The 168146-nt window shown below is 47.0% G+C and carries 132 protein-coding genes, 9 tRNA genes, 2 rRNA genes, 1 other RNA gene and 1 riboswitch; of the genes, 23 read left to right on the top strand and 121 right to left on the bottom strand.

Translation table 11 applies throughout. The features are described 5' to 3' along the window. The 8 genes from PAEAM_RS02495 to PAEAM_RS02460 form a co-directional block, all read right to left on the bottom strand. A 16S ribosomal RNA gene (locus PAEAM_RS02495) occupies positions 1–387 on the bottom strand; the annotation flags it as partial. Positions 388–883: 496 nt separating this feature from the next. After that, entirely contained in the window at positions 884–1453 is a 570-nt protein-coding gene (locus PAEAM_RS02490) for a GNAT family N-acetyltransferase (protein ID WP_100526502.1), read from the bottom strand. 51 nt (positions 1454–1504) lie between these two features. Next, the gene (locus PAEAM_RS02485) at positions 1505–3109 is read right to left on the bottom strand and encodes a response regulator (protein WP_100526501.1); all 1605 of its coding nucleotides are present in this window, start codon (positions 3107–3109) and stop codon (positions 1505–1507) included. Then, positions 3106–4974: a cache domain-containing sensor histidine kinase gene (locus PAEAM_RS02480; protein WP_100526500.1), complete on the bottom strand. Its 1869-nt coding sequence runs from the start codon at positions 4972–4974 to the stop codon at positions 3106–3108. The genes PAEAM_RS02485 and PAEAM_RS02480 overlap by 4 nt, the downstream gene beginning before the upstream one ends. Before the next feature lie 28 nt (positions 4975–5002). Continuing rightward, positions 5003–5851, bottom strand: coding sequence for a carbohydrate ABC transporter permease (locus PAEAM_RS02475; RefSeq protein ID WP_100526499.1), 849 nt, complete (start codon positions 5849–5851; stop codon positions 5003–5005). Continuing rightward, on the bottom strand, positions 5848–6798 hold the full coding sequence (locus tag PAEAM_RS02470; protein WP_036616398.1) for a carbohydrate ABC transporter permease: 951 nt from the start codon (positions 6796–6798) through the stop codon (positions 5848–5850). The genes PAEAM_RS02475 and PAEAM_RS02470 overlap by 4 nt, the downstream gene beginning before the upstream one ends. A gap of 47 nt (positions 6799–6845) precedes the next feature. Then, the gene (locus PAEAM_RS02465; protein WP_076329661.1) at positions 6846–8186 is read right to left on the bottom strand and encodes an ABC transporter substrate-binding protein; all 1341 of its coding nucleotides are present in this window, start codon (positions 8184–8186) and stop codon (positions 6846–6848) included. A gap of 262 nt (positions 8187–8448) precedes the next feature. Then, the gene (locus tag PAEAM_RS02460; RefSeq protein WP_100526498.1) at positions 8449–10695 is read right to left on the bottom strand and encodes a glycoside hydrolase family 88/105 protein; all 2247 of its coding nucleotides are present in this window, start codon (positions 10693–10695) and stop codon (positions 8449–8451) included. Between the two features lie 600 nt (positions 10696–11295). Between PAEAM_RS02460 and PAEAM_RS02455 the strand changes: the two genes are divergently transcribed. Beyond that, a complete protein-coding gene (locus tag PAEAM_RS02455; protein WP_100526497.1) occupies positions 11296–12123 on the top strand; it encodes a methyl-accepting chemotaxis protein in 828 nt (275 codons plus the stop codon). A gap of 162 nt (positions 12124–12285) precedes the next feature. Here the strand turns inward: PAEAM_RS02455 and PAEAM_RS02450 are convergent, their stop codons facing one another. Beyond that, complete coding sequence (locus PAEAM_RS02450) at positions 12286–13104, bottom strand: endonuclease/exonuclease/phosphatase family protein (RefSeq protein ID WP_100526496.1); 819 nt, start codon at positions 13102–13104, stop codon at positions 12286–12288. Between the two features lie 244 nt (positions 13105–13348). On the opposite strand from PAEAM_RS02450, the gene PAEAM_RS02445 reads away from it, so the two are divergent. Together PAEAM_RS02445 and PAEAM_RS02440 are read left to right on the top strand one after the other, a co-directional pair. Beyond that, entirely contained in the window at positions 13349–15163 is a 1815-nt protein-coding gene (locus tag PAEAM_RS02445) for an SWIM zinc finger family protein (RefSeq protein ID WP_165789806.1), read from the top strand. 5 nt (positions 15164–15168) lie between these two features. Beyond that, positions 15169–18189: a DEAD/DEAH box helicase gene (locus PAEAM_RS02440; protein ID WP_100526510.1), complete on the top strand. Its 3021-nt coding sequence runs from the start codon at positions 15169–15171 to the stop codon at positions 18187–18189. 111 nt (positions 18190–18300) lie between these two features. On the opposite strand, the gene PAEAM_RS02435 is transcribed toward PAEAM_RS02440, so the two are convergent. Next, on the bottom strand, positions 18301–18765 hold the full coding sequence (locus tag PAEAM_RS02435) for a hypothetical protein (protein WP_100526494.1): 465 nt from the start codon (positions 18763–18765) through the stop codon (positions 18301–18303). Between the two features lie 383 nt (positions 18766–19148). Here PAEAM_RS02435 and PAEAM_RS02430 point away from each other — a divergent pair, with 383 nt between their 5' ends. Next, positions 19149–19832 carry a type 1 glutamine amidotransferase domain-containing protein gene (locus tag PAEAM_RS02430; protein WP_100526493.1) on the top strand — a complete coding sequence of 228 codons (684 nt, stop codon included), beginning with the start codon at positions 19149–19151 and terminating at the stop codon, positions 19830–19832. Between the two features lie 104 nt (positions 19833–19936). Here the strand turns inward: PAEAM_RS02430 and PAEAM_RS02425 are convergent, their stop codons facing one another. The 4 genes from PAEAM_RS02425 to PAEAM_RS02410 form a co-directional block, all read right to left on the bottom strand. After that, entirely contained in the window at positions 19937–20896 is a 960-nt protein-coding gene (locus PAEAM_RS02425; RefSeq protein WP_100526492.1) for a 2-keto-3-deoxygluconate permease, read from the bottom strand. A gap of 6 nt (positions 20897–20902) precedes the next feature. After that, the gene (locus PAEAM_RS02420; protein ID WP_100526491.1) at positions 20903–22360 is read right to left on the bottom strand and encodes a glycoside hydrolase family 1 protein; all 1458 of its coding nucleotides are present in this window, start codon (positions 22358–22360) and stop codon (positions 20903–20905) included. 98 nt (positions 22361–22458) lie between these two features. Continuing rightward, a complete protein-coding gene (locus tag PAEAM_RS02415; RefSeq protein ID WP_100526490.1) occupies positions 22459–24387 on the bottom strand; it encodes a beta-glucoside-specific PTS transporter subunit IIABC in 1929 nt (642 codons plus the stop codon). Between the two features lie 113 nt (positions 24388–24500). Further along, positions 24501–25349, bottom strand: a complete 849-nt coding sequence (locus tag PAEAM_RS02410) for a PRD domain-containing protein (protein ID WP_100526489.1) — start codon at positions 25347–25349, stop codon at positions 24501–24503. A 323-nt stretch (positions 25350–25672) separates the two neighbouring features. Here PAEAM_RS02410 and udk point away from each other — a divergent pair, with 323 nt between their 5' ends. From udk to PAEAM_RS02390, 4 genes are all read left to right on the top strand, one after another. Beyond that, positions 25673–26305 carry a uridine kinase gene (udk, locus tag PAEAM_RS02405; protein WP_017691162.1) on the top strand — a complete coding sequence of 211 codons (633 nt, stop codon included), beginning with the start codon at positions 25673–25675 and terminating at the stop codon, positions 26303–26305. Positions 26306–26416: 111 nt separating this feature from the next. Beyond that, positions 26417–26746 (top strand): chaperone CsaA, encoded by a 330-nt coding sequence (gene csaA, locus PAEAM_RS02400; protein WP_100526488.1) that lies wholly within the window; start codon positions 26417–26419, stop codon positions 26744–26746. Between the two features lie 332 nt (positions 26747–27078). Next, positions 27079–28365 (top strand): S-layer homology domain-containing protein, encoded by a 1287-nt coding sequence (locus tag PAEAM_RS02395; RefSeq protein ID WP_100526487.1) that lies wholly within the window; start codon positions 27079–27081, stop codon positions 28363–28365. Between the two features lie 382 nt (positions 28366–28747). Continuing rightward, positions 28748–31759 (top strand): DUF5704 domain-containing protein, encoded by a 3012-nt coding sequence (locus PAEAM_RS02390; RefSeq protein WP_243391242.1) that lies wholly within the window; start codon positions 28748–28750, stop codon positions 31757–31759. Positions 31760–32476: 717 nt separating this feature from the next. Continuing rightward, positions 32477–32669, bottom strand: a riboswitch (cobalamin riboswitch). A 77-nt stretch (positions 32670–32746) separates the two neighbouring features. On the opposite strand, the gene PAEAM_RS02385 is transcribed toward PAEAM_RS02390, so the two are convergent. Continuing rightward, positions 32747–33574: an AraC family transcriptional regulator gene (locus PAEAM_RS02385; protein ID WP_100526486.1), complete on the bottom strand. Its 828-nt coding sequence runs from the start codon at positions 33572–33574 to the stop codon at positions 32747–32749. A 202-nt stretch (positions 33575–33776) separates the two neighbouring features. Between PAEAM_RS02385 and melA the strand changes: the two genes are divergently transcribed. Further along, positions 33777–35078, top strand: coding sequence for an alpha-glucosidase/alpha-galactosidase (melA, locus tag PAEAM_RS02380; RefSeq protein ID WP_100526485.1), 1302 nt, complete (start codon positions 33777–33779; stop codon positions 35076–35078). 119 nt (positions 35079–35197) lie between these two features. Here melA and PAEAM_RS02375 read toward each other — a convergent pair whose 3' ends face one another. The 11 genes from PAEAM_RS02375 to ytxJ form a co-directional block, all read right to left on the bottom strand. Further along, complete coding sequence (locus tag PAEAM_RS02375; RefSeq protein WP_076210273.1) at positions 35198–35899, bottom strand: response regulator; 702 nt, start codon at positions 35897–35899, stop codon at positions 35198–35200. Between the two features lies 1 nt (position 35900). Further along, positions 35901–37487, bottom strand: a complete 1587-nt coding sequence (locus PAEAM_RS02370) for an ATP-binding protein (RefSeq protein WP_243391241.1) — start codon at positions 37485–37487, stop codon at positions 35901–35903. A gap of 7 nt (positions 37488–37494) precedes the next feature. Continuing rightward, positions 37495–39834 (bottom strand): histidine kinase, encoded by a 2340-nt coding sequence (locus tag PAEAM_RS02365; protein ID WP_100526483.1) that lies wholly within the window; start codon positions 39832–39834, stop codon positions 37495–37497. A gap of 84 nt (positions 39835–39918) precedes the next feature. After that, positions 39919–40479 (bottom strand): potassium-transporting ATPase subunit KdpC, encoded by a 561-nt coding sequence (gene kdpC, locus PAEAM_RS02360; protein ID WP_100526482.1) that lies wholly within the window; start codon positions 40477–40479, stop codon positions 39919–39921. A 61-nt stretch (positions 40480–40540) separates the two neighbouring features. Continuing rightward, positions 40541–42541 (bottom strand): potassium-transporting ATPase subunit KdpB, encoded by a 2001-nt coding sequence (gene kdpB, locus PAEAM_RS02355; protein WP_243391243.1) that lies wholly within the window; start codon positions 42539–42541, stop codon positions 40541–40543. Positions 42542–42754: 213 nt separating this feature from the next. Next, positions 42755–44434 (bottom strand): potassium-transporting ATPase subunit KdpA, encoded by a 1680-nt coding sequence (gene kdpA, locus PAEAM_RS02350; RefSeq protein WP_430210740.1) that lies wholly within the window; start codon positions 44432–44434, stop codon positions 42755–42757. 59 nt (positions 44435–44493) lie between these two features. Next, a complete protein-coding gene (locus tag PAEAM_RS32665) occupies positions 44494–44556 on the bottom strand; it encodes a potassium-transporting ATPase subunit F (protein WP_390924986.1) in 63 nt (20 codons plus the stop codon). A 36-nt stretch (positions 44557–44592) separates the two neighbouring features. Beyond that, positions 44593–44775, bottom strand: a complete 183-nt coding sequence (locus PAEAM_RS31660; RefSeq protein ID WP_165789805.1) for a hypothetical protein — start codon at positions 44773–44775, stop codon at positions 44593–44595. A gap of 120 nt (positions 44776–44895) precedes the next feature. Then, complete coding sequence (locus PAEAM_RS02340) at positions 44896–46092, bottom strand: spr1629 family repressor/antitoxin (RefSeq protein WP_100526480.1); 1197 nt, start codon at positions 46090–46092, stop codon at positions 44896–44898. A gap of 32 nt (positions 46093–46124) precedes the next feature. Continuing rightward, complete coding sequence (locus PAEAM_RS02335) at positions 46125–46883, bottom strand: spr1630 family ClpXP-sensitive toxin (protein ID WP_100526479.1); 759 nt, start codon at positions 46881–46883, stop codon at positions 46125–46127. A 109-nt stretch (positions 46884–46992) separates the two neighbouring features. Further along, positions 46993–47532: a bacillithiol system redox-active protein YtxJ gene (gene ytxJ / locus PAEAM_RS02330; protein WP_243391240.1), complete on the bottom strand. Its 540-nt coding sequence runs from the start codon at positions 47530–47532 to the stop codon at positions 46993–46995. 220 nt (positions 47533–47752) lie between these two features. On the opposite strand from ytxJ, the gene PAEAM_RS02325 reads away from it, so the two are divergent. After that, entirely contained in the window at positions 47753–48610 is an 858-nt protein-coding gene (locus tag PAEAM_RS02325; protein WP_100526505.1) for a hypothetical protein, read from the top strand. A 113-nt stretch (positions 48611–48723) separates the two neighbouring features. Here the strand turns inward: PAEAM_RS02325 and PAEAM_RS02320 are convergent, their stop codons facing one another. The 3 genes from PAEAM_RS02320 to PAEAM_RS02310 all read right to left on the bottom strand — a co-directional run bounded on the left by PAEAM_RS02320 (position 48724) and on the right by PAEAM_RS02310 (position 50188). Next, entirely contained in the window at positions 48724–49152 is a 429-nt protein-coding gene (locus PAEAM_RS02320) for a VOC family protein (RefSeq protein WP_100526478.1), read from the bottom strand. A gap of 168 nt (positions 49153–49320) precedes the next feature. Beyond that, a complete protein-coding gene (locus PAEAM_RS02315) occupies positions 49321–49881 on the bottom strand; it encodes a hypothetical protein (protein WP_100526477.1) in 561 nt (186 codons plus the stop codon). Positions 49882–49960: 79 nt separating this feature from the next. Beyond that, the gene (locus PAEAM_RS02310) at positions 49961–50188 is read right to left on the bottom strand and encodes a hypothetical protein (protein WP_017691180.1); all 228 of its coding nucleotides are present in this window, start codon (positions 50186–50188) and stop codon (positions 49961–49963) included. Between the two features lie 177 nt (positions 50189–50365). Here PAEAM_RS02310 and PAEAM_RS02305 point away from each other — a divergent pair, with 177 nt between their 5' ends. Beyond that, positions 50366–51241 (top strand): CPBP family glutamic-type intramembrane protease, encoded by an 876-nt coding sequence (locus tag PAEAM_RS02305; RefSeq protein WP_100526476.1) that lies wholly within the window; start codon positions 50366–50368, stop codon positions 51239–51241. Positions 51242–51257: 16 nt separating this feature from the next. After that, entirely contained in the window at positions 51258–52019 is a 762-nt protein-coding gene (locus tag PAEAM_RS02300; protein WP_100526475.1) for a MerR family transcriptional regulator, read from the top strand. Positions 52020–52077: 58 nt separating this feature from the next. On the opposite strand, the gene PAEAM_RS02295 is transcribed toward PAEAM_RS02300, so the two are convergent. From PAEAM_RS02295 to PAEAM_RS02175, 25 genes are all read right to left on the bottom strand, one after another. Further along, entirely contained in the window at positions 52078–52950 is an 873-nt protein-coding gene (locus PAEAM_RS02295) for a sugar phosphate isomerase/epimerase family protein (RefSeq protein WP_100526474.1), read from the bottom strand. 12 nt (positions 52951–52962) lie between these two features. Then, the gene (locus tag PAEAM_RS02290; RefSeq protein ID WP_100526473.1) at positions 52963–53838 is read right to left on the bottom strand and encodes a sugar phosphate isomerase/epimerase family protein; all 876 of its coding nucleotides are present in this window, start codon (positions 53836–53838) and stop codon (positions 52963–52965) included. 17 nt (positions 53839–53855) lie between these two features. Next, positions 53856–56987, bottom strand: a complete 3132-nt coding sequence (locus PAEAM_RS02285) for an alpha-mannosidase (protein ID WP_100526472.1) — start codon at positions 56985–56987, stop codon at positions 53856–53858. Further along, positions 56984–59296 (bottom strand): glycoside hydrolase family 3 N-terminal domain-containing protein, encoded by a 2313-nt coding sequence (locus PAEAM_RS02280; RefSeq protein WP_100526471.1) that lies wholly within the window; start codon positions 59294–59296, stop codon positions 56984–56986. Before PAEAM_RS02280 ends, PAEAM_RS02285 begins: the two co-directional genes overlap by 4 nt. A 50-nt stretch (positions 59297–59346) precedes the next feature. Continuing rightward, entirely contained in the window at positions 59347–61566 is a 2220-nt protein-coding gene (locus PAEAM_RS02275; RefSeq protein WP_165789804.1) for a helix-turn-helix domain-containing protein, read from the bottom strand. Between the two features lie 179 nt (positions 61567–61745). Beyond that, complete coding sequence (locus PAEAM_RS02270; RefSeq protein WP_083679689.1) at positions 61746–63383, bottom strand: type 2 periplasmic-binding domain-containing protein; 1638 nt, start codon at positions 63381–63383, stop codon at positions 61746–61748. Positions 63384–63512: 129 nt separating this feature from the next. Then, positions 63513–64421, bottom strand: coding sequence for a carbohydrate ABC transporter permease (locus tag PAEAM_RS02265; RefSeq protein WP_017691189.1), 909 nt, complete (start codon positions 64419–64421; stop codon positions 63513–63515). 15 nt (positions 64422–64436) lie between these two features. Next, positions 64437–65414, bottom strand: a complete 978-nt coding sequence (locus PAEAM_RS02260; protein WP_074093076.1) for an ABC transporter permease — start codon at positions 65412–65414, stop codon at positions 64437–64439. A 498-nt stretch (positions 65415–65912) separates the two neighbouring features. Then, positions 65913–67325, bottom strand: a complete 1413-nt coding sequence (locus tag PAEAM_RS02255) for an alpha-L-fucosidase (protein ID WP_100526469.1) — start codon at positions 67323–67325, stop codon at positions 65913–65915. Positions 67326–68212: 887 nt separating this feature from the next. After that, complete coding sequence (locus PAEAM_RS02250) at positions 68213–69271, bottom strand: Gfo/Idh/MocA family protein (protein ID WP_100526468.1); 1059 nt, start codon at positions 69269–69271, stop codon at positions 68213–68215. 254 nt (positions 69272–69525) lie between these two features. After that, positions 69526–70392: a sugar phosphate isomerase/epimerase family protein gene (locus PAEAM_RS02245; protein WP_100526467.1), complete on the bottom strand. Its 867-nt coding sequence runs from the start codon at positions 70390–70392 to the stop codon at positions 69526–69528. Between the two features lie 105 nt (positions 70393–70497). Beyond that, entirely contained in the window at positions 70498–72279 is a 1782-nt protein-coding gene (locus PAEAM_RS02240) for a glycoside hydrolase family 35 protein (protein WP_100526466.1), read from the bottom strand. 1 nt (position 72280) lies between these two features. After that, complete coding sequence (locus tag PAEAM_RS02235; RefSeq protein WP_100526465.1) at positions 72281–73741, bottom strand: alpha-L-fucosidase; 1461 nt, start codon at positions 73739–73741, stop codon at positions 72281–72283. A gap of 30 nt (positions 73742–73771) precedes the next feature. Beyond that, positions 73772–74536, bottom strand: coding sequence for a copper homeostasis protein CutC (locus PAEAM_RS02230; RefSeq protein WP_100526464.1), 765 nt, complete (start codon positions 74534–74536; stop codon positions 73772–73774). Positions 74537–74988: 452 nt separating this feature from the next. Further along, entirely contained in the window at positions 74989–75180 is a 192-nt protein-coding gene (locus tag PAEAM_RS02225) for a hypothetical protein (protein ID WP_017691199.1), read from the bottom strand. 191 nt (positions 75181–75371) lie between these two features. After that, positions 75372–78155: a glycoside hydrolase family 3 C-terminal domain-containing protein gene (locus PAEAM_RS02220; protein ID WP_100526463.1), complete on the bottom strand. Its 2784-nt coding sequence runs from the start codon at positions 78153–78155 to the stop codon at positions 75372–75374. A gap of 457 nt (positions 78156–78612) precedes the next feature. Further along, on the bottom strand, positions 78613–79701 hold the full coding sequence (locus PAEAM_RS02215; RefSeq protein WP_100526462.1) for a low temperature requirement protein A: 1089 nt from the start codon (positions 79699–79701) through the stop codon (positions 78613–78615). A gap of 115 nt (positions 79702–79816) precedes the next feature. Continuing rightward, positions 79817–80770: a ring-cleaving dioxygenase gene (locus PAEAM_RS02210; protein ID WP_100526461.1), complete on the bottom strand. Its 954-nt coding sequence runs from the start codon at positions 80768–80770 to the stop codon at positions 79817–79819. An 86-nt stretch (positions 80771–80856) separates the two neighbouring features. Next, positions 80857–81084 carry a DUF896 domain-containing protein gene (locus PAEAM_RS02205; protein ID WP_076254330.1) on the bottom strand — a complete coding sequence of 76 codons (228 nt, stop codon included), beginning with the start codon at positions 81082–81084 and terminating at the stop codon, positions 80857–80859. 209 nt (positions 81085–81293) lie between these two features. Beyond that, positions 81294–82337 carry an SPFH domain-containing protein gene (locus tag PAEAM_RS02200; protein ID WP_076254256.1) on the bottom strand — a complete coding sequence of 348 codons (1044 nt, stop codon included), beginning with the start codon at positions 82335–82337 and terminating at the stop codon, positions 81294–81296. A 77-nt stretch (positions 82338–82414) separates the two neighbouring features. Beyond that, on the bottom strand, positions 82415–83215 hold the full coding sequence (locus PAEAM_RS02195) for a TPM domain-containing protein (RefSeq protein WP_100526460.1): 801 nt from the start codon (positions 83213–83215) through the stop codon (positions 82415–82417). Beyond that, positions 83212–84243 carry a TFIIB-type zinc ribbon-containing protein gene (locus PAEAM_RS02190; RefSeq protein WP_047841485.1) on the bottom strand — a complete coding sequence of 344 codons (1032 nt, stop codon included), beginning with the start codon at positions 84241–84243 and terminating at the stop codon, positions 83212–83214. The genes PAEAM_RS02195 and PAEAM_RS02190 overlap by 4 nt, the downstream gene beginning before the upstream one ends. 36 nt (positions 84244–84279) lie before the next feature. Further along, positions 84280–84984, bottom strand: a complete 705-nt coding sequence (locus tag PAEAM_RS02185; RefSeq protein WP_100526459.1) for a PspA/IM30 family protein — start codon at positions 84982–84984, stop codon at positions 84280–84282. A gap of 204 nt (positions 84985–85188) precedes the next feature. Continuing rightward, a complete protein-coding gene (locus PAEAM_RS02180; RefSeq protein WP_100526458.1) occupies positions 85189–86142 on the bottom strand; it encodes an alpha/beta hydrolase in 954 nt (317 codons plus the stop codon). A 110-nt stretch (positions 86143–86252) separates the two neighbouring features. Then, entirely contained in the window at positions 86253–86471 is a 219-nt protein-coding gene (locus PAEAM_RS02175) for a hypothetical protein (RefSeq protein ID WP_100526457.1), read from the bottom strand. Positions 86472–86699: 228 nt separating this feature from the next. On the opposite strand from PAEAM_RS02175, the gene PAEAM_RS02170 reads away from it, so the two are divergent. The 7 genes from PAEAM_RS02170 (at position 86700) to PAEAM_RS02140 (ending at position 94726) form a co-directional block, all read left to right on the top strand. Then, on the top strand, positions 86700–88382 hold the full coding sequence (locus PAEAM_RS02170; protein WP_036616294.1) for a sigma-54-dependent transcriptional regulator: 1683 nt from the start codon (positions 86700–86702) through the stop codon (positions 88380–88382). 167 nt (positions 88383–88549) lie between these two features. Beyond that, entirely contained in the window at positions 88550–89536 is a 987-nt protein-coding gene (locus PAEAM_RS02165) for a 2-keto-3-deoxygluconate permease (protein ID WP_036616292.1), read from the top strand. Between the two features lie 95 nt (positions 89537–89631). After that, positions 89632–90927 (top strand): four-carbon acid sugar kinase family protein, encoded by a 1296-nt coding sequence (locus tag PAEAM_RS02160; protein WP_100526456.1) that lies wholly within the window; start codon positions 89632–89634, stop codon positions 90925–90927. Next, positions 90924–91925 (top strand): 4-hydroxythreonine-4-phosphate dehydrogenase PdxA, encoded by a 1002-nt coding sequence (gene pdxA, locus PAEAM_RS02155; protein ID WP_017691213.1) that lies wholly within the window; start codon positions 90924–90926, stop codon positions 91923–91925. Before PAEAM_RS02160 ends, pdxA begins: the two co-directional genes overlap by 4 nt. A gap of 306 nt (positions 91926–92231) precedes the next feature. After that, complete coding sequence (locus tag PAEAM_RS02150; RefSeq protein ID WP_100526455.1) at positions 92232–92798, top strand: TetR/AcrR family transcriptional regulator; 567 nt, start codon at positions 92232–92234, stop codon at positions 92796–92798. A 123-nt stretch (positions 92799–92921) separates the two neighbouring features. Beyond that, complete coding sequence (locus PAEAM_RS02145) at positions 92922–94043, top strand: ABC transporter permease (RefSeq protein WP_100526454.1); 1122 nt, start codon at positions 92922–92924, stop codon at positions 94041–94043. After that, entirely contained in the window at positions 94043–94726 is a 684-nt protein-coding gene (locus PAEAM_RS02140) for an ABC transporter ATP-binding protein (RefSeq protein WP_076320062.1), read from the top strand. Before PAEAM_RS02145 ends, PAEAM_RS02140 begins: the two co-directional genes overlap by 1 nt. Before the next feature lie 123 nt (positions 94727–94849). On the opposite strand, the gene PAEAM_RS02135 is transcribed toward PAEAM_RS02140, so the two are convergent. Then, positions 94850–95791, bottom strand: coding sequence for an AraC family transcriptional regulator (locus PAEAM_RS02135; RefSeq protein WP_100526453.1), 942 nt, complete (start codon positions 95789–95791; stop codon positions 94850–94852). A gap of 199 nt (positions 95792–95990) precedes the next feature. Between PAEAM_RS02135 and PAEAM_RS02130 the strand changes: the two genes are divergently transcribed. After that, complete coding sequence (locus PAEAM_RS02130; protein ID WP_100526452.1) at positions 95991–99164, top strand: alpha-mannosidase; 3174 nt, start codon at positions 95991–95993, stop codon at positions 99162–99164. Positions 99165–99281: 117 nt separating this feature from the next. Here PAEAM_RS02130 and PAEAM_RS02125 read toward each other — a convergent pair whose 3' ends face one another. The 25 genes from PAEAM_RS02125 to PAEAM_RS02000 form a co-directional block, all read right to left on the bottom strand. After that, positions 99282–100136 (bottom strand): aldo/keto reductase, encoded by an 855-nt coding sequence (locus PAEAM_RS02125; protein WP_100526451.1) that lies wholly within the window; start codon positions 100134–100136, stop codon positions 99282–99284. A 165-nt stretch (positions 100137–100301) separates the two neighbouring features. Next, a complete protein-coding gene (locus tag PAEAM_RS02120) occupies positions 100302–101546 on the bottom strand; it encodes a macrolide family glycosyltransferase (protein ID WP_100526450.1) in 1245 nt (414 codons plus the stop codon). 181 nt (positions 101547–101727) lie between these two features. Continuing rightward, positions 101728–102177: a hypothetical protein gene (locus tag PAEAM_RS02115; RefSeq protein WP_047841473.1), complete on the bottom strand. Its 450-nt coding sequence runs from the start codon at positions 102175–102177 to the stop codon at positions 101728–101730. Positions 102178–102558: 381 nt separating this feature from the next. Next, positions 102559–103812 (bottom strand): mechanosensitive ion channel family protein, encoded by a 1254-nt coding sequence (locus tag PAEAM_RS02110; RefSeq protein ID WP_036616263.1) that lies wholly within the window; start codon positions 103810–103812, stop codon positions 102559–102561. 148 nt (positions 103813–103960) lie between these two features. Further along, positions 103961–104602, bottom strand: coding sequence for a polysaccharide deacetylase family protein (locus PAEAM_RS02105; RefSeq protein WP_100526449.1), 642 nt, complete (start codon positions 104600–104602; stop codon positions 103961–103963). A 188-nt stretch (positions 104603–104790) separates the two neighbouring features. Beyond that, entirely contained in the window at positions 104791–105666 is an 876-nt protein-coding gene (locus PAEAM_RS02100) for a carbohydrate ABC transporter permease (RefSeq protein WP_207765547.1), read from the bottom strand. A gap of 15 nt (positions 105667–105681) precedes the next feature. Next, a complete protein-coding gene (locus PAEAM_RS02095) occupies positions 105682–106551 on the bottom strand; it encodes a carbohydrate ABC transporter permease (RefSeq protein ID WP_100526448.1) in 870 nt (289 codons plus the stop codon). A 147-nt stretch (positions 106552–106698) separates the two neighbouring features. Continuing rightward, positions 106699–108012 carry an extracellular solute-binding protein gene (locus PAEAM_RS02090; protein ID WP_100526447.1) on the bottom strand — a complete coding sequence of 438 codons (1314 nt, stop codon included), beginning with the start codon at positions 108010–108012 and terminating at the stop codon, positions 106699–106701. Positions 108013–108164: 152 nt separating this feature from the next. After that, complete coding sequence (locus tag PAEAM_RS02085) at positions 108165–109931, bottom strand: response regulator (protein WP_100526446.1); 1767 nt, start codon at positions 109929–109931, stop codon at positions 108165–108167. Beyond that, entirely contained in the window at positions 109922–111952 is a 2031-nt protein-coding gene (locus PAEAM_RS02080; RefSeq protein WP_100526445.1) for a cache domain-containing sensor histidine kinase, read from the bottom strand. The genes PAEAM_RS02085 and PAEAM_RS02080 overlap by 10 nt, the downstream gene beginning before the upstream one ends. A gap of 638 nt (positions 111953–112590) precedes the next feature. Then, positions 112591–112953, bottom strand: a complete 363-nt coding sequence (locus PAEAM_RS02070; RefSeq protein WP_100526443.1) for a hypothetical protein — start codon at positions 112951–112953, stop codon at positions 112591–112593. A gap of 108 nt (positions 112954–113061) precedes the next feature. After that, positions 113062–113769: a uracil-DNA glycosylase gene (locus tag PAEAM_RS02065; RefSeq protein ID WP_100526442.1), complete on the bottom strand. Its 708-nt coding sequence runs from the start codon at positions 113767–113769 to the stop codon at positions 113062–113064. Between the two features lie 131 nt (positions 113770–113900). Further along, entirely contained in the window at positions 113901–114887 is a 987-nt protein-coding gene (locus tag PAEAM_RS02060; RefSeq protein ID WP_133120401.1) for a metal-dependent hydrolase, read from the bottom strand. Between the two features lie 98 nt (positions 114888–114985). Next, on the bottom strand, positions 114986–115198 hold the full coding sequence (locus PAEAM_RS02055) for a dephospho-CoA kinase (protein WP_235431508.1): 213 nt from the start codon (positions 115196–115198) through the stop codon (positions 114986–114988). Next, positions 115191–115388 carry a hypothetical protein gene (locus tag PAEAM_RS02050; RefSeq protein ID WP_047841464.1) on the bottom strand — a complete coding sequence of 66 codons (198 nt, stop codon included), beginning with the start codon at positions 115386–115388 and terminating at the stop codon, positions 115191–115193. The genes PAEAM_RS02055 and PAEAM_RS02050 overlap by 8 nt, the downstream gene beginning before the upstream one ends. Before the next feature lie 86 nt (positions 115389–115474). Then, positions 115475–115839: a transfer-messenger RNA gene (ssrA, locus tag PAEAM_RS02045) on the bottom strand. A gap of 589 nt (positions 115840–116428) precedes the next feature. Further along, positions 116429–116911 (bottom strand): SsrA-binding protein SmpB, encoded by a 483-nt coding sequence (smpB, locus tag PAEAM_RS02040; RefSeq protein WP_100526440.1) that lies wholly within the window; start codon positions 116909–116911, stop codon positions 116429–116431. A 259-nt stretch (positions 116912–117170) separates the two neighbouring features. Beyond that, positions 117171–119966: a ribonuclease R gene (gene rnr, locus PAEAM_RS02035; RefSeq protein WP_100526439.1), complete on the bottom strand. Its 2796-nt coding sequence runs from the start codon at positions 119964–119966 to the stop codon at positions 117171–117173. A gap of 562 nt (positions 119967–120528) precedes the next feature. Then, positions 120529–120762 (bottom strand): preprotein translocase subunit SecG, encoded by a 234-nt coding sequence (gene secG, locus PAEAM_RS02030; protein ID WP_017691238.1) that lies wholly within the window; start codon positions 120760–120762, stop codon positions 120529–120531. A 211-nt stretch (positions 120763–120973) separates the two neighbouring features. Further along, complete coding sequence (eno, locus tag PAEAM_RS02025) at positions 120974–122260, bottom strand: phosphopyruvate hydratase (protein ID WP_036616228.1); 1287 nt, start codon at positions 122258–122260, stop codon at positions 120974–120976. A 241-nt stretch (positions 122261–122501) separates the two neighbouring features. After that, positions 122502–124046 (bottom strand): 2,3-bisphosphoglycerate-independent phosphoglycerate mutase, encoded by a 1545-nt coding sequence (gpmI, locus tag PAEAM_RS02020; protein ID WP_100526438.1) that lies wholly within the window; start codon positions 124044–124046, stop codon positions 122502–122504. Between the two features lies 1 nt (position 124047). Next, positions 124048–124800, bottom strand: coding sequence for a triose-phosphate isomerase (gene tpiA, locus PAEAM_RS02015; RefSeq protein ID WP_076329607.1), 753 nt, complete (start codon positions 124798–124800; stop codon positions 124048–124050). Between the two features lie 36 nt (positions 124801–124836). Continuing rightward, the gene (locus PAEAM_RS02010; RefSeq protein WP_036674741.1) at positions 124837–126018 is read right to left on the bottom strand and encodes a phosphoglycerate kinase; all 1182 of its coding nucleotides are present in this window, start codon (positions 126016–126018) and stop codon (positions 124837–124839) included. A gap of 151 nt (positions 126019–126169) precedes the next feature. Then, entirely contained in the window at positions 126170–127177 is a 1008-nt protein-coding gene (gap, locus tag PAEAM_RS02005; protein ID WP_017691243.1) for a type I glyceraldehyde-3-phosphate dehydrogenase, read from the bottom strand. A 106-nt stretch (positions 127178–127283) separates the two neighbouring features. Beyond that, complete coding sequence (locus PAEAM_RS02000) at positions 127284–128309, bottom strand: sugar-binding transcriptional regulator (RefSeq protein ID WP_100526437.1); 1026 nt, start codon at positions 128307–128309, stop codon at positions 127284–127286. A gap of 426 nt (positions 128310–128735) precedes the next feature. Here PAEAM_RS02000 and PAEAM_RS01995 point away from each other — a divergent pair. Further along, positions 128736–128810: transfer RNA gene (locus PAEAM_RS01995), tRNA-Arg, on the top strand. Positions 128811–128986: 176 nt separating this feature from the next. Further along, positions 128987–129583 (top strand): ATP-dependent Clp endopeptidase proteolytic subunit ClpP, encoded by a 597-nt coding sequence (gene clpP / locus PAEAM_RS01990; protein WP_017691245.1) that lies wholly within the window; start codon positions 128987–128989, stop codon positions 129581–129583. Between the two features lie 167 nt (positions 129584–129750). On the opposite strand, the gene PAEAM_RS01985 is transcribed toward clpP, so the two are convergent. From PAEAM_RS01985 to PAEAM_RS01940, 10 genes are all read right to left on the bottom strand, one after another. Further along, entirely contained in the window at positions 129751–130848 is a 1098-nt protein-coding gene (locus tag PAEAM_RS01985; protein WP_100526436.1) for a stalk domain-containing protein, read from the bottom strand. Between the two features lie 389 nt (positions 130849–131237). Continuing rightward, positions 131238–131990, bottom strand: a complete 753-nt coding sequence (locus PAEAM_RS01980) for an SIMPL domain-containing protein (RefSeq protein WP_047841458.1) — start codon at positions 131988–131990, stop codon at positions 131238–131240. Positions 131991–132146: 156 nt separating this feature from the next. Further along, positions 132147–132416 carry an HPr family phosphocarrier protein gene (locus tag PAEAM_RS01975; RefSeq protein WP_017691248.1) on the bottom strand — a complete coding sequence of 90 codons (270 nt, stop codon included), beginning with the start codon at positions 132414–132416 and terminating at the stop codon, positions 132147–132149. Between the two features lie 254 nt (positions 132417–132670). Continuing rightward, the gene (whiA, locus tag PAEAM_RS01970) at positions 132671–133609 is read right to left on the bottom strand and encodes a DNA-binding protein WhiA (RefSeq protein WP_091038642.1); all 939 of its coding nucleotides are present in this window, start codon (positions 133607–133609) and stop codon (positions 132671–132673) included. Between the two features lie 6 nt (positions 133610–133615). Further along, positions 133616–134602: a gluconeogenesis factor YvcK family protein gene (locus PAEAM_RS01965; protein ID WP_017691250.1), complete on the bottom strand. Its 987-nt coding sequence runs from the start codon at positions 134600–134602 to the stop codon at positions 133616–133618. Positions 134603–134615: 13 nt separating this feature from the next. Further along, entirely contained in the window at positions 134616–135515 is a 900-nt protein-coding gene (gene rapZ / locus PAEAM_RS01960; RefSeq protein WP_047841457.1) for an RNase adapter RapZ, read from the bottom strand. Between the two features lie 51 nt (positions 135516–135566). Next, a complete protein-coding gene (locus PAEAM_RS01955) occupies positions 135567–136517 on the bottom strand; it encodes an ROK family glucokinase (protein WP_017691252.1) in 951 nt (316 codons plus the stop codon). Positions 136518–136964: 447 nt separating this feature from the next. Beyond that, positions 136965–137996, bottom strand: coding sequence for an AI-2E family transporter (locus tag PAEAM_RS01950; RefSeq protein WP_036616412.1), 1032 nt, complete (start codon positions 137994–137996; stop codon positions 136965–136967). A gap of 162 nt (positions 137997–138158) precedes the next feature. After that, positions 138159–139118 carry a thioredoxin-disulfide reductase gene (gene trxB, locus PAEAM_RS01945; RefSeq protein WP_036674745.1) on the bottom strand — a complete coding sequence of 320 codons (960 nt, stop codon included), beginning with the start codon at positions 139116–139118 and terminating at the stop codon, positions 138159–138161. A 171-nt stretch (positions 139119–139289) separates the two neighbouring features. Further along, positions 139290–141023, bottom strand: a complete 1734-nt coding sequence (locus PAEAM_RS01940; RefSeq protein ID WP_100526435.1) for a tetratricopeptide repeat protein — start codon at positions 141021–141023, stop codon at positions 139290–139292. Positions 141024–141500: 477 nt separating this feature from the next. Between PAEAM_RS01940 and PAEAM_RS01935 the strand changes: the two genes are divergently transcribed. After that, the gene (locus tag PAEAM_RS01935; protein WP_165789803.1) at positions 141501–141908 is read left to right on the top strand and encodes a hypothetical protein; all 408 of its coding nucleotides are present in this window, start codon (positions 141501–141503) and stop codon (positions 141906–141908) included. A gap of 146 nt (positions 141909–142054) precedes the next feature. On the opposite strand, the gene PAEAM_RS01930 is transcribed toward PAEAM_RS01935, so the two are convergent. The 31 genes from PAEAM_RS01930 to PAEAM_RS01780 form a co-directional block, all read right to left on the bottom strand. After that, the gene (locus PAEAM_RS01930) at positions 142055–143806 is read right to left on the bottom strand and encodes a hypothetical protein (protein ID WP_100526433.1); all 1752 of its coding nucleotides are present in this window, start codon (positions 143804–143806) and stop codon (positions 142055–142057) included. A gap of 255 nt (positions 143807–144061) precedes the next feature. Beyond that, positions 144062–145012, bottom strand: coding sequence for a sugar phosphate isomerase/epimerase family protein (locus tag PAEAM_RS01925; RefSeq protein WP_100526432.1), 951 nt, complete (start codon positions 145010–145012; stop codon positions 144062–144064). Positions 145013–145061: 49 nt separating this feature from the next. Further along, entirely contained in the window at positions 145062–145934 is an 873-nt protein-coding gene (locus tag PAEAM_RS01920; protein ID WP_076216878.1) for a carbohydrate ABC transporter permease, read from the bottom strand. Positions 145935–146004: 70 nt separating this feature from the next. Continuing rightward, positions 146005–146904 carry an ABC transporter permease gene (locus PAEAM_RS01915; protein ID WP_076216877.1) on the bottom strand — a complete coding sequence of 300 codons (900 nt, stop codon included), beginning with the start codon at positions 146902–146904 and terminating at the stop codon, positions 146005–146007. Between the two features lie 131 nt (positions 146905–147035). After that, positions 147036–148625 carry an extracellular solute-binding protein gene (locus PAEAM_RS01910; RefSeq protein WP_100526431.1) on the bottom strand — a complete coding sequence of 530 codons (1590 nt, stop codon included), beginning with the start codon at positions 148623–148625 and terminating at the stop codon, positions 147036–147038. 447 nt (positions 148626–149072) lie between these two features. Continuing rightward, positions 149073–151334: a helix-turn-helix domain-containing protein gene (locus PAEAM_RS01905; RefSeq protein ID WP_100526430.1), complete on the bottom strand. Its 2262-nt coding sequence runs from the start codon at positions 151332–151334 to the stop codon at positions 149073–149075. Between the two features lie 254 nt (positions 151335–151588). Continuing rightward, positions 151589–152536 carry a ribose-phosphate diphosphokinase gene (locus PAEAM_RS01900; RefSeq protein ID WP_036616184.1) on the bottom strand — a complete coding sequence of 316 codons (948 nt, stop codon included), beginning with the start codon at positions 152534–152536 and terminating at the stop codon, positions 151589–151591. A 264-nt stretch (positions 152537–152800) separates the two neighbouring features. After that, positions 152801–153625: a histidinol-phosphatase HisJ gene (gene hisJ, locus PAEAM_RS01895; protein WP_100526429.1), complete on the bottom strand. Its 825-nt coding sequence runs from the start codon at positions 153623–153625 to the stop codon at positions 152801–152803. A 12-nt stretch (positions 153626–153637) separates the two neighbouring features. After that, entirely contained in the window at positions 153638–154372 is a 735-nt protein-coding gene (gene hisIE, locus PAEAM_RS01890; protein ID WP_127546306.1) for a bifunctional phosphoribosyl-AMP cyclohydrolase/phosphoribosyl-ATP diphosphatase HisIE, read from the bottom strand. Next, positions 154365–155126, bottom strand: coding sequence for an imidazole glycerol phosphate synthase subunit HisF (hisF, locus tag PAEAM_RS01885; RefSeq protein WP_017691268.1), 762 nt, complete (start codon positions 155124–155126; stop codon positions 154365–154367). The genes hisIE and hisF overlap by 8 nt, the downstream gene beginning before the upstream one ends. Before the next feature lie 30 nt (positions 155127–155156). Then, complete coding sequence (gene hisA / locus PAEAM_RS01880; RefSeq protein WP_047841450.1) at positions 155157–155891, bottom strand: 1-(5-phosphoribosyl)-5-[(5-phosphoribosylamino)methylideneamino]imidazole-4-carboxamide isomerase; 735 nt, start codon at positions 155889–155891, stop codon at positions 155157–155159. 62 nt (positions 155892–155953) lie between these two features. Continuing rightward, positions 155954–156580, bottom strand: a complete 627-nt coding sequence (hisH, locus tag PAEAM_RS01875; protein WP_100526428.1) for an imidazole glycerol phosphate synthase subunit HisH — start codon at positions 156578–156580, stop codon at positions 155954–155956. Between the two features lie 3 nt (positions 156581–156583). Further along, positions 156584–157213: an imidazoleglycerol-phosphate dehydratase HisB gene (gene hisB / locus PAEAM_RS01870; protein ID WP_036674766.1), complete on the bottom strand. Its 630-nt coding sequence runs from the start codon at positions 157211–157213 to the stop codon at positions 156584–156586. Continuing rightward, on the bottom strand, positions 157206–158510 hold the full coding sequence (gene hisD, locus PAEAM_RS01865) for a histidinol dehydrogenase (protein ID WP_100526427.1): 1305 nt from the start codon (positions 158508–158510) through the stop codon (positions 157206–157208). The genes hisB and hisD overlap by 8 nt, the downstream gene beginning before the upstream one ends. 126 nt (positions 158511–158636) lie before the next feature. Beyond that, positions 158637–159296, bottom strand: a complete 660-nt coding sequence (hisG, locus tag PAEAM_RS01860) for an ATP phosphoribosyltransferase (RefSeq protein WP_036616167.1) — start codon at positions 159294–159296, stop codon at positions 158637–158639. A 1-nt stretch (position 159297) separates the two neighbouring features. Then, a complete protein-coding gene (locus PAEAM_RS01855; protein ID WP_100526426.1) occupies positions 159298–160491 on the bottom strand; it encodes an ATP phosphoribosyltransferase regulatory subunit in 1194 nt (397 codons plus the stop codon). 389 nt (positions 160492–160880) lie between these two features. Continuing rightward, positions 160881–161423 (bottom strand): acyltransferase, encoded by a 543-nt coding sequence (locus PAEAM_RS01850; RefSeq protein WP_036616162.1) that lies wholly within the window; start codon positions 161421–161423, stop codon positions 160881–160883. Next, the gene (ppaX, locus tag PAEAM_RS01845; RefSeq protein ID WP_100526425.1) at positions 161420–162076 is read right to left on the bottom strand and encodes a pyrophosphatase PpaX; all 657 of its coding nucleotides are present in this window, start codon (positions 162074–162076) and stop codon (positions 161420–161422) included. The genes PAEAM_RS01850 and ppaX overlap by 4 nt, the downstream gene beginning before the upstream one ends. Before the next feature lie 6 nt (positions 162077–162082). After that, complete coding sequence (gene lgt, locus PAEAM_RS01840; RefSeq protein ID WP_100526424.1) at positions 162083–163108, bottom strand: prolipoprotein diacylglyceryl transferase; 1026 nt, start codon at positions 163106–163108, stop codon at positions 162083–162085. Between the two features lie 121 nt (positions 163109–163229). Next, on the bottom strand, positions 163230–164168 hold the full coding sequence (gene hprK, locus PAEAM_RS01835) for an HPr(Ser) kinase/phosphatase (RefSeq protein ID WP_017691278.1): 939 nt from the start codon (positions 164166–164168) through the stop codon (positions 163230–163232). A 418-nt stretch (positions 164169–164586) separates the two neighbouring features. Then, a complete protein-coding gene (locus PAEAM_RS01830; protein WP_017691279.1) occupies positions 164587–165714 on the bottom strand; it encodes an ABC transporter ATP-binding protein in 1128 nt (375 codons plus the stop codon). Between the two features lie 103 nt (positions 165715–165817). Then, a complete protein-coding gene (locus PAEAM_RS01825) occupies positions 165818–167011 on the bottom strand; it encodes a PucR family transcriptional regulator (RefSeq protein WP_165789802.1) in 1194 nt (397 codons plus the stop codon). A 144-nt stretch (positions 167012–167155) separates the two neighbouring features. Next, positions 167156–167228: transfer RNA gene (locus PAEAM_RS01820), tRNA-Lys, on the bottom strand. Positions 167229–167235: 7 nt separating this feature from the next. Beyond that, a tRNA-Tyr gene (locus PAEAM_RS01815) sits at positions 167236–167321 on the bottom strand. Positions 167322–167333: 12 nt separating this feature from the next. Beyond that, positions 167334–167406 (bottom strand) — tRNA-Phe (locus PAEAM_RS01810). 21 nt (positions 167407–167427) lie between these two features. Further along, a tRNA-Asp gene (locus tag PAEAM_RS01805) sits at positions 167428–167505 on the bottom strand. A gap of 9 nt (positions 167506–167514) precedes the next feature. Continuing rightward, a tRNA-Thr gene (locus tag PAEAM_RS01800) sits at positions 167515–167590 on the bottom strand. A gap of 5 nt (positions 167591–167595) precedes the next feature. After that, positions 167596–167671, bottom strand: a tRNA-Val gene (locus PAEAM_RS01795). Positions 167672–167680: 9 nt separating this feature from the next. Beyond that, positions 167681–167757 (bottom strand) — tRNA-Met (locus PAEAM_RS01790). Between the two features lie 43 nt (positions 167758–167800). Then, positions 167801–167892: transfer RNA gene (locus PAEAM_RS01785), tRNA-Ser, on the bottom strand. A gap of 81 nt (positions 167893–167973) precedes the next feature. Next, positions 167974–168146, bottom strand: a 23S ribosomal RNA gene (locus PAEAM_RS01780); the annotation flags it as partial.

Genomic DNA, 168146 nt, shown 5'->3' with positions numbered 1-168146 from the left:
CCATTGCGGAAGATTCCCTACTGCTGCCTCCCGTAGGAGTCTGGGCCGTGTCTCAGTCCCAGTGTGGCCGATCACCCTCTCAGGTCGGCTACGCATCGTCGCCTTGGTGAGCCGTTACCTCACCAACTAGCTAATGCGCCGCAGGCCCATCCCCAAGTGACAGATTGCTCCGTCTTTCCAGTTTCCTTCAGGCGAAGAAAACAATTATTCGGTATTAGCTACCGTTTCCGGTAGTTGTCCCAAACTTGAGGGCAGGTTGCCTACGTGTTACTCACCCGTCCGCCGCTAACCATCCGAGAAGCAAGCTTCTCTTCAAGTCCGCTCGACTTGCATGTATTAGGCATGCCGCCAGCGTTCGTCCTGAGCCAGGATCAAACTCTCCAATAAAGTATTGAAAAGAGCGATAAGCTCATTTTGAATCTGACGAGATTAAAAATCTCATTTGTGCTCCAGTCGATTCAAGCCAAGGCTTGTCTCAAACTTTCGCGTTCATTCTGCAAGCAGAATGTTTACTCACTCGTTGTTCAGTTTTCAAAGATCAAACTTATTTTTTTGTTACCGAGCGTTGTTCTCCTCAGCAACTTTTATATCATAACACTTCCCAACCAACTTAGCAAGCTCTTTTTTTAAGTTTCTTTCGAAGCTTATTTGTTTTGCCTGCGGCACTTTGTTTCTCGTGTTTTTTTTGGCCAGAAATAGAATATATCATATACACAACACAATTACTACTTGTAAAATATCCCATTAGAAAACTGATTATATATTTGATTCCATCTCTTCATAAGCTCTTTTTCCAATGGCAATATCCTCTTACTATATCCTATATACACTCACCGGTCTAATCTATCTCAATATAGGTTGTGAATAGACCCATTCAACATCATTACTGCTCTTCACTTTTTATACTATTAGTCTCTGAACCTGCCATCACTATCGTGTCGTGATACTGTCCATCCGTGTGTCTACGATCCTTTTTCAAAATACCTTCGATCTCGAAGCCACTCTTTTGGTATAACTCGATTGCCTTTTCATTGGATGCCAGCACGTTCAACGTCATCTTCTCTACACCAGTCTGGTCTGCCCATTCTATCGACTTCTCTAACAAGTTCTTGCCAATCCCATGCCCCCAGAACTCTCTGGCTACACACACGCCGAACTCAACTTTATGGCAAAAGCGCTTCAGCTCTGTACCTTCACATCGGGAGTATCCCACAATCTCACCCGCTACTACAGCAACAAGGAACAGATTCCGTGACTTCTCAGTGTCCAAATGGATGATCCGCCTAAACCCGGCTGCGTCGATATACGCCTCGCCCTCTTCACGATCCATGTTCTCGGTTTCCCCATCGATTTGTACACGTAGTGAAGACAAGGCCTCAGCGTCCTTTTCCTCTGCCGATCTAATGGAGTAAGATAAGCCTCTAATGTAATATTCCTGCTGATCGATCATCATAAGAACCATACCTCCTCTTCCACTTTATTTAATTACTGTACCTGTATCGCTCTACCCCACCTCAGACGGACTCTTGCCCGTAAGCATTTTGAACACCTGGCTAAAATACGTTGCATTACGGAACCCCGTCATCTCGCTCACCTCATATACCATGTAATGTCCCGACTGCAACAGTTCCAACGCTCTCTGAATCCGGTACCCGTTCAAATAACTGACGAAATTCTCACCGGTCACCCTTTTGAAAAGTTGACTCAGATACTTCGGATGTACGAACAGCCCCTTGGCTATCGCTTCAAAACTAATCTCTTCGGCGTAATGAAGCTCTACATACTGTTTCACCTGCTCGATAAGTTTATTGCTCTTCTTCTCGCCCATCTCCTTACGTATCTGTTCCAGCCAGTCGCAGATAATACGATCCATCCAGCTTACCAGATCATGCAAAGCATATTTCGATTGAATTTCACGCAAAAAATCACTCATCGCCAGCGGCGGCGCTAACATAGGATGAAGTCGGTTCCAGCTATGCATCAACGTGTCAAACAGACTGACGGCCACAACCTGTACATCCTGTATCCCAACACATTTCCCCTCTTTCAGCAAAAGGCAAATATGATGCCATACCTCTTCCGCCAGGTCAGGTCGAATATCCGCCCAAGCCTCATTCCATTGACGAAGCAATAATGAATAATCGGTCACACTTGGTTCTGTTTCCTTCGATGCTTCATAGTGGTATATACGACTTCCACCTTGAAATTCTGCTGTTTCCACCGCTTCCCTGCTCTCGAGATAGGAATCTATCACCTCACATGGGTGACTCTTGGATCTTCCGATTCCAGCACTCACTTCAATTTTCAGATACGTAAAGATCTGATCGATCATCCTCTCCACGAGTGGCAGGCATTCCTCCAGATGGTCTTTATCTCCTAATAGAAGCAACACAAATACCTGATCCGAATAATCAACAATCTCTACCTGACCATTCATGCGCGCCGCTTGCTCCTTCACCGTTTCCTGAATAATATCGGCCGCCCCATAGCGGAGAAGTTGCCAATCCCGTTCTTTCATTCGTGTCAAAAATACGGGGCGATTCAGTTGCAGACTAATGGCGCGTGTCTGGGAGGTCATATGAATGCCTATATAGTCCATGCGTTCTTTGGGAAGCTCGTCTGCCCGATATCGCGTAGTCAGCAGTTCGTGAAGAAATTGTTTGCGCAAATACGGAAGTACCCGTCCGACCTCCTGCTTGTACGTCTGCTCCAGTCGCTCATGCCGCTCTCGCACATCTTGTTCCAGTAACACCTCACGCAGCACAGACTCAATCTCCTCAACCTCTGCCGGCTTCAGCAAAAAGTGATTCACCCCCCAGCGCATGGCTGCCCGGGCGTTCTCGAATTCGTCATATCCACTAAGAATGATGATCGGCAAGTGGGGATGATCACGTCGCAACGTCTGTGTGATCTCAAGCCCGGTCATCCCCGGTAGATATACGTCAGTCATAACGACATCTGGATGCATGCGGTGAAACAGCTCCAGCGCATCCAAGCCATTGGAAGCAGTGCCTGCAATGCTGAGGCCCAGAGAAGGCCAATCGATATGATCTGTTAATGCCTTTACAATATGAGGATCGTCATCAACAAGCATAATGGTCTTCATCATTTTTCACCGTCCAGCCATAGATTTAATTGCTCGTCGGTCTCAATACGCGGCAGCGTAATGGTCACTTCCACGCCACCTGACTCTCTATCGCTCAGTTGAACGCCATATCTCTTCCCGCAATAAAGCTGAATGCGCTGATGTACATTCCGTACACCGATACCACACGTCTCTTCGAGTTTCCACCCCTCTGGCAAACCCCGCCCATTATCCGTGATACGAATGACGATATCCTGATGCGGGCCTTCCACTTCGTGCATATGCACCTGAATTCGAAGTGTGCCTTCTTCAGGGTGCCCGTGCATAACGGCATTTTCGATAAAGGGCTGCAAAATGATTTTGGGAATGTAACAACCGCGAGTATGCGGATCGATCTGCTCCTGATATTGAATGGAAAACGGTAGCCGCTCTGACTGTATGTTGACGTAGCAACGGGCATGTTCCAACTCATCACGAACCCGTATAAACAGTCTCCCTCCACTCAGTCCGATCCGTAACAGCTTACTTAGTTGTACAATCATGCGACTGATATCCTTGGCTTCGTAATCAAGTGCGCGCCAGTGGATCATGTCGAGGGTATTGTATAAAAAATGGGGTTTGATCTGGGCCTCAAGCAAGCCCGTCTGGGCTTCACGCTTGGCCCGGCTCTCATCCTTCACCTGTTCCATCAGCGTCGTAAGTTGTGAAGCCATGTGATTGAAGCCATAAGCCAAATGGGCATATTCCTCCGTAAACGAAAGTTGGACCCGGGTATCGAAGTCCCCTTTCTCCAGTTGTCTCATTCGTTTGATTAATTGTCGCAAAGGCCGGATGATCTGCCTTACAAACAGGTACGCCAGCACAGCCGAGCATAATAGTCCCAGCACGGCGATGCCGAGGATCTGCCAGCCTGCTTGTCTGAGCGGAGATAACAGTGTATATACCGGAATAGTCTGTACGAGGCGCCACTGAAGCATCGCTGGCCTGGAGTACAGCACCAATTGTGCACCTCCAGGTTGGCCGGAAACTACTTCGTACCCGTCTGCACCATGCTGGACATGTTCCTGAATCCATGCACTATCTATAATAGAAGAAAATGAATTTACAGCTTCACCCGTTTCTTGAATTGTACTTGCTTCATTTCTTCGATCCACTCGTTCCTTCTCCCCTGCTGGATCAACTCTCCCCATCTGCATTACGACATTACCAGCCGTATCTACCAACAGGACTTTTCCATCAAGCACCATGGGTACATCAGCAAACCTGCGTACGATGTCCGCTCTACTCAGTCGAATGAGCACATAGGCAACCGTTCCACCACGACTGTCGAAAATCCGTTGGGCGTATCCGACCAGGGATTGGCCCGATTCGTTCTCACGCAGCGGAACCCAAGCCGCATCAGCCTTTTCCAGCGTAGAAAACCAAGAGTCGTGTGCGATGGTGTTCACCGGATATATGCGATCAGCCATAGTCACTGTCACTTCATTGAAGACATCCGTATACAGTTCGATGGAAGTGATGCCTTCACTCACGACCATCGTATGATCCAGAATTCGAGAGACCTCTCTCCGCTGGTGAATCTGTGCAAGCCTGCCCGTATCAGCCGTTTCGAGCAGACTGGACAGTTCCCGATTGCTTGCCAAAGCATAGGAAGTTCCGGTTACCCCTGTGATGAAATCAAATCCCCGACGTGTGCTTTCGTTCAGAAGAGCCAGGCGTGCTTTGCTAATCTCGGCAAAGGTGACTGCTGAGAAAGACTGATATGCTAGCCAGACAACAACCGAGACAAGCAACAGGTTAAACGCAATAAAGCAAGTCACCATCAATGTGGAGAGCTTGCTTTGTTGCAGCTTTTGATTAATAAATGAAGACCATCTTCCTTTCCCCATGGAAAAATCAACTCGTTTCGTCTTGGAATTACCCTTTGAGCCCAGAGGTCGCGATTCCTTCCACGAAGTACTTTTGACACACGATAAATACAATGAAACATGGCACCAGCGACAATACCGACATCGCAAACATCGGACCCCAATCGGATTGAGAACTGGAATCAAGGAACAGACGCAGACCCAGCGGCACGGTATATTTGCTCACGTCACTCAGGTAGATCAACTGACTGAAGAAGTCGTCCCATGTCCACAAAAACGTAAAGATCATCGTAGTGACCAGTGCCGGAAAAGCAAGTGGGATGATGATCTTGGTGTAAATTTTCACAGGACCGCATCCATCAATGGTTGCTGCCTCATCCAGCTCTTTGGGCAATCCCCGGAAGAACTGTACCATGAGAAAAATGAAGAAGGCGTCGGTCGCCAGCCATTTTGGCACCACAAGCGGCAGATACGTATTCACCCACTCCAGGTGGTTGAAGAGAATATACTGCGGGATCAGCGTCACATGATGGGGCAGCATGATCGTCATAAGCATCAGTCCGAAGCAGATGGCTTTGAAACGAAAATTTAGTCGGGCGAAGGCATATGCCGCCATAGAGCAGGAGATGACATTGCCCAGCACGGCGCCAAGCGACAGGATGACAGAGTTGGTCAGAAAGCGGGCGAACGGGTTGCCCTGAATACCCGACCAGCCATTCATGTAATTTTGCCAATTCCATTCCTGTGGCCAAAACCAGGTCTCTGTAAAGATCATATGTCCCGGTTTGAATGAGCTGCCCAGCATCCAGAGGATCGGGTAGAGCATGACAAAGGCGATGCCTGAGATCAACACATGTTTGCTGACGACCCATGCTGTAGAGTTCCGTTGTCCAATCATGATTTCCCACCATCCTCATAGTGCACCCACAGCTTGCTACTGCGGAATACGAGCAATGTAAATACGCCAATCAGGATGACCAGTACCCAGGCCATCGCAGAAGCATAGCCCATCTGAAAGAATGAAAATCCTTTTTTGTACAGATACAGAGAGTACATTAGGGTTGAGTTCACTGGCCCTCCGCTACCATTACTGATAACAAAAGCCTGCGTGAACGATTGAAAGGATGTAATCAGCTGCATGACAAGATTGAAGAAGATAACGGGTGACAGAATCGGCAACGTTATATAGAAGAATCTCCGCAGAGGACCTGCACCATCTACCGCTGAGGCTTCATCATATTCAGGTGGAATCTGCTTCAAACCTGCCAGGAAAATAATCATCGACGATCCGAACTGCCACACGGATAACAGCACGATGGAGTACAGGGCATACTTCGGATTAGCAACCCAATCGGGCGCCTTAATGCCCACCATGGCAAGCACACTATTGAGTAGCCCGTCCCCACCCAGCATTTTACGCCACAACATCGCAATCGCCACGCTACCTCCAAGCAATGTCGGGATGTAATACACTGTCCGATAAATACCTAATCCTCGAATCCCTTTGTTGAGCAACATCGCTACCAGCAACGCGAAAATCAATTTGACCGGTACGGATACAGCGACATACGTGAAGGTGACTTTGAGCGACTGGGTGAACAGTTTATCCGATGTAAACATCGTGGTGTAGTTATCCAGACCGACCCAGGAAGGGGCGGCCAGGATACTGTAATCGGTGAACGAGATGTATAACGATACCAACATTGGACCTAGGGTAAGGAATAACAATCCGACAAGCCATGGGGCGAGAAACAGAAGTGCGGCTCCATTATGCGCATATCTCCGTTTGACCCGCCGGGTAGTTACACGCTCGATTCGGGCTTGACTGACCTGTGATGTCGTCATCTTCGCAACCTCCCCGCAGAATTAGAAGTGTGAGACAGTTTCAATCATTATTGACTCGATCCAAGCGTAGCCTTGGCTCCTTCAATAAACTGGGCAATGACATCTGGAGTATTACCTTGACCGAAGGCGATCTGCTCGCTTGCGCTCTTGAAACTTGTGTCCACTTCAGCAAATCCTTGCGGGTATGGCGGGTCAATCTCGCTGGAGTTCTTCGATACAGTATCGATAAATTGGAAAATGGTTTGCTCCGCTTCCGGCAGCGTAGGCTGCATCTGTTCACGAATGCTGGAGTTAACCGGCACCCCACGTTCAGAACCAAGAATAGCGGTTGCTTCTGGATCATTGACCATGAAATCAATGAACATGGCAACTTCCTTTGGATGTTTGGTTTTACCATAACCGGAGAGGAACTGACCTGGTTTCAGATATTCACCGATTTGCTTTTCACCTACACCATGCGGAAGCACTTGGATGCCAAGCTTATGATCCTGGTTTTTGTTCACCTGCTGGAATGTCAGCAATTGATTGGACCATGCAAAGTCCATGGCGGCTGTGCCCAGTGAGATCGGTCGTGTCTCCAGCGCATTGGTTGTGGATGCCGTTATCTCCGCTGTAGTCACTCCACCATTCTCACGTAGTGCGCTCCACATATCGAACCATTGTTGAAGCTCCTCGCTGGTAGCTGTCATTGTGCCACCATCAAACAATCCTTTCCCGGATTGCCGAATAAACACTTCAAACATGTTCGTTGTACCGGAAATGTCTGCAGATCCATAGAACCCCTCACCTTTGGCTGCGGCGATCTTGGTCGCAATATCCCCAAAATCCTTCCATGTCCAGCTCTCTTGTGGTTCTTCGATACCTAATTCCTGAAATACAGTGGCGTCATATATGACACCTGGTGCGTTTACTCCGAGGGTAATCGCATATAATTTATCGTCAATCGAACCGGCTGTAATCATGCTCTGATCATGATCCTCTGTCCGCAGCTCTTTGCTCTCTGCAAACGGAGTCAGGTCAAGCAAGGCACCACGCCGGGCAAAGTCAGTCAAAAAGGCGTAATCCATCTGGATGATATCTGGTGCATTTGAACCGGCTACCTGTGTAGTCAACTTGTCAAAGTAACCGTCCCAACCGGAATATTCAGGTTTAATGGTGATTCCCGGATGTTTCTCTTCAAACAATTGGATCACTTTGGTCGTCAGATCATGTCTGGTCTGTGATCCCCACCAGGTCATGCGCAGTTCAATCTTGCCTGATGAATCTCCTTCACTTCCACTTGCTTCCCCAGAAGAAGAAGATGTATCGGTGGCCCCTCCAGAACAGGCTGTAGCGAACAATAACAGGGACAGACAGAACAGGGTTACCCACTTTTTTGTAATCATCATAAATGAATTTCCTCCCCTTCTTGCATTTATGGAATCGCTTACAAAACCTATTGTATCGGTCTATTACTGTACATGACATAAACAAAAGTAAGCTTTCCTGTCAAAAAAGTAAGGAGTTACAGGAATCAAAAACCACCAGGAATGATATTCCCGGCGGTGATGATCCCGTCTCAAATATGATTACGGATATACAACCGTATTACGTGGAGCAGAAGACTGTTGTATAGAAACGATAGTATGAAAATCAGACCTCGGTGGTCTGTCAGGAATGTGAGACGGCAGGTGAAGACACCCTGTGTTCAGCCAAATGTTTCTTCATTTTTGCTACTTCGGTTCCTGCCAGCATCATAATGCCTATTCCGTGATTGTCATTGGTGACGGTACGCAAGTCCTGATCATAATACTCTGCCGTAAACGCATATCTCGAACCGCTGCACACGCCATGCACATTACCTTGACGATCAATTGCTTTGCAGATGAGTCCCTTCCAAGCCCGCTCGGCAGCCGTGACGTAAACTTCAGGGTCTTTGAACCAACCAAAGCGTACACCTCTCGCAAAACCATAGGCAAACATCGCCGTGCATGAGGCTTCTTCATACGTCTGCGGAACATTCAACACCTGATGCCACAAGCCGCTTTCCCCTTGAAGCGCTGCGTACCCTTCACACAGCTCATTGAAGAAATGAATTAGAGTCGGACGCTCGGGATGCTCTGCCGGCAAAGCTTCCAGTACCTCCGTCAAGGAAAATAGTGTCCAGCCATTTCCCCGTCCCCATGGAATCTGCGTTGCCTGTCCGTATTTGAAATCATACACATGGGACATGATCTTGAACTCAGGCATAAACAGATACTTCCGATACAGTGAAAATTGTCTGGCGGCTTCATCCAAGGCGGCTGAGTTGCCTGTCACCCGTGCATAACGAACGAGAAATGGCGTGCTCATATAGAGGTCATCTGCCCACATGGTATTCTCGGCATACTCCCCTACACATGTGCGATAAAATGCCCCATCCTCCTGCCGTTCCAGGCGGGAAAGCATGAAATCTGCAATCCGTTCAGCAATCGGAAGAAACGTTGGTTCATGACACTCTGAATACGCTTCCAGCATGGCCGAACCAAAAGAACCGCAGTTATCCAGCATTTTCAGCATGACCAATTGTTGATTGACTGCCGGGAAACCATACTGCTCCCGATCCCATAAGGAGTATTCATACATCTGGGTACATGCCTGCACATGCTCAGCCGCATAACGTGTAATGTCCGGTCTTTGCAAATAACGCCCCGTCCGTAATAGACCATATACAGTGACACCCAATGGATAATCCCAGCGACCATAATTGGTCACACTGCCCACTGTCCATTTGTTGCTTAACATCGCGTTCTCATAATAAGGTCTGATCCAAGCATCCGGTCGATCTAAGCGCCAATACGTCTGTTCTAAACCCGTTTGATACACTCGGTCCGTTCGAGTCAGATCCGCCAAGTCCGGTTCAACCTCCGACTCAAAAGGTCCGACATATAACCAAGACTCTCCGGAAGCACCGTGCACACGCTGAGGAAGTTCCAGTGAAAGTGGCTTACCCGAAACGGATGCGTTCAAATTAAAATGCCAAGGTCCCGCCGCCGTATCATTGCATTCACTTCGGACAAGCAGGTCACTCCGCCCAAAAGAGGCTGGTACATCCACCTCGAACGGACCCGCTTCCTTCACTTGCACCACAGGCTTGCCGCTAATCCATATACTTAGAGAACCAGAGGATTGACCTGACAACCGCACCGTATTCCTGGTTGAATCGTTATTGTTCAGATGGGTCCAAGCATAAGCATGCTTACCAGGAAGATTTCCGAATATTCGTTCGAGAGCTGGCTTGGTCTCATCCTCATCAGACCAGCCTGTCTCAGGCAGCCAGTTCAAGCTGTAGTCTGATTCTTTTCCAAGCAGGTCCGGTTGTTTACTCGTGGCTGGGTTCGGTTGGGAGAATACCCATCCGGCTTGTCCCTGTCTCTCCTGAAATGGAGCATATACATTCAAAATGCGCACTTTTCCTTCATCTGATCCGAACTGGCAACCGAAGCCGGCAGGCGTGTTTTTCATTTCCAGCCAAATGGTGTTCCAACCAGGCTTGATGTCGATGCTGAGCTTCACCGTTGCATCAGGACTAATCTCATCCATTACGGTAGAGCGATAGACCATCTGCTCATTGAAATAAAAGCGAACAGGCCCATAACAGCGGACCAGTACATCCAGGTTTCGGTCCTCGTCCCCCCAAACCAGTGCAGCTGCGTAGGATACATGGTCTTTAGGTGCATCAGGAAAGCGTTTACCTAAATTCAGATCATAAAGCCCTTTTTCATTTTGCAAAATACCAGACTTCTGGAATACCCGATATACAAAATCAGCCTGCGCATTGGCTCCAATATACCTCTCGGCCAGTACCTTCAGCACCTGATCCTGATCTTCTCCAAATCGGTAATACATGCTCTGTGGTTCACTGAAATAGGTCGTCATCGATGGCACACATCCTTCTCTCGTTGAAATAAATTCTTATATCATTGCATTCATACCATCCACACTGGAGCACCAAACTAATATGCGGTGATTAAGTATAGCGCTTAACCTAGGTGGGTAATCCCCTTACCGGGAAATAGGTATGTCCCTTGGTTATCTTCTGAATAGACGAATAATAATCCCAGTATAACTGACATGTTCGGTGGTGGCTACAGATTTTTGATTACGCTTACAAAAAATCAGAAAATTCGGTTTTTACTTCGCCAATTACACCTTCATTGGGACATTAATTCAAAAAAACGGAAAATGTTACCGATATAGAAACTATATATGTTGAACTAATCATTTACACAGAAACGTAGAGGACAGAAAAAACTGAAAAAGCGAAGCGTTCGCCTAAAAGCTTTCTGAAAGAAAGCTGCATCGTAAGCATACGCTATCACCGGATTTTTCCCTTGAGAAAAGGGAATCAAAAAAATCTGGGGATAACAGCGATTGGAAGGTTATTCTGTCATCGGAGTGTACGTGTGAATATATCTTTAGTTCAACTTATATAGATTGAAAAATTCCACTTTTTGTATCGGGAAGGAAAGATGCACATTGAATACTCTTGAATCTCTGGTAAATGCTATGCCTTTTGTTAGCCAAATGTTCCGTGACGACATATCAATATCCATTAATGATCATGAGAAAGTATTGTATTTTTCCGAAGCAAAAAGTCTGGAGATTGGCGTGAAGGTTGGGGATGAGCTGCATGATGATTATAAACATTTCAAAATGCTGACTAACAGAGATTCCCGTACCGTGGCACGCATGCCTGGTGATCTGCAGGGCAGACCTTTTGATGCCATTCTAATCCCTATTAAAGAGAACGATCAGGTCGTGGGTATATTGGGTGTGAACTACGCACTGGATAGTCACATGACACTGGAAACGCTGATCCGTGAAAACGAAACAACCATTAATGCGCTCGTCGGCGGCATTCAGCAGATTGCTGCACATTCCGAAGAACTCTCTGCGACCTCGGAAGAGATTCTGCGCAATTCCAAAAAAGCTTCAGAGAACTCGGTCAGTGTAAGTAAAGTAACAAACGTCATTCGTGAAGTATCGGAACAAACCAACCTCCTTGGACTCAACGCCATGATTGAGGCAGCTCGTGTGGGCGATCAGGGGGCCGGATTCGGTGTGGTTGCTAGTGAAGTACGCAAGCTGTCCGATCATACGAAACAGGCAGCGGCTGATATCGAAACATCCCTCGGTAGTGTACAGGATTCCATGAAGCATATGGAACAAGAGATCGGTCAGATTACAACAGCAACGGTGGATCAGGCCAAGCTTGTTACCGAGTTCATGGAAAGTATCGAACAGCTTAGCGAGACAAGTGCGAATCTTAAAAAGTTCGTACATCAGATGCTGGCGCTCGAATAACAATACAGTGCCACAACAGAAAGAACAAACGATATGAAATGTACATAGAAAATGATTTAGAATGTGAAAAGCCTCCGGCCACTTTCCTTTACAGGAAGTCAGCGGAGGCTTTTTTTCGTATTTGCGGTGATATCACCTTTACGGTTTGTGGTCACACGGCTGTTATATCTCTACAGCGACGCCAAAATGGTCAGACACGACCGGCCCGTTTTTACCGTTCAAGACCACGGTAGAAGATTTAGCCTGAATCGGACGATTGGAGAAAATATAGTCAATCCGAAGATCGCGTTTGTTATCTGCCCAGCCGGCAATGGCCTTCACCACTGTTGCTCCTTCATCCTTTTGCAATGCTGTGGTGTACAGGTCATTCCAGCCCTTGCTCATCATATAATCATAGCCTTCACCACGCACTTCCGCGACATTATTGAAATCACCCATTATATATAACGACTGGTCCATGTAGGGGGCAAGCTTGCTCTCCGTCAACTCCCACTGTCCCTTGAAAGGTTCCTGCGCATCATCCCACCAGTTATAATGTCCGTTCACAAACCAGGTTGCTTCACCTTGGACGACCGTCTGAATTCCCACAATCTTGCGTGTACGATAGTTGTTATAATCCCGCATGTGAGACACGTATTCCCCAAAAGCCTGCTTAATCGGCGTCCGGCTAAGGATCGCCAGTCCTTCATCGTATTTTTGAAACCCAACATGCGCGGGAATCCACGTCCAGTAATATTGCTCTGTCAGCTTCTGAAGCAGGACGTAGGCATAGTTGTCTTTTTTAATCACTGCATCGGGTTCAGTAGCATAATACATCTTCAGTTCTTCTTCAGAAAGCGCGACTTCCTGCATCGATTGGTTGACCTCCTGCATGGAGATCACATCGAATTGATGTGTATTAATAAAATCAGCCAGCTGACTGATCTTGTTCAGTTGATCCTCTTCCGCCCAAGCGTGTGTGTTTAACGTAAGTATTTTCATATGCTCTCTCCTGTTGTGTGTAATATGGCCGTTTCCCCGGCCTGCATCGTTCCTGAAAGGAATACATACCATAAGCATACACAATATGGTGCAATCATGCATTCCGTCCGCCAGCAGAACCGACGTGTTCATCCTGATTCCAGTTGGTCTAAAATAACTTCAAATTCTTCATAACCCATGCACGGATTGGCTCATAACTGATATGATGGATACAACAAATTTACAACATCATGTCATAGACGTGGTGATTACTGAACCTATGTTTACCCCAGGAGATGGAATGATGAACATACCGAATAACATGAGGATGGATGATGCGCAGTGGCAACAGTTGATCAGGCAGGTTGCAGAGCATTTTAATAACCTGACGATTATGCGCGGATTCCAATATTATAAACAGAAACGTGTCGGACCATTAACCTATTCCGAACAACAAGGGATCTCGGCCGTTGTACAAGGATCGGAAGAGTACGAGGTCACCCTGAGCATGCAATCCCTGACTACAAGTCATTGTACCTGCCCGGTGAGTTCCGTATGCAAACATATGACGGCTGTATTAATGAGTTATGCCGAGCAACTGGAGCGACCTGTGCATGCGATTGTGAATGCACACTCCAGTACCGCACTCAAACAAACGACCAAACCCATCGGGGCCATGTCCGCAGGAATATCCAGCTATGCAGATGCCGATGAACAACAGGATATGGACATTCCGGACAACCGATACAGCCAGATCAAGGAACATGCAACAGAGCTTGCTGATCTCGAAATCTCGGAATGGCACGAGCTGTTCCACTCCTGTCTGAGACGGCTGGGGACTGGCACAGCAAGCACATCCTACGTGCAAGAAGCAACGGACGAGCTGTATGCCATTAAACCAAGGCTTAACGCTGCGATGGACCAACTTTTTGAACTACATGTGCAGCTGCACCTCATCCGATTCTGCGTGCCTCCGGCTCGTAACTCCATCACGCATACCCCCGTGTACTTGAGCTACCCTGCCCAGCTCGCGGTGGATGCACTTCAGAAAGACATTGAACGGATCTTTAACCATCCGCTAGACCTGTCAGGTCTAAAGGGAAACAAGCTTGAACAACTTTGGAACAGACTGGCCGAAACCTCGGCTTATTTACGCAAACAGATGATGCCTGAGACAGCCAGCATGATGTTCTTCACTCCGATCTATCGACAACTGTGGTTGAACTGGATCGTACCTGAGCTGCAAGGGTCGCGGGACATGTTAGTGTCGGAACAGGCCATCTTAGATGATATAGAACGCAATATAACCGCCGCTTCGTCACCTTCCCAGTCAGGTGGAAGTGTCTTGAGTAGCGCTCAAAGTAATGGAAGTAGTAGTGATAGACCAGGCAAAGCCGTAACACTGCCTCTGCCGCTAGTACTCGCGCAGAGCTGGATGCACTTCCATCTGGGACAAGATGATCAGGCATGGCAGCGACTCATCCATGGAAGCTCGGCCTACGGTTTCCCGCCAGAACAACTGTTGCATTTTCTCCATGTACTCGCAGATTCGGCTGAATGGGAGCGGCTTGGGGATTGGTTGGTACAACTTGGCCCCCTTCTGGCGAATCGGCGTAATACACCTTTGAATGATTACATGCATCTATGGGATACGGCCATTCAACATCTGCCCGATGCAGAGAACCGTATGTGGGACACGCTTGTCAGTATGCTTCCCCACTCCCGCCCCGCCTACGAGGATGCTATGCATTCGCGTGGACAGTGGCGCAGATGGATTGATTTTCAGCTGAGTACGGGAACGGAACCTCTCGAATTCCGCGTAGCGATGCTGCAACCAATCGAAAAAGATGCACCTGAGCTGCTGCTTCCCTTCTATCATCAGGCAGTGGAGCGTTATATCGGACACAAAAACAGGGACGGATACAAAGCAGCGGTGAAGCTGTTGAAACGTCTGTCCAAAATCTATAAAAAAATGAAGCAAGAAGCGCACTGGGAGCAATTCATCACCACACTCGCCGTTCGTAACAGTCGGCTGCGCGCCCTGCAGGAAGAGCTTCGGAAAGGTAAACTGATCTCATGAGCTTAATTCATCCTTACACTGAAACGATTGAGGTTCACGTCGCTTTAACCGGATATGGCGATGCTTTGTTTTACGGAGCACTCAACACACACCACTTTGTACCGGGACAGTCGCTTAAGCAGCGATTGTTCGCTTGGCATGCGCCTTCCTTCTACGGGACCGAACTGGAAGTTCGGCAGATTGAGGAGATTGAGCTGGTTGTTCTGCCTGCGGAAGAAGTCATTCCCTTTTTTGCCGAGATGCATACGCTGCTTCATATTGAATGGAAGTGGGACGAGCAAGCGGAACATCTGATTCGACTAGCTCCAGCACTGGCATCCTCCATAGAGAAACGAAAATACGTACCTAGCTTCGAGGCCTACCGTGCAGGACAGCTTCAGTGGACCTGGGACCCGGATAGCTTGAAAAAGCAGGATCGGGCATCGCTTACCAAAGCGATTCAGCAAACGGACGAGAGTTATGCCGAAGGACTTGGGGCGGCCTATTCCGCCTTTGTATTCCAGCGCTGGTACAGTTCGGAAGAAGCTGCAACGGATCTGCGGCGTGAATTCCCGCAGTTGTTCCCAGAGCGCGGCACTCTACCCAAGACAGCCGGGATGGATGCTCAGTCCTGGCTCGTATCCATTGGCTGGAAAGCAGATGCCGCACCATTCAGACCCATGCTGCAATTGCAGGAGCCGGACGAGGATGAGCCATCTTGGCGGCTGCGATTGGTGTTGCAGAACAAGCTGGATGCCGCTGTATTGGTGCCCGTCATGCTGGATTCACGGGGCAGACTTGAAGGCGAATGGCCAGAGGTATGGACACCGTTCATTCTGGATCGCTCGGCCGGATGGCTGGATCAGCTGCGTGCACATCTGCCGCGTCTTGGAAGCTCCATTAGTGGTAGGCGGGATGTGCTGAGTGATCCTTTGGGAGATCAGGAAGCCTGGCAGTTCCTGACGCAGGATAGCGGGCGGTTACTCGCAGCGGGCTGGCAAGTTCTGCTGCCTGGTTGGTGGGAAGCAGCCCGTAAGAAGAAACCAAAGCTGCGTGCTAAGGTACAGCCGGAGGAAGGCAGTGAACGGGGACAGTCGTTCTTTGGACTGGACTCGATTATTCATTTTGACTGGCGAATTGCGATTGGTGACACGGATCTCAGCGAAGATGAATTCGCCGACCTTGTTGCCCGTAATGAACGACTGGTTCGCTTCCGTGGAGAATGGGTTCCTCTCGACCCCGACCTGCTGGAACAGATACGTCGTGCCATGGGCGGTGTAGATCGGGAACAGGGACTCTCATTCCAGGATATTCTGCACCTGCATCTGCTGCACAATGAGCAACGGGAATATCGCAACCAGAAATGGAAGGAAGGACAACAAACCGAGGAAGAGCAGCCACCACAGGATGATCAGAACATTCGGCTGGAAGTAGAACTGAATGAGCACCTGAACCGGGTTATTGCACAACTCGGGGGCGGACAAGGCGGCGCACCTTCCCTGCCCATTCCGACAGGGCTTCATGCCGAGTTGCGATCGTATCAGAAGGAAGGTTTTGCATGGCTTGGTTTCCTGCGCAGATTTGGGCTTGGGGCATGTCTTGCCGATGATATGGGTCTCGGGAAAACCATTCAGTTCATCACGTATCTGTTACACATCAAGGATCATGAACCACGTAAGCCAGGACAAGCCCCGGTTCTTCTGATCTGCCCAACCTCCGTACTGGGCAACTGGCAAAAGGAAATTAGCCGCTTCGCACCCTCCATTAATGTCAGTCTGCATTATGGCGCACGCCGATTAAGTGGAGAAGAATTCCGGGATCAGACCGAGCAGGTGGATATTATTATCACGTCCTTTGCTACGGCTACACTGGATCAGGAGATGTTACAAACCTATACGTGGTCATGCATCTGTCTCGATGAAGCGCAGAATATCAAAAACGCCCAGACCAAACAGTCGCTGGCTGTCCGCAGCTTCCCTGCGAAACACCGCATTGCCATGACAGGTACGCCGATCGAGAATAGGTTGTCCGAGCTGTGGTCGATCTATGACTTTATCAATCCAGGATATCTGGGCAACGCCCGGGCATTCCAGACTCGCTTCATCAGTGCCATTGAAAAAGATAAAGATGAGCAGCGCATGCAGGATCTACAGCAATTGGTGAAACCATTCATGCTACGCCGTAAGAAAAAAGATCCCAATATCCAGCTTGATCTGCCGGACAAAAACGAGATGAAAACCTATATTCACCTTACGGGCGAACAAAGTGCATTGTATGACCAGTCCGTACAGGCCCTGATGGATAAAATGAAAGAGCTGGAAGGCATCAAGCGCAAAGGTGCCATTCTATCGGCGTTAACCCAGCTCAAGCAACTGTGTGACCACCCTCTGCTGTTGACCAAAGAGGCTTTGCCTGAGGAACTGCCTGAAGACGGCGCATTAACATCTGCTTATGACGTGTACAGTCCGCAAGATATGGCGATGCTGATTAGTCGCTCCGCAAAACTGGAACGACTGATGGAACTTGTCCGGGAATTGCGGGACGAAGGCGAGCGATGCCTTATTTTCACCCAATACATCGGTATGGGACAGATGCTGCAACAGGTACTGCGTCAGGAGTTGCAGGAGCCTGTGCTGTATCTGCACGGGGGTACCTCCAAAACGGCACGGGATCGTATGATTGAGGAATTCCAATCCCGTACATTGCCTGAGGATAAGCAACCGTCCGTCTTCATTCTGTCCATCAAGGCAGGCGGTGTGGGATTGAATCTGACCGCAGCCAACCATGTGTTCCATTTTGACCGCTGGTGGAACCCTGCTGTTGAGAATCAAGCCACCGACAGAGCTTATCGGATGGGTCAGACCAAAGATGTTCAGGTGCATAAGTTCATCTCTCTTGGCACATTGGAGGAGCGGATCGACGAGATGTTGGAGAGCAAACAGCAGCTCAGCGATAACATCATCACAAGCTCTGAGAACTGGATTACCGAATTGTCGACGGACGAGTTGCAGGATCTGTTCACTCGGCGTCGTGACTGGTCGGGCTAACTTGGATTAGATGATATATATCATAAAAAAGAGAAACACAAAAAGAGCGAAGTTTCGGAATTTGAATTCCGGCTTCGCTCTTTTTGTGTTGTTGCAGTTAATTATCCGTTCTTAACGCATGTTACCGATGATGGACGATCTTGAATCCTGCATTTTTTTGACAAAGTTTGTCATGACATCAAACGCTTCATTGCGCTTGTTGGACATGGACTGCAGACGAAGCATGTCCATCTGTTGCGAGTTGCTTGCAGCATCAATTTGACCTTTCAACTTTTGAACAGCTGCTTCATCCCCGTTTTGCTGGGCTATCTGCAATTGAGCGTTCAAATCCGCGATCTGTTGATTACGGTTCTGTACTTCCTGGATTTGCGTTTGCAATTGCGCATCCAGCAATTTGGCGCGTTCGCTCTGAACCATCATCAAAGCCGTTTCGATATCCATACTGCTAATGTTGATAGGTGTTACGCCAGAGATGTTGGAGACTGAAACTGTGCTCGCTGAAGCTGAAGAGACGATGGATACTGCAGCAACAGCAGCAACCACTGTTGAAGCGAAAAATTTGCCTGAACGTTTCATGAATGTTCCTCCAAGTATATATGTAATTTGTACCAGTTTTTTGTTGGCATCTTCCGCCATTCTAAATCAAAAGAACTAGTTGTACAATCAAATTAACTTCAAATTTGAATTAATCTCGATTTCCCTTACACCCGCCTACCTCCGCTTACAATTTGAGTAAATTAAGCAGGGCATAATAAGTAAAAGTGCATTCTTACGGGTATATTTACTACGACTAGTTTGTTCTTTACTCCTACGCTTGAAAGTCACATTGGAGATCGACGATACGCTCATGATTTTACTTTGGAAAATGGTTATGTTATATTTAATAATATATTTTACACAATTTAATTTTGTGATATTTATTATAAATTTATGTTATATATTTTACGGGAGGTTTTAATATGAAAAAGATACTGGTTGTTCTAACAAATGTAGATAAGTACGCAACAAAGGACGAGCCTACTGGCTTGTGGCTGAGCGAAGCAACTCATTTTATTGAAGAGTTTGACCATAATGACAATGTTCAGATCGATCTGGTCAGCCCTAAAGGCGGGAACGTACCTCTTGATCCGAAAAGTCTGGGCGACTCTCTGGATGAGAGCACCAAAGCCTATTTCGAGAACGAAACGTTCATGAACCAATTGAAAAATACGTTGAAACCTGGCGAAGTAAACGCGAGTGACTACGATGCAATCTACTTCACAGGAGGTCACGGTACAATGTGGGATTTCCCGGACAATGCCGAACTTCAAGAGCTTTCTCGTGATATCTATGAAAAAGGTGGCGTTGTATCCGGCGTGTGCCACGGGGTTACAGCCCTGTTGAATGTGAAGCTGTCCAACGGCCTGCTATTGATCAACGACAAAACCGTTTCCGGCTTCACGAATGAAGAAGAAACATTGGCTCAACAAACCGAGTATGTTCCTTTCCTGCTGGAAGATGCTTTGAGAGAACGCGCTGCACAATATGATAAAGCTGCTGCCTTCAGTTCCTATGTCACAACAGATGGCCGCGTGGTCACAGGACAGAATCCGCAATCTAGCAAAGCTGTAGCTGAAAGTGTTAAACAACTGCTGGGTCTGTAAAATAAACCGATCGATCCCTCTCCTCCCCCAGGAGATCATATAGATGTACAAAGCAAAACAGCACGTGATCCGTCATAATCTGACAGAACACATGCTGTTTTTTTCTAGTGATTTGTCGAAGCAGAAGCTTCCGTTGCTGTTCCTCCAGCCAAACGCTTCACGATATAAGGCACGGTCACCGACGTCAGGATCACGGCAAACGCAATCTGAGCGATAGCTGTGTCTACATATGGCGCATACGCCGGATTGAACCCGGCAGCCATCGAAGGCACCACCATGGACAATCCAGCAACCGAACATGTCGCAGCCGCTGCGTAACCTGGTCGTCTTAATATCGTGCGATCGATTCCAATGAGCGGCAACATGCAGATCAGCAAAAATAACACGGTGACCAACAAACCGGACAGACTGGACTGAAATGCAATACGCAGATCAATATTGGACCCAAAGCTGGTACCTAGAAAAGGTAGTAGAATCAGTGTTCCCGGAGCGAACATCTTTTGTATGTTGCTATCCAGGTTACCAAGCAGTATCCCGATCAAAAAAGGTACTAGTGTAGCAAGTACACTGAGATAATCGATACCGACACCGCTTGCCGAATTCAATATCATGACCGGAATAACCGGTACGGCGATCAGATTCAGAATACCAAACGCAGCACGATCCACATCATCTCCGTACGTGTTCATCAAGGCCAGATATAATCCCGGATTACAACTGGTCAGAACGGCAATGAAGGCTACCGCAGACACTCCTCCAACCCCACTTATGCCAAAAAAGTGCACAAACGCCCATCCGAACAGGCAGCTGATGAGGATGCGTGAAATACAGAGCACCCCTGCTCTCTTCAAAGTCACCAGAAGCTGTGACAAGTTAAGCTGTGTTCCTGATATCAGTAAAATCATACCGATCAGCACCATGGTACCTTTCGATGTGAACAGCGCTGTCGTTGGATCACCGATCTGAAAAAACGATGGAAACACCGTGTTGATGACCGCGGCGACCAGCATAGGAACAATCAGCAAGCCGCCGGGTATTTTTTTGATACGACCCAAAATGTTCATGGTGCGTTACAGTTCTGCTCCGTTGGTACGGATCACATTCTGATACCAGAAGAAGGAATCCTTACGATATCTTTTCAGCGTACCATTGCCATAGTCGTCCTGATCGACGTAGATAAATCCGTAACGTTTGCTCATCTCGGAGGTCCCTGAACTGATCATGTCGATGGGTCCCCACATCGTGTATCCCAACACCTCGACCCCATCCGCAATGGCGAGTCCCATCTGTTCGATATGTTTGCTCAGGAAATCAATCCGGTACGGATCGTTGATCGTTCCATCTTCATTCAGTTTATCGTAGAAACCTGAGCTATTCTCCAGAATGAAGACAGGCTTTTGATACCGATCATAGACGAGATTCAGCGTATACCGCAGGCCAATGGGATCAATCTGCCACCCCCACTCGTTAGCGGGCAGATGCGGGTTTTTATATACACTGTGTACATTGCCTGCCGTTAGTTCGAGTTGTTCGGTATCACTACTGGAAATCATCGAGTTGTAATACGACATCCCCACGAAATCAGCCGTGTGCGCGCGAATGCTATCCAGATCGCCGTCCTCGATATTCAGCTGGATCTCCTTGTTTTTGAAATACGTTTTACTATAGTAAGGGTATTCGCCTTTATTGAGCACATCCAGGTAGAATTGATTTTTCATCTGATCATCCTGTTGCATCTGGAGTGCGTCCTCCGGCTTGCAAGTGTAAGGATACGTTGTAAAATAAGCCACCATACTTCCGATCTGGTTATTCGGATCAATCTCATGAGCCATCTTGGTTGCTCTGGACGCAGCTACAAATTGATGATGCAGCCCCTGGAACAGCATTTCTTCATAATTTGGAGCATCATAATCAATGATTCCCAGCGTTTTGGCCGATGCTTTCACGCTCATGTTGATCTCGTTGAATGTCACCCAATATTTCACTTTGCCCTTGTAGCGATTAAACAACACATCACAATAGTTCACATACAGATCGATCAGCTTGCGGTTATACCATCCTCCGAACTTGTCCATCAGTACAATTGGTGTATCAAAGTGACTGATAGTGATCAGGGGCTCCATACCGTGTTTAAGACATTCATCAATAACCTGATCATAGAACTCTAATGCCTTTTCATTCGGAGTAGCATCGTCGCCACCCGGGAATACTCTGGCCCATGAAATGGAATAACGGAATACTTTGAAGCCCATCTCGGCAAACAAGGCGATATCCTCACGGAAGTTATGATAAAAATCGATTCCCCGGCGCTTCGGATATTTCACGGTATCCGGGTCATTCCTGGCCTCTTCAATCATCTCCCAATTCACTCTGATCTGCTTGGTCACTTTGCGATCGTTCTTCTCGTTAAACTTCATCACTTCTGGAATGGTCAGACTCTTGCCGTCCACATTATAAGCTCCCTCGGCCTGACAGGCAGACAGTGCACCGCCCCACAAAAAATCTTTTGGAAAATTGGAATTTGTCATTTTAGTTCCTCCTGTTATTACGTGTTATTAGTCTTATTAAGTCTTATTAAGACCATCTAGCTTGTAACTTGTAGCCTTAATGAAAAGATGAGCAGTTCTTACGGAATCAGCTTAATTAAAGCTTCACTCTCCCGGATCGGGCCGCTGGTCGCTGTAGTCAGTACATCTCCATACTGTTGCATGTTGGTTACCACAATCGATGTAATGGTGTTATATCCTGCTGACGTAATGCCCTCCGGATCAAACTCCACCAATAAATCCCCTGCCTTGATTGTCTGTCCCTGTTCGATATGGGCGTTAAAATATTTCCCTTTCAGACTGACGGTATCCACTCCGATATGAATCAGGATCTCGACACCATTCGCAGCTTTCAATCCGATGGCATGTTTGGTGCGATAAAGCGCCTCGACTACTCCGTCAAATGGAGCATATACCTTGCCATCTGTCGGAATGATTGCAATGCCTTTACCCATCAACTCTTGGGCAAATGCCTGATCCTCCACTTCAGAGATCGGTTTGATCTCCCCTGTCATTGGACTAACGATAAGCATGTCAGAAGATGTGGATGTCTGTGATGATACGGACGCTGGAGTTACCTCTGTGGCAACGACTGTCTGATTGCTATTTACTTTATTCGTAGCTTGTTGCTTCGATTTATTTCCATCTGTATCTTCCTTGATGCCAGCCAACAGCGTGAACACAAACCCGAGTACAACGGCGGCAATACAACCAATAACGACATACATGTAACGATCAGAGGAATACGTGCCAATTGCCAATACACCTGGCAGTGAAATTGCATTCGCTGTTGTATGCACCAAGCTGTAGAATCCACCGACTAATCCACCTGCCAGGCAACCTGCGAAAAAGGGACGTTTGTATTTCAGCGTTACACCATAGATCGCCGGCTCGGTAATCCCGAACAACGCGGTGAATCCACTCGAAGCAGCCGCTGATTTCATCGTTTTACTCTTCGTTAGGACAAACACACCAAAGGCTGCTCCAGCCTGAGCCAAATTCGCCGCTAGTGCCGTTGGTAACAACACGGTTGCGCCCAGTGTAGCCACTTGTTGAACCTGAATAGGCATGATGGCATAGTGCATACCGAACATAACCATGATCGGTTTGAAAAATCCAAGAATCGCACCAGCAAGAACACCTGCAGTGGAGAACAATGAGTTAATGCCATTCGTCAACCAGTCACCGATATATGAACCTACTGGGCCAAGCACGATCAGTTCCACTGGAATCATAATGAACAAAACAATCATTGGGGTAAGCAGGACCTGTAGAAACTTGGGAATCACTCGATTGACGATCGGATACACATAACTCATAATCCATACCGCCAAAATGATTGGAATGACGGAAGAGGAATATTTCATCAACAGAATCGGCATGCCGAGAAAATCAATACTATTTACACCCGTCTCAGCAATCTGAGCCGCAGCGTTCAAAATGGTTGGATGCATTAGTCCCGCAGCAAGAGCTACCGCCAAATAGGGATTGGTTTTGAAACGGTTTGCTGCACTGACAGCCAGGAAAAACGGCATGAAGTAGAAAATGCAGTCCCCGATCATGTTAATGATTGTTAGGAAACCGGAGCCTTCTAGGTAACCCATGGCAGTTATAACGGTAGCCAAACATTTGATCATCCCGCAACCAACAAGTGCTGGCAGAACAGGCGTGAATATACCTGCGATGGTTTCAAGCACTACATTGACGGGGTTACGTCTCTTTTTCGGCCCACTGTCTGTAGACTCCGTAAGCTCGCCAATCTTGTCAGAAGTTAGATTCTTCACTTCACTGTATACCGCGTCTACTTTGGCACCGATAACAACCTGAACCTGTCCACCGGAATTTTGTGCCTTGAGCACGCCTTCGAGCTGATCCAGCGCCTTGAGGTCTGCTTTGTTATCATCCTTCAAAACGAATCTCAAACGGGTTGCACAGTGTGTCAGACCCGATATATTTTGCTCGCCGCCAACGAGATCAAGTACGTTTTTAGCCAAGTCTTTGTTGTTCATGACCCTTCTCCTCTACATGAATAAATTGGATATATAAAAAATGACCAAGCCGGGGAATCGTCATTCCCTACGCTTGGTCATGCCTGATCGAATCAGTAACAGTCCAATATGGATTATTCGGTTAGTTTTTCATTAGGTTCATTCGAAATCAATCGTTGAATATGCAAGATCAAATATAATTTTTCATCATCGGAACAGGTCCAGCCATAATTATTTTTCAGGAAATCAGCAATCTTCTCCACACAAGCCAGTTCTTTCGGAAACTTCTCCTTCACCATCAGGAAAAGCGATTCATTCTCGTCTTTGAGCGATTTACCGCTCATCTGCCTCAGAATGAAATACCGGATATGTGTGGCAAAGCGCATGAAATGGATGGAATCCTCCTGAAAGTCAATTTTGAGCGCATATTTGATCACGGACAGGATCTCGCCCGTAACTGTGGTTACCTTGGTGGTATCTGTCATCTCTCCAGAGCCCACCTGTGCATTGACAAAATGTAATGCAATCAGTGTTGTTTCGGCTGTCGGCAGAGCGATATCCGTTTTTTCCTGAATCAGCTTTAGCGCAGCCTCCCCCACCCGGGTCTCGTCCGGATAAAGTGTCCGCACTTCCCATCCAAGTGGATTTTTGATACGGATACCTTCTCTCGTTCGGGTTAATGCAAAACTGATATGGTCGGACAGGGTGAGAAGCAGATTCGGGTTAAATGTTTTATTCAGGATCTGACTGCCCAGCTTGATGACTTCCTCCGCGAGATAAATATCCTCAATCGGAATGCTGTTCAGCAGGTCATACATACGGATGTTCTTTGGTGCTACAAATATTTTTTCTACCAAGTCCGTCTCCGTCAGCTCATAGGGCGTTTTCAGAAATCCGACCCCTTTACCTACGACAAAAACCTCTTCGTTATGTTCATTAATAGCGATGGCCACGTTATTGTTTACTTTCTTGATAACCTTCAATGTTCTCACCCCCCCAACAAAAATAAAAAAAGACCGAAAGCGATTACAGTAAAGCAATCGAATTCGGTCATGCCTGGTTTCCCCAGTAACAGTCCGTGTTATGAATATAAGTTTATTATAGTGCTGTTTTAAAAAAAGTCAATCATCCAATCCTAGGGAATACATCCCTCTCCAAGGCAGATGAAAAAAGCAAAGCGCTGTGGTACAATGAAGGAATTGTGTATTCACAGACAGACATGTGGGTAAAGGTGCTGAATCGATTGTGGAACAGTGCTCTTTATCCATGACTATGCTGCCATTCTAGGGAGGCTTATGGAACAACCATGCTCATTATTGGTATCGCCGGAGGAACCGGCTCCGGTAAAACGACGGTAGCTCGCTCCGTCATAGACCGTCTGGGATCAGGTAAGGTTACGTTTATATCCCAAGACAATTATTACAAAGACCAGTCGCAGCTCACACCTGAGCAACGCCGACTCACCAATTACGATCACCCGTTTGCATTCGATAATGATCTGTTGATTGAGCATCTCACCCTGTTGAAAAAAGGCCAAGCGGCGTATGCTCCCGTATATGACTTCACCATAGATAACCGTGCTGCCAATGAGACGGTTGAACTGGCACCGAACCATATTGTCATTGTAGAAGGATTACATGTGCTGATTGACGAACATCTTCGCAGTCTGATGGACATCAAAGTATTCGTTGATACTGATTCCGATGTGCGGATTCTACGTAGAGTACTGCGAGACATTGAAGAACGCGGACGCACGATCCAATCCGTGTACAAGCAATATCTCGAAACGGTAAAACCAATGCATGATGCTTTTATCGAGCCATCCAAAAAGTATGCCGATATCATTATTCCAGAAGGCGGACATAATGAAGTAGGTATTCAGATGTTATCCATCCTCACTGAGAAATACCTCACCGGGGAAAATTGGAACGGCGCTTAATTTGCTGCAAAGCAACACAACAGAAATCCAGGTTACGATACAGCGTAATCTGGATTTTTTGTTGATTTTTCATTTATAATAATCCCCATAGTTGAAAGGAGATCTCCCCCTATGGCTACTTTTGAAGAGTTCATGCAACATGACATCCGGGTTGGTACCGTGGTGGAAGCCGAACCCTTCCCCAAGGCTCGCATACCCGCTATTAAAATGACGATCGACTTCGGACCACTTGGTCTTAAGCGCTCTAGTGCTCAGATTACTCAGCGATACACGCCTGACATGATCATTGGCAAACAGGTCGTTGCTGTAGTTAATTTTCCACCTCGGCGGATTGCCGGTTTTGTCTCTGAAGTACTTGTGCTGGGCGGCGTGCCTGGTGAAGGCGATGTTATCTTGCTCACCCCGGATAGTCCATTACCTAATGGAACACCGATAGCCTGACTTTATTTGGAGTAAGAAGAATAGGGCTTTTCAAATGTTTGGAAATCGAGTATTCTTGATTTATTGATTATTGATGGAACTACATATGTTGGAGACCTTAAAGCATAAGGCTATGAATCTGCGGATTCGTGGCCTTTTTTTGTGTTTTTTGAGGAAATATAGGTCTTGAGAATTAGTCGCAGTTGTGTGGAGAGGAGGAAATATATTGATAAATCATACCAATAGCCTAGTTATACATGGTAGAATATTGATTATTATTACAAATTTAGTATCTAGTAGCCTAACTTGTACATACCAAAGACAAAAAACTGCAATTGAGAGGAGTAAGATTCATGAAAAAAATGATGATTTCCGGCGTAACGGCATTAGCTTTATTAACAGGGGGTATCGTAGGTTTTGGAAGTGTTGGGAGTTCTGTAGAAGCCGCACAAGCTACAACTAAATTCAAGGACGTTCCAGCTACACACTGGGCATCTTCAGCAATTAATTCGGCCGTGGAACAAGGTTATTTCAAGGGGTATGCCGACGGGACATTTAAACCAAGTTCACCAGTCACCAAAGCTGAAATGGCAAGTATCCTTGGACGTTTATCCGACCAGCCTAATGCAACGACACAAGAACAAAACAATTTCACGGACATACCCGAATGGGCCAAAAGCGGTGTCTCTATTGCTATTGCAAAAGGTTTTATCAACCCTTCTAATTACAAGGGAAAATTGGATGCACAAGGCGCTCTTCAACGAGGAGAAATGGCTACTTGGCTGACGCAAGGGCTAACCGTGGTTGATCCTGAGTACAAACAAGCAATCTCTGATGTGACGAACACCGTTGTGCCTGCAAAGGAATATTTCACAGGTAAACTCGCAAGCGCTCAAAAAAATGCTGTAGCCGTTGCCCTGGGAACGGGACTGATGAGTGTGGCAAACGATAAAACATTTGGCGTTGATCGTACTACCACTCGGGCGGAAGTTGCTGTGTTGATCGCCCGTTATGCAGCAGTTGCCAAGACAAAACCTGCCGATTTTCAGGGTCTGAATGAGCTGCGAGCAGTAGGTTTGACGGGGACGAATTTGAATATTATTGCAAAGTCTTTCAAACAAACACCTGAAAGAAAAATTATTCTATCAGGCAATCAGAAATACGATGATGTTGTGAACGATGACTTTTCAAAGGTTAGAAACAAAGAGATTGTTACCGATACAAATTATGCAGATCTTAAAATTTTGAATTGGATTATTGTAGATACTAATGTCGCTAGCAATAACCGTAGCATTTATTATCCCGTTTTTGTAGATGAAGGAGTAAAGCTCCAAAACGATAGATATTTTTCTTTCGTTGAGTTTGATTTAAATATTAAATCGGCCTCCATGAACCAACCACAAGCCGGAAGTCTCCTTAATTCAGCTACCTTTAATCCTTTAGCTTCCCCTCAGTCAAAATCATTTTTGTCATATGAAGCTCCAAAAACAGGAGATTATACCTTGAATAGAGGAGTATTTGGGGTTAAAAACCCTATATATTGGGCACAAGGAATGTTACATTTTAATCAATCTGTGACGAGGGCTGTGACCTTAGAAACCAAAGAGGGGGCAATCTTTAGTGTCATCGATACAAAATAAAATAAAAGATTTGAGGTTGAAGCCAGCTATCAGTAAGTTACTGATAGCCTTTCTAACCATCTGCGCTGTATTAACACCTTATTCATTTGTGCACGCCGGTGGCGGACCTGGTACTAAACCTGCAATAAAACCGCAATATATGGTACCTGAAACACCAGCTAAATCTCAACTAAAAGTTATACCTGTTGAAGGACAAAAAATGACCAATATTGGTATTTATATTTATCAAATTGATGATTTAAGATGGAGCGTTGATGGCGGATGTAGTGGGCCTAATGATAATATTTTGCTAGCTAACGATCCATCAACAAATCGTCCGGTTTCTTCGACAGTTTGTGTTGATCTTGATCTTGATAAAGAATTGTACAAACCTGCAGTATATATGGATAAGAACAGCGACCCCTATCCACGATCAGAATTAACCGAGGTATCCCTAACACCTCATTATATGGATGACAACCAATATTACAATGCAGATTTAAATATGCCTAAACTTGTTTCTGTTGACTCCTTCAATGGTAGAAGAACAATGTTCACCATGAAAATAGGCGGCGTTATCAATGCAACAGCCGCTAGAGAATATAACCCACCTAAATGGTCAGCAGATTACATCTTCAATACAGATCTTTACTGGAAAGGTCTTGTTGAAATAACCAAAGAGATCAACCTAACCGCTGGTGGACAAATTAGCTTGAACCAGTCCAAACAACTTAATGCTACGGTCAAGACGAAAACTGGAGATGGAAACTTTGGAGCGGAGACCAATGTAAACACCGGTAGCGGTGGTACAACGACATGGGAATCATCCAATCCTGGTGTTGCTACCGTTAGTAACTCCGGAGTAGTTCAAGCAGTCAGTAGAGGAACCACAACCATTACCGTATTGTGGGAAAAGGATGATTTTGAGCTAACTACCACAACAAACATTGGTGTTGAAGAGAGCCCAGGTACTGGCGAAGGCGACGGTAACGGAGGCGGTGGAGGTTGCACACCAACGATTGGACCACCTTCTGCTGGAACCATCATGAGCATGAATGATCTCGATCCAAATACCAACGGTGTTATCAAGTCAGATAACAGAGATAATGAGACATTCAATGTGTTAAGAGGAATCCCTACTTCCGAGTCACTCTACACAAATGCCTTTGCTGACAATTACCTATTTAAACAAGCTTGGGCGAAAATGAGCGGTAAAGTTACATACAACTGTAATGTCACAATCTCGTACGACAGAGAGTGGACAGTACCTGGACCAGAGGAATGTGATGATGATGGTTGTACACCAGGGCCACCTGTACCCGCGAACGATACGGTACCCAAGCCATACAACTTCCAGATTACAAGAGACTACTCCTACTGGAAAATTAACAATCTGGAAGTATACAAGATCGCTAAAGCAACCATGAATAATTACGCTTTGCCCGGTGAGACCGTTACGATGAATCCAACAGGATACACACCACCAACACTAGAGTCTAAAAATGATGAATCCGTAGAAAGCCATGTTCGACCAGGGCAAACCACTTCAATCTCATATACTCCACCCAAATTAACAGGTGGTTTGAACCAACCTCCCAGTGTGCCAGATGATACATCACGGTTAAAAGGGATGGCTGAGTCCAACACACCTCAAAGTAAAGTGAATAATGATCTAGTGAAATTCAACAACACAACCATTATGAATGATGTGGAAGCAACCAAAGATGGCCCAACGCCATCCAATATTCCTAATCCAACGATGATTGGGCGTGATGTGCTGTACAAACCGGGTAATATGATCAGCAATTCCCTGCTGAATAAAGCAAACACCACAAGCTCTGGTGAGATCTATTATGATTTGCTACCGGGTAACGTGAATGGCGGTGCCAATAAAATATTACCGATTAACGGCATCAACACGGTCACCGTACACACCCCTGTCGTCAACTACGCCTGGGTATCGGATGATCAGCCGCATAATCAGAAAACCGTACCAGACCCAACCAGTGCTGCACTCATTCTGGAACGTCCGTTCATTGTGCGAATTCCCACATCGGGACAGCACTTGGACGCAGCGAGTTATCCCGGTTATGGAAATCGGGACTATGCCAAATATTTTCGAATCAAACAGGTGCAATTCCCATTTGATGTCTATAACGCAGATCGGAGTCAGTTTTTCCCTGCCAAAACATGGGTGGATATTCCGGTCAATCAACTGGACACCACATTCTATCTCCCTGTATGGGTAGACGAAGGCAAATACCATATTGTATTCCGAAATATTGCAGAGAATGCGCCTACAAACTTTACCGAGCAACAGGATGCCAATACCAATCTGGCACATCATGTTGCAGCAGACATCGTGCCGGTAGATGTTATCGGAAGGTTATATGATTTTCACGTCACTGATATCTCTGATTACAACTGGGAAAATGTATTTCGCAAGCGATTGGGCAGTCCCGACCCAACGGGCTATAGCTACTGGACTGGGATGAATAGCATTGATGGTGATCCACGAGGGAACCTGGCTCCATTTGTATTGCCTATTCGACCGGGAAGCCATCCGGTGCAGGGATTCGCTAACGCAACTGTGAAGACAGGGTACCATTTCAAGTTCGATCTGAAGACCAAGGGCAATATGTTTGGCAAACAGGATGGTATTCGAATTACACCCACTTTTGCTTTTGTGAGTAAAGACGGGTCCTCCCGCCAAGAAGTGGATCTGTACTACCATCGCGGTCAGGAACGCCTGATCCGTATCGGATCGGTGCAGGATCTGGAGAAACGCTTTGTTGTCCTGAACTCACGTCTTCGAAATGTACCCGGCACAGAGTTAGGCGATACAGCGCGTTACCAGTATACTTATGAACTGTCAGCTGAAGAACGTAATCAGCGTACGTTGGCAGAATATATGGTTCGCCTAGTCGATCAGACATCTCATCAAAAAACATGGGTAGGTCGTTATGACTGGATGATCCTGTCCGCTCCTATTCGGACACTCATCGGGCCCAAATCGGAGATTCCTTCCGGGGTCAACGCGGACCGAGCCAATGCAGCAATCCAGCGTTGGTACGGGGAGTACAGCTTGCCAGCCGATGTATATGCCGTACCAAAAGGTACAGATCTCGAACCTCTTGCTCGACAAAATCAGCTGGATGAGAAATCGAATATTTTTCTAAAGAATGGTTATATCGTAGTCAACTTCAACATGGAGAGCCTGCGGAATGGAAATACAGAGGCGCCCCATCTGCAATACATTCATGCACCACTGATGAATCAATGGCAGATGGAAGGTTTCAACAAAAAACCAACAGACACTCGAGGCAGAACCTGGCCTCTGAAGGATGGCGATATTGTCTTTTACCATGCTGATCAGTCCAGCCGGAATGACTTCCAATCCCAAGTACCGCACTAGTTTGAATCTCTCATGTCAGCACGACTGGCTAAGCATATGTAGCCAACTACATGTGGACAGAAGAGTCTGTATGCGGAGTACCTCTCCAAAAGAAGACTGAATATCTGTATACCGATAATCACCCAATGAAGCAATCAATAAATATATGATGAAATAGCCATGAAGTGCCCGACTGAGTACTATGCAGCCTTCACAAAACTACGGTGTACTCAATGACATAGGTGAACTGCACGACATAAGATGAAGCATTCACAAGCTATTGCTGTATCACATCCCAACTACACACAACATGCCTGTTATACAACAAAAGGGTTATCCTGAAAGTCATCTATGGACTTCTGGGGTAACCCTTCTTGCATCATTCTCTTTTTATAACCTTACTTAGACTATAAAGAAAACCCGCACATTAGTATTATCCTGACAGACTTTCTCCAGGAGACAGGTAGGTTAGCAGGAACGTCAGGAACGTGATGCCGAACAATACGACTACCAGTTGTAATAATCTTTTAACGATATCTGCTCAAATGCTCTAACGTCCTTCCCCACAACTTTTTGTATGTGCCATGATGTTCTTCGTCCACAACTCCGCTGAAATCTTATAAATTCTATCAAAAAAAGCGTCCTTCTCCGTGTTAGTGAATGAGAACGCCTTAAATAAACAGATTTTCAGAAAAAATCATGCTCTCTAAACAACTTCCTATCTCCCGTAGGGTACTACTGTGTTTCTTAAACCTGGCAGGTCTCCTGGCTCCGGAATCATCGTCACTTGCAGCTCCTTCCCGGCTTAAACCAGTGGATTATCGCTACTTGACTCCTCTGTTACAGTGGCGGGACCGCGCCGGTATCACACCAGACTTCCCTATTAAGCTTCCACCTTGACGGGCAAAGCACCAAGTTCCACATATTCAATTACACTTCTGTATCAGTAACGCGGGACAACATTTAATGATCAAAACTTTTCTTTCAAATTTGAAACACTAAAAACGTCTAATCTGGATTTCTCGAACCCTTTGGAGACACACCCGTCACTCGCTTGAACATCTTGGAAAACAGTAATGGGTCTGTATAACCGACAGAATGGGCCACTTCACTGACCGACAGCCCTGGATTCTGAAGAAGTTCGGCAGCCCGATTCATGCGGTACTCCAGAAAAAAGGACTGTAGCGACATGCCATATCGCTCTTTGAACAATCCCGACAGATACGTGCGATCCAGCCCCACAGCTTGGGCAATATCCAGAATGGAGGTCCGCTGACTGTATCTGTTCTCCATATATTGCACCGCCTGCCGGATGTACGTCTCTTTGTTCGAAAGGAGATGCCCTATTTCTTCCTTCACAGGCGAAGAAGAGATTAATTCTGCCACCAAGCGGTACAAGAGACTTTGATTCATCACATCGCCTCCCGGACGCGTGGAAGCCTGGACCATCTCCGTATACAACTGTTCCATCGTATTTGTATCCTGGGCATCATATATCGGACGCTCCGGGCTCAATTGAGCACGTTGCATGAATGCTTTGGCTTGTATGCCTTTAAAACCGAACCACGAATATGTCCAGGGCTCCTTCGGATCTGCCTCATAATGAATGAGTGTGTCCGGGAGAATGACAAAACCCTGGCCCTCGCTAAGCTTGTATTCTTGATCCCCCATGTACACGGTGCCCCGTCCTTCATGGATGTAGTGCACAATGTAAGAATCACGTACACCCGGTCCCCAATAATGCGCAGGGTCACATGCCTCCCACCCAAAAAACAACAACAGCAACTCCATCTGTGTCCAGCCTGCGGGAACCACATTCATCTCAATGCGACTCATTTTTCTCCCTCCATCCTGACTTCGTTCCGCTTACCTCTTCATTTCGTCTATTTATATTATAACAGCTAAAGTGCTTCCATATTAGTTGAAAGCGGGAACAAAAATGGGATTATGCCATGTTTGAAAGGGTTTGAGCCATAGTTATATGTGCCGAATCGGACTATAGTTGGGGTACAACATTTTTCAGGGAGGCTAAACTTAAATGAATAAAATTACGTTTCTCGGTGCGGGAAGCACCGTCTTTGTTAAAAACGTATTGGGTGATGTCATGATGACCGAAGCACTGCAGGATTTTGAATTAGCATTGTTCGATATCGATGCTGAACGTTTGAGCGACTCAGAGCGATTACTAACCAGTCTGGCCCGTTCACTCGGAAGTCGTTGCGTTGTGAACGTATATCATGACCGCAAAGAAGCGCTACGCGGGGCCAAATATGTCATCAACGCCATCCAGGTCGGTGGATATGATCCATGTACCATTACGGACTTCGAGATTCCGAAGAAATACGGACTGCGTCAAACAATAGCAGATACACTCGGCATTGGCGGAATTTTCCGTAACTTGCGGACGATTCCGGTTATGCTGGATTTCGCCCGAGATATGCAGGAAGTATGTCCAGATGCGTGGTTCCTGAACTACACCAACCCGATGGCCGTGCTTACCAACGTCATGAATGTGCATGGTGGGATCAAAACTGTAGGATTGTGTCATAGTGTACAGGTATGTGTACCGCATCTGTTTGATGCACTGGGGATCGATCAGACAGGTGTCGTGGCTAAGATTGCAGGGATCAACCACATGGCGTGGCTGCTCGAAGTTACCAAAGACGGGCAGGATCTGTACCCTGAGATTAAACGTCTGGCGAAGGAAAAACAGAAGGAACAGCATGACGACATGGTTCGTTTTGAGCTGATGCAGCGTTTTGGCTATTATGTAACGGAATCCTCTGAGCATAATGCCGAGTACCACCCTTACTTCATCAAGCGGAATTATCCGGAGCTGATTGAACGCTTCAATATTCCACTGGATGAATATCCCCGCCGCTGTGTGAACCAGATTGAAGGCTGGAAAGAAATGCGTACCAAGCTGTTTGCCAGCGAAAATATTGAACATACCCGCAGCCGTGAATACGCATCGCATATTATCGAAGCGATGGAGACGAATAACCCGTACAAAATTGGCGGAAACGTTATGAACAACGGACTGATCACGAACCTGCCGCGTGAGGCATGTGTCGAGGTACCTTGTCTGGTCGATGGATCAGGAGTCAGCCCTACGTACATTGGTGATCTGCCTCCACAACTCGCGGCATTGAACCGGACAAATATCAACACGCAACTGCTAACAATTGAAGCGGCAATCACTGGCAAAAAAGAACATATCTATCACGCCGCCATGCTTGATCCACACACGGCTGCGGAACTGTCTATCGATGACATTGTAGCGATGTGTGATGAGTTGATTGAGGCTCACGGCGACTGGTTGCCAAAATATACGTCATAATATAAAAGCACCGTTTCCTTTGTAGCTAAAAGGGACGGTGTTTTGTTCGTTCCGTAGCGCTCACCCACTGAAGCGTAATCATATCATTTGATAAGAAACCCCCCGCTCTCCCTTGAACCTTATTCGGCAGGAAGCAAAAAGCGATAACCAATGCCAGGCTCCGTTTGAATATATCGCGGATTCGTCGGATCTTCATTTAATTTTTTACGCAGATGTCCCACATATACCCGAAGATAGTGGCTGTCAGACTCATGATGATGCCCTCCCCATACTTGCTGCAAAAGCTGACGCTGGGTGATGATCTTCCCCGCATTCGAGGCGAGCACCTTCAGCATCTCATATTCCGTTGGGGTTAATTTGACCAAAGTACCCTCCAGTTCCACCTGCCTTTGGGCCAGATCAATCGTGAGTGATCCGAAGCGTAGTATCGGCTCATCCGTCGTTTTGGCTACATGACGCAGCGCCACCCGAATACGGGCGACCAACTCACCCATTCCAAATGGTTTGGTCACATAATCATCTGCACCACCATCCAACGCGGCAATTTTGTCTCCCTCCTGATCCTTCGCTGTCAGCACAATAATCGGCACTTGTGACCATTCACGAATCCGGCGAAGCACCTCCATGCCAGACATGCCTGGCAAACCAAGATCAAGGATGATCAGATCCGGATGTACAATACTGGCCTGAATAACGCCCTCTTCGCCATCCCCACACTCGTGGAGTTCGAATTGGTGTGCCTGAAGGGTGACCTTGAGCAATTTGCGAATCTGCGGCTCATCATCGATCACCAGTATGCGAGCCCCTAGTGGTGCATTCATGTTATTCTTCAACCTCTCCTTGTTCTGAATAGGGAAACCGTGATCCGTGAGCCTCCATGGGAATATCTATGCGCATTCTCGTTCCCCCGCCCGGATTCGGCTCTGCTACAATAGTACCTCCGTGGACTTCCACAATGCCTTTGCAGATCGCCAGACCAAGCCCCGTTCCTGTGACATGCTGAGTCGACTCCGAGCGATAGAACTTATCAAATATACGTATTCTTTCCGCTTCCGGTATACCGATGCCTTGATCAGCTACCACGATCGTCAATTGACTTGGACTCTTATCACTCGTCACAGTGATGACAATCTGGCTCTCATCAGGCGAATATTTGATGGCGTTACTGACGATATTGACCAGTACCTGCTCCAGCAATACTTCATCTCCATAAATGAACACCGGATCATCAGGAAGTTCAACTTGAATGTTACGATGCGGACTGAATTCCCGAACTTGTGTCAGTACAACGCTGATTATATCTTCCACGTCACACCATTTCCGGTTCAGTTGCAACATGCCGCTCTCCAGCCGAACCATACCCAGCAGATTCGTGACGAGACGATTCATGCGTAAGGCTCCATCCCGAATGTTGCCTGTTAATTCTCTCCGATCCTCGGGTGTAAAAAGCGTATCATTCTCCAACAATCCTGTAGCCGAGCCGATAATGGCGGTTAGGGGCGTACGCAATTCATGAGAGACAGAATCCAGCAGCGCTGTGCGTATGCGCTCTGATTCGGCAGTGATTTGCGCTAATCTTGCCTCTTCCGCCAGCTTCACTCGGGCAATGGCACCTGCGGCCAGTCCGCCGCATGCCTCCAACAGACGAAGCTCTTCTTGCTGCTCATGAACCTCACCAGCGTCCATGCTCACGGCGAGCACGCCATGAATCTGCTCCTCTGTGCGTAGCGGCACGTAAAGCCCGAGAGATTCCCGTAAAGCGGATGATCCCTTACCTGCGACCTGTCCGTGATGATACACCCATTTGCCAATGGCAATCTCCGACTCCCCATCTCCCCAGCCATCCTTCTCCCCTTCGGATGCGGAAGAGCTTGTAACCAGCAGATCCCCCTGTCCATCCGGAAGATACACAGCCGCCGGCTTACCCAGGGTAAGCGATACTTGGGTTGCAATGTTAACCAGTAATGTATTCAGATCCGTAATAGCTGTCATCTGACGACTCAATGCGTACAGGGAGTTAGTCGTGGCCTCGCGTGCTTTTACCATCTCTAACTGTTGTCGCAATCGACCTGCAAGACTGGCTGTCAGGATCGCCACCGCAAGATATACAACAAAGGAGATGAGATATCTCAAATCCTCAACCGTAAAGCTCAAATATGGCGGGACAAAAAAGAAGTCAAACATAATGACGCTAAAACTCGCGGCATATACAGCTGGCCCCATTCCCCAATACACGGCACTCACCAGGACGGGAAACAGATATATAAGCGCTACATTAACCAAATCACCACTCATGCCGATGGCATGAAGCAGTAAAGTTAGCAGCGTCACCCCGAGGGTCACCCATACATATGCCGGAACCCGTTTCCCGTGGGCTGCCTGCGTTTCTTTTTTTATTTGTTCAGACAATATCCATTCACATCCCGCTCAGTTCATAATCATAATCTGCAACGATTAATACATCCAGATGCCGCGACAAGCGTACAAGTCGGTTGACCACCGACCCTGAGCCGCGGTAGCCATTCAGCCACCACACCCGTCTTGCCTGCCCGACCACCAGCTGGGTTGCTCTTGCCTCCGATGCCTTTCTTGCCAAAATCCCAGGTACATCGCGCAGTCTTGGACTGTGATGAATATGAAATAGACCACCAAGCCGAATCGTCAACTGCTCCAACGCTTCCAGATGGCACTTCACTTCGTCACTCATGGACTCACCGATGTGGATATGATGTACATGCCAGATGGCTTTTAGACGATAAGCCATGCGGAATCCGCGCCGGATCAGCCGCTCGGCATGACGATCACTGCTTACACATACAAAGACTGCTTCCTGCCTGCGCCAAGGTCCTCGAAGTGCAATTTTGGCCTGCTGTGTTTCAAGCCGTTCATCCACATCGTCCGCCAACTCACGCAGGGCAAGTTCACGCAAGGCAATAAGATTGCCGATTTTGAAGAAATTCGCAAGGGCTTGCTCGACCTTGGCAGTTGCATAGATTTTACCCTCCCTCATGCGCTGCCGCAAGGCCTGGGGTGCCACATCAATCAGCTGCACCTCATCCGCCATCTGAATGATCCGATCGGGTACGGTCTCGCGGACACGAACACCGGTAATATGTTCAACGGCATCATTCAGACTTTCGAGATGCTGTACGTTCATTGTGGTAATCACCGAGATGCCTGCATTCAGCAGGAGCAGGACATCTTCATAACGCTTTTGCCGGACACTTCCGGGCACATTCGTATGCGCCAGTTCATCCACAAGCACCACTTCCGGACAAAGTTGCAGAATACCCTCCGTGTCCATCTCTTCCAGACGAGTCTCCTGATAAACGCGCTTCGCGCGAGGGATCACAGACAGGTGACCCATCTGCTCCACGGTTTCCGCCCGCCCATGTGTCTCCAGCAAACCGATTTGCACATCGATGCCCTTACGGAGCAAATCATTGCCTTCCCGCAGCATCATGTAGGTTTTGCCTACACCGGGCGCGGCTCCGATATATATTTTGAATGTACCGCGCTGAATCTGGCCAATCTGTTCCTTCATTTCCTGCTCGCTTAGTCTGCGGTATGTCAGTGACTCCACATCGTTTACCTTGGCCGGAACCACACGTTCACCCTCCCGGGCAGCTCGATCAGCAACCAGAAACAGATCAACGCCACGTAATCTGCGTAGCAGCGAGTTAACAACGGACCCTTGCAACAGTTCCTGCCAGCGTGTACGCCGGGAGTGTCCCATCACAATCCGGGTAATCTGGTGCTCCATGGCGTAACGCGCCAGCGTAGACGGGATGTTGCGACGGTGTAATATAGACAACTCCTCCATATGGCCGCCAAACTTCTCTACCAGCTTGATCATATTACGCCGAAATACGGTTGCCTCTTTGGTTAATGGCTGCTTCATATTCCGAAAAACCACAGCGCATAAATCACCATTCAGCCGTTTGGCAATCTGTTGCCCACGCCGGATATAGATGGAGCCGTTCCAATGATATTGGGTGGACACCAGAATCCGCTCCATGATGCCTGTTGTGACGGTAATTCCCATCTCCTCCCGATGCTCACGCAGGGATTCATTCACCCCTTCCGCAACCAATCTCAGGGCCAGTTCGCGCAGAATACCCAGATTACCTTGACGAAATACAGCTTCACCCTCATGTCCCTGCAAATGACCCTCTGCAAGACGGTTCAGTATCGTTTCCGGCGTGACGTCTATCAGCTTCACTTCATCCGCAAGCTCCAATGTATCGGCAGGCACCGTATATTCTGCTGCGATCCCCGTAAGTTGTCGTGCCAGCTCGGTATACCCTTCCAGCTCATACACATTCACCGTTGTCATGACACTGATGTTGTTTCGGAGCAAAAACTGAATATCCTCCAGCCGGGTAGCATACCGAGCACCTTCTCTGTTGCGATGTGCCAAACCATCCACCAGTACAACCTCCGGATTACGCGCCAATAGTGCATCCAAGTTCAGATCCTTCATCTCTACATCATCACTCTGGCGCACCCAGTGAATGCTTGGAATCCTTTCGAGTGCGCCAAGCTGTTCTACCGTTTCCGGTCTGCGCATCGTGGACACGGCGCAGATGACCACATCAATGCCCTGTTGGCGTAATGTGTTCCCTTCCCGCAGCATGTGATACGTTTTGCCCGATCCGCTGACTGGGCCGATGTAGATTTTGAGGGTACCCTGCTGCAGCTTCGTAATCATCTTCAACATCTCTTCCGGTGACTTGCGCTTAAAGCTGTCTTCCATCCGTCCTCTCCCCTTTCTTGTTAATGTGAAGATAAAAATGGAGAAAGCCCCTCCCGATATATCGAGAGCAGGCTAATATGTTCGTTAGTTCAGTTCTGCTGTCAGCGCCAGATTCAGAGCCGTTACATTCACACGTGGTTCCCCGAATATACCCATCTGACGGCCTTCCGTATGCTCATTTACAAGTTGCACAAGCTGCTGTTCACTAAGCCCTGTAGCTTCACTAATGCGCGGGATCTGTGCCTCAGCGGCTTCGGGAGAGAGATCCGGGTCAAGTCCAGAGCCTGAACCCGTCACGAGATCAGCAGGGATCTGCTTCAATCCCGGGTTTTCCTGCTGGAGCTGAGCAATCTTTTCTTTCATCTCGCCGATATACTCCTCCGAGGCTACGGCGCGATTCGAACCGGCTGAAGCCGTTGGATCATAATTGGCATTTGATGCCCGGGGCTGGAACAGCCCCGGCGATTGGATTTCCTGCGCCAGCAGGGACGAGCCGATGATTTTCTCATCTTGCGTAATCAGACTGCCATTCGCCTGCGCAGGAAAGAGAAGCTGGGCTACACCAGTCGTTACAAGCGGGTAGATTAGGCCGCATATCAGCATAAGCACAACGGATAACCGTACGGCGGGCAAGAACATGTTCATACAGATCACTTCCTGAATTCATTAGGATAGAAGGACAATTTTGATAAGCGTTGTTATCTCGTTAAAGAATCCCCGACAGAACCATATCAATCAGCTTAATGCCGATAAAAGGTACAATCACGCCACCTACGCCATAGATGAACACATTGCGGCCAAGCAACCTTTCGGCAGACATCGCCCGATACTTAACCCCTTTCATCGCGATGGGAATAAGCAGCGGAATAATAATGGCGTTGAAGATCAGCGCCGACAGGATCGCAGACTGTGGTGAAGCCAGATTCATAATATTAAGCGCCTGAAGCTGCGGCATGGCGAGAATAAACATAGCTGGAATGATAGCAAAATACTTCGCAATATCATTGGATATCGAAAAGGTTGTGAGTGCGCCGCGTGTAATCAGTAGCTGCTTGCCAATGGAGACAACCGACAATAGCTTGGTCGGGTCGGAATCCAGGTCAATCATGTTGGCCGCTTCCTTGGCCGCCATGGTGCCCGAATTCATCGCCAGGCCCACATCAGCCTGCGCAAGAGCAGGAGCATCGTTGGTACCGTCGCCCGTCATAGCGACGAGCTTGCCCTCCTGCTGCTCTTTTTTGATCGCCGCAATCTTGTCCTCGGGCTTCGCTTCCGCAATAAAATCATCCACGCCCGCCTCCAGCGCTATGGTCGCTGCGGTCAGCGGATTGTCGCCTGTACACATAATGGTCTTGATGCCCATGGCGCGCATCTCGGCGAACTTCTCCTTCAGCCCTGGCTTCACAGTGTCTTTCAGATAGATCACACCGTAGATTCGCTCATCGATGGCAACAGCAAGCGGCGTGCCTCCAGCCTTCGCAATTCGATTTGCAATCTCATCCAGATCACCCGGTATACGGCCTCCTTCGGAAGCAATATATCTTTTGATCGCATCTACCGCACCTTTGCGGATCTTCATTCCGCCACTTAGATTTAGACCGGACATCCGGGTCTCTGCCGTGAACTCCACATTTTCCGCATTTGCATACTCCGTCTCAGCCCAGCTCTGGCCTTGTTTGCCTGCCAGTTCCACCACAGAACGCCCTTCCGGGGTCTCATCTCGCACAGAAGCCTGTAAAGCAGCTTGCGTCATCTCTGACGAAGTAATTCCCTGAACGGGAATAAACTCAGATGCCATACGGTTTCCGTATGTGATCGTCCCCGTTTTGTCCAAAATCAACGTATCGATATCCCCGGCCGCTTCCACCGCTTTACCCGACATGGCGAGCACATTAAACTGCGTAACACGGTCCATTCCGGCAATACCAATGGCGGACAGCAACCCACCAATTGTGCTTGGGATCAGGCAAACGAGAAGTGCGATCAGTGTCGCCAGATCCAATCGAATACCCAGGTAATTTGCCATGGGAACCATCGTCAGAATGACGATTAAGAAGATCAGGGTTAATACGGCGAGCAGGGTGGTCAGCGCGATTTCATTAGGTGTTTTCTGGCGCTGTGCACCCTCAACCAGAGAGATCATCCGGTCAAGAAATGACTCACCCGGATCGGTCTGAACACGCATGACGATGTAATCGGACACGACGCGTGTACCTCCGGTAACGGAAGAGAAATCGCCTCCTGCCTCCTTGATAACCGGGGCGGATTCTCCGGTAATGGCCGATTCATCAATAGAGGCCAAGCCTTCCATAATTTCACCGTCCGTCGGGATCAGTTCACCAACTTCCACACGGACCATATCGCCTTTTTTCAACTGGGTCGAAGACACTCGTCGGATGGTTCCATCCTTCTGCACCAGGTTGGCCAGGGTGTCCGACTTCGTCTTGCGTAACGTATCCGCCTGCGCCTTACCTCTTCCTTCTGCAAGTGCTTCTGCGAAGTTGGCGAACAACAACGTGAACAGCAAAATGAAAAACACGGCAATGTTGTACCCGCGCCCAGCCTCGGAGACGGTGAATAGATCGGGATTGATGCAGAGTAAGAGCGTAATGAATGTACCAACCTCGACAATAAACATGACCGGATTTTTGATCATGACCATCGGATTTAGCTTTTTAAACGCATCGAGTGAAGCCTGAAGTATCATATCCTTGCTTAACGACCGTTTCGATCCGGGATCACGTTGAATATTACCTCGGTTGTTATCCGGCTCATTGCCCTTCGTTCTAAACATTTCTGTATCCATGTGTTGCATCGTCTGCTCCTTCTTTCGTTCGACTGCATTCATCGTGCACTGCCACCTCCGTACGTTACGTCCTTATACCATACCAATTCCTCTGTTGCTCCCCTGTCATATCCCTCATTGAATCATCGCCAGATGCTCTGCAATCGGTCCAAGGGCAAGCGACGGGAAGAATGTGAGTGCACCGATAACAACGATCATCATGACCAGAATGCCAGCAAATAGAGGCGTGTGTGTACGCAGCGTACCTGTAGTTACCGGTACAACCCGTTTCGTAGCGAGTGAACCTGCAATAGCCAGCATGGCAATCATTGATACGTACCTTCCCAGCAGCATAACGATACCAATTGCGATGTTGTAAAAGTCTGTATTGGCATTCAGTCCGGCAAAGGCCGATCCGTTATTGGCCGCACCCGAGGCAAAAGCATAGAGAACTTCGGTCAGGCCATGCATTCCCCCGTTCGAGATGGACGCAATAGCTTCAGGCCGCATAAGCGCGATTGCCGTTGGCCCCAGAATAATCAAAGGATGAATGAGCAAGGCGATGGATGCGAGCTTCACTTCTTTGCCCTCGATTTTTTTGCCCAGAAACTCAGGTGTTCGTCCTACCATCAATCCACAGATAAACACAGCCAGAATCACATACAACAGTCCGTTGATCAGCCCTACCCCTTTGCCCCCAAACACGTTATTGAGCATCATCTGAGCCAGTGATACCATGCCTCCAAGTGGAGTGAGCGACTCGTGCATATTGTTGACCGAACCTGTTGTAGCCGCTGTCGTGACTGCCGTGAATAAAGCCGATTCGGGTATGCCAAACCTGACCTCTTTCCCCTCCATATTGCCCTGTAGACCTGCTGCATCCAGCGCGGGTACACCGCGATATTCGGAGACAAATACGGTGGTCAACATCACAAGGAAAAGAAAACTCATCGCCGCGAACAACGCCCAACCCTGCTTCCGGTTATTGACCATCAAGCCGAAGGCGTATACCAGTGCAGTGGGTAACAGCATCATACAGACGATATGCACCAGATTGCTCAGGGCCGTCGGATTCTCGAATGGATGTGCAGCATTGGTTCCAAACCAGCCACCACCGTTGGTGCCAATGTGTTTGATCGACTCCAGCGAAGCGACCAGTCCACGTGTGATCGTCTGCTGCGCGCCTTCCAGCGTGGTTGCATTCACCGCTCCCGCAAGCGTCTGAGGCACCCCCTGGAATACAAGGAACAAGGCTACGATGAAGCTCAGCGGTAAAAAAATCCTCGTAATCGACCGTACAAGATCGACGTAAAAGTTCCCCAGTTCATCCCGGCGGCCTATCAGCCCGCGAATGAACGCAATAGCCACCGCGAATCCGGTCGCTGCCGACGTAAACATCGGAAACGTCACGGCCAGCATCTGTGACAGATACGACAAGGCGTTCTCGCCCGTATACGACTGCCAGTTCGTGTTGGTCATGAACGAAACGGCCGTATTAAATGCCTGCGCCGCTGGCATATTGCCGATTCCATCCGGATTGAGCGGTAAATATTTTTGCAGCCGCAGCACCAGAAACATCAATACCAACATTACAAAGTTGGAGAGGAGAACGGCCGTGAGGTACTTTTTCCACCCCATGGACTCGTTCTCCCGTACCCCCATCACTCGATAGAGCAGTCGCTCCGGCCCACCGAAAACCCGATCCAGCCCCGTTCGCTGTCCATCAAACACGTTCACTATATATTTTCCCACCGGTTTAACCAACAGCAGGATGATCAGTAGCGTCACTGCTACTTGCACTACACCGATACCCATATCCGCATTTCCTCCCTATTCGACGTTCCCTTGTTCCTGCATTACGCACATTGTCAGCGTCAGAATTTCTCCGGCTTCACCAGCACATAACCGAGATATATCACCAGTGAGAGCACAATCATACCGATGACGATCATTTGGCATCCCCCTCTCTACCCTCAAGCCTTCTCGCAGAATTTCACGAATCCCCAAAACACCGCAAACAGCAGTACAACCAATCCAATCATCGTGGCATCATTCACCATGCGCCCTTCCTCCCTCTCTCTACCGTTCTCTGCACCTGCTACATGTAAAATCGTAATACGAAACGCTGTAAAAAAGGGGTAAAGAAATGCCCCCACAGGTGTAAAAAAAACGTAAAAAAGACCCGATCTCCTCAGCTCTGGGCTGAAAAGAACGGGTCTATCATCATTTTATACGGAGCACTCTATTACGTGCCAATCTATTACCTACCAGTCATTTCAAGAGCTACGTGTAGGCATTTCCCTAACATTTTTAATACTAGTTTGTGGCTTCTTCGTCATGTACTTGTTAAAAAAGTCGGTGTTTATTCCTGTCATATGATGAAAGAAGGTAGTTTCCACTTTCCAATCCTCCTCAATCATATAACGGATATCCACAAGACCTTTCTTGGAAAGCAGGTCAATAATGGTTTTAATTCGCATCGGCTTTTGAAGTGGAATCTCCCTGTCGAAAGGCTCCTTTTCCAGATATCCTCTTCGGTGCATCGCCGCATAGAAATTACGATGATCCTTAGCTTCCATCATTCCTAGATGCGCTGCTCTATATCCCAGCACTTGTAGGGAAGTCTTCCATTTATTTTTCAAATCAAGATATTGATCGGGATTCGTCTTATAAGTGATATCATTCATGTCCGATGAAAACTCTTCTTCGGGCAATAAAAATGCACCCGCAAACAGATTAGCTTCATTTTCAATCAATTTGTGTTCTTTTCGGTCCAGATTGACAAATTCAAGACGATAATGAAGCAACAAATGACCAAGCTCATGTGCAATATCGAAATTCCTACGAACCGCAGAACGTTTGATGTTGCCCAGTATGATAAACGGACGATCATTTCGTGTCCAAAGGCTGTACGCATCAATTTCTTCACCAATCGCTTTTTCAAAAACATATACACCACTTTTTTCGATCCGGAACATCAGGTTCTCATTCATGGATGGCTCCATATTCAGCCGTTGTCTCGCAAGATGGGCAACATAATGGATCTGAGTCGTACGATCATCGTCTGTATGGTTCATATACTCAATTGCCTCTTCCCGCAATTGGATAATATTCAATGTGGGAAGGCTGATCTGAGCGGTAATATAATTAATGAACGTGTCCAGATATTCTACATGCTTTGCTTCTGTCTGTGTCTTGGATATCACATTCATCACTTTTGAACGATAGGCAATGTTCATAACATCAATGTTGGCTGCGTTATTACGCTGTGTAAGCATATCTTTCGTATAAAAATACTTGCTTTTTACACTGAAAATGCGTTTCAACTCATTCACAATTGGCACCTTCGGAGAGGTATAAGCATTTTCATATTGCCAGACTGCTTGTTCTGTCACACCTAATTGTTCAGAGAGCTGTTTTCTCGAATACCCATGCATGATCCGCAAATTGGTCAAATTTTCACCAACGAACATGCTACTCCCTCCTTACTGAACGACACAGGGAATCACCCCCGCTGTTCTCCTTCCAAAATTTCAATATCATAAGCTGCCGGATCAACGATATCTTCCACATCAGGCGTAAGCGCCTCCCGTTCACTATCATCCAGTTCAGCACCAGAGATGAGGTCTGATAAGTCTTCTATAAAATAAGCGATATTATCATGCGGATTAGGCAGATAATGCTGAACCTTCGAAATTTGGTATGCATCATCAATAGCATAAGTGAGTATATGAAACTCATTATATGTAGATGCAAGATGTTCAAGTTCTTCTTTGACACGGCTGACCTGACTCTCTGAGATTGGAAAAGAAAGTTGCTCAACCCTCTCCAACTCACCATGTTCATTACGGCGTGGTTGAATCAAAGAAAATTCCAGATCGTTATTAATCTTGGAGAGATCGTGTAAATAGGTACGGAAAGCACCTTTGTTGTCAACGCCCGTAGGTAGCTTGGCACTGGAAAAACTATTCTCATTAAAGTAGGCTGCGTTCTTTATCAGAAGCAGAACTTTTGATTCTTCATGTGTGAACTGGAGATAATCCCATGTTAAACCTGCTTTGGATTTCTTGTGAGTGAATCCTTGTTCACCGCAATAATCTGCGATTTTGCTCTCAATAAAATTTCCCTTTGTCCAGGCAAAGGCTGAACTAATCTTCATGTTTCTCTTCCGATCTTTACGGTGATCAATATATTCGCGGTATCCTTCAACAATAGCATCAACAAGCATCTGACTATGTTCCGACTTGAACTTATATTGTTCCATATAGATCACTCCGATTCATAAATTGAAGACAAGTTATATTTTAATCGAAGTTCGTGTGCAAAGATATGATTTTTTTTGATATTTTTAAAGTAAACCTATCTCATACACTTCATCCAAATGGATTTTGTGCCCACTGCAATAATCTCTTTTTCGTGATTTTGCCATGGGAGGTATGTTTGACGACTTGTCCCTGATCGAGCAGAAGTACCTGTGGTGACTCATGGTGAACCTCTGTCTCTTCCGCAATGTGACGGGACAACGAGCGATTTTCAATCACTTTGACGATGCGGTAGTCCATAGGTTGTTTGGGATCTGATGCATGGGTGCCTACAAACGCCATAAACTCTCTGTACGCTCTCGCACTGGTCGGGCAAGTTGTGCTGTGTTTCAGGATAAGCACCGGATGATCCTGCGAGCGATGAAGCGCGTCTTCCCAGTCATCTGGTTTGTGCAATTCACGGACATGTTCGCTGAGCATATGTTCCGAGTCTGACCCTGCACGTTTGCTAACCACCGAACCAATCACAATGCCAAGCACCAAGCCAAAAGCAATCCCGAGTCCTAGCTGCTGCGTAGCCGTACCAATGCTAACTCCCATGGCAACGCCTATAGCAAGCCATACGGCTTGATGATTTACTTTTTTCTTCATGTAGATCTTCCCTTCCTGAAATATGTATATCAAGGCAACCTTCCCACCGTATATTCTGATCAAATTATAGCATAGGCCTCTGTGAGCTGGCGTTGATAATCTTCATCTCCGAGTACAGATTTCAGTGATTGGATTTATGCAAAATGCTCATTTGTGATACACTGGTTGTAATTTGGAAACGATGAACATGAAGAATGGATTGGAAGGGCGGAAATTCCATATGACATACGCATTTATGATTGAACCGCAGGATTTTATTGCGCTGGATAACGAAGATGAACTGATTGAGAAATGTCAGGAGTGGGGCCTGCTTTCCGGTAAAGCGACCAAACTCAAAACGTTCTATTATAAAGGAAACGGATTGAACATGCCCTGCACCATCATTGGATATGTGGATCACATGGCAGCCGTTATTCAATTGGATAATGGACAAAAACATTGTATTCACCCGTCTTATCTGAAGGAAATGCAAGCGTCCAGTTACAGCGCCAGAAGCATAGGCACAGCCGGATCAGATCGCAGCACAGAATCGGCAACTTCGGATACAGTCGTACCAGTTACCCCTGCTGAACTTACGCAAACTCCAGATGCCCTGGTTAACCTGGATGAAATTCCGCCGGATCTGGATGATTCGGACGACACGGACACAGATGAATTCTCCTCTGGGCTAAAGGGTGATCCGGATGGGCTAGTAGAAGAGTATGTTGGACCTCAGTCTGGGGCAGCAAGTGATGCCAAACCCAAACCCAAAACAGCGAGCAAAGCTAAGAGCGTCAAAATTGATCTGCCAGAAGGCAAAGTGAAGATGAGTGCCGTTGTCAAAGAGTTCACCACCGTACCGAATCACTTCTCTGACAATGACGACGAAGTCATCATCTATGAAGCAGTTACCATTACGGAGCCAGACGTCATTGATGTTGGGGAAGCCTGGTCTAGCCACAGTGCCACCGTTAAGAAACAGGAACTGGAAGTGGGCGACGTTATCACGTTTGAAGCGAAAATTATCAAGAAGAAGCTGACACGTAACCCGGTTCCCTATAAAATCAACAATCCTTCCAAGATTCAGAAGGAAGACTAATCAAGGAAGATTAATCACGAGTCATTACAAAAAAACAAAAAACCTCCAAGACTGCCTGAAGCAGATCGCGGAGGTTTTGCCATTTGTAGGCTATATTAGCGAAGAGTACGCTCTTAAGCTTGTCCCGGCGTAGCATTAACCTGAAAATGTACGCCGAATTTGTCGACAACCGTGCCGTAGGCTGGACTCCAGAACGTCTCTTGTATCGCCATTTCCACTACCCCGCCATCTTCCAGTTGGCTGAAAATTGCTTTGGCTTCATCCACAGTATCCGTGTTCACAGTAATACTAACATGATTACCTATGGTGTACGGCATGCCTGGAAATGTATCGGACAACATTAATACCGAGCTGCCAATCTGCAAAGAAGCATGCATAATACGGTCCTTTGCTTCTGGCGGGATGGGGTGATTCGGGTCAGATGGACCGTCGCCAAATGTTTGTAGTGCGAGCACTTCGGCTCCAAATGCCTTTTGATAAAAATCTACCGCTTCACGTCCATTACCATCTGTTATCAGATACACATTCAAGCTGATCGACATGCGTTCTTCATCTCCTTGGGCTCATGTAATTTATACGATTCACGCCACTTGCGACATGAGTATATATGAACAGGTTGTCCTTTGACAAGCGTATATTTCTACACTCATCTCTGCGGACCTTTACACGATTAGGGTTACCAACATATTCTTAATCCATCCCTCTCTCCACTACTTCTTGCGCCTGCGTATATAGTAGAGAACCGTGATCAGAACACCCGGAACCAGTGCTGCAAAACTGGCATAGATCAGACACCATTTCAACAGGGTAAATAGCGGAGTGAGTTCGGCAAGCACAGGCGTACGTTCAGGATAACGATACATGATCAGGGACGCACCTATATTTTCAAGCATGTCCATAGCCCAACCGAAGACCGGAATCAGATTCACCCAATGCCAGCGACTTTTTACCGGAAGCACGCGATAGAGTATCGATAACAGAACAACCAAAAGAAACAGATAGGCCAAGGGCCATATGAGGTCAAATGTGAACCGTGCCTGAATATAGGCGCTCCGCCCTGCTTCACCATACTGCTCAGCCATCTGATACAGATCATCCGCAGTGTACAGAAAAGAGGAATCCGGGGACTGCCCTCCACCGGTGGCTTCCTCCGACTTTGCCGCCTGCCAGGGCAGAATGAATGCAATAAAGCAGGCAAAAACAACAATCGCAGCTACAACCCATTTCCAATTCACCCGCTGATAGAAACAACCTGACACTTTATTCAGCACGTTCTGTCCCCTTTCCGATAAAAAAAAGACCACTCTCCCGAATCCTATCGGTAAAATGGTTGTGTTCAATCCTATGAAGTTATCGAGCTTGAACGATGTTATCTATTTCACTTTTCAATAAGAGGTATCGGTGAACACTTCTCATGATCGGGACCTTCGTTAGTTTGTTCTTGTCCACGTACAGTTTCATCTGGTCTTTGGTCAAACCAAGCAAACTTCCAGCTTCCGATACCGTCAACACTACCTCGGGGTTCGTAGCATTAAACGTCCTCTTTACTTTCTGATTCCAGTCCTCGAATACCTGCATAGATCAGTGACATCTCCTATCCATAGCCAGTTATTATCAGGCTGAATATATCCAGTATACCACACTTGTGCTGCTCGTAACTTAATCCTTGCGCAGAACCATATTCTGATAGGCATATTTCCTGCTTGACCCTGACGTTAACTCGAGGGTTTATACTGGCTTCAGGAGGGGATTAGCATGAGTATGTCACCTGAACATGTAACCAAGAAACGACGCAGTAGTGGAATAGCTATTATTGGAATGAGTTGGTTAACGATGACATTGGGTCTGTTTTTTGCTACACTCGCAGGGGAGTTTGTCAGCACTATTGGTGCTGCTGATTGGATGGTTCATCTCACCCAAGCTGTTGTCATTATTAGTATCGTCTTGCCCGTACTATTCGTCATTCGAAGACACTTCCATATGAAGTCCGTTCTTCTTCCTCTGACAGGAAAAAGCATAATTCACTTGCTCTTTGGCGCATTATTTGCCACTTCTCTGGCCTTCATCGGGTTAGCGATAGCTAGTATGAACAACTGGATTACGATTACGGAGTGGCACTTCTCAGCCGAGTTCTTGCTTGCTGTCGTACTTAATAGTTGTATTGCTTTCTTGTATGAAGCTTTGCCAGAGGAACTATCCATGCGAGGCATGGTCTATGATGGATTACGCTCCAGACTGCGACTTCCTGTGTTTTTCGCTTATGTAACTCAAATCATACTCTTTCTGCTGGTTCCGATGAGTGTCAGCCTATTGCAAGAACTCGTCGGTATGGATGCCGGAAACCGGATAACCTTGGATTATATGATCCTGCTCTTGACCTATGGAATTACGTTACAGCTTCTGCGCAGTTTGACCGGTTCTCTATGGGCCTCCATCGGATTTCATGTCGCTTACCTGGAGGTAGCCAGATTCGTTGTTATGCCAGGTGATAGACCGGCATTGTTAAGCTATACCGCGCAAGATAACGGGTTGGCCGAAATATTTATTTTGTATATGATGATAATCTTCGTCGGTGGGATCATTCTGACGGTGCTCAATGCATGGCGCTGGTGGAGGATACATAAATCATGAGGGAGGGATCTGCCTGTTGTATACCGTTGGACAACTATCCAAACATACCGGAGTATCCATCCGAACACTGCATTATTATGAGAAGCTGGGTTTACTGCGACCGGCCCGTAATGAGAACAATCAGTATCGCTTATATGGTGAAAAGGATATTTTACGGCTTCAGCAGATTACCATTCTGAAGAAAATGCATTTTAAATTGAATGAGATTGGAGAATTCCTCGATCAGGATGCTACTCGCTCTGAACCAGAAAGTAATCTCACTTTATGGAATAATACGTTGGAACAACAACTGGCCGTCGTTAAGGAACAGCAGGAGAGATTAAGCAAGGTCGAGCATCTTCTTTTTTCAACTATATATGCCATCAGAGCCTCCGGTAAAATCAGTCTGGATGAGATGCTGGGTTTCATCCGTGAACTGGATCAACCTCCGGGCAAGTTCCGTCAAGATGTTTTTACACCTGAAGAAATGGAATCGTTACCTCTGAATAATCAGAACGATTCAATATCCATGGAATGGGCCGATATTCTTAAAGATGTTCATACATGCAAAATGGAACCTCCGGATTCCGAAGCCTCACGGTTACTGGCCATCCGAATCTCTGATTATGCTGAAAGGGCTTTTCAAGGAAATGCAGAATTGGCAGAAAAATATTGGGATTATATCACCCCAGAGGATGATCAGTCAGCTCGTGTATATGGTATGACAACGGATACCATGCGTTACATCGAAATGATCCTGGACCGATGGACAGTCCAGAATCCTGATGATCAACAATAAGAGCCACTTCGAAAAGTGGCCCTTGATCCATTCCCTTATTATGTTTCATCATGCTTCGTTACGCCTCTTCCCAGAAGCGGCGCAGGTTGTCCATGGCGATTTTGGATGCGGATTTACATTCCTCCATGCCTTCAAACTCCACTGTAATATTGCCATCATAGCCGGAGTCTTTGATCAGCTTTACAATTTTACGAATTGGAATGTCACCTTGTCCAACGATGGCCCCACGCAGGAAGTTACCGTTGGCCGTCGTAAACCATTCACCCTCACCTGGATGCTCATCATAAGGACGGAAGTAAAAATCTTTGAAGTGGACCAGAGAAGCGTACGGCAGATTTTTCATGACACCAATGATCGGATTCTCATCCACACACATGAAGTTTCCAATATCGAGTGTTGTTTTGAAGTTCGGACGATCTACAGCATGCAGAACACGCTGCACCCGATCACTCGCCTGCACGCTGAAACCGTGATTTTCAATGGTTGTCGTGATGCCAAACTGCGCGGCATAGTCCGCAATGATCTGGCTTCCCCGCATCATCAGCGGCAGATTTTGCTCGAACCAGGCAATGGTCATCTTCTCCTTTGGCAGGCTAAACGCCGTGACGTCATGACGCAGATGTTTTACACCCATCCGGTGTACGACATCCACATGTCTTTTGACCCGAGCCATCTCCTCTTCAAACGCCTCTTCCGTCTCCTGCACGAAGTTCGCTGGCAACGAGTAGTTGGACAGTTCAATACCCTTAGACGCTGCCCGTTCCCGAATCGCATCCGCCAGATCGTGATTATCCTCAACAGTGTAACCGTAAGGAACCATTTCCATATGCTCGCCGCCGTTCGCCGCAATCCAGTCGATCACATCCAGCACCGTCATCTCACCGGAATTCAAATCGTTCAACAAACTATACGTGCTCAGGCCCACTTTCATCTGCTCAGCTCCCTATCGATATTGTTGGATAAATCGAACCGCCTTGCGAATATCCTCCTCCGGCTGATGACCAACCTCGCGTTCAATCGTCAGATAACCGGTGTAACCAACCTCCTGAAGCGCTGCAAAGTATCCGTCAAAATCAACGCCACCTTCGCCCAGCGGCACCTCACGGAAGAAAGTCCCGGAAGAGACCATCTCGGCAATCTTATCGTGATCCATAGGGGCATAACCGACCGCTCCGTATACGTCTCGTGGGTCAACTTCCTTCAGCCGCACACCATCCTTAACATGAGTATGTACGATGTAATCCTTGAGCAGATGAACGCCCCTCGCCGGATCATCTCCGGTCACCATCACCATATTCGCCGGGTCAAAATTCACCGATACTCCGTTGGTCGATAACGTATCCAGGAATCCTTTCAAGTCAGCAGCCGTTTCCGGTCCTGTCTCAATGGCAAAGTATGCGCCAACACTTTTGGCGTATTGGCCCAGTTCCTCACAAGCAGCATGCAGCGTAGCATAAACTTCCGATGAAGGGTCATGTGGAACAATGCCGATATGTGTTGTGACGATGTTGGTGCCCAGATCGAGGGCCAGATCCACGATCCGCTTCGACTTCTCTACTTTCCACGGATTATCTTCCTTGACCTGAAACCCATGTCCGCCCAGGTCACCGACCAATGCTGAAATGTCGAGACCCAGAGAATCGATGTAACTCTTTAACTCTTTGCGCGCCGCAGGTGACAAATTTTCAGGGTCCATCTCTCCCTTGACGGCGTAGATCTGCACACCTTCTGCACCCACGTCTTTGGCTTTGTTCAACCCTTCCCGTACACCTACGCCAAAACTATCCACGATGACACCGATCTTATTCGTTAATTTCATGTCATACCTCCTGAAGATTACGTATTTGGATTCATTGGAACAAGCTTCACTGACTTAATCTCATACGGTTTGAATGTCAGTTCGAATGCTCCGTTCGGACAAACCAACGGATGGATCTCATCCTCCAGCAGATTAATGATGGACGCTTTGATTTCCTTTTCAGTCCACTGAACCTGCACCGTTTCCCGACCTCCGGATGATTCGTAGAAACGTAGTACTGTTCCCGAACCGTCTTCCGCGGGCTTGATTGCATCCAGAATAACATGTTCACTGTGGAACTGAACCCAAGCGTGTTCGGCTGGCAATTGACCCGAAGAATGACTCGCTGTTACAACTTCCACCGGATGATTCAGCTCCATCGCCCGGCGAACGACGGCAGCTTGTCGCCAATCGCCTTGGTGGGGCAGGATCGAATACGTGAATTCATGATCGCCCTGATCGGCATGTTCATCCGGCCATTTCGGGGCACGAAGCAGGGACAGGCGGATCGTCCGATCCTTGATGTCGTACCCGTACTTGCAATCATTCATCAAACTCACACCGCTGTTGCCCTCCGAGATGTCCGCCCAACGATGCCCGCAGACCTCGAACTGCGCCTGCTCCCAACTGGTGTTGTTATGAGTTGGACGCTCCAACGCTCCAAACGGAATCTCATAGGCTGCTTTGGCTGCCACCAGATCCACCGGAAAGGCCACCTTGAGCAGTTTATGGCTCTCATTCCAGTTCACTTTTGTACGGAAATCAACACGCCGCTGGTAACGATGCAAAATGATATCCTGACTGATCTCCGATTGATTCAACTTCCAGACAAAGCGTAGTACATCTCGCGTAGCCCCGCGCTGTACAATCTCTCTGGAGATCAACTGCACCGCACCAGCTCGCTGGGATTCAAATCGTGGATCGATATCCCATGCATCCCAGTACGTCGGTTTGTCGTGGAAAAACTGCCACTCATTCGCCCGATCACCAGGCTTCAGCCAGTCACGTCCTACCGTTTTGTCATACCATCGAGTGATCTCTCCCAAGTCATTAAACTCAAGCGTGTAAAATTCAGTTTCCCACGTGGAAGGGAAGGATTTTTCTTCCCTTACTGGAAGGATAACATCCGATGCTTCGCGCAGCCATATGGTTGTATACCCAAAAGCAGGAATCGATGGAACATGCACGAGTAGCGTATACTTGTCTTCCTTTTCTTCAAGATCACAGGCCAGACGGTTTCCTTGACGATCAAATGCTGCCATCCCGGCGAGGTGGGCATCCCCTGTAATGGTGATATTCTCTCCACGTTCCCAGCCAAGGCTGTTGAATATAATATAGGGGAGACCATCGACTTCATCTGTTGCAATGTTCTCCGCAAGGGTATCCAGCGTTTCCCGCAGTGCGGATGTACCCAGTGCAAATACTTTCGTGTACTCCTCGGTGGACGTTACGTAAACTTCTGGAATCGACGTTCCCGGAATAATGTCATGGAATTGGTTGAGCATAATCAACTTCCAGCCTTCATCCAGATCATTCTTCGTGTGCGCGCCGTAAGCCCCGGCAAATTGCCCCCAGATTTCCGCTTCCCGGTACAATACCTCTGCCTTACGGTTGCTACGTTTGTTCCTCGCATGAGTTGTATACGTTCCGCGATGCAGTTCCAGATACAAGTCCCCGTGCCATTTCGGCAACGTCGGATTATTTAATGATATGTCTTCAAAAAAAGCGCCTGCTGTGCTGAATTTACTGATTGGCTGCCCCACCATCAAGTGGGATCGCTCCGCAAACTCCACCATCTCATTCGTCACGCCGCCACCACCATCGCCATGTCCGTAAAGCAACATTTGCTCAGGGTGAACATCCTTTTGTTTAAATGATTGCCAATGTTCATCCACATCTTTGGGACGCGTATGCTCATTCACCCCATGGTTCAGATACGCAAGTACCGAAGTACCATCAATGCCTACCCAGTCGAAGAGGTCATACGGAAACGCATTGGTATCATTCCAATTCAGCTTGGTGGTCATAAAATAAGGAATACCCGCGAGTTTCAGCATCTGCGGTAAGGAAGCGCAGTAGCCAAAGGTATCCGGCAGCCACTCGATGTTGGAGCGTTTGCCAAACTCCGCCTGGTAGAAATTCTGTCCATACAGAATCTGCCGAACTAACGACTCGCCACTCGGAATATTCAGATCCGGCTCGACCCACATGCCTCCGACCAGCTCCCAGCGGCCTTCAGCAATACGGGCTTTAACTCGCTCGTACAACTCCGGGTAATGATCCTTTACGAAGGCATACAACTGCGGTTGGCTCTGGGAATACACAAAATCCGGGTACGTATCCATCAAGGTGCACATGGTCGAAAATGTGCGACTGGACTTGCGAACCGTCTCACGTACAGGCCACAGCCAGGCTATATCAATGTGGGATTGTCCAACCAGGTGCATGAAGCCACTTCGATATTCCTCCGGGTCTTCCTGCTGTACCGACTGTGCTAATGCATATTCGAAGTTCTGTATCCAGGCTGTATCACTCCAGCGTTCCGGGTCATTGTACATGTTATCCATCACCTGATGAATAGCCTGAACAAGTGCCATCCGCTTGGGCTCCTTCTCGTTATATGCCCGGAGCGACTCGGCGAGTACCGTAACGCTGTACATCAGGCTCTGCAGTGGCTGATTAACATGCACCAATGCTGCCCGAATGCCCTGAATAGGCGGCTGAATGACAGCTTGTCGGTTGAGTGGATCATGCGGCTCTGGAATCGGATCGTAGAGTTCAATCTCCAACTGCGGCGTATCCCCTACCCGACTTCTCGGTAGGGGTACGAACCCGTGGTTCCGGTCTAGTCCATGATAAGGCATGTCATTCACCTTAAGCAGCCCTTCTCCTCCGGCCTCGAAGATCAGCCCAACGGCTTGATCCTGCCATTCCGCCGGAATCTCCACACGTTTGCTCAGAAAATACGTCGTTCCATGTACGCTGTTCAGCGGATTCAATCTTTGCATAGCCTTGTCTGCCTGCTCATCTTCATTTACTTCTGCCTGTTCGTACTCGTATTCCCCTGGCCGAATGTATCTGGCCCTCTGCATCTCCCACGCTGGAAGCTCGATCGTATCCAGCCATTGTCGGTGCTTCAGATCTTCGATGAATCGCTGAATTCGAATCATACCTCCACCCCCACCTTCTGGATCTGCAGACTGCAAGCGGTCCAGTCAGCCGAATTGCGGCCAACCATGAGCCTGAATTCACCCGGTTCTACGACAGATTGGAGACGTGAGTCGATCAGTGCGAGGTGTTCTTTTTGCACAGGGAATGTAACGGTCTGAGTCTGTCCTGGCTCCAGATGGATTTTACGAAAACCTTTCAGTGACATTTCAGCTCGCGTGACCGAAGCTGATACATCCGTGATATACAACTGCACAACCTCACTTCCCGCAACCGCTCCGGTATTCGTGACTTCAACCATCACCTGAGCTTCATCGTCCGGGCCGATGATTTCTGGCATTACTCTTACATTCTCGTATTTGAATTCGGTGTAGCTCAGTCCATATCCAAACGGATACTGCGGCGCCAGATCCATCTCCAGATACCGTTTGCCACGAGTGCGTTTGGCATGATAATAGACCGGAAGTTGCCCAACATGCTTGGGAATGGAGACGGTAAGACGACCCGATGGATTCACATCGCCAAACAGAATATCCGCAATCGCGTTACCACCTTCCTGTCCGGGGTACCACGCTTCCACAATGGCATGGACATGCTCATCAATCCAAGGTTCAGCAATGGGACGGCCGTTAATATACACAACGATAACGGGTTTCCCCAGCTTATGTACCTCCTGCACCAGCTCCAATTGAACACCCATGAGATTCAGGGAAGCCCGGTCAATGCCTTCGCCGCACTCCATATCATTCCATGGGTCATCGGTTACCACAGACGCTCCTGTCCGCAAGTCGATCGTGCCTTCACCAAAATCGCGGGCGCTGGAACCGCCCATCACCATCACGATGACATCGGCCTGTTCCGCACAGGCGAGCGCTTGCGCAAAGCCCTCTTTGGAATCGCCTTTAATCCGGCAACCCGGTGCGTACAACACCTGACCCGAATCCGCGCCAAGCTTGCGCGTAATGCCATCCAGTACGGTGACGATCTGTTCTCTCGGCTGTGGCGAGGTATAGTCTCCAAGCTGGTTATAGATATGGTTCGCGTTCGGACCAATGACAGCTAGCTTTGTACCTGTTTTGGCAAGCGGAAGAGTATTTTCCTCATTTTTCAGTAAAACAATCCCCTCTTGTGCAACTTCCCTCGCCAGCTGAATATGGTCTTCACATCCGATGACTTGTTCGGCAAACTCTGGATCTACGAAAGGCTTTTCAAATAGCCCAAGTCTGAATTTCATCTCCAACACCCGCCGCACAGCCAAGTCCAGATCCTTCTCTTCGATCAATCCCTGCTCAAGCGCCTGACCGAGATGTTTGCGATACATGTACCCGGACATCTCCATGTCCACACCTGCCTGAAGGGACTGTGCCACGGCCTGCTCCCCGTTCTCAGCGGTGTTATGTCCATGGACTAACATCTGAATGGCGCCAAAATCAGTAATCACAAACCCATCAAAACCCCACTGCTCACGCAGCAGGTCATTCAGCAGATACGTACTTGACGTGCAAGGTACGCCATCAATCTCGTTATACGCGGTCATCACGGAGCAAGCCCCGGCTTCTACTGCTTTTTTGAACGGCAACAGATCTATTTCATGCAATTCACGTAATCCCATATGAACTGGAGCAGCATTACGTCCACCCTCTGAGCTGCCATAAGCCGCAAAATGCTTAAGTGTCGCCACAATTGTCTGGTTGGAATCGAGGCGGTCACCCTGTAGTCCCTTCATGGCTTCTACTGCAAATTCACCAATCAAGTATGGATCTTCGGCAAAACATTCCTCCGTCCGTCCCCATCTCGGGTCACGCACGACATCCAGCACCGGGGAATACGTTGCCGCTCCCCCCTGACTCCGGGTCTCCACAGCGATGGCTTCACACATCTTGCGGTATAACTCCATATTCCATGTGCTGCCCACCATTAACGGTACCGGAAATACAGTCGCTCCAATTGCCATATGCCCGTGGGAACACTCTTCCCCAAACAAAATGGGAATGCCCAGCCGGGAGTGCTCCATGGCATACTGCTGAATGACATTTGTTGCAACGGCTCCCTGCCGTGGAGTAAGCCCCGTTTCCAACGTCACTTCAGTCCATGGATCGGCCCGAAGCACACCATACAGAGAACCAACACCCCCCTGTTCCATGTCCGCTTTGAACTCTTCCGTCACCCGTACTGTACCATCTGCTGCCTTCACATACGTCTTCCATCCCATCGGCTGGATGAGTTGTCCAATCTTCTCCGCCGTTGTCATCCGTCCGATCAGATCCTGAACCCGTTCCTGAATGGGAAGCGAAGCATCTTTATAGTCCATATGCACATTCTCCTTATGCGTTCGGAATTAGGTAGGCTCGTGCACTTGCATCACATAGCTTTCCGGTAGTCACTTGGCGCTACACCTACCACGTTCTTGAAAGCCCGATTGAAGGAATTATAGTTGGTATATCCTACTTCTTCACTGATCTCCTGAATGGCTTTATCCGTCTCCTGCATGAGCAATTTGGCTTTTTCGATGCGATGACTAATGAGCAGATCCACAAACTTCTCCCCAATCTCATCCTTGAAAAGCTTGCTCAGATACTTCGGATTAATATCGAATAGATCACTAAGGTAGTTTAGTGACAGATCAGGATTGTTGTAATGCTCTTCGATGTATTTTCGAATCTCCAGAATATGTGATCTGTGTTTTCGGGAACAATGCAGCGTCTGCATCTGCAACGCCAGTTCCCTGAACCCTTCCCAGCACAACTCGCGCAAATCGTCTAACGTCTCCCAGCCCTCAAGCCTTGGGAGAAGCGGGGTGAATATAGCGGCCCACGAATCCTGGTACTCCCGTGGAAGTTCGGCAAATTCCCGATTGTAATGTTGAAATAACAATTGGATCGTATTCATAATCTCCTGACGGGACAGAACGGACTCACTGATTTGTTCAAACAGTCTCTCAAAATGCTTTTCCCAGACATCGTCCGACAAGCGCATCGCCTGTACCAGCAGCGAGATGGTTTTCAGAAACTCATACACATCATTGGTCGAATTCGGCACATCACTACACGGAATGATACGGTTTATCCCCAGTACAGCCTTGTACTCCAGCGCGTGCACAGCTTCTTTCAACGAAGCTCTCAGCCCTCGAATATCAACAGCAACCCGACCAACACCAATGGTCACGGTGAAGTTCAGATACTGATCGATTCTGTCCAGATAACCAGCAAGCAATCGATGCTCAGTCTCCTCGGCCTGTTCCATTTCCGGAATCCAGAGGATGGCGTACAGACGCTGATCGGAGATCCATTCAGCCCATACTTCCGTTCCTTCATGACGTGCACTCTCCTGCAGGATACTGGATAACACAAATTTCAAGAGGGATTGGTCCTGATCATGATACTCCGTCACAAATGCATCATACCGATCCATTTCAACTACCATGACGGCCCAATGATGCTCCAGCTCAGGCAGTTTGAACTTCTTCATCTCCGCTGTCAGCTCCGTGCTCGTAAAGTCTCGTGTGCCCTCCAGCAACTCCTGAAAGAACATTTTTTTCTGCAAAATCAGATTCTCTTCGTGCTCCTCCTGATATTGCCTCGTCTGATCAATCATGCGTTCCAGCGTTGTATGGATGAATCGAAACTCATTCTCCTTGCCATAGCCCAGCCCCGATTGCTTCTGCGAAGAGACGGTCTGAATTAACGTGACAATCTGCTGAATCGGCTTGTAGTTTCTGCGGGTAACATAGATCACCCACACCACACCAATCAACACAACCACTACAGCAAAGGCAAACCAGATATTATAAAATTGCAGCGTCCATTTGACGATTTTTCCATTGTTGAGACCTGTCTGCACCTTCCAACCGCTATAACTCGACGTAAATTCGGAGAAGACTTCTCCCGACGTGGTTTTAGTAGAAGCTGCAACCCCTCCTGGCATGCTGCTATCCCACAGATTGCCGCCCGAACGGTTGAAGATGTTCACAAACGTAAATTCCGGATCATACATCTGCATAATGGATTTCCTCAGGGTACTTAGGTCCACGTTTGTCACCACAAGTCCTTTGCCGTTTCCTACACTTCGCACAATCGTAATCACCTGCTCCGTCGCTTGTGAAGGAAAAGCTCGGAACGCTCGTGCCCCTGCCCACTTCTGTTCATCCCTTGACCGGCTATCTGCAATAAAGTCTGCATCCGGGAACTCTTCAATCGGAACAGCCTTCCCGTTACTGAAGACCGTGCCATCCCCGTATCGAACGAGATAAATTGAATCAATCAGCGGATACTCTATTTTCAATTCATCAACCACCTGGACCGCCTGAATGCCGGCATACACATCATCGCTGCCAGATACCGAGAAATAATTCTTCAAGTTAGGGTTGGTCAAAATCTCACGCAGTACCTTGAAGTCGATGGAACGCAGGGAGTTGTCCAGATATTGCGTAACCTGTGAGGCCAAAAATTCATTGGCCTTGAGCGCTTCTCTACGGTTCTGTTCATTGAATACTTGAAAGAAAATAAAGAATAGAATGGTCGTCACAATAAAGAAAACAGGCAGATACGATAACAGCAAACGCCTAAACCAATTGTTGTTCATCTCCGAGATCCCCCCACCGTTACTGTTCATGCTGAATGACGACAAACAAACATCTGTGCTGATCGCTAATTTTCCATAAATATTCAGTACATTATATCGGATGACGTGGGGTTGTCATAGGAGAAGACCGTCCCGGTCACGGGTGACAGACGGGACAGCCTCTATATTGAATCCTTCAATTATTGATTCTTCTCAATGGCACGCTGGTAGATCTCAAGGTAATTACTTAGTCCGAGACCATCAAAGCCTTTGACATACGAATCCCATTCCTTATCAATGCTCTTGCTGCCAATAATGAACTGTGCCATATTCGTCTGCACATAATCCTTGATGGCCGTAGTCAGTTGTGCAGCTGATTCCGTATCCTCTGGACGAATAAATACGTTCGCAGGGTATACTTCTTTGGGTGCATAAGGTTCATACACATTAGTAGCTTGAGCCAGACGTGTACCATAACCCTCTGCTTCTAAAGGATTCTGTCCTTCCGCAAACAGATTACGGAATGTGTTGGACAAGTCATGTGCTCCGATCTGTGACCAACTCTCGTTCACAACAACGTTTGGATCACGCTCAGGCAGGTTGTAGTAGCTGTATTTGGCAGGCTCGCCATTGATGTTTTTCTCATCGGCATCTGCCTTCTTCCAGCCCTTGCCTTCAGTTGGTCCGTACTCCGCGTACAGCGCACCTTCTTCACTGAACATGTAGTCTACGATTTTGATGGCGGCAATCTGCTGTGCTTCTGTCGCTTTGTTCGTGATGGCAAACTCAAACTCACCTACGCTCTGCGTGGCGCCTGTCGTCTGCACTCCATCTGGTCCTTTCAATGGAGGAACGATCTCCCAGTGCTGGTGACGGGTGATGTCTTTGTCATAAGTATTCACGAGATAACTGACCAGCGCCGTTGTAATGGAACCGACCACTTCATCGCCTTCCTTGTTCCCCAGCTGTCCAATCGCCTGATCGTTTTGCGTGAAGGAAGCCGGATCAATCAGGCCATCTGCATACAGCTTGTTCATGTACTCCAGCCCTTTCTTCCAGCCTTCCTGATTGGCGGCAAAACTCACCTTGCCATCGTTCACGATCAGGTATTTGTCGTTATCATTGTATATAAAGCTATTCATCAGGTAGGCATCAATGTTGCCATTCCATACATACTTGTTCGGTGCGCCCGTGAGTGGAATCTCGTCCGCTTTCCCGTTACCGTTTGGATCTTGTGTCTTAAACGCCTTTAGAACGGTATACAGTTCATCAGTTGTGGTTGGCATTTTCAGACCCAGATTATCGAGCCACTCCGTGTTGATCCAGTATTTCTGTGCATACGTGCAGTGGTAACATTCATTGAAGATTGGCAAAGCATAGATATTGCCATCCGGTGCCGTGATGGCTTCTTTGAAGTATGGCTTCTCTTCCATAATCTTGGTCAGGTTCGGACCATACTCCTTAATCAGATCCTGTAGCGGAAGGAACACGCCCTGTTTTCCATAGGTTTGAAGATCTGAGGTGGTGAACTTGCCGTGAAGAAAGACTTCCGGATAATCACCACTGGCTAGCAGCAATTGTCTGCGATCCTGCAAAGCGTCCGTTGGGGCCAGATCCCATTTCAGGGTAACGTCGAACTTGTCTTCGATAAATTGGGTGAATTCATTCTCTTCCATGGACGCTTTGCCTTGCGGAGCAAAGAGGGTCATGGTTACAGGACCGCCGCTCTCCCCGCTACCGTCGCTACTTCCACCCGATTCCTCGGATGAACTGCATGCGGACAACAAAGCCATCGAAGCAAAGACCAGAAACAACATCGAAATCCAAGATTTTCTCAATCTGACTCCTCCTTTTTGTTCATAACGGCAAATTATTGACTTGTACTGCACGTATATAAAATCGACCCCGGAAACCGGCGTGTTCCTTCCACCTCCTTTCAAGAGGCAACCGGGCTTAATTCACAAGGATTAACCTTTGAGGGAACCCACCATGACCCCTTTAACAAAATGCTTCTGTACAAATGGATACATGATCAGAATTGGAATACTCGCGACAACGATCAGTGCATATTTCAACACCTGCTCGAACCCTTGGTCCCGCATCTGTTGGCTGGTATTGGCGAGCATCGCCGGATCAGCCGCGTTCAGGATAAGCAGATTGCGAAGCACGTATTGTAGAGGGAACAATTTCTCGGAACGCAGGTAGATCAATGCATCAAAGTACGCATTCCAGTGACCTACGGCATACATAAGTGTCATGACCGCCAGAATGGGCTTTGATAAGGGAAGAACTACGCTGATCAGATACCGGATATCCCGGCAACCGTCCATTTCCGCGGCCTCCCCGAGTTCTTCCGGAATGGAAGATTGGAAGAAAGTTCTTGCCACGATGACCTGGAATACTGCGAGCGCCCCGGGCAGCCACATCGCCCAACGTGTATCGAGCAGGTGCAAATCCTTCATCAAGAGGTAGGTGGGAATCAGACCACCATCAAAGAACATCGTGATCATCATGAAAATAATGATGGCACCTCGTCCATAGAACGATTTTCGTGACAAAGGATACGCCAGCATGACGGTCAGCACCACGTTAATGAACGTGCCCACCACGGTGTAGATGATCGTGTTATAAAAACCGAGCATAAGCTGTTGGCTTTTGAAAATGGAGATGTACGCCTTGATGTTAAAGTCTACCGGGAACAGCCACACCTGACCGGATGTCACGGCTCGTGAAGAGCTGAACGAAGAACTGATGATATACAAGAGTGGATAAAACACTGTTAGCAGTATGGCGAACAGAAAAATATAGTTAAATGTCATGAAAATGCGGTCACCAAGCGGGTCCTTGATCCGGTTACGATTAATCAGGTTGAACATGGATAAGCTCCTCCTTTACCACAAGCTGTTCTGGGATACTTTGCGCGATATGCCGTTGACGATAACCAGCAGGATCAGGTTGATAATGGAGTTGAAGAACCCTACTGCCGAGGAGAAGCTGAAATTTGCCCCGATCAGACCTACCTTGTACACATACGTGGAGATGACCTCCGAAGCGCTTGTGTTGAGTGGATTCTGCATCAGGTATATTTTCTCAAAGCCCACGCCCATAATGCTGCCCAGACTCAGAATCAGCATGATAACGGTGACTGGAACGAGCGAAGGGAGGTCGATGTGCCATATTTTCCGAAGCCTTGATGCGCCGTCCATCTTTGCTGCTTCATAGAGAGATGGATCAACACCAGCAAGAGCTGCGATATATATAATTGATGAATATCCCATGCCCTGCCACACACCTGACCAGACATAGATCGATTTGAAGTATTCCGGAATACCCATGAAGTTCGTCATCGGGAAGCCGAGCAGTGTGAACAGCTTGTCTACCACGCCGACATGCGGGGAGAGCATCAGAATGATAATGGATACCATAACAACCGTTGAGATAAAATGCGGAGCGTAAGTGACCATCTGCACAGTCTTTTTGAAGTAACCCGTTCGAATCTCATTCAGCGCCAGCGCCAGAAGGATCGGAATGGGGAAACCGGCAATTAAGGAATAAAAGCTGATGCCTATCGTGTTTTTGATTAACAGCCAGAAGTTTGGAGATTGGAAGAAGGCTTCAAAGTGTTTGAATCCGACCCACGGGCTTCCCCAGATTCCTTTGACTACACTGAAGTCCTTGAAGGCGATCTGGACACCCACCATAGGAATGTACTTGAAGATCAACAGATACAATACCGGGGGCAACACGAGCAGGTAGAGTTCCCAGTGTTTCTTGAGGCTTTTGATGAATGGATGCTGCCGCTTGGGCTCCACATGTTTCCTCTGTTGGAGTTCCATCTTGGCGGGTATGCTTTCCGTAGCTCGACTCATTTGCGTCACTCCTTCTACACCTCAAGTGTAATAATACATTACATTTACATCCCTTAAACATCCTTTTTTCTGTTCCTAGTTCCTTGTTTAACAAACATGATGTAAACATTCATATCAGGTAGCGCTTTCTTGATTTGATAGTACATCGCCCGATAAACTTTTATCAATTTGCAATTTTCTCCGACTTCTCTTTATTCCACAAACCCTTGTGTGACAAGCGATTGCGAGCCGTTTCTATTGGGAATTGTGTCCCTTATGTATGAATAAAAAAATCCCGGAGGTGGTTATATCTCCCCCGGAATTGACATGGCATTCTTTACATACAAGTTCAAAAAGTTAACGATTCAGCACCGAGAAGGTTGCGAGAACCTGAAGGAGGAGGAGCGGAGTGTAGGCAAACCTACATGAGCACCGGACTCCGAAGGTGAACGCAAGATTCGATGTCGAGTTCACTTCGTGGACTACTTCGTGATCAATTGGGGACTTTTTGAACAACCTCTATGCGCTTGTGATCAATCTGAACGTATGTGTGATGGGCGCTTCACTCGTTGCAGCGGATTGGGGCAGATCCACAAGAAGTCCGTCTCCCGTTTGCTGATACGAAAGTACGTCATCGCTACCGACGAGTTCGATACGCTCTACCTTTTCAAGATAAGGAATGATTAACTGTGGTTGTACGGTCTCATTCTCGTTTAGGTACAAACGGAAGGCATATACGGTGTTGATCTCTTCCTTCTGAGTGAAAGCCCAATCTTTCGTAAAATATGGTCCGCAGATCCGGGTTCCATAGATGCCTTCTCCATGAGTACCCAACCATTCACCGAGGCCCTTGATGCCTAGAATTGCCCCTTTTGGCAGACGCCCATCGGGTTGTGGACCTACATTCAGCGCCAGGTTACCGCCCTTGGACACAACTTCAAGTAGAATATGTGCCAGCTGTCTTCCCGTTTTATACTGATCATCGAATCCGAAGGCAAAGGAGTTCCCCACGGTAATACAGCTCTCCCATGGAATGTTCATCGGATGTTCCGGTATGGTCTGCTCGGGGGTAACGATATTCTCATACGGCCCACCCACGGTGCGATCTGCGGACAGAAGCCAAGGTTGTGTGGTCTGACGCGCCCGTTCCACGACTTCTCCCAGCCTGATATCCTGACCATGGCGACCTTCGCGCACCCATCCAGCATCCAGCCACAGACATTCGATTCGCCCGTAATTCGTCAGTAGCTCCATGATCTGCTCATGTGTGAACTCCACGAATTTCTCCCACAGCCAGGGATACTTATGGGGATCATACGACGGGCCGCGCCACATATGACGTCCACGCTCCATGCCCGGTGCCCAGTAATACGGGGTATGCCAGTCCGCTTTGGAGAAATACGCTGAGATGCCCAGTCCTTTGGCCCGAAATGCATCAAATAATGCTCGACAGATGTCCGCATACTTATGGGTATGAAAAGGCGTGTCCTTGCCCGTAATCCGGTAATCCGTCGTCTTGGTATCCCACATACAGAAACCGTCATGGTGCTTGGTGGTGAACAGGAAATATTTGAACCCGTTATCTGCCGCCATTTGTGCCCATTCCTCAGGCTGGAAACGAATCGGATTGAAGGTTTTGTTCAGATCAAAATATTCCCGCTTGAAGTCTTCCATGTCATCCGTCCAGTCGATGTCATCGCGAGACCAATCGCCATCTTCGTCGCTAAGCGCCCAAGATTCCACGAGGCCAAGCTGGGAATACGGTCCCCAGTGCATCATCAACCCCAGCTTCTGATCCTTGAACCACTCCAGCCGCTCATTCAGCAGCGGATCTTCCGGTTTGATCCATTCATCCTCTTTGCTAAAATTGTGCACGCCGGCTTCGACAATCTGCTCTTCCTGCTCCAGTACGGTTTCTTTGGCTTCGCTCATTCTGTTTCATCTCCTTTGGATTTCAATGTCAAACGCTGAACACATAGGTTTACACTCGGCCACTGCGCGGTCAGAATAATCTTCCGATCGCTGTTATCCCCAGATTTTTTGATTATTTCCCTAGAGGGGAAATCCGGGGATAAAGGCGAGCGCTTCGCTTCTTCAGATTTCTTCTGCCCTCTCCGTTATCGTGTAAACGTTTAATTCAACTAAGAAGGACATCGCAAATCCTGTCATTTTTAGTGTGACTATTAAGGGGCTTAGTAACTCTGTTATTTCGAGTGCGGTGCCCTCTCCAATCACTATGGACCCCTTATTTCCCTTGATTCTATAGGGAATACAAGATCAGAGAGAGTGCGATTCGTTGTTTTGGATTGGTTTTGTGTTCTCTGTATTGGTGTAAACGGTAAGTCTTCTATAGGGTGTGTCTTCAACTTCAGTTCAGGGAAGATTTACGATGATGGATGTCAGTGTGTTTATAACGTCTTGAAATCCAAGCGGCTGATCCTGGCAAATGGGTAAAGTTGTTTCTAAGGAACACAGGGCGTCTTATTTAGCCTTTTGATCCTCTTTTTAAATTGTAATGAACATCAGACACGTTATTTCCCGAAATTAGGTGGTAAAAACGCTGTAAACTGCTGCTTTTTCTGATATAGCGTGTGTCAGGTTCCTTAGATTTCTGCTAGCGCTTCGAATCCTTGAATAAGACGCCTCAGATTCGTTAGCGCTCGCTTCCTACTCTGCTCCAACGGCGAGCGGGAAGGACTACTCCAAATCCCGCCCGGAGCGGAGCTTTTCATTGAAAAGGAGCGAAATGCTCATAACTTTTAATGCCACGGGAGTAGTAAAGTATCAACTTGGAGCATCTCCGTATTGCAAGGCCCCAATTACAGCGTGATTTCGCGGCCCTGGCGTGCCGATTCGTAGATGGCACAGAGCATTTTCATCACTTCGACGCCGTCTTCAACGGGGCTAAGTGTTTCTTTGCGGCCCTGTGTGCTATCGATAAAATGGTTGATTTCATTGCGGAACGATCCCATAAAGTCGAATGATTTGAAATCTACCTGTGGGGTCATGTTCAAAATGGTGTTGAATTTCTCACCGATGATCGAAATTTCCGGCTCCAACTCGGCACCGCCTTTGTCGCCATATAGTTTGACCGAAGTCTCATCCGCTTTGGCATGTAGCGTGAAGCTGACGTCCACGAGCAGGCTCGCGCCGTTCTCAAAACGAATCAGGGCATTCGCCATATCCTCAACGGTGTTCTGATCTGCATCATAGTCCGCTGCTTTGTAGAACGACAGATTGTTAATGTTCGAGCGGTTCCCCAATCGGTTAGACACGTTAGCGGAGACGGATTTCACCTTCGGTCTGCCCATCAGATACCAGCATATGTCGATCACATGCACCCCGATATCGATCAGCGGGCCGCCGCCAGAGCGGTTGATATCCGAGAACCAGCCACCCGGATTGCCCAGACGACGCAGACTGGAGGCTTTGGCATAATAGATCTCGCCCAGCTCACCCTCGTCGATAAACTTCTTCAGAATCTGTGCATTGTCGCTATAGCGGCGAACAAAACCAACTTGCAGCAGCTTTCCGCTGCGATGAACGGCCTTCTCTACTTCGAGGGCATCCTCTACCGTTTGGCAAAGTGGTTTCTCACATAACACGTTTTTGCCTGCGTCCAGAGCAGCAATGCTAATCTCGGCATGAGAGTCGTTCCATGTACAGATGCTGACGGAATGGATCTCGGGCAGTGCGAGCAGTTCTTTATAATCGGTAAACACATGAGGTGCATTATATTGCTTCGCGGCTTCAGTGGCACGTACTGCATTCAGGTCACAGATGGCGTATATTTCAACGTCCGGGTTACTGGCGTAGGCTTGCAAATGGCAATCCGATATGGATCCGGCACCGATAACGGCGACTTTCAATTTGGACATAGTGCTGATTCCTCCATAAATAAACTAATTAACGTCCAGCGGGTAGACGTTCCGGTTGCGAATCGTTCTTCCGATCGCTCTTATCCCCAGATTTCTTTAATCCCCTTCTTCAAAGGGGAAATCCGTTGATAAAGGCGAACTCTTCGTTTCTTCAGAATCGATTTCGCCCCCTCCACTACTTTTCCTGACTGAACTAACTTTCTGTCTGAGCCATACGTAACAAGTCATATTTCATTTAAAACAAGTACTCAGCCCTATGCCTCTTCCCATAGGCGGCGGACGTTATCCATGGCAATGCGTGAGGCGGTTTTGCAATCCTCCATGCCTTCAAATTCAACCGAGATATATCCGTCATACCCGGATTTTTTCAATACACGGAATACCTCAGGCATGTCGATATCGCCATGGCCCACAATGGCACCGCGCAGGTAATTGCCATGCGAGGTTTGGAACCAGCCTTCACCGGGGTTCCGGTAGGAAGGTCTCCAGTAGAAGTCTTTGGCGTGCACGATCGACGCGTACGGAATGTTATTTTTCACGGCACTCACCGGGTCTTCGTCCACACAGAGGAAATTGCCGACATCCAGCGTGGTCTTGAAGTTGCTCCGCGCCGTTTCGTGTAACAAACGCTGAATTCGCTCACTCGACTGCACATAGTACCCATGGTTCTCAACGCTTGTTGTGATTCCAAAATCCGCTGCATAATCGGCTATCCGCTGACAGGCTTTCACCAGTACCGTTAGGTCGATCTCGAACTGTGCTACAGTTCCCTCTGGTGCAGGGCGGAAAGCCACGTCATGACGCATCAGCTTCACGCCGAGCGCAGCAGCCACATCCACATGTCGCATCACATTCTGGATCTCTTGCTCCAACGCTTCGGCGTCCTCCTGAACAGCGAAGTTTGCGCCGATGGCGTAATTGGAAATGTCGATCCCGACCTCTTTTGCCACAGCTTTAATCTCATCAATCAACTCCAGATTATCGATCAGACTGAACCCCATCGGCACAATCTCCACATGTTCCCCGCCCTGATCGGCAATCCAGCGAATGGCATCGGGCACGGTTAATTCTTTACGATCCAATGCTTGTTGCAGACTGTAGGTGCTGAGTCCAACTTTCACTTTTCCTCATCCTCTCATGTAGTCAATGTCCATACCCAACGTATACCTTTTTCCGGCGGACACGACAATTCCCAATAATCGTTTGGCTCTACTATTTTCCTTTTCCTAGCCCAAATCCGGTGTATCCACAAACGTTACGGCCAGATCAGCCGTCTGATGAAGCTCGAGTACGATCATTTCATTCTCGCCTTCACGAAGAAGCGGGGCAGGCACATATAACGTTTTTTGCGGTCCTTTATTCCAGTAGCGCCCCAGATTGAATCCGTTTACAAATACAACCCCTTTGGCCCAGCTATCCAGTCGCAGAAAAGTATCTCTTACATCCGTGATATTAAACTCTCCTCGATAAAATGCTGGTCCCTGTACTTCATTAATTGTTTCGTTAATTGCTTCGTTAATCACATTACTGAATTGCAAATCCGACAGATCAGTTAATGGCAGACAATGAATCGTCCAATCATATAAAAATTGAAAGCCATGTCGCACACCTTCGGTGATGCCCTTCGGATCTCTCAGGTACGGACCATAGTTGATTCGCCCCATATTTTCAACAAGGATCAATAGATCTGCGCCCTCAGGCGGCACTGCAAAGGAAACCGATAATGCCGTATTCCCCCGTTCCAGCACGCCCTGAAATTGCCCATCAACAAACACAAGCGCACGGTCACGAACCTCCTGAACCACCAGTTCCTGTCGCTCCCTTGGCCCGGATATTCGGGTTTGATAACAAATAAAGCCATAATCCTGACCCAGCTTCTCCATCGGTTCCGGATTCGTACGCTGCACCGGGGCTGATATCCGGTCCAACTGCGCCAGTAATGGCGCCTGCTGGTTCAACTCCACTCGCCCATAGGCGATAGTCCCCTTCGATTTTGGTAGCACAAGCTCACCCAGATCTTCGCCGCTATACTGAGCAATAAGGTCCCTCACCGCATGGAACTTCGCTGTCGGCTCCCCGGATTCACTGAGCAGTGAATCATAGTCGTAACTTGTAATTGTGGGTTCGTATTGATCCTTCTGCTGACAGTTCGCCCCGTTATAAAATCCAAAGTTCGTTCCGCCGTGGAACATATAAAAGTTGACTGAAGCTCCTGTTCGAAGCATCTCCTCAAACACACCAGCCACATCTTTGGCTTCTCGGATATGATGCGACTCACCCCAGTGATCGAACCAGCCGTTCCAGTACTCCATGCACATCAAAGGTTCGTCCGCCTGATATTCACGCAACTTGGCGAACGCTCCCTGCGTCCCTGATCCAAAATTGACCGTAGCCAGATGCCCCGGTACCGATCCTGCTTGCAGCATGTGGTCTGTCGGTCCGTCCGAGGTAAATAACAACACATCCATACCGCGCTCCACCATGCCATCACGTAAATATTGCAGGTAACTCGCGTCGTTCCCGAAGCTGCCGTACTCATTTTCAATCTGCATTGCAATGATCGGCCCGCCATGGGTGCTCAGAAGAGGTTTCAACTTGGGCAAAAGCACATCATAATAACGATCCACATTCTCCAGAAATTTTGCATCACTACACCGCAGACGAATTTCATCATCGGCAAGCAGCCAGGCAGGTAATCCGCCAAACTCCCACTCGGCACATATATAAGGACTTGGACGAACAATCACATGCAGACCCACATCTCCCGCAATGCGAATAAAACGTTCCAGATCAGCCATGCCTTCAAAACAATACTGGCCCGGCTGGGGCTCATGAACATTCCACGGCACATACGTTTCCACCGTATTGAAACCGCAGGCTTTCAGCTTGAGTAACCGATCCTCCCAATAGTCGGGGACCACTCTGAAATAATGAATGGCACCCGACAAAATCTGAATGGGCTCGCCATCATACATAAATTGTGAACCTTTATACGTTAGCACGGCCATATTACAACCCTCCCCGCTCGCTCAGATATATGCCTAACCCGGACAACGTAGGGCACCATCTGGATTCATGAATGCTTAAACGCATCTTTCTCGATGTAACCTGTGGGAAACAGCAAATTCGCTTATACCCCACCACCGTCCCCTTGTAAAACTCTTCCCAACCACCATCTGCCCTCTGCGACTCCAGCGTAAAACGCTCAATCCGTTGGCCTGTCTGGATATGTTCCATCAGCACCACCCGGTCAAACGATCGTTCCCCCTGCAAATCCAGCTCGATCCAAGCCTGCTCCGTTCCTTCGTGAGGACACCAATACGTATCCCGTCGTTCCGTGAGCACTTCCGATACGGCATGTTGTTCATCCATCGTCTCCGATGCTTTTACCAGCGCCTGCAAGGCGAAATTTCCCTGAAAAATGGTTCGCAGCGAATCTCCCAATTCCTGTAGTCGCTCGACATCCGTTTCGTGAATGAGACCACGCGTATCCGGTGGCAGATTGAGTAAAAAGGTGGCGTTGCCCCCAACTGCGCCGTAATAGACGGTGAGCAATTCTTCCAATGTTTTGACCTGATCATCTTCACTGGCATGATAGAACCATCCTGGGCGAATCGAGGTATTCACCTCGGCAGGGTACCAGATCAGTTGCTCACCTTGGGAACAAATGACCTCTCGGCTTCCCAAATCACTGTCCTGCGTATTGATCCTTGTGGCAAACTCACCATCATCCACCTGTTGTGATTGCTCCTGAATCTTCTCATTATCCTGCATATGCGCTGGCACAACGCTCCATTCCGATTCCCGTGTATGCCCCGCCTCATTGCCGCACCAGCGAACATCCGGGCCACATACTGAGATGACAGCCTCAGGCTGAAGTTCACGAATAAGCGCATAATAGGCGTCCCAGTCATAGACCTGCCTTTTGCCATTCGGACCCTCCCCACATGCACCATCAAACCATACACAGAAGATGTCGCCATAATTCGTAAGCAGCTCGCGTAACTGTTGGAGAAAAAACTCGTTATACCTCTCGGAATCTCCATAAGTGGCTTCATGACGATCCCAAGGAGACAGGTACACGCCAAACTTCAACCCGCCCTCACGGCAGGCATCGGAAACTTCCCGAACCAAATCCCCCGTACCATTCCTCCACGGACTAGCCGCGACCGTATGCGGTGTAAACTGACTGGGCCACAAACAAAATCCATCATGATGCTTACATGTCAAAATCAGCCCCTTCATCCCCGCAGCCTTGCACGCCTGCACCCATTGTGTTGCGCTCAGTTCAGAAGGATTGAAAATCGCCGGGTCTTCCTCCCCAGTGCCCCATTCCTGATCCGTAAATGTATTTACCGTAAAATGAATAAACGCGTAGAACTCCATCTCCTGCCATCTCAGCTGGCGTTCGGATGGGCTGACCTGTGCTGCGGACTTAATCCATTCGGCTGGTTGCAGTTCACGATTCATGGCGTATCACTCCTTTTATTTAGCGCATCCCTATATCATTGGAACACCCTTGCTTGGACCACTACTCAGTGCACTACTGTCCATGAATGGCCGTGATGCAAGCAATAACTGCTGCTTGGCTTCTTCAACCAAATGTGGATCAATGGGATAATTAAAGCTGCCTTTGTACCTCACGCCTGATCCCATATGGATTTCCGTGATACCCGTCTGACTCACGATCGTTTGAATTCCCTCTATGGTGACCCCCGACCCTGCCATGACAGCGATGTTCAAGGTTTGCCCCAATTGCTGAAGCTGTTTCAGTTCCAGTATGGCTTCAGGCGCTGTCTGTTTCCCTCCCGATGTAAGTACACGCTCTACGTTGCCCAATGTGTTAATGGCCTTGAGCGCCTCAGTCAAGCTTGTGCTCACATCAATTGCACGATGAAACGTAACGCCCAAACCCTGAGCTTCGGCCATACATAATTGCATGGGTAAAAGGTCCACTTCACTATCTCCGGTGAGGGCGCCGATTACGATGCCATCGGCTCCAAGTTCCCTCGCCACGCGTACATCCCGGGTCATAGCGTGGATGTCATCTGCGCTATAGCGGAACGAGCGGCTATGGGGACGGATCATGACATACACCGGAATGGATACCTGGGATACCACATGCTCTATGACGCCATAACTGGGGGTAAGTCCTCCTTCAGACATCGCAGACACCAGCTCAATCCGATCAGCCCCTCCCTCCTCAGCTGCTTTGGCATCTGCCGCATCTACAGCGATGACTTCCAATACAGGCTGTCTTTCCATAATGTAGCTCCCTTCACTTCATCGTAGATTATTCCAAAACCGTTAACCCGTATCGATACACATCTCTCGAACTGCACACGGCCTGATCCATGACATAAAGGACCGACTAAACGCTTCATCAGCGCTCCTGCGGCCCTTCTTCATCATTATTTGACGACGGTCAGCTTCCAGATTGCAATCTGCAAAGGCTGGCCGTCCTGAACGATATATGATTTGTCGGTAATGATCTTCATGATTAGATTCTCCTTTGGGGACCGGAATGGGCTAGCAAATAGAGAGCGCAACGGACATCATATACTTTGTTTGATAAGTTTTGTTATTTTTGTTATTTATAATGTTATTATTTATTAGCAATAGTCTAAAACGTTAGGATCAGAACGTCAATACAAAAAAAGACACCCGGAGGGTGTCTTTTTTTGTATTGGATAACCTTCTGGTTATCCGAGTTTTTTCTATTTTCTACGCCGAGCCTTCGTCATTCGATTAAACATAATCAGTGCAGCAATAATCATGGCTATCATGGCAATATTACTCGCCACTTCTTGTGATAATCCGAAAAGAACTCCCAGGTTAGTCACCAGGCCTCTTACAATCAGCGCCACCACAACCAGCAGGATTGGACTCAAAAAATTATAATTTCTCATTCCTCGCAACACACCCCTGACCCCATTGTTCAGAACTACGAATCTCATAACACTATCATAACAGTAGCTATTCTGTGTTACAACAAAGGACACCCGTGTACAGTGTCCTTTGTCATATACCAACGTATTCTGCTTTGGATGACAGAACAACCTTTCGATTGCTCTTATCACCTGATATTTCCGATTATCTTTTACACCTGCTTGAATTCGATCCAATCAATCTGGAGACCTGGTTTGGTGAAGTCCAGTTTCAATTCATACAGTCCTGCTTCAAGGTCTACTTTGACAAGTTTCTGTCTGATCCATTTACCTTCCGTACCATTCGTTTGAATGGTGGTTACCAACTGGTCATTCAAGAGCAGGTTACATGCACTTTGAGCGAGTTCCGGCTCTGGGGACATGATCTGTACGATAATCCGATAATGGCCGGCCTCGCTCACTTTCATGTAGACGGGTTCAGCTACTGCAGGTTTCACCTGTGCGTTCTCAACCAGATCCTGAGCTTGTGCAGCAGATAGGGAGGCATTCGCTTGGAACGAAGCGACATTCTCCACGATCTCATGTTTTCTGCCGGACACCGGTGCATTCATGATGAACTTGCAGATATTAATCGCCGAGCGTTGCAGCTCTCCGCGAGTCAATGTTCCATTTTCCAAGGATTCAATCGTGTTGTCGTCCCAGCCATTGATCTCTGCGCCGTAGTTCGGTACAACCATGTAGAGATCATTCTGCGCACGAATCATCCAGTTGGTGTATTTGCGATCAGCCTCGCCACCTTCGGTCACATCGTTCATAATCGCCCACCAGTCGGTCATTACGATTCCGTCGAAATTCCATTCGCCACGCAAAATCGTGGTGTTCAGGTCGTAGTTGGATGCCGCCCAGTGTCCGTTAACCGGGTTGTAGGAGGTCATGATGGAGTTTGCTCCGCCTTCTTTTACAGCGATTTCGAACCCTTTCAGGTAAATTTCACGCAGTGCACGTTCGGAGACAACAGCATCTACTTTACTGCGGTGCTTCTCCTGGTTGTTGCAGGCAAAGTGTTTCAGTGTGGCATTGGAACCACCCTTCATGATACCTTTCGTACATGCTGCGGCAAATACACCCGAGATCAGTGGATCTTCGGAGAAGTACTCAAAGTTCCGGCCATTAAGCGGGCTCCGGCGGATATTGAGTCCAGGTCCGAGCAGGGTATCCACCTGATTTCTTAGCAATTCCTGTCCTTCCATCACATACAACTCTTCAATAAGATCCTTGTTCCATGTCGCCGCAAGCAACGTACCAATGGATACCTGTGTTGCCTTTTCGCCACTATCCATACGAATACCGGACGGGCCATCTGCCGTACATGCTACCGGAATACCGTAGTTAAACAGGCTGTCGCTGACACCACCAAATGCAGATGCCGTCCCCGAAGTAACGAGCGGACTGCTCATGCCTTCGCCACGGACAATCGCTGCCAGATCCTGATCACTCAGTTGAGCGATGAAGGTTTCCAGACTCACTTTGCCAGCCTTAACGTCACTCAGCTTGTGGCCCTGGTTACCTGTCTGCTCCAGCGTTTGCGGGAGATTCTGCTCGATCCGGTTTGCCATGGATATCTTACGTTTCGGTACTTCTGCATAAGTCAGTTCATAAGATCCATCTTCCTTGCGCGTACCTGGTTTCATCCGTGTAAAATCTTCAGTTGGGGCCATCGCTTCTTGCAGTTGCTCCACCAATTGAAGGGATTCAATCACATATCCATCCTGGCCATCAATGCTGATATGCTGCACTTGTTTCACACTGGTTCCTACATGCAGTCTGTATGTGCCTTCTTCCAGAACATATGCGGAAGCATGGCCCGTAACACCTGCATCATCGTAAGATGCCATGGCATGGATCGGGAAGCTGATCGTCAGAAGTTCTGACTCACCCGGCTGCAACAATCCTGTTTTTCCAAAAGCCACCAAAGCCTTCACCGGTTGTCCCAGTTTGCCTTGTGGTGCCTCATAATAAACTTGCACAACCTCTTTGCCCGCATATGTTGTGCCTGAGTTGGTCACATTTACACGAACTTCAATGTAGGTTTTACCGTCTTTGGACACTGATTTCGCTTCTTCGTGCTGGGCCAAAAACGTCGTATAAGACAGGCCGTAACCGAATTCAAACTGAACGCGCTCAGGTCGAAACGTTTCGAAATAACGATAACCTACATAGATATCTTCCTGATACAGGTTCTTGAACTCATTGCCGTAGTTGCTTGTCGAAGGGTAATCTTCAATGGAATAAGCAATCGTATCTGTCAGTTTACCGCTTGGTGTAACGTCCCCCGCCAGCACATCGGCAATCGCATTACCACCCTCCATACCGCCATGCCAGGAGTAAATTACGCCTTGGATCGGATGTAGATACGTTTCGTTTAACCAGCTCATGTCGATGATATTTGAGACATTCAACACAACGATTGTGTGTTCAAATTGCGAAGTAACTTGCTTTAACATCGCTTTCTCATCTTCTGTCAGTTGGTAACTTCCTGGCGCATCCGCATTATCCTGGTCTTCTCCTGCTGTACGTCCAATCACAATAATGGCTTTGCTGGATTTGCTTCTAGCCTGTGCAACCAGTTCATCCGTCAAAGGCATTTCTTTCTGATTCCATGGCTCGGCCGCCCATACTTTTCCGCCATCATCAAATGGATTTTCCTCAATCCACTTCTCATAGACAGCTGCTAGCTCTTCATTGACCGTTATATTCTTCTTGCTGCGCAGACCATCCAATAGATTCGTTGTGTAGGCCACATGAACACTACCGCCTGAACCCGTGCCGCTCCGATAATAATTGACTTGAATCCGTCCAAAAACTGAAACGTTTTCGTTTTCACGAAGTGGAAGCACTTGGCCTTCATTTCTGAGTAAAACGGCTCCTTCAGCGGCAACCGTACGACTAAACTCTGCAAACCCTTCCAATGGAACTCCGATTTGATGTGTGCTCAATGATTTCCCTCCTGATTGTCATCCCCATACCAACGAATCGCTATATATAAAATGAACTATATAAATTGAACTAAAGAATATTTACACTGGACACTCCGATGACAGAATAACCTTCCGATCGCTGTTATCCCCAGATTTTATGAATCCCCCTTATATGGGGAAAATCCGGGGATAAAGGCGAACGCTTTCGCTTCTTCAGGTTTTTTCTGTCCTCTCCGTTTCATGTAAATGTTTAGTTCAATTTATATAACAAAACGTACACTCATTTTATATAAAAGATATTCTATGATCTGGTAGATTCACTTGTACCTAGTCTCATATTAACAGATTCTATAGAAGAAATTAAATTAGATTTGTGCTTTATTTATATTATTAAAAAATGTCCAGGATTAGCGGCATAATAAAAAGCCACGGACACCTGTTGTCCGTGACTTTTCTTGATTTTATATTACTCATATTAAGTCGTAAGTTTCGCATACACCAAGAAGAATAACATGTCTTCGCCCATGATCACATAAGCAGGAACCCGGTAGACCAGATCCACAAAGACAAATACCACCAGTAACCCCACCATGACTGCCAGATGACGTGGCCGGAGTCGTAGATGTGCGTGTCTGTAACGATGGAACACAAGTGATGTCGACAAGAAATACAGTAACGCTGATCCAAATACAAACCCCAGCATGAACACATAGTTTAACTGATTCTGATATAACAGTTGAATTGAGGCAGCGATCATACTCATGGAGATGTAGATGAACAGATGGCCGTATATGATCGCTTGCCCGGCAGTCTGAATCTCTTTGCTGACTTTTTTCTCCACGTTGTCGAAGTATTGCCACCATATCGCAATGACAAAGATGGACGTAAAGGCGGCAAACAGAATGGATTTCATATCCCAATGATCGGCTTGCAGCACAGCGATAATGCTTACCACCGATTCACCCAGCAGGATAAGTGTAAAGAGCGCGAAACGTTCCAACAAGTGATGGGTCTGAACCGGTACCTTCACCAGATTTTTGCGTCCGATCAACGGAAGTATGATGTCCACAGCAATCCCCGCATACAAGATCACGTAGCGTAACCAGGAATCGAAGAACAAAGAACCCGATGAGATCAATATGCCAATGAGGAAACAGATACCCAAATAACGGGCCGCTCGCTGCTGATGCTCGCTTTTCGACTTGTGAACCGTCAGATACTGAATCGCCGTAAATGCCCGTGAACCGATATATCCAACGAAGAAGGACAGGTAGTATTGGTCAAAATGAGTAGAAAGGCTCGCCGTCATGACCATAACGGACAGAAGCTGAAGGATGAGGAATATTCGATGGATCAGGATATCTTGACCATAGCGGTTAATAAACAAGGTCTGACCGACCCATGCCCACCAAACAGGGATAAAAATAAGCACAAACTTCATTAGATACTCAAACGTAATTACTCCGTGTTCGGCATGCAATAAGACATGACCCGCTTTGGCGACCGCTGCTACAAAGAGCAGATCGTAAAACAGCTCCAGCCAGGTAACCTTTTTCTCCATCATCCTTCGTTGCTCCTTTAGGTTTTTCTCTTAATACGACGCCTGTTGCTCACTCAGTTACACCCGCTGACCTGGTGACGCGCCCAGAGGAAAAGCTCTGAGCGCCATCTACCTTACTTCATTGTACTGTAGCAGGTACGAGTGTTCTTACCCCGATCGGTTGCAGATTGTTCTCAATTTGAGGGCGGTATTTCTCAAACCACTCTGGCAGCATCAATTTTTGTCCAAGCGAATCAGCAGGTTCATCTTTGGCAAAGCCCGGAGGATCTGTAGCAATTTCAAACAGAATGCCGCCAGCTTCTCTGAAGTAGATTGCGTTAAAGTACTGACGATCCCGCACTGGAGTCGGTTGGTACCCGTAATCACGTACAGCTTCGCTCCACTGTGCATGCTCCTCATCGTCTTTGGCGCGCCATGCAATATGGTGCACGGTACCTGCGCCACCCATACCCAGAGCCATACGGGTCACTGGAACATCTACGACATTACCGATATCCCCGCTGGACCGGAAACGAGCATAATCTTCATTTTCACTCACTCTGACAAATCCCATAATTTTCTCAAGAGCATCCATCGTTCTTTGCGGATTAACACTGAACAGGACAGCACCACCGAAGCCTTTGATTGCTTTATCTGTTGGAATGCCCTCGTGCGCCCAAGTGCTGGTTGCTCCCTCTTCCCGTTCAACAAGCTCAAGCCGCAGGCCTTCGCCATCTTCGAATTGAAGCAGGTCTTCATTGAAGCGACTTGTTTTGGTTACCTCAATGTTATACTGTTCCAGCCGATTCTGCCAGAAGCCAATCGACCCAGGAGGAATGACATAGGAAGTGATGCCGACCTGACCTCCACCAATTTTGCCCCGTGGTGATCCAGCGGATGGGAAGAAGGTAATGATGGTACCTGGGCTTCCGTGTTCATCGCCAAAATACAGATGATATACATCAGGTGCATCGAAGTTGATTGTTTTTTTCACCAGACGAAGTCCCAGAACTCCGGCATAAAAATCTACGTTGGCCTGTGGATCTCCTGCGAAAGCTGTAATATGGTGAATACCTGCTGTTTGAATAGTCATGATTAATTCCTCCTTGGTTTGGTAAGTGATTTATAGTAAGTTTGTATTATCTTTAAATTAAGATATATGATCTAGCGAATTATATTTTAATTGTTATTTTGATTGGCCTGTTCTTGTTTCAATTTATCAGGAGTCACGTCATCGCCGTTTGGATCATAGATGGTTGCATTCAGCAGAATGTCGTTGACCGAACCGCGAAAAGTTTGCAGATATTCCTGGCGAAGACGAACCTGTTCCTCTTTTTCCATCTCCGTCAATCCGCCCTCTTTAGCTTTTCTTGAAAGTTCATTTATTCTGGTCAATGTTGGGATCATCATCTTGATCTCTCCTCATGTAATGGATTAAAGATATTTGTTTGGGTTGTTATTTATATTTAAATTAAATATCTTAAGTTAAAGATAAATGATTTGTGATCGGTTGTCAACTCTTTTATCAAAATTAAATATATGAATCCAAACAAAAAAGGGCTAGCTCCGCAGTAATTTCACTTACTACGAACCTAGCCCTACATGTATTGATTTGATTAGCCCAGCTTTTGACCACAATTCGGACAGAAGTTGGCTCCTTCATTTTTGGCTCCACAGTTCGGGCAGAAGTTTGGCTTCTTGTTGCCTTCTGTAGATGAAGAGTTACCTGAATCACCGTTGCTATTTCCCACTGGTTTCTGATCGCTATTCTGATTCTGAGACGAATTGGAATTATTGTTCTGGTTTTGGCCTTGATTCTGGTTCATGTTTTTCATCATTTCATTGGCCATGTTCATGCCCATCATCATGCCCGCCATATCCGAAGCCGCGCCGCCGCCCTGTACTTTACCGGATGAGATGCCGTCTGTCATGCTGACCTGCTGATACTTTTGCAGATTACCAATCATCTCATGCGAAGCGGTCTTTGTAATCATATCCTGAATCTCTTTTGGATAATTGAAGCTCATCACCTGGAAACCGGTAATCCCAATGCCGATATCCATCATCTGCATATCCAGATCTTCCTGAATACCTTTGGCAATATCCGATGCATTGGCCTGCAGGTTAAACATATCCTTACCTTCGCGGCTAATCCACTTCATTAGAAGCTGATCCAGCACGGAAGTGATTCGGATTTTGACATCCTCCACCAGATAACTCTGCTTGATACCTGCAATCTTATCAATCAGGGTGACATAGTCACTTACTTTAAAATTAAATGTACCGTTGGCCCGAATCGGCATCCCGCCCGGGAGTTGTGGTGTTGGAATCAACACCGGACTTTGTGTGCCCCAGCGCACGGTGAACTCTTTTGTGTTTACAAACAAGACTTCGACCCGCATGCCGCTGTTGAATCCGAATTTGAATCCTTTTAATGTAGAAAGAAACGGAATGATCTCGGAATCGATATTAAATGATCCTTCGTCCTCGAAAATGCCTTCCACTTTACCGTTATTCAGGAAAATGGCGTCCTGACCGGAACGGATAATGAGTTTACTCCCCTTTTTGATCTCCCGGTTACTCCACTTCCAAAATATCATGTCATCTCTGAACTCTTCCCATTCCACCACATTCGAAAATTGATTTCTGAAAAATCCCATACTCGTTCCCATCCCTTCTATTAGTAAGCATTGTGTGTCATCATGCCTGCGTTAAGTTATTGTGAGTGTCCGTGATGCTAGAACGATCGGCTGCTACCACTATGGGAATGGCCACCTCGGGTGGTTCCTCCACCGCCGCCTCCGCCACCGTTATTATTGTTCTTCTCAATCTTGCGTTTGGTGACCGTTGTACGAATGTACCGATCCTGACGATCAATTACACTGGAATTACTGGAATCCTCATACGTTGCACGATTTACAGTAACTCGCCCGCCAGAACGATGGGTCATTACACCAACTACAATTCCTCCGATTGCCACGGATACAGCAAGTTGAAACCACGTATTAAAGAGGATATTATCCGGGTTTACCCCGGGTTTAAGATCCATATATTCGTAGGAGAGCTCCAGATATTTTTCAAAAGCCAATCTATAATTTCCGTCCGATACATCTGGGGCAATTTTGGCCGTAATTTTATCGGCTCTGCCATTGTCGATATACTCTTCCCCTTTGTAAAAACCAGCCAGATACATCTTCCGATTGTACATGTCTATTGTAAGAATAACTGCGTTTCCATGCGTTTTATCGTAACCAAATCCCTGATCGTCATAAAAGTCTTCGGTAAGCAGTATTTCACTTTTATGCTCCTCGTTATTGGAGGTATAGATAACAAAGTCCGTCTGCCGTTCGGCACCATACTGATTCGCAAGTAGATTCAGTTCACTTATCTCCTGCTCACTCAGCAGGTTGGCCTCATCGTAGATGAGATTTTTGCTCTCCGCTGCGGATGCCGATGACATGGGAATCAACGGAGCGACAAGGGTTATCATAAGTAAAATGAGCGTAGCCATCACGGCCAGAGGGGTTCTTTTCCTCATAAGAATCCACCTCCCATCATCCAGGAAACCAGCTTCAGTGACAACAACGAGACCGCAGAGACTCCTGCGAACCATCCTGCCACTTTGGCTTTGCTGATCGGTGGTTTGCCGACCACTTTCCCTGTCTGACCATTCATGGCAAAGGTATACTGTGCCCGATTGTAGTCATAGTTGACCATCCATACCGGGAGCAGCACATAGTCTGCATTTTTGAGCGTGGTATCAATCTGTTTGTCCGTGTAGCTCACGCTGCTATAACCGGACACGGTTGAGGCAATATAAGAATCAATGTACGATCTTGTTTTATCCTTGGCCCGTGGGAAAAGTTCCTCGTCCGTATAACTGTATTTTTCCGCAATGTACCCCGCCAGATACGGGGTCTTGAACAATTTCAGCTGATTATATGGAAAAGGCTCCAGCTTATCCATCAGTTCATCCTTCATTTTCTCCGATGCATCGATGGGCAGGTTCACGTAATTCAGCCGAATCCGGCGGTATATATCGAAATGCTGTGTTTCCGTGTAATGGTAGTCACCCTGGGTGTAGGATCTGACCTTGGTGCCACGACCATGCACTTCGATTTTGTTATGTAACTCGTACAACCAGAACGGCACGTACATGCCGGTAATGCTCTGAATCCGATCGGCGGACATGAAGCCACTTGGCGTTAAAAGGCCGTTTTTGCACCACTTTTTGAAAGCCTGCTTGGCTTGATCCTTGTTGATCGAAAAGGGAATCACCATCGCAGGGGCCAGATTGCCCGTCAGCCGATCACTGAGTACAACCGCTGCACCGCAGAAACTACATGTCGTCGCACTGGTCTCCGGTTCTGTCACAATGTCAGCTCCGCAGCTGTTACAGTGGTATTCCTTGACCTCGTTTTCGGTGAATACTTGTCTTTTCAAGGGATCGGGGATCTGCTCTATGTTGTCCTGGCGGCCGCAGCTGGGACAGGATAATGCACCTGACACACTGTCAAAGATCATACCACTGCCGCAGTTTGGACATTTATATTCAATAACCGGCATCTGCTCACCTCAATGTTAACGAAATGGTGTAACGTATTACTTATTATTCAGCTTCTCCTGAATCGCTGCGAGTTCTTCCTCCGCACTTGGAGACGCACTCTCATTATTACCCGCATCTGCGTTCATGCCCCTCTCCAACTGGGCAATTAATTCGTCCAAATCATCTTCCTGTGCCCCAGCACGAAGTTCTGCCAAAGCCTCTGCTTCGTTCAGCGCCTGGTTCGCCTTGTCTTCCATGGCCTTAAATGCAGCATCAGCTCTGCCCGCAGATGCATTCCGTTCGTTGGCCTGTTGCTGCGCCTTTGCATCTGCGATGCGACCTTTCAGTTCTGCATGCCGCGCCTCCAATTGCCCTAGATCTGCAACCAGTTTATCGTTCATATGCTTCATCATCTTGGCTTTGGCAGAAGCACGTTCATAAGCCGCCTGTAATTCGTTCATTTTGTCAGCAAGTTTCACTTTCTTCTCCAGAAAACCACGTGCCTTGTCTTCGTCTCCCGACTCCGCCGATTTTTCCGCATATCGCTGTAACTTGTTGACCTCGGCGCTGCACTCATCCAATGCTCGCTTCGCCCGGCTCTCATCCGACAACACCGCCGTTGTCTCCGCTTTTACCTGACCCAGATCACTGCTCAGGCTGCGCATATATTCATTCACACTTTTCTCCGGGTCTTCCGCCCGAGACAACATGTGGTTCACATTCGCCTTCATCACGTCTCTAAACCTCGATAAGATTCCCATTACTTGTTCCTCCTCCGAAAAGTTCATATGTATACTATAATACATGAATACGCCCACATACGTTTCACATTTCACGATGGCAAGTGGAGTTACTACGATTTAAAGTCGGTTAATGATGGAGCAATATAAGAAAAGACGAACACCTATAGTGTCGCCTTATAATCCAAAAATCCTCTCCTAATTCTCAGTATCTTTCTTCCTAGTTCACAGTCCTTTAATGAACAGCACACTTTCCTCTGCAATCCGATCTGGATCCGTATTATGTATGTAATGACCGCCATCTAAAATCTGATATTGTCCCATCTTCACAGACTCGATATAACTTATTAGGTACGTTTTCCAATTCTCAACGGGTAACTCTTCTCCATTAGATATGAAAAAATACATCGGCACATCCGGAATTCCCTGTGTAGCAACTTTTGCTGCATTCTGTTTAATCATGTTGACTTCATCATTCATATTCGATGTCTGCGTATTCTTGTAGAATAGCGCCCGGTAAAGTTCCTCTTCCTGAGGAGATAGGTGATTCTCCTTAATCGCAGCGGATGAATCCACAATCCCGGGGAAAAAGCGTGTAATCCCCATTCGTGCTCCCAAACCCGTCAGACTCATCATGCCTCCCGAGGGCAAAGGATATGCTTCATATACCTCTGGAATAGCAGGGTCCAATCCAATAATCGCCTTAACTTCGGTTGGATACCGTTGTGCCCAATATAATGCTTCAATGCCTGACATGGAATGCGGAAACAACACATACGGTGGATTCTGGCCAGCTAAAGTCAGCGCTGTTCTGGTTTCTTCCAATATAGTATCAATATCGCGGGACACCTTGGCCGTTTCACTGAAGCCATACCCTGCCTTCTCAACTACAGCAATTTTGTATTGTTCAGACAATCTGGAGTAAAGTGCCTTGAAATCCAATACAGGAGCGGATGTACCCCCACCTGACAGAAAGACCAGTGTTTGTGACCCAGAACCTTCTGTATAGACATGCATTTGGTGATTATTCACGTTAACCATTGCACCTGGCGGCGACAGAATACTCAACTCACTCTTGAGCTTAATCGTATGATTCGTGAAACTAATTACAATGAACAATAGCATGACACCCAATATTGCCAAGGCAACATACCCCAATCTCTTCAACACAATTCTCATTGGTTCCCCTCCAACATGATGTACACTCTTATTTATTTTATCATGTACATTGGAAGTTATATGAGATTTAATCCTTTTCTCATCGCGCTCTAATAAATCCCTACCTAAATCTATGGCTCCACCGGAAGGCTCTCCACCGCTGTGAAAAACACATCCAATAATTCAACGTTATACGTTTTATGGACGTATTCGGTTATTAACGCCACATCCTCTTCCCCCTGATACTCCAAGCATGGGCGGCCCTCACTCCACAGCACCCTGCACGGGAACTTCCCGACAACATCCTTAATGATGTGATCCGGCTCAGCCACTTTATGAATGTCTCCCATATGTAATCTCCTCATTTCTCTATACTTATCGTGTGCGATTATGCATTAATTTTGAGATAGATAACGATTCGATTCAGTGCACTTCATCACATTCCACTCGGAGAGTTATGAAGGCATAACACACAGGCATTTTGCAGACACAACAGGGCTGGTTCCCCCATAGGTGCCATTCCTTCGCAAGTTGGCTATAATAAGGGGATCAAAGTTTTCTATAAAGGCAGGAAAATTATGCGTACACGAGTTCACTTTATTGCTCCCTACGAATCGATGATTCCTATTATACAAGAGTGCATTCCTCGCTTTCCCCAGTTAACCATTCAGACGGACGTGGGCGACTTGGCGAACGGTGTGGAATTAGCAACTCAAGCTGAGAAAAACGGTGCAGAGATTATCATCAGCCGCGGCGGAACCGCCCAACTCATTAAAAAAGCAGTGACCATTCCCGTCATTGATGTGCAGTTATCGGGCTATGATATGATTCGTTCACTTACACTAGCAAGCCAGTTTAACGGCCAAACAGCCATTGTTGGCTTCTCCAACATCACCTCTGGTGCACAATCGATTATTGATCTGATGGATCTGCCCCTCAAGGTCTATACCATACATAGCTCGGAAGATGTGGCACGATTACTCTTGGAGTTGAAAGCTTCCGGGTACCGACAGATTGTCGGAGATGTGATCACCGTCAACACCGCGAAGACTTATGGTCTGGAGGGATTGTTGATCCAATCCGGCCAGGAATCCATCCTTAGAGCGATGGAGGATGCGCAGTTGGTCTATCGTTATTTGAGCAAAAATCATGCGATATCGATCATCCTGAATGACCTGGTTACACGGGAACATCCCAATTTAGTTATTTTAAATGAACGGAATGAGGTTGTATTTGAGAACCTGACCGATTTTGAGCAAAATCCGCTGACCGATAATCACATATATCTGACCAATACCAGTCTGGAATTCCATCAATCCCAGATCCAAAATGTGTTTATGGTGGACGATTATCAACTTACGGTTAACGCCTATGAAACGACCTTGGACAACAAGAACTACAAGGTATATATGCTGGAAAAAGGACAACCCTATGCCTTTGCACAATTCGGCATAACAACGTTTACGGATGCATCGATGGAGCCTATCGTTGCCGAATCCCCTGCCATGCAGGCGGTATTACAGAACATCCGGGCACTCTACGAGAATCATGAACCCATCTATCTGCGGGGTGAAGCAGATTCCGGTAAATCTTTTCTGGTCAAACATATTCATCAGATGTACTCCGGTGGCGGACTCTTATTACAGATGGATCTCTCACAAGTTCCGCCCGGTCATTTGCACAAGATACCACTCGCCAAGGTTAGAAATGTAGAGATTAACCACATGGAAACACGTATGGAAGATCCGGAGTTGCTCGCCTTTATCCAGAGTTGCCTTCAAAACCAAATAGGTGTGTTTATACTCGGGGAACAGATATTGAACCCGCAGTGGTCACTTGATCTGGAGCTTAATACAATCATGATGCCAAATCTTGCGGATAGACCGGAGGATCTGGCTCCACTGATGCAGCATTTCCTGACGGATTACTACCACAAATACGGAACTACTGCGGTGAGAATCAAAGAAGATGCTCTACAGCTGATCCAAGATCAGATTACACATATGAATGTCAACCAGCTGAAACATCTGATCAAGCAGGCTGCACTCAACGAACAAGATTATGTAATCACCACGGCTACCTTGTCCCGCTTGCTGGATCAGCAACCTTCTTCAAGCCCAATGAAGTTGAACGGTACGTTGAAGGAGATTGAGAAGGAAGTTATTCAGTTTGTGCTTCAGGAGGAAAATAATAATCAATCGAAGGCCGCAGAGCGTCTGGGGATTAACCGGGCCACATTATGGCGTAAACTTAAAGATTAACTTTAAGTTTGCGTCTTTTTTTATTGCTTTTATGTGTTGCATTTTTAAACAGTTAACCAAGTATTTAAAATTTACAATAATTTATTGTTGCTATATTAAACGATATGGGATAATATAATCCCTGCAAGCGCTTCATAAAAACGATTACTTCATAAGGAGCTACTACTATGAACATTAAAGCAACTTTAGATCGCATCCCTGGCGGTATGATGGTCGTTCCCCTGTTACTTGGTGCAACCATTAATACATTCTTCCCGAATGCCTTGCGCATTGGCGGATTCACGGAAGCACTTTTTGTTAACAGTGCCAGTACTTTGATTGCCCTGTTCCTGTTCATTGCGGGTACACAGATTACGTTTAAAACAGCAGGTTCCTCTGTCGGCAAAGGTTTGACCTTGCTCACGTTCAAATGGGTGATTGGTGCAGCCCTTGGTTTTATCGCTATTTTGTTCGCGGATTCAAATGGGTTATTTCTCGGCCTGGCCCCGCTTGCCATTATTGCTGCGATGACTAACTCTAATGGCGGTTTGTACATTGCTCTCGCCGGCCAATACGGGAAAGAAGATGACAAAGCAGCCTACCCTTTCCTCGCTCTCAGTGATGGTCCTTTCCTGACCATGGTAGCGCTCTCCATCTTTGGTGCGATGGGTTTTGCAAACGGTATGTTTTCCCCTATGGCCTTTGTTGCGGTATTGCTTCCACTCATCGTTGGTGTCATTATTGGTAATCTGGACCGCAATCTGGCGGAATGGCTGCATAAAGGCAGTGACAAACTTGTTCCGTTCTTTGCATTTGCTCTGGGTATGAACATTAGCTTCTCCTCCATCATTCAAGGTGGTCTTAGCGGAATTTTACTGGGTGTGTTAACCGTGTTATTAACGGGTGGAATCGGTTTCCTGCTCTTTAAAGCCATCGGCTGGAACCCTATCGTTGGTGCTTCCGAAGGTTCAACAGCCGGGAATGCCGTAGGTACACCTGCTGCCATCGTGGCTGCTAATGCTTCATTTGGCCCAATTGCCGAGATTGCTACGGTGCAAATTGCAGCGAGCGTTGTAACAACAGCCATCCTGTTGCCGATCTTCATCGGGTTCCTCTCCAAACGATTAGAGAAATCAGGTGGAGTCGAGAAATACAATCAACGACCAACCACATAAATGGGTATCACCTGATTTAATGTGCTTAATCTGTGCTTAATGGATGATCTGAACGGACTTTTTATTAAATTGTGCTTACAAGGAGGGATGACTGCATGAAATTAGCCATTATTGCAGATGATTTGACCGGTGCCAATGACAGCGGGGTGCAGCTTGCCCGTCACGGCTTGAAGACCAGTGTTCTTTTTAATATAGATGAAGGCCCTCTTACACGTTACGATGCCGTCGTCTTTGATACAGATAGTCGTTCCTTATCCTCGCAGGAAGCGTATGACCGTGTATATCAGGCTGCTGAATTGCTGACGAACAACGGATTTGAGACGATTTTCAAAAAAATGGACTCCACCATGCGTGGTAATATCGGCATCGAGATTGATGCTGTATATGATGTCGTAAAGCCGGACTTTATGATGATTGCCCCGGGTTATCCAAAGAATAACCGGACGATATTGAAAGGAATTCATTACCTGAACGGCGTTCCGCTGGCAGATACTGAAATTGCCCATGATCCGAAGACACCTGTAACGATATCCTACCTTCCGGACTTGTTGAAACAACAGACCAAGTACGAAGTTGGCGAAATCACCGTCGCCGATCTGGAAGCCGGGCAGAATCATATTCGCACCAAGCTAGAGCAGTTGAAAACAAAGAATATCCCGTATGTAATGGTGGACTCCACCGAAGAAAGACATCTGGAACTGATTCTGCAGATGACTCGCGAGTTGGAGTATACCTTTACTTGGGCAGGTTCGGCGGGCATTGCCAATTACCTCCCCGCACATTACGAGTTGGAATCCAGGGCTGCGTCACTTGATATCCCGGAGAATCCCGGTCCAATCCTAACGGTGGTTGGCAGTGTGAACAAAAACTCCCGAGAGCAGCTGCATCGCTTGATGCGCAAGTCCCGCGTAGCTTCAGTCTCCTTCCATTCTTTCAAAGCGGTATCCGCAACCGCAGACCGCGCGGAAGAGATGGAACGTGTCTATAACGAGGTTCGAGACAAAGCGCTGGAAGGACAAGATGTTGTCCTCTACTCCACCGCTGAACAGGTGGATATCGAACTGGCACGAGCAACGGGCGAAATTCGTGGTCTCAATCACACGGAAGTCAGCAACGAGATTGTACTTGCGATGGGTGAGATCTGTGCCAGACTGCTGGAAGAGGGACTTTTCAAAGGGGTATCCATGACCGGTGGCGATACGGCAAAACAAATCTGTCTGAAATGGAATATTAGCGGCTTCGAGCTGCTGGATGAGCTTGAAATCGGCGTGCCGATCTCCAAGTTTATAGGGATTGATGATCTGTATGTGATTACCAAAGCAGGCGGATTCGGTAAACCGGATGTCTTTATCCATGCGATTCAAAAATTAAAAGGGGGTATTCTCGTATGAAACCTACAATTGGAATTACGATGGGCGACGCAGCAGGTATTGGACCGGAGATTATTATGAAAGCACTGGGTCATCAAGAAATGTACGATCAGTGCAATCCACTCGTTATCGGTGATGCGAAGATACTGGAGCGTGTGTTGCCTGTCATCGGCTCAAGTCTGAACGTAAACGCGATTCAAGAGCCTTCTGAAGCCAAGTATGAATTCGGTACAGTGGATGTGATTGATCTGAACCTCGTTCCTGCGGATCTGGAATATGGTAAAGTATCTGCCGTGGCTGGAGATGCAGCATTCCAGTTTCTCGCCAAAGCCATTGATCTTGCCAAAAAACAGCAGATTCACTCCATCTGCACCGCACCTTTGAATAAAGAAGCTCTCCATCAAGGGGGGCACCTGTATCCGGGGCACACCGAGATTCTGGCTGACCTGACGGATACGCAGGACTTCTCGATGATGCTGACTACGCCTAATCTGCGCGTTATTCACCTGACAACACACATGGGTCTGATCGATGCCATTGCAAGTATTAACCCGGAAAGAACCTACACCGTCGTGAAGCTTGCTCATGATACGTTGAAAAAAGCAGGCTTTGAGAATCCGCGCGTTGCCGTATGCGGAATCAATCCTCATGCTGGAGAGAACGGCTTGTTCGGTAATGGAGAAGAAGAAGAGAAACTGCAGCCCGGCATTGAGCGTGCACAGCAGGAAGGCATTAACGTCGTTGGTCCACTCCCGGCGGACACACTCTTCTTCCGCGCTGGTCGCGGCGACTTCGATATCGTCGTAGCTTGCTACCACGACCAAGGCCATGCGCCGATCAAAGTAATGGGCATTGAGGAAGGCGTGAACATCACCGTTGGTCTGAAAGGCGGTATCATCCGTACGTCTGTTGACCACGGTACGGCCTTTGATATCGCTGGCAAAAATATCGCCGATGATAAAAGCATGTTGGCTGCCATCCGCTCTGCTATTGAGCTGGCGCCGAAGGATCAGGGATAACATCAAGATTCATTCGGTACATGCGTGAGTCTGATCGTAAGATCAATTGTATTCGTATCGGTATATATTCGGTATTCAATAAATAGAAGGAAAAAGGCAAACCCTCTGTAAGTTCAAGGGTTTGCCTTTTTGTATATCGTCCGCCCATTTATCCAGAACAATAGTCTTGGTTGGTATTATGGCCATCAAACATATGCTAAACTGATCATAATAAGCAAGTAAAGTGAGGAACTTCTACAGACCTGCAGTACACATCGATTACGTGAAGTTCACACCGACTTTAAATGATAAAAAGGAAGAGATTTAATGGGACGAAAACAATCTTTTACTGAAACAGAGCTACTGGACACAACTAAAAAATTAGTACTTGAGCATGGCTATGACGGTTTTCATCTCAAGTTGCTCTCACAGCATCTGTCCGGAGCCCGGAGCACGATATATCAATATTACGCGAATAAAGAAGAGATCGTCGCTGCTTGTATGAAGCGATCAATTGCAACCGTACTAGAGAATTCATTAGCCATTGATGAGACTGATCCAATGGATGCTCTTGAGCAACTGCTTCTGATCTACGCAGAAGAATCTACGCTCCATCAACTTCTGGGAGATGCCAGTAAAATTAATACAACTAATTCTGCTGCGGCAGCGAGAGATCTTGAATTTATTGAGGAAGCACATAGGACCCTAAAAATTCAATTATCACGCTTGTTTGAACGCGCTCAGCAGGATCAAGCCCTGCGACAAGATATTCCTCTACCTGTACTTATTGGTGTTTTTTTTAACTTAATTAATACGCCTAATATGCTAAATATCCCTACGCCTGATTGGGGAAAGCTGCTGTTCCAAATGTGGATCGGAGGAGCCAAGAGCTAACTTTATTCTTGGTTTTAATTTGACACAAGTGTCATTTATATCGTTTAATAATGAAGACCGCGTGGCCGCGCATCTAAATTGACACATGTGTCAAAGAAAGATAGAGAAGGAGTTGAACAGATCATGTTTTTAGCGATGAAGGAGTTAATGCATAATAAAATGAAGTTTTTGATGATTATCATTATCTTCGTACTAATGGCTTGGTTGGTATTTATTTTATCCGGTCTGGGAAATGGATTATCTACGCTAGCCGCATCAACATTCAAGACCATGAAGGCTGATTATGTCATCTTTGAAGAAGGAGCTCAGTCTTCCATGAGCAAGTCACTGCTGTCAGATCAACTGGTGGCGAAGGCGGAACAACTTCCTAATGTGGATGCTGCATCACCCATGGGAAGTACGATGGCAACGGCACTGAAAGAGAATAGCACCAAGAATGAAGATAAGGTAGATATAGCGATTATAGGAATTGACCCAGGAAGCTTTTTGGAACCAGCTATTGTAGAAGGTGAAAGCCTGTCTTCCGAGAACCCTACGGGTGTCGTGGTGAATTCAACCATGAAAGATGAGGGCTATCAACTTGGGGACACGTTTCAACTGGATGGAACGACTGAATCCTTGACAATTATCGGATATGTGGAGAATCAGACGTATAACCACGTTGCATCCGTATTTACCCCAATGGCTGAATGGCGGAAGATTGCCTTCGCGGCTCCAGGTTCAGATAAAGGAATTGCCGGACCGGTTAATGCGATCATGTTACAAGGCGAGAATATTGATCCAGAAGCTATAAATAAAGAGTTATCCAGCACAGATACAGTTACTCGAGCAGCAGCTGTACAAGGAATGCCAGGATACAAAGAAGAGAACGGTACGATTCTAATGATGCTTGCATTTCTGCTTGCGATCTCTGCATTTGTACTCGGGGTATTCTTCTATGTCATTACGATGCAAAAAACCAACCAGTTTGGCATTATGAAAGCGATAGGCGCTAGTAACCGTTTCTTGGGAAAAGCCATTATCTCGCAAGTGTTTGTACTTTCGCTGACTAGTATTGTTGTTGGAATCTTGCTAACTTATGGGACAGCAGCAATTATGCCAAAAGGAATGCCATTTAAGCTGGAAACCAGTCTTGTCTTCAATTATTCTATTATCTTGCTGGTTATTGCTATGTTAAGTTCACTGGTATCTGTTCGTAAAATTACTAAGATTGATCCGCTTAAGGCGCTCGGGAGGGTTGAATAATGAGTAAGGGACTGCACATGCGGGAAGTCACCATGTATTATGCCGAAGGAAACAATCGGATCACCGCGCTTGATCATGTATCCATATCCGTGGAACCGGGGGAGTTTGTTGCTGTAGTTGGACCTTCTGGTTCTGGTAAAAGTACATTCTTATCTATTGCTGGGGCCATGCTGAAAGCCTCCGAAGGAGATATTCAACTAAACGGAAATCATATTTCGAAGCTTACGGAGAAAGAGTTATCTAATATAAGGCTGCAAGAAGTTGGATTTATTATGCAATCTTCAAATCTAGTTCCCTATCTAAATGTCCTGGATCAACTGCTAGTTGTAAAAAGGATGGCGGGGACGATTAAAAAAGAGGATAAGGCATTTGCCACCAAGCTGCTGGAAGAACTGGGGCTGGGTTTGAAGTTAAAAAGTTTTCCCGAAGAGTTATCCGGTGGTGAGAAACAACGGACAGCCATTGCTCGTTCTTTAATGAATAATCCCAACATCATCTTAGCCGATGAACCAACCGCCAGTTTGGATACCAAACGAGCCCATGAAGTGGTTAGTCTAATCGCGCAAGAAGTGAAATCACGCCAAAAGGCGGCCATTATGGTTACCCATGATGAGCGTATGCTTGAATATTGTGACAAAGTATATCGGATGTATGATGGCGGTTTGTCCCTAGCTGAATCGTAAATATATGGACCAAACAATATACCATTTCTCTTCTCTATTCTTTCTTTTATAAAAAGCTTCTATTCAGAAAAGAGTAACATGTTAAGTAGATTTTAGGTCTGTCCATCACTTTCCTCGTCCCTCTCACTCTAGGCTCCCAAGTGGTTCAGGTCTCTCACCCACAAGCATAACTTCACGCTCTCTCTGCGAATGTCTGCTTCGGCGATATGCACTTGGTGACATTCCGTTCTGTTTGTTGAAGATGCGATTGAACTGGGAAAAGCTTGTGAACCCACACTGTGCAGCAATATCTGTGATTTTCTCACTCGAATTCAGCAGCAATTGCTGGGCATTCCGAATACGGGTCATCTGCACATACTCCGTGAAGGTGAAGCCAGTAACCTTATTGAATTGGCGAGACAAGTGATGGGCACTTACATAAAAACGCCTGGATACCTCGTCCAAAGATAAATCCTGCTGATAATGGCTGTGAATATAAGAGGCAATGGCATACATGCGCCTGGACATCGTTGATCCAGTCTCTTCACGCACATACCCGTTCTCTGGTGAGTAACGATGAAGAGCACAGAGAAACTCCACGAACTTGCTATGAATCATAACCGATTGAAGGACAGAAGGCTGCTGCGATATAGCAAAAATATCATTAATCGGCGCGAGGACTTCCTTGCGTCTTTCTTCTGTAAATCGGAATATCGGGACCGGTTTATTAAAAATCGAAAACAGCTCTGTGTAACCGCTCTCAAGACCAGGTGTATTACGTGGCATGGCAAAGGTGATCATCAATCGTTTAGGCGGAGCACCCTTCGGATATTGCGTTTTATGCAGCAAAGAAGGCCGCAACAGAACGATATCCAGAGGCTGGATCTCATATAAACTGCCTTCAATGATGTGCGCAGCTGTGCGATCCAGAAGGATACAGATTTCATAGTAATCATGGAAATGCTGAAATTCCATATTCAGTTCATGGGAGCGCTCGTCATAATCCAGATGATAAAAAAGCGAATCTCCAGGCTGGTTCACATGGATCGCATATCCCTGCTCGTATGCCAAAACCGATGGTGTCATGGACATGCCCCCTATCCTGATTCTAATGATTTTATTTTAGCATGAAATGCAATAAAAAGACGTTATTTTCAGCATACAATACGTAGTTTCGCCCATTTCTCTTTTGTTATGATAGAGTTAATATGTTAGCGCTTGCAGTATTTTTGCCCCAACAACGACTACAGCCTGTACTTACTACAAACCAAGGTGGGAAACCAACATGAAAATGAATTCCTTGTATACTCGGATCCATACCATTGTTAAACACTTGGAACGTGCACGACTGACCTCAAAGACATATATACCGGAGCTTTATCATAAAGAAAGTGGTTACCACTCCTGGGAACTGGTGCATGAGGACCCTTCCTCCTGGAACGTATTTCGTAAGGGTGATGGCTGGGGTGGTAAAGATGTACACAGCTGCTTCAAAACCAAGATTCGCATCCCGGATCATATGGAAGGAAAAAAGGTCGTTTGTGCCATCGTTACCGGTGCTGATGATATCTGGAATTACGATAATCCGCAATTTCTGGCATTCCTCAATGGGGAATTGATTTGCGGCCTCGACGTGAACCATACGGAGATTGACCTGACTCCATCTGCGGGGAAGGGCGAAGAGTTTGAGTTGGCATTATACGCGTATTGCAGTACGTCTGCAGCGGATGTTTTTCTAAATGTATATATCGCCGAGCATCATCAGCAAGTCTCCGATTTGTATTATGATCTCAAGGCTGCGCTGGATGCAGCGGATCTGCTGCGTGAGGATGATCTGGAGCGGCTGAAGTTAGTCGAACATCTGAATAAAGCCGTGAATCTGCTGGATTTGCGCCAGGAAAACAGCTCAGAATTCCATGCATCGGTACTGGAAGCGCGCCGATATCTGCAAGATCATGTCTATGGTGATATCCGCCCTGCCGGTGATCACATCCCTACCGTGCACTGTATCGGACACACGCATATCGATGTGGCATGGCTGTGGACGCTGGATCAGACTCGGGAGAAGGTCATTCGTAGCTTCGCGAGTGTATTGTATCTTATGGACAAGTTCCCAGAGTATACCTTCATGTCCTCTCAGCCCCAGCTGTATGCGTACTTGAAAGCAGACTACCCATCCCTATATGAGAAAATTAAGGAAAAGGTGGCCGAAGGCCGCTGGGAAGCGGAAGGTTCAATGTGGCTGGAGGCTGATTGTAACTTGATCTCGGGTGAATCTATGATCCGTCAGATTATATACGGGAAACGTTTCTTCAAGGAAGAATTCGGCGTAGAGAACCGTGTGCTCTGGCTGCCGGATGTATTTGGTTATAGTGCAGCGATGCCGCAGATTATGCGCAAGAGCGGCATTGATTATTTTATGACAACCAAAATTGCCTGGAATGATACAAACCAGATTCCAAACGACACGATGTACTGGCGAGGAATCGACGGATCAGAGGTACTGACCCATTTCATCACAGCAACAGACTATGATAAACATCCTGATTTCAGGCAGCGCCGCTTCGAAACGACCTATAATGGACGGTTTAATGCTTCGCAAGTGAAAGGCACGTGGCAGCGATACCATAACAAAAACATCAATGCAGATGTCCTGCAATGTTTCGGATTCGGAGATGGCGGCGGTGGACCCACCGAAGAGATGCTGGAGCATGGCAGACGACTTGATGTCGGATTGCCGGGTGTACCTGCGGTGAAACGTACCTTTGTACGCGAGTTTTTCGAGAAGCTGGAGCAAAATCTGGCTGATGTTCCTTCCGTTCCTCGCTGGTCGGGTGAGCTGTATCTGGAGTATCACCGGGGGACCTACACTTCCATGGCGCGCAACAAACGGTACAACCGTCATAGTGAATTTGCGCTGGCCGATGCCGAGCTGTATGCCATGATTCATCGTCAGGCGAATGCACAGGCGGCCTATCCAACCGATGCACTGGAGCATGCATGGAAGCTGACGATGCTGAACCAGTTCCATGATATTCTCCCGGGCAGCTCCATTGAGCAGGTATATGTGGATTCCAAGGAGCAATATGAAGAAGTTCTGCGTGTCACGGATGAGCTGAAAGACAGTGCGCTGAACGGCATTGCAAGCCAAATTACATCTGATGGCGAAGCCATTGTAGTATTCAACACGACCGGATTTGTACGGACGGATGTGGTTGAACTGCCTGCCTTTGCGAGAAAAGTAACCGTCTATGATGGAGATCGCCCTGTACCAAGCCAGCGGACTCCCGAGGGAGGCCTCGTGTTCCTTGCAGAGAACGTGCCTGCATCCGGGTATAAATCTTTCCGAATCACACCAGATCTAACAGACGAGCTTGTCGCGGGAGTTTCGGTTGCACAGTGGGAAGCAGATCGGCGCCATATCCACACACCTTGGTACGATATTCACATGAATGAAAGTGCCGAGTTCACATCCGTATGGGACAAGCTGGAGGGCCGTGAGCTGCTCCAGTCTGGCAAGCGTGGTAACGTGTTGCAAGTGTTCGAGGATCGACCTGCGGAATACGAGGCATGGAACATTGACGATTATTATGAACAGCATATGTGGGAGATTAATGACCTGCAGTCGCTGGAGTGGGTTGAAAGTGGGCCGGTACGTTCCGTGCTTCAAGTGAAGCGACAGTTCCTGGACTCGGTCATTGAGCAGACGATCATCTTCTATGCGCACACGCGCCGGATTGATTTCCGTACGTTTGTGGATTGGAAGCAGGAGCATTTGCTGCTGAAAGCCGCTTTCCCGCTGGATATCTGGAGTGAAAAGGCCGTCTACGAAATCCAGTACGGCAACGTTGAGCGTGCTACCCACCGTAATACGAGCTGGGATCAGGCCCGGTTTGAAGTATGCGGGCAGAAGTGGGCCGATCTGGCGGAGAACGGGTACGGTGCTGCTCTGCTGAACGACTGCAAATACGGATATGATATTCATAACTCGGTGATGCGACTGTCGCTGATCAAGAGCGCAACGTACCCGAATGAAAATGCCGACAAAGAGCAGCACGTATTCACCTACGCGCTCTATCCGCATCAGGGCGACTTCCGTGAAGGACGTGTCATCCAAGCTGCTTATGATCTCAACCGTCCGCTGGTTGCCCGTGAAGTAAGTCCGCAAACCGGTACGTTGCCGGGAACATGGTCAATTGCATCGGTCGATCAGGATAATGTCGTGCTGGAGGTTATCAAAAAAGCCGAGAACAACGATGATATGATCATCCGAGTCTACGAAGCACATGGCCGCCGCAGCCGTGCTTCCCTGCAATTGCCTGAGGGAGCAGGTGCTACGGCGTACGCGTGTGATTTGCTCGAGAATAACGAAGCGGAATGCGCCGTGGAAAATGGTCGAATTTCTTTTGATATCAAACCGTATGAGATTCTGACCTTCCGTATCCCTGCTGAACAGTAAACAGAAATTACGCAACATGAAAAACTGCAACATTGTTTAATATGCTTCAACAATAAAGCAATAAAGGGCTGCCTCCTGTCATATCTGACATGAGAGCAGCCCTTCATTTGTCGTTCTTTAAAATTCTTCGTACTCGCTTGGGTCCTGATCCCATAACCGTCCATCCGGACGATTAAATGCAGAGATGACCTGCATCTCTTCTGTGCTCAACTCAAAATCGAATATATCGATATTTTCCTGTTGATGCTGCAAGGAGCCGGCTTTCGGAATGGGAATGGAACCCAGCTGAACATGCCAGCGCAGAATGATCTGGGTTGGCGTTTTGCCATGCGTTTCCGCAATCCGAAGAATGTTCTCATCCTTCAGAACATCCTGTACGGCATCATTGCCACGTCCAATCGGACTCCAGGATTCGTTCACGATGCCATGCTTTGTATCCTGTTCCCGCTGATCGGCTTGGTCAAAGAACGGATGCAGCTCAATCTGATTCAGACTCGGCGCTATCCCCGTTTCCTTAATCAGCCGTTCATTGTGCTCAGGCAGGAAGTTGCTGACTCCAATGGATCGGATATATCCACGTTTTTTGGCTTCGATCAGTGCTTGCCATGCCTCGACATACATGTCCTTTTTCGGATTGGGCCAGTGAATCAGATACAGGTCGTAATAATCCAGATCCGCTCTGTACAGGGATTCCTGGATCGCCACAAGTGCTTTATCATGAGCGTGATAACGCCCGGGCAACTTCGAGGAAATGAGCAGTTCTTCTCTGGCGATGGAGCTTTGTTTGATTGCTCTGCCCACCGTTGCCTCATTCTCATAGTTATACGCCGTATCAATTAATCGATAACCCGCATCCATTGCGGACGCGATCGATTTAACACCTTCTTCACCTTTTAAACTATAGGTACCAAATCCAATTGCAGGCACTTTCAAGCCATCGTTCAATGTATATTCCGGAATTTGATGATTCATCTGAAGACTCTCCTTTGCAAAAGGTATACGAACAATATGGTAAAAATAATGCCCCTCTCCGTTTATCTACCCCTCCATACGCGCTTGAATCAATTGGAAGTCACCACTCCGTTTTAGGCGGGTGACGGCTTTCTCGTCTTGCTCTCATGAAAGGCAGTCTCCTTTTCATTCAAACGAAGAGATGGGCGTGGCCGATAACGGCTGATTGCCTATAAAGTTCTTAATGGCCATAACAGCCTGCTTATACCCGCCAGCATCGCGTAACGTTTCCCCAATAACCTCAGCATGCTCCTTGTAGGAGGCATTACCGAGCACTTCTAAGACTGCGTTTCTAAGCACATCGGGTGTAAGGTTATTTTTGTCTACGATGACCCCTGCTCCCAACTCCTGTACCCGGCCTGCTACACGCGGCTGATCCGATGTTAACGGAAGCATGATTAACGGTACATTGTAATACAAAGCTTCGCTGGTACTGTTCATGCCTGCATGTGTCAGAAAAGCATCTACACACTGCAACACTTCCAGTTGAGGGACATAGGGTCTTATGATGAAATTGTCAGGAATGAGATCAGCAATGGGCTCCAAATCGGTATCCTTCCCAGAAGACAAGATAAACTGCACAGGCAAATCACGAAAGGCCGTAAAGCAAAGCTTATAAAACTCAAGATCTTTATTTAAAATGGTTCCCATCGAAATATAAACGACCTGCTTATAAAGAGCATGCAGAGATTCATTTGCAAAAGCTGGCGCATCCTTGCGTGGGATAATGGATGGGCCGGTGAACACAAAGCTGTCGTCCAGCTTGTCCCCCATGGGTTGAAAATAACGACTTGTATAGACAATCTTCAGTTGTCCTGAATGCCCTGAAAGTTCCGCCAGGGAAGGTACAGCCACATCGAACTGGGAAGCTATTTGCTGGGACACTTCCACGATGCTGTTATATAGCTCCTTGACCTCCTCCGTATCATCATTCAGTTGTTTGTCTGACCCAAGAGGCTCCACAAAAACAAAGGTGCTGGTTGAGCATACCGTTGGTATACCTAGCTTCTCACCTAGAATTTGTCCTCCCCAGCCTATGATGGAGTCAAAAATGATATAATCGTAGGTTTCATGTTCGATCAGATTCAGAACATCTGGAATAAACCGTTGAATAACTTTTGCCAATATCATATATAAAAATTGGTAAGGATGCTTGAGTTCAAATGGCTTCATACCAGGGTTGTTGAGCAGGGTTGCCTCGTTGAAGGAATAGGCCTTAAATTGTGCGCCTAACGCTTCAATCTTCGTCCGGTATTTTTCGGTACAACAATAGACGACCTCATCTCCGCTCTCTATCAACTCCTTGATTAATCCAAGCGACGGATTGATATGGCCTTCTGCAGGGATCATCACAACTAATACACGTGCCACGGCACTCACCTCCATTAAATTTTCCAATGCACTCAAGTGGGGGATATCGTAACCCATTCTTCCAGACCATTGGCTTGAATAAATAAAACTCTACTACCTCATTGAGGCGGTAGAGTTCCTATTCATGAGACGGAAGCATTAAAGTCTACGATACCTAACGTTTTTTACTCTCACGAGCTGGTCACGGCACCCAGACATCCCTTTTATAAAAGGTTACGCTGTAAGCATCGGTATCGCTGTATCGTCCATCTTTGCTTATCACTTTAAAATATACATTATTGTAGTCGACAAGAACTGTATCCGCTCCTGACGTATTCGTAGAAGAAGCAACCAAATTTCCAGCGCTGTCATAGGCGTACAGATCGTAATCATAGCCGGAAGGAGAACCCAGCACGACAGATTTGCCATGCCCTCTGAATGTAAAGTAGTCTACATCTGTCGGAGAAGATAGATAAGACCAAGCACTTCCACCCCAGTAAGCCGGACCGTAGGGAGTGGCCACCGTTTGCGTTGGGATTTTATACGCGCTGCTCAAAGTGTCATTCGACTCGTAATTATCCGCCAAGGCCGTACCCACAATCGATCCTGATAAAAGCGTTATCATAATAGCAGAATACAATGTTTTCTTCATTTCATTCTCCCTCCATTTCTTTTGAAAAGTTAACACGCCAAAGAGACTTCATGCTTTTCCCTCGTTCATAGACACGCCTGATCAGAAAAAGCTCCAAATCACCCCTTTCAAAATATGGAATTAATTAGATTATAATGTAAAGAAATACATATTGTCTACTTGTTTTTGCAGACATTCTGTTTTGTTATCTTGCACTGAACCCTATCCCATGAACTGACCGTCAGTCTCATAAATAAAGCACTTGGATGTGTTCCTGTGATTTTAAAATTAGCCAACTTGTTAAGACTCCACATATCCTCACCCGTGGCCGAAATGGAGGGCATCCAAACGTAAAAACGACCACCAATATGGTGGCCGTCACATCTATTTTAATAAATCTTCTTAGTACTCTCGCGCATATTGCTTATCCTCTTTCAGTTGCACAATGTCATGTCCGGTTGGATTCTGGAAGGCCCGTAGTCCAAATGTTGACGCCACCGCGAAAATATGGTCAAAGATATCCGCCTGAACGTTCTCATATACACCCCAGTTAATATCATTGCTGAATGCATAGATTTCCAGAGGCAGCCCGCGATCTTCCGGTGCTAATTGTCGCACAATCATCGTCATATCTTTATTGATTTTTGGATGATTCCTCAAATATTGATGGATATATTCCCGGAATACACCGACATTTGTCAGTTGTCTGCCGTTCACGTTGCTTTCGGTATTCACCTCGTGCTCCATATTGTATGCTTGAATTTCCTTTAATTTTTCCGTGACATAATCAGTCAGGTAGTGGATTTTCTCAAATTCAGCCACCATCTCTTCCGTACAAAAACGGATACTGCTGATATCAATATAGATACTCCGCTTAATCCTTCTGCCGCCGGACACCTGCATGCCTCTCCAGTTACGGAACGAATCCGAAATGAGGGCGTAGCTTGGAATCATCGTAATCGTTTTATCAAAATTCATAACCTTTACCGTATTCAAAGTAATGTCGATGACGTCACCGTCCGCATTATACTTTGGCATCTCGATCCAGTCACCAACACGCACCATATCGTTTGACGATAGCTGTACACCGGCCACGAGGCCCAGGATTGAGTCTTTGAATACGAGCATTAATACCGCCGATAACGCCCCAAGTCCACTAAGGATAATGAGCGGGTTCTGTCCAATCAGGCTGGAGATGACGATGATGCCCCCGATAATGAACAGGACAATCTTGGCTACCTGAATGTAACTCTTGATTGGGCGAATCTTCGACACCTCATAGGTACGATAGATATCATCGAAGACATTCAGCAGAGCATTCAGAACCGTAATCATGATAACAATCATATAGGTCATTGCTGATTTTTCAATTATGGCCTGATAGGGCGAGAAAATATAAGCAGAATAATAGATTATAATGGCTGGCACAAGATGCGACAGCTTCTGAAATAAATTTTTCTGAACCACAATATGGCCCCACTTGAAACGGTTGTTACTTACGATACGATGGACCGTCTTCAGTACCACTCGCTTGGCAATCACATTCGCCAATATCGAGATCACTGCTATAAAAATAATCATAATGATGTTTGAAAGATAACCAATGGAGGGTCCACTCATGCCGAGTTCTTCTAGTTGATTTCTGATAAAGTCCATTGTTTCCTCCTGACATAATCTAGTTTAGCCTATTATTATAAAGTAGTTTGAGAGGGCAAGCAAAGTTTGTGCCTCCACTTCATTCTTCCTATGTATTATATATATTAAAAAAAGACCCTGTCATTCAAAGAATGATGGGTCCACTTAATTATGTCGTCTTTATATCATGATCACGAGAAATGTCTAACAACTCACTCACCGTCACCAGACGGTACCCTTCTGCGACCAGTTCCTCCACCAGCACACCAACCGCCTCCACCGTCTGGGAACGCTCCCCGTACCCGTCATGGAATATGAGCACGCTGCCAGGTTTCACCACAGACCGGGTATGCTCCAGAATATGCTCAACACCGGGATTGTCCCAATCCTTCGCATCACCGTTGACCGCACCAATCGTGCGATATCCACGCTCCGCTGCCAGAGACAGTATATCATCGTTTACGCCAAAATACGGCGGGCGGAAGCATCGGGCAGGTTGCCCCGTAACTTTTTGAACAAGATTTTCCGCGCGTTGCAGCTCTTCGCCAGCTTCCTCCAGCGTCAGCTCAGTCAAATTCGGATGTGTGTATGTATGGTTGGCAATCTCATGCCCTTCACGATGCACCTCCGCCGCAATCTCCGGGTGGTTCTCCATCTCTTGGCCAATCATGAAAAACGTCGCCTGCCCACCTGCACGGCGGAATATCTCAAGCACTTGAGGTGTATAGACCGGATGCGGCCCATCATCAAACGTGAAAGCCACAACCTTTTCCCGAACAGACTCCTGCACTACCATTGCGGTATTGACCATAAATAATGACCCCTCTCTGCAACTGCCTGGCTACATACCCCCCTATTATTCCATGACCACAGGCTCCGGTCTAGTCCAGAGATCACACTTTGCGAAATCCCGAATCAAGCCGATATCTACCAGAAAGAGAGTCTAACGAGCAAGCAGCAGGCCCTTTCTACCGCCACGCTCTCCAGTCCAGCCTCCAGCTATCCTTTGATCGCACCTGCGATCATACTCTTCTGCACCTGTTTGTTCAGCAGCAGATAGATGACCACCGTTGGCACCGTCGTAATCATCAGTCCAGCACCAATGATACCCCATTGCGTAATGTACGTTCCCACCATCGACATCATGCCCACCGTCAACGTCTGGTAAGCCGTGTTATTGATAAACGTAACTGCAAACATCAGCTCATTCCAGCAGGACAGAAATGTGAAGATGGCTACCGTTGATATAGCCGGGGTTACCAGAGGCAGGATAATGGAGGAAAACGTCCGGTATATGCCGCAGCCGTCGATAACCGCCGACTCCTCCATCTCTCTTGGGATACCTTTGAAAAAACTGCCCAGAATGAATACCGCCATCGGAATGCCAAATGCCACATAGGGAATGATCAGAGACCAGTAACTGTTGAGCAGGCTCAGATTCTTCAAAATAATAAACAATGGCAGCAGCGCCGCATGAATCGGCACCATCATGCCCAGCAAAATGATCGTCATCGTCAACCCGCTGAGCTTCCAGTTCATTCTTGTAATTGCGTATCCCGTCATGGAGGACAGGATCAGTACCAAGACAATGGAGGCCGCAGTAACCAGCACACTATTCATAAAATAGGTCAGCACATGGCCGTCGGACATTGCTTTGGTGTAGTTGCTCCACAGAAACGCTTTGGGCAACCCGGCCACATCACCGCTGAAGATCTCACTATTATCCTTCAGGGAAAACAGCGCCAGCCATATGAGCGGGTAGATCTGCACAATCGCAACGAGGATCAGAAACGCTTGCAGGAACACTCTCCCGATCGGTCCGGAGATGGACCTTGGCTTGGGCTTTTTTTGCAACATGACTTCTACGGTACTCATGCCTTTCACCTCCCTCTACTCCGTTTTGAACAATGAATTAATGAGGATCGTACACACCAGACACTCCACAATAATAAAGACCGAGATCGCACTGCCATATCCGTACCGGAACGTATCAAAAATGGTAGCGTACATCAGCGTGCTTGGCACTTCAGTTGTGTAAAATGGCCCGCCACCTGTCAGCACATAGATCAGGTCAAACACCTTGAATGCACCGATGACCGAAAAAACAAGGCTTACCTTCAGAATGGGCTTCATCAGCGGGATCATAATGGACCACGCCGTCCGAATACGGGAAGCACCATCCATTCGAGCCGCTTCGAGCACATCCTGAGACACGGACTTCGCACCTGCATACATCAGCAGCATGTGATACCCCACGTACTGCCACAAGGTTGGAATAAAAGATGCCGCCAGCGCGGTGTCCTTCTGCCCCAGCCAGTCCTGTGCCAGGCTGGATAAGCCGATACTTTGCAGCAGCACGTTCAGCAGGCCGTAATCGGCATTGTAGATTTTTGACCACAACTGGGCAATAACCACCGTTGAGATCAACACCGGGATGAAATATACGGTCCGGTAGAAACCTTCCCCCTTGACGTCGGACGCCAGAATCAGTGCGAGCACCAGCGAGATCGGCAGTTGAATGAACACCGAAGCACCCGCGAATAACAGGGAGTTTTTGATCGAATTCAGCACCCGGGTATCCTTAAACATCTCTACATAGTTGTCCAGGCCGATAAATGTACCCCTGCCTACGCCGTTCCAGTCCAGCAGACTGTAATAACTGGAGACAAAGATCGGAATAAGCACGATTCCGCAGAACAGAAGCAGGGTGGGCAGTACAAAGACGGCGATCGTGCCTTTATTGGAAAATACAGAGTTCATTGTTGTTCTCCTCTCAAAGGCGTGACCGGGATATTCCGGACCACGCCTTGTTTGGGTTCATCTTCATTGTTAGCAGGCTTCAGCTTGGCAAGCTCACAAGCGTACACATGTAAGGATTACAGTTGCGCACATATTAACCTGCGCGACCTACAGGCTCAGCTCTGTTGGTTTGAGCTGTGCCATCTGTTTGCAGAACTCCTCCGGTGTTACATCGCCGGCAAGCAGCTGGGCAATCAAGTTTTTGTGCGCTTCGGCAGACTCCGCAGGCAGAATGTTATCCCACCACGCAATGAATGAGGTCGCCGTTTTCATAATATCCGCCGCAGACAGATCAAGGGAGGACAGGCTGGATGTGTCGAGTGCATCGGTTTTCCAGCTTGGCAGACCCGCTCCAGCCAGGAAACCTTGCGTACCAAGCTGCTCACTCAGATACATGAGGAATTCCACGGCTTCCTTCGGATGTTTGGTATTCTGGTTGATGTAGAAACCATCGACGGCTCCGCCAAAGATTTCGGTATTTGTACCTTTACCATCCTCAAACACCGGGAACGGAATCACTTTCACTTTGCCTTTAACTGCGGAGGACGGGTCCTCAATGCCTGCATTCACCCAGTTGGCCTGGAACATCATCGCCCCGTTGCCTGCATTAAATGCCCCCAGCATCTCGTCATAGCTCATGCTGAACATGCTGCTGTTGAACGCTCCTGCTTGTGCAAGCTGCTGCATTTTAGTCGCGGCGGCAACAAAGTCCGGTGAATCCCACTTCGACGGATCTTTAAAGGCTTCCATCACCGCTGCATTTCCTGCCTGACGCATCGCAATAATGTCGTACCAGTACATGCCCGGCCAGCGATCCTTCTCTCCAATCACAGCCGGGGTGATCCCCGCCGCTTTCAGCTTGGTGACTGCATCCAGCAGTTCGTTATAGGTGGTCGGAATCTTGGCACCCGCTTGCTCGAACAGTTCTGTATTCACGTAAAGGTTGGCGATATGTGTGTACACGGGCAATGTGTAGATTTTGCCGTCCATATTAATGGCCTCAGCCATTCCCGGGCCCATTCGTTCTTTGATATCGTCCGTCAGGTAACTTGAGATTTCCAGCACATTGCCGGATTTGATGTACGGCTGCATGAAGCTGCCGCCACCCATGCCATAGAACAGGTCTGGCGCTTCACCAGCTGCAATCGATGTTTTAACTTTGGTTTTGTACTGTTCTCCTGTCGTGCCCGTACGTTCAACCTGGATGTCCGGATGCTCGCTGTTCCATTTCTCAACAATCTCGGGCAGCAGCTTGGCCGAAGGATCGGTATTGCCGACCGATTGATCCCACAGCGTCAGCTTGATCTTGCCATCGCTCTCCCCCTGTGCACCACCGGACGAACCGGATGAACATGCCGCCAGACTGATTACAATTCCCAGAGTCAGAATTAGACTTGCCGATTTTTTTAATAGCGCTTTCATATCTATGGACCTCCCTATGTGTTTTAGTTCGTTCTAGCCCATATTTTAGGCGAACCGTGCGTTGTTCTCCATTTAGAAAACAGGCATCGATTTGTAAAATTCGAACATATGTGGAATTGGAACTGGTAGTGTGGGGTTTACATTCTCGTTTTTCAGGTTTTTACATTCCGATACTCGTTCATGGACCGACCGATATTTTTTTTGAACAAGACGCTGAAATAATGCGGGTCCGGGATGCCTACCTGCTGCCCGATCTCATACCCCTTTAAATCGGTCTGCTTCAGCAGCGTTTCGGCCTTTCTCATACGAAGCTGTGTCATATATTCCACAAATGTCTGCCCGGTTTCTTTTTTCATCAGCCGCCCCAGATGGCCCGAACTTACGTAAAAAGCAGCCGCGGTGCTGGAAAGTCCCACTTCCGCATTGCCCATGTTCTCTTCAAGATAAGCCATCACTCGGTCGATCAGATTACCTTCTTTGGCCTGTCGTTTGGCTTGTATGACATCCGATACCGTGCGGACATGCTGCTCCAGCATGCTTTTTAGTTCAGGCAGATGACCTGCTGTAAAAATGGCCGCAACGGCCTCTTTGTTCAATGCGTACTCTCCCTCAAGCTGTTGCTCTATGGCAGCACGCTGGCACTCCGTAACCACATCCATGGCTGCCATCCGAAACTGTGAAACGTCCGAGAACGGCACAGACAGCATACGCTCCAGCAACAATACGGCTTCTTCCCCCGCACCAACACTGACGTAAAATTGCAGTTGTTGGAGCAGCTGAGCATCCGAGTGGTACCGCCTTTTTCCGCCTTCGATGACCAGATCCTCGAAGCAAATGACCTGATTTTTTCCCACAAACGCCTGATAATCAAGTGCACGACAAGCTTCCCGGTATCCCACACAGGCCCTTCCCCATCCTGATTGCCATTGCCCAATCCCTACGGTCACATCAACTTCACACCCTTCGAGCTTAAGCGTATGTTGAAGTTCTTCCTGAAGCTGCTGTACCTGAACGGCAAATTCCGTATCCGCACCAAGTGAGAGCACAACTATCCGGTTATGCGGGTCCATGACGATAATGGTTTGCGAATCCTGGGGATAAAAAGCCTGCACCTGCTTCATCCCTACCATTCGCAGCAGAATATGTATTTCCTCGGCAGTATGTGGATCAGCTTCTGTCTGATGCTGGCTTAATTGGGGCTGAACGTGTTGATGTTGTTGTTGCTGAGGCCCTCGTTGTACTTGGTATGTTTGGGGTGTTTGGTGATATGGTTCGGACAGATGTGGATATACCTCTGGTGCAGCTATCTTCGCTTGCGGTACAGCAACCTCCACCTCCATTACTGCGATGCGTGATCCTGGTTCACCAGACGAGATGGGAATGCCGAAGAATCGCGCCTTCTCTTGTAGTTCATCCTCAGGCATCACATCACTTAACCATTGATTTACAAACCTCTCCCTGAGATAAGGCAAACTCTGCTTCATCTCCTCCCGCAGCTTCATCAGCTCGTACTCACGCCCCATCTCCTGCTCGATTGCCACTCGCAGCTTCGTCGTAACCTGTAATAACTCAGAAGCACGGATGGGTTTCAAAATAAAATCGGATATGCCCAGCTTCACACTCTGACGAGCATATTCAAATTCATCATGTCCCGTCACAACCACGATTTTTATGTTCGGGTAACGCTCCATGAGGATGCCGCTCAGTTCAATACCGTCCATCTTTGGCATGTATATGTCCGTGAACACGATGTCCGGGCGCAACAGCTCGACCTGTTCCAAAGCCTCTGCAGCATCGGAGGCCTCGCCAATGATGCTCATGCCTTGCTGCTCCCAATCGATACGCATACGCAGCAGATTTCGGATGAGGTACTCATCATCCACTATCAATACCTTTAATGGTTCCACAGTTAATTCCATGATTCATCGGCTCCCTTCGGGATCGTTATGATAATGGTTGTTCCTTTTCCAACCTCGCTCTGCAGCTTGAGTCCATCTTCTCTGTCATAAAAAATGCGAAGCCGCTCCATCGTCCCCCATAAGCCAAAGCTTGAATTGTGTTTAGCGTTATAGGTAGGATTAGAGGTATTAGAAGAGTTAGATGGGTTAGATGAGTTCGAGCGATTAGACCTGTTCATTTCTGTGCGTTGAACCTGCTGCACTTCTTCCTCGGACATGCCGACTCCGTCGTCAGTGATCGTTAGAAGTACCCCTTCCTTGGATCGACGAGCTTGAATGCGTATCGTGCCTGGACTGCTTTTAGGGCGTATGCCATGATATAGCGAATTTTCCACCAGCGGCTGGAGCACAAGCTTGGGAATCATCACGCGCTCACAATCTGGAGCAATATCGTACTGCACCTCAAATACACCGGGGTATCGTACCTGCTGGATCGTCAGATAATTGCGTACAATCTCAACCTCTTCGTGCAGCGTAATCAGTTCACGGCCTTTGCTGACACTCAGCCGATAGTAACTTCCAAGTGCTTCTAACAGCTCACATACCTTATCGTTCATACCCGACATTGCCAGGGAGGTAATGGAATCAAGTGTGTTGTATAGAAAATGCGGCTTGATCTGCGCCTGAAGTGTATTCAGCTCTGCTCGGCGGATCGTCTGCTGCTCCTGAATGATGCGTTTCAACATCTGGTCAATCTGCTCAATCATTTGGTTGTATCCGCCATATAGCTGTGCGAACTCGTAGCTGTTCAGCTCAACCGTCACTTTGCGGAAGTTGCCGCTTGGCGCTTTCTGCATGGCACGAAGCAGCTTGTGAATCGGCTTAATGACGCTGCGTGAGATGATGAATGAACTGACAAAAAAGACAGTCCCGTTTACCGCCAGTAGGATCAGCGCAAGCAGCACCATGGATTTATTGCGGGTATCGGTAGCCTGGTATGGGCTCATGCTGATGAATTTCCACTGATCATCACCAGACGAACGATAGGTAACCGCATATTCCTGACCACCCGATTGCAAGGTGATGAAGCCGGAGGATTGCTCTTGAAATGTTTGTTTTAACTTGGCCTGATTGGCCTCTAACATCTCGTGCATCCCTTCCTGTCCAGAAGCCACAGATATGGATTCGCCGGATACAGTAGGCACGGCCTTCTTTCCATCGGTAGCGTTGGTTGCGATCACCCGCTGATGCTCATCTAGAATGGCCACCTGAAATGAATCCGGTGCAGACAGGTTGGCATAGGCCTGAGCGATTGATTTGCCTTTGATGTTCATGACCAGAAATCCAAGCGGAGACGTATCATCCAAATCCCGAATGAGGCGAATAAACGAAACCACCTCTTGCCCATCATTCTCCACCGGCGTCGAGACTCCGCTGTCGTTGTTGCCACCATTCAGCCTGAGCAGATATCGTCCGTTGTGCTTCAGTGCCTGTTCGTACCATGGCGCTTCCTTCACATTCGCTTCCATAAACGTGGGCCATTCCTGTGTACCAACCGAAAATCGGTGCCCCGAATTATCGTAAATATATACTGAATCGATAATTGGAACCGTTTGCATAAGATTGGTCAAATACGCGCTGACCTTGGACTGTGTCTGTAAATTGGAGTACACATTGCCCTGCCGCAGCAGGTTCTGCAAGTTGGGATCGGAGAAAATCATTTTCGAATAATTGTTCACGTTCTCGATCATCAGATTAACGTTGGTCTCAATGGATGTTATCGTCTGCAATGATGCCTCATTGATCTTTCGCTGCGCATCACTTTCCGAGATTCGATTCAACACCAATGCACTGAATGCCACCGTTAGCAGAATGATGACAAAGTAAGCAAACGGGATTTTAAAAGCCAGCGTCTTGGGCTTGCGTTGAATGAACTCTTTGAAACGGGGAGTCCAATTGTTCCTCATTGCACCGGTGTTCGCTTTTGTTTTTGCGTTTACTTCTGCATCGGTCTCAATATCTGATTGGGCTGTTGCTTTCACTTCTATTTTTCATCTCCTTCTGTTGCTTCTCTTGCTCCTTCATCTGTTGTTGCATCTTTGGCTCTTTGATTCACTGTGACCCTCCTTTGGTTCCGATGTGTGATGGGTTTATCGGTTGTGATCGGATGACCTGTTGTGATATCCACCACTCTCTCGGATTTTATACAATTGTATATTATAGGACTGTGCATGGAGGAGGCTCAACTCTTTTTATCGCTTGGATATAGCTTGACTGAGTGAAGTGAAATGAGGCTTTGGGGATCTGATCGTGGTGAATGCCGCGGGTAGGGGCCCCTAATTGGAGCCGCAAGAAGTACTGCTTTATAAAATGTTGGAGGTACAGATAATAAGTTGTGGTTTGTGCCGGGTGGAGAGAGAAGCGGGGGAGAGACGGAGGATCTGAGTACACAAAAGAAGATGGTAAACGTCTACCTTGATATGGCATACTTTTGAGCAAGATTACAATATCTACGGGCATAATCTTACTACTTACAGAGTGTTGATCGAGTGGTTAAGGCTGGGAAGTCCAATAATGGTCTTCTCGTATGATGAATTTAAGTGGGGAAAATGTCGGGGGCAAACTGCCCTCGGGCAGGACAAGTACAGAGTTCGTTATGGTAAGAAACAGCGAATCGTGATCAAAGCGAGAATTCGGTAACGCCTTTTTTGGAGGCATATTTCAGCGTGTAGCTTCCTTCTGTGCCATATGGCATCGTAGCGATTTGGATGCGGGTGTAATCCAGCCGACTCTCTCTCAGCACTTTTTTAATTAGCGTTATGCTCCGATCTTCATCCGTTACCACACAGAAAATGTTCATTACATATTCCTTCGGATCAGCTACACGGCTACCCATATCACATCCATCCACCTCTCCCAACTCCGCCTGGGTCAGAACGGTTTCCAGATATTCCATCACCTTTTCCTTTAACCAATGATCTCGTTTGCTGCCCTGCGCACTCTTCAGCGGATATTGCACCACAAGCCAGTATTTTTCACTCATTTAGCTTCACCAACCAATCTGTATATGATGGGGCACTACGTTATGTGTAGGACACTTGGACGATAAGGTGCATATGTTATGCCTTACATTCCTTCAGTTCAAAATGGGCTAGATAATGGACCTTACTGCTTTTTGGAATTGTACTGCTCTTCCGTTTGCAGGATGGGGAACATGATGATGTTTAATGAGATGGGCGCTTAACGTGTCTGCTGACTTTCTGCCAATAGCCACGATCTGAGCATCAGGATTCAGTTGCATAAGCTGTCTGGCGAATATCACACCATCCTCCAACTCTGCCAAAGTCGGCGTTCGATTCGTCATCCTGTTCTCAGAAGATTGATAGGGATGAAAGGGATAGATGTTCCAAAATATAAAGTCCGTTGGTTTCCACCTTGTACTGGATAACACTTCGCCCCATATGATGGATGCTGTCGGTTCTGCGAATCCATACAATGCCTGACTCCGGTTAGGTTTGGCGATATTCGGCAGGCTTGTTCGGACACCCGGCTCGCCTGAAAAAATCATCTGGTGATCCACCAGCGAATGATTCCCGGTAACCATTCGTTCGGACGTCAAGGGTACGCCGGAGAACCTCGCCCCTTGATATCCCACAGCTTCAGCAATAAAAATGTACCGAGCCTTGCACATTCTAGGTTCCAAATACCTGACCATATGTTCCGACCGAATCTTCACCGCTTCGGGGCCAATATCATAGCCCTTCACATAATCTCTCCAAGGATTAATCACATTTACTGGCGACACATATGCTTGTACCCCTGCAACAAACTCGCGGATCTGTTGCTGCGTTTGGCTCATGCTTTTTTGCCTCCTTTGGGAGATTACAGAGTAAATTAGGCTTGCATCAGCTTTTTTTACAAATATTATAGCATAAACAGAAAAACCACTAACCAGAACGCTGGTTGATGGTGGATAGAAACTGTAGAAAACTATTGCGGTATAACTTCTTCCCACTGACCATTGGTGGTTTCTTTGTAGGTAAAAATGTTTCCATCAAACTTTCCCTGAATAAAGTTAGAACCCGCTTCTTTCCATTCCTTAGTAACAGATAGGACAACTTTAGAATTCTGTGAACTATTAAAATCGTATTTCCCTCTTGATAAATTAATCTCAAAGGCTACTGGATAAAAATCGTACCAGAATAGTTTGTCTGATTTCTCTCCCAGTATACCCGCATCACCACCTTTAGAGAAATGAGGACTGATGACTCGAAATCTGAACTCCAACCACTTTCTGGGATCTAAAGGAAATTCATAATGACTATCGGGCTCCACTATAATGTATGACTTTTCAGGAACCGGGTGTTGAACTTGAACTTTATGCTCGATTATTTCTTTGGATATTATTCGAAAAACTAAATATACCAATATGAATAGTATCGAAGTAACTACGGGTAATTTAGGCTTGATCCTCAAAAAAACACTCAATCCAAGACCAATAATTAATGGAAACCATATCCATGGATCTCCCAATGTAATGGCTCCCATAATATATGACTTATCGCTAAGGGGATAGAATGCTGGTAAATCATGTCCCATATAGTCTAAAAATAAGTGTCCAAACAAGACAGACAAAATAGAAGATCCCCAGATTAATTTGAAACTTGTCTTTTTATAGAACAGTTTTGTCAAATATGCTATTCCTAAAGCTAAAAGGGGTGTAAACAATATAGAATGAGACCACGGAGCTACACTTCTATCCCCAAAAATATCAGGAATTATTCCACACAGTGCACCCGAACATAGACATATTATAAGATTTTTCCATGTATCCCTTGGCAAAAAGCAGTATGCAATTACCGCCCCAAGAAGAGCATGTGATAGAAGATGAAACAACAAATATAAGTACGGATCCAAAATAACTACTCCTTTACTCATTTCAAGCAAATATGTACCTGATAAGGTTGTCTCATTCAAAAAGCGTTAACCGCTTTTAATAAGCGACTATACTTCTTCTGCTATTTCCACATATTTTAAAACAAATGATCCAGAAAATGTCGTTTCAATAGCGAAGTTTATACCACTTTTAATGAGAGATCGAATTCTTTTACAGCTTCCCTGCCAGCAGACAGGTCAGCACTGCGCGGATTCTCTGGCTTCAACTCTCTTGCAATTTGATCCGGATCAACCAGTTCACCAAGCCACTCTCTCATTTGCATACTGAGTGTACTTTTCCCTGCTCCATTGGTTCCAGCAAACACCGTCATGACTGGTCTGATTTCACTCATGATACTCAAACTCCTGGCGTTTCCCAGTAGCATCAAATATAATTTCAAATTTATTTCCTTCAGCATCCTCACGGACACGTTTGTTATTCTTTATATAATAAATAGAGGCACCTGATTCTTTAGCTTGTTTCCGTGCATGTTGATTTGCTTTTTTCAAAATTTCTTGGAGCTGTTCTCGATTTTCAAACATCTTGAGTCCCCCAATCTAAATTTCTGTTTATTATATCATAAACTAAAAAACCACCAACCAGAACACTGGTTGATGGCTTTTGACTCTAATGGAGGCGAGGGGAGTCGAACCCCTGTCCGAAGATAACGGCACATAAGCTTCTACGGGTGTAGTCACAGTTTTGATGTCACCCGAGTATCGCCCCGTAACCGGCTATACGTTGGGTCAGCCTGATTGTCTTCTTCAGCACACCCCAGGCGGAGATGTGACAGCGTATCCCACTACTAGTTAGCCCCTATCCCTGTCACATGGGCGATGCAGGGTAGAAGCACGCACACAGTTTCTTAGGCTGCGAAAGCGTAGTTTGTTTGTTGTTTGCCGTTTAATAGGCTTTAGCGTTGATAAAGCGGACGCGTCCCCACTACCCGCTACCCATGCTCGAACTATCCCCGTCGAATCCATAAACGCCCCCTCAATGAAGAAGGGCTCCAGGATTAATCCGTGAATACGGAGCAAAGGTGCTGCACATCTTTTTCCTCCAAGGTAAAAAGATGCTTCTTTCAAACTCGGCATTCCTGTCTGCTACATGAGTAATCATAACACAGGACACATCACCGAAATAGTACAGATTGCTGGAAGACATTCCAGCAGGCTGAGCATGTGTACAAGGTTATCCAATACAACAGGCTCAATCGTCTACATATTATACCGCGTCACCAATCGGAAGTAAAGTTTACCCAGATTGGATCACGAACAACTGCACCTTAGTATTTTACCCACTCCTCTGGCAAACTACGCAACAGCTGATAATTTAGATTCATCAACGCGACAAGCTCCATGCTCCTACCGAATTCCCTTCAACACATATCAAAGGAAATCACCACACAATACACTTCAGCAATTCACATCACATCCACTTTCCACTAAAAATTAAAAAAGTCTCAATCTTGCCCATTGCAGGACAAACCTTGAGACTCCTTAACTCATACATCAATCTTCCTAGCTTCATCAAAAACTATCTTATACACCTAAAGTAAAGCTTCTCACGCCCAGCGCTCCACTTAACGCGCAACCTTCTGCTTCTCGCGCAGTACCCGTTGGATATCACGTTGAGCATCGCGCTTGGCGGCAGTTTCACGTTTGTCGAACTGTTTCTTACCTTTACCCAGTCCGAGCAAAAGCTTCGCGTAACCGTTGCGGATATAAATTTTCAGCGGCACAATGCTGTACCCGTCCTGTTTCGACAGCCCAAGCAACTTGTGAATCTGCACTTTATGCATCAACAACTTGCGCGTACGCGTTGGATCGAGCGGATTATTTCGGTTCCCTTGTTCAAAAGGACTAATATGCATATTATGAATAAGAATCTCACCGTTTCGAATCGTGGCAAATGCATCACCAATATTCGCACGGCCGTTACGAAGAGATTTGATCTCCGTTCCGGTAAGCACCATGCCCGCTTCATACGTATCTTCAATGAAGTAGTCATGGGAAGCCTTTTTATTCTGTGCGAGCACTTTACTCTGTCCATCATTCTTGCCCATGTCCTCACTCCTTCTCCGTAAAATAAGCCGGTACCATGCTCTATAGCAGCGCACCCAATTTGAACCAAGGTACCACGTGCCAGACCTTAATTGTAGCAAGTACGGCTGTTAAAATCAAGAAAGAGGCGACCTCTGCCGCCCCTCCTCATTACACCACTTTCAGACTGTGCGAAACAGCACACCGGCTGAAGTGACTATTTTCTCCAAAGCTTAACCTGAAGGAACGAATTGTAATCCATCTATTCAAGTTACGTTAGCTTTATTTTTTCTTTTTTCGTACAAAAGCTGCCGTGCCGTTACCAGCTGCACCTTTGCTCTTTTTCCGCTTGCGTCGTGGTGCTCCGCCTTCCTGAGCGCCACCAGGAGTTGCATTCTCTCCAATAAACACGCCGCTTGGCGAAGTGTTTTTGCGTCCACTTCCGCCTTTGCTACCTTTACCGCCGCCCTTGCTGGACTTAAAGCTTCCTTCACCGCGACCGCTGCCGCTGTTCAGGCCACTTCCTTGTCCACCGGTTGAACTACTATCCGATCCACCCGATGTAGAGCTATATCCGCCTTTACCTGAGCCAAAACCAAAGCTCACCGCGCCTTTGCCCCGGCCAGTTGATCCTCCAGCATCACCAGCACGACGCTCACCTTTTGGTTTGCCGCCGCCTTTACCTGCGTAGCCACCGGATGAGCCTGCACCCGCGCCTGCACTCGCTGCTCCACCGCGACCGCCACGTCCACCTTTGCTGCTCTCTTCCGTTGATCTGCCACCACGGTTGGCTCCAGCAGCGGATGAGCCGCCTTTGCCGCCACGCGAACCGCTGAATCCACCTGCTCCACCCTTGGCACCGCCGCGACCGCCACCACTTGCTGGACGTCCACCTTTACCACCGCGTCCGCCACCGAAGCCGCCAGGACGTTCACCGCGAGGTTTCATATCTACCATTTCAAAATCAATCGTATACTCTTCCATGCTTACACGTGCCACACGGATCTTCACTTCATCACCGATGCGGAAGACTTTCGAGGTACGTTCACCAATCAGAGCCATATGCTGATCGTCAAAATGGTAATAGTCGTCCGTGAGCGCGCTCAAGCGAATCAGACCTTCAACCGTGTTCTCCAGTTCAATGAACATACCAAAGCTGGTCACACTGCTGATCATGCCTTCGAACTCTTCGCCTACTTTGTCGAGCATGTACTCGGCTTTTTTCATTTTCTCCGTATCCCGCTCAGCTTCTACCGCCACACGTTCACGTTCCGAAGACTGTTGCGCAATATCGGACATACGTGCTGCTAAATACTCCTGACGTTTCTCCGGCAAAGCACCATTATTTTCAATGACTTCGCGAATCACCCGATGAATGACGAGATCGGGATAACGACGAATTGGAGACGTAAAGTGACTATAGAATTCTGCCGCGAGGCCAAAGTGACCTGACATTTCAGAATCATACTTCGCCTGTTTCATAGAACGGAGCATCATCGTACTAATCACGGTTTGTTCTTTCGTTTCTTTGATATCCTCAAGCAACGATTGAAGCGCCCGTGGATGAATCGCATTGCCACGTCCTTTGACCTGGTGTCCAAAATTCGCCGCAAAGGCGAGGAAATTTTGCAGTTTTTCCTGATCCGGGTCTTCGTGCACACGATAAATGAAAGGAACCTTCAACCAGTGGAAATGCTCTGCCACTGTTTCGTTCGCTGCCAACATGAATTCCTCAATGATTTGCTCTGCGATCGAACGCTCCCGTTTCACGATATCTACCGGTTTGCATTCTGCGTCCACAATAATTTTGGATTCTTCAAAATCAAAGTCAACCGCACCACGGCGCATACGCATAGCACGCAGCTTCAAAGCAATCTCTTTCATCAAATGGAAATCATCTACCAGATCCTTATAACGCTCGAGCAATTCCGGCTCTTCACCTTCAAGGATTTTACGGACGTTGGAATACGTCATCCGCTCTTTGGTTTTGATTACACTTGTGAAAATGTCATGTTTTACAACCTTCATCTGGTCGTTAAACTCCATTTCACATGACAGTGTCAGGCGGTCTACCTGCGGGTTCAAACTACAGATTCCGTTGGACAGACGTTGTGGCAGCATAGGAATAACCCGGTCTACCAGATACACACTGCATCCGCGGTTGTAAGCTTCCTGATCAAGCTTGGAATTCTCCTGCACATAATAGCCAACGTCGGCAATATGAACACCCAGACGATAGTTACCGTTAGGCAGCTTCTCTACGTTAACAGCATCATCCAGATCCTTGGCATCTTCGCCATCAATCGTGACAATGTTAAGTCCGCGCAGATCACGGCGACCCTGTTGTACAATCTCTTCATCCGTGATGGAGTCAGGTGCTTTCTCCGCCTCTTCTACCACTTCATCCGGGAAAGCTTCAGGCAACTGATGCTTGCGAATAACGGACAAAATATCAATACCCGGCTCATCCTTATGACCAAGGATCTCGATCACTTCACCCTCGGCTGCCGCACGGCCCTCCGGATAGCTGACGATCTTTGCTACGACCTTTTGTCCATCAACCGCCCCAGCAAAGTTGGTACGCGGGATGAAAATATCGCGATTAATCCGTTTGTCATCCGGAATGACAAATCCGTACACCTCATGGCTCTGGAACACACCAACGACTTGTGTCACAGCACGAGTAACAATACGGACGATCTCACCCTCCAGGCGACCACCTGAAGGTCCTTGAGATGTGACTTTAACCAATACCGTATCACCATTCATCGCACTTTTCATATCATTGGCGTGAATGTACACATCCGGGTGCTCCCGATCCTCAGGGATAAGGAAAGCGAAACCTTTGGCGTGAGCCTGTAAACGTCCACGTACCAAATCCATACGCTCTGGCATGCCATAGCGATTGTTACGGGTCAGCAAAACTTTACCGGATTCCTCCAGCGTATTAAGCATAATCAAAAAGGCTTTGAAATCAGCTGCATCTTCAATAGCGAAGTGCTGTTCCAACTCCTGATAAGTCATCGGTTTATAAGCGGTTTCCCGCATGAAGTCGAGCAATTGTTGTTCTGTTATCATTAATATATTCACCTCGGGAAACATAAAAGTGTAAGCAAGTCTTATCTCTTTATGTATCGGAATTCTTACCATTTTCATGCAATACAATATCACTGCTGTGAAGAGTGTAGTAGTACAAACCATACTATCTCATACCCTAGTATACACGAATTCAATCCGGCCCATCCGTACCTCGCAAAAAAACCGAGGTTGCCGGGCGCTCCTCTAAAATCACGCTTTCACGTATCTCTACAGACATTTTATGCGATACACGTGCTGTGCGCATCTGGAAAAGGACTACATCCGAAAATTTTCTGTACACATGACATTCATTATAGGGAGTGAGTTCGCGTAACGAATAAGCGAGGGACATACCATACATGATAGGGGTGTGTTGCATGTTAAGGAAGGAAAACCAAACAGAAGTGAGAAGAAGACCGAAAATCATGGAGTCTATAGATTAAATTGTTGGGAAAGTTTGGACGCGTAAGAATTTATTAAAAAACCCCCGTTTCTTCACGAAACGAAGGTTCATCAATTAAGCCATTAGCTTAAGCTATTCATTGAACAGCAGTTCCAATTCTTACTTGGAAGCCACCGTAACAACAATAGACAAAATCATAAATCCTGCACCCAGTACCACCGTTGCACGTTGCAGAAAGAGATCCAATCCGCGCGCTTTCGTTTTACCGAAAAGATGTTCCGCACCACCGGAGATGGCACCCGCCAAACCAGCGCTTTTCCCGTGCTGCAGCAATACTACAGTGATTAGACCGATCGAGAAAACAACGAGCAGCAATTTCAAAGCAATATCCATTCTTTCCACCTCCTACCCATGTGGGCATACATCTCACCATAAAAACAGTTACTTTAATTGTAACATAGCTATGGTTGTACTACAAGTAGTACAGTTTATACAATGCCCTAAATTTCACCACCTGCGTGATCCTTACGTTATACCATTACTTCGTTGCAATAAAAAAGACAAGCCGGTTACCCGGCTTGCCCGTAAAAGCTGGATATCCAGCTTATTTTTTAAGGTTGTAGAATCCTTTAAGACCATTGTATTGAGCCAGTTCACCCAGTTGATCCTCAATGCGGAGCAATTGGTTGTACTTCGCGATACGGTCTGTACGGGAAGGAGCACCCGTTTTGATTTGACCAGCGTTAGTTGCAACAGCGATGTCAGCGATTGTGCTGTCTTCGGACTCACCGGAACGGTGAGAGATTACAGCTGTGTATCCTGCGCGTTTAGCCATTTCGATTGCATCAAATGTTTCAGTCAATGTACCGATTTGGTTAACTTTGATCAGGATGGAGTTACCGATACCTTCGTTGATACCTCTGCCCAGACGCTCAGTATTTGTTACGAACAAGTCATCACCAACGAGTTGTACTTTATCTCCCAATTTCTCAGTGAGCAATTTCCAACCATCCCAGTCATCTTCGGACATACCGTCTTCGATTGTGATGATTGGGTATTTCTCAACCCATGAAGCCAGAAGGTCAACATACTCAGCGGAAGTGTAAGATTTACCTTCGCCAGCAAGTGTGTACTTACCATCTTTGTAGAACTCAGTGGAAGCAACGTCCATACCCAAGAATACGTCAACGCCTGGTTTGTAACCAGCTTTTTCAATTGCTTCGATGATTGTAGTGATTGCTTCTTCGTTCGAACCAAGGTTCGGTGCGAAACCACCTTCGTCACCTACAGCTGTGTTCAAGCCTTTGGAGCTCAATACGGATTTCAAGTTGTGGAAGATCTCTGCACCTACGCGAAGAGCTTCTTTGAAGCTTGGTGCTCCAACTGGAAGAACCATGAACTCTTGAACGTCGATGTTGTTGTCAGCATGCTCACCACCGTTGATGATGTTCATCATTGGAACTGGCAATGCTTTAGCGTTGAATCCGCCCAGGTAAACGTACAATGGCAGGTCCAGAGCGTCAGCAGCTGCGCGAGCTACTGCCATGGATACAGCCAGGATTGCGTTAGCGCCCAGTTTACCTTTGTTTGGCGTACCATCCAAAGTGATCATCAATTTGTCGATACCCAGTTGATCCAATGCATCCATACCGATAACTTCTGGAGCGATTGTTTCGTTTACGTTTTTAACAGCTTGCAGAACGCCTTTACCGAGGTAACGGGATTTGTCACCATCGCGAAGCTCAACGGCTTCGTGGGCACCAGTGGAGGCACCGGATGGAACGATTGCGCGTCCGATTGCTCCGGACTCCAGGTATACTTCAACTTCTACTGTAGGGTTACCGCGGGAGTCGAGGACTTCGCGAGCGTACACGTCAGAAATAATAGTCATTTGTGATAATCTCCTTTAAATTTAAATTTATTATAAATTAGGACCACTTGTGTTTTCCCTTTTCCACTACGTCAGCAGAATTGTCCTCTGATCGCTGTTATCCCCTGATTCCTTTGAACTTATTTTCATAAGTTGGAATCATGTGATAAAGGCGAACGCGTTGCTTCTTCGGACAATTTCTGCTTCCTTCGTTCGGGGGTAAACTCCAAACTTCCCAATTTCATATATGTTGTTGTGTAACTTATTTGCGGGTAGAGATAACGGATGTACCTGTCATCTCAGCCGGTTTAGGCAATTGCATCAGGTCAAGGATCGTTGGCGCGATATCTGCCAGGATTCCGCCTTCACGCAGCGTTACATTTGCATCAGTAACGATGAATGGAACCGGGTTCGTTGTATGAGCTGTGAACGGACGTCCTTTCTCATCGAACACCATATCCGCGTTACCATGATCCGCCGTGATCAGTACAACGCCGCCTTTGGCAAGTACTGCATCCACAACACGGCCCATGCACTCATCTGTTACTTCAACCGCTTTGATGGTAGGCTCCAGCATGCCGGAGTGTCCAACCATGTCAGGGTTAGCAAAGTTCAGAATGATGGCGTCATGTTTGTCTGCTTCGATCTCGCGAACACATGCATCAGCTACTTCATACGCACTCATCTCTGGTTGCAGGTCATACGTTGCAACTTTTGGTGAGTTGATCAGTACACGAGTTTCGCCCGGAAGCTCCACATCACGACCACCGCTGAAGAAGAAGGTAACGTGCGGGTATTTCTCAGTTTCTGCAATACGCAGTTGTTTTTTATTGTTCTGTACAAGGACTTCACCCAGGGTGTTGTCGAGGTTCTTCGGCGAATAAGCCACATAACCTTCAACCGTCTCGCTGAACAAAGTCAAGCATACAAAGTGCAAGCCCACAGGGAACTTCGGACCACGATCAAAACCGCGGAAATCCTGGTTCGTGAATACTTGCGACAACTGGATCGCACGGTCAGGACGGAAGTTGAGGAAGATAACGGAATCGCCGCTCTCAACCAAACCTACCGGCTCACCATCCGCTTTAACGATAACCGTTGGTTCAACGAATTCATCAAATACGGATTTCTCATACGATTCTTCAACCGCTTTGAGTGGGTCAGTGTATTTTGGTCCATCTCCATAAACGATGGCACGGTATGATTTCTCAACCCGTTCCCAACGTTTGTCACGGTCCATCGCGTAATAGCGACCTTGAACCGTAGCGATTTTACCTACACCGACTTCTTCAATCTTAGCGATCAGTTTCTGCATGAAGTCTTTACCACTGTCTGGCATAACATCACGGCCATCCATGAAAGCATGAATATATACATCATTCATTCCTTCTTTTTTGGCCAGATCTAGCATAGCAAACAGGTGGTCGATGTGACTATGTACGCCGCCATCAGACAACAAGCCGTAGAGATGAAGTTTTTTGCCGCTTTGTTTCGCTTCACGAACGGCTTTGACAAGTGTTTCATTGTCGTAGAACTCGCCGTCACGAATGGATTTGGAGATACGGGTCAAATCCTGGTATACGATCCGGCCGGCACCAATGTTCAGGTGACCTACCTCGGAATTTCCCATTTGCCCTTCTGGCAAACCTACAGCTTCACCGCATGCAGTGAGCGTTGTATGTGGGAATTGGCTCATGAAACGGTCATAGTTCGGTTTCTTGGCTTGCGCTACCGCATTGCCTTCCACCGTGTTACGCAGACCAAAGCCATCCATGATGATCAGTGCTACAGGTTTTGGAGCTGTCATCTTACTTCGCCCCCTCAACAAGCGCGATGAACGAAGCCGGCTGCAAGCTGGCACCGCCAACAAGTGCGCCGTCGATGTCGCTTTGTCCGAGGTATTCTGTTACGTTCTCTGGTTTAACACTGCCGCCGTATTGAATACGAACTGCATTCGCAATTGTCTCGTTGTACAGATCCTTCACCAGCGTACGAATGTAAGCAATAACTTCATTCGCATCTTGGGAAGTGGAGGATTTGCCTGTACCAATCGCCCAGATTGGCTCATAAGCGATAACAACTTGGGCCGCTTGCTCTGCAGACAGACCTGCAAAAGCAGCTACTGTTTGCACTTTGCATACGTCTTTTGTTTGGTTCGCTTCACGCTCTTCAAGCGTCTCACCAAGGCAGAAGATTGGAGTCAATCCGTGACGGAATGCTGCATGCAACTTTTTATTGACAGTCTCATCGGTTTCCGCAAAATATTGACGGCGCTCCGAGTGACCAATAATGACATAATCCACACCCAGGTCTTTCAGCATCACGCCGCTGATTTCACCTGTGAATGCACCGTTATCTTCAAAATGAAGATTTTGTGCACCAATTTTGATGTTTGTGCCTTTAACAGCTTCTACCAGGGATGGCAGATTTGTAAACGGTGCGCAGATTACAGTTTCCACGCCTTCAACTTCCGCTTTTCCTTTAACTTCCTGAATGAAGTCATTGGATTCGGAAACCGTTTTGAACATTTTCCAGTTACCTGCGATAATCGGTGTTCTCATGGGTTTCAACTCCTTCATGCTATAGACTACTAAAACTTACTTGTCGTTCAATGCCACTACGCCTGGAAGTACTTTACCTTCCATGAACTCGAGCGATGCACCGCCACCTGTAGAGATGTGGTTCATCTTGTCAGCCAATTTGAACTTCTCAGCTGCTGCTGCGGAGTCACCGCCACCAATTACAGTGTAAGCTTCTGTCTCAGCGCAAGCTTCCGCTACTGCACGAGTACCGTGGGAAAATGGCTCGATTTCAAATACGCCCATTGGTCCGTTCCACACAACCAATTTGGAGTTTTTGATTACATCAGCATAGATCTCACGTGTTTTAGGACCGATGTCGATACCTTCCCAATCTGCTGGGATACCATCGATGTCAACGATTTGTGTGTTTGCTTTCGCACTGAAATCGTCAGATACTACGATATCTACCGGCAGGTAGAAGTTTTTGCCCAATTTTTTCGCTTTTTCGATAAAACCGAGAGCAACATCAAGTTTGGAATCATCCAGCAAGGATTGTCCAATCTCATGTCCTTGTGCTTTGAAGAACGTGTAAGTCAGACCGCCACCGATGATCACGTTGTCTGCAATGTTCAGCAGGTTGTCGATTACATCGATTTTGTCCTTAACTTTGGATCCACCAATGATAGCTGTGAAAGGACGCTCAGGGTTGGAGATTGCTTTACCCAACACTTCAAGTTCTTTCTCCATCAACAAACCGGACACTGCTGGAAGCAAGTGAGCGATTCCTTCAGTCGAAGCGTGTGCTCTGTGAGCCGCGCCAAACGCATCGTTAACGAAAACGTCAGCCAGTTCAGCAAATTGTTTTGCCAGTTCCGGATCGTTTTTCTCTTCGCCTGCGTGGAAACGAACGTTTTCAAGCAACAATACGTCGCCATTGTTCAGTTCAGCGATTTGAGCTTTAACAGCGTCACCAACGGAATCGTCAGCTTTAACTACTGTTTTACCAAGCAATTCAGACAAACGCTCAGCTGCTGGAGTCAAACGCAAGGATTCAACCACTTCGCCGTTAGGACGACCCATGTGGCTTGCCAAAATGACTTTAGCGCCTTTTTCAATCAAGAAGTTGATTGTAGGAAGCGTTGCACGAATACGTTTGTCATCTGTAATTTTACCATCTTCGAGCGGCACATTGAAATCTACACGGACAAAAGCCCGTTTTCCTGTCAATTCGATATCGCGTACACTTTTTTTGTTCATCTGTATTTCCTCCGCACCCATGTATTTGGTGGACCAATCAAGAGCTAAAATCCCTCGTCAATCCTGGTGTTTTTGAGAAATTTGCAAAATGTAGATATATAAAGAGCGGAAACAATATAGCATCTGTTTCCGCTCTATGTTATTGCAGATATTACTTAATCATTTTTGCAAAGTGCTCCAAAGTGCGAACCAATTGTGCAGTGTAGGACATTTCATTGTCATACCAAGCTACAGTTTTAACCAATTGTTGGTCGCCAACAGTCAGAACTTTAGTTTGAGTTGCATCAAACAGGGAACCGAAAGTGATTCCTTGGATATCGGAAGATACGATTTCGTCTTCTGTGTATCCGAAAGTTTCTGGATCGGAAGCTTCTTGCATAGCTGCGTTAACTTCTTCAGCCGTTACTTTTTTGTTCAGAACAGTTACGAGCTCAGTCAGGGAACCAGTAGCTACTGGTACACGTTGAGCTGCACCATCAAGGATGCCTTGCAGTTCTGGGATTACCAGACCGATTGCTTTAGCAGCACCAGTTGTGTTAGGGATGATGTTTTCAGCTGCTGCGCGAGCACGACGGAAGTCACCTTTAGGGTGTGGAGCATCCAACGTGTTTTGGTCGCCAGTGTAAGCGTGAATTGTAGTCATCAAACCTTGAACGATTCCGAATTTGTCTTGCAGTGTTTTTGCCATAGGTGCCAGGCAGTTTGTTGTGCAAGATGCGCCGGAGATTACAGTTTCAGTACCGTCGAGGATTTCATGGTTTACGTTGTAAACGATGGTTTTCATGTCGCCAGTAGCTGGTGCGGAGATAACAACTTTCTTAGCTCCACCTTTCAAGTGTTTCTCAGCTGCTTCTTTAGTTGTGAAGAAACCAGTACATTCCAGAACGATATCTACGCCCAGGTCGCCCCAAGGAAGTTCTTCCGGGTTACGGTTAGCCAATACTTTAACTTCTTTGCCGTTCACTTTGAAGAAGCCATCGTGTACTTCAACATCGCCATCGAAGCGACCTTGAGTTGTATCATATTTGAGCAAATGAGCGAGCATTTTAGCGTCAGTCAAGTCGTTGATTGCTACTACCTCGATGCCTGCTACATTTTGAATACGGCGGAATGCCAAGCGTCCAATACGTCCAAAACCGTTAATACCTACTTTAATCATGAGTAAGTTCCTCCCAAGTTTTGATTAATTTTTTATGAAACTTATATATTCAAGACAGACGGTGAAGTCCGTCAAGACAACAATAGTTGTGATGCAAAGTAAAACCTTATTCCATTTCAGCAACGATGACTTCGGCAGCAGCCTCATCAATAATCAGAATATCTTCCTGACCAAATCGTAACACGGAATGTATAGCAGCAGCTTTGCTTTTGCCACCTGCAATTCCAATCACAACATCGGTTCGTTCAATATCCTGAAGTCGCATACCCAGTGTAAGCATGGTATGTACCACCTTACCCTGATCATTAAAGTAATAACCGAAAGATTCAGATACGGCCCCTTGCTCCTGAAGTTCATCTATAATCTCCGTCGCAAGTTTGCGTCTTTTGGCCATCTCTACGGCATCACCAATTCCATGAATAACAATCCGTGATTGCCTGATCAGCTGCAGAATCTCCTGAACACTAGGGTCCTGGATTAATGATTCATAGGCATGATCACTGAGCAAATCCGGTACATGCAGGAGTTTGTATTGCGCCCCTACCCGTTTTGCCATTGTGGATGCGATCGTATTAGCCTGAATTTCAAGGCTTTCTCCAAGTCCACCGCGTGCCGGTACGAACCAGACACCTTTGAGCGATGTTGGCGGATTTAGTTGTTCTGCGACTTCGGCCGTTGTTGAACCGCCAGTAACGGCGACAACATCGTTGTCACTCATGATATTGCCGAGAGCCTTCGCTCCGGCTCTGCCCAGTTCCCTTTTGGCAAATGGAGAAACGTCCGAATCGCCAGGAACCACAAATACCTTTTGCAGACCGTAGGCTTGCTTGATGCGCTCTTCCAGCTCGGATAATCCGAACAGCTCTTTGGCTACGGGCTCTAACTGCTGCAGCAAATCATACCCTGCCTCGCTGATCTTCATTCCTGCACTGTCAATTTCAATAAGTCCCTGAGCCTTTAACAGATCGGTCTCAGCCCTCAGAACCCGCTCGGTCATCTGCATGGAATTAGCTAACGTTCTCCGTCCGATCACATCCGATAACATGATCTGTTGCAGAATCGTATACCTCTTTTTCAAGATATCCATGAGATCAGGCAGAAGCTGCTTTTGTACTTCTAAAATCGTTCGCATGCTTTCCACTCCCGCAAGTTCTCGTTCTAAGCTCTCTTTCGTGGCCCTAAAACGTCCCGGGTTAACTTTTTAAGTCCCACGTCTATTCTACCTAAAACTGACGTGACATGCAAGTGTTTCAACGTGTTATTTCGACACGCATTCAGCGTTTGTACGCGCCTATTTTCACAATCTTAGACTTCCATGATCTAGGACTAGCTCACGCATACCATATATAGAAGAAACAAATGAATTCAATCTACATATCGCTCAGAATCACATTTCATACGGCATGTCCAAAACCTCTAATAGCATTTACTTAAATGCACTCTTTATCCACTCTTCTTCATCATGATCATTTTTGGGTTAATCCAAACCAATACCACAACGAACTGCTTGCAATTAAATATTTCATGAGCTATAATCATTATTGCTGTCACATAATGTGCGCCCGTGGTCCAATGGATATGACGTAGGCCTCCGAAGCCTGAGATCCAAGTTCGATTCTTGGCGGGCGCGCCATTTTTATTTAACAGCTCATAACCCATTTAACCAATGAAACCGGAAAGGTTTCTTTTTTTTGCAAGTTAGTTTGACTTTCTTTGACTTTTTGTTTGGAATTGTTTATTATGTGGGTAATACGGTAACAGTTTAAGTATAAACACCAATAACATTTACATTCCAAGGAGGTTTTTCACGTGAGTTTTATTCCAATGGTCGTTGAACAGAGCAACCGGGGTGAGCGCGCCTACGACATCTACTCCAGATTGCTGAAGGATCGTATTATTTTCCTTGGTAGCGATGTTAATGACGTAGTGGCTAATGCCATTATGGCACAGATGTTGTTCCTGGCTGCGGAAGATCCGGAGAAAGACATTCACTTATACATCAACAGCCCAGGCGGATCGATTACAGCCGGTATGGCGATTTACGATACAATGCAATTCATCAAACCGGATGTATCTACCATCTGTGTAGGTATGGCGGCTTCCATGGGTGCATTCTTGCTGAATGCCGGTGCAAAAGGTAAACGTTTTGCATTGCCTAACAGTGAGATTATGATTCACCAACCACTTGGTGGTGCACAAGGTCAGGCTTCTGACATCGAAATTCGTGCTCGCCGCATCCTGAAAATGCGTGATACCTTGAACCGCATCATCTCTGAGCGTTCAGGTCAACCGCTGGAGCGGATTGAGAAAGATACAGATCGTGACTACTTCATGAGTGCTGCTGAAGCCGCCGATTACGGTATCATTGATAAAGTCATCGAAAACGTAGGATCACAAGGCATCTAAGTGTGACGTAGACCACGGTCTATGCGTTAACATAATCAACACCTAACGTAATCAGCAACATATAATTGTGTTGTCTATACGAGAAGAAGCCCTCATCATAATTATGATGGGGGCTTCTTTTTTCATTTTATAAGGAAGAAAACTTAAGAGTGCATAATAATGATTCTTTATTTGGTTCCATTTTCATTACTGAAAGGTTCCGTGCCTTTAGGGAGAAGCTCTTTATACGTAAATGGCATTTCAGGGAATCCCTCTGCGTACGCCGTATACTCATACAACTGGAAGAACACAACTACACCCGTTGGTGTCACATAGAAATCTTGATCTTTATTCAACCCTTTATAACCGTCGAGGTATCCACCGCGGGCTTTCAGTTGTTCACCCACTTTTTTACTCAACGTCTCGCGCATGGTTTTGTTATTTTGCAGCACATCATCTAACGTAAGCTCCTTACCTGTGTCCAGTGCAAAGGTGTGGCCCGTACGGTATGTCATACCATGAGCGCCAGCATAATCTTCGTATCGTTGTGTAATGAGTCCCAGCACGCCTTTTTCGTTGTACGTCACTACATAGGAGCTCTCAAATGCATATGGACGGTTGGCTGTTGCACCGCCGAATTCAGATGTCTGTTTCTTGAAGTCAGCTACATAAGCATCCACTTCGTCTTTCAGCACTTTGTTGATCGCCGCTTCAGCTTCTTTGCTGGCAAGTCCACTCACCTGCGGATATTGAACATCTACTTCAGCATTTTTTACAGTGACATTAACTGTTGCTACTTTAATTTTAACGTTATTTTGTTTCACCTTGCTGAGTGACAACGTTTTGGTTTTGGCATCCCAATTCCCCTGTACACCCAGATAATCTCTCATTGCCGAGAATGGGATATATAATCTGCCGTTGATCAGCTTTGCGTCCACTTGAGGATAATAGTTGTTAATTCGAACACTCGGCTCGCCATCCAATAGGCTGATCGTCATCGTGTTATTGGCTGCTGTCAAAGCGTACTCTTTGGTTTTCGCATCATATTTCAGAGTCCCACCTGCCACATCTTTAACCGCCGTAAGAGATACCCAAGTTGAGCCACCTTGAAGAAGTCCTTTTTGAGTCAGTGTTTTTCCACCCGACTTCAGGGTCACCTCAGCTGTGGTTGTCACTTTCGAGGATACCGATGCCGCCTGAACCGAACTGTCCTGCCACACCGAACCGCTACCTACAATAATTCCTGCTGCGAGCAATGCACTTGTCCATTTTTTCCATGATGTCATATATAAAACTCCTCTCTGAATTCACAATTAGGGATCATTGCGTATGTAATCCTGACCTGATCGCATATCTCATACGCTCACCTCTCTATTATAATTAACCCGAATTCGGAAAGGTTTACAGCTCGAGTTACAATGTTGATGAATATCAGTAGGAAAATATATGGGGATATGACCTTTTTGTCACGAACAACTATACAAAAAAGATACCAATATACAACATTTCATGTTGCTTCGAATAAAGTTCCCTCCTATCTAACTTCATCAAAGTTTGCTTTTCCAACAAAAAAAGACTCTGTCCACAGGACAAAGTCTTTGTCATTATTTCATTTTACCCTTCAAATGACACTTATAAAGGTTACTTGAGCTTACAATCCTTAGTTCACTCTTGTTTATTTCATTTCATACGTGATATTCAGGATTGTACTTACTTTAACCTGGCCTGTTTCAATCTCAGTACCACCTGCTGTATCTTGTGCTTTGGACATCAACGCCTCGCTTGCATAGAATACAGGCACATTGGCATCACCTTGGCTTACGGAAAGAACAGCACCCAGTTGACGTTTAACTGCTTTTGCAATGGCGCCAGCTTTCACATCTGCATTGGCAACAGCTTTTTCAATCACTTGGGATTCATAACTTTCCGGATTTTCTACAGTAAAGCGTACGTTTTCAATATTGTTGGCACCCGCACCCGAAGCAGCATCGAGCAACTCGCCAATCTTGTCCATCTGACGATATGTGACTGTCAGCGTATGATGCGCTGTATATCCTTTAATTTGTTGTCCATCTTTTTCACTATACGTATAGTTGGGTTGTACAGAGAACTGACTCGTTTGAATGTCGTCTGCACTGATCTTCCACGTGTTCTTCAGCAAATTGGATACTTTTTGAACTTTGGCAGCATTCGCTTTTTGAGCAGATGCAGCTGTCTCTGCAGTACTGTTCACACCAATGGACAGATACGCGATATCAGGCTTCACCTGAATCTCACCTTTACCCACAACATTAATCACATTCTGTTGTACTCCCTGAACCTCTGCAGCGTAAGCATAGTTACCTGGTGCAACCCATGCTGTTCCTCCAACAAGCAACGTACTTGCCACCAGCACCGCACCAAACGGTTTCATCCATTGTTTACCCATCACGATAGCCTCCTTATGTGTTAACATCTCAAACTTTAAACGATTTGATACCTTAACAGACGGGACAAATTCCATAATGTTGCACTTGACGATAGCATAAACGTGAAAAACGCAAAAAAGCCCCTTTCGGGACTTCTTCATTGGATTGATCATATCTTATTGGTTTTCGAGCTCTTCCTTGCTTACCAGACTAACTAAAGCGTTTACAGCCTGTTCGGCATCCGCACCTTCTGCACTAATCTGGATTTCCGTACCTGTGCTAATTGCAAGGCTCATGATCCCCATGATACTTTTTGCATTAACTTTTTTGTCGTCCTTCTCGACGAACACTTCAGACGAGTACTTATTCGCTTCTTGAACGAACAGTGCCGCAGGTCTGGCATGGAGACCCGTTTTCAAACGGACAACTACCGGGTGCTTTGTCATGGAAACTTACCCCCTATTATGAAATCTGGACATTAAATACACAATTATATTTAAACAACATTATACCATTAACCCGTGCAGGACACTAGAAGAAAAAACTCAGGGTGCTTTGACGGGCATTATCTTGCCCTATTTCATCTTTTGCAGAGCGCATCCAATGACCTGAGTGAGTCTCCTAGATCCTTAACGGCATACTTTCCCGACCGTTTCTGTCAGCAGAAACAGCCGACCTTGTTACTTTACCCTACGCCGTCTTAACCATAACGTTCTGTGCGCACTTTTTCAGCCAGCTCATCAATTTTACGAAGCCGATGGTTCACTCCCGACTTGCTAACTGTACCTTTAAGGAGTTCGCCCACTTCCTTCAGATTGATATCTGGATGAGCGAGTCGAACCTCCGCCACCTCGCGAAGTTTCTCAGGCAGCGATTCCAGACCAACTTCCTTTTGCAACAACCGAATATTATCGATTTGTCTTACCGCCGCTCCAATCGTTTTATTCAGGTTGGCGGTCTCACAATTGACAATCCGGTTAACGGAGTTACGCATATCACGCATAATTCGTACATCTTCAAACTTGAACAAGGCCTGATGAGCACCAATGATGCTGAGCAGCTCAATGATTTTCTCGCCTTCCTTAATGTATAGGATGAATCCTTTTTTCCGTTCTATGCACCGGGCATTCAGATGAAATTCATTGGCCAGGTCAACCAGTGCCTGACAGTGCTCTTCATACATGGACGCAATCTCCAGATGGTACGAGGAACCTTCCGGATTATTAACCGATCCACCGGCCAGAAATGCACCGCGAAGATAGGCACGTTTACAACAGTTCTGCTGAAATAACTCCGTATTAATTCCTGGCGTAAACAGAAAACCTTCCGATACAATATGAAGACTGTTGAGAATCTCTTGTACCATGGTTGGAATTCGAACAATATATACATTGTTCTTTTTCAGCCGCATTTTTTTGCGGACCAGTAGTTCCGTATGCACTTGAAAATGCTTTTTAAGCAGAGAGTATGCCCGTCTTGCAATGGCGGCATTCTCCGTCGAAATATCCAAGATCACTTTTTTATTCGATAACTGCACTGCACCAAGCATACGGATGAGGGCTGAAAGTTCCGCCTTTTCGCAGCACGGTTCGCTCTCGATCATGGTTAACTCTTTTTTGGTCTGTGCTGCAAACGACATGGGACTTCACCTCTTCCGTAACATCCAATTTTGTACCAGTTGGTAGATGTGATGACTTAACTTGTCGGCATCATGACGCAGATAGGTTTTGAACAGAACAAGGGTATCTGCAACCACCTGATAGCCGGCACTTTCGAGTACATTCATATCCAGTACAACCGGTTTTGCTCCTTTTTCCGCATACTTATTTTGCACTTGCAGCGGAATATCACCATTATTTACGATAACATAGTCGAAGAGCTGATGACCTATATGCTCGTGTACCGCCTTAAGGTGGTCACTTACCGTATAGTTATCTGTTTCTCCCGGCTGTGTCATCACATTACAGATAAACATCTTCACCGCATCAGCCTCTACCACAGCTTCTGCAAGCTTAGGTACGAGTAAATTGGGAAGGATGCTTGTATAGAGGCTGCCTGGCCCGATCAGAATAGCATCAGCTTGACGAATGGCCTCTACTGCCTCTGGCAACGGCTCCACGTGATCCGGTTCAAGGAAAACACGTTTGATGCGTCCACCCGCCTCAGGGATTTTGGACTCACCTGTAATAATTGTCCCATCTTCCATCTCGGCATGCAACACAACGGCCTGGCCTGCGGCTGGCAATACCTCACCTCGAACGGCAAACACGCGGCTAAGCTCCCGCACTGCGGTCACAAAGTCGCCCGAAATATCCGTCATTGCAGCCAAAATCAAATTTCCCAAGCTGTGGCCTGCAAGCCCCGCGCCTGTATTGAAACGGTACTTCAACATATCTGAAAGCAATGGTTCTACATCAGCCAGTGCCGTAAGCACGTTGCGAATGTCGCCCGGAGGCGGCATCTGTAGCTCATTGCGCAGGATGCCTGAACTTCCACCGTCATCTGCAACTGTGACGATGGCCGTGATATCCAGCGGCTTCTCTTTCAAACCGCGCAACATCACGGATAATCCGGTTCCGCCGCCCATTACAACTATTCTCGGACGTTCTCTTCGTGGTCCGGCCTCTTTCATCCCTTCACCCTCTTCAATGACGGTCCCGGTCAGCGTCGCGATGGCTCACGGTAACAGCTTCTGTCTCGCTGCTTCCCAACATCTTGCCCAAATATTCCGATATTGCTACCGAACGATGCTTGCCTCCGGTACAGCCGATTCCAATAATAACCTGGCTTTTGCCTTCCTTCCGGTATTGCGGAATCAGGAAATGCAGCATATCCAGCAGCTTGGTCAGAAACGCCTGTGTCTCCGGCCATTTCATAACATATTCGTACACATCACTATTCTGTCCCGTATTCGGTCGCAGATGCTCAATATAATGCGGATTCGGTAAAAAACGTACATCAAACACCAGATCAGCATCAATCGGAATGCCATATTTGAATCCAAACGACGTAATATTCACCGACAGCATTTGGCTTTCCAGATGAGAAAAACGGGATATGATGCGTTCTTTCAGTTGAGCAGGCTTCATTGTACTTGTATTCAGTACCTGAGTCGCAGAGTTTTTGAGTTCCTCCAACATCTTGCGTTCCAGTCGGATGCCGTCCAGCGGCATGCCCTCAGGAGCCAAAGGATGTCTGCGCCTGCTTTCTTTGTAACGCTGAACAAGTACAGAATCTGTAGCATCCAGGAATAAAATTTCGCAATGAATGGTAAAATGATCTTTAATATAGTTCAAAGACTCGGACAGAGCCGTAAAGAATTCACGCCCGCGCAGATCGATAACCAATGCAACCTTACCAATCTTGCCGTTTGACTGTTCAATTAGTTCCGCAAATTTCGGAATCAATACCGGCGGCAGATTATCCACACAGAAGAAACCCAGATCCTCCAGGCTTTGTACTGCAATGGTTTTACCTGCTCCGGACATGCCCGTAATGATAATGAGCGTGGCGCCTGTGCCTGGTGATCCTTCACCTTCAAGCATAAATGTCCCCTCCTTATCATATTGCTGTCTTCATATATTGTTACGAGGATACTAGGAACGCAAGAGAAGACCTGCTGCACCCACAATACCTGCATTATTACCAAGTGTAGCTTCCAGAATCTGAACCCCATCTTGCAACGGTTCTGGCGTCAGCTTAGCAAACACAGTACGGATTTCATCAAACAAGAAATTGCCCGCTTTGGATACGCCGCCACCGATGATGAACATCTCCGGGTTAATGACAGCTGCTACAGTAGCCATGGACTTGCCCAGGTAAAAGGCCGCACGATTCACAATGCGCTGTGCCACTTCATCGCCTGCCTTGGCAGCATCAAATACTTCTTTGGCTGCAATCTTGTCGACGAGTGCCAGTGACGTATGATCCCCGCGCTCTACGGCATCCTTTGCCATACGGATAATACCCGTTGCAGACGATACTGTTTCTACACATCCCATTTTACCACAACCGCATTTGATGGCTTCCAGATCAGGTACAACACTGATATGACCCAGTTCTCCCGCCATACCGGAGAAACCCTGATAAATGTTACCATTCAGGATCAAACCTCCGCCAACACCCGTACCGAGTGTATAACATACGCAGTTGTCTACGCCTTTGCCGGCACCTGCCCAGACTTCACCCAGTGCAGCCACGTTTGCATCGTTATCTATTTTGATTGGCTTGCCCAGACGTTCTTCCAGAATCGAACGAATGGCCACATTCCGAAATCCGATGTTAGGGGCATGAACGATAATTCCCTCGCGTACATTCGTGAAACCGGCCACTCCAGCACCTACACCCTCAAGCTGTTCCCAACTGTACGGTGATTCGGCTACGATATGTCGGACATACTTCTCGATGTTGGCGATGACCGTGTCTACGCCCTTATCCACTTCAGTCGGTCCTTCATACGTATGCATTAGCTGACCTTGTTCATCGCATATACCGACCTTGATTGCTGTTCCGCCGAGATCGACCCCAACGTAGATTTTCTCAGACATGCTGCAAGCCACCTTTATCTATCTAAAATAGTTTAAGTCCTACGTACCAACTATAATTGAAGGATACGCCTGGGTCAAGACGAGAAGACCTCTAGTACCTCCTGCTCCGCCGGGGTTGTGAACCACATCACGCACCGTTTTTGAATACGTATACATCCTCATTACCTTCATTTATAAACGCACGCTTTATTCCTTCCTCCCCATAACAGAGGAAGCCTCAACTCATGATATTGCATCTTCACTCGTTCCATTCATAAAAGATGATCTTCGCCCCCTCAGAGTGGTGACTCGTCTTATGCACCCCGCCACCTGTCATTCTTACGCAGAAAGCTATCTAATGACGGTATTGCCAACAAAAAAAGAGCCTTCCATCCACAGGAAGACTCCCTTACTTTTATGAAAATCTGAAATTGTAGAAATTGGGCTGACTCAGTTGATTTTTCTACGTTATAACTTCGTTTCCACACGTACCGGCTCTTCTGTCTTCTCCATCTTGTTCACATCCAGAATATCAAGCAGGAAGACAAAAATCGGAATACCAATGATCAGTCCCCAGATCCCCAGGAAGTGTTGCGACAGAATTAGTACGATAAAGGTGTAGAACATTGGCAATTTGGTCTTGTGTGCCATCAGTTTTGGATTCAGGAAGTACGTCTCCAAAGCATGAATAACAATAATCATGATGATCACAATAATGCTTAATTTCAGTCCACCCATCTGATACCCAATCAGACAGAGCGGTACAAGTGAGATGATAACCCCCGCAACGGGAACCAGACTGAGCATGAACACCAGAATGGTCAGAGCGAACAGATACGGGAAACCCAGAATCCATAAGCCCAGTATCGTCAGTACTGTATTAAACACCGCAATAAGAAGCTGCGCCTCAATGACTTTACCAAAAGAAGATACGAATTTGTCTCCCAGATAAGCAACTTCATTGTAGAACCATCCGATTTTACTTGTTTTAAACTTGGACGTGAACTTGGATATCTCCTGCTTTTGCAACAAGAAGAACAGACTCAGAATGATAACGAGCAGAATAAACTCCAGCCATTTGCTCAAAGCGAAAATATATTTCAATGCATCATTGGTGTAATTTTTAATATCGAATGATTGAAGATAACCCGCAATTTTGGATGCAAAATTATCACCGTCTGCACTATCCAGAAATTTCATAATCTCGTTTGTCAACTGAACAACCTGATCCACGATCCGTGGTGAATATCTGGAAATGCCAAGCACAATGACTGCGATCACAATCATATAGAGTAGGATGACTACAACTTTATAATTGATTGGAAACAACCGATTTAAACCACCTGTAATGAAATGCTGTAACCTGTTCATGACATACGTCACCAGGAACAACAGCAGAATCATGTGCAGCATACTCCCCATACTGAACAAAATTAAACAGAACAAGAGCAGGATCAAAAATCGTCTCACTGTCGCATTCTGTAACCAATCTTTTATCATTTCCCCCAAAATCTTCACCTCACAGCTAATATGCCCTATATGTATACGATCTCATGCCCACTGTAGTTTCAAAAAAAGAGAAGCCTTCCGGCTTCTCTCATTTCATGAGACTTCCCGTTGTCTCTTATTCCCAGCATATGCCTAACCTCACGCATGTAATGCTTATTTATCCAACGTTTCGCTCCAATCATGGACAATGCTTCCTTCAAGGAACTTCTCACAATCCATCGCAGCCATACATCCTGATCCTGCAGCCGTAATAGCTTGACGATACTTCGTATCTTGAACATCACCACAGGCAAATACACCCGGAATATTGGTCTCCGTTGTTCCGGGTTTAACGACAACATAGCCATGTTCGTCCAGTGCAATCGCATTACCCAGGAATCCGGTATTCGGTGTGTGACCAATGGCAACGAATACGCCATCTGCTTCAAGCAACTCTTCCTGCCCCGTCTCGTTGTTGCGCACTTTCAGCCCTTTGACACCCAAAGCTTCAGGTACGACCTCAAGAGGAGTACGGTTCAGTGCCCACTTCACCTTTTCATTGCTGCGAGCCCGATCCTGCATAATCTTGGATGCACGTAATTCATCCCGGCGGTGAACCAATGTCACGTCTGTTGCAAAACGAGTCAGGAAACTCGCTTCCTCCATCGCGGAGTCTCCACCGCCCACGACCACGATTTTTTTGCCTCGGAAGAAGAAGCCGTCACATGTCGCGCATGTACTTACACCACGTCCCACATTTTCCTGCTCGCCCGGAATACCGAGATAACGAGCGGAAGCACCTGTGGAGATAATGATCGATTCAGCTTCCAGTTCACCGATTCCTCCAACTTTGACCTTGAAGGGCGGTTTGCTGAAATCAACCTCTTCCACCCAACCGTTTTTGAATTCCGCTCCAAAACGTTCAGCTTGCTTACGCATGTTGTCCATCAGTTCCGGACCCATGATACCTTGCGGGAAACCGGGGAAATTCTCAACTTCCGTTGTCGTCGTCAATTGACCACCCGGCTGAAGACCTTCGATAACCAGTGGTTTCAGATTAGCACGAGCCAGATATATCGCTGCTGTCAGACCCGCAGGTCCCGTTCCGATCACAATCGTTCTGTATTTAGACATATAGATACAGCCTCCTTAATTAAGGTGAGAATGTGTTGTACTAGCGATGAACTTGCCAAGATGATATCCTACAGGCGTTTACGAAGCCCATTCGTTAAGTTTACCCGTTTTCCCGGTTGTTGTATCCTTCACCTGATGATGTCTTTCTGAAAACGAGTTGAAGCGAACTTTCTATACTAGTGGTGGCTTGCTGTTACAAACCGAATGAATCTGTTTAGCATACTTGCTAACCGTTGATGCCGATATCCCATACCGCTCAGCAATGCTTTGATAGGTAACGGGCCGACTGTGATTCTTCGCTGCCAAATATTCAAGTCCTGCAGCCCAACCCTCAATCTGCTTCGTACCCGGAACTTCCGGATGTACCCGGGATACATAATCCGTCCAGAGCCGTTCCATCTCGTGCTGCAACTCAGCCTTTGCTTCAGACATCTGTAACGCACGATCAACAACAGCCTGCCAATGGGAAGTTGATCCAGTGTCCGATTGCTCTGATGTGGATGGAACCTTCCCAATAGACTTCAAGGGTACAGGAGAAAAGGGGCGAACCACCTGAGAATTCCGATCCTCATGTTCAGCCGATTTCAATCCGTTCAGTACAGTTTGTGCTGCCTCAAGCAGATCCTTTTCTTCTCCAGGCTCTTCAATAAAGGATTGCAGAGCCTGTTGCACCTCATAGTCACCGATCATCCCAAGCGCATGAATAACCTGTAGCTTGGTTGCCCGATCACCATGACGCAATGCCCAGAAGAAGGATGAGCGAATCAGTGGATCATTCTTCATTTCTTCAGGTATGCCACTACCGTAGTTCTCCCACTGTCTGAATTGCTCATCAAATGGCAGATGATAGTGATAGCTCAGCTTCTCTGGCTCTTGCTCGCCTTGTTTTACAGCCTCAAGACCTGACAGATAATACCGGGATACTTCGGAACCCGGATCAAGCTTGGACACATGATGCCATAAACGCTCAGCAGCATCATAACGTTCTGTATTATAAGCCGCCACGGCTGCATAGTGAGCAAGTGCCGGATCAGCAGCTGTCTCTTCGTCCTTGAGCAAACGCCGGAAGTGAACATAAGCCGTATCGTGTTGGCCCAGAATTCCCATCGTTGTCGCCAGTTTGTAGACTTGTTCGTGCTGGAAGGGCACGATGACCCGCAATTTTTTGATCAGAAGCAGCACTTGATCAGCCCGGTTCTCATTTTGATGGAAAATGGCCAAATTACAGAGTGCATGCAGATTACCTGGTTCCTGTTCAAGCACTTCGGCAATGGTCTCTTTTGCTTTGGGAAACAGACCCATATAATAGTAGGCGAGTGCCAGATTGTTACGGGCAGCCAAGTAATCAGGATAATCAGAAGACATGCCTTCGAGCAATTCAGCAGCCTGTGCAAATTTCCCTTCTTCCAGCAGTTCCCGTGCCTGATCGTGCTCCACTACACCTTTGCGTGATTTGATTCGATTCAGTTTGGTCGGACGATCCAGCTCATAATACAGAAGCTCCATCATCTCTTCGGCTTCCGTCATGAACTGACCTTGGGTGTCCTCCTCCAGATAGGTAACAAGTGCTTGCTCGGCTTCCTCAAACCGATCCATATTTGCATAATTGTTCGCCATATAAAAATAACATTCCGTCATCGACGGATCTACCACTTCCAGCACGTTAGCCAGAATGGCATTGGAGGCTTCGTAATCCCCCTTCTCCGATAATATACCCGCCATATTACAATGATTTACCGGATTTTCCGGTTCGTATTCAACAGCTTTGCGAAAATATTTTAATGCCTTGTCGACATGATTACGGTCCAGCGAGCGGACAGCTCTTTCAAAGAAGAAAGAAGCATCCAAGTGAATCGGTATAATATTGGCAAGGTGTCCCTCAGCCCGCACTAGCTTGCCCTTCATCTTCCAAGGCACCTCCTCTTTGCATTTCATTCATACTCTTCAGTATACCACATCTTAAGGCCCACTTCTCAATATGTAGTTTCATGTCGTTTATGAAAAAAATGCAAAAGAAGATGATATTCCATTTTGCGGAAACCTATCACCTTGGAGCGTTGTTTATTCAAAGGAAAACCATGTTTACCTAGAGACTCCTTCACTCACTTACCATAGGCTCTCTTTGCAGTATTGCATTAGTCTATTCTTGTCGGTTACGCGGCATCTAACTGGATTCGGTCCGGTTATAATGAGATGAGTGGCCTATGGTATTATTATCCTTATTGTCCTTTTTAGTAGTTTATCTCCATTAAAAATCAAACAACGTATATTAGCTCTGACGGTCAGCCTCTTTTTCGCGTATGTAATAAAAAATAAATATTTTAAGGGGATGTTATATTGAGGATCTCAAAGATAAAACCACTTATATTCATCTTAATATGCTTGTTTACTTTGAATGGATGTTCAAAAGATATAGAAAACATAGAAAATAAGTTCACATTAGAGGATGTACTGAGCGCGCTCGAGTCTCAAGAACTGGATTTAGTGTCCTTTGGTATCACCGGGTATCCTTTGAAATTAAATGATGTTGTACCTGAGGTGTACTCCGTTGAAGTGCCCGTGGAAGAAGAACCATATAGCCCTGAATTTATACATTTTTATATTTTCAATTCAGAAAAGGGTCGCATCAACGGGACAAAAGAATTCAATAAACACATGGAAAGCGCCCAATTTACAACATTCCCTTTTCTATATGAGAAAGGAAATGTTTTTATCGTTTACTGGAGCAAAACCAAAGATGATCCTCTGTTCACTAAACCAATCGAAACTGCGTTAGAGCAACTGAAATGATCATAGTTCATACATTACTGGACTGAGCTGGACAGTGGGAATATCATTTTAGAACGTTAATTGCAGTCATTCGTCGTTCGTAAAAAAAGAAGACCGAGCATTTGGGCTCGGTCTTCTAACTATTATGGCTTAAATATCTAATAAATCTAGATCTTCGACGCCATCGAAGGAGAAAGTGAAATATGAAGGGTTTTATCAAACGGCGTCATGAAATTGACCAGCACAACCTTACACTTGTCCGGCAGTTTTGCCTCACGTACCGTTGCCGCCAGATGACCCAGTTCGCCCCCGGTGATCTCCAGCCAGTCTTCTCCGCAGGTATAGCGTAAAGTACCGCCTTTCCACAAATAGTGACCCTCACTCGTTTCAATCGCGTCCTCACAGGTCAGCTCACCTTCGCTTCCGAATACAAAGGATAACTGCATCATAATGTCCTCCGGTTCCTGTCCAGATAGATGCATGTTCCATCCGTTTTCCGTTGGCTGTAATTCTGCTCCTACACGGAATGTCTGCTCATGAGTAAGCTGACGACTCTGATGAGGTAACAAATACCATGGACTTATATCTGATGCAGCCGATTCTGGCAGCAGGTTCGCAGGGATTGGGCCGTAATAACCTTTTTTCTGCTCACCAGTTAGTCGATAGCCTTCGGACAGCCTCGTCATTTGCTGCATAGGTACATACCCTGGATTAAAGTAAGAGGCCAGTTGCACAGCCAGCAGGCGCACCTTGCCATGACGAAGCGCGAAGAAAGAAGGAACTTCTGTCATCACAGTCACACTTGTAGCACCATCCCGAATTCGGGCTACCGGAGCACCAAAATCCGTATGCATCCGACTGTGCGAAATACGACCGTGATGCCCTACTGCGTCCATCTGCTCCAGATATTCTCCCCGTACAAAATGTTCATTCAGCATGACCTCATACTGTTCCGGTAATGCATCACGTGTGTCATTGGTCTGTTGAAGCTCCGGCTCAAGCATTAATCGAATGAGCGTATTCACCGAACATACTCCCGGATCTGTCAATGTATCTCCAGCCCAGGCTGCCATACCGGCTAAGAGTGGATCACCGTCCAGCCGAGCCAAAATGGCATAAGGCAGATAGTAAGGAGACAGATCATGAACACTGCCCAGATCCTGTCGCCCTGAATAATCCGTAACAATTTCACCCGTTGGATGGACCAGATACACCATCATGCGGAGATTAAGCCTCACTGGTTCCAGCAGTTCAGGACGATTGAGCAGGCGCGCAGCATGAATTAACATGATGTCGCTAACTGCGCTGTATATCCCATTGCTCCGTTCTGTCCACTCCCCATCAGGTGTAATATCCATGCCTTCATCCATCCACTGCTCTGCGCGCTGCACAGCTTCCTCCAGATCAAATATTTTATGCAGGAAACCAAGCGCCGCGCATAGCACCCAGCGATGATTGGGCGTATGACAACCTCCTGTAAGCATGGTTGGGATTGTACGTTCCAGAAACAGCCTCATATTGTTCAATACAGGTTGAAGCGGCTCCCATTCTTGCTGCTGAAGAAGCTGATACAACTGTGAATACCCTACAACGACAAATGCAGTATCCGGAGGGGAATGGTAATTGGTCCAGCCAGGCGATATTGAACCGTCTTCATGCTGGAAACGGAGTACAAATTCCGTAGCTAACAGCAGTCGATTTAACAACGATTCATCCCGGTAATAGATAGAGTCCGGATTGGAGAGCGCAGCTCCCCAGTAACACATATCCGTGGGCGTTCCAGTCGTATGGTTGACCCAGGCAACACCTGTGAAGGGATCAATTGTCCCTCCATAGTAACGGCTTTCCGGGTCAAGCATCTGCCGGGATATGCCTCTTTCTACCGCTCTGTCATTACTGTCCACCAGTTGTTTGTACATGTGCAGTCCCCTCCATACCAATGCATTCTCCCGATGTGCGGAGTATGTTGCTTCAGTGCCTTCAATTCAGACCGGAAGCCTACTCATACCGCCCGTAGGTGAGTTCATTTTTCTCGTCAGTATATATCATATTTCTACAAAAGTCGCTAGAAAATCTGTGCTTGTTTTACTACATATTTATGGGTCTTCGTCACTGAGAAAACAGTCGTTAAACACATGCTGTGAACATGCAAACTGTTTCCCACATCACCGCGCCTACTCTGTCACTCCAAGCTTCTTCATTAGCAAGTCATGACTCTCATGAATCTCTTCTGCCTTACAGGCAGACTTCAACTCATACACCTTCACCTGTGCGCGACGAATCATCGGCAGATAGGCATCATAGAAGTTCATATCCTTACTGTGTACATACGGGCACCAGTGATCCGAGAGACCAAGTGTCTCATGGATATGGACCCCTACGATATCATCCATCAGGCCTTGCATTTCTCCCACACTGTCATAAAGGCCCATTCGGTCCATCATGATGGCATGACCTGTATCGTACCAGATACCAACCGGAGCCCCTTTGAGAGCTGTGATGATAGTCTTGGCTTCGGCAAGGGTAGGAATCTGTTGTGGTCGCGATCTTGTCTCGATGCCAAAACGAACATCCAGACCTTTAGCTGCCGCCCGATTGCATACCTCATCCAGACTGGCGATAATTTTCTCCACATACCCTGAACTGAGGGCTTCCCGCCGCTCCATCAGCTCAGCCCATTTGCTGCGATACTTCGGTGAATCCGGACCTTCCTCGTTATAGATCTTTCCAAGGTCTTTGCTGATATCCTCAGGAAAAGGTACTTCTCCGGGGTGCACAACAACAGCTTCTCCCCCATAACGCTGGGCATATTCAGCCGACTCTACCAGCAATTCGATCGCCCGTTTACGTTTCACTTCATCTTCGAAACCGAGCAAGATGGAATCCGTACCATAATCGGGATCAGGGTCATGTGGAAAGGTATTGTGGACACTAGAAATTCCGATCTCTCCACGCTCAATCATGGGCTCAATCGTCTTGAGCATCTCCTTCGTCACATTATAATTGAGCTCCACCCGACGAAAGCCGAGATCCGCAATCTCCCGAATCATATCTTCCCCGACATCATGTTTTCGGATATTCCAACATGTGGAGAACGAATATATGCCCTTATCTATGTGCTGCATCTGATTCCCTTCTCCTTCCCATTGGCTGGAGCTTACCCCGTTTTTAATATCAACCTTTTACCGCGCCAAGCATGGCACCGCTGACAAAATACTTTTGCAGCCACGGATAGACAAGCAGAATGGGTACAGTTGCGAATACAACTGTGGCTGCCTTGAGACTTTCCGGAGTCAGTGGTGTGCGGTTAGCACCTTCCATCAATGTAAGTTCACTCACCATGTTGTTTTGAACCATTTGGAAGAGCTTCAATTGTAGTGGATACAACTTGGGATCATTAATATACAAAAGTGAATCCTGGAATCCATTCCAGCGACCAACCGCATAGAATAGCGCTAATGTGGCAAGTACAGGCATGGATAATGGCAGTATGATTTTGAATAACGTGTGTACATGTGAGCTGCCGTCAATTTCTGCTGATTCTTCCAGACTTTCAGGAATGCCTCTGAAGAATGAGATCAGGATAATCAGGTTAAATGGACTTACCAATCCCGGTAAGATCAGTGCCCAGACTGAATTAAGCATATTGAGATCACGAATGAGCAAATACTCGGGAATCATCCCGCCACTGAAAAACATCGTAATGATGATGACATACATGAAGAGCTTGCGCCCTTTCAATTTTTTCTTGGTTAACGGGTATGCAGCAGCAAGTGTGAATAACATGCACAACACTGTGGTTGCCACTGTCAACACAGACGTAAAGCCCAATGAGTAGAGCATAGATTGATCAGAGAATACTTGAATATACGCATCCCAGTTAAATTCTTTAGGAAAAATGGTCACTTCTCCCGAAGTAATAGCCCTGTTAGAACTTAGAGATATCGCAATGGTGTGCAAAAATGGAGCCAGACAGAATATAACAAACAAACTGATAAAGGAGATATTAACGATATCAAAAATCCGATTTGAGGTGCGTTCACTCATATGCGCACAGCTCCTTTACTGATGGCCTATACATACAAGCCGATTGGCGTATCTTTCATGCTTTGATAACTTATAAAATGCCTTCGCCGGTTGCCTTTTTTGAAATATAGTTAGAGCCAAGTACAAAGATTAGCCCTACAACAGCCTGGAATAGTCCTACGACAGTTGCCAGCGTGTATTGTCCTGATTCAAGGCCGACCCTGTATACAAAGGTACTAAGTACATCTGAATATTCACGTACCGCTGTGTTACCGATAATATAAGGTCGATCAAAGCCAATGCTGACCATATGTCCGAGATTAAGAATGAGCAAGGTCACGATGGTTGGTTTGATACTTGGCAGCGTTATGTGCCAGATTCTCTTCAGCCGCGATGCTCCATCGATCTCAGCTGCTTCAAACAATTCCTTGTTGACGCCGGTTAATGCGGCCAGATATAGAATGGTTCCCCACCCTGCACTTTGCCAGACACCTGTGAATAGGTACGTCACAAGCCATGGATTTTTCTCTGTCAAAAATGGTATCGAATTAAAGCCCATACTCTCCAGTACACCGTTAACCATACCGGATTGATTACCGAACAATTGGTATACAATTCCCCCGATGATAACCCAGGAGATAAAGTGAGGAATGTACAGAATCGTTTGCGATATTTTCTTAAACCATTTGAATCGAACTTCATAGAGCATGATTGCCAATATAATTGGAGCAGGGAACGAAACAAGCAGGTCGAGGAAATTTAGCATGAAGGTGTTTCGCAATGTAGTGTAGAAGTCCCGCATTCCAAATACCTCGCGAAAAGCATCGAAACCGATCCACTCACTCCCGTTGATGCCCTGAAACAAGTTGAAATCCTTAAAAGCGATCTGAACCCCGTACATTGGGCCGTAACGAAAGATCAAGAAGTAGATCAGAGGCAGTGAGATGAGCGCATATAATTGCCAATACCTTTTCAAGTATGTGATGGTCAAGTCGGTTTCCTCCTATCAACAGAGAAACGGCTGTGCCGCCCATACTGGCGGCACACGTTCCTTCCAAAGTTATGCGGTAAATTACATATTGATTTAGTATTCACAAGATGAACCTGTTTATTTGATAACGCTTACTGAAGTGCTGCTTCAAGCTCTTTCTTCAGTTCTGTGCCACCCAGTGACATGAAATCATTCATTTCTTTTTCATATACCGCTTCGAAGTCTGCCGGTTTAGCCATCGCAGTTTTCACAATAAGCACTTTCAACTTATCATTTAGCGCTGTACCATATTTAGATTCTGCTTCAATTGGTTTGCTGAAGATAACCGGTCCGATCGTATCCGTATTAGCGATATCAATGGACTGTCTCATCAGCTCTTGGTTACGTTCAGGGAAGCCTGCAATCCATGCGGCTTCATTGGCTGCCTGATCTCCAACTACTTTACCGTTGGCAATGATGGCCATGTCACCACCGTTGTAGACACGATCTTTGACATCCTGTGGTGCATCATCTTTAACAACTGGAACACCATCAACCTTATCGTAATTTTCACCTTCGACACCGGTGTTCATCTCCAGCAAGTTCGTTCCAGAAGCCATCCAGTCTAGGTATTTCACTGCTTCAACCGAACGTTTGCTGCTTTTTGGAATCATGATGTACATACCGTTGCTGCCATAACGTGATTTGATGTGTTTGTTGTCCACATTTGAGTTGGTGTAAGCGTCAACTGCTACAACTTTGCTATCCGGTACATTTTTGGACAAATTATCAAGCATACCATCTGCATACAGAATCTGACCTACGTCCTCAGACATGTAGCCAATATTACCGTTCTGGAAGTCTTTGACCAATTGCGTTTTTTCTTCATCAAGACTGAAGTCTTTGCTGATCAGACCTTCATTGTAAAGCTTGTTAAGGAACTGCATCGCATCTTTGAAGCCATCATGCAACGGTAGCTCGTAACGCTGACTGTACGTAAGCCCATCTTGTACGGGTTTAATAAAAGAGTAAATCAATGTTTCGTACTGCGCTGGGGCAAGTGCCATACCCATTGGGATGTTTTTGCTGCCCAGATTGCCCGGATCTTTCTCTTTGAATGCTTTCAACGTTTCGTACAACTCATCCGTTGTTGTTGGAGCATTCATGCCGACTTTATCTAGCCAATCCTGGCGAATATATGAGTTGTAACGAGCCGTAATGGCACGTTTACCTGGAATAGCGAATTGCTGACCTTCAAGCTGACCAAATTTCAACAGGTCTTCGCCGAGATATTCTTTTAAGTTAGGTGCATGTTCATTAAGCAGTTCACCTACTTCAGTTAGACCACCTTGCTGAGCATAACGGTAGAACACACTGGAGTCGTATACAAACACAATATCTGGAACGTCGCTTGGGCTGGCCATTAACACGTTGAGCTTGGTTGTTTCTTCTGAACGTTGAACAGGTACGAATTGCACATCAATGTTATTCGGATCGCCGAATTTCTCTTGAACAAATTTAGTTAAGTAGTTGTTCGTGATCGTATGTGGAGAAGGACTGTTACCACGATCGAAAACCTCCACTTTCAAAGTAACACGCTCACCATTAGTTGTTGCCCCGCCTTCTGCTGATTCTTTTTCTGATGCAGACGAGCACCCCGCAAGTAAGGACACTCCCATTACCATCGTAAGTGCCAGACCCATCCATTTCTTCTTACTCCCCTTGGTTGCTTTTCCAATCATTTTGTCATCCCCTTTTACTTTGCGTGAATGTTAAGGCTTGCTCCGAGTATTCCACATCTTTCCGAACTCTAGCAATAAACCAATTTCGGAAGCGCTTACAAATGGATTATGGTTTATATGCTAAGCCCATTTTCGCAGACTGCTTATTTTCTCAAAACTGCGCGGCCCTAAGCTAAAATGGCTCTCAACGCCTCATGACTCGAAACTGCCTGTCCCCATTCGGATAAACCATTTTCACACACTGCCTATATTCGTACACGGGGAAAAAACAGGAATATTAGCTTGCTATCCTGCGAAAACAGTTGCATCCGATCTCGGGCAGCAGAGAACTGTTCAACGAAAACAGGGCGAACCTCTGCAAGCCTGCTCTCCTAGTGGAAAGTGACTGCATGAAATTCACCCTGTGTTATCCTGATGTACAGATCTCAGAATATGTTCACTTCTGCGTTACTCTTCGGGTTCTCGATGTTCACGTTTCAAACGACGATAATCTCCTGGTGTAATACCCGTTACCCGCTTAAATACACGTCCCAACGTAATTCCATTTGCATACCCAACCTTCAGGGCAATATCCTGCAAAGAGTAGTCGGTATTGAGCAGAAGCTGCTCCGTCTCCTTCATGCGAAGCTCTGTAACAAAATCAACAAACTTCATGTTGAATTCTGTCTTGAACAAATAACTCGCATGTTTGCCCGTAATCTGGAATCGATCGCTCAGATGTTTCAATGAAAGATCAGGATTCGCAAACTGTTCTTCGATATAATTTTTCATTTCGTTAACCATGGCTTTGTAACTCTTGGTTTCCGTTACCGCTACATACGTTCTGAACAAGTCCGTCAGACCATCAAACAAAAGACTTTTCACATCCGTAAGCGTCTCTGCCTCTTCCACAGCACTCAACCATCTGTTGATGTTATCTTCGGACAGCTCTTCCTGGAGTCCTTCCGACATCATGGCCACCTCTCGGCTGAGCATCTGTAACATGGCCTGAATCAGAGAACGAATCTCATCATCCGGCAGTTTGTTCTGTTCAAATGCTGTAAAGATATCCTCCAACTGTTCCCGCCACTGTCCACTCGACATCCGGAACCGCTTAACAAAGTCCGCAATCATCTGCAGATAGGTATAGGTATCCAGCAAAGGATGCTGTGGTTCGCCGCAGTCGGCTTGGCCGACATCTCCATTCATCAATAGTTTACGTTGCATTACCGCTTCTGCGGCCGCATAGGAATCTCGTATTGTACCGATTCCCTGAGCAATAGGTCCAATGCCAAAGCTTAAAGAAATGCGTAGATTTTGTTCTACCCAAGATTTACATTCCTCAGCTACAACACGAATCTGCCCAGACATATCCAAGTTGCTATCATTCTGTTCTTTGAACACAAAAAGGATTGCAATTCGATCCACACTAATCCATTCCGTCCAGCATTGAACTCCCGTATTACGTGACAGCTCTTGCAAAACGTTCATCAAGGCAAACTTCAGCGTATTTTGTTCACCTCTTGTGTACCTCTCCTGAAATCCCTTCTCATAACGGTTAATCTCTCCAACAACAACGACAAAACGCGACGAGTCATGCACGTCATTCAGCGGAGAGAGTTCTTTTAGTTGCTCTGCTGCGTTTTCCATGTGATCCCCATGCAACAGGGCATTGAACAATTTGCTGCGCTGCATGAGTACATTTTCCCTGCTTTTCTTGTCATAATCCATCATATGATTAATCAGATTCTCAAGCACACCATCAATCATCTTCATCTCATCCGTGCGAGCACCTGAGTGTTCAAAAGCCCGAATCTGATGAGACTCAATCCGGTTCATGATGATCTGAATGGGTTTATAGTTACGGCGAGTAATATACACGATATACACAATCGCACAGATGACAGTCACAATAGCAATGATTACCCATACATAAGACACGACAGATACCCAGCCAAATAAGTTGCCGGCCTTAATTCCACTGGATATTGTCCAGCCCAGTCTTTCTAGCGATAGCCTATTCAGTTCCTGACCATCTATCGATCCCTCTTGGTCCGAGTGTGCATTATACACAACCTTACCGTCCCGATCCGTAATCGTCAGGAATGAGAGCTGACCATTAACCATACTATCTACACTCTGTTCAATGCTGCTCATCTTGATATTAATGACCAATGTGCCCTGAGAGCCAAAAGGCAAAGGCATGTCCTTGTTCACCGTTAATACGCGAATAGGGGTACGTTGAGCAGAGTCCGCATCGAATTCCCGGACCGGCTGCCAGCCTGAACCGATAGACCCGTTAACCATCTGATTAATCCATGCCTTATCTGAGAAACTGTCCGCTTCTCTGGAACCACTTACGGTCAGAACATGTTTATTTCGCTTGTCATATAGATAGATGGATTGAATCCATGAGGACGAATTGGTTAGCTCACGTAAATTCTGCGCTATTGCATACACCGTGTCCGAGCTGGTCAGTTTTGTGTTATTAAAATAGAGTTTGTATGCCTGCTGACTCTGTACCGTTTCCAGGATGGATAGTTCAATATCCCTGATTGTGCGATCCACCGTGTCTATCATATAACTGGAGGAGATCCGGTCTGCTTTTTTGGTTTCCTCTTTAGAGATGTCATTGATGAAAACAAACGCGATGAAAATGAGTATGGTCACCGTAAGAAAAAAAATTGGGAAATAAGAGAACAGTAACCGGTAATACCAATTACGAGACAATAGACCCCACTCCTCACTCCACGATGCCAATGTTCTCAGCCGTGGTTCTACTGTTCAGCATCCATCTCACCTTAGGGGCTGAATACTATATGATAACGCTATCATAACTGATTTTATGTTATTATAGCACAAGCCTCTGAGCAACAAAGCAAGAATTGAATTCAAGGAGCAAAAACAAAAAAACCGTGCTGAGCAGACAACAACTCAGACACGGAACAGTTCATCTGGCAACACAACGTTATATCCTCGATGCTCTATATGCCAGAATCTTTAAACAATGTGGCCATGGAGCCACCATCCACAATAATGCGTACGGCGCGGGCCAGCATTGGCGCAACAGGTAACACTTTGAAGCATTCAGGGTGGTCATCTGGCAGTGCGATCGAGTCCGTAACGACCACCTCTTCAATTGACGGGTGATTCAATTTACTTACTGCCCCATCCGAGAACAATCCGTGTGTTGCACATACATATACATTTTTGGAGCCACGTTCCTTCAACCCTTCCACAACATTCAGAATGGTTGTTCCAGTGTCAATCAGATCCTCAATAATAATAGGTGTCCGTCCTTCTACATCACCAATGACATGGGTAATCACCGATTCATTATGACTTGGACGTTTCTTGATCATAATGGCAAATGGAGAATCCAGACGGTTCGCCAGCTTCTCTGCCATCGATGCTCGTCCCGCATCCGGGGAGACGACAACAGGGTTCTCGATTCCTTTGCTTAACAGATAATCACTAATCAGATCCAGTGATGTCATATGGTCAACCGGAATGTTGAAGAATCCCTGAATGGCCGCTGCGTGCAGGTCGATCGTTACCACTCGATTGGCGCCAGCCGTAGTTAATACATCTGCTACCATCTTGGCCGAGATCGGTTCCCGTGGTGCGGATTTGCGCTCTTGACGAGCATAGCCGTAATACGGAACAATGATGTTCACAGTGCGCGCTGAAGCCCTCTTTGCAGCATCAATCATCACCAACAGCTCGACAAACAGCTCATTAATCGGATGAGACAACGACTGTACCAGAAACACATCACAATTACGGATCGTTTCTTCATAATGAACGTATATTTCTCCGCTCTTGAACCTGGACAGCTTGATCTTGCCCAGTTGTACACCCAGCTTGTCACATACCTGTTCTGCCAGCTTAGGGTTCGATGAACCGGAAAAAATACGTAACGAATGCTGCATAATGCCCTCCCGAGGGTTGAAGTCCCTATATAATCCCTTATCTAAAAGCGAGTGTTCAAAAAGACCGGTTTTCAGTACCGAGAAGATGGGATAAAGCTAGAAATGGAGTAGCGGAGCGTAGGCAAAACTACGTGAGCAACGGACATTTCGGCTGAATTCCAGCTTCGATGCTGAAGATGCCATTAGGCATCCTTCGTAATCAAAGGCGGACTTTTTGAACTACCTCTAAAAGGTTATTTCCTACCCTCATTATACTCTAATGGCTTATACATTTAAAGGAATGAACGAGCGATGACGGCCTTCAAAAACAGCGACTTCCGTACAGCCCAACTCATGTAAAAGTGCTTCAGCTTCAGGCAAATAATCGCCCAGCTTCAGTGGGTCATGTGCATCAGAGCCCATGGTTAATGGAATACCCAAGCGAATGGCTTCTGTCAGCATTCTGCGACTAGGGAACATCTCGGCACAAGGCTTCGATATCCCGGAAGCATTCAGCTCCATGGCGCAACCACTTTTAGCAATAGCCTGCAGCGCTGCGTTCTCCAGTGAGATACGTTCTTCTGTCTGCTCCGTTGAAGGAACAAAGCCAAACCGTTTAATGACATCCGGATGGCCCATAATATCGTACATGCCCGTGGCGGCTGCCTTGCTTACGGCATCGTAGTACTGACGATATACCTCAAGGATGTCTTTGCCCTCCCAGTGATGGGTCTGGCGAAAATCCGTAATGTCCCATTCCCCGAGAAAATGAACAGAGCCAATCACATAATCCCATGGATAACGCTCAATGATTGCACGGATCTCTGTTTCCCAGCCTTCAATATAGTCACCTTCCAGACCAACACGTACGTCAATCTGACTACGGTAACGTTCTTTCAGGGAGAAACACTCCTCTACGTAACGCGGCAGTTCATCCATAGGCATCGCCATTTCCGGATAATATTGAGCCGGATCGACATGCAACAATGGCATGTGATCGGACAATCCAATCTGGGATAGTCCGATCTCCACACCACGCTGCACGTACTCTTCCAGTTTGCCAACGGCATGTCCACACCGCTCATGGTGTGTATGATAGTCTATACGCACGTAGCTCGCCTCCTAATCGCGGCGAGGCCGTTCATGACGGCGGCTCAGCTCTGACATAATGTCGTCCAGCGGCAGCTTGCGTTCTTGTAACAGGACGAGCAGGTGATACATCAGGTCACTGACTTCCAGACGAAGCTCGTCATTATCTTTATTTTTGGCGGCGATGATTGTCTCGGACGCTTCTTCACCAATTTTTTTCAGTATTTTGTCTACACCTTTATCAAACAGATACGTTGTATATGCACCCTCAGGGCGCTCACGTTCACGCTCTGCAATAACGGATTCCAGTTCAGCCAATACCTCAAAGCGACTTTCGGAACCGGAACTTGCAGAAGCAGATGCTGCACCCGCTTCATCCGAAGCCTTGTCTGCCGATTTCTCTGGCAAACCAATGATCTCATTATGGAAACAAGTTACCGCCCCTGTATGGCAAGCCGGACCGTTCGGTTTCACCTCAACCAACAAGGTATCGCCGTCACAATCATATTTTAGGGAAGTAATCGTCTGCACGTTGCCAGATGTTGCTCCTTTATGCCACAACTCCTGACGCGAGCGTGACCAGAACCACGTCTCACCGGATTCAAGCGACAACTTCAGAGATTCGCGATTCATATAAGCCATCATTAAGACTTCCCGAGTATCCACATCCTGCACAATGGCAGGAACCAATCCGTCACTCCAACGAATGTGTTCCACAACCTGTTCCAAGGATAACTGTTCCTTGATTTCATCGCTCACTTTAGTCACGGATCTCCACCCCTTGTTCTCTCAAATGTTGTTTTAACGCCGGTACGGCGATTTCTTTGTAATGGAAAATCGTTGCGGCCAGCCCTGCGTCCGCTTTACCTGTGGTAAATACATCATAGAAATGAGATTCCTTACCCGCACCGCCCGATGCGATGACTGGAATACGCACAGATTCGGATACCGCTGCCGTCAGCTTCAGATCAAAGCCATCTTTTGTTCCGTCCGCGTCCATACTTGTAAGAAGAATCTCCCCCGCGCCCAAGCTCTCAGCCTGTTTAACCCATTCCAGCGCCTTGATCCCGGAGGGTTTCCGTCCACCATGGGTATAGACTTCCCATTCGCCCCAAGCTTCGTTATACTTGGCATCGATCGCTACCACGATACACTGCGAGCCAAAGCGACGTGCACCATCTGCAATCAACTGCGGATTAAGTACCGCGGCTGTATTCACTGCAATTTTATCCGCTCCTGCACGGAGAATCCGCTTCATGTCCTCTACCTTGGAGATGCCACCACCTACCGTAAAGGGAATAGCGATCTCGCCTGCTGTCTGCCGCACGACTTCTTCCATCGTTTCGCGACCTTCCACTGAAGCGGAGATATCGAGAAAGACCAATTCGTCCGCGCCCTCGCGGTCATATAGCGCCGCCAGCTCTACCGGATCACCCGCATCGCGGAGATTAACGAAGTTGACGCCTTTGACGACCCGGCCGTCCTTCACGTCCAGACAGGGGATGATTCTTTTTGCCAGCATGCTACCTCTTCCTCTCTACCCGAATATCCTTTACTTGTTTACCGCACGTACTGCTTCAGACAGATCGATACTCCCAGTATACAGCGCTTTACCCACGATCGCTCCACCAACACCATCATCTGCATGACGACTCAGACGAAGCAGATCATCCATCACACTTACACCACCGGAAGCAATAACCGTCCGTCCGCTCGCCTTGGCAAGAGATACAATCGCTTCTACGTTAGGACCCTGCATCATGCCATCACGGGATATATCCGTAAAGATAAACGTTTCTGCGCCATATGCCGCCAGTTCCTTCGCGAGCACCTCTGCTTGCACTTCCGATGTTTCAAGCCAACCGCGAGTTGCCACGTAACCGTTACGAGCGTCGATGCCAATTGCCACTTTGTCGCCATAACGTCCCAGTACTTCCTCTGTAAATGCACGATCCTCAATCGCTGCTGTTCCAATGATCAGCCGGCTAACACCCAGACCCAGCAAACGTTCTACATCAGCTACCGTACGAAGTCCGCCGCCCACCTGAACAGGTACGTTCACAGCCGAGGCAATCCGCCCGATCAGCTCATCGTTAACAGGATGACCCGCTTTCGCACCATCCAGATCGACCAGATGAACGTATGTACCGCCTTGCTTCTCCCAGGATAGAGCCACTTGAACCGGGTCATCGTTATACACGGTCTCCTGATTATAATCTCCCTGCACCAGTCTTACACATTTGCCGTCCCGGATATCAATCGCCGGATATAGGATAAAAGATGACATACAAGGCCTCCTGAATATGAATTAGATTTGTACGCTTTCTATAGTTAAGAAGAGATGATGTTTTACCTTTGTACAGGTGCTCCTGTCAGAGCCAAAAAGTTGCCGAGCAGCTTCATACCGAGCTCTCCACTTTTCTCTGGGTGGAATTGCATGCCGAAGTTGGATCCTCTGCCTACAATAGCTGTCACCGGATGTCCGTAATCCGTTACCGCCAGCAGATCGTCCCTGTTTTCAGTAAGCGCATGATAGGAATGGACAAAATAGACGTGACCTGCCTCAAGCCCCCTAAATAGAGGATTTTCCGCGTGCAGAAATTCCAAACGGTTCCATCCCATATGAGGAACTTTCAGCTCTCCTGGTGCGAATCGCACCACTTTACCTGGCAAAATATCCAGTCCCTCATGCTCACCATGCTCTTCACTTGAGCTGAATAACAATTGCATGCCCAAACAGATACCGAGCAGTGGTTTAGACCCGGCAGCGGCTTCCTTCACCACCGTATCCAGTCCGCTCTCCCGCAGATGAACCATCGCATCACCAAAAGCACCTACGCCTGGCAGAATGACACCATCTGCGCCAAGAATCTCTTCCCGGTCACCCGTGACCAGCGCTTCGTAGCCAAGACGTTCGACCGCTTTGCCGACGCTGTGCAGGTTACCCATACCGTAATCGACAATTGCAATCGCCATCGTCTACAGCACTCCCTTCGTGGAAGGCACACCCGTTACACGTGGATCAATCATCGTTGCTTCATCCAGTGCACGTCCCAGCGCCTTAAAGATCGCTTCAATCATGTGGTGGGTGTTCTGACCATAATGCACAATGACATGTAACGTAATCCGAGCTTCCAGCGCTAATTTCCACAGGAATTCATGTACCAGCTCCGTGGAGAAACTGCCTACTTGTTGGGAAGGGTATTCTGCACGGTATTCAAAGTGAGGTCGGTTACTCACATCAATAATGACCTGAGCGAGTGCCTCGTCCATTGGTACAAAAACACTGGCGTAACGCTTAATTCCACGTTTGTCACCCAACGCTTCTCGCAACGTCTGTCCGAGACAGATTCCGATGTCTTCAACCGTGTGATGATCGTCGATATCAATATCTCCGCGGGCCTGCACGTTCAGGTCGAATTGTCCGTGCTTTGTGAACAGATCCAGCATATGGTTCAGGAAGGGTACATCCGTTTCAATCGTGGATTGTCCTGTTCCATCTACATTAAAGGCCAATTGGATATTGGTCTCGTTTGTTTTGCGGTCAACCTCTGCTTGGCGCACTGCACCTTTGTTTTCAAGTTCCACACCATTATTTTGCTTATCCATTGTCCGCTTCCGCCTTTCCTTCCTGTTCTAACCGTACAGCAATTGCACGGGCATGCCCTTCAAGACCCTCATGGCGGGCCAACTCTATAATAGCCGCTCCGTTCTGCAGCAGCGCTTCTTTACTATAATAGATCAGACTCGATTTCTTGATAAAATCATCCACATCCACCGGTGAACTGAATCGCGCGGTTCCATTGGTTGGAATAATATGATTCGGTCCGGCAAAGTAATCCCCTACCGGCTCCGAGCTGTATGGGCCGAGGAAGATCGCACCGGCATTTTCGATCCGGCCAGCGTAAGCCATCGGCTCCTGCACCATGATCTCCAGATGCTCCGGTGCGAGCCGGTTCACCACGTCAATTCCCTCATCGATGGAATCGACTACAATAATAGCGCCATACTGCTCCACGGAAGCAGCAGCGATATCACGCCGCGGCAGCACTTCAAGCTGCCGCTGCACTTCGCCCTGCACGGCTTCCGCCAGCGTGGCCGAATTCGTGACGAGAATGGCCGATGCCATCTCGTCATGTTCCGCCTGCGACAACAGGTCGGCGGCGACGTACACCGGATTCGCCGTATCATCGGCGAGCACCACAATCTCACTCGGTCCGGCGATACTGTCGATATCGACCGCACCGTACACCTCGCGCTTCGCGAGCGCCACGTAAATATTGCCCGGTCCACAGATCTTGTCGACCGGTGCAATACTCTCCGTGCCGTAAGCCAGGGCGGCGATGGCTTGAGCGCCGCCAACCCGGTACATCTCGCTCACGCCTGCTTCCGCAGCAGCAACGAGGATGTACGGGTTAATACCTTCGCCACCATTCGTAGACGGCGGCGTCACAAGAACAATCTCCGGCACGCCTGCCACCTGTGCCGGAATCACATTCATCAGCACAGACGATGGATACGCTGCTTTGCCGCCAGGTACATAGACGCCGACCCGCTTCAGCGGTCGGATGACCTGGCCCAGCAGGCTGCCGTCCGGCTGCCAATCCATCCACGAGTTTCGTTTCTGTTTCTCGTGAAACGCACGAATGTTGGCGGCGGCTTGCCGAATCGCCGTCACAAAGGATGGCTCCACGGCTGCATAAGCCGCCTGTAGCTCTTCCTGCGGCACGCGCAATTCCGCGGCCGTCAGCTTTGTGCGGTCCAGCTGCTCCGTGTAACGCAGCAGTGCCGCATCACCCTCACGGCGAATGTCGCTGACAATACGACGTACCGTTTCATTTTGCTCCGGCGTGCCATACTCCACTTCCCGCTTCGAATCAAACTCCCGTGCAGGTACAATTTTCATACGTACAACCTCCTCATCCTCTGTAATACCTGCCTTCTTGTGGCCGATTTGCTTCTTTATTTTGTCTCTTACTCTTACTCTTACCTTGCTTCACATGTTCCTCATCTATGTTTCCAACGCAGTAATTTATCCCCGAAAGCTTCCCGCCGATATCTCATTCGATGCCGGTATGACCTGCTGAAGTGCATCACACAAAGCCTGGATTCGTGCATTTTTCATCCGATAACTTACCCGATTGGCGATAAGACGGCTGGTGATGTCCAAAATGCTTGTCATCTCCACCAATCCGTTCTCGCGCAGTGTCTGACCTGTCTCCACCAGATCGACAATCCGGTCTGCCAGACCAATCAGGGGCGCTAGCTCAATGGAACCATTCAGCTTGATCACCTCGACCTGCTGCCCCTGCTCCCGGAAATACTGTGAAGCAATCCTTGGATACTTCGTTGCAACACGTTGCTGGATGCCTGGCTTCCAGTCTGGAAGTCCGATCACAGACATACGGCACTGGGCGATTCCCAGATTCAATAGTTCGTACACGTCCCGATCTTCCTCCAGCAGCACGTCTTTACCAACAATTCCGATATCAGCAACACCGTACTCCACATACGTTGGAACATCTACTGGCTTCGCCATAATGAATTCCATTCCCGCTTCCGGTACTTCAATGACCAATCTGCGTGTATCGTCCACGTCTTCTGGAATATCCAGCCCCGCTTCACGGAACAATTTGGAGGCTTTTTTATAGATTCGGCCCTTCGGCATGGCCACCTTCAGAATATCCGACATCTCAGCGTCCTCCTTCTTCAGATCCGTAAGTAATAACCTGCTCCGCTTGAACGGTTCTTGCTTCAACCGATACGGCACTTGCCCCACCTTCAGGAAGAAGGAGTGTCACTACATTTTGTCCCATACTGCGTAATCTTGCCGCTTCTGTTAGTGCCTCGGCCCGACGCTTCGGGGTATATTGGATAAGTACCGGTTTTTTCTCTTCAATGGTAATGCCATGAACACCATCAATAATACGGTTCGTTTTCAGTGCAAATCCTGTAGCTGGCAATGAACGACCAAACTGTTGTAACAGATTATCATACCGTCCGCCGCTACATACCGGAGATCCCAGTTCGGCTGCATACCCTTCAAAGGTCATGCCCGTATAATAGGAGAAATCACCGATCATCGTCAGATCAATCAGCACATGCTCGGATACACCGTACGCTTCCAACACTTCGAATACAGCACACAGATGTGCAATCGACTGTGCTGCTTCAGCACTTGAACTTAGCTCTACCGCATGTGTGCATACTTCCTTGCCACCACGCAGACGAAGGATCGCTTCAAGCTGTTCTTTCAACTTCGGCTCCAGATTCAATGCTTCAATCGACTGGCGATAGCCGACATAATCACGTCCGAGCAACCCTTCCTTCAATTGCTCCTGCTCAGCGGTCTGGCCTGGAATCACTTCCTCCAGTAATCCGTTCAGGAATCCCATATGACCCATCGCTATTTTAAAAGAAGACACACCCGCTGCCTGCAAAGAGGCAATCGCAAGCGCAACAACTTCTGCATCCGCCTCAGGTGAGTCGTCTCCAACCAGCTCCACGCCCGTCTGAAAGAATTCAGCCTCACGCCCAGCTTCCTCTTCAATAGAACGGAATACGTTCGCATGATAGGATAAACGCAGTGGCAACTGCTCATCTTTGAGCATGGATGAAACGACGCGTGCAATCGGAGCCGTTAGATCCGATCTGAGTACCAGTGTGGTTCCCCTGCTGTTTAGCAATTTAAATAATTTACGATCTGATGTAGAGCTTGCCACACCTACCGTGTCGTAATATTCAATCGTTGGTGTGATGATCTGACGGTAACCCCAGCGTTCCATACATTCCAGTACATTGCGTTCAATCGTCCGCAGCTTGGATACTACATGTGGTGTATAATCGCGGAATCCGGTCGGTTTTTCAAAACCTTTTGGTTTGGACATTGGTAATATTCACCCCGAGTCAGTAATTTAAGAGTCGCACTCGTTCTATTTCAACAGGATTTATGTAGTGTAAATCCCCATTCTATCTTATAAACCTGAATCACAGTATTATCGCATAAGCCTTCAACTATTGGTTTAGTTCAATCTTTATCATGCTTCATTTCTCCAAGAATACTTTCACATGGTAAAGTGCTAACAAACTAAAGGATATGGGATATGATAACATGAAATCCGCACTACCGTCAACAATACCAAAGCTTGATTGCCCTTGGATCGACATATCGTTTTATATGCACACCATTACGCTCGCCAATCGGTATTTATATACGAAAAAAGCTGCCATAAGCAGCTTTTTACTTCAACCCATCTTCATTCATTACTTTATTGACTCAATGCACACTACCCTGAGAAGAATCATCCGTGTTAAAGACAGTTTCTTCCGTAGAAGCTGCCGCGCGGGATAAATCACGCAGTGGATTACCTCCAACAAAAGCTCCTGGTGCAACATCCTTATGTACGACTGCTCCAGCAGCTACAACAGCTCCGTCTCCTATAGTTACCCCGGGCAGAATCGTTGTATTGGCACCTATCAGTACATTTTCCCCGATAATCACCTCACCGAGTCTGTACTCCTTAATGAGATACTCATGAGCGAGAATCGTTGTGTTGTAACCGATGACCGAGTTTTCGCCGACCGTTATTTTCTCCGGAAAAAACACATCCACCATCACCATCAGGCCAAAGGCCGTGTGTTTTCCCACCTTCATACCGAGCATTCGGCGGTAAATCCAATTCTTCACCGATAGGATCGGACAGTAACGTGACAACTGGATCCAGATAAAATTACGAACGCCCTTCCACGGACTCACTGTCTTGTAGATATGCCAAAGTGCATTCTGGTCCTCTACCGGATAGCGGGTTACTTTTCTCATGAACGTCCCGTTTCAATACGGATGAGTTTCAACAAGTCTCTCATGTCATGCAACATATAGTCGGGTCCATATCCGTTCAGGATTGTTTCTCCTTTAAGAGACCATGCAACCCCCGCCGAGAGTGCGCCCGCATTCTGTGCCGATTGGATATCCACTGGACTGTCACCCACCATTAACGTTTTGGCAGGATCTGCACCCAGTTCCGTCATCGCTTTCAGTACCGGTTCAGCGTGCGGCTTCGGATTCGTTACGTCAGTTACTGTTACAATCGTCTTCATATACTTCAATAGGTCAAAACGTTCTAGCACCTTTAATGTAGATGGACGAATCTTGGTTGTGACCACACCCATAACAATGCCAGCCTGATGCAGCGCCTCTACTACCTCAATAACATGTGGAAATGGTCTAACCATCGCTTCATGATGGATATCATTATAAGCACGGTAACCTTTCACGTACTCGGAGACTTCCTCCTGGCCAGAGAAAGTGCGCATTTGCTGCTCCAGTGTGCCACCCATATGTGGAATGATCTGTTCCCGTGTCCATGGAGCTGAATGCTCCCATCCCCCCATGACATGCTGGAATGAGCTGATAATCAACTCATTGGTATCAATAATCGTTCCATCCAGATCAAACAATACCGTGTCAATCATGTTGCATTACTCCTTTTTATCATCAACTTGCTTGGATTCATCTTTGGCTGGAGGTGTTACCTTATTCTCTTTGCCAGCAACTGTTCCCGTATGCTCCATATCATCTGAGGTAACTTTGGACGATACAATCGGATCACTATAACGAACATCTGCTTTACCTGTCACTCTTCTCACCACAATGAATACAACAGCAACAATAATGATGCCAATCGCGAGCAGTTGCGAGATTCTTACGTTACCGTAAGCAGGATCAAGATATCCTTGTTCAAAGCCCATTGCAGTCATTGGAGACCACAACCCGTTCACTAGTGAAGCAACCCACTGCGGAGCCTGGAAGCCCAGACTGTCCGTACGCAAAGCTTCAATAAAGAAGCGACCGATAGAGTACCAGATGAAATAAGACATGAACAGTTCGCCTGAACGCAGAAACTTCTGACGACGCAGAACCAGCAGCAAGACCAGACCAACGAGACTCCACATCGATTCATACAAAAACGCAGGGTGGTGGAATACGCCTTCTACGTTCATTTGATTCACAATAAAGTCCGGCAGATGAAGCTTGTCTGTCAAAAATGATTCTTCCACAGGACCGCCGTAGGCTTCCTGATTCACAAAGTTCCCCCAGCGTCCGATCAACTGTCCAACGAGCAGTCCAGGCGCACAGATATCGGCCATACGCCAGAAGTTATATCCTTTACGACGGAAGAAAATAACTGCACAGATAATAGCACCAATAAGTGCACCATAGATGGCTATACCGCCATTCCATATTTTAAAGACATCCCAGAAATTATCCTTATAATCTTCCCATTTAAATGCTACGTAGTAGATGCGGGCACCAATGATGGCAGAAGGCACACCCAGCAGGACCATGTCCATGAACACTTCCTGTGGAATATTGTATCGTTTGCCCTCCCGGATCACGAGCAGGAGTCCTATAAGTGCCGCAGCACCAAGAATAAGCCCGTACCAGTGAACCTTTAACGCTCCAATAGAGAACGCAATCGGGTTCAACAGTAATAATGTATCCATTCATTCACACTCCTATTTATTCAATCAATCGCACGCATGACGAATGGTTGGCATACACTGCGCCTTAAGAGAAGCAGTACATGTCAACCATTTATCTTCATTTCCTTGTATAAAATGTTTCTTAATCCATGTCTTCCATATCTTCCGAGATGGTTGCTGTCAGCTTGTTCGTGAATTGCAGCGCAGCATTCAGACCCATCTGTTTCAGGCGATAGTTCATACCTGCCACTTCAATAATAACCGCCAAGTTCCGTCCCGGACGAACAGGGATTGTAACAAGAGGTACATCCGTATCAATGATACGTGTAGTCTCTTCATCCAGACCCAGACGATCATATTGTTTATCCTGCTGCCATGCTTCCAGACGTACAACCAAAGTAATCCGTTTGTTATTCCGAACCGCACCAGCCCCGAATAATGTCATGACGTTGATAATACCGACACCTCGAATCTCGAGCAAGTGGCGGATCAATTCAGGTGCAGTACCGTGCAGCTGAAAATCTGACGTTTGGCGGATCTCTACCGCATCATCGGCAATCAGTCGGTGTCCACGTTTCACCAGTTCAAGCGCTGTTTCACTCTTACCAATACCGCTGCTACCTGTGATCAGCATACCTACGCCATAGACATCACAAAGTACACCGTGAATGGTTGCTGTTGGTGCCAATTTCTTTTCCAGGAATCCCGTGATCCGGCTGGATAGAATCGTAGTAGCCATGTTGCTACGAAGTACAGCCAGATTCTGCTCTTCACTGATATCAATCAGCTCTTGCGGAACTTCCAGTCCACGCGTGACAACGATACAAGGCGTCTCTTCCGTACAAAGACGTTGCATACGATCGCGCCGCTCTTGCTCAGGTAACATTGCAAAGAAAGCTAACTCCGTTCTTCCAAGTAGCTGTACCCGTTCTTGTGGATGGTATTCAAAATAACCGGCCATTTCCAGACCAGGACGGTTCAGGTCATCTACCGTAATGACTCTTTTCAATCCGTGAGATCCAGAAACAACCTCCAACTGAAATTGCTGCACCAGTTCAGATACTTTCACTTTTTTCGCCATTTGTCTCTTCCTTTCAGCATTAGCTGTCCCTCTATGTACATCAGATCGTGTATCAGTTATTTCCATTATTAGCGCATTCACAACATGGGGTACAAAATGCATACCCTTCCAACAGTCGATTCTCTCAAATATATGAAGACAGACCTTCAAATAATCTTAAATGAATTCCGGGATGAATGCAATCGCAGCCTCCGACAACCATTAGCAAGAAAAGTCTTCTGATCGAAGCAACTTCTAGGATACTACATTCGTAGTTTAAGGGGTGTTTTTCTTACGATTATTAATCCTTCAACTCTGCCGAAACTTATAAATTCATTAATCTTAAAAAAGCCCCTTCCAGCAATAACGGAAGGGGCTCTCATTACAATGTATAATTGCGTTAACTGTCAGGTTCCATCGTCACCGAGGAATCCCAGTATTATTTGTCTTGAAGAAGTACGTTCACTTCAGTCTCTTTGTCAAAGATATGAACTTTGTTCATGTCAATGGCCATTTTAACTGTGGAACCATCACGAGTGTTAGAACGTCCGTCTACACGTGCGATCGTTGTATCATTACCAACACCGCTCAAGTAGAGGAGCATTTCGTGACCCAGGTTCTCTGTAACATCTACGTGTGTAGAGAATACAGAGTTCGGGGATGCTTCCAGGAATACTGGCTCTTCGTGAATGTCTTCTGGACGAACACCCAGAATCACTTCTTTACCAATGTATCCTCTAGATTTCAACACTTGTGCTTTACCTTGCGGGATTTCAACATCCACACCAGGAGCTATGAAATGCATGCTAGTACCTTGCTCAGCGAGTTTACCCGAGATAAAGTTCATTGTCGGGGAACCGATGAAACCAGCTACGAACAGGTTAGCCGGCAGGTTGTACAACTCTTCCGGAGAAGCTGCTTGTTGGATGATACCATCCTTCATAACAACGATCCGATCACCCATCGTCATAGCTTCGATCTGGTCATGCGTTACGTAGATAACAGTTGTTTCCAAACGTTTCGCAAGTTTAGTGATCTCAGCACGCATTTGACCACGCAGTTTGGCATCCAAGTTGGAGAGAGGCTCATCCATCAAGAACACTTGTGGATCACGGACAATCGCACGTCCCAAAGCGACACGTTGACGTTGACCACCGGACAATGCCTTAGGTTTACGCTCAAGCAAATGTTCGATATCCAGGATTTTAGCTGCTTCACGTACACGTTTGTCGATCTCATCTTTTTTAACCTTACGCAATTTCAAACCAAACGCCATGTTTTGATATACGCTCATATGCGGATACAAGGCATAGGATTGGAATACCATCGCGATATCGCGGTCTTTAGGTGCAACATCATTAACGACACGGTCACCGATATAGAGTTTACCTTCAGAAATTTCCTCAAGGCCTGCGATCATACGAAGTGTTGTTGACTTACCACAACCGGACGGACCTACCAGTACCAGAAATTCTTTATCTTTAATGTCCAGGTTAATGTCAACTACAGTTGCTTTATCAGAACCCGGGTATTTTTTGAAAATATGCTCTAAACGTACTCCAGCCATGATTGTTGCCTCCTCAGAGATCATTTTGTAATCGAATACAATTTGTATTTTTATAATACCCTATCTACGTGAGGTTTGACTATTCGCAAACTGCACAAAAATATCAATGCTTTTTCGTCACTTTGTACATTAGTAGTAAAAACTGCACTAGAACGGCACTTTCGAAGTGCCTCACATCATAGCCAATCTCCTGTTTGATCTTGTCCAGACGGTATACCAACGTATTACGATGAATGAAAAGTCGTTTCGCTGTCTCGCTGACATTACAGTCCAGGCTAAAAAAAGTCTCCAGCGTAGCAAGTGTCTCACTGTCATTGAAGATAACCGTGTCTTTGCCAGTTTCCTTTATAAAACGTATACGTTGATCATCTGGAATGCTCGCTACCAACCGCTCCAGGTGAAGATCCCATGGGAGATGAATATGCTGCGTAACATGGAATGCTCTCCCTAAGTGAACACTTTCTCTAAGAAGAGTTGTGACCGATACAAGTTGTTGCGCAGGAATGCATGGCAGAGATGCGGACAGATGGAACACCCCAGCCCACTCACTGGCAACCAATTCATGTAACCCCAGACAAAAGGCGTTCAGCGAATCCTTTTTGGCTTCTGTTGTATCTTCCTCGGCTTCTTCTGTAACAATTTCTTTATCACCCATGAAAATCCACTCTTGCTCCCCCAAAGGAATCAAGACTATCTCCTCGCCAAAGTAACTCTCAAGCAACTTGTTGAGCTCCTTGGATCGTAAACGATGTGCATCCGGTGTATCCCCTTGCAGCAAGAACAGAATCTTCTCAGCATTTAATCCTGCGGGCACCACAAAGCGATCAGGAACCGCTTCAAATTCCTGCTTGGTTGGTTCTTCGATCTGCTCTTTAAGCCAGAGACCCAATTCAGTCAAATACTGCTCCCTATCATTCTCATATACAACAGGTTGTACCTCATCGGGTAGAGCCGTGTTAGTGCGGATCAAAAGCTCAATCAATTGTCGTGTTTCTACGGTAATTGATTTTGCAGGGCATCCCCAACACACGACAGTCTCTTCTTGCTCATTCATCCGAACCTTAAAAAATATACGCTTTCCCGTATTCAAACTGATTACATCGGATGAAATTGGAGATGCAGATTGATCAGATAACTCCTGACGCTCACCTTCATCACCAAAGGTCTCTAAATTTTCATGATTACCAACTAGATTGGCAACAGATTGCATCCATTCTTCTATTGTAATTTCATATTCGTCCAAATTTGTGCCTATAATGACTTCAATTTGCTGTTTTAGATCAGGTATGAGCTTCATATAATGAACGTCACCACTCTGCATGTTTTCTATTAGTTTATCATATCTTGCCCAGCATTAATAAATATCCATATTGAGCTAAAATTACACAACAAAAAAAGAGCAACTAATCAAATTAATGATTAATCACTCTTTTCTTAAAGATGAGTCATGAAGGGCTCGAACCTTCGACACCCTGATTAAAAGTCAGGTGCTCTACCAACTGAGCTAATGACTCATAAAACTGGTGGAGGATGATGGATTCGAACCACCGAACCCGTACGGGAGCAGATTTACAGTCTGATGCGTTTGGCCACTTCGCTAATCCTCCAGGGATTAAAGGTGGCTCGGGACGGAATCGAACCGCCGACACGAGGATTTTCAGTCCTCTGCTCTACCGACTGAGCTACCGAGCCATATTTAATTTTTAGGATTAATGGCGGAACCGACGGGATTCGAACCCGCGATCTCCTGCGTGACAGGCAGGCATGTTAGGCCAACTACACCACGGTTCCAGGCATTAATGGTGCCGGCGAGAGGACTTGAACCCCCAACCTACTGATTACAAGTCAGTTGCTCTACCAGTTGAGCTACACCGGCGTATATGGTGGAGGCTGAGGGGATCGAACCCCCGACCCTCTGCTTGTAAGGCAGATGCTCTCCCAGCTGAGCTAAGCCTCCTGGGTAATATGGTAGCGGCGGAGGGGATCGAACCCCCGACCTTACGGGTATGAACCGTACGCTCTAGCCAGCTGAGCTACACCGCCATATTAATTGTGTCTTGATTGCTTGTCCATCTTTAGGTAAAGATGGCGGAGAGAGAGGGATTCGAACCCTCGCACCGCTTACGCAGTCTAACCCCTTAGCAGAGGGTCCCCTTATAGCCACTTGGGTATCTCTCCAAATAACAATCATCAACATCATTCAAGGATTGCTCCCTGAAAACTAGATTCGAAACGAAACACGCGAATTACAACTTGCTATTGGATAAGCCCTCGACCGATTAGTACTGGTCAGCTCCATGCATTGCTGCACTTCCACCCCCAGCCTATCTACCTCGTCGTCTTCAAGGGGTCTTACATACTGGGAAATCTCATCTTGAGGGGGGCTTCACGCTTAGATGCTTTCAGCGTTTATCCCGTCCGTACATAGCTAC

It is taken from the genome of Paenibacillus sp. GM1FR (assembly GCF_002803315.1).
In the GTDB taxonomy this organism is placed as follows: Bacteria; Bacillota; Bacilli; order Paenibacillales; family Paenibacillaceae; genus Paenibacillus; species Paenibacillus amylolyticus.
This window is presented reverse-complemented; position numbering and strand designations above follow the sequence as displayed.

Bases quoted from the DNA above. Each gene is read 5' to 3' on its own strand.
- PAEAM_RS02490 (WP_100526502.1), bottom strand. From the start codon at position 1,453: ATGATGATCGATCAGCAGGAATATTACATTAGAGGCTTATCTTACTCC.
- PAEAM_RS02485 (WP_100526501.1), bottom strand. From the start codon at position 3,109: ATGATGAAGACCATTATGCTTGTTGATGACGATCCTCATATTGTAAAG.
- PAEAM_RS02480 (WP_100526500.1), bottom strand. From the start codon at position 4,974: ATGGGGAAAGGAAGATGGTCTTCATTTATTAATCAAAAGCTGCAACAA.
- PAEAM_RS02475 (WP_100526499.1), bottom strand. From the start codon at position 5,851: ATGATTGGACAACGGAACTCTACAGCATGGGTCGTCAGCAAACATGTG.
- PAEAM_RS02470 (WP_036616398.1), bottom strand. From the start codon at position 6,798: ATGACGACATCACAGGTCAGTCAAGCCCGAATCGAGCGTGTAACTACC.
- PAEAM_RS02465 (WP_076329661.1), bottom strand. From the start codon at position 8,186: ATGATGATTACAAAAAAGTGGGTAACCCTGTTCTGTCTGTCCCTGTTA.
- PAEAM_RS02460 (WP_100526498.1), bottom strand. From the start codon at position 10,695: ATGACGACCTATTTCAGTGAACCACAGAGCATGTATTACCGATTTGGA.
- PAEAM_RS02450 (WP_100526496.1), bottom strand. From the start codon at position 13,104: ATGAAAATACTTACGTTAAACACACACGCTTGGGCGGAAGAGGATCAA.
- PAEAM_RS02435 (WP_100526494.1), bottom strand. From the start codon at position 18,765: ATGAAACGTTCAGGCAAATTTTTCGCTTCAACAGTGGTTGCTGCTGTT.
- PAEAM_RS02430 (WP_100526493.1), top strand. From the start codon at position 19,149: ATGAAAAAGATACTGGTTGTTCTAACAAATGTAGATAAGTACGCAACA.
- PAEAM_RS02425 (WP_100526492.1), bottom strand. From the start codon at position 20,896: ATGAACATTTTGGGTCGTATCAAAAAAATACCCGGCGGCTTGCTGATT.
- PAEAM_RS02420 (WP_100526491.1), bottom strand. From the start codon at position 22,360: ATGACAAATTCCAATTTTCCAAAAGATTTTTTGTGGGGCGGTGCACTG.
- PAEAM_RS02415 (WP_100526490.1), bottom strand. From the start codon at position 24,387: ATGAACAACAAAGACTTGGCTAAAAACGTACTTGATCTCGTTGGCGGC.
- udk (WP_017691162.1), top strand. From the start codon at position 25,673: ATGCTCATTATTGGTATCGCCGGAGGAACCGGCTCCGGTAAAACGACG.
- csaA (WP_100526488.1), top strand. From the start codon at position 26,417: ATGGCTACTTTTGAAGAGTTCATGCAACATGACATCCGGGTTGGTACC.
- PAEAM_RS02395 (WP_100526487.1), top strand. From the start codon at position 27,079: ATGAAAAAAATGATGATTTCCGGCGTAACGGCATTAGCTTTATTAACA.
- PAEAM_RS02390 (WP_243391242.1), top strand. From the start codon at position 28,748: ATGGATAAGAACAGCGACCCCTATCCACGATCAGAATTAACCGAGGTA.
- PAEAM_RS02385 (WP_100526486.1), bottom strand. From the start codon at position 33,574: ATGAGTCGCATTGAGATGAATGTGGTTCCCGCAGGCTGGACACAGATG.
- melA (WP_100526485.1), top strand. From the start codon at position 33,777: ATGAATAAAATTACGTTTCTCGGTGCGGGAAGCACCGTCTTTGTTAAA.
- PAEAM_RS02375 (WP_076210273.1), bottom strand. From the start codon at position 35,899: ATGAATGCACCACTAGGGGCTCGCATACTGGTGATCGATGATGAGCCG.
- PAEAM_RS02365 (WP_100526483.1), bottom strand. From the start codon at position 39,834: ATGGAAGACAGCTTTAAGCGCAAGTCACCGGAAGAGATGTTGAAGATG.
- kdpC (WP_100526482.1), bottom strand. From the start codon at position 40,479: ATGAACATGTTCTTGCCCGCCGTACGGTTATCCGTTGTGCTTATGCTG.
- kdpB (WP_243391243.1), bottom strand. From the start codon at position 42,541: ATGATACTTCAGGCTTCACTCGATGCGTTTAAAAAGCTAAATCCGATG.
- kdpA (WP_430210740.1), bottom strand. From the start codon at position 44,434: ATGGGTATCGGTGTAGTGCAAGTAGCAGTGACGCTACTGATCATCCTG.
- PAEAM_RS02340 (WP_100526480.1), bottom strand. From the start codon at position 46,092: ATGTTCGTTGGTGAAAATTTGACCAATTTGCGGATCATGCATGGGTAT.
- PAEAM_RS02335 (WP_100526479.1), bottom strand. From the start codon at position 46,883: ATGGAACAATATAAGTTCAAGTCGGAACATAGTCAGATGCTTGTTGAT.
- ytxJ (WP_243391240.1), bottom strand. From the start codon at position 47,532: ATGAAGAAAAAAGTAAATCATCAAGCCGTATGGCTTGCTATAGGCGTT.
- PAEAM_RS02325 (WP_100526505.1), top strand. From the start codon at position 47,753: ATGACATACGCATTTATGATTGAACCGCAGGATTTTATTGCGCTGGAT.
- PAEAM_RS02320 (WP_100526478.1), bottom strand. From the start codon at position 49,152: ATGTCGATCAGCTTGAATGTGTATCTGATAACAGATGGTAATGGACGT.
- PAEAM_RS02310 (WP_017691180.1), bottom strand. From the start codon at position 50,188: ATGCAGGTATTCGAGGACTGGAATCAGAAAGTAAAGAGGACGTTTAAT.
- PAEAM_RS02305 (WP_100526476.1), top strand. From the start codon at position 50,366: ATGAGTATGTCACCTGAACATGTAACCAAGAAACGACGCAGTAGTGGA.
- PAEAM_RS02295 (WP_100526474.1), bottom strand. From the start codon at position 52,950: ATGAAAGTGGGCCTGAGCACGTATAGTTTGTTGAACGATTTGAATTCC.
- PAEAM_RS02290 (WP_100526473.1), bottom strand. From the start codon at position 53,838: ATGAAATTAACGAATAAGATCGGTGTCATCGTGGATAGTTTTGGCGTA.
- PAEAM_RS02285 (WP_100526472.1), bottom strand. From the start codon at position 56,987: ATGATTCGAATTCAGCGATTCATCGAAGATCTGAAGCACCGACAATGG.
- PAEAM_RS02280 (WP_100526471.1), bottom strand. From the start codon at position 59,296: ATGGACTATAAAGATGCTTCGCTTCCCATTCAGGAACGGGTTCAGGAT.
- PAEAM_RS02275 (WP_165789804.1), bottom strand. From the start codon at position 61,566: ATGAACAACAATTGGTTTAGGCGTTTGCTGTTATCGTATCTGCCTGTT.
- PAEAM_RS02265 (WP_017691189.1), bottom strand. From the start codon at position 64,421: ATGTTCAACCTGATTAATCGTAACCGGATCAAGGACCCGCTTGGTGAC.
- PAEAM_RS02260 (WP_074093076.1), bottom strand. From the start codon at position 65,414: ATGAGTCGAGCTACGGAAAGCATACCCGCCAAGATGGAACTCCAACAG.
- PAEAM_RS02255 (WP_100526469.1), bottom strand. From the start codon at position 67,325: ATGAGCGAAGCCAAAGAAACCGTACTGGAGCAGGAAGAGCAGATTGTC.
- PAEAM_RS02250 (WP_100526468.1), bottom strand. From the start codon at position 69,271: ATGTCCAAATTGAAAGTCGCCGTTATCGGTGCCGGATCCATATCGGAT.
- PAEAM_RS02240 (WP_100526466.1), bottom strand. From the start codon at position 72,279: ATGGCCGTGCTAACGTATAAAGGTTCACAATTTATGTATGATGGCGAG.
- PAEAM_RS02235 (WP_100526465.1), bottom strand. From the start codon at position 73,741: ATGAATCGTGAACTGCAACCAGCCGAATGGATTAAGTCCGCAGCACAG.
- PAEAM_RS02230 (WP_100526464.1), bottom strand. From the start codon at position 74,536: ATGGAAAGACAGCCTGTATTGGAAGTCATCGCTGTAGATGCGGCAGAT.
- PAEAM_RS02225 (WP_017691199.1), bottom strand. From the start codon at position 75,180: ATGAGAAATTATAATTTTTTGAGTCCAATCCTGCTGGTTGTGGTGGCG.
- PAEAM_RS02215 (WP_100526462.1), bottom strand. From the start codon at position 79,701: ATGATGGAGAAAAAGGTTACCTGGCTGGAGCTGTTTTACGATCTGCTC.
- PAEAM_RS02210 (WP_100526461.1), bottom strand. From the start codon at position 80,770: ATGACTATTCAAACAGCAGGTATTCACCATATTACAGCTTTCGCAGGA.
- PAEAM_RS02205 (WP_076254330.1), bottom strand. From the start codon at position 81,084: ATGATCCCAACATTGACCAGAATAAATGAACTTTCAAGAAAAGCTAAA.
- PAEAM_RS02200 (WP_076254256.1), bottom strand. From the start codon at position 82,337: ATGGGATTTTTCAGAAATCAATTTTCGAATGTGGTGGAATGGGAAGAG.
- PAEAM_RS02195 (WP_100526460.1), bottom strand. From the start codon at position 83,215: ATGAGGAAAAGAACCCCTCTGGCCGTGATGGCTACGCTCATTTTACTT.
- PAEAM_RS02190 (WP_047841485.1), bottom strand. From the start codon at position 84,243: ATGCCGGTTATTGAATATAAATGTCCAAACTGCGGCAGTGGTATGATC.
- PAEAM_RS02185 (WP_100526459.1), bottom strand. From the start codon at position 84,984: ATGGGAATCTTATCGAGGTTTAGAGACGTGATGAAGGCGAATGTGAAC.
- PAEAM_RS02180 (WP_100526458.1), bottom strand. From the start codon at position 86,142: ATGAGAATTGTGTTGAAGAGATTGGGGTATGTTGCCTTGGCAATATTG.
- PAEAM_RS02175 (WP_100526457.1), bottom strand. From the start codon at position 86,471: ATGGGAGACATTCATAAAGTGGCTGAGCCGGATCACATCATTAAGGAT.
- PAEAM_RS02170 (WP_036616294.1), top strand. From the start codon at position 86,700: ATGCGTACACGAGTTCACTTTATTGCTCCCTACGAATCGATGATTCCT.
- PAEAM_RS02165 (WP_036616292.1), top strand. From the start codon at position 88,550: ATGAACATTAAAGCAACTTTAGATCGCATCCCTGGCGGTATGATGGTC.
- PAEAM_RS02160 (WP_100526456.1), top strand. From the start codon at position 89,632: ATGAAATTAGCCATTATTGCAGATGATTTGACCGGTGCCAATGACAGC.
- pdxA (WP_017691213.1), top strand. From the start codon at position 90,924: ATGAAACCTACAATTGGAATTACGATGGGCGACGCAGCAGGTATTGGA.
- PAEAM_RS02150 (WP_100526455.1), top strand. From the start codon at position 92,232: ATGGGACGAAAACAATCTTTTACTGAAACAGAGCTACTGGACACAACT.
- PAEAM_RS02145 (WP_100526454.1), top strand. From the start codon at position 92,922: ATGTTTTTAGCGATGAAGGAGTTAATGCATAATAAAATGAAGTTTTTG.
- PAEAM_RS02140 (WP_076320062.1), top strand. From the start codon at position 94,043: ATGAGTAAGGGACTGCACATGCGGGAAGTCACCATGTATTATGCCGAA.
- PAEAM_RS02135 (WP_100526453.1), bottom strand. From the start codon at position 95,791: ATGACACCATCGGTTTTGGCATACGAGCAGGGATATGCGATCCATGTG.
- PAEAM_RS02130 (WP_100526452.1), top strand. From the start codon at position 95,991: ATGAAAATGAATTCCTTGTATACTCGGATCCATACCATTGTTAAACAC.
- PAEAM_RS02125 (WP_100526451.1), bottom strand. From the start codon at position 100,136: ATGAATCATCAAATTCCGGAATATACATTGAACGATGGCTTGAAAGTG.
- PAEAM_RS02115 (WP_047841473.1), bottom strand. From the start codon at position 102,177: ATGAAGAAAACATTGTATTCTGCTATTATGATAACGCTTTTATCAGGA.
- PAEAM_RS02110 (WP_036616263.1), bottom strand. From the start codon at position 103,812: ATGGACTTTATCAGAAATCAACTAGAAGAACTCGGCATGAGTGGACCC.
- PAEAM_RS02105 (WP_100526449.1), bottom strand. From the start codon at position 104,602: ATGGTCAATACCGCAATGGTAGTGCAGGAGTCTGTTCGGGAAAAGGTT.
- PAEAM_RS02100 (WP_207765547.1), bottom strand. From the start codon at position 105,666: ATGAGTACCGTAGAAGTCATGTTGCAAAAAAAGCCCAAGCCAAGGTCC.
- PAEAM_RS02095 (WP_100526448.1), bottom strand. From the start codon at position 106,551: ATGAACTCTGTATTTTCCAATAAAGGCACGATCGCCGTCTTTGTACTG.
- PAEAM_RS02090 (WP_100526447.1), bottom strand. From the start codon at position 108,012: ATGAAAGCGCTATTAAAAAAATCGGCAAGTCTAATTCTGACTCTGGGA.
- PAEAM_RS02085 (WP_100526446.1), bottom strand. From the start codon at position 109,931: ATGGAATTAACTGTGGAACCATTAAAGGTATTGATAGTGGATGATGAG.
- PAEAM_RS02070 (WP_100526443.1), bottom strand. From the start codon at position 112,953: ATGAGTGAAAAATACTGGCTTGTGGTGCAATATCCGCTGAAGAGTGCG.
- PAEAM_RS02065 (WP_100526442.1), bottom strand. From the start codon at position 113,769: ATGAGCCAAACGCAGCAACAGATCCGCGAGTTTGTTGCAGGGGTACAA.
- PAEAM_RS02055 (WP_235431508.1), bottom strand. From the start codon at position 115,198: ATGAGTGAAATCAGACCAGTCATGACGGTGTTTGCTGGAACCAATGGA.
- PAEAM_RS02050 (WP_047841464.1), bottom strand. From the start codon at position 115,388: ATGTTTGAAAATCGAGAACAGCTCCAAGAAATTTTGAAAAAAGCAAAT.
- smpB (WP_100526440.1), bottom strand. From the start codon at position 116,911: ATGGGCAAGAATGATGGACAGAGTAAAGTGCTCGCACAGAATAAAAAG.
- rnr (WP_100526439.1), bottom strand. From the start codon at position 119,966: ATGATAACAGAACAACAATTGCTCGACTTCATGCGGGAAACCGCTTAT.
- secG (WP_017691238.1), bottom strand. From the start codon at position 120,762: ATGGATATTGCTTTGAAATTGCTGCTCGTTGTTTTCTCGATCGGTCTA.
- eno (WP_036616228.1), bottom strand. From the start codon at position 122,260: ATGACTATTATTTCTGACGTGTACGCTCGCGAAGTCCTCGACTCCCGC.
- gpmI (WP_100526438.1), bottom strand. From the start codon at position 124,046: ATGACAGCTCCAAAACCTGTAGCACTGATCATCATGGATGGCTTTGGT.
- tpiA (WP_076329607.1), bottom strand. From the start codon at position 124,800: ATGAGAACACCGATTATCGCAGGTAACTGGAAAATGTTCAAAACGGTT.
- PAEAM_RS02010 (WP_036674741.1), bottom strand. From the start codon at position 126,018: ATGAACAAAAAAAGTGTACGCGATATCGAATTGACAGGAAAACGGGCT.
- gap (WP_017691243.1), bottom strand. From the start codon at position 127,177: ATGATTAAAGTAGGTATTAACGGTTTTGGACGTATTGGACGCTTGGCA.
- PAEAM_RS02000 (WP_100526437.1), bottom strand. From the start codon at position 128,309: ATGCGAACGATTTTAGAAGTACAAAAGCAGCTTCTGCCTGATCTCATG.
- PAEAM_RS01985 (WP_100526436.1), bottom strand. From the start codon at position 130,848: ATGACATCATGGAAAAAATGGACAAGTGCATTGCTCGCAGCAGGAATT.
- PAEAM_RS01980 (WP_047841458.1), bottom strand. From the start codon at position 131,990: ATGGGTAAACAATGGATGAAACCGTTTGGTGCGGTGCTGGTGGCAAGT.
- PAEAM_RS01975 (WP_017691248.1), bottom strand. From the start codon at position 132,416: ATGACAAAGCACCCGGTAGTTGTCCGTTTGAAAACGGGTCTCCATGCC.
- whiA (WP_091038642.1), bottom strand. From the start codon at position 133,609: ATGTCGTTTGCAGCACAGACCAAAAAAGAGTTAACCATGATCGAGAGC.
- PAEAM_RS01965 (WP_017691250.1), bottom strand. From the start codon at position 134,602: ATGAAAGAGGCCGGACCACGAAGAGAACGTCCGAGAATAGTTGTAATG.
- rapZ (WP_047841457.1), bottom strand. From the start codon at position 135,515: ATGCTTGAAGGTGAAGGATCACCAGGCACAGGCGCCACGCTCATTATC.
- PAEAM_RS01955 (WP_017691252.1), bottom strand. From the start codon at position 136,517: ATGTCTGAGAAAATCTACGTTGGGGTCGATCTCGGCGGAACAGCAATC.
- PAEAM_RS01950 (WP_036616412.1), bottom strand. From the start codon at position 137,996: ATGATAAAAGATTGGTTACAGAATGCGACAGTGAGACGATTTTTGATC.
- trxB (WP_036674745.1), bottom strand. From the start codon at position 139,118: ATGTCTAAATACAGAACGATTGTGATCGGAACGGGACCTGCGGGTCTG.
- PAEAM_RS01940 (WP_100526435.1), bottom strand. From the start codon at position 141,023: ATGAAGGGCAAGCTAGTGCGGGCTGAGGGACACCTTGCCAATATTATA.
- PAEAM_RS01930 (WP_100526433.1), bottom strand. From the start codon at position 143,806: ATGTACAAACAACTGGTGGACAGTAATGACAGAGCGGTAGAAAGAGGC.
- PAEAM_RS01925 (WP_100526432.1), bottom strand. From the start codon at position 145,012: ATGCAGCACATAGATAAGGGCATATATTCGTTCTCCACATGTTGGAAT.
- PAEAM_RS01920 (WP_076216878.1), bottom strand. From the start codon at position 145,934: ATGAGTGAACGCACCTCAAATCGGATTTTTGATATCGTTAATATCTCC.
- PAEAM_RS01910 (WP_100526431.1), bottom strand. From the start codon at position 148,625: ATGATTGGAAAAGCAACCAAGGGGAGTAAGAAGAAATGGATGGGTCTG.
- PAEAM_RS01900 (WP_036616184.1), bottom strand. From the start codon at position 152,536: ATGCAGCATTCGTTACGTATTTTTTCCGGTTCATCGAACCCTAAGCTG.
- hisF (WP_017691268.1), bottom strand. From the start codon at position 155,126: ATGCTGGCAAAAAGAATCATCCCCTGTCTGGACGTGAAGGACGGCCGG.
- hisA (WP_047841450.1), bottom strand. From the start codon at position 155,891: ATGTCATCTTTTATCCTATATCCGGCGATTGATATCCGGGACGGCAAA.
- hisH (WP_100526428.1), bottom strand. From the start codon at position 156,580: ATGGCGATTGCAATTGTCGATTACGGTATGGGTAACCTGCACAGCGTC.
- hisB (WP_036674766.1), bottom strand. From the start codon at position 157,213: ATGGATAAGCAAAATAATGGTGTGGAACTTGAAAACAAAGGTGCAGTG.
- hisD (WP_100526427.1), bottom strand. From the start codon at position 158,510: ATGAAAATTGTACCTGCACGGGAGTTTGATTCGAAGCGGGAAGTGGAG.
- hisG (WP_036616167.1), bottom strand. From the start codon at position 159,296: ATGTCGGATATTCTGAAGGTGGCCATGCCGAAGGGCCGAATCTATAAA.
- PAEAM_RS01855 (WP_100526426.1), bottom strand. From the start codon at position 160,491: ATGTCCAAACCAAAAGGTTTTGAAAAACCGACCGGATTCCGCGATTAT.
- PAEAM_RS01850 (WP_036616162.1), bottom strand. From the start codon at position 161,423: ATGAGAAAAGTAACCCGCTATCCGGTAGAGGACCAGAATGCACTTTGG.
- ppaX (WP_100526425.1), bottom strand. From the start codon at position 162,076: ATGATTGACACGGTATTGTTTGATCTGGATGGAACGATTATTGATACC.
- lgt (WP_100526424.1), bottom strand. From the start codon at position 163,108: ATGGATACATTATTACTGTTGAACCCGATTGCGTTCTCTATTGGAGCG.
- hprK (WP_017691278.1), bottom strand. From the start codon at position 164,168: ATGGCGAAAAAAGTGAAAGTATCTGAACTGGTGCAGCAATTTCAGTTG.
- PAEAM_RS01830 (WP_017691279.1), bottom strand. From the start codon at position 165,714: ATGGCTGGAGTACGTTTAGAGCATATTTTCAAAAAATACCCGGGTTCT.
- PAEAM_RS01825 (WP_165789802.1), bottom strand. From the start codon at position 167,011: ATGAAGCTCATACCTGATCTAAAACAGCAAATTGAAGTCATTATAGGC.